At 60.2% G+C, this 230,686-nt stretch carries 194 protein-coding genes and 4 pseudogenes (2 of these 198 only partly in view); 91 read left to right on the top strand and 107 right to left on the bottom strand.

The window, feature by feature from the left end; all coding sequences use genetic code 11:
• From EGT36_RS25540 to EGT36_RS25530, 3 genes are all read right to left on the bottom strand, one after another.
• Positions 1-730, bottom strand: partial view of an ABC transporter substrate-binding protein gene (locus EGT36_RS25540; protein ID WP_004445293.1) — the 5' portion only. The gene continues 911 nt to the left of window position 1, outside the view; only the first 730 of its 1,641 coding nucleotides appear in the window; it begins with the start codon at positions 728-730; its stop codon lies off the left edge, out of view.
• A 50-nt stretch (positions 731-780) separates the two neighbouring features.
• Complete coding sequence (locus tag EGT36_RS25535) at positions 781-1,836, bottom strand: dipeptidase (protein WP_125271311.1); 1,056 nt, start codon at positions 1,834-1,836, stop codon at positions 781-783.
• A 204-nt stretch (positions 1,837-2,040) separates the two neighbouring features.
• Entirely contained in the window at positions 2,041-2,751 is a 711-nt protein-coding gene (locus EGT36_RS25530; protein WP_037091438.1) for a phosphoribosyltransferase, read from the bottom strand.
• Positions 2,752-2,960: 209 nt separating this feature from the next.
• Between EGT36_RS25530 and EGT36_RS25525 the strand changes: the two genes are divergently transcribed.
• Together EGT36_RS25525 and EGT36_RS25520 are read left to right on the top strand one after the other, a co-directional pair.
• Positions 2,961-4,133: a M20 aminoacylase family protein gene (locus EGT36_RS25525; protein WP_006698343.1), complete on the top strand. Its 1,173-nt coding sequence runs from the start codon at positions 2,961-2,963 to the stop codon at positions 4,131-4,133.
• Between the two features lie 216 nt (positions 4,134-4,349).
• Positions 4,350-5,051, top strand: a complete 702-nt coding sequence (locus tag EGT36_RS25520; RefSeq protein WP_125271451.1) for a DNA helicase — start codon at positions 4,350-4,352, stop codon at positions 5,049-5,051.
• A 44-nt stretch (positions 5,052-5,095) separates the two neighbouring features.
• On the opposite strand, the gene EGT36_RS25515 is transcribed toward EGT36_RS25520, so the two are convergent.
• The 8 genes from EGT36_RS25515 to EGT36_RS25480 all read right to left on the bottom strand — a co-directional run bounded on the left by EGT36_RS25515 (position 5,096) and on the right by EGT36_RS25480 (position 13,752).
• Positions 5,096-6,892 (bottom strand): adenine deaminase, encoded by a 1,797-nt coding sequence (locus EGT36_RS25515; RefSeq protein WP_125271309.1) that lies wholly within the window; start codon positions 6,890-6,892, stop codon positions 5,096-5,098.
• Complete coding sequence (locus EGT36_RS25510; RefSeq protein WP_125271308.1) at positions 6,889-7,821, bottom strand: nucleoside hydrolase; 933 nt, start codon at positions 7,819-7,821, stop codon at positions 6,889-6,891. Before EGT36_RS25510 ends, EGT36_RS25515 begins: the two co-directional genes overlap by 4 nt.
• A gap of 2 nt (positions 7,822-7,823) precedes the next feature.
• Positions 7,824-8,849 (bottom strand): ABC transporter ATP-binding protein, encoded by a 1,026-nt coding sequence (locus EGT36_RS25505; protein WP_125271307.1) that lies wholly within the window; start codon positions 8,847-8,849, stop codon positions 7,824-7,826.
• The gene (locus EGT36_RS25500) at positions 8,842-9,621 is read right to left on the bottom strand and encodes an ABC transporter permease (protein ID WP_125271306.1); all 780 of its coding nucleotides are present in this window, start codon (positions 9,619-9,621) and stop codon (positions 8,842-8,844) included. The genes EGT36_RS25505 and EGT36_RS25500 overlap by 8 nt, the downstream gene beginning before the upstream one ends.
• On the bottom strand, positions 9,618-10,445 hold the full coding sequence (locus EGT36_RS25495) for an ABC transporter permease (protein WP_004445303.1): 828 nt from the start codon (positions 10,443-10,445) through the stop codon (positions 9,618-9,620). The genes EGT36_RS25500 and EGT36_RS25495 overlap by 4 nt, the downstream gene beginning before the upstream one ends.
• A 172-nt stretch (positions 10,446-10,617) precedes the next feature.
• A complete protein-coding gene (locus tag EGT36_RS25490) occupies positions 10,618-11,640 on the bottom strand; it encodes an ABC transporter substrate-binding protein (protein WP_022562787.1) in 1,023 nt (340 codons plus the stop codon).
• Positions 11,637-12,698 (bottom strand): LacI family DNA-binding transcriptional regulator, encoded by a 1,062-nt coding sequence (locus tag EGT36_RS25485; RefSeq protein ID WP_125271305.1) that lies wholly within the window; start codon positions 12,696-12,698, stop codon positions 11,637-11,639. Before EGT36_RS25485 ends, EGT36_RS25490 begins: the two co-directional genes overlap by 4 nt.
• A gap of 133 nt (positions 12,699-12,831) precedes the next feature.
• Positions 12,832-13,752, bottom strand: coding sequence for a LysR family transcriptional regulator (locus EGT36_RS25480; RefSeq protein WP_004445308.1), 921 nt, complete (start codon positions 13,750-13,752; stop codon positions 12,832-12,834).
• Positions 13,753-13,848: 96 nt separating this feature from the next.
• Between EGT36_RS25480 and EGT36_RS25475 the strand changes: the two genes are divergently transcribed.
• Positions 13,849-15,036, top strand: a complete 1,188-nt coding sequence (locus EGT36_RS25475; protein ID WP_113731879.1) for an acyl-CoA dehydrogenase — start codon at positions 13,849-13,851, stop codon at positions 15,034-15,036.
• A gap of 87 nt (positions 15,037-15,123) precedes the next feature.
• Here EGT36_RS25475 and EGT36_RS25470 read toward each other — a convergent pair whose 3' ends face one another.
• On the bottom strand, positions 15,124-17,190 hold the full coding sequence (locus EGT36_RS25470) for a TonB-dependent receptor (RefSeq protein ID WP_077985632.1): 2,067 nt from the start codon (positions 17,188-17,190) through the stop codon (positions 15,124-15,126).
• Between the two features lie 294 nt (positions 17,191-17,484).
• On the opposite strand from EGT36_RS25470, the gene EGT36_RS25465 reads away from it, so the two are divergent.
• Positions 17,485-18,261 (top strand): IclR family transcriptional regulator, encoded by a 777-nt coding sequence (locus EGT36_RS25465; RefSeq protein WP_034496869.1) that lies wholly within the window; start codon positions 17,485-17,487, stop codon positions 18,259-18,261.
• On the opposite strand, the gene EGT36_RS25460 is transcribed toward EGT36_RS25465, so the two are convergent.
• Positions 18,258-19,565, bottom strand: a complete 1,308-nt coding sequence (locus EGT36_RS25460) for an NtaA/DmoA family FMN-dependent monooxygenase (protein WP_034496872.1) — start codon at positions 19,563-19,565, stop codon at positions 18,258-18,260. The two genes, EGT36_RS25465 and EGT36_RS25460, sit on opposite strands and share 4 nt — an antisense overlap.
• 214 nt (positions 19,566-19,779) lie before the next feature.
• Between EGT36_RS25460 and EGT36_RS25455 the strand changes: the two genes are divergently transcribed.
• From EGT36_RS25455 to EGT36_RS25425, 7 genes are all read left to right on the top strand, one after another.
• Positions 19,780-20,580: an ABC transporter ATP-binding protein gene (locus tag EGT36_RS25455; protein ID WP_034496875.1), complete on the top strand. Its 801-nt coding sequence runs from the start codon at positions 19,780-19,782 to the stop codon at positions 20,578-20,580.
• Positions 20,577-21,590, top strand: a complete 1,014-nt coding sequence (locus EGT36_RS25450) for a FecCD family ABC transporter permease (protein ID WP_125271304.1) — start codon at positions 20,577-20,579, stop codon at positions 21,588-21,590. The genes EGT36_RS25455 and EGT36_RS25450 overlap by 4 nt, the downstream gene beginning before the upstream one ends.
• Positions 21,587-22,651, top strand: a complete 1,065-nt coding sequence (locus EGT36_RS25445; RefSeq protein ID WP_034496879.1) for a FecCD family ABC transporter permease — start codon at positions 21,587-21,589, stop codon at positions 22,649-22,651. The genes EGT36_RS25450 and EGT36_RS25445 overlap by 4 nt, the downstream gene beginning before the upstream one ends.
• Before the next feature lie 22 nt (positions 22,652-22,673).
• Positions 22,674-23,627 (top strand): ABC transporter substrate-binding protein, encoded by a 954-nt coding sequence (locus EGT36_RS25440; protein ID WP_125271303.1) that lies wholly within the window; start codon positions 22,674-22,676, stop codon positions 23,625-23,627.
• Between the two features lie 233 nt (positions 23,628-23,860).
• Positions 23,861-24,700, top strand: a complete 840-nt coding sequence (locus EGT36_RS25435) for a siderophore-interacting protein (protein ID WP_125271302.1) — start codon at positions 23,861-23,863, stop codon at positions 24,698-24,700.
• Positions 24,693-24,971, top strand: coding sequence for a phosphopantetheine-binding protein (locus EGT36_RS25430; RefSeq protein WP_034496885.1), 279 nt, complete (start codon positions 24,693-24,695; stop codon positions 24,969-24,971). Before EGT36_RS25435 ends, EGT36_RS25430 begins: the two co-directional genes overlap by 8 nt.
• A gap of 61 nt (positions 24,972-25,032) precedes the next feature.
• The gene (locus EGT36_RS25425; protein ID WP_125271301.1) at positions 25,033-27,867 is read left to right on the top strand and encodes a condensation domain-containing protein; all 2,835 of its coding nucleotides are present in this window, start codon (positions 25,033-25,035) and stop codon (positions 27,865-27,867) included.
• A gap of 112 nt (positions 27,868-27,979) precedes the next feature.
• On the opposite strand, the gene EGT36_RS25420 is transcribed toward EGT36_RS25425, so the two are convergent.
• Entirely contained in the window at positions 27,980-29,326 is a 1,347-nt protein-coding gene (locus EGT36_RS25420; RefSeq protein ID WP_125271300.1) for a condensation domain-containing protein, read from the bottom strand.
• Positions 29,327-29,386: 60 nt separating this feature from the next.
• A complete protein-coding gene (locus EGT36_RS25415) occupies positions 29,387-33,841 on the bottom strand; it encodes a non-ribosomal peptide synthetase (protein ID WP_125271299.1) in 4,455 nt (1,484 codons plus the stop codon).
• Positions 33,842-33,922: 81 nt separating this feature from the next.
• Between EGT36_RS25415 and EGT36_RS25410 the strand changes: the two genes are divergently transcribed.
• From EGT36_RS25410 to EGT36_RS25375, 8 genes are all read left to right on the top strand, one after another.
• Positions 33,923-35,098, top strand: coding sequence for an isochorismate synthase (locus EGT36_RS25410; protein ID WP_125271298.1), 1,176 nt, complete (start codon positions 33,923-33,925; stop codon positions 35,096-35,098).
• A gap of 17 nt (positions 35,099-35,115) precedes the next feature.
• Complete coding sequence (locus tag EGT36_RS25405; RefSeq protein ID WP_125271297.1) at positions 35,116-36,741, top strand: (2,3-dihydroxybenzoyl)adenylate synthase; 1,626 nt, start codon at positions 35,116-35,118, stop codon at positions 36,739-36,741.
• Between the two features lie 91 nt (positions 36,742-36,832).
• On the top strand, positions 36,833-37,702 hold the full coding sequence (locus tag EGT36_RS25400; protein WP_125271296.1) for an isochorismatase: 870 nt from the start codon (positions 36,833-36,835) through the stop codon (positions 37,700-37,702).
• A gap of 13 nt (positions 37,703-37,715) precedes the next feature.
• A complete protein-coding gene (gene dhbA, locus EGT36_RS25395) occupies positions 37,716-38,471 on the top strand; it encodes a 2,3-dihydro-2,3-dihydroxybenzoate dehydrogenase (RefSeq protein ID WP_006698362.1) in 756 nt (251 codons plus the stop codon).
• A gap of 30 nt (positions 38,472-38,501) precedes the next feature.
• Positions 38,502-39,215 (top strand): 4'-phosphopantetheinyl transferase family protein, encoded by a 714-nt coding sequence (locus EGT36_RS25390; RefSeq protein ID WP_125271295.1) that lies wholly within the window; start codon positions 38,502-38,504, stop codon positions 39,213-39,215.
• Positions 39,216-39,343: 128 nt separating this feature from the next.
• Positions 39,344-41,257 (top strand): PhoX family protein, encoded by a 1,914-nt coding sequence (locus EGT36_RS25385; RefSeq protein WP_125271294.1) that lies wholly within the window; start codon positions 39,344-39,346, stop codon positions 41,255-41,257.
• 225 nt (positions 41,258-41,482) lie between these two features.
• Complete coding sequence (locus EGT36_RS25380) at positions 41,483-42,424, top strand: LysR family transcriptional regulator (RefSeq protein ID WP_125271293.1); 942 nt, start codon at positions 41,483-41,485, stop codon at positions 42,422-42,424.
• 169 nt (positions 42,425-42,593) lie between these two features.
• Complete coding sequence (locus tag EGT36_RS25375; RefSeq protein WP_125271292.1) at positions 42,594-43,349, top strand: SDR family NAD(P)-dependent oxidoreductase; 756 nt, start codon at positions 42,594-42,596, stop codon at positions 43,347-43,349.
• 158 nt (positions 43,350-43,507) lie between these two features.
• On the opposite strand, the gene EGT36_RS25370 is transcribed toward EGT36_RS25375, so the two are convergent.
• From EGT36_RS25370 to EGT36_RS25350, 5 genes are all read right to left on the bottom strand, one after another.
• A complete protein-coding gene (locus EGT36_RS25370; protein WP_125271291.1) occupies positions 43,508-45,103 on the bottom strand; it encodes an ABC-F family ATP-binding cassette domain-containing protein in 1,596 nt (531 codons plus the stop codon).
• 281 nt (positions 45,104-45,384) lie between these two features.
• Positions 45,385-46,347: a PLP-dependent cysteine synthase family protein gene (locus EGT36_RS25365; RefSeq protein ID WP_286084339.1), complete on the bottom strand. Its 963-nt coding sequence runs from the start codon at positions 46,345-46,347 to the stop codon at positions 45,385-45,387.
• 73 nt (positions 46,348-46,420) lie between these two features.
• Positions 46,421-47,674 carry an acyl-CoA dehydrogenase family protein gene (locus EGT36_RS25360; RefSeq protein ID WP_107339512.1) on the bottom strand — a complete coding sequence of 418 codons (1,254 nt, stop codon included), beginning with the start codon at positions 47,672-47,674 and terminating at the stop codon, positions 46,421-46,423.
• A 46-nt stretch (positions 47,675-47,720) separates the two neighbouring features.
• The gene (locus EGT36_RS25355) at positions 47,721-48,812 is read right to left on the bottom strand and encodes a rhodanese-like domain-containing protein (protein ID WP_125271289.1); all 1,092 of its coding nucleotides are present in this window, start codon (positions 48,810-48,812) and stop codon (positions 47,721-47,723) included.
• A 41-nt stretch (positions 48,813-48,853) separates the two neighbouring features.
• Entirely contained in the window at positions 48,854-50,461 is a 1,608-nt protein-coding gene (locus EGT36_RS25350) for an ABC transporter substrate-binding protein (RefSeq protein WP_125271288.1), read from the bottom strand.
• 398 nt (positions 50,462-50,859) lie between these two features.
• Between EGT36_RS25350 and EGT36_RS25345 the strand changes: the two genes are divergently transcribed.
• The 14 genes from EGT36_RS25345 (at position 50,860) to EGT36_RS25275 (ending at position 68,025) form a co-directional block, all read left to right on the top strand.
• Entirely contained in the window at positions 50,860-51,702 is an 843-nt protein-coding gene (locus tag EGT36_RS25345; protein ID WP_125271287.1) for an NADPH-dependent oxidoreductase, read from the top strand.
• A 301-nt stretch (positions 51,703-52,003) separates the two neighbouring features.
• The gene (locus EGT36_RS25340) at positions 52,004-53,029 is read left to right on the top strand and encodes a ketopantoate reductase family protein (protein WP_125271286.1); all 1,026 of its coding nucleotides are present in this window, start codon (positions 52,004-52,006) and stop codon (positions 53,027-53,029) included.
• Between the two features lie 51 nt (positions 53,030-53,080).
• Positions 53,081-53,653: a TetR/AcrR family transcriptional regulator gene (locus EGT36_RS25335; RefSeq protein ID WP_022562817.1), complete on the top strand. Its 573-nt coding sequence runs from the start codon at positions 53,081-53,083 to the stop codon at positions 53,651-53,653.
• 12 nt (positions 53,654-53,665) lie between these two features.
• A complete protein-coding gene (locus tag EGT36_RS25330; protein ID WP_004445352.1) occupies positions 53,666-54,268 on the top strand; it encodes a 2-hydroxychromene-2-carboxylate isomerase in 603 nt (200 codons plus the stop codon).
• A gap of 110 nt (positions 54,269-54,378) precedes the next feature.
• Complete coding sequence (locus EGT36_RS25325; protein ID WP_125271285.1) at positions 54,379-55,755, top strand: FAD-binding oxidoreductase; 1,377 nt, start codon at positions 54,379-54,381, stop codon at positions 55,753-55,755.
• A gap of 38 nt (positions 55,756-55,793) precedes the next feature.
• Positions 55,794-58,160 (top strand): molybdopterin guanine dinucleotide-containing S/N-oxide reductase, encoded by a 2,367-nt coding sequence (locus EGT36_RS25320; RefSeq protein WP_286084338.1) that lies wholly within the window; start codon positions 55,794-55,796, stop codon positions 58,158-58,160.
• Positions 58,161-58,533: 373 nt separating this feature from the next.
• Positions 58,534-60,189, top strand: coding sequence for an ABC transporter substrate-binding protein (locus tag EGT36_RS25310; protein WP_035206982.1), 1,656 nt, complete (start codon positions 58,534-58,536; stop codon positions 60,187-60,189).
• 37 nt (positions 60,190-60,226) lie between these two features.
• Positions 60,227-61,237, top strand: a complete 1,011-nt coding sequence (locus tag EGT36_RS25305) for an ABC transporter permease (RefSeq protein ID WP_125271284.1) — start codon at positions 60,227-60,229, stop codon at positions 61,235-61,237.
• On the top strand, positions 61,234-62,079 hold the full coding sequence (locus EGT36_RS25300) for an ABC transporter permease (RefSeq protein WP_004445358.1): 846 nt from the start codon (positions 61,234-61,236) through the stop codon (positions 62,077-62,079). The genes EGT36_RS25305 and EGT36_RS25300 overlap by 4 nt, the downstream gene beginning before the upstream one ends.
• Positions 62,058-63,776 (top strand): dipeptide ABC transporter ATP-binding protein, encoded by a 1,719-nt coding sequence (locus EGT36_RS25295; RefSeq protein WP_125271283.1) that lies wholly within the window; start codon positions 62,058-62,060, stop codon positions 63,774-63,776. The genes EGT36_RS25300 and EGT36_RS25295 overlap by 22 nt, the downstream gene beginning before the upstream one ends.
• Positions 63,773-64,906 (top strand): LLM class flavin-dependent oxidoreductase, encoded by a 1,134-nt coding sequence (locus EGT36_RS25290; RefSeq protein WP_022562825.1) that lies wholly within the window; start codon positions 63,773-63,775, stop codon positions 64,904-64,906. The genes EGT36_RS25295 and EGT36_RS25290 overlap by 4 nt, the downstream gene beginning before the upstream one ends.
• 108 nt (positions 64,907-65,014) lie before the next feature.
• Positions 65,015-66,118, top strand: a complete 1,104-nt coding sequence (locus EGT36_RS25285) for an LLM class flavin-dependent oxidoreductase (RefSeq protein WP_004445361.1) — start codon at positions 65,015-65,017, stop codon at positions 66,116-66,118.
• A gap of 113 nt (positions 66,119-66,231) precedes the next feature.
• The gene (locus tag EGT36_RS25280; protein ID WP_048902886.1) at positions 66,232-67,413 is read left to right on the top strand and encodes an acyl-CoA dehydrogenase family protein; all 1,182 of its coding nucleotides are present in this window, start codon (positions 66,232-66,234) and stop codon (positions 67,411-67,413) included.
• 51 nt (positions 67,414-67,464) lie between these two features.
• Positions 67,465-68,025: an NAD(P)H-dependent oxidoreductase gene (locus EGT36_RS25275; protein WP_112766227.1), complete on the top strand. Its 561-nt coding sequence runs from the start codon at positions 67,465-67,467 to the stop codon at positions 68,023-68,025.
• Between the two features lie 362 nt (positions 68,026-68,387).
• Here EGT36_RS25275 and EGT36_RS25270 read toward each other — a convergent pair whose 3' ends face one another.
• Positions 68,388-69,161, bottom strand: a complete 774-nt coding sequence (locus EGT36_RS25270) for an SDR family oxidoreductase (protein WP_125271282.1) — start codon at positions 69,159-69,161, stop codon at positions 68,388-68,390.
• An 87-nt stretch (positions 69,162-69,248) separates the two neighbouring features.
• Between EGT36_RS25270 and EGT36_RS25265 the strand changes: the two genes are divergently transcribed.
• Positions 69,249-69,866: a TetR/AcrR family transcriptional regulator gene (locus EGT36_RS25265; RefSeq protein WP_004445367.1), complete on the top strand. Its 618-nt coding sequence runs from the start codon at positions 69,249-69,251 to the stop codon at positions 69,864-69,866.
• 115 nt (positions 69,867-69,981) lie between these two features.
• On the opposite strand, the gene EGT36_RS25260 is transcribed toward EGT36_RS25265, so the two are convergent.
• Complete coding sequence (locus EGT36_RS25260; protein WP_125271281.1) at positions 69,982-70,434, bottom strand: hypothetical protein; 453 nt, start codon at positions 70,432-70,434, stop codon at positions 69,982-69,984.
• Positions 70,435-70,859: 425 nt separating this feature from the next.
• On the opposite strand from EGT36_RS25260, the gene EGT36_RS25255 reads away from it, so the two are divergent.
• On the top strand, positions 70,860-71,582 hold the full coding sequence (locus EGT36_RS25255; protein ID WP_125271280.1) for a DUF72 domain-containing protein: 723 nt from the start codon (positions 70,860-70,862) through the stop codon (positions 71,580-71,582).
• Between the two features lie 104 nt (positions 71,583-71,686).
• On the opposite strand, the gene EGT36_RS25250 is transcribed toward EGT36_RS25255, so the two are convergent.
• The 5 genes from EGT36_RS25250 to EGT36_RS25230 all read right to left on the bottom strand — a co-directional run bounded on the left by EGT36_RS25250 (position 71,687) and on the right by EGT36_RS25230 (position 83,812).
• Complete coding sequence (locus tag EGT36_RS25250) at positions 71,687-71,986, bottom strand: hypothetical protein (protein ID WP_004445373.1); 300 nt, start codon at positions 71,984-71,986, stop codon at positions 71,687-71,689.
• A 463-nt stretch (positions 71,987-72,449) separates the two neighbouring features.
• Entirely contained in the window at positions 72,450-73,754 is a 1,305-nt protein-coding gene (locus tag EGT36_RS25245) for an HlyD family type I secretion periplasmic adaptor subunit (protein ID WP_125271279.1), read from the bottom strand.
• Positions 73,755-73,756: 2 nt separating this feature from the next.
• Positions 73,757-75,508 (bottom strand): type I secretion system permease/ATPase, encoded by a 1,752-nt coding sequence (locus EGT36_RS25240; RefSeq protein WP_125271278.1) that lies wholly within the window; start codon positions 75,506-75,508, stop codon positions 73,757-73,759.
• Positions 75,509-75,904: 396 nt separating this feature from the next.
• On the bottom strand, positions 75,905-77,335 hold the full coding sequence (locus EGT36_RS25235; protein ID WP_286084346.1) for an NAD-dependent succinate-semialdehyde dehydrogenase: 1,431 nt from the start codon (positions 77,333-77,335) through the stop codon (positions 75,905-75,907).
• Positions 77,336-77,878: 543 nt separating this feature from the next.
• Complete coding sequence (locus EGT36_RS25230; RefSeq protein WP_172965711.1) at positions 77,879-83,812, bottom strand: Ig-like domain-containing protein; 5,934 nt, start codon at positions 83,810-83,812, stop codon at positions 77,879-77,881.
• A gap of 254 nt (positions 83,813-84,066) precedes the next feature.
• Between EGT36_RS25230 and EGT36_RS25225 the strand changes: the two genes are divergently transcribed.
• The gene (locus EGT36_RS25225) at positions 84,067-84,930 is read left to right on the top strand and encodes a LysR substrate-binding domain-containing protein (protein ID WP_035206959.1); all 864 of its coding nucleotides are present in this window, start codon (positions 84,067-84,069) and stop codon (positions 84,928-84,930) included.
• A 68-nt stretch (positions 84,931-84,998) separates the two neighbouring features.
• Here EGT36_RS25225 and EGT36_RS25220 read toward each other — a convergent pair whose 3' ends face one another.
• From EGT36_RS25220 to EGT36_RS25170, 11 genes are all read right to left on the bottom strand, one after another.
• Positions 84,999-85,394, bottom strand: coding sequence for a c-type cytochrome (locus EGT36_RS25220; protein ID WP_004445382.1), 396 nt, complete (start codon positions 85,392-85,394; stop codon positions 84,999-85,001).
• A 67-nt stretch (positions 85,395-85,461) separates the two neighbouring features.
• A complete protein-coding gene (locus EGT36_RS25215) occupies positions 85,462-86,022 on the bottom strand; it encodes a gluconate 2-dehydrogenase subunit 3 family protein (RefSeq protein ID WP_006698388.1) in 561 nt (186 codons plus the stop codon).
• Entirely contained in the window at positions 86,022-87,707 is a 1,686-nt protein-coding gene (locus EGT36_RS25210) for a GMC oxidoreductase (protein WP_022562839.1), read from the bottom strand. Before EGT36_RS25210 ends, EGT36_RS25215 begins: the two co-directional genes overlap by 1 nt.
• A gap of 149 nt (positions 87,708-87,856) precedes the next feature.
• A complete protein-coding gene (locus EGT36_RS25205; protein ID WP_037091376.1) occupies positions 87,857-88,711 on the bottom strand; it encodes a sugar phosphate isomerase/epimerase family protein in 855 nt (284 codons plus the stop codon).
• A 100-nt stretch (positions 88,712-88,811) separates the two neighbouring features.
• Positions 88,812-89,981, bottom strand: a complete 1,170-nt coding sequence (locus EGT36_RS25200) for a Gfo/Idh/MocA family protein (protein WP_125271276.1) — start codon at positions 89,979-89,981, stop codon at positions 88,812-88,814.
• 11 nt (positions 89,982-89,992) lie between these two features.
• On the bottom strand, positions 89,993-91,042 hold the full coding sequence (locus tag EGT36_RS25195) for a sugar phosphate isomerase/epimerase family protein (protein ID WP_125271275.1): 1,050 nt from the start codon (positions 91,040-91,042) through the stop codon (positions 89,993-89,995).
• A gap of 33 nt (positions 91,043-91,075) precedes the next feature.
• A complete protein-coding gene (locus EGT36_RS25190) occupies positions 91,076-92,098 on the bottom strand; it encodes a LacI family DNA-binding transcriptional regulator (RefSeq protein ID WP_022562843.1) in 1,023 nt (340 codons plus the stop codon).
• Between the two features lie 3 nt (positions 92,099-92,101).
• Positions 92,102-93,070, bottom strand: coding sequence for an ABC transporter permease (locus EGT36_RS25185; RefSeq protein ID WP_004445396.1), 969 nt, complete (start codon positions 93,068-93,070; stop codon positions 92,102-92,104).
• Position 93,071: 1 nt separating this feature from the next.
• Complete coding sequence (locus tag EGT36_RS25180) at positions 93,072-94,016, bottom strand: ABC transporter permease (RefSeq protein ID WP_125271274.1); 945 nt, start codon at positions 94,014-94,016, stop codon at positions 93,072-93,074.
• Positions 94,013-95,506 (bottom strand): sugar ABC transporter ATP-binding protein, encoded by a 1,494-nt coding sequence (locus tag EGT36_RS25175; RefSeq protein WP_125271273.1) that lies wholly within the window; start codon positions 95,504-95,506, stop codon positions 94,013-94,015. The genes EGT36_RS25180 and EGT36_RS25175 overlap by 4 nt, the downstream gene beginning before the upstream one ends.
• A 102-nt stretch (positions 95,507-95,608) precedes the next feature.
• Entirely contained in the window at positions 95,609-96,631 is a 1,023-nt protein-coding gene (locus EGT36_RS25170) for a substrate-binding domain-containing protein (RefSeq protein ID WP_006698395.1), read from the bottom strand.
• A 289-nt stretch (positions 96,632-96,920) separates the two neighbouring features.
• Here EGT36_RS25170 and EGT36_RS25165 point away from each other — a divergent pair, with 289 nt between their 5' ends.
• The gene (locus EGT36_RS25165) at positions 96,921-97,316 is read left to right on the top strand and encodes a (R)-mandelonitrile lyase (RefSeq protein WP_004445400.1); all 396 of its coding nucleotides are present in this window, start codon (positions 96,921-96,923) and stop codon (positions 97,314-97,316) included.
• An 86-nt stretch (positions 97,317-97,402) separates the two neighbouring features.
• On the opposite strand, the gene purU is transcribed toward EGT36_RS25165, so the two are convergent.
• Genes purU through EGT36_RS25140 form a run of 5 tightly spaced genes read right to left on the bottom strand, consistent with a single transcriptional unit; the run spans position 97,403 to position 103,482 of the window.
• Entirely contained in the window at positions 97,403-98,287 is an 885-nt protein-coding gene (purU, locus tag EGT36_RS25160; protein ID WP_034496963.1) for a formyltetrahydrofolate deformylase, read from the bottom strand.
• A gap of 54 nt (positions 98,288-98,341) precedes the next feature.
• Entirely contained in the window at positions 98,342-98,896 is a 555-nt protein-coding gene (soxG, locus tag EGT36_RS25155; protein WP_125271272.1) for a sarcosine oxidase subunit gamma family protein, read from the bottom strand.
• Between the two features lie 13 nt (positions 98,897-98,909).
• Positions 98,910-101,900 carry a sarcosine oxidase subunit alpha gene (locus EGT36_RS25150; RefSeq protein WP_125271271.1) on the bottom strand — a complete coding sequence of 997 codons (2,991 nt, stop codon included), beginning with the start codon at positions 101,898-101,900 and terminating at the stop codon, positions 98,910-98,912.
• Positions 101,897-102,217 (bottom strand): sarcosine oxidase subunit delta, encoded by a 321-nt coding sequence (locus tag EGT36_RS25145; protein WP_004445406.1) that lies wholly within the window; start codon positions 102,215-102,217, stop codon positions 101,897-101,899. Before EGT36_RS25145 ends, EGT36_RS25150 begins: the two co-directional genes overlap by 4 nt.
• 11 nt (positions 102,218-102,228) lie before the next feature.
• Entirely contained in the window at positions 102,229-103,482 is a 1,254-nt protein-coding gene (locus EGT36_RS25140) for a sarcosine oxidase subunit beta family protein (protein ID WP_113381731.1), read from the bottom strand.
• 85 nt (positions 103,483-103,567) lie between these two features.
• On the opposite strand from EGT36_RS25140, the gene EGT36_RS25135 reads away from it, so the two are divergent.
• Positions 103,568-104,614 carry a GlxA family transcriptional regulator gene (locus EGT36_RS25135; RefSeq protein ID WP_037091363.1) on the top strand — a complete coding sequence of 349 codons (1,047 nt, stop codon included), beginning with the start codon at positions 103,568-103,570 and terminating at the stop codon, positions 104,612-104,614.
• A gap of 87 nt (positions 104,615-104,701) precedes the next feature.
• Here the strand turns inward: EGT36_RS25135 and EGT36_RS25130 are convergent, their stop codons facing one another.
• The 11 genes and pseudogenes from EGT36_RS25130 to EGT36_RS25080 all read right to left on the bottom strand — a co-directional run bounded on the left by EGT36_RS25130 (position 104,702) and on the right by EGT36_RS25080 (position 116,491).
• Positions 104,702-105,517 carry a DUF2189 domain-containing protein gene (locus tag EGT36_RS25130; RefSeq protein ID WP_125271270.1) on the bottom strand — a complete coding sequence of 272 codons (816 nt, stop codon included), beginning with the start codon at positions 105,515-105,517 and terminating at the stop codon, positions 104,702-104,704.
• Between the two features lie 186 nt (positions 105,518-105,703).
• Positions 105,704-107,098 (bottom strand): FGGY family carbohydrate kinase, encoded by a 1,395-nt coding sequence (locus EGT36_RS25125; RefSeq protein ID WP_108081522.1) that lies wholly within the window; start codon positions 107,096-107,098, stop codon positions 105,704-105,706.
• Positions 107,098-108,360, bottom strand: a pseudogene (locus EGT36_RS25120) (NAD(P)/FAD-dependent oxidoreductase). The gene EGT36_RS25125 and the pseudogene EGT36_RS25120 overlap by 1 nt, the downstream one beginning before the upstream one ends.
• A complete protein-coding gene (locus EGT36_RS25115) occupies positions 108,357-109,754 on the bottom strand; it encodes an NAD(P)/FAD-dependent oxidoreductase (protein ID WP_125271269.1) in 1,398 nt (465 codons plus the stop codon). The pseudogene EGT36_RS25120 and the gene EGT36_RS25115 overlap by 4 nt, the downstream one beginning before the upstream one ends.
• Before the next feature lie 144 nt (positions 109,755-109,898).
• Positions 109,899-110,693, bottom strand: a complete 795-nt coding sequence (locus EGT36_RS25110) for an ABC transporter permease (RefSeq protein ID WP_004445418.1) — start codon at positions 110,691-110,693, stop codon at positions 109,899-109,901.
• A gap of 12 nt (positions 110,694-110,705) precedes the next feature.
• Positions 110,706-111,584, bottom strand: a complete 879-nt coding sequence (locus EGT36_RS25105; protein WP_125271268.1) for an ABC transporter permease — start codon at positions 111,582-111,584, stop codon at positions 110,706-110,708.
• The gene (locus EGT36_RS25100) at positions 111,581-112,654 is read right to left on the bottom strand and encodes an ABC transporter ATP-binding protein (RefSeq protein WP_004445420.1); all 1,074 of its coding nucleotides are present in this window, start codon (positions 112,652-112,654) and stop codon (positions 111,581-111,583) included. The genes EGT36_RS25105 and EGT36_RS25100 overlap by 4 nt, the downstream gene beginning before the upstream one ends.
• 214 nt (positions 112,655-112,868) lie before the next feature.
• Positions 112,869-113,909: an ABC transporter substrate-binding protein gene (locus EGT36_RS25095; protein WP_113381737.1), complete on the bottom strand. Its 1,041-nt coding sequence runs from the start codon at positions 113,907-113,909 to the stop codon at positions 112,869-112,871.
• 62 nt (positions 113,910-113,971) lie between these two features.
• Positions 113,972-114,637, bottom strand: a complete 666-nt coding sequence (locus tag EGT36_RS25090; protein ID WP_006698407.1) for an RraA family protein — start codon at positions 114,635-114,637, stop codon at positions 113,972-113,974.
• Between the two features lie 15 nt (positions 114,638-114,652).
• Positions 114,653-115,435 (bottom strand): carbon-nitrogen hydrolase family protein, encoded by a 783-nt coding sequence (locus tag EGT36_RS25085; RefSeq protein WP_222856825.1) that lies wholly within the window; start codon positions 115,433-115,435, stop codon positions 114,653-114,655.
• A 147-nt stretch (positions 115,436-115,582) separates the two neighbouring features.
• Positions 115,583-116,491, bottom strand: coding sequence for a LysR family transcriptional regulator (locus EGT36_RS25080; protein WP_125271266.1), 909 nt, complete (start codon positions 116,489-116,491; stop codon positions 115,583-115,585).
• Positions 116,492-116,803: 312 nt separating this feature from the next.
• Here EGT36_RS25080 and EGT36_RS25075 point away from each other — a divergent pair, with 312 nt between their 5' ends.
• From EGT36_RS25075 to EGT36_RS25060, 4 genes are all read left to right on the top strand, one after another.
• On the top strand, positions 116,804-118,303 hold the full coding sequence (locus tag EGT36_RS25075) for a helix-turn-helix transcriptional regulator (protein ID WP_045531491.1): 1,500 nt from the start codon (positions 116,804-116,806) through the stop codon (positions 118,301-118,303).
• A 118-nt stretch (positions 118,304-118,421) separates the two neighbouring features.
• Entirely contained in the window at positions 118,422-118,601 is a 180-nt protein-coding gene (locus tag EGT36_RS25070; RefSeq protein WP_004445431.1) for a CsbD family protein, read from the top strand.
• 7 nt (positions 118,602-118,608) lie between these two features.
• Positions 118,609-118,956, top strand: coding sequence for a BON domain-containing protein (locus EGT36_RS25065; RefSeq protein ID WP_113381738.1), 348 nt, complete (start codon positions 118,609-118,611; stop codon positions 118,954-118,956).
• Positions 118,953-119,459, top strand: coding sequence for a DUF992 domain-containing protein (locus EGT36_RS25060; RefSeq protein WP_072493123.1), 507 nt, complete (start codon positions 118,953-118,955; stop codon positions 119,457-119,459). Before EGT36_RS25065 ends, EGT36_RS25060 begins: the two co-directional genes overlap by 4 nt.
• Positions 119,460-119,523: 64 nt before the next feature.
• Here the strand turns inward: EGT36_RS25060 and EGT36_RS25055 are convergent, their stop codons facing one another.
• Positions 119,524-120,798 carry an NAD(P)/FAD-dependent oxidoreductase gene (locus EGT36_RS25055; RefSeq protein WP_125271265.1) on the bottom strand — a complete coding sequence of 425 codons (1,275 nt, stop codon included), beginning with the start codon at positions 120,796-120,798 and terminating at the stop codon, positions 119,524-119,526.
• A 15-nt stretch (positions 120,799-120,813) separates the two neighbouring features.
• Positions 120,814-121,482 (bottom strand): haloacid dehalogenase type II, encoded by a 669-nt coding sequence (locus EGT36_RS25050; protein WP_004445435.1) that lies wholly within the window; start codon positions 121,480-121,482, stop codon positions 120,814-120,816.
• A 324-nt stretch (positions 121,483-121,806) separates the two neighbouring features.
• Here EGT36_RS25050 and EGT36_RS25045 point away from each other — a divergent pair, with 324 nt between their 5' ends.
• The 7 genes from EGT36_RS25045 to EGT36_RS25015 all read left to right on the top strand — a co-directional run bounded on the left by EGT36_RS25045 (position 121,807) and on the right by EGT36_RS25015 (position 130,258).
• Positions 121,807-122,643 (top strand): GNAT family N-acetyltransferase, encoded by an 837-nt coding sequence (locus EGT36_RS25045; RefSeq protein WP_004445436.1) that lies wholly within the window; start codon positions 121,807-121,809, stop codon positions 122,641-122,643.
• 16 nt (positions 122,644-122,659) lie between these two features.
• The gene (locus tag EGT36_RS25040; protein ID WP_125271264.1) at positions 122,660-124,033 is read left to right on the top strand and encodes an aspartate aminotransferase family protein; all 1,374 of its coding nucleotides are present in this window, start codon (positions 122,660-122,662) and stop codon (positions 124,031-124,033) included.
• Positions 124,034-124,291: 258 nt separating this feature from the next.
• Positions 124,292-125,005 (top strand): HAD-IA family hydrolase, encoded by a 714-nt coding sequence (locus EGT36_RS25035; RefSeq protein WP_077985670.1) that lies wholly within the window; start codon positions 124,292-124,294, stop codon positions 125,003-125,005.
• A 92-nt stretch (positions 125,006-125,097) separates the two neighbouring features.
• Entirely contained in the window at positions 125,098-126,708 is a 1,611-nt protein-coding gene (locus EGT36_RS25030) for an ABC transporter substrate-binding protein (RefSeq protein ID WP_125271263.1), read from the top strand.
• A 93-nt stretch (positions 126,709-126,801) separates the two neighbouring features.
• Positions 126,802-127,752 carry an ABC transporter permease gene (locus tag EGT36_RS25025; protein ID WP_125271262.1) on the top strand — a complete coding sequence of 317 codons (951 nt, stop codon included), beginning with the start codon at positions 126,802-126,804 and terminating at the stop codon, positions 127,750-127,752.
• Positions 127,752-128,606: an ABC transporter permease gene (locus tag EGT36_RS25020; protein ID WP_004445444.1), complete on the top strand. Its 855-nt coding sequence runs from the start codon at positions 127,752-127,754 to the stop codon at positions 128,604-128,606. The genes EGT36_RS25025 and EGT36_RS25020 overlap by 1 nt, the downstream gene beginning before the upstream one ends.
• A complete protein-coding gene (locus tag EGT36_RS25015; RefSeq protein ID WP_006698419.1) occupies positions 128,603-130,258 on the top strand; it encodes an ABC transporter ATP-binding protein in 1,656 nt (551 codons plus the stop codon). The genes EGT36_RS25020 and EGT36_RS25015 overlap by 4 nt, the downstream gene beginning before the upstream one ends.
• Before the next feature lie 246 nt (positions 130,259-130,504).
• Here the strand turns inward: EGT36_RS25015 and EGT36_RS25010 are convergent, their stop codons facing one another.
• On the bottom strand, positions 130,505-130,981 hold the full coding sequence (locus EGT36_RS25010) for an Lrp/AsnC family transcriptional regulator (RefSeq protein WP_125271449.1): 477 nt from the start codon (positions 130,979-130,981) through the stop codon (positions 130,505-130,507).
• Between the two features lie 229 nt (positions 130,982-131,210).
• Between EGT36_RS25010 and EGT36_RS25005 the strand changes: the two genes are divergently transcribed.
• The gene (locus EGT36_RS25005; RefSeq protein ID WP_004445448.1) at positions 131,211-132,536 is read left to right on the top strand and encodes an NAD(P)/FAD-dependent oxidoreductase; all 1,326 of its coding nucleotides are present in this window, start codon (positions 131,211-131,213) and stop codon (positions 132,534-132,536) included.
• A 62-nt stretch (positions 132,537-132,598) separates the two neighbouring features.
• On the opposite strand, the gene EGT36_RS25000 is transcribed toward EGT36_RS25005, so the two are convergent.
• From EGT36_RS25000 to EGT36_RS24970, 7 genes are all read right to left on the bottom strand, one after another.
• Positions 132,599-133,534 (bottom strand): ABC transporter substrate-binding protein, encoded by a 936-nt coding sequence (locus EGT36_RS25000; RefSeq protein ID WP_004445449.1) that lies wholly within the window; start codon positions 133,532-133,534, stop codon positions 132,599-132,601.
• Between the two features lie 128 nt (positions 133,535-133,662).
• Positions 133,663-134,601: an ABC transporter substrate-binding protein gene (locus tag EGT36_RS24995; protein WP_004445450.1), complete on the bottom strand. Its 939-nt coding sequence runs from the start codon at positions 134,599-134,601 to the stop codon at positions 133,663-133,665.
• Between the two features lie 22 nt (positions 134,602-134,623).
• Positions 134,624-136,429, bottom strand: a complete 1,806-nt coding sequence (locus EGT36_RS24990) for an amino acid ABC transporter permease/ATP-binding protein (protein ID WP_107339657.1) — start codon at positions 136,427-136,429, stop codon at positions 134,624-134,626.
• Positions 136,430-136,442: 13 nt separating this feature from the next.
• Positions 136,443-136,997 carry a GNAT family N-acetyltransferase gene (locus EGT36_RS24985; protein WP_112553706.1) on the bottom strand — a complete coding sequence of 185 codons (555 nt, stop codon included), beginning with the start codon at positions 136,995-136,997 and terminating at the stop codon, positions 136,443-136,445.
• Between the two features lie 21 nt (positions 136,998-137,018).
• The gene (locus EGT36_RS24980) at positions 137,019-138,206 is read right to left on the bottom strand and encodes a M20 aminoacylase family protein (RefSeq protein ID WP_125271261.1); all 1,188 of its coding nucleotides are present in this window, start codon (positions 138,204-138,206) and stop codon (positions 137,019-137,021) included.
• 78 nt (positions 138,207-138,284) lie between these two features.
• The gene (locus EGT36_RS24975; protein ID WP_125271260.1) at positions 138,285-139,625 is read right to left on the bottom strand and encodes an LLM class flavin-dependent oxidoreductase; all 1,341 of its coding nucleotides are present in this window, start codon (positions 139,623-139,625) and stop codon (positions 138,285-138,287) included.
• 23 nt (positions 139,626-139,648) lie between these two features.
• Positions 139,649-140,653: an LLM class flavin-dependent oxidoreductase gene (locus EGT36_RS24970; RefSeq protein WP_035206909.1), complete on the bottom strand. Its 1,005-nt coding sequence runs from the start codon at positions 140,651-140,653 to the stop codon at positions 139,649-139,651.
• A 302-nt stretch (positions 140,654-140,955) separates the two neighbouring features.
• Here EGT36_RS24970 and EGT36_RS24965 point away from each other — a divergent pair, with 302 nt between their 5' ends.
• Positions 140,956-141,405, top strand: coding sequence for an RrF2 family transcriptional regulator (locus EGT36_RS24965; protein ID WP_004445456.1), 450 nt, complete (start codon positions 140,956-140,958; stop codon positions 141,403-141,405).
• A 30-nt stretch (positions 141,406-141,435) separates the two neighbouring features.
• Here EGT36_RS24965 and EGT36_RS24960 read toward each other — a convergent pair whose 3' ends face one another.
• The 5 genes from EGT36_RS24960 to EGT36_RS24940 all read right to left on the bottom strand — a co-directional run bounded on the left by EGT36_RS24960 (position 141,436) and on the right by EGT36_RS24940 (position 145,480).
• Positions 141,436-142,380: an acyl-CoA dehydrogenase family protein gene (locus EGT36_RS24960; protein WP_125271259.1), complete on the bottom strand. Its 945-nt coding sequence runs from the start codon at positions 142,378-142,380 to the stop codon at positions 141,436-141,438.
• A gap of 48 nt (positions 142,381-142,428) precedes the next feature.
• Positions 142,429-142,974, bottom strand: coding sequence for a flavin reductase family protein (locus EGT36_RS24955; RefSeq protein WP_125271258.1), 546 nt, complete (start codon positions 142,972-142,974; stop codon positions 142,429-142,431).
• Positions 142,975-143,154: 180 nt separating this feature from the next.
• The gene (ssuD, locus tag EGT36_RS24950) at positions 143,155-144,324 is read right to left on the bottom strand and encodes an FMNH2-dependent alkanesulfonate monooxygenase (protein WP_006698427.1); all 1,170 of its coding nucleotides are present in this window, start codon (positions 144,322-144,324) and stop codon (positions 143,155-143,157) included.
• A gap of 168 nt (positions 144,325-144,492) precedes the next feature.
• On the bottom strand, positions 144,493-144,672 hold the full coding sequence (locus EGT36_RS24945; protein WP_286084337.1) for a hypothetical protein: 180 nt from the start codon (positions 144,670-144,672) through the stop codon (positions 144,493-144,495).
• Positions 144,673-144,877: 205 nt separating this feature from the next.
• Positions 144,878-145,480 (bottom strand): alpha/beta hydrolase, encoded by a 603-nt coding sequence (locus tag EGT36_RS24940; protein ID WP_125271257.1) that lies wholly within the window; start codon positions 145,478-145,480, stop codon positions 144,878-144,880.
• 396 nt (positions 145,481-145,876) lie between these two features.
• Here EGT36_RS24940 and EGT36_RS24935 point away from each other — a divergent pair, with 396 nt between their 5' ends.
• Positions 145,877-146,947 carry an LLM class flavin-dependent oxidoreductase gene (locus tag EGT36_RS24935; protein ID WP_006698430.1) on the top strand — a complete coding sequence of 357 codons (1,071 nt, stop codon included), beginning with the start codon at positions 145,877-145,879 and terminating at the stop codon, positions 146,945-146,947.
• Positions 146,948-147,004: 57 nt separating this feature from the next.
• Here the strand turns inward: EGT36_RS24935 and EGT36_RS24930 are convergent, their stop codons facing one another.
• The 3 genes from EGT36_RS24930 to EGT36_RS24920 all read right to left on the bottom strand — a co-directional run bounded on the left by EGT36_RS24930 (position 147,005) and on the right by EGT36_RS24920 (position 150,928).
• Complete coding sequence (locus EGT36_RS24930) at positions 147,005-148,183, bottom strand: acyl-CoA dehydrogenase family protein (RefSeq protein ID WP_125271256.1); 1,179 nt, start codon at positions 148,181-148,183, stop codon at positions 147,005-147,007.
• The gene (locus EGT36_RS24925; protein ID WP_125271255.1) at positions 148,180-149,211 is read right to left on the bottom strand and encodes an ABC transporter substrate-binding protein; all 1,032 of its coding nucleotides are present in this window, start codon (positions 149,209-149,211) and stop codon (positions 148,180-148,182) included. Before EGT36_RS24925 ends, EGT36_RS24930 begins: the two co-directional genes overlap by 4 nt.
• 109 nt (positions 149,212-149,320) lie before the next feature.
• The gene (locus tag EGT36_RS24920; protein ID WP_044459197.1) at positions 149,321-150,928 is read right to left on the bottom strand and encodes an ABC transporter substrate-binding protein; all 1,608 of its coding nucleotides are present in this window, start codon (positions 150,926-150,928) and stop codon (positions 149,321-149,323) included.
• A 269-nt stretch (positions 150,929-151,197) separates the two neighbouring features.
• Here EGT36_RS24920 and EGT36_RS24915 point away from each other — a divergent pair, with 269 nt between their 5' ends.
• The 7 genes from EGT36_RS24915 to EGT36_RS24885 all read left to right on the top strand — a co-directional run bounded on the left by EGT36_RS24915 (position 151,198) and on the right by EGT36_RS24885 (position 158,477).
• Entirely contained in the window at positions 151,198-152,187 is a 990-nt protein-coding gene (locus tag EGT36_RS24915) for an ABC transporter permease (RefSeq protein ID WP_004445474.1), read from the top strand.
• Positions 152,184-153,179 carry an ABC transporter permease gene (locus EGT36_RS24910; protein ID WP_125271254.1) on the top strand — a complete coding sequence of 332 codons (996 nt, stop codon included), beginning with the start codon at positions 152,184-152,186 and terminating at the stop codon, positions 153,177-153,179. Before EGT36_RS24915 ends, EGT36_RS24910 begins: the two co-directional genes overlap by 4 nt.
• Positions 153,176-154,174: an ABC transporter ATP-binding protein gene (locus EGT36_RS24905; protein ID WP_004445479.1), complete on the top strand. Its 999-nt coding sequence runs from the start codon at positions 153,176-153,178 to the stop codon at positions 154,172-154,174. Before EGT36_RS24910 ends, EGT36_RS24905 begins: the two co-directional genes overlap by 4 nt.
• Positions 154,152-155,087, top strand: coding sequence for an ABC transporter ATP-binding protein (locus tag EGT36_RS24900; RefSeq protein ID WP_006698435.1), 936 nt, complete (start codon positions 154,152-154,154; stop codon positions 155,085-155,087). The genes EGT36_RS24905 and EGT36_RS24900 overlap by 23 nt, the downstream gene beginning before the upstream one ends.
• Positions 155,088-155,105: 18 nt before the next feature.
• Positions 155,106-156,161, top strand: a complete 1,056-nt coding sequence (locus EGT36_RS24895; protein ID WP_107339469.1) for an aldo/keto reductase — start codon at positions 155,106-155,108, stop codon at positions 156,159-156,161.
• A gap of 68 nt (positions 156,162-156,229) precedes the next feature.
• Positions 156,230-157,468 (top strand): acyl-CoA dehydrogenase family protein, encoded by a 1,239-nt coding sequence (locus tag EGT36_RS24890; protein ID WP_125271253.1) that lies wholly within the window; start codon positions 156,230-156,232, stop codon positions 157,466-157,468.
• 37 nt (positions 157,469-157,505) lie between these two features.
• Positions 157,506-158,477, top strand: a complete 972-nt coding sequence (locus EGT36_RS24885; RefSeq protein ID WP_125271252.1) for a LysR substrate-binding domain-containing protein — start codon at positions 157,506-157,508, stop codon at positions 158,475-158,477.
• Between the two features lie 16 nt (positions 158,478-158,493).
• Here EGT36_RS24885 and EGT36_RS24880 read toward each other — a convergent pair whose 3' ends face one another.
• The 3 genes and pseudogenes from EGT36_RS24880 to EGT36_RS24870 all read right to left on the bottom strand — a co-directional run bounded on the left by EGT36_RS24880 (position 158,494) and on the right by EGT36_RS24870 (position 161,873).
• Positions 158,494-159,846 (bottom strand): LLM class flavin-dependent oxidoreductase, encoded by a 1,353-nt coding sequence (locus EGT36_RS24880; protein ID WP_064263473.1) that lies wholly within the window; start codon positions 159,844-159,846, stop codon positions 158,494-158,496.
• 39 nt (positions 159,847-159,885) lie between these two features.
• Positions 159,886-161,483 (bottom strand): annotated as a pseudogene (locus tag EGT36_RS24875) (ABC transporter substrate-binding protein).
• Between the two features lie 39 nt (positions 161,484-161,522).
• On the bottom strand, positions 161,523-161,873 hold the full coding sequence (locus tag EGT36_RS24870; RefSeq protein WP_125271251.1) for a DUF3088 domain-containing protein: 351 nt from the start codon (positions 161,871-161,873) through the stop codon (positions 161,523-161,525).
• A gap of 127 nt (positions 161,874-162,000) precedes the next feature.
• On the opposite strand from EGT36_RS24870, the gene EGT36_RS30840 reads away from it, so the two are divergent.
• Positions 162,001-162,141: a hypothetical protein gene (locus EGT36_RS30840; protein WP_160200342.1), complete on the top strand. Its 141-nt coding sequence runs from the start codon at positions 162,001-162,003 to the stop codon at positions 162,139-162,141.
• Between the two features lie 173 nt (positions 162,142-162,314).
• On the opposite strand, the gene EGT36_RS24865 is transcribed toward EGT36_RS30840, so the two are convergent.
• The 5 genes and pseudogenes from EGT36_RS24865 to EGT36_RS24845 all read right to left on the bottom strand — a co-directional run bounded on the left by EGT36_RS24865 (position 162,315) and on the right by EGT36_RS24845 (position 168,372).
• On the bottom strand, positions 162,315-163,904 hold the full coding sequence (locus tag EGT36_RS24865) for an ABC transporter substrate-binding protein (RefSeq protein ID WP_035206882.1): 1,590 nt from the start codon (positions 163,902-163,904) through the stop codon (positions 162,315-162,317).
• 34 nt (positions 163,905-163,938) lie between these two features.
• Entirely contained in the window at positions 163,939-165,138 is a 1,200-nt protein-coding gene (locus EGT36_RS24860) for a M20 aminoacylase family protein (protein ID WP_125271250.1), read from the bottom strand.
• Positions 165,139-165,227: 89 nt separating this feature from the next.
• Positions 165,228-166,412, bottom strand: a complete 1,185-nt coding sequence (locus EGT36_RS24855; protein ID WP_125271249.1) for an LLM class flavin-dependent oxidoreductase — start codon at positions 166,410-166,412, stop codon at positions 165,228-165,230.
• The gene (locus tag EGT36_RS24850; RefSeq protein ID WP_125271248.1) at positions 166,403-167,296 is read right to left on the bottom strand and encodes an NmrA family NAD(P)-binding protein; all 894 of its coding nucleotides are present in this window, start codon (positions 167,294-167,296) and stop codon (positions 166,403-166,405) included. The genes EGT36_RS24855 and EGT36_RS24850 overlap by 10 nt, the downstream gene beginning before the upstream one ends.
• Before the next feature lie 7 nt (positions 167,297-167,303).
• A pseudogene (locus EGT36_RS24845) lies at positions 167,304-168,372 on the bottom strand (ABC transporter substrate-binding protein).
• Between the two features lie 347 nt (positions 168,373-168,719).
• Between EGT36_RS24845 and EGT36_RS24840 the strand changes: the two are divergent.
• Positions 168,720-170,027, top strand: coding sequence for an NtaA/DmoA family FMN-dependent monooxygenase (locus EGT36_RS24840; protein WP_125271247.1), 1,308 nt, complete (start codon positions 168,720-168,722; stop codon positions 170,025-170,027).
• Positions 170,028-170,104: 77 nt separating this feature from the next.
• Here the strand turns inward: EGT36_RS24840 and EGT36_RS24835 are convergent, their stop codons facing one another.
• A complete protein-coding gene (locus tag EGT36_RS24835) occupies positions 170,105-171,133 on the bottom strand; it encodes an LLM class flavin-dependent oxidoreductase (RefSeq protein WP_125271246.1) in 1,029 nt (342 codons plus the stop codon).
• Between the two features lie 423 nt (positions 171,134-171,556).
• On the opposite strand from EGT36_RS24835, the gene EGT36_RS24830 reads away from it, so the two are divergent.
• From EGT36_RS24830 to EGT36_RS24820, 3 genes are all read left to right on the top strand, one after another.
• A complete protein-coding gene (locus EGT36_RS24830; protein WP_034497021.1) occupies positions 171,557-172,705 on the top strand; it encodes a mandelate racemase family protein in 1,149 nt (382 codons plus the stop codon).
• A gap of 6 nt (positions 172,706-172,711) precedes the next feature.
• Positions 172,712-173,341: an SGNH/GDSL hydrolase family protein gene (locus EGT36_RS24825; protein ID WP_034497024.1), complete on the top strand. Its 630-nt coding sequence runs from the start codon at positions 172,712-172,714 to the stop codon at positions 173,339-173,341.
• 80 nt (positions 173,342-173,421) lie between these two features.
• The gene (locus EGT36_RS24820) at positions 173,422-175,020 is read left to right on the top strand and encodes an ABC transporter substrate-binding protein (RefSeq protein ID WP_004445506.1); all 1,599 of its coding nucleotides are present in this window, start codon (positions 173,422-173,424) and stop codon (positions 175,018-175,020) included.
• A gap of 371 nt (positions 175,021-175,391) precedes the next feature.
• On the opposite strand, the gene EGT36_RS24815 is transcribed toward EGT36_RS24820, so the two are convergent.
• Genes EGT36_RS24815 through EGT36_RS24800 form a run of 4 tightly spaced genes read right to left on the bottom strand, consistent with a single transcriptional unit; the run spans position 175,392 to position 178,900 of the window.
• Positions 175,392-176,150: an ABC transporter ATP-binding protein gene (locus EGT36_RS24815; protein ID WP_125271245.1), complete on the bottom strand. Its 759-nt coding sequence runs from the start codon at positions 176,148-176,150 to the stop codon at positions 175,392-175,394.
• The gene (locus EGT36_RS24810; protein WP_004445510.1) at positions 176,150-176,986 is read right to left on the bottom strand and encodes an ABC transporter ATP-binding protein; all 837 of its coding nucleotides are present in this window, start codon (positions 176,984-176,986) and stop codon (positions 176,150-176,152) included. The genes EGT36_RS24815 and EGT36_RS24810 overlap by 1 nt, the downstream gene beginning before the upstream one ends.
• A 4-nt stretch (positions 176,987-176,990) precedes the next feature.
• On the bottom strand, positions 176,991-177,878 hold the full coding sequence (locus EGT36_RS24805; RefSeq protein WP_125271244.1) for an ABC transporter permease: 888 nt from the start codon (positions 177,876-177,878) through the stop codon (positions 176,991-176,993).
• Positions 177,878-178,900, bottom strand: coding sequence for an ABC transporter permease (locus tag EGT36_RS24800; protein WP_125271243.1), 1,023 nt, complete (start codon positions 178,898-178,900; stop codon positions 177,878-177,880). The genes EGT36_RS24805 and EGT36_RS24800 overlap by 1 nt, the downstream gene beginning before the upstream one ends.
• A gap of 295 nt (positions 178,901-179,195) precedes the next feature.
• Here EGT36_RS24800 and EGT36_RS24795 point away from each other — a divergent pair, with 295 nt between their 5' ends.
• Positions 179,196-179,831: a LysE family translocator gene (locus EGT36_RS24795; RefSeq protein ID WP_125271242.1), complete on the top strand. Its 636-nt coding sequence runs from the start codon at positions 179,196-179,198 to the stop codon at positions 179,829-179,831.
• Positions 179,832-179,858: 27 nt separating this feature from the next.
• Here EGT36_RS24795 and EGT36_RS24790 read toward each other — a convergent pair whose 3' ends face one another.
• Positions 179,859-180,587, bottom strand: coding sequence for a FadR/GntR family transcriptional regulator (locus EGT36_RS24790; RefSeq protein WP_004445516.1), 729 nt, complete (start codon positions 180,585-180,587; stop codon positions 179,859-179,861).
• A 91-nt stretch (positions 180,588-180,678) separates the two neighbouring features.
• A complete protein-coding gene (locus tag EGT36_RS24785) occupies positions 180,679-181,665 on the bottom strand; it encodes a GlxA family transcriptional regulator (RefSeq protein WP_004445517.1) in 987 nt (328 codons plus the stop codon).
• Positions 181,666-181,792: 127 nt separating this feature from the next.
• Between EGT36_RS24785 and EGT36_RS24780 the strand changes: the two genes are divergently transcribed.
• From EGT36_RS24780 to EGT36_RS24750, 7 genes are all read left to right on the top strand, one after another.
• On the top strand, positions 181,793-182,620 hold the full coding sequence (locus EGT36_RS24780; RefSeq protein ID WP_034497036.1) for an alpha/beta fold hydrolase: 828 nt from the start codon (positions 181,793-181,795) through the stop codon (positions 182,618-182,620).
• A 26-nt stretch (positions 182,621-182,646) separates the two neighbouring features.
• Positions 182,647-183,438 (top strand): SDR family NAD(P)-dependent oxidoreductase, encoded by a 792-nt coding sequence (locus EGT36_RS24775; RefSeq protein WP_125271241.1) that lies wholly within the window; start codon positions 182,647-182,649, stop codon positions 183,436-183,438.
• Between the two features lie 13 nt (positions 183,439-183,451).
• Positions 183,452-183,937, top strand: coding sequence for a hypothetical protein (locus EGT36_RS24770; protein WP_004445520.1), 486 nt, complete (start codon positions 183,452-183,454; stop codon positions 183,935-183,937).
• Positions 183,938-184,118: 181 nt separating this feature from the next.
• Positions 184,119-185,414, top strand: a complete 1,296-nt coding sequence (blh, locus tag EGT36_RS24765; RefSeq protein ID WP_125271240.1) for a bifunctional sulfur transferase/dioxygenase Blh — start codon at positions 184,119-184,121, stop codon at positions 185,412-185,414.
• A 53-nt stretch (positions 185,415-185,467) separates the two neighbouring features.
• Complete coding sequence (gene bigR / locus EGT36_RS24760; protein ID WP_045531466.1) at positions 185,468-185,764, top strand: sulfite-sensing transcriptional repressor BigR; 297 nt, start codon at positions 185,468-185,470, stop codon at positions 185,762-185,764.
• Positions 185,761-186,168: a YeeE/YedE family protein gene (locus tag EGT36_RS24755; RefSeq protein ID WP_172965710.1), complete on the top strand. Its 408-nt coding sequence runs from the start codon at positions 185,761-185,763 to the stop codon at positions 186,166-186,168. Before bigR ends, EGT36_RS24755 begins: the two co-directional genes overlap by 4 nt.
• A complete protein-coding gene (locus EGT36_RS24750) occupies positions 186,165-186,602 on the top strand; it encodes a YeeE/YedE family protein (protein ID WP_037091282.1) in 438 nt (145 codons plus the stop codon). Before EGT36_RS24755 ends, EGT36_RS24750 begins: the two co-directional genes overlap by 4 nt.
• 73 nt (positions 186,603-186,675) lie before the next feature.
• On the opposite strand, the gene gpmI is transcribed toward EGT36_RS24750, so the two are convergent.
• The 5 genes from gpmI to EGT36_RS24715 form a co-directional block, all read right to left on the bottom strand.
• A complete protein-coding gene (gene gpmI / locus EGT36_RS24745) occupies positions 186,676-188,193 on the bottom strand; it encodes a 2,3-bisphosphoglycerate-independent phosphoglycerate mutase (protein WP_125271239.1) in 1,518 nt (505 codons plus the stop codon).
• Positions 188,194-188,537: 344 nt separating this feature from the next.
• Complete coding sequence (locus EGT36_RS24730) at positions 188,538-189,815, bottom strand: dihydrolipoamide acetyltransferase family protein (protein ID WP_125271237.1); 1,278 nt, start codon at positions 189,813-189,815, stop codon at positions 188,538-188,540.
• A gap of 2 nt (positions 189,816-189,817) precedes the next feature.
• Positions 189,818-190,831, bottom strand: coding sequence for an alpha-ketoacid dehydrogenase subunit beta (locus EGT36_RS24725; RefSeq protein ID WP_125271236.1), 1,014 nt, complete (start codon positions 190,829-190,831; stop codon positions 189,818-189,820).
• A gap of 3 nt (positions 190,832-190,834) precedes the next feature.
• The gene (locus EGT36_RS24720) at positions 190,835-192,073 is read right to left on the bottom strand and encodes a 3-methyl-2-oxobutanoate dehydrogenase (2-methylpropanoyl-transferring) subunit alpha (protein ID WP_022562920.1); all 1,239 of its coding nucleotides are present in this window, start codon (positions 192,071-192,073) and stop codon (positions 190,835-190,837) included.
• Between the two features lie 44 nt (positions 192,074-192,117).
• Positions 192,118-193,245 carry an acyl-CoA dehydrogenase family protein gene (locus EGT36_RS24715; RefSeq protein WP_125271235.1) on the bottom strand — a complete coding sequence of 376 codons (1,128 nt, stop codon included), beginning with the start codon at positions 193,243-193,245 and terminating at the stop codon, positions 192,118-192,120.
• A gap of 302 nt (positions 193,246-193,547) precedes the next feature.
• Here EGT36_RS24715 and EGT36_RS24710 point away from each other — a divergent pair, with 302 nt between their 5' ends.
• The 8 genes from EGT36_RS24710 to panB all read left to right on the top strand — a co-directional run bounded on the left by EGT36_RS24710 (position 193,548) and on the right by panB (position 202,426).
• Positions 193,548-194,021, top strand: a complete 474-nt coding sequence (locus EGT36_RS24710) for an Lrp/AsnC family transcriptional regulator (RefSeq protein WP_004445535.1) — start codon at positions 193,548-193,550, stop codon at positions 194,019-194,021.
• A 74-nt stretch (positions 194,022-194,095) separates the two neighbouring features.
• A complete protein-coding gene (locus EGT36_RS24705; protein WP_125271234.1) occupies positions 194,096-195,268 on the top strand; it encodes an isovaleryl-CoA dehydrogenase in 1,173 nt (390 codons plus the stop codon).
• Between the two features lie 7 nt (positions 195,269-195,275).
• Positions 195,276-196,877: a carboxyl transferase domain-containing protein gene (locus tag EGT36_RS24700; RefSeq protein ID WP_125271233.1), complete on the top strand. Its 1,602-nt coding sequence runs from the start codon at positions 195,276-195,278 to the stop codon at positions 196,875-196,877.
• A 7-nt stretch (positions 196,878-196,884) separates the two neighbouring features.
• Entirely contained in the window at positions 196,885-198,876 is a 1,992-nt protein-coding gene (locus EGT36_RS24695; protein ID WP_125271232.1) for an acetyl/propionyl/methylcrotonyl-CoA carboxylase subunit alpha, read from the top strand.
• Position 198,877: 1 nt separating this feature from the next.
• Positions 198,878-199,804 carry a hydroxymethylglutaryl-CoA lyase gene (locus tag EGT36_RS24690; RefSeq protein ID WP_125271231.1) on the top strand — a complete coding sequence of 309 codons (927 nt, stop codon included), beginning with the start codon at positions 198,878-198,880 and terminating at the stop codon, positions 199,802-199,804.
• A complete protein-coding gene (locus EGT36_RS24685) occupies positions 199,794-200,570 on the top strand; it encodes an enoyl-CoA hydratase-related protein (protein ID WP_125271230.1) in 777 nt (258 codons plus the stop codon). Before EGT36_RS24690 ends, EGT36_RS24685 begins: the two co-directional genes overlap by 11 nt.
• Positions 200,571-200,708: 138 nt before the next feature.
• The gene (panC, locus tag EGT36_RS24680; RefSeq protein WP_125271229.1) at positions 200,709-201,587 is read left to right on the top strand and encodes a pantoate--beta-alanine ligase; all 879 of its coding nucleotides are present in this window, start codon (positions 200,709-200,711) and stop codon (positions 201,585-201,587) included.
• Complete coding sequence (gene panB, locus EGT36_RS24675) at positions 201,584-202,426, top strand: 3-methyl-2-oxobutanoate hydroxymethyltransferase (RefSeq protein WP_035206846.1); 843 nt, start codon at positions 201,584-201,586, stop codon at positions 202,424-202,426. Before panC ends, panB begins: the two co-directional genes overlap by 4 nt.
• A 192-nt stretch (positions 202,427-202,618) precedes the next feature.
• Here panB and rhaI read toward each other — a convergent pair whose 3' ends face one another.
• Complete coding sequence (rhaI, locus tag EGT36_RS24670) at positions 202,619-203,911, bottom strand: L-rhamnose catabolism isomerase (RefSeq protein WP_125271228.1); 1,293 nt, start codon at positions 203,909-203,911, stop codon at positions 202,619-202,621.
• A gap of 102 nt (positions 203,912-204,013) precedes the next feature.
• The gene (locus tag EGT36_RS24665) at positions 204,014-206,110 is read right to left on the bottom strand and encodes a bifunctional rhamnulose-1-phosphate aldolase/short-chain dehydrogenase (protein ID WP_125271227.1); all 2,097 of its coding nucleotides are present in this window, start codon (positions 206,108-206,110) and stop codon (positions 204,014-204,016) included.
• Positions 206,111-206,307: 197 nt separating this feature from the next.
• Here EGT36_RS24665 and EGT36_RS24660 point away from each other — a divergent pair, with 197 nt between their 5' ends.
• The 7 genes from EGT36_RS24660 (at position 206,308) to EGT36_RS24625 (ending at position 213,672) form a co-directional block, all read left to right on the top strand.
• Positions 206,308-207,138, top strand: coding sequence for a DeoR/GlpR family DNA-binding transcription regulator (locus EGT36_RS24660; protein WP_004445548.1), 831 nt, complete (start codon positions 206,308-206,310; stop codon positions 207,136-207,138).
• Between the two features lie 50 nt (positions 207,139-207,188).
• Complete coding sequence (rhaS, locus tag EGT36_RS24655; protein WP_004445550.1) at positions 207,189-208,199, top strand: rhamnose ABC transporter substrate-binding protein; 1,011 nt, start codon at positions 207,189-207,191, stop codon at positions 208,197-208,199.
• Positions 208,200-208,413: 214 nt separating this feature from the next.
• A complete protein-coding gene (locus tag EGT36_RS24645; RefSeq protein ID WP_125271226.1) occupies positions 208,414-209,946 on the top strand; it encodes a sugar ABC transporter ATP-binding protein in 1,533 nt (510 codons plus the stop codon).
• A gap of 11 nt (positions 209,947-209,957) precedes the next feature.
• A complete protein-coding gene (locus EGT36_RS24640; RefSeq protein ID WP_125271225.1) occupies positions 209,958-210,959 on the top strand; it encodes an ABC transporter permease in 1,002 nt (333 codons plus the stop codon).
• Positions 210,956-211,966, top strand: a complete 1,011-nt coding sequence (locus tag EGT36_RS24635; protein ID WP_125271224.1) for an ABC transporter permease — start codon at positions 210,956-210,958, stop codon at positions 211,964-211,966. The genes EGT36_RS24640 and EGT36_RS24635 overlap by 4 nt, the downstream gene beginning before the upstream one ends.
• A 3-nt stretch (positions 211,967-211,969) precedes the next feature.
• Entirely contained in the window at positions 211,970-212,293 is a 324-nt protein-coding gene (gene rhaM, locus EGT36_RS24630) for an L-rhamnose mutarotase (RefSeq protein WP_125271223.1), read from the top strand.
• On the top strand, positions 212,290-213,672 hold the full coding sequence (locus EGT36_RS24625) for an FGGY-family carbohydrate kinase (protein WP_125271222.1): 1,383 nt from the start codon (positions 212,290-212,292) through the stop codon (positions 213,670-213,672). Before rhaM ends, EGT36_RS24625 begins: the two co-directional genes overlap by 4 nt.
• A 54-nt stretch (positions 213,673-213,726) precedes the next feature.
• Here the strand turns inward: EGT36_RS24625 and EGT36_RS24620 are convergent, their stop codons facing one another.
• From EGT36_RS24620 to EGT36_RS24605, 4 genes are all read right to left on the bottom strand, one after another.
• The gene (locus EGT36_RS24620; RefSeq protein WP_125271221.1) at positions 213,727-214,563 is read right to left on the bottom strand and encodes an alpha/beta fold hydrolase; all 837 of its coding nucleotides are present in this window, start codon (positions 214,561-214,563) and stop codon (positions 213,727-213,729) included.
• Between the two features lie 315 nt (positions 214,564-214,878).
• The gene (locus EGT36_RS24615) at positions 214,879-215,574 is read right to left on the bottom strand and encodes an FkbM family methyltransferase (protein WP_125271220.1); all 696 of its coding nucleotides are present in this window, start codon (positions 215,572-215,574) and stop codon (positions 214,879-214,881) included.
• 153 nt (positions 215,575-215,727) lie between these two features.
• Positions 215,728-217,650, bottom strand: a complete 1,923-nt coding sequence (locus EGT36_RS24610) for a putative bifunctional diguanylate cyclase/phosphodiesterase (protein WP_006698481.1) — start codon at positions 217,648-217,650, stop codon at positions 215,728-215,730.
• 21 nt (positions 217,651-217,671) lie between these two features.
• The gene (locus EGT36_RS24605) at positions 217,672-218,178 is read right to left on the bottom strand and encodes a putative pterin-binding protein (protein WP_077985719.1); all 507 of its coding nucleotides are present in this window, start codon (positions 218,176-218,178) and stop codon (positions 217,672-217,674) included.
• A 614-nt stretch (positions 218,179-218,792) separates the two neighbouring features.
• Between EGT36_RS24605 and EGT36_RS24600 the strand changes: the two genes are divergently transcribed.
• Entirely contained in the window at positions 218,793-220,229 is a 1,437-nt protein-coding gene (locus EGT36_RS24600; RefSeq protein WP_003585659.1) for an NAD-dependent succinate-semialdehyde dehydrogenase, read from the top strand.
• 246 nt (positions 220,230-220,475) lie between these two features.
• On the top strand, positions 220,476-221,573 hold the full coding sequence (locus EGT36_RS24595) for a DNA alkylation repair protein (RefSeq protein ID WP_125271219.1): 1,098 nt from the start codon (positions 220,476-220,478) through the stop codon (positions 221,571-221,573).
• A 22-nt stretch (positions 221,574-221,595) separates the two neighbouring features.
• On the opposite strand, the gene EGT36_RS24590 is transcribed toward EGT36_RS24595, so the two are convergent.
• From EGT36_RS24590 to EGT36_RS24570, 5 genes are all read right to left on the bottom strand, one after another.
• Positions 221,596-222,621 carry a sulfate/molybdate ABC transporter ATP-binding protein gene (locus EGT36_RS24590; RefSeq protein ID WP_125271218.1) on the bottom strand — a complete coding sequence of 342 codons (1,026 nt, stop codon included), beginning with the start codon at positions 222,619-222,621 and terminating at the stop codon, positions 221,596-221,598.
• A 5-nt stretch (positions 222,622-222,626) separates the two neighbouring features.
• Positions 222,627-223,514 carry a sulfate ABC transporter permease subunit CysW gene (gene cysW, locus EGT36_RS24585; RefSeq protein ID WP_006698486.1) on the bottom strand — a complete coding sequence of 296 codons (888 nt, stop codon included), beginning with the start codon at positions 223,512-223,514 and terminating at the stop codon, positions 222,627-222,629.
• A gap of 4 nt (positions 223,515-223,518) precedes the next feature.
• Positions 223,519-224,340, bottom strand: a complete 822-nt coding sequence (gene cysT, locus EGT36_RS24580) for a sulfate ABC transporter permease subunit CysT (RefSeq protein ID WP_125271217.1) — start codon at positions 224,338-224,340, stop codon at positions 223,519-223,521.
• Positions 224,341-224,413: 73 nt separating this feature from the next.
• On the bottom strand, positions 224,414-225,400 hold the full coding sequence (cysP, locus tag EGT36_RS24575) for a thiosulfate ABC transporter substrate-binding protein CysP (protein ID WP_006698488.1): 987 nt from the start codon (positions 225,398-225,400) through the stop codon (positions 224,414-224,416).
• Between the two features lie 169 nt (positions 225,401-225,569).
• Complete coding sequence (locus tag EGT36_RS24570) at positions 225,570-226,628, bottom strand: enoyl-CoA hydratase/isomerase family protein (protein ID WP_107339431.1); 1,059 nt, start codon at positions 226,626-226,628, stop codon at positions 225,570-225,572.
• A gap of 296 nt (positions 226,629-226,924) precedes the next feature.
• On the opposite strand from EGT36_RS24570, the gene EGT36_RS24565 reads away from it, so the two are divergent.
• Positions 226,925-227,182 (top strand): DUF2934 domain-containing protein, encoded by a 258-nt coding sequence (locus tag EGT36_RS24565; protein WP_034497107.1) that lies wholly within the window; start codon positions 226,925-226,927, stop codon positions 227,180-227,182.
• Positions 227,183-227,369: 187 nt separating this feature from the next.
• On the opposite strand, the pseudogene EGT36_RS24560 reads toward EGT36_RS24565, so the two are convergent.
• Positions 227,370-228,216: pseudogene (locus EGT36_RS24560) on the bottom strand (SH3 domain-containing protein).
• Between the two features lie 256 nt (positions 228,217-228,472).
• Here EGT36_RS24560 and ubiG point away from each other — a divergent pair.
• Complete coding sequence (ubiG, locus tag EGT36_RS24555; protein ID WP_034497110.1) at positions 228,473-229,225, top strand: bifunctional 2-polyprenyl-6-hydroxyphenol methylase/3-demethylubiquinol 3-O-methyltransferase UbiG; 753 nt, start codon at positions 228,473-228,475, stop codon at positions 229,223-229,225.
• A 33-nt stretch (positions 229,226-229,258) separates the two neighbouring features.
• On the opposite strand, the gene EGT36_RS24550 is transcribed toward ubiG, so the two are convergent.
• The 3 genes in view from EGT36_RS24550 to grxC are tightly spaced (at most 24 nt apart) and all read right to left on the bottom strand, a layout consistent with a single transcriptional unit that may run on beyond the window.
• Positions 229,259-229,687 carry a DUF1178 family protein gene (locus tag EGT36_RS24550; RefSeq protein ID WP_003585644.1) on the bottom strand — a complete coding sequence of 143 codons (429 nt, stop codon included), beginning with the start codon at positions 229,685-229,687 and terminating at the stop codon, positions 229,259-229,261.
• Complete coding sequence (locus EGT36_RS24545) at positions 229,684-230,544, bottom strand: carbon-nitrogen hydrolase family protein (protein WP_125271216.1); 861 nt, start codon at positions 230,542-230,544, stop codon at positions 229,684-229,686. The genes EGT36_RS24550 and EGT36_RS24545 overlap by 4 nt, the downstream gene beginning before the upstream one ends.
• 24 nt (positions 230,545-230,568) lie before the next feature.
• A protein-coding gene (gene grxC, locus EGT36_RS24540) for a glutaredoxin 3 (protein WP_003585640.1) crosses the window boundary here: on the bottom strand, positions 230,569-230,686 show its final stretch. It continues 137 nt past the right edge of the window; 118 of the gene's 255 nt are visible here — the last part of the coding sequence; its start codon lies off the right edge, out of view — the gene reads right to left on this strand; it ends in the stop codon at positions 230,569-230,571.

The following is a 230,686-nucleotide window of genomic DNA, read 5'->3' as shown; positions in this document are numbered from 1 at the left end:
CGTAATAGTTCGGGTTGGCCTCCAGAATGACGGCTTCGTTGGCCTTCCAGCCAAGGATCTTGTAAGGGCCGGAACCGGCATAACCGGTCTTCAGGAACTCGTTGCCGAAATCCGTGTCGTATTTGTAATCGGCGCTCGGCGTGACCGACTTCGCCTTTTCGGTGATGAGCTTCTTGTCCACCACCGAAGCGACGGTTGCGGTGAGCACGTTCAGCACGAAGCTCGGCGCATAGGGCTTGTCGACGGTCAGAACGAAGGTGTTCGCGTCCGTTGCCTTCGCCTTTTCGGTAACGTTGTCGCCCTTCAGGCCGAACTGCGTCAACAGGAATGCCGGCGACTTGTCAAGCTTGACGGCGCGTTCGAAGGAGAAGGCAACGTCATCAGCGGTGACCGGATTGCCGGAGGCGAATTTCAGGCCGGATTTCAGCTTGAACGTATAGGTCAGGCCATCCTCGGAGGTCGTCCAGCTTTCGGCGAGATCACCGACAACCTTGGACGTGTCGTTGAGATCGATGGAAACGAGCTTGCTATAGGTGTTGCCGGTGACTTCGGCGGCAGACAGTTCGAAAGCCTCACCCGGATCGAGCGTGATGATGTCGTCTATGGCGAAACCTTCCACCAGCGTATCGGCCGGCGTGGCAGCAAAAGCATGCGGGGCAGACAGCATCATCAGCGACAGGGCAGCGCTGGTGCTGAGGATACGCATGGATTTGTTGAGCGATTTGATCATAGGATCTCCCCTTTTGTTATGAGATTGATTTGGTTCGCTTAAACTGTTTATTAGGCCGCTTCGTGCCAAGCCTGGGACAAGACGCGCAGCCAGTTTTCCCGGCATATTTTAGCAAGTTCTCCATCACCGTAGCCCGCCGATTTCAGCGCCGCAACCAGATTGTGGTTGCCGCTGGCATCAGCAATTCCGACAGGGACCGTCGCGCCGTCGAAATCCGATCCGAGCGCCACACAGTCGATGCCGATACGCTCGACCATATAGTCGATATGGCGCACCATATCGGAGAGCGGCGTATCCGCGATATCACGCGCATCGGCACGCAGCATGGTCACGGCGTAGTTGAGGCCAACCAGCCCGCCGCTTTCCTTGATGGCATCCATCTGCCTGTCAGTGAGATTGCGGGCGACCGGAGTGAGCGCATGCGCATTGGAATGGCTGGCGATCAGCGGCTGGTTGGTGGTCTTGGCCACATCCCAGAAGCCTTTTTCGGTGATATGCGCGAGATCGATGAGAATGCCGAGGCGGTTGCATTCCTTCACCAGCGCAAACCCGGCATCGGTAAGACCGGGCGCGGTATCGGGCGACATGGGATAGGAGAAAGGAACGCCATGGCCGAAAATATTGTGCCGGCTCCACACCGGGCCGAGCGAACGCAGACCGGCGGCGTAAAACACCTCCAGCGCATCGAGATCGGCGCCGATCGCCTCGCAGCCTTCCATATGCAGCACGGCGGCGAAGATATCCTCGGCAAAGGCCTTGCGGATATCCGCCGTGGAGCGGCAGAGCCGCCACGCTCCAGCGCGATCGAGCCTCAGCGCAATCGCCGCCTTTTCCATCGCGATATCGAGCGAAGGCAGTCGCTCGAGCGGCGTGGCGAGCGGCGTATCGTAATGGCCGTTCTCGTCCGGTTCCTGCAGAATCAGATCGCCGGACGGGATATAGATGGCGCAGATACCGCCGCCGAGTCCGCCTGCCCGTGCGCGTGGACCATCGATATGACCTTCCCGTGTGCCGTTCTTGAATTCGGCCACGGGATCGGCACCGGCCTTGCTGTTGCGCCACAAACGAAGCAGCACATCATTATGACCGTCAAACACTGCATGCATGGGAAGAAATTCCAGTCATCGAAACAATAAACGGGGCAGGCAGACGCCGGGATGACACCGCGCGAAAGCAAGCCGGCGCATTATCAGCCGACCGCTATTGTCTGTCAGTCGCGATCTTAGGACGATCTATTCGAGCTTCGCAAGATACAAATTAGGCAGCGGTGAATTTATCACCACTTGCCTTTCGACGGAATTTGCGCTTCGTCAGGCGCGCCAGCCATCTTCCGCTTTGGTCAGCAGCGGCGTCGCGAAAACACCCCTCACCCGCTCCGGCCATTCCGGCCCGAAAGCGGCGATTTTTTCCCGCCAGCGATCCGATTGCAGCATGGCTGCGCCGATGACGGCGGGGTTGATGCCGGAGGCGGTGAGTAGCGCAAGGCCCGATAGGATGGAACTGCCGCTGGAGATCACGTCATCCACCAGCGCCACCCGTCTACCCTCGATGAGCGGCAGCATGCGCGGATCGACATAAAGCCTTTTTTCCTGCTTCGTGGTGATGGAGGACATCGGCACCGACAGCTCCTCCAGATACCAGAATTTGCGCGAGGTGCCGAGCGGCACGTAACGGGAATGGCCCAGATGGCGGGCAACGGCGGCCGCAAGCGTCAGGCCGAGCGTCGGCAGGCCGATAACGACATCCGGCTTGAAGGGAAGAAGCTTTGCGGCAAGATCGGCGGCCAGCGCCTCCAGAACCTCAAAGGAAGCCTGGTTGACGATGAGCGATGCGAGTGCGTGCTCTCCGTCCGCAAGCGGCCGTATGGGCAGACAGATCTGCCTTCCATCATCCAGTTCCGCCGGAAAGAATGTGGAATATGCGCCTGCTGTTTCGAAGCTCCGGGGCGGATGGATCTGCTGCCAGAACTCATGCGGCGTTGCGGGAGACGGGGCGATGGCGGGCGATGCTGGTGATGGCATCTGTTTTCCTTTCAGAACGGAGATGGCGCATGGCGGAGACGGTTTTCAGCCACGCCAATCCCGTTCGGCAGATTTATCATTTTAGCAACCACAGAGACGCTGCGGGTTCATTTCATTGGCTTTTTCCGTTAGAAGAGAAAAAAGCAACAGGCATTTGGACAAACCCACCTATGACGCGGGTTTTTCCCACATTCAAGGACAAGCTTCCCATGAGACTGCTGGACCGGATCGGCGAGGACCTGCCATTCCTGACGGAACTCCGTCATGATCTGCACGCGCATCCGGAACTGGGTTTCGAAGAGGAAAGAACGAGCGCCATCGTCGCCGATCTGCTTGAGCGCGCCGGGCTGAAGGTGCACCGCGGTCTCGGCGGCACCGGCGTCGTCGGCACGCTGCAGGTGGGCAACGGCACGCGCAGCATTGGTCTTCGCGCGGACATGGATGCCCTTGCCATGCCTGAGGTTCCAGACCGCCCCTACAAATCGAAATTCCCCGGCAAGATGCATGCCTGCGGCCATGACGGCCACACTGCCATGCTGCTGGGTGCGGCGCGTTACCTCGCAAAGACCCGCGATTTTTCCGGCACCGTGCATTTCATCTTCCAGCCGGCCGAAGAAGGCCGTGGCGGCGCAAAAAAAATGGTCGAGGACGGGCTTTTCGAGCTGTTCCCCTGCGATGCGGTCTATGGCCTGCACAATATGCCGGGGCTGGGCATCGACGAAATGGCGGTGGTGGAAGGACCGCAGCTTGCCTCGTCGGACAGCTGGCGCGTCACCTTCAAGGGCGTCGGCACCCACGGCGCGAAGCCGCATCTTGGTCGCGATCCGGTAACGGCGGCCGGCACCTTCCTCGCCTCGCTGCAAACTATCGTCGGCCGCGTGGTCGACCCATTGCAGCCGGCCGTGGTCAGTGCCTGTTCGGTGCAGGCAGGCGACCCCAAGGCACTCAATGTGATCCCAGATCTCGTCGAAATCGGCGGGACCGCGCGCGCCTATGCACCTCAAGTGCGAGACCAGCTGGAGGCGGAAATCGGCAGGCTGGCCAAGGGCACGGCGGCAATGTTCGGCATCGAGGCAAATTACGAATTCATCCGCCGCATCCCGCCCGTCATCAACGAAACGGACGCGACGAAACGGGCGCTCCGGGCAGCCAAAACCGTCTTCGGCAACAAAGCGCGCACCGCCTTTCCGCCCTCGACCGCCGGCGACGATTTCGCCTTTTTCGCGGGCGAAGCCCCAGGCTGCTATGTCTGGCTCGGCAACGGCCCGGCGGTGGACGGCGCACTGCACCACAACACCTCTTACGACTTCAACGATGCGGCCATCGTGCCGGGCGTAGCTTTCTGGGCGACGCTGGTGGAGCAGGAACTGGCGGCGGAGTAAATCCATTTTGTTCCCTGCTGTTTTTCGACCGGCAACATCTCAGACACTTGTGGCGAATCATCGGGCGCGGTAGCTTTCAGACTTAGGCTGGACCCACGCCTCCCCCCTCCTTTCGGGGAAGCATTCGACATGCTGGGTAATCTCATCATCGAACCATCTGTTCGGGCATTCGCATAAGGAGGGATTGCGTTTTGAACCCGCAACAGAGGTTTTGTGATGAAGCTTTCCACTCCGATTTTCCAATTGAAGCGACGGGCCAAACTTATGGTCCGGAATAATGCCATTCCCCTTCACGAAGCGCTGGACCAGATCGCGTGCGAGGAAGGATTTGCAGCCTGGAGCCTGCTTTCCGCTCACGTTGCGGCTGGCTCTTTGTCCAAAGACCTGTTCTCGCGCATCGTGAATGGCGACATGCTCCTGCTCGCCGGCCGCCCGGGCCAGGGCAAGACAGCGCTTGCTTTTGAGCTTCTGCGGGCGGCAGCCGAAGACGGACGGCAGTCCATTTTATTCACGCTCGAAATGACCGAGCAACAGGTACGAAAACGCACCGGGCAACACGCAGGCGCTCAAAGAGAAATCGAGATCGTGACATCGGACGAGATATGCGCGAACTACATGATCCGTTACCTCTCGCCAGCCAAATCCGGCACCGTCGCCGTAATCGATTATCTGCAGTTACTCGACCAGCAGCGCCATAAGCCGGACCTGTCGCAACAAGTCACCGTTCTTGCAGAATTCGCAAAAAAGACTGGCGTTATTTTCGCTTTCATCTCGCAGATTGACCGCTCATTTGATCCGCAAATCAAACGAGTTCCCGATATGCGCGATATCCGCCTTCCCAACCTGCTTGATCTGGGCCTGTTCACCAAAGCCTGCTTTCTGCATAACGGCGAAGCGCAACTTCACAATGTGAACTGAGACGCACGGCTGCTGCGACGTTGCCGTCGCGGCAGCCCGTGGTGTTAGTACCCTAAAACCGCCATCACCGGGCTCTCCATCACCTGTCCCGTCAGCACGTCGGCAATGCCCATATCCGTCTGGTGCGGGCCGATATTGCAGGCGAGCGTAGCCCCGAAGCAGGCCTTGAAGACGAGATAGGGCGGCTGCCATTCTACCACCCTGCCAACGGCTTCGCGCAGTTCCTCGAAAGCCTTTGCAACTTCTTCAAGTGCCGCATCGGAAACGAGGCCGGATAGCGGCAGCGGCAGAAGTGCAGTTACCTTACCTTCGGAGGCGACGGCCATACCACCGCCTGCCGCTATCACCGCATTGGCGGCGAGCGCCATGTCTTCTTCATTGCCGCCGAAAACGGTGAGGTTATGGCTGTCATGCGAGACCGTTGTGGCGAAGGCGCCGTTCCAGTCTCCCCAGCCGGTGAGGAAGCCAGTGCGGGTGACCGGTTCGGACTTGCCGTGGCGGTGGGTGACGGAGATCATCGTCGCACCTTCGGGCGGAACGACGAAACCATCTCTCACCTCGGCCTCCACCTCGCCCCATTGCGTGAAGCGCGGGCGGTCGATGGTGGCGAGGCGCACCCTCGCGCCTTCGGCAGCAACCCGAAAATCTTCGGCCACGCGCAGCGGCAGCTTCATCGAGCCTTCGAGCGCCGAAGTATCACAGGCGGGCACATCCACGAGCATATGTCCGCCTTCCGCAACCGTCCTGCCCCCGGCAAGGACGTAACGAGCGGCAAAACCGCTCAGGTCCTCGAAGATAACGATATCGGCGCGACGGCCGGAGGCGATGAGCCCGAGGTCAGGACGCCCAAGCCTTAGGGCGGCATTGAGCGTTGCGGCGCGCAGTGCCCATTCGGCTTTCAGGCCATAACGGACAAGGCGGCGCACCACATCATCCAGCCCGCCGCCATTTAACAGGTCGTCCGGGAAGACATCGTCCGTGCACAGCGTCACGGTCTGCGGCAGGTGGCCCAGCGCGTTCAGCGCTTCCACGAATTCCGGCAGCAGGTGGTCATGCGAGCCGCGCAGCTCGATGGTCATGCCGGCCCGCAGTTTCGCCATGAGGTCTTCGCCCGAGACCAGCTCGTGATCGGACGAGACGCCCGCCGCCATGAAGGCATTGAGATCGGCGTCCTTGAGGCCGCGCGCATGGCCGCAGACCAATTTCTCCGAGGCAAGCCCGGCCTGTACGATGCCGCTCATGCGCGGATCGCGCTCGATGACGCCGCGCATGTTCATGATTTCCGCGACACCGCCGACCTGGTGCCATGACAGGATATCGGCGAGAATGGCGGCGTCGAAATCAGCTCCGCCGCGTTCCAGCCCAGGCGCGGAAGGCACGCATGAGGGCGCCAGGAGAACGGCACGCAGCGGCAGGTTTTCGATGGCCTTCGCCGCCCAGCGCACCCCTTCGACGCCATGCACATTGCCGAACTCATGCGGATCCCAGACGATGGTGGTAACGCCGCGGGCGACAACCGCTGCCGCATAGGCGGCCGGTGTGACCATCGAGCTCTCGATATGCATATGCGTGTCGATCAGACCCGGCGAGACATACCCGCCGGCCGCATCGATGACCTGCGCGGCGTCGCTCCGGCTCGCCCGTTCGTGCACGCTGGCGATCAGCGCACCGACAATTCCGATATCGGCAGGGCGCAGCTCACCGGTTACCACATCCACCAATGTTCCACCGGTGATGAGGATGTCGAAAGGCGCATCGCCGCGTGCGGCGGCAACGGCGCGGGCGCGGAGCGTATCATCGCCGAGATCGGCAGGTTCGCATGTGGTGAGGTTCGCGTTCATCGGGCGGCCTCCCGGCGCAGCGCCTCAAGAATAACCGTCCTCGCACCGTCGGCATCCAGCGTCTCAGCAAAATGCGCGTTGAATGTTTGCGCTTTCTCCGCACGCGGTTCGACCACCGTTCTGCCCCGCGTCAGCGTCGCCTGAAGCTCGACATCTATCCGCGCGTGACGCCAGCCGATTAGGCAAGAGGCGGAGCCCGAGGCGAAGGCAACGGCAGCGACGGGATCGTAAAGCGCCATGCCTGGTCTGCCGCGACGGGTGGCGATGCCGATGAAACCATCAAGCAGATCGGCGATCAGCCCGGCATTCCTGCCGCCCGCATTGCGGATCGGCAGCACATCGGCGGGCGAAGCGCTAACCTTGCGGCAGGCGTCCAGATCGACCATACGCAACGGCAGGCCATGGGAGAGCACGATAGCCAGCGCTTCCGGATCGGCGAAGGCGTTGAATTCGGCCGAGGCCGTGTGATTGCCGCTCGTCACGCCGCCACCCATCCAGGTGAGGTCGGAAATTCTCGTGGCAAGATCAGGCCGGGCAAGGCACAGGGCGGCAATATTGCTGAGCGGACCAAGCGCGAGAATGCGCCTCTCGCCCTCCCCCTCCAGCCAGGCGCAGAGAGCGGCGAAGGCATCGCTTTTCGGCAAGGCCGCGGCATCCGGCAGGCTTTGGCCGACGGTCGGGATGCCGTTTTCGCCCAGAATGCACTGCGCCGTTTCAAGTGCACCTAACACCGGCATGGCGCGGCCCTGATGGATCGGCATCGACCAACCGAAGGCGGCAACCGCACCCGCGGCATTGCCGCAGACGGCCTGAAGCGTCGCATTGCCGAAGACCAGCGAGATGCCGTCTATGGCGAGACCCGACGATTGCACCACCAAGATGGCGGCGATATCGTCAAAGCCCATATCGGTATCGATCCAAACACCCATGATCAGTTGAATACCTTGAGGCTCGCCGCCTTTTCGACCGGCAGGTCGAAGGCAAGCGTATCGCCGATTGCGTGGGAGGTGAGGGCCGCGTCGGTTTCAGCCTTGATGGGCCCGAGTGGTGTGTCGAGCAGATATTCGCGGCTGTTGCCGGCGAAGGATGTGCCGCGCACGGTTCCCTGGAAAGGACCTGAACCGAGGGTGACCATGCGCGGCCGCCAGGCCAGTCCGGATGCTGAAAGGACTGGTCCGGGAAGCGGTGTTGTGCCGTTGGCGGTTTTCAAAGCCCCGCCTTGAAGGGCGAAGATGTTTTCGAAGCCGACGAAGTCGGCCACGAAGGCGGAAACCGGCGCGTTGTAAATCTCTTCCGGCGTGCCGATCTGCTCAATCTTGCCGCCCTTCATGACGACAATGCGGTCGGCAAGCGCGAGCGCCTCGATCTGGTCATGGGTGACGAAGATCATCGTGACACCCGTCTCCTTCTGCACGCGCTGCAGTTCGGTCCGCATTTCAAGACGCAGGCGGGCGTCGAGATTGGAGAGCGGCTCGTCGAGAAGCAGCACTTTCGGCTCCATGACCATGGAGCGTGCCAATGCCACGCGTTGCTGCTGGCCGCCCGATAGTTCCGCCGGCTTGCGTGAGGCGAAATTGCACAGGCCGACCGACTTCAGGCCGGAGGCGACCTTGTCCTCCAGCGCCTTGCCGCTCATTCCCTTGAGTTTCAGGCCGAAGGCGACGTTTTCATAGACCGTCAGATGGGGGAAGAGCGCGTAGGACTGGAACACCAGCCCGACGGCGCGTTTGTTGGCCGCCACGCGGGTAATATCGGCGCCATCGAGATTGATCCGCCCGGCAGCCACCGGCATCAGCCCGGCGATGGCGCGCATCGTCGTGGTCTTGCCACAGCCTGATGGTCCGAGAAGCGCGAGCAATTCGCCCTTGCGGATATCGAGATCGAGATCCTTGACGGCGACATTGCCGCCATAGGCGAGCGAGATTTTTTGCAGCGAAAGATAATTTGCGTCAGACATAACGGGAGAACCCCAGGAAACGTTCGGCCATGAAAACGATGCCGATGGAAAGGAAGGCGAGCAGCGAGGAAAGGGCGGCCACGGAAGGATCAAAGACGATTTCCATGTAGCCCAGCATGTCGATAGGCAGCGTGCGCACGCCGGGACCGGACAGGAACAGCGACACAGGCACCTGGTTGAAACTCGTCACGAAACCGAGAATGAAGGCCGACAGGATGCCGCCGCGGATATTCGGCAGCACAACGCGGAAAAATGCGCCAAGCCGCGACGAGCCGAGTAGCACCGCCGCCTCCTCAATATCGGAGCGCAGATTGTTGAGGCTGGCTGAAACCACGCGCACCGCATAGGGCAGGATGAGCGCGGTGTGGGCGAGAAACAACGCAAGCGTGATGCCGATGCCGAAGGGCACGACGAAATAACGCAGCAGCGCAAGACCCACGATAATGCCCGGCACGATGATCGGCGCGGACACGATGGTGCGCACCGTCTCGCTAAAGGGCAGTCTGTAGCGCGACATGGCGTAGGAAGCGGGAATGCCGAGGATCAGCGCCGTGAACGTGCCGCCGATGGCAAGGAACATCGACATCGCAAAGCTCTCGCGGAAGCTTTCGACCGTGAAGACCTTGGCGATCCACTTCAGCGAAAAGCCCTGCGGCGGAAAGGCGAGCGTATCGCCGGCCGAAAACGAGGCCGCAACGATGATGAGGAACGGCCCGATGAGGAAGCCGACGACAAGCAGAAGCGTGAGCGGAATGAAGAGCTGCCGGGTCATTTCTTGTTCCTTGCGGTGGCAATGCGCTTCAAGAGGATATTGGCGGCAAAGCTCATGACAATCAGGATGAAGGCGATGACGCTGGCGGCGACGAAATTATTGGAAACCGTGACCTGCTGGTAAAGCAGGGTTTCCAGCATCAGCACCTTGGACCCGCCGAGAATGGCGGGCGTGATATAGGCAGTCAGCGAACCGGTGAAGACCAGCGTGCCACCGACGACGAGCCCTTCCCGGGTGAGCGGCAGGATGACCTTCCAGAACACCTGAAACCAGTTGGCGCCGAGAACGCGGGCAGCAGCGATCGTATCCTTCGGCATGTTCTCCAGCGCACTGATGAGCGAGATGATCATCAATGGCAGGAACAGTTGCAGAAGGCCGATGAAGACGGCCGTTTCGGAAAACAGGATGCGGATTGGCCCGTCGCTGAGGCCCACCGCCTGCAGCGCCTGGTTGACGATGCCGGTTCTGCCGAGAATGACGATCCAGGCATAGGTGCGGGCGACCGGCGAAATCATCAGCGGCAGCACGACGAGGTTGACCACATGGCCCTTCCTGGCCGGCGACAGGTTGACGATGGCGAAAGCCGCCGCGTAGCCCACCACCGCCGAAACGACGGTGACGAGCGCGCCGAGCTTCAGCGTGCGCAGGAAAACCGTCTGGTTCAGTGGATCGGAAAAGAAAGCGCCATAGGCCGACAATGTCCAGCCGTCAGCGGTGCGAAAGCCTTCCGACAAAAGCATGAAGACCGGCACGAGAAAGACCGCCGCCGCGAAAATTGCGGCGGGCAAGGCAAGCGCCAGCGCTTCGGCCCGGTTCTGAAACATATGGCATTCTCCGGTCTTGAAATTCCGCCGGCTACGTTTGGCGGAGGACTTGTTCATTTGGCGTCAGTGGGTACCGGCATATCGACCTCCCCCCTTGTGGGGGAGATGTCCGGCAGGACAGAGGGGGGTGACGTGCGCCAGCACGTAACCCATTCCCGCCCCTTCGAGCTTGTTACTGCCCCACCTTGGCGTTCCACTCCGACAGCCACTTGTCGCGGTTATCGAGCGTTACGTCGGAAGGAATGAGCTGCAGGCTGCGGGCGGTTTCATCGCCATAGGTGATGTTGTTCGCCACCTCGTCGGAAACCTTGACTTCCCTGTTGGTCGGGCTGTCCACCAGCTTTTCCGCCAGCGCCTTCTGGACGTCGGTCGAGAGCCAGAAATCCATGAATTGCAGCGCAAGATCCTCGTTCTTCGTGCCCTTCGGTACGACGAGCACGTTCATGCCGCCGGTCTGGCCTTCCTTGGGCGTTGCCCAGGCGAGCGGCAGGTCGAGCTTGGTGAAAGGCGCCCAGGAGAAGCGGCCGATCGGCGCTGCCCAGATTTCCTCCTGCTGCATGAGCTGCACCAGCTGCGAGGACTTGACGTAAAAGGTGACGATATCGTCCTTCTTTTCGCCCACGGCCTCGATGGCGCCGGCAAGATCGGGCGTGTCCTTGCCGATGGCCTTGCCCAGCATGTAAAGCGCCGGCGGGCCCTGGTTGGTGGTGACATTCGGGAAGGCGACGTGGTCGACGATACCGTCCTTCAAAAGATCGGCCCAGCTGTCGATCTTCATCTTGTCGGTGCGGTAGACAATCGACGTGGCGTAGAAATTGACGCCGACGCTCATGCCATCGCCATTCGGGTCCTTGGCGATGTCATAGAGCTTTTCAATATTTGGCACCCTGGAAGCATCGATCTTCTGGATCAGGTCCTTGCGGGTGGCCGACAGCGCATCGGCCATGGAGACGATGGCGAGATCGACGACCGGACTGGCCTTGTTGGCCTCCATCTTGGCCAGACGCTCGACGCTGTTGCCGGTCTCGACGACGAGCTTGCAGCCGCATTTCTGCTCGAAGGGCGTATAGACCAGTTCCTTGAATTCATCCTGCGCGAAGGCGTAGACCGAGATCGTCAACGTCTTGTCCTGGGCCTCAGCGGCTCCCATCGTCAGCATCAGGGCGGCGCCCGATGCGAGAATGATCTTTTTCATGGTGTGAGTTCTCCTGCTGTCGTGTTCTTGGCTTCAATCGCATCATGCTTTGTCTTGCCGGTGGAGCCGCGCATGATCAGCGCCATCGGTACTTTCGAAACATCCGCCGTGACGTCGACGGCGGCCCCGTTTTCTCCGGCGCCATCGATCGCGCGCAAAAGCGCGCCAACGGCGAGATCGGCGATGCGGCCCATATCCATGCGCATGGTCGTCAAGGGCGGGGTGACCACGGCAGAAAAGATAAGATCGTCGAAGCCGGTGACACTCGCCTCTTCCGGCACCTCGATTCCCGCGCGCTGCAATTCGGTCAGCACGCGCAGCGCGTGCAGATCGGATACGGCGGCAAAGGCCGTGAAACCTTCGGCAACTTTCTCCGCAAGGCCCAGCCGGCAGCCCGCGCCACCGGCCTTTTCAAGGCCATCGATCCAGAGCGTCTGGGCCAGGCATGTTTTGCCGAGACCATCGCGAATGCCGCCGAGACGGTCATTCTGAACATTGGAATCCCTGTTCTTGCCGACTAGCACCACTTTGCGATGGCCGAGGCCCGCAAGATATTCACCCACCTGCCGGCCGCCATCCCAATGGTCGGCAGCAACGGTATTTCCCGGTGTCGACGGGCTGTCGATGACGGCCACCGGGCAATCAACGCCGGAAATGCGTGTGCCACGTCGGGGAACGACCACCATGCCGTCCACCCCGCGCTCGATCAGCCGGTCGATCGCATCCGTCTGCATGGCGATCTCACCGCGCGCATCGGCGATCAGCACGCCATAACCCGCGTTGACAGCCGCCTTCTCGATGGCCTGCGCAATCTGTGGGAAGAGAGGATTGGCAATATCGGGCAGGACGAGCCCGAGAACGCCCGATCTGCCGGTGCGAAGCGCCCTGCCCGCCGAACTCGGCACATAGCCCAGCTCGCTCGCCGTCTTGCGGATACGTTCCACCAGTTCGGGCGAAACGCGGCCCTTGCCGGACAGCGCATTGGACACGGTCGCCACCGACACGCCGAGTGCCGCTGCTATCGCGCTCAGATTGGTGGCAGGCCGTGACGACGCCATAATGGTCCGGAAGGGCTGATTAAACGTTTAATCACGATAATCGAGGCGCGAACCGCTGTCGAGTCCTGCGCTGGCAAAATAGGGCGAAAAGCTGGGCACAAAGGTTAAATGCCCGAAAAAAGAGCGATTATTTTTACGCGCTCTGGGTACTGGCTGCGCGATAAGCCTCCACCTGACGCACCAGCCAATCTCGAAACAGGACGACCGGGACGTGGTTGGCGCGTGAAAGCGGGGCCACCGCGTAATACGAGCTCGGGCTTCTGGCCTGATGATCGAAGGCTTTGACCAGCTGCTTCGATTTCAACTCGTTATCGATGAGGAAGAGCGGCATCAGCGCGACGCCGAGGCCGGCGATGCAGGCCTGCGCAACGCTGGAAAACTGTTCGAAGCGCATGCCCTGCGGCAAGACGAGTGACAGGCCGAGGCTTTCGAACCAGTGGCCCCACGCGCCCGGCCGCGAGGCCATGTGCAGCAATGGCAGGGCAGCGATGTCTTCTCCCTTTTCCACCGGATGGGCGCTGAGGAACTGCGGGCTGCACACCGGCGCCACCATTTCATGCATCAGAAAGGTGCTTTCCGCGCCTGGCCAATCGGCCTGGCCGATATGGATTGCCATATCCAGCTGCTCACGCTCGAAATCGAACTGGCCGATGCGGGTCGCAAAATTGATGGTGATCTCCGGGTGGTTCGCCACGAAATCCGGTATACGCGGCAGAAGCCAGCGGGTGCCGAAGGTGGGCAGCATGGCGAGGTTGAGCGTATTGCCATGCGTTTTGGTCATGATCTGCAGCGAGGCTGAGCGTATCTCGCCGAGCGCTGCCGCGATCGATTTTGCGTAGATCTGCCCCTCCGCCGTCAGCGCCACGCCGCGTGCGCCGCGGTCGAAGAGCCGCACGCCAAGCTGTTCTTCCAGTGACATAACCTGCCGGCTGATTGCCCCCTGCGTCAGCGCCAGCTCATCTGCGGCGGCGGAAAAGCTGCCGAGACGGGCAACGGAATCGAAAGCGGCAAGCGCACTTGTGGATGGCAGGAGTTTGCGGCTGAGAGATGTCATGAGCCATTACTATATGTAATGCAAAAATGAGTAAACATGGCTTGTGCCATCCGGGGTGAATACGAATAATCCTGCCAGCAAATCCGGAGGCATAAAGTGAGCGAACGCGTAGCATTCAATTGGCAGGATCCTTTCCTGCTCGAAGACCAACTGACTGACGACGAGCGGATGATACGCGACGCCGCGGCCGCCTTCGGCAAATCGGAGCTTTTGCCGCGTGTCTCCGAAGCCTATCTTTCTGAAACCACCGAGCCGGAACTGTTCCGCCTGATGGGCCGGCAAGGCCTTCTCGGCGTTACCCTGCCGGAAGAATATGGCGCGGCGAATGCGAGCTATGTGGCCTATGGTCTCGTCGCCCGCGAGGTGGAGCGGATCGACAGCGGTTACCGCTCGATGATGAGCGTGCAGTCCTCGCTCGTCATTCACCCGATCTTCGCTTACGGTTCGGATGAGCAGAAGAAGAAATACCTGCCCGGCCTCGTCTCGGGCGAACTGATCGGCTGTTTCGGCCTCACCGAGCCGGATGCCGGCTCCGATCCGGGCGGCATGAAGACCCGTGCTGAAAAGATCGAGGGCGGTTATCGTCTGCGCGGTTCGAAAATGTGGATTTCCAACGCACCGATCGCCGATGTCTTCGTGGTCTGGGCCAAATCCGAAGCCCATGACAACCAGATCCGCGGTTTCGTGCTCGAAAAGGGCATGAAAGGCCTCTCAGCACCGAAAATCGGCGGCAAGCTTTCGCTGCGCGCTTCCATAACAGGAGAAATCGTCATGGATGGCGTCGAAGTCGGCGAAGACGCGCTGCTGCCCAACGTGTCCGGCCTGAAGGGCCCCTTCGGCTGCCTCAACCGCGCCCGCTACGGCATTTCCTGGGGCGTCATGGGCGCTGCCGAAGATTGCTGGTTCCGTGCCCTGCAATATGGTCTCGACCGCAAGCAGTTCGGCAAGCCGCTTGCCGGCATGCAGCTTTACCAGAAGAAGCTCGCCGACATGCAGACCGAGATCGCGCTCGGCCTTCAGGCATCGCTACGCGTCGGCCAGCTGATGGACGAGCACAGGATGGCGCCGGAAATGATTTCCATCGTCAAGCGCAACAATTGCGGCAAGGCGCTGGATATCGCCCGCCAGGCCCGCGACATGCATGGCGGCAACGGCATCCAGATCGAATATCACGTCATGCGCCACGCGCAGAACCTCGAAACGGTCAACACGTATGAAGGTACGCATGACGTGCACGCGCTGATCCTCGGCCGTGCCCAGACGGGCATTCAGGCGTTTTTCTGAGGGTTATGGACCGTAGCGGTTCCGTCAAGAAAGAGGCCTTCGAAGATCGCTTCGAAGGCCTCTTTGTTTGTCGGGTTCGCTTTTGGCTCAGAATGTGCCGCGCACCCCGATGCCGAACATGCGCGGTTCGGTCATGCTCGCCTCGATGCCGCCGATGCCGCGGTTTTCCTTCATAAGGGTCGGCGCGCGCTCGTCGAAGACGTTCTTCACGTAAGCGTAGAACTCGAGTTCGTCCTGGAACTTGTAGCTCGCCCGCACATCCGCGATCGTGTAGGGATCGATCGCATAGACGGCCTTGTTGTCCGTATCGGAATAATAGCCGTCGAGATGGCGGACCTGCCCGGACACGGTGAACTTGTCCGTCACGTCCCAGCTTGCGCCGACGGTGAAGCTGTATCCCGGCGACTTCGCGAATTCCTTGCCGACATAGGCGGCATTGCTGGAAATCTCGTCGATCTTCGTCTTCAGCAGACCGGCGCTGGCTTTCAGCGTCAGATTGTCGAGCACCCGATAATCCGCGCCAATTTCCAGACCATAGGCATGGGCTTCTTCGGCGTTAACGGTGTAGGATTCGCTGATGCCGGTGGAGACGACGACGGGTACGTTAAACTGGGCGTTCTTCATGTCCATGTAGAACAGATTGCCGTTTACCGTCAGCGTGTCATCGAGCAGGCTGGCGCGGGTGAACACTTCGTAGTTCCAGATGGTTTCCTTGTCGAAGCTCCGCCATTTGCTGGTGGTCAGGTCGAATGCGACGCCGCCGGGATTGTACCCGCGGCTGACAAGACCGCCGACAGTCCAATCATCATTGATGGCATAGGCGAGAGACGCCTTGGGCAGGATTTCAGAGAAGGTTTCGTCATAATTGACCGAACTTCTGCTGGTGGCGCTGAGCGTCCGGTAACCGGCGCGCTGAATCTGGTCCTGCTGGTAGCGCAGGCCACCCGTCAGGGTCCACTGGTCGGTCAGCCGATAGCTCAGCTCGCTGAAGAGGCCGAGATTGTCCTTGGTGTCGCTGAAGCGAGAGGTGCCGCGCAGATAAAGCACCTCGTCGGCTTTCGTGTGCGCATAAAAAATGCCGGCGACACCGCTCAGAACATCCTCCTGATCGCCGAAGGTGACGCGCGTTTCATGCGACGTGTTCCTGAGATCGACATCGGCGTCGCCGTTATTGGCGATGCCGACCCGGCGTTTGGCGGTGGAGTCGGAAAACTGGGTCTGGTTGAACAGTTTCACGCCGTTCTCGAAATCGTAATTGATGTCGAGAATGCCCGTATTGGTATACTGGCTGAAATTCGGCATCGTCGTGGTGATGTGGTTGAGATCTTCGAAGGGACGCGACGCCGCTTCCTGGCTTGGCCGGTTGGAGGCGTTGTAGGAATAGGTCAGCTTTGTGGAAAGACCGGGAATTTCAGACGGTTCCCAAAGAAGCTTGAAGCGACCGTTGAATTCCTTGAAGTTCTGGTCCGTTCCCTCATGCGCAAAGGCAGAATTGATGTAATCGATGAAGGTATCGCGGCCGGAATAATCGATCGCCATGCGCGCCGCCAGTTCGTCTTCGATCAGCGGGCCGGAAAAGGCGAAGGAACCACGCTTCTGGTGATAGTTGCCGATTTCCGCCTGATAGCTGGCTTCCGGCGTAAAGGTCGGGTCCTTGGTGTTGACAAGGATGGCGCCGGCGATGGCGTTGGCGCCCTGCGAGGTCGTCTGGGGCCCGCGGAACACCTCGATGGTGTCGACATCCCATATGGAAGTCGCCCCGTAGATGAACTCGTTATACCCGAGATAGTGACCGTCCACATTGATCGTCGCGCGCGGCACCGTACCGGTGAAGAAGGCGATGGAGCCGGTATTCGGGCCCTGCGTGTCCTGTCCGCGAATGATGGGGGCACTGACATTGTCGGTGTAGACGACGTTCGGAATATCCTTGATCGCTTCGGATACGGTCGGATCGCCGGTCTTTTCCTTTTTGATCTCCTCGGCGGTTTTGACTGACACGGACGAGGCCGTGTTCTTCATGTCGCGCGCCACTTTTTCACCGGTCACGACAATCGGCTTCAACACGGTCGTCCCTGCTGTATCAGCCTGCTGATCCTGACCGACAACCGGCGTCACGAACAATGTCGCCAACGTCAGAACACTGACCCCGCTCATCAAACGGCCGTTAGAGCTAAACCCCATCATACACCCCAAATAAACATGAGTATTAAAGTCATATTCAAGTAACGGAAGCGTTATCCGTTTCGCAATAGAGAATGCGTTCCGTATTGCGGACAAGCGGGCTTCCGTAACGGGATGTGCCATATTTACAACAAAGTTTAAGGGGCCGCCTTTTCCGCCATGGCAGCCCGGCCGGAGAAGTCATTGAAAAGGCTGAAGACAGCCATTCCGATTTTCGTCGCAATGCGTTAGGCATTCTCGAAAGAGTGGGGCACGACCTTGAACGCCATGGATGACGAAACCGAAGAACGGCCGGAAAACGAAGGTGAAAAGCGCTCGGCGCTTATTCAATCCGTATCGATTGCGGCGCGGTTTCTTAATCTTCTCTCCAGGTCCGATACGGGGCTGGCGCTGGGCGAACTTGCTAAACGCGCCGGCACCGGTCGCTCCACCGCGCATCGTTACATGCAAAGCCTCGTGCGGGAGGGACTGGTGATACAGGACCCCGCAAGCGGCAGTTACGATCTCGGCCCCGCAGCGCTGGGCATCGGCATCAGCGCCCTCCGACGAATCAACCCGGTCGAAACCGCCGGACGTGAGATGAAGGCGCTTGCCGCGCAAATCGGCGCCAGCTGCGGCGTGGCGATCTGGACCGAGCGCGGCCCGACCGTGGTGCGGTGGGCGCGAAGCGCCAGCTTTTCCATCAGCACCGTCGCTCTTGGCGATGTTCTGCCGCTGGACAACAGCGCCTGCGGTCTGGTTTTTCAGGCTTATCTGCCACCGGACAGGGTGGCTGCCGTGCGCAGGCTGCAACCACCCGCCTTTCGCGGCTCTCCTCCTGCTGCCGGCATTCTCGAAACCATCCGCGAGACGGGCGGCGCCGAACTCAATGAACATCTGTTCTCCGCCCTGACGGGCAAGGCGGCGCCGGTTTTCGATGCCCAGGGCGAACTCTGTTGTGTCGTCACCACCGTCTCCTTCGTGGCTACCGCCGAAGCGGAACGGCATTTTTCGCGACTGATCGAGGCCGCCCGGCAGGCAACCGCCGAATCCGGTGGCGGCTAGACACCTTCGGCCAGATGCTCCGCAAAGGTGCGGCCGGAATAGGCGGTGCGGAAGAGCCCGGCATCGGCAAGTTTCGGCAACAGCCGCTCCAGCACCAGCCGCATGGATGCCACCGAGCCGCCGGGCACCGCGACAAAACCGTCGATTGCCCCTGCGGCCGCCCATTCACGGATGCCTTTAAAGGCATCTTCAACGGTGCCGACGATCTGCCAATGGCCGGATCCCATCACCTCCGGCCGCCGCAGTAATTCCGCGACACTTAGCGTCTCCCGCTCAATCAGCCTGCGCAGCAGTCCGGCATGGGTGCGGCTTCGCGGTTTTTCGGGCGGCGGCGGCAGGTCGGAAGCGGTGACCACCCGCGTGAGCGGCCAGTCGGTGAGGTCGAGGCCCGTCATGTCGAGAACCGACGCCAGGGTGCGGGCGCGGTTAGCGCGGGCATGGGTCTCAGAAAAGAGTTCAAGCGCCTCCTTGCCGCTATCCGCCAGATATAGGCTGAGGCCCGGCATCAGCTTCACCCCGTCAGGCTCACGGCCGTGTCCTTCGGCGCGCCGCCGTAAGTCCGCCCTCAGTTCGATGGCTGCCTGCATGTCCGGCGTGGAAGCAAAGACTGCATCCGCCACCGAAGAGGCGAAATCGCGCCCCTCGGGAGACGCACCGGCCTGCACCAGCGGAATGCGGCTGGCGTGGGCTGGCAGGTTGAGCGGCCCTTTCACACTGAAATGCCTGCCCTCATGCGCTACCGGGCGCACCAGCGAGGAATCGGCAAATCGCCCGCTTTCCCTGTCGAGTTTAAGGGCTTCATTTGGAAAACTCGCCCAGAGCTGCTGCACGACCTGCGTGAATTCGGCGGCGCGTCCATAACGCTCCTGCGGTGACGGCATTTCTCTCAGCCCGAAATTTTCGTGCCCCTCCAGTGCCGTGACGATGTTCCACCCGGCCCTGCCATTGCTGAGCCAGTTCAACGACTGAAGCTGGCGGGCCACCACATAGGGCGGCAGAAATGTGGTCGATACGGTGGACAACAGGCCGACATGGCTCGTTTCCCGCGCAATGGCCGAAAGAAGCATGGTCGGGTCCATGCTGGCAAATCCGCCGCCGGTTTCCAGCCCCTCGGTGCGGAGGAAAAGCGTATCCGGCCGGAACACGAAATCCACATGCGCAGCTTCCGCGCGCTGTGCCAGATCGACGAAATAATCGCTGGAAAATACCCGATTTATATCGCTGTCGGCTCGACGCCATGCTTCACCGCTGAGCCAGGTTGGGGCCAGCGACATGCCCACATGAAGTTTGGCTGCGACTGACATGATGCACCTCGACTGAAATATCCGGGAAGAAAACCGCGCGTTGAATCGGCAAATTTCGATTTGTGGAGAGTTTTACTATAGTTTAGTGTCGCTTCAAGACCAGAGTGTCGCGCCCGTCGGGAAGGAGCCCATTTCCCGCAGGTTCGATGTTAAGATTCAAAGACTTATAATCCTCATGTGGCGTCTCGACGCATGAGCGCATGACTAACAGGAGTTGTATCCGGTGCTTGACGCCACGGACCTTCACGCCAGCTATGGCCACGTTCCCGTCCTGCGTGGGCTTTCTTGCCGCTTCCACAGCGGTCGCGTCACGGCGCTGGTCGGCCCCAATGGCTGTGGCAAGTCGACGCTGTTGAAAACCATCATGGGTTTCGTGCCTTTGTCATCGGGCGCGATAAGGCTTGGCGAGCGTTCGCTGGGCGACATCGGACGCAGGGATCTCGCGCGCCGCATCGCCTATCTGCCGCAGGAATGCCATTGCCCCGACTATATGACGCTCGGCGAGTTGATCGAGCTTGCCGGTTATGCACGCTACGGCCTTGCCGGCGGCCCGAGCGAGCGTGACCGGGCGCTTTTCGCCGGGGCGCTGAAGACGGTCGGGCTGGAGGACAAGGCGAGAGCGCAGGTCAACACGCTTTCCGGCGGGCAGCGCCAGCGCGCCTTCATCGCCATGGTGCTGGCGCAGGATACGGACGTGATCCTGATGGACGAGCCGGTCAACCATCTCGACATGAAATATCAATATGCCGTTCTTGGCCTTGTGCGCGAGCTGACCGACAGGCACGGCAAGACCGTTATCGTCGTGCTGCACGATCTCAATCTCGCCGCCACTTTCGCCGACGACGTCATCATGCTGAAGGCCGGGCAGGTTCTGGCATCAGGGCCGGTAGCAGACACGGTCACACCCGAAAATGTTGCTGAAATCTTCGACCTCGAAGCCGATATATTTTCCAGACAGGGGCGTCTCATCTGCGTGCCCCGGCTGGAACGACAGGAACAGGCCATTCCGGCATGATCGCGAAAACAACGCTGATCCTTGCCGCGGCGCTGTTGCTGGCCGCCATCCTCGCCGTCAATCTGTTCGTCATGTCCGGCGACATGCCGCCTGCCGAAGTCATGGCGACGCTCTGGCGCGGGGAGGCCGATAGCTATGAACAATCGGTGCTCCTCTATCAGCAAATTCCACGGTCGCTGATTGCCATCTATGTGGGCGCCACAACCGCCGTCAGCGGCTGCGTGCTGCAGGGGCTTGCCCGCAATCCCCTCGCCTCGCCCTCGACCCTTGGGCTGAATGCCGGAGCGACGCTTTTCGTGATCGCCGGCGCGCTGCTGTTCGATCTCTCTGCTGAGGCACAGGGCCTTGCCGCGCTTGCGGGCGCCGGCTTCGGTTTTGCCGCCTGCTTCGTTGTCGCGCGTCTTGCCGGGCGGGTGAACGATCCGCGCGGTCTGTCGCTCATCCTTTCCGGAGCGCTGGTTTCCATGCTGCTGATCGGCGTGACAAACGCCCTGCTTCTTTCCAACCCAACGCGTCGGGCCGAATTCCTGAGCTGGGTTGGCGGCAATATCAACCATGTCTATATCGAACGGCTCACCGATTTCTGGTGGATCGGCGCCATTGCAATGGTGATTTTGCTATCGGTCGCGCGGCCGCTGACGCTCGTTCTGCTGGGCGCGGAAAAAGCCGCTTCCGCCGGCGTGAATGTCACGCGTATTTCCCGGCTCGCACTGTTTGCCACCATGCTGGCGTCAGGCTCGGCGGTAGCGATCTGCGGCCCGATCGGTTTCGTCGGCCTTATCGTGCCACATATGATCCGGCCGCTGGTCGGCGTGAATTTCACGCTTGCTTTGCCGGCCTCCGCGCTTGTCGGCGCGAGCATCTGCGTGCTCGCCGATCTTGGCGCGGAAACCCTGTTTGCGCCCTACGTGGTCAATACCGGGCTGTTCATGGACCTGCTTGGCGGCCTCGTTTTCATCGTCATCGTCAAGCGTTTCTATCTGTCGCCTTCGGCAAGGGGGCTATCGTGAAACGGGATTTTGCCACGGACGGGAAAGCCGTTCTCAGGTTGCCCGGCGGGCTGCAGATCGGTATTGGCAATCTGACGGCCGGCCTGACGCTGGTTGCGCTGGCGTTGACGATCGCCGCCGTGTCCGTCAGCCTCGGCAATACCGAAACGGGCCTTATTGATCTCCTGCACGGGTTTGCCGGCGGGCATCTCGGCGATGATCAGGCCTATGCGCTGTGGACGGTACGGCTGCCGCGCATCCTGCTCGGCTTCATGGCTGGCTGGAGTGTGGCGCTGGCAGGCGCGATGCTGCAATCCGTCGCGCGCAATCCGCTCGCCGATCCCGGCCTGTTCGGCCTGAGCCAGGGGTCGATGACCACCATCATGCTGCTTCTGGTGCTGGTGCCAACGGCCCCCAAGACGCTGGTGGCTTTTGCGGCTGTCGGCGGAGGCCTGGCCGTGGCCTTCCTTTTGATCGCGCTTGTCGGGCGCGAACGCTCGAGCGGCCTTGCCATATTGCTGATGGGCATCGCAATTGAGGCGGCGCTTTCCTCTGTCTCATCGGTGCTTCTGCTCTATACGCCAGCCGAAACCTCGCTTTCGCTGGCGGACTGGATGGCCGGTTCGCTGTTTCAGGCAAGCTGGCCGACCATCATCGTTTTTGCTCCCCTCTTTGCAGCAAGCCTTGCCGGCATTTTCCTCATTGGCCGGGCGCTTGCCGTGTTCGATCTTGGCAGCGAGATGGCCATGGCACTCGGAGAAACCGTCAGGCATTCGCGACCGCTCGTCATTGTGTTTGCGGTAATTCTAAGCGCCTCCTCCGTTACCGCCGTCGGCCCGCTGACATTTCTCGGCGTCATCGCCCCGCATCTCGCCACCTTCGTTTCGCCCGCTGTCGGCCGCGCCAGGCTTTTCCTGTCGGGGCTTACCGGCGGCATTCTGGTGGTCGCCGCCGATACGCTCTCGCGCGGGCTGGTGGCGGATGTGCCGATGCCGATTGGCCTTGCGCTGACGCTGATCGGCGTGCCGCTCTTCATCCTCACGCTGCGCCTGCAGGCGTTGCGCAGAACCACCGCTCACTAATATATCGAATAAAGGGAATGCCATGCGAATTGCCATCCTCGTCGCCGCACTTCTGGCCGCCGGAACGAGTCTCGCCGCCGAGCGCAGCGTGACCGATGCCGCCGGCCGCACCGTCTCCGTTCCGGAAAAGCCGCAGCGCATTGTCGTCATGCACGAGCCGCTTCTGGGCGTGCCGCTGATGGATCTTGGCGCTGATGTGGTCGGCGCCTATGGCCGCAACAGCGACGGCAAATTCGCAACCGCCGTCGATTTCGTTGATACCGTTCTTGGCGAAGGCCACGCGAAACCGAAGGGTTTCGGCGCTGTCGGCCAAATCGACCTCGAAAAGCTGCGGGCGCTGCAACCGGACCTCATCGTCGCCACGGAAATGGACAGCGGCAAGGCCGAACAGCTCTCCACAGTCGCACCTGTCTATCTGCAAAAAGCAAGCGCCGGCAAAGCCTATGGCTTCAGCGTGGAGGAAGACCTTGCAGATCTGGTTGGGCGAAGCGATGTCTTCGCTGAGCGTCGGAAGATTTATGACACCAAGCTCGCCGCCGTCAAAAAGACGCTGGGTGAAGATATCAACGGCAAGACTTATCTCGCGATCCTGCTGACGGACCAGATCAACGCCGTGGGGAACATGTCCGGCGCGGTGCAGGCAATAGAGGATCTCGGTTATGTCAGGCTGAAGATCGACAGCGCCGGCTCTTCGGGCGGAATGGGCTCGACCCTGATGATGCCGCTGAGCGCCGAAGCATTCGGCAAGCTCAATCCCGATCTGCTTGTGGTGATGAACAGCTATACCAGCCCAGCCCGCGGCGAGGCGGGAACCCGCGCCGCGCTTGAAAAGATCATTCCCGGCTGGGAGCGTTTCGTAAAACCGGCACGCGAGAAAAGGATTGTTTTCCTCGATTCCACCAGGGTGACGACGCCTTCCATTCCGAGCGCGCTCCATACATTGGATGAAGTGGAAAGCTGGGCAGGCCGCCGCTGACCACCTTTCTGCCCGACAAATCCCGGCACGATCACGTGCCGGGCATAAACTTGAGTTTTCGAAGAAACTTATATTGCCGGGGCGGAAACCGCCTGTTATGGTCCGCGCATCTTGACGCAACGACGCCGGAATATCGCGCCGGATGAGAACCCCAACGCGCGATCATCCGGCACGCCGACCCGGGACAGCGAGACCGCCGAACCCGCCGGCGTCATCCCAGGAAAGACAGCAGCATGAGCATGCCAGAAACCATGGATTCCGCCCTTCCGGACCGCACTCCCAAACGCCACCGCCACGCCGTGAAGCTGCGCGCGCTGGACGTGGCGCGGACCGAAAAACTCAGCCGATCCATGGTACGCATCGTGCTGACCGGGCCGGAACTGGAGGGCTTTACGAGCCTCGGTTTTGACGACCACGTCAAAATGTTCTTCCCCCAGCCCGGCCAAACCGAACCGACCCTGCCGGTGATCGGCCCGAACGGCATTGAATTCCCGGAAGGCGCGCCGCGGCCGCTGGCGCGTGACTACACGCCGCGCAGCTTCGATGCCGAAAAAGGCGAACTCGCCATCGATTTCGCCACCCATCACGATGGCCCGGCCAGCAACTGGGCGAAGAACGCGAAAGTTGGTGACAAGGCATGGATCGCCGGCCCACGCGGTTCCTTCACCGTTCCCTTCACCTATGACTGGCACCTGCTGATCGCCGACGATACCGGCCTTCCCGCGCTGGCACGGCGACTGGAGGAGATGCCTGCGGGCACACCCGTCGTGGCGCTGATCGAAGTCGAAACGGAGGCGGACCGGCTGGAGCTCGTAACCAGGGCGGACGCATCGATCGTCTGGATAACGCAGAGGCCGGACAACGGAACCGACCACGATGCATTAACGAGCGCCCTGCGCCAGCTCGAACTGCCAAAGGGCGACTTCTTCAGCTGGGTCGCCTGCGAATCGAAGACCGCAAAGGCGGTTCGCGCCCTTCTGGTCGAGGAATTTGGCGCCAACTCCAAATGGACCCGTGCTTCCGGCTACTGGCGGCGCGGCGCGAGCGGCGTTCACGATCATTTCGATGAGTAACCCGGCAATCACGACGGCTGCCATGCGGGATGCGGAAGCGATTATGACGCAACTCAGGGCCCTTCTCGCAAGGGTTCTGGAAGATGAAGTGCGCGATATCGAACCGGGGGACAACCTGTTCGGCTATGGGCTTCATTCGCTTGCCCTCATGCGCCTGATGCAGCCGCTTTCACAGCTTGCGGGAGCGCGGCTCGCTTATGACGATCTGGCCCGGCGGCCAACGCTTGCCGCGTGGCAGGCACTCATCGAACGGTCGCGCGCGGGACATTGATCCCGCGAACCGGCACGTTTCGCGCCGGAGCGCGATTTCCGACTATACCAAGGAGAGGACCATGGCAGCAGACAACACACGTATGCTCGCACGTCGCATCGAAGAAGGCTTCCACAACGAAGGGGAGGCCCTGCCGAGCCAATATGAGGAACGGGTCTGGTTCGAACAGTTTCAGGATCCCGATCAGGTCTTTCGGCAGCTTATCGCCTATCGGATCGGTGAAGAATGCGATCTGCTGCGTCTAACCTCTGCACTGAAGACGGTTTGTGAGGTCTGGCCCGAGCTTCGTGCGCGCTTTGCCTTTGGCGAGGACGGTACGCTTGCCAAGAGTATTGAGGCTCCATCCGCATCCATCGTGCAGCTGCTGCATGTCCCCTCGGCAGAGGAGGCACTGACTTTGCTGCACGACCTTCAGGGGAGGCCCTTTGATGCCGAGACCGACCCGCCTTTCCAGGCCGTCGTGCTTTTGAGCGAAGGTGAAATCCTGCTGGCATTTTTGCTCCATGCCCTGCTGGGCGAGGTCCTCTCGCCGCAGATCCTGCTGGACGGTATTACGGCGGCCTATGCCGGTGGAACGCCGAAACCGCTTTCGCCGCGTGCGGTCGAAAGTGACAGCGTCGACCCGCTTCCGCTTGGCTGGCTGCAACGTCCGGCCACCGGCTCGACTGTCGTGGCGCTGCGGCGGAACACAATTGACAGGCCCGCGAGCCATAGCCATGGCGTCGACCTTGCGGCTTCCCTGCTCGGCCTCCACAGCTCCACGGCTGCAAACGCGATCCTCGCGCGTGCCGGATCGCGTTTTGCGCTTTTCCTGACAAGAAGCGGCGGCCCCGAAACAGTAACCCTTCGCCTGCGGCCCGGCCTCGGCGCAGCCACACCGATTTCAGCCGAGTCCGTGGCGCGGATAGCGATCACCCGCGACCAATCGTCCGAACAGGCTGAAAATGCCGTGCTGTCGGGGCTGGAGCAACGAACCGACAATGGAGGCGCAAAGGTCACCTTAACGCTGCAGGCGCTTGCGACACCTGTTCAGGCCATATCGGAACATGGTCTTCACTTCGAGCACCTGCCCCTGCCCTCCCTGCAATCCGGCCTCGGCCTGACACTTGCCGTCGGGCCGACGGCCGCGGGCGAAATCCGCCTCGAATTGACGGGCGGCAGGGAAACATCGCCACATGCGACGGCCTTCCTCCTGGAGCGCTTCGTCAGCCATCTTGAAGGCGGCACGGATTTTTCCGAGGTCGTCCCTCAAGACGCCGCGGCAGCACCGCAGCAGGCAGCCCTTTCGCCCAGTGCGTCCGCTCAGAAGGACGACACCGTCGAAACGATCCTCGCCGAGTTCCGTGAAGCGCTCGTCTCACCCGACATGGGGCCGGATGACGATTTCTTCGATTTCGGTGGCCATTCGCTGATCGCGACCCGCATCATCGGCCGCCTTCTCGCCAATCACGGCATCGAGCTGCGTTTCAACGATCTGTTCAGCTACCCGACCGCCGCCACGCTCGCAAAACAGGCGACGCGGCTCGCAACCGCTGCGCCTGCGCAGGCGGACGCGACGGCGAGCGGCTCGCTGTCCGCGCCGCTTTCGCTGGCGCAGATGTCGCTCTGGAAAGCCTATGCCGCTTTCGGTTTCGGCGAAATCTTCAACATTCCCTTCGCGCTCGATTTCCTCGATCCGGTCGATGAGACCGCCTTCGAATGTGCCTTCCTCGATATAATCGAGCGCCATCCTGGCCTGCGGACCCATTTCTACGTCGAAAACGATACGGTTCTGCAGAGGATCGTGCCAATGCATGATCTGCCCGGTTACAAATGGTTCTGGACCAGCGAAGAAAGCGAAGGGGTGGACCGCCACGCCGAGGCTGGCTGGCGCTTCGATCTGGCGCGCGAACTGCCGATGCGGCTGCGCTTCCTGCGCGACCCCCACACCGGCCGTCAGGTGCTTTCCTTCCTCTTCCATCACATCGTGCTGGACGAATGGTCGGTGAACCTGATGATGGACGAGCTGACCGAGGCTTACCGGGCAAGGGCGACGGGCGTTGCCCCGGTCTTTGCGACCAAACCAGCCCCGTTCCACGAATTTGCAAGACAACAGGTCGCGTCAGGCGTCAATTCCAGCCACCTTGCCTACTGGACCGATATGTTGCGGGATGCGTCGAACGGCCTTACCCTCAACGGACAGGAAAGCACACCGCACGAGGCACCGCAGGACGAAGCACCGGCGGGCGGCTGGATCGAGTTCAAGCTGGAAAAACATGTCAGCGACGGGCTTTACGCCATTGCCAGGCAGAACAGCGCCTCGCTGTTCAACGTGGTCTATGCCGCGATTGCCGCATCACTGCGCCATCTCGGCGGGCTGAGCGATCTCGTGGTTGGCACCTCGGCTTCGGGCCGCACCGACAGCAATTATTTCGATACGATCGGTTATTTCACCACGGTCGTCGCCCATCGCGTTCGTTTCACGGAACCGATGACCGTCGGCGAACTGATTTCCTCGGTGAAGAACACCATCAATGGCTCGCTGGAACACAGCGAAATCCCGATCGATCTCGTGGAGGAAGCACTGGGCATGACGCCGGGTCGCGACCATTTGTTCGAGGTCTTCATCCAGATCCACGCCAAGAACAAGCTGAACGGCGCCCTTGCGGGGCCGGATGGCAGGGCGGTCGAATTCCGCCAGATCGATCCGGACAAACACGAATCCATGCTGGGGCTGCAGTTCGAGGTAATGGAAGAGACGATCGGCGGCGATCGCTCCATTCGCGTGCTGATGAGCTACCGTTCGGACCGTTATGGACCTGAGGATGTCGAGCGGCTGCGCAGCACCACCAGCGGCATCTTCAGCCGTTTTGCGGAAACCGGCGCTTCGGACCGCGTGCTGACGACGCTCGCCTGAGCAGGACCTGCCAAGGAAAACCCGGCTTCGCCTGACGGAGCCGGGTTATTTTGTCTTTGAACGCTGATGAGAATGTCCTGGCGCGGCCCCTGCATCCGCACGCCGTCATACCTCAGACCGCCAGGCGGAACGCCGTGGACGCCTCCACCGCCGCAAGCGCCAAGGCCTCCTCGCGCAGCATGGCATCGAGGAACAATGGCAGCTCTTTACGGTAGCGGGCGAAGTCTTCAGCTTGTGTCAGCGCCGAGTCCGCATCGATGTGCAGGTTCAGTTCGCTGCCGTCATCTTCACCGCGGAAGGTAAGGTTGAACCCGTCGCCGGGACCATTCGCCAGAATGTGCCTGGCAACGGTGAGCCCGGCAAACACCGGCGCGCTGAATGGCAGGACATTGATGAGCGGCGAGAAGAAGAAGCGCCGGCCTTTCGGTATTTCCCGGTCGGAGGCGATCTGTTCAATACGGTAGCGGCCGTGCAGGCGCTGCTTCCGCAGATTGGCGGCGTTGCGCGTCAGAAATGCGCCGACGTCCTCTCCAGGCTCGATGGTGAGGTGGAACGGCAGGATGTTGACGAGCATGGCCGGCATATGGGCGCCGACACTGCCCCAGCGGCTCATGAAAGGCAGCCACAGTGTCAGGAAATCACGATCCGGACGGGGCAGCACCCGGTGGAGATAAAGACCGGAAAGCAGCACCAGAAGATCGGGCCAGCCAATCTCCAGTGCGCCGGCCAGTCGTTGCAACCGCGTGCTGAAACCGGGCGGCAAGGCCGCATCTGCATGCAGGCCGCCGCCGCCATAATCCTCGCAATCCTTGTCCAGCACCGGGAGATCGGCGGGTGCGGCGAGATAGGCTGTCCAGAAATAGCGATCCTTTTCGAAACGCCGGCTCCGCTTGTAGGCTTCCTCTTCCGCCAGGAAATCACCGAAGGGGTGAAAATCCGGACCCGCTTCACCCTTACCGCAATAGTGCCCGTAAAGCTGGCCGCAGCGCTGCTCCACCAGCGTCAGCCCATAACCATCAACGACGATATGATGGGCGCGGATATACCAAAGGTAACGATCATCGGCGATACGGTAGAGGAGCTGCGCCGAGAGCCTGTCGGCCGTGAGATCGAGCCGCGCTTCCACATCCGCATTCATGCGCCGCAAAGCCTCCTCCAGCGGAGCGGGATTGCCGCGGAGATCGACAAGTTCCACAACCGGGGCATGGCTTGGGTCGCAGCATTGCTGCGGCGTCTCGCCATCATCGCCGACGCGGAAGCGGATAGACAGGACTTCGGATTCGCGCACGGTGCGTGTGATCGCCTGAAGGAGCGCGCTTTCATTCACCGCACCGGAAAGATCGATGTAATGGGCGACGGTTGAAACCGGTTCGTCGGGATGGAAGGAAAACTCCTCCCAGAAATCGAGTTGCGGCTGCGTCAGTGGAAGCCAGCCGCCGGCGGGATCGATATGCGCCATCTGTTTTTCCTTGCACTATTTTCGTTGCCGGGCGCGACGTGCCACCCGAAATGACGGGATTCATGCCGCCCGTACGGCCATAAGCGACGTCACCTGCCTGGCGTTGCGGCACCGCAAAAGCTGCTGCGGTGTCAGGTCAACACCGAAGACAGCGCGAATTTCGGCCGAGACGGTTTTCAGGTGCGACGGCAAAAGTCCGAGCGCCAGCAGGTCGCTGTCTGCATCCACATTTGCCGGCTTTTTACCCAATACGCTGAGATAGATATCCAGCACCCGGCGGTCGCCGTGATCGACGTCTGGAACCGCAGAGGCGGAGAATTTTGCCGGTTCCGCGTCAGCCGTTCCACCGGTCAAGAGTTCACGGGCGCGACGGCGGTCGGGCTTGCCATTGGTCGAAAGCGGCAGATCGTCAACCTTGAGAAACCGGCCGGGCACATGCGATTCCGGCAGATGCCGGCGGGCAAAGTCGCGCAGTTCGGCAGTGGTGAGTTCGAGGCCGGGTGCCGTGACATAAAGCACGCCGATGGCCGCCTCGCCCTTTTGCTCGACACCGTAATCCACAACCAGAACCCTCTGGAGAGAAGGGTGGCGGATCAGCTCGTTTTCCACATCCGGCAGCGAGACCCGCACGCCCCGCACCTTGACGTAACCATTGACACGGCTCGCGAACATGATCTTGCCATCCGGCCGGTAGCGGCCGCGGTCCCCGGTTCGGAAGGCGCGCACGCTGTTTCCCTGCGGATCGGTAATCGTCACGAAATCCGTCTGGGTAATCGCGCCGTCTTCGAGATAGCCGATCGCGACATTCACGCCGGCCGTATGGATGCGGCCAACGACGCCCGCCGGGCAATGGCCGCCGTGATCGTTGAGGACGAAATAACGATTGGCGGGCAGCGGGTGGCCATAGGGCACGGCCGCCACATCTTCCGCAACAATCTCGTGCCAGATGCTCCAGATCGTCGTCTCCGTTGGCCCGCCGAGCGATATCAGCCGCAGGTCGGGCTTCAGCTGGCGAAGCTCTTCTATGATAACAGGCTTGATATAGTCCCCGCCCTGCGCGACAAGCCGGAGCGACGATAGCTGGTTACCATGGCGGCAGGCGAGAAGCATTTCGAGGATGGCAGGCACGGAGCACCACAGCGTGACACCATGTTCTGCGACCAGCTCGTTCCAGCGCACCGCATCCTTTTCCGCTCCGGGTTCCGGCAGCACCAGCGTCGCCCCTGCAACGAGCGCGCCGAAAACATCAAAGACCGACATGTCGTGATGCAGCGGGGTGACCGAGATGAATACGTCGCGTTCCGTCACCGCCCATTCCGCCAGCGTGCCGCCAATGACATTGGCCGTGGCGCGGTTGGAAAGCACGACGCATTTCGGTTTGCCTGTCGTGCCAGACGTGTAAAGAAAATATGCAGGCCCCTCGCTTCGGGAAAGCGCCGCTAACTCCGCCATGGCGACCGGTGCGCCAGCCGGAGCGGGCGTGGACAGAAGCACCTCCGGATCGACAGCTTGGAAACCCTGCGGAGCGCGGCGGGCGACGATGAGCGCCGGGCGGCAATTGGTCAGCAGATACTGCAGGCGATCGTCGGGTGAACCGGCGTCGACCGGCACCCAGACCGCACCCGTCAGGGCCGCGGCGAGCGTGATCGCCGTGTGTTCGGGGCTACGCTGCAGGCAGATGGCTACGACATCGCCCTGACCGATGCCGCGCGCCCTTAGGCTCGTGATCACGCGCGCCACCATCTCGCCAAGCTCGCTATAGGCGATGCGCCGCTTGCCGCTGACAAGCGCGGTGCGTGACGGCTCTCCTTCGAAAAGACGGCCGGCGATCCGTTCCAGAAATGGCGGGCAGACGAAGTTTCCTTCATCGCCATTCAGCCGGTAATGGGACAGGTCGACAATATCGCGTCCGTTGAGGACGAAAGCGCCGCTATCCGCGATCCCCGCAATCGCGCGCTCGACGGCTGCGAGAATATCCGCCACCATCGCCGCATCGATCGCCTGCTCCGCATAGTCGATATCGAGCACGAGATCGCCCTCCGGATTCTGCGAAAAGCGAAAATCCAGCGCGACCTGCGGCGTCTGCGTCAGACCGTCCGTCCAGCGCATGGCCGAATCCGGCGAAAGCGTCGGCCATGTGAGACCATTGGTAATCACCACAGGCAGGGCGAGCCCGCCCGCATTCGCATTGAGAAGCACGCGATTGAGATCGATGCCGGAAAAAGCCAGATGGTTCAGCCCTTCCAGCACATCCCTCTGCAGGCCTGCCGCCCGCACGTCAAAATCGTCTTTTGCCGCGTTCCATTGGACGGCGATGAAGCTGGAGCGGTTGGCGAAGGCCCCGTCCACCTGCGGCGCGACGGGAATGCCGACCACCAGCGCACCCTCGTTCAGCCAGAGCGACAGCACCTCAAGAATGACCGCCGTAAGCGCCGAATTCTTGAACAGACGCTCTTTCGCACCGGCCCGCGCAAAGGCGGAAAAGCGCTGCTTTTCGACAATCAGACTCCGGCGGCTATATCGCGACGTCGGAATGGTTTCGAGCGGTGCTTTCCAGGGCAACTGCGAGGGCACTTCAGCTTCTTTCAGCTTCTCGGTCCAATAGGCCGCGTCCCCGGCACGGGCTGCTGCGATATCCTCTCCTGGCGTTTCAGCCGCAGCGGTGATTGCGACCGGCAGGACACCGTCAAAAAGTTCCGTTGCGAGGCTGGCTATCGCCCGCCCGTCAAGGATGAGAGCGTCAAAACGCAGGAACACCACGACATGATCAGCCTTTGCCTCGGACGCCGGCAGGCGGAAGACCGTGACCCGCCAGGGAGAGGCGGCGAGATCAAAATGGGCGTGGGAAAAATCCCGTCTGACGGCATCGATCCTCGCTTCCGCCGCCGCCGGGGAAATATCCGAGAGATCGATCATATCAAGGTTGATCTCCGCTTCCCCGGACACGATCTGCACGAGGCGCCGCTCGTCGATGCGGGTGCGCAGGCTTTCATGTCTCTCGACCATGGCAGAAAGGCGGGTCCGCAGCAGGGCGGGATCGATGCTGCCGCGATATTCGCGAAACTCCTGCATCGCCACGCCGCTGAGCGGCAGATGTGTGCCGCGACCGAGGAGATACGCCTTCTGCAGCGGCGAGAGCGGACGTTCCATGGCGTTTCCTTTTTTATCGGCCAGCTGTTCGGGCATCGCAGCACCAAATCGTTCCACGCTTTCCTCAACGAGGTCCGGGTGATCAGCGAGCCGGCGAAGGAGACCCACGTAGGTTTTAAACAGGGCGCGCAGCCATGGTTCAGGCAGCGCATCGAGCCGCACATCCCAGTTTATCAGCAGGCCGCCATCAAGCCTCGCGACCTGCGCGTCCAGCGCAACCCCCGGCCCTTGCGATACGGTGTGGACCAGGGAGCCGAACAGCTGCCCAACCCTTTGTGAAAACAGATCGCCGCCCGGCAGGTCGACACCGGCGGTAAAAACCACGGGCGAGGTCTGCAAACCGCCTCGCAGGCGAGAGAGGTCGCGCATGATGCTGACGCCCGGATAGGCCTGATGGGCAAGCAGGCCGTTCATGTCATCGAAAACCCGCCCGAGCAGGGCTTCGACGCTTTCAGCGGGTCTGATATCGACGCCGAGCACCAGCACGTTGGAAAACTCACCGACGATGGAATCAACCCCTTCAACCAGGGGTGCACGCCAGAAAGCCGGGACGGAGAGCCGGAAATTTTCGGAATCGATCGCCCGCGACAGCGCCACGGCGAAAACACCGAGCAACAGGGTCGACATCGTTACCGAGCAACGCCGCGCAGCCCGTTCAAGACCGTCACGTTCAACGACCGTAAGCATCGTGGCAAAACGGTCCGTATGAACGGCGCGTGACGCATCCTCCGGTAAAAATGGAAGCGGCGGCGCGTCCGGAATATCCGCAATATGCTGCCGCCACCACGACCGGTCGTATTCCCTCACGCTCTTGAGGTCAGGATCGGCCGCAAGGCGTTTCGTCCAGTCGAAGAAGGATGGCTGCGCCGCCGGGGGACGCGCGGTCTCATCCTTGTCCGCCTCGTCGTAAAGGCGGGCGAGGTCCTCCATCAATATCCGCACGCTGGCCGGATCGATGGCCAGCATGTCCGTGTCCACATGCAGCCGGCTACGGCCATGCGGCAACAGGCTGAGCGCAATCGCCGCGGGCGGCGCAGTGCGAAGATCCGTCGCGCGATGGCTCCACGCGTGGCGCTTGATCTCGAGTCGGCGCGCAAGCGTCTCCGCATCAAGCGCCGTCATGTCCTCCACATCGAGATGCAGCGGGCGACCATCAGGATCGACGGATTGACGCCCTTCCGCATCGATCCTGAGGCTCAGCATCGGGTGGCGCCGGCAAAGCCTGCCGACCGCAACGGCCAGTTTTTCCAGCTCCAGAGCTCGCCCCTCGAACTCGAGATAAAGATGGGGCGTAACTTTTCCGAGTATCCCATCCGTCTCCCGACCGACCCAGTAGGCCACCTGCATCGGAGTTAAATTTAGCATGTGAATTTGCACCGATTGACAAAACATGATTATCATAATCAAGTATAAGCCATCGTCAACCACTCGAACAGGAGGCATCCCATGAAAACGGGAGCACTCAGGACGAATGACGTCGAATCCGACGAAATTGCTGATTTTAATAGAGATTTTCTTTTCACTTCCGGTACCGGGCAGTTGCGGGCCAAAGGAATTCGCGAAAGGATAACGCTTCCGGCCCGCGGCGGAGAAGATACGGGCAGCCCATTGCAGCAAGCGATTAAAGCCGCTTTCGAACGGGCCCGCCGGGCTGGTCAGGACAATCCGATCGCCATTGGGGCAATCCCCTTCGATGTCAGCGAACCCTCATGCCTTTATATACCGAACAACCATGAGTGGAGCCCACGAGAAACCGCGCCGGTCGTCGCCGATTCGGCCATGCCCGCGCTTGTCGGCCACAACAGCCTGCCGGACGAGACCGGCTTTAAACGCGCCGTAGAGCACGCCATCGTCAATTTCCGCCATTCCGATGTCCGTAAGGCGGTACTTTCCGTTATGCGCGAACTCACCTTCGCTTCCGAGGTCAATGTCGAGAGATTGCTGGCGAGTCTCGCCAAACAGAATCGCGAAGGTTACCAGTTCCGTATTCCGCTGCCCGATGGCGGCGACCTCATCGGCGTCAGCCCGGAACTCCTGATTCGCAAGCAGGGTGAGAACATCATCTCCAACCCGCTGGCGGGATCGGCAAAGCGGATGGTCGACCCCGCCGCGGACAAGGCCAACGCCGAGCGGCTATCGGCTTCGGAAAAGGACCACTACGAGCACAGCCTCGTTATCGAGGATATCCGCTCCCTGCTTTCGCCGGTCTGCGCGGAACTCGATGTCCCTGAAAAACCCTCCCTCATCAACACGGCGGCCCTCTGGCATCTTTCGACCCGCATCGAAGGCCGCCTCGCCGACCCCGAGACCAATGCCCTGCAGCTTGCGTGCCTGTTGCACCCGACGCCGGCCGTCTGCGGTTTCCCCACCGAGCGCGCCCATCGCCTTATCCGCTTCGTCGAGCCTTTCGAGCGCGGCCTCTTCACCGGCATGGTCGGCTGGACGGATTCTGAGGGCAATGGCGAGTGGGTGGTGACGATCCGGTGCGGCACCGTGCAGCGAAAAACGGTGCGGCTCTTTGCCGGCGCCGGCATCGTTGAGGCATCGGAGCCCGAATCCGAATGGGCCGAGGTGCAGACCAAACTCAAGACCATGCTGAACGCCTGCGGTCTTTCTGCCTGATTTCCCGGGGACAAACCATGACAATCGAATTTCAACGCTGGCCCGACGATCTGACGCGCCGGTACCGCGAGCGCGGTTACTGGATCGACAGGCCGCTGAGCGGCATCCTCACCGAACAGATCGAGCGCCGGCCGGACGCGACGGCCCTGATCTGCGGCGACCGCCGCTTCACCTACGCGGATATCGACCGGCAATCCTCCAATCTGGCCGGACACCTATCCGCCGCTGGCATCGGCAAGGGCGACACCGCGCTGGTACAGTTGCCTAACATTGCCGAGTTCTATCTCGTCTTTTTCGCGCTGATTAAGATCGGCGCGGCCCCCGTCAACGCACTTTTCAGCCATCGCCGGCTGGAAATGACCTCCTATGCGGAGCAGATCGCGCCGAAGCTGGTGATCGGCTCGCGCAGCCACGAGCTTTTCGCCAATGACACATTTTTGGAGGCGCTGAAGGCGGCTTCTCCCGGGCTTACCCTGACCCTTCTGCTTGGCGAAACGGATCCGCGGTTGAGCCTGGAACGGCGGCTGGCCGCCCCTGCCGAAAACCCACCCGTTTACGCCCCTTCCGCCGCCGATGAAGTGGCGCTGTTCCAGCTTTCCGGTGGCAGCACCGGTACGCCAAAACTGATCCCCCGGACGCATAACGACTATGATTACAGCGTTCGGGCCAGTGCGGAAATCTGCGGCCTTTCGCCTGAGACCCGCTTCCTCTGCGCCATTCCGGTGGCGCATAATTACCCGATGAGTTCGCCCGGCGCGCTCGGTGTGTTCCACGCCGGCGGTGCGGTGGTCATGGCTGCCAATCCGGAACCACTTGCCTGCTTCGATCTCATCGAAAAACACGGCGTTAACATTGTGCCGCTGGTGCCGCCAGCGGTTGCGCTGTGGCTGCAGGCGGCTCCCGCCCATCGCGAAAGGCTGAAATCCCTCAAGCTCCTGCAGGTCGGCGGTGCAAGCTTCGCCGAGGCTTTGGCCCGCCAGGTGCCGGAAGTGCTGGGCTGCGATCTGCAACAGGTCTTCGGCATGGCGGAAGGTCTGGTGAACTACACCCGCTTCGGTGACCCCGACCATATCGTCTTCACCACGCAAGGCCGGCCGATCAGCCCGGATGACGAAATCCGCATCGTCGACGAGGACGGCAACGACGTGCCCGAGGGCGAAGCCGGCATGCTGGCAACGCGTGGCCCCTATACCTTCCGGGGCTATTACCGCGCGCCCGAACACAGCGCCCGGGTCTTCGACAAGGATGGCTTCTATTACTCGGGCGACGTCGTGCAGCGCACGCCCGAAGGTTATCTGAGGGTCGTTGGCCGGGTGAAGGACCAGATCAATCGCGGCGGCGAAAAGGTCGCTTCGGAAGAGGTGGAAAACCTGATCCTGCGGCATCCGGATGTCACCCATGCGGCGCTGGTGGCCATGCAGGACGAGCTTTTGGGCGAAAAGAGCTGCGTCTTCGTCGTGTCGCGCAATCCCGCTCTCAAGGCGCCGGCTATTCGCCAGCACCTCGCCGGCCTCGGCGTCGCGGATTACAAGCTGCCGGATCGTGTGCGCTTCATCGACGCCATGCCCCTCACCGCCGTCGGAAAAATCGACAAAAAACGCCTGCGCGATCTGCTGACGACCCCCGTCGCCGTCAGCGCCTGACATTCCGCACCCATCGAATGGGACGCCAAAATGGCGTCCCCATGTTCCTAAATGCGCCAGCCCAGCCGGTGCCGCACAAACCGAGGTCATCATGACGATCCCCACCATTTCCGACTATCCCATGCCGGTCGCCGCGAGTTTTCCGGCCAACAAGACAAAATGGCAGCCCGATGCGAAACGCGCCGTACTCCTCATCCACGACATGCAGCGTTATTTCCTGCGGTTCTACGAGGCCGACGGCAAGCTGATGACGACCCTCATCGACAATCTCGTCAAGGTGAAGACATGGGCCGCTCAGAACGGCGTCCCTGTCATTTACACCGCCCAGCCGCATAATCAGCCGCCCGGCGACCGCGCTCTTCTGAACGACATGTGGGGACCGGGTCTGACCGTCGTTGATCCCGAACTGCAGAAGGTGGTGGACAAGCTCGCCCCCACGCCTGACGACGTGGTGCTGACCAAATGGCGCTACAGCGCTTTCCAGCGCTCCGACCTTGCCGAACGTATGAAGGGCTGGAACCGTGATCAGATCATCGTCGGCGGCGTTTATGCCCATATAGGCTGCATGATGACGGCAGTGGAAGCCTTTATGAAGGACATCCAGCCGTTCATGATCGGTGATGGCGTTGCCGATTTTTCCGAGGCGGAGCATCGCATGGCGCTGCAATATGTGGCCACACGCTGCGGCGTGGTGATCGATGCCGCAAGCCTTGTCGGCGCGGGAAAGGGCGACGATATCAGCGAATGGCTGAAAGCCCGCGTCCTGCAGATGGTGGAGGATGAGAGCGATATCGACCCCGACGAAAACCTAATCTTCTACGGGCTGGATTCCCTGCAGGTGATGAAGCTTGCCGGAGAGTTGAAGGAACGCGGCGTCACCGTCGGCTTCGATGAGCTTGCGCGTGTGCCCACTCTCTCCGCCTGGTGGACGCTGATCGACCAAAAGCGGCTCGCGGCCTGAGCGGACAAAAAAGATGACGCAACAGAGATTTACCGGGCGGCGCGTGCTGGTGACGGGTACGGCTCAGGGCATCGGCCGCCGCATCGCCGAACGTTTCATCGAGGAAGGGGCCGATCTCATCGGCCTCGACCTCCAGGCCAGAACGGCGGAAGCGCCCTTCCGCCAGATCGCACTCGACATCACCGATGCGGCGGCGGTGGAGAGGGCCTGCAAGGCGATCGAGACCGAATGGGGCGGGCTCGACATTCTCGTCAATGCCGCCGGCATATTGCGGCTCGGCGACAGTGAAAGCCTGACGCCCGCAGACTGGAAGGCGTGCATGGATGTCAACGCTGCCGGGCCGTTCCATATGCTGAGACAGTGGAGCGCCACCTTCAAACGGCAGCGGCGCGGCGCAATCGTCAATATCGGCTCCAATGCCGCCGTCGTGCCGCGCATCGGCATGATGGCCTATTGCGCCTCCAAGGCGGCGCTGGTCAGCCTCAGCCATTGCGCCGCCCTCGAGCTTGCGCCCTATGGCGTGCGCTGCAACGTCGTTTCACCCGGGTCCACCGATACGCCGATGCTTGCCGGCATGTTGAGCGATCCTGCCGGCAAGGACCGGCTGGTCGCCGGCCTGCCCGAGCAGTTCAAGCTCGGCATTCCGCTCGGCAAGATCGCAAGGCCGGACGATATTGCCGATACCGTGCTGTTCCTCGCCTCCGATCAGGCCGGGCACGTGACGATGCAGCAGATCGTGGTTGATGGCGGTGCCACGCTTGCGGCTTGAATTCGAGCCGTTGGATTGAGAGTAAGGGACATGGACGTTGTAACGGCGTTTGATCACGACGCCATCTCCGGCGATCCACCCGAGGCCATCTGGCCTTGGCCGGACGACATATGCGGCTGCCATTGCCTTACCCTTCGTTTCAGCGCCGATGAGGGCTGCGGCGGCGAGGTCCCTCCCTTGCCGCCGCAGCTTTCAAGCGCCACGCAAAGACGCAAGGCGGAATTCATCGCGGGGCGCAGATGCGCTGCGGAAGCCATCCGCCGCCTGACCGGCCGTTCCATCTTTCCCGGTATGGGCGAGGACCGTGCGCCTCTCTGGCCCGAAGGGGTGATTGGCGCAATTTCCCACAGCGAGGGTACGGCGATTGCGCTTGTAGGCTGCTGTCGACAGTTTAGCGCTATCGGCGTCGATATCGAAAAACTACTGACAGAGGAGGAGGCCCGCGATATCGCCCCACAACTCCTGACCGCGAATGAGCGCTACAACCTCGGCAACATTATCGATCCCTTCATCACCGGCTTGATTTTCTCGGCCAAGGAAAGCCTGTTCAAGGCGCTGTATCCCATGGTGGAAAAGCTGTTCTTTTTCGAGGCGGCCGAATTATCCCGCCTGGACGCAAATGGCTCGGGATCCTTGTGCCTGACGGCCGAACTCAGCGAGGAATGGCGGTGCGGAACGGAGGTTCCTTTCCGTTTCTGCCGCTTCGAGGGCCAGCTTCTCACCCGCGTGCTCATCCCGCATTGAGGGAAAAACAGCAGATTCATAACCGCGACAATCATATTTTAAACCTGTCTTCCCGTCATCCGAGTGAAACACTCGGAAGGTACGCAGCCTGTGGAATGATTCCAAACATTGAACGGTGGAGACACGATATGACCGACATCGATACGAGCAAATTGTCCTGGGACGAGTGGGACGAACTGCAGAACCCGCCGCCGACCGAAACCGATTTCGACCGCGTGGTCGAAACCGCGATTTCCCGCCGCGGCTTTCTGGGCGGCGTGCTCGCCTTCGGTTCGGCCGCAGCCGCCATGGGCACGCTCGGCAACCTGATGAGCAGCACCTCGGCCGAAGCGCAGGAAGCCGCCGTCGGCCGTTTCCCCTTCAAGCCGGTTGCCGCCGCCACCGACCACACCATCCATGTGCCGGAAGGCTATAACTGGAAGCCGCTGGCGAAATGGGGCCAGCCGCTGTTCTCCAACGTTCCTGATCTCGACCCCGCAAAGGGCGTCAGCGTTGAAAATTCCGACAAGGTCTTCGGCGAAAATACCGACGGCATGGAACTCTTCGTGGTGGGCAACCACCAGCTGATCGCCGTCAATCATGAATATGTGAACCCGGAAACCAACCTGCCGCACGCCGAAAAAGGCAACCCGAAGACGGCCGACGACGTGAAAATCCTGCAGAACATGCAGGGCGTCACCGTCATGGAAGTCGCGGAAGACAAGGACGGCTGGAAAATCGTTCTCGACAGCCCTTTCAACCGCCGTATCCACCACAACACGCCGATGAAGCTTTCCGGCCCGGCCGCAGGCTCCGATCTCGTCAAGACCGCCGCCGACCCCAAGGGTGTCGACTGTCTCGGCACCTTCAACAATTGCGGCGCAGGCCGCACGCCCTGGGGCACCTACCTCACCTGCGAAGAGAACTTCAACGGCTATTTCGGCACCACCGACGCCGCCTTCAAGCTGCCTGACGATTACAAGCGTTACGGCATCGTCGCCGAGACCCGCTACGCCTATGAGAAGTTCGACGCCCGTTTCGACGTTGCCAAGAACCCCAATGAACCACGCCGCGCCGGTTACGTGGTCGAGATCGATCCCTCGGACGCCAAGTCCACGCCGATCAAGCGCACCGCGCTTGGCCGCATCAAGCATGAAAACGCCGCCGTGGTGATCGCCCGTGACGGCCGTGTCGTCGTTTACATGGGTGACGACGAGCGCGGCGAGTTCCTCTACAAATTCGTCTCCAGCGGCATCTACGTGCCGGGCGGCGACACCTCCAAGCTGCTGGACGAAGGCACGCTTTACGTCGCGAAGTTCTCCGATGACGGTGCCGGCGAGTGGCTTGCCCTGACGCCGGAAACCACGGGCATGAAGATCGACGAAATCTGCGTCTTCACCCGCCAGGCCGCTTCCAAGGTGGGCGCGACGACCATGGACCGCCCGGAATGGGTCGCCATCAACCCCGTCGCCATCGAAGCCTATTGCGCGCTGACCAACAACAGCCGCCGCGGCGAAATGAAGGACGGCAAGCTGCGCGCCAATGCCGGCGGCGACGCCATGGCGATCAATGCCGCCAACCCGCGCGAGAAGAACGAATACGGCCAGATCGTGCGCTGGTATCCGGAAAATGACGACCATGCGGACGGCAAGTTCAAGTGGGACCTGTTCTGCATGGCCGGTAACCCCGCCGTCCACAAGGACGCCTATGCCGGCTCCCCGAACATCAACGAAGGCAACATGTTCAATTCGCCTGACGGCATGATGTTCGACTCGACCGGCCTGCTCTGGATCCAGACCGATGGCGAGGACACCAATGAAGGCAACTTCGCCGGCCAGGGCAACAACCAGATGCTGGCGGGCGACCCGGCCACTGGCCGCATTGAGCGCTTCCTGACTGCGCCGAAGGGTTCCGAAGTCACCGGCCAGACCTGGTCCGCCGACAAGCGCACCCACTTCGTCGGCATCCAGCACCCCGACGCCCCCTTCCCGGACGGCGAAGGCAAGCTGCCCCGCTCGACCGTCATCGCCATCAAGCGCGACGACAATGTGAAGATCGGCTGACGCACAGGCATGAACGGAACCGGATCGCGAGGGAATTGCCATCCGGTTTCACGATAAATCGCCGCGTGCCCGAAAGGACACGCGGCGTTTTGCCTGTGTTCGTGAATGAACGTTCGGATATCGTCGTATGGCGCAGATTTATCTACCTTTCGCAAGAACCTGCATGGCAGGGCTCGCCGGGCATGTGTAGATGTAGATTATCTCCACCTGCTTGTTGGGCCTCTCTTGGATCAGATACTCGCCATTCGAACATTTGTCCGCGTCGCCGAAGCCGGGTCCTTCGCCAAGGCGGCGGATATGCTGAACCTTCCTCGGTCCTCAGTCAGCAAGCTGGTGCAGGATCTCGAGGCACATCTCGGAACAAAGCTCGTGGAGCGCACCACGAGGTCGGTCACGATGACCACGGAGGGCGTCGCCTATCACGAACGCGCGCTGAAGCTCCTCGCCGATCTCGATGACATGGACGGCACTATTGCCGGCTCCCGCAGCACACCCAAAGGAAAGCTGCGCGTCGACATCGGATCTGTGCTGGCAAACCAGATCCTCATCCCGGCACTTTCGGATTTTCAGCGCCATTATCCAGAAATCGATCTCATGCTCGGTGTCAGCGATCGCCCCGCCGATCTCGTCAGTGAGGGTATCGATTGCGTCATTCGCGGCGGGGCGCTGGGTGACTCATCAATGAAGGCGCGGAAGCTGTGCGAGCTGGACTACGTCATTTGCGCATCGCCCACTTATCTGGCTGGTCTGCAGTTGCCGGAGCGACCTGACGATATCGAGAAGCATCGGATCGTCTCCTACTTCTCCGCGTCATCTGGAAAGAGATTTCCATTGCGTTTTCAGCGCGGCGAAGAGCGAAGCGAGTATCTCCCGGCCTCTGGCGGCGTTTCCGTCAACGAGAGCACCGCGCATCTGAACGCGCTGCTGTCGGGACTGGGAATTGGCCAAAGCTTCGGATTTCTCGCGCGGCCCCATTTCAAGAGCGGGGCGCTGGTTGAACTTCTGCCCGACTGGAAGCCGGACAATCATCCCCTTCATCTCGTCTATCCCGCTGATCGTTTCCCAAATCCGCGGCTACGCGCCTTCACGGAATGGACAGCGAAGGTGTTCGAAGCGGTCGACGCACGGCGCGATGTGACGAAGACGACTATCCATCCAGATGGATAATGTCTCCATCCTGAGCGGCTTCTCTCCACCGGGCTGACGAACTAACTTCTCCTCATCGGACGGTGACAAGGCCAATGGCCAGCGCCACATCCCGAGCAAATCCAGAACTTCAACAGGCCGTGCATTCGGGCTGAACCATTTCGCGCGCGCAAGCGTCAGGAAAGTTAACATGGCCGACAGGCTTCAAAACAAGATCGCCGTCATCACCGGAGCAACCAGCGGCATCGGTCTTTCGACGGCCAAGTTGTTCGCTGCCGAAGGCGCACGCGTCTATATCACCGGCCGCCGCAAGGCCGCTCTGGACGAGGCGGTGGCAGAAATAGGACAGGGCGCGGTCGGCGTCCAGGCGGACTCCTCGAGCAACCCTGACCTCGACAAGCTGTTCGCCCAGGTGAAGGCGGAACAGGGCCGCCTTGACGCCCTCATCGTCAATGCCGGTGGCGGCACCATGCTGCCGCTCGGCCAGATCACCGAGGAGCAGATTGACGACACCTTTGGCCGCAACGTGAAAGCTGTGATCCTGACCGTGCAGGCGGCACTTCCGCTGATGGGCAAGGGCTCGTCCATCGTGCTGACGGGTTCGACTGCCGGCACCGAAGGCACGGCTGCCTTTTCCGTCTATTCCGCTTCCAAGGCCGCGGTGCGCAACCTGGCTCGTTCCTGGGCTCTCGACCTCAAGGGCACGGGCATCCGCGTCAACGTCATCTCGCCCGGCGCCACGCGCACACCAGGCCTCGTCGAACTTGCAGGCGACGACAAGGAACAGCAGCAGGGCCTGCTCGACTACCTCGCCTCTCGCATCCCTCTCGGTCGCGTCGGCGAAGCCGAGGAAATCGCCAAGGCGACGCTGTTCCTCGCCTCCGATGATGCGAGCTTCGTCAACGGCGCCGAGCTCTTCGCGGACGGCGGCCAGGCACAGGTTTAACGCTGAACCGCAGTGGCGGGTAGCCGCTCCGTTTCGAAACAAGAAATCAAGATGCGTGCTGCCGTCAATCGTCTGCACAGAGAGCCTCAGGACGTTCTTCAGACCGTCGAGCTGGCTTCTGGAATGACCAAATGCCGCGCTAAAATGCGCGGCGTTGCTCATGTTTGACGGCGTCCATGAAGCTCAAACCGTCGGGACACGCCGATCCCCTCCAGAAACGCCTCGTCGTGGCTGACGACCAGAATTGCGCCGTCATACGCTTTCAGGCCGGCCTCCACGATCGCGACGGAATCAAGATCGAGGTGATTGGTGGGTTCATCGAGTATGAGAAGCTGCGGCGGCTTCTGGTTGCCAAGGACGCAGGCAAGGCCGGCGCGCAGCATCTGGCCGCCAGACAGATGCCGCACATCCTGCAAACCGGCGTCGCCGCGAAACAGGAAGCGGGCAAGAGCGGCCCTGCAGGCGTTATCACTGGACCGCGGGTTGAGACGCATGAAATTGTCCCGGATGGATAGCCCGGGTCGCAGCAAGCTGACCTTCTGGTCCAGCAACGCGCAAGCAACCTCAACTCGGACCGAACCAGAAAATGGCGCGAGAGACCCGGTGATGACGGAAAGCAGCGTCGTCTTTCCCGAACCGTTCGGCCCCGCCACCGCAATCCGTTCCGGACCTGTAATCGCAAGCGACAGATCGGACAGGACAGGCGCATTGCGTTCGTAACCCGCAGTTACGTCTTCCAGCCGCAGAACCGTCTTTGACGCCGCCAGTCCGGTGGACGGTATGGACAGCATGAATGGTTCAAGCACCTCAATGCGCCCTCGCGCCTCTGCGACGTCTGCCTTGGCCTCCCCCGTCATTCGGCGCGCCGTGGCGGCGTTGTCACCGCTTGTCTGCTCCGCCCGCATGGCGCGCCCTCCGGCCGAAATTCTCGGTATTCCTCCTTCCGCCGCCTTCCTTTTGCCTGCACCATCGCGACGAGCCTGCCGCTCGGCCGTCTCCTGCGCCCTGCGCTCGACGGCGCTGAGCCGCTTCTCGGCCTCGGCCAGTTCATGCCTGGCATTGTCAAGCTCCAGTGCCTTGCGATCGCTGTAGTGGTCCCAGTTTCCGCCATAACGGCTGATACCGAGCGATGTCAGTTCAGCAATGCTGTCGACCGTTTCGAGCAATTCACGATCATGGCTGACAATGATTGCGCCGTGACGCCAGCCGCTCACAAGTTCGATCACTGCAGTCCGACCGTCACGATCGAGGTTGTTCGTGGGTTCGTCGAGGATCAGGAACTCCGGTGCATGATAGATTTGAGCGGCAAGCGCTGCACGGGTGCGCTGCCCGCCGGAGAGTCGGGCGAGCAGTGTCGTCGCGGGCATGGACAGGCCGAAGCGCGCGAGTGCCGCCTCGATATTCGTCTCAAGCATCCAATCAATATCGGCCAGTTCCTCCAACGTCGCGCCACCCGCCTGCGCCCGTTCAAGCACAGCGAGCGCATCACGCGCGCCAAAGAGATCGGCAATCGTCTCATCTTCGGCCACCTGGACGCTTTGACGCAGGATGTGGATACCCGACGGTGCAGAGACAGAACCCGAAGATGGTGTCAATTCGCCGGCGATCAGCTTCAAGAGCGTCGTCTTGCCGGCGCCGTTACGACCGACAAGCCCGACACGCTCCGGGCCGAACACAATATTCAGATTGGTGAAAAGCGAACGACCGTCAGGCGTGAACCAGGACAGATTGGAGAGTGTGATAAAGTGGGTCATGGACAAGGTTTTCCCGCATGGCAAGGCAAAGTGGCGTTGCTATCGGGTTGAAATCCATTGTCGACCATCCTGTTGTTGCTGCGGACCGATGGAATGTAGCGTTTGAAAATGGGACATTCAAGGCCGCTTCAATAACGGCCTGCACTCTTTTCAAGCATCGGCGGCTGACGGTCTTGTGTTCGCTCCACATCCGGCGTCAGAGGGCAATGATTTCGCCGACATGGTCATTCACGGGCACAGTTCAAACTTCTCCGGGGCCGCGAACCATGCGAGCAGACTTTTCAGTCAGGGGCATCAAAAAGCGAAAGATAGCGCTCGCCACTATCCGGAAACACGACCGCAATCGTCTTTCCGTTGTTTTCCGCGCGGCGGGAAAGCTCGATCGCGGCAAAGATGGCTGCACCGGATGAGGTTCCCACAAGGAAGCCCTCCTCTCTGGCCACCGCAAGCGCTGCCCGCCGCGCCTCCTCGGTGGTAACAGCAATGACTTCATCCACGATGCGTCTGTCGTAGGTTTCCGGCAAGGTCCCTTCCTCCACCTCGGTGACCTTGTGGACGCCTTCGATCGTGGAAGCATCGGGATTTTCGGGGGATGGAACGGACTGTGGTGTCGGCTCGGCAACAACGATTCTTATTGCCGGTTTTTGCGCCTTCAGGAAACGTCCGGCACCAAACACGGTGCCGCCCGTACCAACGGTTGCGACCAGAATATCGATGTCACCTTCGGTATCGCGCCAGATTTCCGGCCCGGTTGTCTCGAAATGCACCTGCGGGTTGGCATCATTGGAACGCTGACCGGTATAAAAGGCATCGGGATTTTCAGCTTTGATCCTGTCTATGATGCGATGGATGGCATCCGGCTGGAAGAGCTCCTCATTTTCGATCAGTTCGATCTCGGAGCCGAATTGCCTGAGGATATTGAGCTTGTCTTCGCTGATGGTATTGCGAAGGTAAAATTTCGTGCGATAGCCGCGTGCGGAGGCAACCGCTGCAATTCCGATGCCTGTATTGCCGCTGGTCAAATCGAAAAGAAGATCGCCCGGTTTCAATCGGCCACTCTTCTCAGCCTCACGTATGATGCCCCAGGCGGTGCGGTCTTTGACACTGCCTGCGGGATTGAGGTACTCGATCTTGGCAAGAATGCGCGATTGGAGATCGTATTTCGTCCGAATTCTGGCGAGTTCCACCAGCGGCGTATTGCCGACGAGGTCTGTAAAATCCCGATAAATCCTGCCCAATTTCACTACCCTGTTTGCACTGCGTGGATACAGAACGACAGGCTCTGGTGCGTATCGCCCGTCGGACCGCATGTTTTGATCATGCTTCGGATTTTTGCGTTTGCGTTTGCGGTGCTATCCCCACGCCTCCATTTGGTGCTGGTGAGGCGCCGTTCACGGCGAAATCTCCAACGATACGGTCGTGATAGATACGGGGATTGTGCGAGGTTATCGTGCGGGCGTTTCGCCAGTGACGATCGAGACCATGGCTGCGTTTTGCAGCCGAGGCGCCAAGCGCATCGAAGAGGACAGTGGACGCATCCAGAATAAGGTTGCTGACCACCGTAACCGACTGGCTGACCTCCAGCTCCGCGTCACGGTTCGCAGATGCAATATGCTCCTCGTCTCCAGAGAGATTGGCATCATAGGCAGCCTGCAGGGCTTCTGCGGCCTTTAACACGATGGCGCCGGCGCTATAGGCCGCACCCCTGATCCGCCCCACGACCTGAAGCACCTGAGGGTCATCAGAAAAACGCGCGGCGTTACTGCGTTGATAGACGCGTTTGCGCTCCGCAACATGGCGGGCGATTTCCAATGCGGCCGCGCGGCCGATCCCGGCAAGCGAGGCCAGATGGACGAGCTGGAAAAAGCCGCCTGAATAGCTGAAACGAAGCGCGCTCGGCTTGATGAGGTCCTCGGAAATCGCCACGTCGGTAAATCGCGCCGTGCCGCTGGCCGTCAGCGCCTGTCCGAAACCATCCCAATCGTTGACGATCTCGACGCCTTCAGCCTTTGTGGGAACAAGCGCGCCAACCGGTATGCCGTCCCCATCCACGGCTCCAAGCGTGATCCAGTCGGCATAGAGCGAGCCGGTCGTATAATATTTCTCGCCATTCAGCCGCCAGCCGCCGCCATCCCGGGTGAGCTGGGTGGAATAGGTTCCAAGTTTGGCATCCCCGATTTCCGAAAAGCCGCTGCCAATGGTTTCGCCACGTCCGATCCGCTCCAGCCACGCATCCCGCCATGGCGAAGCTGGTGCATTCAGCAGATCTTCCGTAAAGCCAAGATGGCTGCGGTAAGCATTGGTGAGGTTGGGATCCGCCTGCGCGAGTTCAATGATCAAGCCAAAAAGCTCGGGAAGCGTCAGCCCCAGGCCGCCAAATTTCTCCGGCAGGCGCAATCTGGAAAAGCCGGCCTTTTTCAAAGCTTCATAGTCATCGAAACGAAGCTCGCGTTCCAGATCGTGTCGTATCGAATCTTCGCCAATTTCGGCAAAAATTCCCCGAAACCCCTCGGCGATCGCGTTAAAACGTTTGCTGGGCGCAGAACCCCAGGCATGGCTGGCATTGGTCATTGCAAATTCCTGTCTGTGGAGCAGTCTGGCGAACACCCGGCCGGGTCTAGGCGGCTGCCGCTTCGGCACCCTGTTCGAAGTCGTGTAAATGGAGCGCGATTTCGAACCCTCTGCGTTTCAGCCAGTGGGCCACGACCCTGGCGCGGGCGCCGAGCAGGTCATCCACCAGAATGACCCGGGCACCGCGCACCGCGATCGTTCGATAGGCGACACCGAGAAGCTGCCCGCCTTCCGACGAAATTGAGCCCTGCAGATGGGACGTCTCGAACTCTTCCGGTGTGCGCACGTCCAGGAAATAGGTCGTTCGTGATGGGTCCTTCAACCATGTCTCGGCAGTCGGACGGTCGATGAAGCGCAGATCGTCATCCCTGGAAAAGGCCTTCAACCGCGCCTCTGCAATCTCTTTCGCGTTGGCGCTCACATGCGAATATGTCCGGGAGGGGCCTGTTTCCAGCTCAAATCCATCATCCGTCCAGCCCCGCGTCCCATCATGCAGGTAACTGACATCGTTTTCGACACCGGCGTCGATCAATGTCTGCGCGCCGAGAATTGCGCGGGGCAGGCCCGCGCAGGAGACGACGACCCTAGTTTTTGGCGAGGGAACGAGATCGGAAAAGCGCAGCAGGAGTTCCGCACCCGGCACACCGATCGCACCAGGCACATGTGCCTTTTCATATTCCGGCAATGTGCGCGTATCGAGGATGACAACATCCTCACCGGCTTCCTGCCACGCCTTGAGCTCACGCGCAAAAACCACAGGCGTGTTTTTCTCGCTTCTCACCTTCTGAACGAAAGGAACGCCAGGAATATCGAATGTCGGCAACGCCTCAACGCCACCTTCGATCCATGCCGGGATTCCGCCACGCAGAAAATGAATGTCGGTCCAACCCTTGGCGGCAAGCCGTTCGGCCGCCTGCTCCGCGCTGCCTTTTCCATCATCCACCAGCACGGTGCGCACGACGGGGCGAGGAATGAAGCGATCGATTTCCGCCTCCAGCCTGTCAACCGGAAGGTTGGCGACAAATAGCGGTGAAGCATACCCCACTTCCTCGGCGGCACGGATATCCAGAACCGCAAGTTCCCTGCCATCCCGCAGCCATTCGATGAGACGATCTTTTGTTACAGCATATACGGACATTGCGTTTTCTCCTGAAAAATCCGGAATTTTCATGCGGGGTTTCAAGCGGTCGGATCGAGCCACAGATCGCCGAAACTCCAGTTCAGCCCCTGCGCGCCGGTGACATAGTTCCTGACCCGCTTGTGCGCCACGATCTGGCTTCCCGCCGCCACGAGATCGACGGAGGCAACGTCGTCATGGATAAGATGCTGGAACTTGCTCCAGGTTACCCAGCGTTTCTTCGGATCCGGTTCGATGGCGGCCGCCTCAAGAAGCGCATCCGCCTCTGGATTGGCGTAGTTTGCCGCATTGGAAAAAGGCAGCCCGATCCTGAAATTCTTGCTCCAGTAGGCGCGCTGGATACCGAGCGACGGGTCGAAGGTATTGGAGAGGGATTCCACCACAAGATCAAAGGCGCGGTCGGTGTAGACAGTTTTCAGATAGGTTGGCAGGTCGTATTTGCGGATTTCAACGGCAATGCCGATCTTTTCAAGCTGGCTGCGAAGAACATCGGCATAGCCTGGTGTCAGATAGGAATTATACGTCAATCGTACTGGAAAACGCTTGCCGTCCTCCTTGCGCGGATATCCCGCCGCGTCGAGTAACTTTTCCGCCTCTTTCGGGTCGTAGGCATATGGCTTGACCGAAGCATCATACCAGTTGGGAAGGGCCGTGCTGACGGGGCTGGGTGATATCTGCGCATAACCGAAGAGCGCCACATTGACGATCTCATCGAGGTTGATTGCCTTCGCAATGGCCAGGCGAACATCTTTCTTGCGGAAGATTTCGTTATCATAATTGAAGAACAACTGCTGCTGCGGACCCGCATAGGCATAGGTGTTCGTATCCAGAACGAGATCGGGGTTCTGCTTCAGCCGTTCGAGATCCGCCAGCGGCACGGGGTTGTCGCCAAGATCGACTTCCCCCGTCTCCAGCGCCACTGCCCGCGCAGCCGGGTCGGTGATGATGCGCAGGATGATGCGATCAAGATAGGGTTTGCCAGCATCCCAATAATCGGGATTTCGATCGAAGATTAGATGGCTCCCCGGCGTCCATTCGGTCAGTTTGAAGGGGCCGGTGCCAATAGCAGTCTGCAGCGTCTGGCCATCGGCGGGCTTCAGCTTTTCGAAAATATGCTTCGGCACGATCGGCGATTCCGAACTCGATTGCGCAGCAATCAGGAACGGTGCGGGTTTGGACAGAACGATAATGGCAGTGAGGGGATCCGGCGTCTCCACCGCCTGAACGTTCTGGTAGGTTATGCGGCCGCGCGGGTGTGCTTCTTTCAGGCGGAAAATCGAAAAGGCAACGTCTTCCGATGTAAAATCTTTGCCGTCATGCCATTTCACATTTGGCCTGAGTTTGAACGTATAACGCAGGTGGTCATCGGAAACGGACCATTCCGTTGCCAGCAAGGGCTGCGGCTTGAGGTCGAAATCGAATGTGAGGAGGCCTTCAACAATCTTCGGGCCGATCGCCTGCCCCGTGCCTGACGATGTGTTGATGGCGAAAAGCGCGTTGCCGGGATCGACACGATAAAGCAGCCTGAGCGTGCCGCCGGAGACGGGCCGGCTCGCATCGCCGCCCGCTGCGAAGACCGAACCAGGCAGGGCCGTTCCTGCTGTTGCCAAAAGAAGCATTTTATTGAACTGCCGGCGTCCGATCGTCATGAAAATCCCCGTTTGAAAACGTCGTTTCGATGACGAAAGCATCGGGGCAATGCAGCGCATTCCTAAGGATAAAATTCTTCCTCCTAGTCGAAGAAATCATTCCTTGCGGAATTTTATTTCAATACTTAGGCAAACAGGCACCAAAACTCGCGCTGAATTGCCCCATCCATCGGGATCTTCGTTGCGCATCCGGAGCAGATGGTGGAATGCGAAGAAATCTCGCCGGCGTTTGTTTCAGCATTCCCGTGGAAATGTTGTTTCATCTCAAAATCGCGATTGAGAAGGACATTGCTCGGCAGATGCCTCGGCCGGCCATATCAAATCACAGGAATTTACCACCTTTCTGATCCGCACATTCGAGCCCGACCCTTCCACCCCCAATTATGGAGTTTCATCCGATGACCCCGCCCAGTCCGATTACCAAACTGGAAATCCCACAGCAGCGCGTCGAGGCCCGTTATGGAACGCAGGCCGATTTTTCTCCGCCTTTCTGGAATGACACCATCGACGCCTTGCTGAACCATCGCACCGCCCGCGCCTATCTGCCCAAGGCTCTCCCGGAGGGCAGCCTGGAGCTTCTGGTCGCCGCCGCGCAATCAGCGCCCACATCATCCAATCTTCAGGCGTGGAGTGTGGTTGCGGTGCAGGACAAGGAGCGCAAGGCACGACTGGCGGGTTTCACCGGCGGCAACGCTCATATAAAGAATGCCCCCCTTTTCCTCATCTGGCTTATCGACCTGAAGCGGTTGCGCACGGTCGCTTCAAGCCAGGGGAATGAGGGCGAAGGACTGGATTACCTGGAAAGCTTCCTGATCGGCGCCATCGACGCTGCATTGGCAGCGCAGAACGCTGTAGCCGCAATTGATTCAGTCGGCTTGGGCTCCTGCTACGTCGGCGGCATCCGCAACAGGCCGGAGGACGTGGCCCGCGAACTCAACCTACCTGCCGAGACGGTTGCCGTCTTCGGCCTGACGGTCGGCTATCCTGACCCAGCGGTAAAAACAGATGTCAAACCGCGCTTGTCACAATCATCCGTTCTGTTTCATGAAACCTATTCGGAACCCGCCCACGATGACCTCAATTCTTATGATGAGGTATTAAAGGTGTTTCAGGAAAAACAGGGCCTGCCCCAAAATGGCTGGACAGGGCCCATTTCCCAGCGTGTGGAGAACGCCGCCGCGCTGAAGGGCCGTGCGGAACTGAGCCGGACGTTGCGTCGCCTCGGTTTCGCTATCAAATAAATTCCATTGCGGCTGACGGTATCAAACGAAGGCGCGCCCTTGCCCCGGCGATACAAGGCGCGGGCCGGGGCGGCGCAATCTCTCCCGAAATCACCGGTTTCGGGAACTTATTTTCTATAAAATTAGTAGATATAGAATGACCGGTCTTCCTTTGCCCCGCTCGAAGGCCTTACGATCCGTTCAGAATGCTCCGGAACGCATCCTGCCACCGTCCTCAACCGCCGCCGAAACCGCCGAACCAATCACCACACCAATATCTCCGTAGATCCGGAGCGTAAAAAGACAGGACGAGAAACGACAGATGCCACGTTATGTTATCATTGGCGCCGGCGCGGTGGGCGCGAGCCTTGCAGCACAGTTTGCACTTTCCGGCATTGATTATGCACTTTTCGGGCGGGGAGCCCAGATAAGCCATATCAGGCAGCATGGCCTCACCTTTCAACGACCCGCACAGACGCGGCAGATCGATCTGAAGGTCTTCGACCTGACGGATCTTCCGGAATTGAGACGGGATGATATCCTCCTGCTCACGGTGAAGGCTCAGGATGCCATAAGCGCACTCGCCTTCTGGTCCTGGCAGAACGTCTCCAACACGACGGCACCGGCGGCTGCACAGCTGCCTATAGTGACTTTTCAAAATGGACTGGCGACTGAAGCCAATGCCCTGAGAACATTTTCCAGGGTGTATGGCGCAAGCATTCTGACACCGGCGCGGTTCACAGAAACCGGGAAGGTGGTGGTTGGCGGCGAGCCGCAACTGGGCATCGTGACGGTCGGGCGTTTTCCGCTCGGACAGGATGACGTGACGACGCAGGTCACGGCAGACCTCAACAGGGCGGGATATCTTGCCGAGGCCAGCGACGATATCCGCCGCTGGAAAGCGGCAAAGCTCCTTCACAACGTTCGCAACGTCCTCGAACTGTTCGACGGCCCGGCCGATCTGAACGACAAGATCAGCGCGGCGCTGGTGGATGAAGCCCGCCATGTGCTCGACGCGGCAGGTTACACCCTCGCCTCGCCCTCCGAGCGAACCTTAGACATCTCGAACTGGCGAGTAGCGCCGAACAGCGGCATTCACCCGGGCCAGCAATCGACGTGGCAGAGTTTCAGGCGCGGAGCCTCAAGCGAGGTGGATTTCCTCAACGGAGAGATCGTATTGCTCGGCCGGCTTCACAATGTGCCAACGCCCTATAACGACGCTGTTCAGACGCTGGCCGGCAAACTGGCGCAACAGGGCGGGTTTTCAAAGCCGCTGCCGCTCGATGCAATCACGTCGCTCATCGCCGGCCCGGACCGGCCGGCGCCCAATCCCGCCAGCCCTTCGTGACCGGCGGCCTCAAGCAGTGCGATTTATCAAACGACAGTGTGAAACGATATAATGAGAGAAGCCATATCAGACCATATACTCACCGCCGCCGGCACGCTCTTCTATCGCGAAGGCATCCGGGCTGTCGGCATCGATCGGATCATCGAGGAAGCGAATGTCGCGAAGGCGACGCTCTACCGGCATTTCCCTTCGAAGGATCATCTTGTTGCAGCCTATCTGGAAGCGCGTCATGAGCGGGTGATCCACGCGCTTCAGAACGTGGTGGATGCGGACATGGCTCCGAAGGAGCAGATCCGGCTGATTTTCGAGCAACTCCACGAAAAGGCCGACAGCCCGGATTTTCGCGGCTGCGCCTTCGCTCTCGCGGTTGCCGAACATGGCGAATCCGAGCGGGTCGTGTTCGTTGCGCGTACCCATAAGGCGAAGGTCAGGGACCTGTTCGCCGCTATCCTGGCGAGGGCCGGCAGCACAGTGGAGATCGCCGCCGCCCATCTCTCACTTCTCTACGAAGGGGCGCTGGCGACCGTCGCGGTTGGACGCGACCCCAAGGCGGTGCTGATCGCGCGTGACTGCGCTCTCTCCGTTTTCGCCACGGCCGCCGCCTCCACCGATCAACCGAACTGAAAGCAGCAGACAATGACAAAGACGATCGATTATTTCTTCAGCATCGGCTCACCCTGGGCCTTCATAGGTGTTGAACCCTTTGCTGCCCTGGCGAAACAGCAGGGCGCCACTATCCGCCCTCACCTTATTCCGCTGATCGAGGAAAACGGTGGCATTTACTCAAAAAATCGCCCGGAGGCCAGACGCGCCTACTGGATCACGGATCTGAAGCGGTGGGCAGCATTGCGCGGAAAAGTGCTCAATTTCGACAATCGCGCTGCGCTCTCGGATCCGTCCCCGGCAGGCCTGATGGTTGCGGCGGCAATCGAGAAGGGTGAAGACTGGCTGAAGCTTGCAGTTGCACTGCAGGAGGCTTTCTGGGTCCGCCGTGAAGACATCGGCAAGGCCGACATCCGCCAGGCCATCGCGACGGCTGCAGGCTTCGATGCTGTAGCCCTCGATGAACATGGCAAAAGCGACGCGGTTGCTGTCTTGCAGAAGGCGAGCTTCGAAGCTGCCAGGGCCGCCGGTGTGTTCGGGGTTCCGACCTATCGCTATCAGGATGAACTCTACTGGGGGCAGGACAGCCTTCCGTTCCTCGAGCGTCATCTCAGGGGCGAAAAACTGGCCGCCTGATGTTCACCGCCAGATGGCGGAGACGGTCTGGCGTCGCCAGCCGCGCGCCTCGCCCTCAAGGTTTGTAAGTCTGTCGCATCGTTTTGCGACCCGCCTACACGGAATGTTTTATGCCTGACCTGTCTCCTTCTCTCATCCGGTCCCTGCGAGACCTCCTCGGGGAGCGTCTTTCAACGTCGCCGACACTGCGCGAGCAGCACGGGCGCGGCGAGGCGCATCACGCAGCCGCCTTTCCCGATGCGGTCGCTTTCGCGGAAACCACCTCCGAAGTGTCCGAGATCGTGCGGCTATGTGCGGCGGAAAGCGTGCCCGTCATCGCTTTTGGCGCCGGCACTTCGCTGGAAGGGCATCTGACAGCCGTCAATGGCGGGGTCTCGATCGACCTTTCACGCATGTCGAAAATCACCCGTATCAGCAGTGAAGATCTGGATTGTACGGTCGAGGCCGGGGTAACGCGGGAGCAGTTGAACACATATCTACGAGACATGGGACTGTTCTTTCCCATCGATCCCGGCGCAAACGCTTCGATTGGCGGCATGGCTGCAACCCGCGCTTCCGGCACCAACGCCGTCCGCTACGGAACAATGCGTGAAAACGTACTGGGCCTGACCGTGGTGCTACCGACCGGCCAGGTTATCAAAACCGGCGGTCGCGCCAGAAAGTCTTCTGCCGGATACGACCTGACCCGGCTGTTCGTGGGTTCGGAAGGAACGCTGGGGATCATCACCGAAATAACCCTTCGCCTCTATGGAATACCCGAAACCATCTCGGCGGCGCTCTGCTCTTTCGAGAGCGTCGAACAGGCAGTCGCGGCGGCCATTCAGGTCGTGCAACTCGGCATCCCCGTCGCCCGCATGGAGCTCATGGACCGTGGCCTGATCACGGCCGTCAATGCCTATTCCGGACTGGAGCTGAAGATCCAGGACACATTGGCTTTCGAGTTTCACGGCTCGCCCGCCGGCGTTCAGGAGCAGGTCGATATGGTGTCCGCCATTGTGGAAGACCATGGCGGCAAGGATTTCGAGTGGGCCAACGCCCCTGAAGAACGCAATCGCCTCTGGAAAGCGCGCCACAACGCGTTTTATGCTGTCGTATCGCAAAGGCCAAACGCCAAAGGCTGGTCTTCGGATGTCTGTGTTCCGGTCTCGCAGCTCAGCAACTGCATATTGAAGACCCGCGAGCTCCTGCAGGATTGCAGCGTACCGGCTGCCATTCTCGGCCATGTCGGCGATGGCAATTATCATGTCGTCTTCGCGGTCGATCCCGGCAATGCGGAAGAGCTCGGCGAGGTGGCGGCCATCAACAAGAAGATGGTGCAATACGCCCTCTCGGTCGGCGGCACCTCGACCGGCGAACATGGCGTGGGCACCGGCAAGATCGCCTACCTGCGTGAAGAGCATGGTGACGCGGTCGATCTTATGGCGCTCATCAAACATGCAGTCGATCCAGCCGGCATCATGAATCCCGGCAAAATCCTGCCGAGATAGAATGTTACTTTGCGATCCGCGACCGCTGGGGCGACACGATGAATTCCTTCAAGACTCACAGTTCTCACTGGGGGGCCTTCTCCGGGCGGCTCACAAATGGGCGACTGGAGATAAAGCCTCACTCCGGCGACCCCCATCCATCCCCGCTACTGGGCAATCTTCCGGCGATCGCCGACAGCCCCGTCCGCATCCGACGGCCCGCTGTCCGGCGGGGGTGGCTTGAGCGCGAAACCGACCATGCACAGCGACGGGGCGCTGACGACTATGTCGAGGTCAGCTGGGCCGAAGCGACGACACTGGTCGCCGACGAACTGAGGCGGGTCTACGACAGTCACGGTCCAAGCGCCGTGTTCGGCGGCTCCTATGGCTGGTCCAGTGCCGGTCGCTTTCATCACGCGCAAAGCCAGATCCACCGCTTCTTGAATGTCCTCGGCGGATATGTCCGGTCGGTCAACACCTATAGTTCCGGTGCGGCCATGGTCATAATCCCCCATGTCCTGGGCCCTTATGACAGCTTCGACCGAAAGAGCGTGACCTGGGATGCCATCGAACGCAGCAGCGAGCTGGTGCTCGCCTTTGGCGGGATGGCGATCAAGAATGCCGATGTCCACGGCGGAGGGATCAGCACGCACACGGTCCGGCAAAAACTTGCCGGCGCGAAGGCTCGCGGTGCGCATTTCACATTCATCAGCCCTCTGGCAGACGATTTCCCCGCTGAGGCGGATGCCGAGTGGCTTCCCATCATCCCGGGCACCGACGTGGCGATGATGCTCGGGCTGGCGCACGTCCTCGTTACGGAGGGGCTGCACGACCGGAGGTTTCTGGAGCGTTATACGGTCGGATATGACCGGTTTGAAAACTATCTTCTCGGCAGGGAGGACGGCCAGCACAAAAGCCCGGAATGGGCGGCCGAAATCTGCAACATCGCGCCGGACACAATACGCAAGCTGGCGCACAGGATGGCCGGTTCGAGAACCCTGATCACCGTCAGTCATTCGCTGCAGCGGGCCGATTACGGAGAGCAGCCGGTGTGGATGGGCATTGTGCTTGCCGCCATGCTCGGCCAGATCGGATCGGACGGCGGCGGATTTTCTTATTCCCTTGGCGCGTTGGGCAATATCGGCAAGAACCTGCTCGCCGTTCCCCTGCCAACGCTGCAGCAATTCAAAAACCCTGTGCCGGACTATATTCCCTGCGCACGCATCTCCGATATGCTGCTCAATCCCGGCGCCGAGTTCCATTACAACGGGCGCACGCTTCTTTATCCTGACATCCGGCTTGTCTATTGGGCGGGCGGCAATCCATTTCACCATCATCAGGATATCAACCGGTTGCGAGCTGCTTTCAGGCGGCCGGAAACGATCATCGTCCACGAGTCCGCCTGGACCTCCACCGCCAGACACGCCGATATCGTGCTGCCCGCCACGACCACGCTTGAGCGTGACGACATCGGCGCCGCCGATCGCGATCCGCTGATGATCGCCATGAAGCGCCTGATCGCCCCCGTCGGCGAAGCACGCGACGATTACGAAATATTCGCCGGCATTGCCCGCGAACTCGGCAGGTTCGAGGCCTTCACCGAAAACCGCAGCAGCGGAGAATGGCTTGCCTTTCTATACGAAACGACCCGTCAGGCACTTGCCGCGTCGGGCCATGAGGCGCCGGACTTTGAAACCTTCTGGGAACGCGGAGAACTGTCCCTTCCAGTCAAGCCGGACGACGGTGGACCGGCGCGCGCTTTCCTTGAGAATCCCGCAACGAAACCGCTGGCGACCCCCTCAGGAAAGATCGAGATTTTTTCCGGGACCGTCGAGGGTTTCGGTTATGATGACTGCAAGGGTCATCCGCGCTGGTATCCACCCAGAGTGGAAACTCCAGACGATGCGCACCTCTATCCGCTGCATCTCGTCTGCAATCAACCATATCAACGCCTGCACAGTCAGCTGGACTATGGCGATTTCAGCCGTTCCACCAAGATCATGGACAGGGAGCCCGTCCGTATCCATCCAGCCGACGCCTCGGCTCGTGGAATATCTGACGGCGATGTCGTGAGGCTTTTTAATCAGCGCGGCAGCTGCCTGGCGGGCGCCCTTCTCAGTGAAGACGTCATGCCGGGGGTAATGCAGCTCGCTACCGGCGCCTGGTTCGAACCAGAGGATCCAACTGCCGAAAACTCGATATGCATCCACGGAAATCCAAATATTCTGACCCGCGATATCGGCACATCGAAACTGTCGCAGGCATCGACCGGCCAGATCGCGAAGGTGGAGATCGAGCGCTTCACCGGGGCTCTGCCGCCCGTGACAATTTTCCAGGCCATGCGATTTGTATCGCCAGACCAGGTCGGCCCAGACGCCGAGCCGTCGTCACTCCACGCCGGAACCCCGCATTCCAAGGGGCCCTGAAACACCAATCCAAACAGCCGCCGAAATGACGATAAAATAATTCACTAAATCCATAGAAAAAGAATAACCAGTCTTTCTCCCTCACGCCTGACTGCTAGGTTAAGGGCAAGACGGACAGCGCAGAAGGGGATCGCGCCATGACTGGAATATGTAGAAGCGGGCGCGCTCCTCAGCCACGCAGGTTCTCGGGAACCGCTCGCTAGCGTCGCGTCGCCCAATCAGGCCACCAATGAACTCAAGCATCTCCTGCTCGGCCGAGAGGCCGGCGCGGCAACGGTTTGACATGCGTTTGAGCAGCCACCGCAGACGCACGCGCACACCAGGAGATGCCGAAATTGCAACGAAAAAACTTTGGAATTTTCAGGATCATACAATGACAAAGCGTCCTTTCTCATCGTCTCTTTCGCGTCGCCGCCTGCTTCTTACGGCTTCGCTCGCTGTTTCCGCCTCGCTGTTTTTATCGACGGCTGCACCTTTGAGTGCTGTGGCCGCAGACACGCCACATGATGGCGGTGACATCACGTTTCTGATCGATTCCCTGGGCGACACGTGGATCCCCAATAACAGCGCGATCTCCAGTTTCCAGGGCCATATATGGGGTCATGTCACGGATAAGCTGCTGTACGTCGATGCCGAAGGCAAGGTCAGCCCGTGGATTGCCGAGCGCTGGGAGCAGAACGACACCGCGACGGAGTTCACCCTCCACCTCAAAAGCGGCGTGACTTTCTCCGATGGCGAACCACTGGATGCCAAGGCCGTCGTTGCCAATCTCGACATCTGGTATGCCGGCCGCAAGAACGAGGGCATCAACCCGATCGGCCTCTTCCCCAAGACCTATGATCACGCCGAAGCGGTTGATGCGACGACGGTCAAGGTTTTCTTCAAGAAGCCCACGCTCGGGTTCATTCCGACGCTTGGCTACCACGGCTCCATCCTGATCTCTCCCAAGACCATTGCCCAGCCTGCCGGCCAGCAGGCGGACCTCAGCAAGACCGCCGGCAGCGGACCCTATGTGGTGGAGTCCTGGAAAGAGGGCGACCACGTCACCCTGGTCAAGCGCAAGGACTATAATTGGGGTCCCGCCGCAGTCGGCCACACCGGCCCCGCCTATCTCGATACCATCACCTACAAGCTGGTCTCTGAGCCATCCCTTCGCGTCGCCTCCGTTCAGTCCGGTCAGGCGGATGTCGCCTACAACGCCTCGCCCCAGGAACTGAAATCGCTCAAGGAGGAAGGCTTCACCATCGCGACCCCGCGTTATCTCGGCTTCGTCAACGGCTGGGCCGTCAACACCAAGCTTCAGCCCTATGATGATGTGAAGGTGCGTCAGGCACTTCAGGCAGGCATCAACCGTCAGGAAATCATCGACACAGTCTATACGCAGGACTGGAAGCTCGCGACGTCCTTCATCCAGAGCAACGTCCCGGGAGCCACGGATCACAGCGATCTCCTCGCCTATAACCCGGACAAGTCGGAAAAGCTTCTGGACGAAGCCGGATGGGTCAAGGGTGCGGACGGCGTTCGCGTGAAGGACGGCAAGCCGCTGGAATTGACGATCCATTCCAATCCTTATCTGGCAACCTCGAAATCAGTCGATGAGCTGATTGCCCAGCAGCTCGGCCGGCTTGGATGGAAGGTCAATATCAGGGCGTATGATGTCGTGACCTTTGGCGAGAAGGTCAAATTCGGTGGCGCCGCCGTTCCGACATATGAAGTCACCCGCAGCTTTATCGACGCCGGTACGGTCGCAAGCATCCTGACCAACGCCAATAATGGCGAGAACTGGTTTGCGCTGGACGAGCGTGATGCGACGCTCAACGACCTGCGCGACAAGATCGCTGGTGCAGGTTCCGTCGAGGATCGGAAGCCTCTGCTCGATGGCCTGCAAAAATACGTGCTGGAACAGGGCTACTTCATCCCGCGCACGCAAATCGTTCAGCGCATTTACGTGCAATCGCCGAAGCTGAAGGGCGAAGTCTATAACGGCGTCGCTTATGCCAGCTATTACACAGCTTTCATTGCCGAATGACGCCAGCACCACCGAGTAACGTCAAGGAGGTGACGGCATGAGCAATGCCTACCTAACCTACGCCGCAAAGCGGCTCGGCCAGGCGATCGTCGTCATCCTTCTGGCCTATGTCTTCACCTTCGTGGTCGTCAGCGTCCTGCCTGGCGACCCGATCACCAGCGTTCTGCGCAACCCGCAGAACGGCTTTACCGAGCAGGAGATTACCGAAATCATTGCGGCACAGGGGCTGGACCAGCCGATCATCGTGCAGCTCTGGCACTCCCTGTCGGCCTTCCTGACAGGCGATCTGGGCATCTCGATGCGCTCCAACCGACCGGTCTCGACGCTCATCGCCGAGGTGCTGCCATCGACGCTGGTCTTGGCCACCGCCGGGCTGACCGTGGCGCTGATCCTCGCCTTTGCGGTCGCCTACGGCACGCAGGTCGTGCCGAAGCGTTACGGACAGGGATTGCTGCGCGCCTTCCCTTCCCTGTTCCTGTCGACACCCAATTTCGTCATCGGCCTGTTTCTGATCCACCTTTTCGGTTTTCAGCTCAGGCTGTTCCGGGTCATCGAACCCGACAGTTTCTGGGCCACGCTGTTTGCGGCGATCACCATCGGCATACCGTTTTCCGCACAGATTGCGGAGGTCCTGATCGCCAATCTCGATCATGAGGCAGAGCAGGATTACGCAGCGGTTGCCCGCAGTCGCGGCATCGGGCCAAGACGGCTTTTCACAACACATCTCCTCAAGCCCGCCTCCTTGCCCGTGGTGACGGTTATCGCCCTCACCGTCGGCGAACTTCTGGGCAACTCGCTGATTACGGAGACGGTATTCGGCCGCACCGGTATCGGCAGTCTCGTCCAGCGTTCCGTCAGCACTCAGGATCTGCCGGTCCTGCAGGCGATCGTCTCGCTGGGGGCCGTGGTATTCGTCGTCGTCAACCTCATCGCCGATCTCCTCTATCCGCTGCTCGATCCAAGGGTGAAAATTATCGTTGGCCGAAAACGCCGCCTGTCGACGATCGACGACACGTCGCTTGGCCTTGAAACGGGGGCCAAACCATGAGCCTTATTTCCAGCCCGGCTTCCATCAGCAATCCGTTGGAGAGACTGAAAACTCTCAACATAACTGCAACGGTCGCCCTCTCCCTGCTTGTCATCGCAATCGTCGTCGCCTGGTCGATCGCACCGCAGCTTTTCACCACCCAAAGCCCGATCAACGGCGTCCCGGCTGACAAGCTTCTTGCGCCAAGTTTTGCCCATTGGTTCGGCACGGATCATCTCGGGCGCGATCTCTATACACGGGTCGTTTATGGCACCGCTTCATCTGTATCGAGCGCTTTGGTCGCTGTCGTCATCGGCGTCGTCATCGGCGGTGTGATCGGTCTGCTTGCCGGATTTTTCGGCGGCTGGGTGGATATCGTCTTTGCACGTTTTGTCGACGTGCTGTTATCCATCCCGAAGTTCCTGCTGGCGGTCATCATCGTCACGGCAATCGGCTTCGAGACAATCAACGCCGCCATTGCGACAGGCATATCGGCGATCGCCTTCTTCGCCCGTGTGGCGCGCTCAGAGGTCATCAAGACGCGTCAGGCGACCTTCGTGGAGGCATCGTTTCTCTCGGGTGGCTCACGCGGCTACATCGTGCTGAGACATGTGCTGCCAAACGCATCCCGCTCGATGTTGCCGCTGGCCGTCCTGCAATTCGGCGAGTCCATTCTCGTCATCGCCAGCCTCGCCTTCCTCGGCTACGGCGATCCGCCGCCCTCTTCCGACTGGGGCCTGCTGATCTCGATCGGCAAGGACTACCTCAAATGGCCCTGGCTCGTTTATGCGCCCGCGTTCGTTACGATCGTGACCGTCCTCTCTGTCAACAGGATCAGCCGATGGCTTCGCAAATCGCATTGAAAACAGCGCCGACCCCTCCCCGGATAGTGGCAGAGGCTCCGCAGCCCGCCATACCCCTGCTCGGCGTTGAAAATCTTGCCGTGTCCTACGGGCGGCAGGAGGTCGTGCACGGTGTCAGCTTCGAGCTTGGGCGTGGCGAAAGTCTTGCGCTGATCGGAGAATCCGGTTCGGGAAAGTCGACCATCGCAAAGGCTGTACTAAGACTGCTTCCCAACGGCGCAAACGCCACGGGCCGGGTCGTTTTCGACAGGCAGGACATTCTGGCATTGCCGGAACGGCGCTTCAGGCCTTTTCGTGGCCGCGAAATCGGCTTCGTGCCGCAGGATCCGGGCAACTCTCTCAATCCAGTGAGAACAATCGGCGCGCAGGCGCTGGAGGCGGCAGCGCTGACGCAAGAGGCCAACCCCGCAATCCGCAAGCTCCTCATTCTGGAAACATTCGCGAAGGTGGGTCTCGACAATCCGCAACGGGTTTACGATTCCTATCCGCATCAACTGTCGGGCGGAATGCTGCAGCGCGTGCTGATCGCGCTCGCAATATTACCGCGCCCCGCGCTGCTGGTGGCGGATGAGCCGACGTCGGCGCTCGACGTCACAATCCAGAAACGCATTCTCGATCTCCTCTCCCGTCTTCGCGATGAGCTGAACATCAGCCTGCTTCTCATCACCCATGATCTCGCAATAGCGGCGGAGAGGGCGGACAATCTCGTCGTGCTGAAGAACGGCGTCGTGCAGGAAGCGGGCAGGACATCGGCTGTTTTTTCCTCCCCCTCCTCTCCCTATGCCAAAAAACTCCATGGCGACGTGCCCGCGCTCAACCCGGAGCGTTATGCCAAATTTCGCGATCCGGGGTTCAGCCTTCTCGATAGTGACAAATCGCCAAAGATCGCTGTCAGCGGCGTTACCAAGCGCTTCACCGTCGATGGCAAAACCCTGACCGCTGTGGATGATATTTCGTTTACGGTTCCGGCAGGCACGACACACGCGCTTGTCGGCGAATCCGGCTCCGGGAAAACCACGACCATCCGCCTGCTGCTGGGGCTCGAGCAGCCGGAAAGCGGCACCATCACGGTTGCCGACGAGAGCGTTACAAGCAAGAGCCGCGCTTCCCTGCGGTCGGTATGGCGGCATCTGCAACTGGTTTACCAGAACCCGTTCACGTCACTCGACCCGACATGGAAGGTGGGCCAGCTTGTTCGTGAGCCGCTCGACAGATTCGAGATCGGTACTCCGAAGGAGCGATCCGAGCAGGTGCGGCAAGCTCTCGCAAATGTCGGCTTGAGCGAGCACCTCATGGAACGCAAGCCATCAGCCCTGTCAGGCGGGCAGCGTCAGCGTGTGGCAATTGCCCGTTCGCTGGTCCTCAAGCCTGATGTGATCGTGTTGGACGAACCCACATCCGCTCTCGATGTCAGCGTTCAGGCGGATATCGTCGAGGTTTTGCTGTCGCTGCAGGCGAAGCTCGGACTGACCTATGTCTTTGTTTCGCATGACCTCGCCCTCGTCAGGCAACTTGCGCACAGCGTTTCCGTGATGCAGCGAGGCCGCATTGTCGAACATGGGACCGTCACCGAGATTTTCGGCAATCCGCGACACGAATACACCGCGTCGCTGCTGAACTCCATCCCATCGGGCATCGCCGGAACGGCCCGCACCCATGCAGCCCCGCACGCGCTGCGGAAGGAACAACTCGCATGAATATTGCAGCAGCGTCGCGCGACCTTCCCGCATTGTTCCGGCCGAAAAGCCGGCTGGGTTTCAATACGCGGGTATCATTCAACGACGATGACGGTCCGGCAAAGGGGCTCCGACAGGGCATAGAATTGTTCAGACAGGCGGAAAGGCTGGGGTATCAGTCCGGCTGGGCCTATCAGCGCCATTTCGACCACTATCTTTCTTCCCCGTTGCCCTTCTTTGCGGCGGTCGGCCAGCATACGCGGCACATTACGCTTGGCTCCGCCGTCATCCCGATGCGTTATCAGGACCCCATTCTGCTGGCCGAAGCGGCGGGCACGACCGACCTGCTGATCGACGGCCGGCTTGAACTTGCGATTTCAACCGGGGCAAATGGGGCGTTCGATGCCGTATTCGGATCCGTGGATACCGATGCCCGGACAGAGGCAAAGCGGCGACAGTCGCGTTTTCTTGCCGCCATTGCCGGTGATGTTCTGCACGTTGTTACGCCGAACGACGTTGGTGCGCCTCCGGGAGCCGAGTTGCGGGTGACCCCACACAGCCCCACCTTGCGCAGCCGTATCCGACAGGGCTCCGCCAGTATCGATTCAGCGATTCAGGCCGCCGAACTCGGTATCGGCCTGATTTCCGGTACCGTCCTTCACGATCAGGACGAAGGCGAGACGTTTGGCCAATATCAGGCGCGTATCATCGATGCCTATCGCACTCACTGGCTGCGAATCTGGAAGACAACGCCGCCTCCGGTCGCCGTTGCAGCGTCGATCCTGGTCGGCACCACTCCGGAACTGCGGGAAAAATATGCCGCCTATGACCTTGAACGTCGCACAGTCGGCATTGCGGCCTCACGCCCGAAGGGTGCGCTGGCTCCTGCCGGCCAACCGGCTGGTGCCATGATTTCCCCCGTTTTTCAGGGCGCACCGGATACGGTCATTGAGGCGGTACTGAGCGACCCCGGGCTGGCGGCCGCGGATGAGCTCGTCCTCTTTTTGCCTCCGGCTTTCGGATTGACCGAAAACGTAAGATTGCTCACCGATCTTGCGACGACGGTTGCTCCCTCCCTGGGGTGGAAACCCGGCCCCTATGACGCAGATGCAGGCCCGGCGGCAATCGCCGGTTCTAGGCCACCAGAATAGTCAGGCAATATTTTCTACATTTTCCATAGAAATAGAAAGACCTGTCTTCCTCATATGCCACGTCGGCTTTAGCTTTCACTCGACATTTAGAAACAGCAAGGAGCTCCCATGGCTGCGGAATTCATCAGCGTCAGCTTTCCCAACGCATCCAATGATCTGAACCCCATCCCTGATGCTCCGGTCGATCCGCTGTTTCTGGAACGTTACGCGCGTGCACTGGATGACTACGGGTTCAACTACACGCTCATTCCCTATTCCTCCTCTTCGTTCGATCCCTTTACGCTGGGTGCGACGGTGCTTGCGCACACGAAGAACATCAAGATCATTGTCGCGCTCCGCCCCAACACCGTTTATCCGACGGTTGCGGCCAAGTCCCTCGCCACACTCGACCAGTTGAGCGGCGGGCGCGTTGTCGTCCACTTCATCGCGGGCGGGAGCGACGAGGAGCAGGCACGCGAAGGCGATTTCCTCAACAAGGAAGAGCGTTACGAGCGTCAGGAAGAATATATCCGCATTCTTCGCCTTGCATGGGCTTCGACGGAGCCGTTCGATTTCGAAGGCAAATACTACCAGTTCAAGCAGTTCCGCAGCGCCGTGCGTCCGACCAATGGCCTTATCCCGATTTCGCTCGGCGGCTCTTCGGATGCTGCTTATCGTATCGGCGGCTCCCTTTGCGACATTTTCGGCCTCTGGGGCGAACCGCTGGCTGAAACAAAACAGCAGATTGACCGTATCTACGCCGAAGCCGCAAAAGCCGGACGCACCGACCGCCCCCGGATCTGGGTTACATTCCGGCCGATCGTCGCCGAAACGGATGAACTGGCCTGGGAAAAGGCGCACAGGGTTCTCGACCGTCTGAACGAGAACCGCCAGAAGGGCCTGTCTCGTGCCCCGGTCAATGCAGCGCCTCCTGCCAATATCGGGTCCCAGCGTCTGCTGGATATCGCCAAGCGCGGCGACGTCCATGACCGCGCACTCTGGTATCCGACAGTTACCGCCACCAATGCCAGCGGCGCGACGACCGCCCTGGTCGGGTCGCCACGCACGATCGCCGACTCCATTCTCGACTATATCGACCTTGGCGCCGATCTGATTTCGATCCGTGGATACGACAACTATAATGATGCCGTAGACTACGGACGATACATCCTGCCCCTCGTCCGCGAGGGTATTCGCGAACGCGAAGAGGCGAAGAAGAAGGCAGCCGCCTGATGACGGCAGTCCGACCACGCCGTCGGACCGATCCACCTCTCTTCCAAGACCGGGATCATCCACCCCTGTGACGGATGATCCCGCCTGCCGACCATGAGAAAGCCGCTATCCGCATGTCCTATGACCCCACCGCACTCGACGCAGCCGCGCGCGTCCTTTCCGAAGCCGCACCGGATGCGGATCAGACCGGTCAGTTTCCCTGGACCGGTATTCGCGCCGTTCATAAGGCTGGACTTCTCGAAAGCACGGTGGCCACGCGTTATGGCGGACCGGGAGGAACCTTGAGCACCGCAGCCCATATTCTGGCGGCGCTCGGGCGAGGCGATCCTTCTGTAGCGCTTATCAGCGCAATGACGATTTTTACACATCTCGGGCAGGCCACGAAGGGCCATTGGCCGGACGGTCTCTACAGGGAACTTCTTTCACAGGCAAAGCAGCAGCCGCTTCTTCTGAACGCCGCGCGTGTGGAACCAGAGCTGGGGTCGCCGGCCCGCGGCGGATTGCCGTCCACGCGTGCGCACCGGACGGCAAATGGCTGGTCGATCACGGGCCGCAAGCGCTTCGTAACGGGTGCCTATGGCCTCACCCATTTTCTCGTCTGGGCGCATACCGATGAGGTTCAGCCACGAGTCGGCACCTTCGTTGTCCCCAACGGTCTGCCCGGCATCAAGATTATCGAGAACTGGAAAAGCCTCGGCATGCGGGCGACCGGTTCGCACGATGTCGAGTACACCGAAGTTGAAATCCCGGCAGAAAATGTGCTGGAGCTCGTTGATCCCTCGGTCGCCCAGCAGGATAATCGCGGCCACGCGGCAATGACGCTTGCACTCACTGCCATCTATCTGGGCGCGGCCGAAGCCGCCCAAGAAGCGTTCATCCGCTTCGCGCATGAGCGCGTGCCGGCTAATCTTGGCCGCCCGATTGCGCAAACGGAACGTTTCGTTGAACTCTCGGGTGAAATCGACCTTCTGGTTGCCGGCGCCCGCCAGATCATCTTTGGCGCGCTCGCAAACCATATTGGCGATGCCGAACACCTGATAAGGGCCCGCCTTCTCGCCGGGAGGCAAATCCGCGACGCTGTCCAGCTGGCGGTCCGCGGCATCGGCAACCCCGGTCTCAATGCCGATCTCGGGCTCGAGCGTCATTTCCGGGATATCCAGTCAGTCCTCGTCCATGCACCTCAGGAAGACACGTCCGTCGCCATTCTCGGACGCGCCGCCTTTGAGAAGTGGAAGACCGGCGAGAATGATCGATCGGCACATCCGGCCGGGCTGTCGATTCTCAAGACGGCCTAGGGCGCGCAGACACAAACCGCATTTATGCAGGATCACCCGAAAGAAAGTTCAATGAGCAACAATCTGATCGTCGGTTTCTCCGGCAACACATCGCGGCCATCAAGCACAAAGCGCTTCGTCGAAAGCGTCAGCGAGGCGCTGGCCGGCCAACTGGGCCTGCAACATCAGGTTTTCGACGTTGAGGATCTCGGCTCCTCCCTAAGCTCGGCACGATCCGTAGCAGACCTGGAAGGCAGCGCGCGGCAGGTCATTCAGACCATCATCGACGCTGAAGCTCTGGTGATCGGTTCACCGACTTACAAGGGAAGCTATACCGGCCTCTTCAAACACGTCATCGATCTTCTCGATCCCGCCGACCTCAGGGGCAAACCTGTCATCTTGACGGCGACAGGCGGCGGGGACCGGCACTCGCTTGTGGTGGAACACCAACTCAGGCCGCTATTTGCCTTTTTCGAAGCCTTCGTGACGCCGACCGCAATCTACACCTCCGGCCGGGATTACGTGGAAGGGCAGGTTTCTCCCGTGGTGAACGCCCGGGTAAATCAGGCAATCGCAGAAGCCGCGCTTCTCGTCAAAGCTCGTTTCGGAAACGTAACAATCGCGGCAGAATAATTTAGAAATGGACGGCCTTTGCCAAGGCAGTCTGCAGGCGCGACCGAAAGCTATCGGAATTCGGCGGAACCCGCCGCGACAGCGCCGGTGGCTTTGCCTTGGGCTGCATCCCGCTCGATGGTCGTGCAAAGCGTTTAGACGGCGTGCCGGCAGGATCAATCTGCAGGGATCGGCGCGTCACATGTCCGCGACCACGCGTTTGCGCGTAGCTCGGCGGCACCGCACAAAGGGATAACGACGCCACGGACACGCGTAGCGCCCGTGGATGTGATGATAAACGACAAGCAAGCTGAACTTAATCAGACTCTCCTCGTGGGCTGCTTTTGCTTGAACAGCTTTAGCTAAAGCAAGAGCAACGTACCCTAGATGCGGGCGCCGCCCGTTGCATCGATCATCTGGCCCGTGGTCCAGCGGGCATCGCTGGATGCGAGGAAGGTAATCACGTCGGCGATATCCTCCGCCTTTCCGACGCGCGAAAATACAGAGAGGGCTTCAGCGCCAGCGCGCGCTTCCGGAGACGACAGCCACTCTGCATTCATGTCGGTTTCCGTGACACCCGGCAGCACGGCATTGACTGTGATACCGCGCGTAGCAAACTCCGGTGCCAGCGCCAATGTCAACGTTTCCAGCGCGCCCTTGGACGCGGCGTAAGCGGGATGAGTCGGCGCTGCGATGCGCGTAAACCCGGTCGACACGTTGATAATACGGCCCTTTTCACGGATGTGGTCGGCCACGGCCTGGATCAGGAAAAACGGCGCCTTGTAGTTGATCGTCATCACCTCATCGAACGCGGCTTCGCTCGTCTGCTTCAATGGCAGTGCGGGCGCGATACCGGCATTGTTCACGAGAATATCGAGAGCGGTCGAGCCCGTCTCGACATGCGCTGCTTCGCTGAACTGCGCCCACAGGCTGTCAGCCGCGTCCTTGCCCTGTCTGAGATCGGCCTTCACGGCGACGGCCTTGACGCCGAGCCCTTCGATCTCGCGCACCGTGGCATTGGCCGCATCCGCGTTGGCGGCATAATGCACGCCAATCAGCGCGGCACCCTCCCTGGCAAAGGCGAGGGCAACCGCCCGGCCGATCCCGCGTGAACCTCCAGTGATAAGGGCTGTCTTGTCTGCAAGTCGTCTGGACATTGATCACTCCGTTGCCAAAATAAATAGTGACCCCTACAATAAGGAGCGAAACACATCTGTCAACAATATAATAGGGATCACTATTTTATGGAGACACCAGTCCGCAGACGAGGCAGACCCCGCCTGCTCGATCGCGACGTTGGGCTCGACATCGCGGCGCGGCTGTTTTGGGAGCGCGGCTACGAAGGAACCTCGACCGCCGATCTGACGAAAGCGATGGGCATCAACCCCCCGACGCTCTATTCGATGTTCGGATCGAAGGAGGAGTTGTACCGCCAGGCGCTGGATTTCAGCATTGCTCGTGAAAACAGCCGTCGATCCGACATATTGCAATCCGATCTGCCGCTTTACGAAGCTCTGAGGCTTTACCTCTACGATATTGCCGATGGAGACACCCAGCCGGACAAGCCGCGCGGATGCATGGTCTCCACGGCCGTCCTGCAGCATGCGGAAGAAAATGCATCCGTAGCGCGTCTGACGGCGACATTGCGCGAGGCATCAATGCAGGCCCTCAAGACCCGCTTCGACCGTGCAGTCGACGAAGGGGAACTGCCGGCGCGAACCGATACCGACACGCTTGCCCGCTTTTATGGTGCAATCATCCAGGGCATGTCCGCCCAAGCCTGCGACGGCGCCTGCAACGCCTTGCTGAAGCGGCTGATCGACCTTGCTCTCGCAGCTTGGCCCGGAACGCGTATCCCCTGACGGGGAGCAGGCCCGCCGGGTGAGCTGACGATCATATCGTTACCCAGATCGGAACTGATAACTGAAAGCCTGCGGCAGAACGGAGAATTCCGCAGCCCTTCGGGTCGGCACGTTCTCAGATCTGCACTGGCTTGATGGTGTCTATACGGACATCGCCGTCCATCACCCCTCGCGTCAGACCCTGTCGACCGTGTTCCACATCGATCACCGTATAGAGTTTTTCATCTCTAAAGGCGCTTGCATTCAACGTCGACACGTCTTCAGCGGGAAGGGCGTCGATCTCCATGAAATCGAGTTCCGCACCTGCAGCGACAACCCGTGCATCACCCGCCGTCCGCGCTGCGACGACCACGGTTCCGTGGGCAGGCGCATTCTGCCAGCCTGGGTCGTCCGGCGCCGCAACAGGTTCAAGGCGATAAACATTGAGGGTTTCGCCGGCGGCCGTTCCGCGCGCTATCTCGGTGGCATCGTCAAACTGAGCCTGGCTTTCAAGCGAGTAGCCGAACCGATTGTCGGTCGTACCCGTGTTTTCGGCGTAACCGCCATCCGTGGATTTTGAGTTAGACATGATATCTCCTCTCTTTTCCGCCTTGACCCTTGGTACAAACCGCGAACCTTGTTGAAGTGTTCCAAGCCCGGTCGGAACTCAGCCATTAGCCAACTGGCAGCAGCGGAAATTTCAATCATCGGTCAGCCCCGGCTCCGGGTCATTGTCCGGTTTCATCGCTACTCTCACGGGAAGACGCAGACGCCAACACCCAACACTGTGTAACCGGAATACTATTCGAGCACCCAGGTCCGTCTCGATGCTGCAACCGGCTATTTACCAGCGAGCGACACTGAAAAGAGCCGGCTGGACCCCCGACCGGATCACCGTCGCGGAACCTTGTCAGCCGACGAGGTTTTAAGACGAACTTGGCTGGAGCAAATTCTTGAGCTGAAATCGAGCTTTAAAGAGTTGAACTGGATCCGGTGAGGTGAAGGAGACACGATTTGCCAATCATTGCCACTGCGGCCTGGTCCATCCCGAGAAAGGTGGCCGACCGGTTCCCGGCCGAGGGGAGCGGCCTTCAACGTTACGCCTCGGTCTTTGATGGAGTCGAAATCAACTCCACATTCTACCGTCGGCACAAGGCGTCCACCTTCGCGCGGTGGGCTGAATCCGTGCCCGACACCTTCCGTTTCTCTGCAAAGATGCCCAGAGAGATTTCGCATACGCGCAGAATGAACCATATAGCCGAACCGTTTGAAACTTTCATAGAAGACCTTGCGCCACTGGGTCGAAAGCGTGGACCGCTTCTGTGTCAGCTTCCGCCATCGCTTGCCTTTGATATCCGGACGTCAGAAAGGGCGTTCGAGGCGATGCGTGGGTCTGATAACGGGCAGATTGTCATCGAAGCCCGGCACGAGAGCTGGGCGTCGCAGGAAGCGGTTGATTTGCTGAAAACATACAAGATTGACCGCGTTTTCGCCGATCCGGCGCTCGTGTGGCCTGCGGAAACCTTCAACGAACCCCCGCGATATGTTCGCCTGCACGGAAAACCAAAGATCTATTATTCCACTTATAGCGACGATGAGATCAGGCACTTTTGCAAACTCGTTGCGCCTGACGGTTGGTGCGTCTTCGACAACACCGCCTCAGGCGCTGCAATCGAGAATGCTCTGAGCATGACATCCATACCCGCACGCGATCCTGCGCGCAGGGCATCAGGATGATGCAGGTGCACTTGCGATATCAGTTCCGCGGACGAGGCAGGGGGCGGCCTTGATACTTGATCATACCCCGCGGCGTTCCCGCAAATTCACTGCAATTCCCCCCGTCATATTCCGGATCCGAAAAGCTCGCGGTCATCATCCCCTTCCCAGGGAGATGGCGCCGAGAGCCCACCGGTATTCGCCGCCGGAACCGGCATCCAGCACTTCAGCTCCGGTTCCGCATATTCAATTATCCGACCCGGTGAGGAGTCTGAAGCTCGCCAGCCTTCTGCTCCGAGCCGGTCGCCATTGGACCAATAAACAAGATCCACCTGTGCCGGGCCTTGCTCCGACGAGCGGATCGTCACGAGAATCCGGGTACCGTCTTTCGGTGCGCTTGTCATGTGACGCCACGGCTGGTCCATTTTTGCTCTCCCTTGCCAATGCCCCAAGTTTTGCCTCGCCGTGAGAGGCGGTCAATTCAAACTTTTTGAAACTCACACAATGCAAACGCTTCGCTTCCAGTCCCGGCTTCAACACGGCCGTTCAATTTCTCCGGAAAGCAAAACACAACACAGCATGAGCTGCCTGTCCCAGGTTGGACCTGCCTCGACGAACGCGATGCAGTTGCGAAGGGAAGCTACCCCCTGGAAGGGTTTGTCGCACAACGATTAGCGGAAGGGGGCGTTACGGACATACAATCCGCTTCATGGAACGACACCGCGCCACATCACACGGATAGTTACGCCCAAATCACGCCGCTTGGCGGCCTAACCGCTCAAAATTCCGAGCGCCCCATGAAAACTGCAACGCCACGCGCCAATGAAAGCGCATGACATCGCAGAATTGAGCACACCATTCGCTAGCTGCGCCTCTCGCCCATTGCCTTCAGGCCTCTCTGAAGGTGCGGTTCGCCTGATCAATTAATGGCTTGAGGAAATAGGACAAGACGCTTCGCTCACCTGTCGTGATGAAAGCTTCCACCGGCATGCCGGGCATGAGGCTGAATTCGCCAAGACGCTTTATCTGCTCTTGCGACGTGGCGACACGTACCAGATAAAAGCTGGTGCCCGTTCGCTGATCCACCGTCACATCAGCGGAGATACGTTCCACCGTTCCGGTTATTTCCGGCGTCGTTTTCTGGTTGAAGGCGGAGAAGCGCAGGTTGGTCAGCTGACCGTAATAGATCTGATCGATATCCTGCGGCGCGACCTTGACCTCGACCACCAGTTTGTCGACTTCCGGCACGATCATCATGATCTGCTCGCCGGGCGCCACAACACCACCGATGGTGTGCACTGAAAGCTGGTGCACCACCCCATCGTGCGGCGCCAGGATATCGACGCGCTTCAGCTGGTCTTCGGCCGCCACCCGGCGCTCGACATATTCACCGATGCGCGCATCCATTTCGCGCAGATCGGAACCCACCTCTTCCGACCATTGTTCGTCGATTTGCAGGATTTGCAGCGCGGTTTCGCTGATCTTCGCTTCGACCCCGGCAATGCCGGCCATCAGCCGGCCAATATCACCGTCGATATCCGTGGCCTGACGCTCCAGTGTGCTGAGGCGGCTTTTTTCCATCAGCCCCCTTTCATGCAGGGAGCGAAAGCGTATGAGCTCTTCATCGACCATGCCCTGCTCGCGGAAATTCGCCGCGCGCTCGGCTTCCATGCCGCTTATCTCATCGCGAAGCTGTCGCACGCGTTGTTCGAGCTGGCGTTTTTTACTTTCGCGAACCGCCTTGCGGTTTTCATACAGGCGCTGTTCGGCATTCATCATGGCCAGAACCTCGCCATCGCCGGCGCGATCGAGCAGCGTTTGCGGAAAAATCACCCGGCCGGCCCGATCACGCTCGCTCTCCAGCCGCGCCTTGCGGGCGGTGAATTGATCGAGGCTCTTGACGATGATGGCGAGATTGGCCTTGGTCATCGTCGCATCGATACGCATGACCACATCGCCTGCCTTGACCCGGTCTCCGTCCCGCACGGCCAGTTCGCTGACAACGCCGCCCACGGGATGCTGGACTTTCTTCAGGCTGGTTTCCACCACCAGAGAACCCTGCGCGATGACCGCACCCACAATCTCGGTACCGACGGCCCAGCCGCCGAAGACGCCGACGAGGGTTAGAAAACCCAGTCCACCAACGAAAATATGGTTGCGGATCGAGCGTCTGAGTGTCTGCCATTCATCCATATTCAGATCTTTCCTGCTTCCGTGGCCTGCACGACCTTGAGGGCGCCTGCCGCACCACCGACCGGACGCAGCACCTTGGCGAGTACTTCCTCCTTGGCGCCGAAGGCCTGCTGCCGTCCGTCAGCGAGCATGAGCACCTTGTCCACGGCCAGAAGCGCGCTTGGACGATGGGCGATGATGACGGCCACGCCGCCACGCTCGCGAATGCCGAGAATGGCAGCCGTCAGCGCCTCTTCGCCTTCGGAATCGAGGTTGGAATTGGGTTCGTCGAGCACAACGAAAAACGGCTCGCCATAAAGGGCACGCGCCAGCGCTATCCTCTGTTTTTGCCCCGCCGACAACTGCCGGCCGGTTTCGCCTACCATAGTGGAATAGCCATCGGGCAGGCTCACAACGAGGTCGTGGATGCGCGCAGCACGGGCGGCCGCGATGATTTTTTCCGAACTCGCCTGCCGGTCGAAGGAGGCGATGTTTTCCGCAATGGTGCCGTCCAGCAAGTCGATTGCCTGCGGCATGTAGCCGATGTGGCGCGCCAGCGCCTCTGCCGGCCATTGGTCCAGCGTTGCGCCATCCAGCCGGATCGAGCCTTTGAGCGGGCGCCAGAGGCCGACCAGCAACCGTGCGAGCGAACTTTTCCCCGAACCGCTCGCGCCGATCACGCCAAGGGCGCTGCCTGCCGCCAGCGTGAAGGCGACATCCTGCAGAACCGGCTCGGTCGCTTCCGGTGGAATGGCACCGACACGTTCGACGGAGAGAAGGGAGCGGGGCGCCGGAAGGTCCATGCGCATGGCGGCATCCGGCAGCAGCGCAAGCGTCTTTTCGAGACGTCGGCGGCTCTGCCGGGCAGCGATGAAGCCCTTCCAGTTGGCGATGGCGAGATCCACCGGCGCGAGCGCCCGCGCCGACAGGATGGAGCCGGCGATGATGATGCCGGGTGTCGCCTGCTCATTGATGACCAGCCACGCCCCAACCGCCAGAATGCCGGATTGCAGCAGCATGCGCAGCACCTTGCTTGCCACGCCGAAACCGGAGGCTATATCGCTTGCAGCGCGCTGTTCGCGCACATAAGCGCGATTGCCCGTCTGCCAGCGATCGCGCAGGGGCGGAACCATACCCATGACGGCGACGATGTCGGCGTTCCGGCGCACGCTTTCAATCGACCGATTGCGCTGGGAGGCGTGTCGTGCGGCCTCCTCGACGGGGCGTCTGGAGACAAGCTCGGTCATCAGCGTGAACACGGTGAGAATTGCGGCGCCGGCAAGCGCGGTGACGCCGAGCCAGAAATGAAAGGCAAAACAGATGGCAATATAAAAAGGCAGCCAGGGCAGGTCGAACAAGGCCGTCGGCCCGCTTCCCGACAGGAAAGAGCGGATTGTATCGAGATCACGAAGCGGCTGTGCCTGGGCGCCGCTGACCGGCAGGCGCAATTGCAATCCGATCACCGCCTCGTAGACCCTCGAGGAAAGGACCTGATCGAGACGATCGGATATGCGCACCAGAAGGCGCCCGCGCAGGGCATCGAACAGACCCTGAAATACGTAAAGCGCCACCACGATGGCGAACAGCGCCACCAGCGTCGGCAGGCTGCGGCTGGGCAGGACGCGGTCATAGACCTCCATCATGAACAGCGAGCCGGTGAGATAAAGAATATTGACCAGGGCGCTCATGAGGCCGACGCCGATGAAAGCGACGGCGCAGCCCGCAAATACACCCTTGATCTGACGAACATTACTATTGGCGGATTGGAAACGCATTTTACTGTCCATTGAAATCGCGGCGGCGGGATCAGCCGGCGGCAATACGCCTGTGACAATCTTCCGCGAACGGGAAAAAGCGCATCGCGAGCGGGCCGGCGATCATGTTTGAAGAGGTCGTCATCTTCTGCCCTTCCTTCGCGACACGGGAGTGGCCCGAGAGCCATGTCGGCACGCCTAGCGGCAAAGGCTAACGTGCGGATGACGGAGACCTGAAAAATCGTAAACGCGCCATAGGGATTTCCCATGGCGGCCATCGGTTTCGTAAAGGGCTGCTGCTTCACCAGCCCACCCTGCGTTTCTCGTTGATGAACGACAGGCTGATCGCAGCCAGCGTCGCTGGCGCACAAATGTTACTGAGGGCGATGATCCACGGGAACCCGTGACGGCCGGCCGCTATATGCCGCCCATGCAGAGATATTTCATTTCAAGATAATCCTCCATGCCGTGGCGCGAGCCTTCGCGGCCGATGCCGGATTGTTTGACACCACCGAAAGGAGCTGCTTCCGACGACATGCGGCCGGTATTGATACCGACCATGCCATATTCCAGGGCTTCGGCAACACGCCACACGCGCTTGAGATTGGAGGCGTAGAAATAGGCAGCCAGACCGTAGATCGTGTCATTGGCTTCACGAACAACCTGCTCCGCATCGTCGAAACGGATGATCGGCGCTAAAGGTCCGAAAGTCTCTTCCTGCGCCACCCGCATCGCGCTGGTGACGCCGGTGAGGACCGTTGGTTCGAAAAAGGTTCCGCCATTGCCGACACGCTTGCCGCCGCACCTTATTGAGCCGCCTCTTGCGCTGGCGTCGGCCAGATGTGCCTCGATCTTGTCGATGGCGTGGCTGTCGATCATCGGACCGATGGTCACCTCGGGATCGAAGCCGTCGCCAACCTTCAATTCTGCCACCCGCGCAACGAATTTTTCCGAAAACTCATCGTGAACCGCCGACTGGACATAGATGCGGTTGGCCGAAACACAGGTTTGGCCGCCATTGCGGAATTTCGCCTGAATGGCGCCTTCCACGGCTTCATCAATATCGGCATCGTCAAAAACGATGAAGGGTGCATTGCCGCCCAATTCGAGGTTGAGCTTCTTTATCTGCGGCGCGCATTGGCTCATCAGCAGCCGCCCGACTTCGGTTGAGCCGGTGAAGCTGATCTTGCGTATCCTGGCATTGGTACACAATTCCGCACCGACATCGGCACCGTGACTGGCATAGATAAGGTTGAGCGCCCCCTCCGGAAAACCGGCAAGCCGCGCGAGCACGAACATTGCCCCTGCCACCAGCGGCGTCTGTTCCGCTGGTTTCAATACGATGGCACAGCCGGCGGCAAGTGCGGGCGAAATCTTCCGGGCGACCATGGATGCTGGAAAATTCCACGGCGTGATGGTGCCGACCACGCCCACCGGCTGCTTGATAACGAGCATCCGCCGATCGTTGGAAGGGGCGGAAATCGTTTCGCCATAGATGCGGTTCGCCTCCTCGGCATACCATTGCACGTAAGCAGCGGCATGGGCGACTTCGGATTTTGCTTCCGTCAGCGGTTTACCCATTTCTGCCGTCAGGATCGTTGCGAGGTCGTCCGAATGGAGAACAATCAGTTGGTGCCAGCGGCGCATCACCGCGCTCTTGTCCTTGGCCGGCAGGCTCTGCCACACGCCCTGTGTTTCAGCCGCACGATCGATCGCGTCCCGGGTTTCCAAGGGCCCCATATCCGGCAGCCGCGCAAGCAGCGCACCGGTCGAAGGATTTAAAACATCGAATTCCGCGCCCGACCAAGCCTTGCCGCCGAGAGCGATGCCTGCAAGATCGGAAAACAGATCGGGCCGGGCAAGCCTGCCGAGGAGAACAGGATAAAGCGACAAGGACGGTTCCCCCTTTGACACGACAACCCGAGCACGCCGACCAGCCGCTATTTCAGCGAATGACCGTCGGCTGACGGGCACCGGCACAGGTGGTAGCGCCGCACCGGAAAAACGTCAATCTTGCGCGTGCATTTGCGACAATCGATCAAGAAAATTCATGAGTCATCACACGCATCGGCAATGAAAACAGCCCTCCCCTACATCGATTATGATTTGAGATATCCCCCGGCAGCTGGTTCGACGCTGGCCATCCAACAGGTCGCCGTCCGAATATGGGCGGTCCCGTCCAGCGCCAGCGCCGGTCAGCACGTCCGCTGCAGCAATATTAGCGACAGCGTGCTCTCCGGCCCCCGGGGGGCCAATGACGAAGACGTTTTCTTACTTCGTCTTTGCCGACAGGGTGGGCCACTCATGCCAGGCTCCCTCAAGCACAAACCCGCCGAAATCGGCGGGTTTGGCGCGATTTGAAGGGCACCCGGATGGATGCGCCCTTGTGGTTTACGCGAAGCGGAAGTCGTCGATGACGAATTGCTCGGTCTTCACACCATCGAAGGTAATCGTCGACCCGTCCTTGAAGGCGATCTCGGCACCGTGGTCGCCATCCGTGAAGACCCCGGAGGCGATAAACGCCTGGTAATCCGCAAAGACGTCCTTCGAGAGTTCGACGACATCCTTGCCGTCGGCGCCGGCCTGGAAGTCCGTCACCACATCCCGGCCGCTGCCGGCCGCGAAAACGAAGGTATCCGCACCACTGCCACCGGTCAGCACATCGTTGCCCGCCCCGCCGATCAGCGTGTCGTCGCCCGATCCGCCGTTCAGCTGGTCGTTGCCAGCACCGCCGTGAAGAACATCATTGCCGGCGCCGCCCATCAGCACGTCGTTACCGGCGCCGCCCTCGACGATGTCGTTGCCGTCACCAGCAACAACACGGTCGTTGCCAGCGCCCGCATCCACCATGTCGTTGCCGGCACCGGCCAGCAGCGTGTCGTTGCCGTCACCACCTTCCAGCATGTCCTTGCCATCGCCAGCCACCAGGACGTCGTTACCGTCAGTACCGCTGACGATTGTGTATTCGGTGTAGCCGTTCACAGTCACGGTTGTGGTGCCGTGCGCTTCGCCGCCATTGGCGTCGCGGACCGTATAGGTGAGCGTCACGACCGCCTGCTGGTCATCTTCCAGGGCCGCAAAGGCAGAGGAAGGATCAACAACCAGCTTGCCATCGACCACGGAGAAGGCGGCAGCGGCCTGCTCGCTGGTCAGCGCGAGACCGGTAACGGCCGCCACAGCGACGCTGATGAGCGTCAGGCGGTCACCTTCCACATCCGTACCATTGGCGACCAGATCGAAGCTGGCGCTATCCTTTTCCGATACGGCGATCCTGTCGTCTACGGCCACGGGCGCATCGTTGACGGGATTGATCGTGACGGAGACAACGCTCTCGGCACTGCCGCCCTTGCCATCGGAAACGACAACCGTGAAGCTGTCGGTTCCATTCACATTGGCGTTCGGCGCATAGACCCACTCACCGGTCGCCGCGTCGATCTTGACTTCGCCCTTCGTCGCGCCGGCATCGGCCTTGATGGCGAAGGTCAGCGTATCGCCATCGATATCGGATGCAATGACCTTGCCCTTCAGGACAACATCCTCATCCGTTTTGACGGCGATGGAGGCGGCAACAGGTGCGTCATTGACAGGCTTGACGGTGAAGCTTGCCGTCGCCTCGCTCGAACCGCCGCGACCGTCAGTGATCCTGTAGCTGAAGGACGCCGTGCCGTTGAAATCGGCAGCCGTGGTGAAGCGGATGCCGTTTTCCTCCAGAACTGCTGTTCCACCCACGACAAGGGAAACACCCGTCACCGCCAGCTGGTCGAGATCGGCGTCCTGGTCATTCGCCAGCAATGTGGCGACGGAAATAAGGAAGGATGCCACATCTTCATCGACTGCAGCCAGTGTATCGGCAGCAGCAACCGGGCCACGGTTGACAAGACCCTTGACGATCGCATCGCGGTTGAGAAGCGTTCCGTCGGCGAAGGTCACCAGTTCTAGACCGCCGCCAGCGAGCTGGCTGCGCAGCGAGATTTTTTCACCGTTGCCGAATTCGATTTCGACGTTGTCGCCGAACTTGTGCAGGACGGCTTCGTTTCTGGCAATATCGTGCAGAACGAGAACGTCCTTGTCGCCCGTTGCGCCAGCGGTCTCGACGATGTCGTCGGAGCCGTCACCGCGGCCATAGACATAGGTGTCGGAGCCATCACCGCCCAGCAGCAGATCGTTGCCGGTACCGCCTTCGATGACGTCGTCACCCAGACCGCCGGAGACGATATCGTTGCCCTCATTGCCAAACAGCACGTCGTCACCATTGCCGCCGGACAGCGCGTCACGCCCTGCCCCGCCCATCAGCACGTCGTTGCCATCGCCGCCGGCCAGGCGGTCGTTGCCGGCGTTTCCGATCAACCGGTCATTGCCTCCGTGGCCGAAGATCGTTTCATCGGCATCTGTACCCACGAGGGTGTCGCGCGCTTCCGTGCCGTTGATGGTTGTGCCCGCCTCGAGGCCGGATTTCAGATTGACCACCGTCAGATTGTCGAAGGCCAGACCCTTATTACCCCAGGAATAGAGGCCGAAAGTACCCGCGTCGAGTTCGCGATCGCCGATCGGATAGGCAAACAGCGCCTCTTCGTTGAGGAAAGCGGTGATCTTGTCGCCGATGACCTCGACGCGCAGCTTCGTATCCTGGCCAGGCTCATATTTGCCCGGCACCTGAGCGAGGATTTCCTCGATGCCGTTTCGCATCCGGACGAGATTGAAGATGCTGCCGGCACCATTGCTCGGGGTACGATCAAGAATGCCGTCGGCATCCAGTTCGAGCTTGTAATAGTTTTTGCTGTCCTTGTAGCGGAACAGGAAGCCGAGGCCGTCCTTGTCAGGTGTCTGGAACGTTGTTTCGATGGCATAGTCGGTCCATGCCAGCGCTGCCGGGTCGTTGAAGAGCGCATAAGTGCCAAGGCGCAGCACGTTGACGCCGTCCCCCATCGGGCTCCAGCCACGCTTCCAGTAGTCGGAGTTGGTTGCGCCGCTCCAGGTCAGCTCACAGCTTGCAAGCTCGGTTGTCTGAACCAACCTGCCGTTGGAAATCAGCCACTCAGAGGACTTCCCATCCGGCCCGATACCGCCGAACTCACCCTCGTCAACAATCTTGAAGCGCGCCATGGCCTCAGCGGAGGAGAAATCCTCGGCAACGAGAATTTTCGCCTTCTCCACGACCGTAACATCAACGCGATCGGTCGAAACGGCACCGTTGGCGGAGGTGACCTTCAGGATCAGCCTGTTGATGCCGGTATCGAGCGCGACGTCGACCTTTTTGCCTGTGGCGACGACATTGCCGTCGAGGTCCGTCCAGACGAAGCCAGTCAGATGCTCAGGGCTAAAGGAGCCGGATGCATCGAGCGTGACGGAAGCCTTGCCATCGCCATCCAGGTCGTAGACCCGCTGGTCGATCCCGGCCTTGGCGGTCGTGACCGCGCGTGTGACGACGATGTCATCGAAAACCGAGGCGCGCTGACCGCTGGAATAGACGCCAACCGTGCCGCCGGAGAGCGGCGACGTCGCATCCACGACGGGGCCGCCGAAGACGTTGTTGTCACCCAGAAAGACGTTGATGACGCCACCGACGACCGAGACGGTCAGCGGAAGCTCCATATTATACTGAACGCCCTCATTGACCGAGGCGAGCAGAACTTCATTGCCGCCCGAAACCTTGATCAGCTGGCGGCGGTTGGTTTCCCCATCCATCGAGAAGCGGTAGTAGTTGTTCGCGTCCTTATAATAGAAGTAGACGCCGATTGCGTCATTATCGAGCTGGATGAGCGTCGCTTCCAGGACGTAGTCGCTCCAGCCGGCCGATTGTCCGCCAATATAAACAAGCTTGTTGCCGGTCGCATCGCTCTGGTCGAAGAGCGCTGCCTCCGGAGCGGCAAGGCCATCCGTTGTGCTCGAGCGCGAAAATACCGTGCCCTTGAGCAGGAAGTTGCCGGTGTTGCCATCGGTCGCGCCGAAATTGGTGGCCCAGCCGTCCGCCTTGCCATCGTTGAAGTTTTCAACCAGCAGGGTGCGGTCGCCGCGAACGAGAACGTCAATCTTATCGGTGGTCTTGACGCCGTTGGCGTCGGTTGCAGTCAGCGTCAGCTTGTGCTTGCCGAGCGAAAGATCGGCAACCGCTTCCTTGCCTTCGGCAACCACATCGCCGTTCTTGTCCGTCCAGACGAATTTCTTGATGTCTGCCGACAGCAGTGATTTGGCGGCGGAGAGGTTAACGCTTGCCTTCGATGCACCGGTTGCCGCACTGGCGACGATGTCGTCACCGGCATCGGCCATGGCGCGCGCCTTGCCTGCACCGACATAGACGTTTTCGAACACTTCCTGATGGCCGCGATAATAACCGGTCAGGCCGTTGCGATCGATTTCCGGCTTGCTGCGGTAACCGTCGAGGTAATCGTCGAAGGCGGTGAAGTAGGTTTCGGTGGAGATGCGGTTATTGTCCGGATCGATGGTGATCAGGCGTATTGCGCCGTTGCCGCCGTTATTGCCGCGCGACTCGATGCCGTTGCCGGTGATTTCGCGGGATACGCCGTTCTGGTAGTTGACCAGGAACTGGAAGACCGGCTCGCCATACTGGTTGTAGGTGATGTCGGTTTCTGCGCCATCGCCGAAGATATGACCGGAGAAGGTCATGACGATGTTCGGATAACGGGACAACAAGACGCGGGCGACATATTCGCCGTCGTTTGCGCCGCGCTGGTCGGTGCGCATACCGTAATCGTAGCCGGCGCCTTCGTCATAGAGCGGCAAGGCCAGATTGTCCTGACGGCCGGCATAGCTCGTCAGCGAATGCGTTGCGAGCATCACGCGATGGTCGGGAAACTTCTCGATCACATCGCCCGCCCAGCGGATCACGTCGTCGCGCGGGCCGAATTCGAGCGAAATGGACAACCACTTGGTCCCATCAGGCGCGGTGAAGGTGCTGTAGGTGTTGCGGGCGGCGGCCTGTTCCTGATCGTAAGCGCCCCCGAAGGTGCCGGCATTGGTCGCCGCCTGCTTTGCAGCCGAGAAACGGCTGTCCAGCTGGTCGGAAGAATGGTTTGCGGCGTTGCCGGACGAGCCCTGATCGTGATTGCCGGGAAGCAGCGCATAGGGCAGCTTGCCATCGAGCTTGCGCAGCGCAGATTCGGCAATATCCCATTCGGACGACTGGTTGTTCTGGGTGATATCGCCCACATGGCTCATGAAGACGATGTTGTGGCTCTGGCGGTTATCGACCAGCCACTGCGTCATGTCGCCGAAGAGATGCTTGATGCCATCGTTCGAGGTATAGTCCTGCGTGTCCGGAAAAACGGCGATCGTATAGGCGTTCGGGCCGGCCACACGCACACGAAAGTCGTCGGCCATGCTTTTGCCGGCAGCGTCCGTCGCGGTCACACGAATGTCGGAGTGGCCGAGTTCGGCAAAGTCAAGCGTCAGCTTGTTGCCTTCCGCAAGGACCGCATTCACGACCTTGTTTTCGCTGTTCTGCACGGTGAAGGTAAGCTTTTCGCCGGAGAAGTACTTCGACAGATCGATCGTCACGTTTGCCGCGTCGGGCGTCACCATCATGTCCTTGATCATGGCGGTTTTTGCCACGGCCGACGGATCGACAGGGGCCGTCTCGCCAATTCCCAGGACGTTAGCCTTTGCAGGCGTCGTGAATTCGAGCGTGGTGCCCTTTGCGGTAATCGTTCCCGTGCCGATTGCGGGTGCGGCCGAGCCTTCCGAGAAACGGACTTCGAGAGCGCCTGTCTGCTCTGCCGCCTGCTTCATTGCATCCGGCAGAATACCCGATGCTTTTGCTGCGCCCAGATAGGACATTTCGGCCTTCGTCAGCACTTTCTGGAGAAAGAGGAAATTACTGAGATAGCCGGGAGATGTTTCGCCATCCTCATCCGAGAAGATCAGGAAGCCTTTGGACAGGTCGATGGCGAAGCGTCCCGGGTTGGACGATATCTGCTGGGTCGCGATATAGTCGCCATTGACGTATTTATTCATCGAAACGGTGCCGTTCGAATTCTTTTCGATCGTGACACCAATACGGTTCCAGGCATCCAGTTTGGCCGTGCCGCGATAATTACCGCCGATGCCGATACCGTAGCTGGCACTGCTTGCAGAGCCAAAAATGTCACCGTCGTTGCTGTTGGTAAGATCCGTCTGAAGGAAAGGTATCCATTCGGTGGAGCCGCCCGAAGGGAAATAGACGTCATATACCAGGCTGTAGGACGTTACCGTGCCGGTGCCACTAGGCGAAACGAGAATGCTCTGCTGCTGCGAGAGGTCCGGGATCTTCAGCAGCCAATCGGAAGAGGTTTCGATGGGGTTGGCGATCGAGTTTTGCGAAGTCGTCATCTCTTGGGCCTTTTTGCGTGAAACGGATTGGCCGAGGCCATGGCGGCACGATTAGAGGCAGGGGCTAACGCCCGGATGACGAATTCCTAACAAAGTGTAAACGCGCCATAGCGATTTCCCATGGCCGCCATCGGTTACGCCACAGGGTAAACGAAGCCTTCCCGCGGGCGTCATGGTGTTGTCAGCGTTTTCGCCGATAATCGCACGGCAGAAGGAAGGCGCACACGGCGCTAGCGCCGGCAGAACAGGATCTCATGTCGACCACCCAGCTGAAGGCCTTTCACATCGTCGCGCAATCGGGCGGTTTTTCTCAGGCCGCGCGGGACATGGCGATCAGCCAATCCACCCTTTCAGCCCATGTGCGCGAGCTGGAGGCGATCAGCGGTGTGAACCTTCTGGAAAGAAAACCGCGGGGGGTGAGCCTCAGCCCGCAGGGCGAACGCCTGTTCGAAATCACCGCGCGCCTGTTTCAGGCCGAAAACGAGGCCAAGGCCTTCCTGCGCGGCGATACGGGTTCTGCGGGCGGGCATCTGCGCGTCGCTGCCGATGGTCCCGTGCTGCCGCTGCCTATTCTTTCGCGCCTGAAGGCCGAGCGGCCGCAGCTTACCTTTTCGCTTTCGGTGGACAATTCCGCGCGGGTGATGGAACAGATCATCGATTATCGCGCCGATGTCGCCATTACCGCCCGTGCACCTGATGATCCGCGCCTCTATGGCGTCAAATTCCTCAGCATGCGGCTTGGCCTGTGCGTGCCCGTCTTTCACCCGCTGGCGGCGCGGGAGAGCGTCTTCGTGGCAGAGCTTGAAGGCCTGTCCTTCGTCATGCGAGAACGGGGATCGCGCACCCGCGAAATCTTCGAAAAGAACCTTGCCGATCACGGCATCTCCATCCAGCCCGTCATAGAAATCTCCTCCCGCGAGGGCGTGCGAGAAGCCATCGCCAACGGTGTGGGATGCGGCGTGGTGGCCGATCTGGAATTCGGTCACGACGCGCGCCTTTCCTTCGTGCCGCTCTGCGATGCCACCGAACTCATCGATGAATATGCGATCTGCCTTGCCGAAAGACGACATCTGCCGCTGGTGCGAAGATTCATCGAGGAAGCGGGGCGGGTTCTATGACATTGGCCGTCCTCTCCCGGCAGCAGCCGGAAGGAGGATCAGCCTATCCTCCCCCGCCTCGGCCGCCATCACTCTGCAGGTTTCGAAGCCGCGCTTTCAATATAGGCAATGAGATTGTCCAGATCTTCCGGCTTGCTGATGCCGGCCAGCGCCATCTTGTTGCCAGGGATTTTCTTTTTGGGCGCGCTCAGGAATGCCCGCAATTCTTCCGGCGTCCAGACGAGGCCTTCCTCGCCCGCTTTTTTCATCGCGGCCGAGTAAGTATAGTCCGGCACGCCGCCCGCCGCGCGGCCGATAATCCCGTTAAGCTGCGGGCCGACCCTGTTTTTAGCGCCCTCACCGATGGCGTGACAGGCGGAACACCGCTTGAAGACGGCCTCGCCCTTGGCAACATCGCCCTCCGAAAAAGCAGGAATGGCGCTTGCGGCAAACATTGCCGCCGCGATGATTGTTATTTTGCGCATCGTGTCATCCTTGTCTTGCCGCTTGAGTACGACCCGTCCACGGAAGCAGACGAGTCGGCGATTTTCTTCAGGTCGTGCCCCAGGCAGGCGTGCCCTTCTTGTAGGGAACGCGATCCTCGAAGCCACCGGGAATCTCGTCATAGACGAGAACTTCCGTGGCGCCGATCTTCGAGGTGAAGAAACCAAGCAGTGTCAGCTGCTTGACCAGCGTGAAAGCATGCGGTTTTGCCGGCGACTGTTCCGCTTTGGCCTGTTTGTCCAGCACAGAAAGCAGCGCCTGGCGCTGTTCGGCGGTCAAAGCCACAAAGGCCTTCCCGTGTTCGGCCTGACTGCGTTTCTCGATGTCGGAAATGGCCGAAAGGAAGAGTGTCCGCTGTTCGTCAGTGTAGCAATCGGCCGCATAGACGGCCATGAATGCACCGACTTCCGCGTCCTTCGCGCCCGGCGTGGAGGTGCGCGGAATGATGGTTTCCGCCACCTCGTCCAGAAAGCGGATTTCCTCGGGGGTAAAGACATGGGCACCCCCGGCGGGCCTGGCAGCGTTTTCGGCGGCTGTCAGTATATCCGCACCGATCAGCGGCAGGCCGGTCGCAACGGCTATGAGTTTCAGCAGTTCGCGTCTGTTCATCACAGGTTCCCCTTCTTCAGTTCGGAAACGGCGAAATCGGCCGCACGCGCCGTCAGCGCCATATAGGTCAAGGACGGGTTGACGCAGGAGGCCGAAGTCATGCAGGCGCCATCGGTGACGAAGACGTTCTGCGCATCCCAGACCTGGTTGTTGCCGTTAAGGACTGAGGTTTTTGGGTCGCGTCCCATGCGGGCCGTTCCCATTTCGTGAATGCCCATGCCCGGTGCATAGCTGCCACGACTGGGCTTGACGTTCTTGATGCCAACCGCCTCAAACATCTCGACGGCGTCATTGACCATGTCTTCGCGCATGTCGAGTTCGTTCTGCTTCATCTCGACATTCATGGAAAGGACCGGCAGGCCCCACTTGTCCTTCTTCTCATGATCCAGCTTCACGCGGTTCTCATGATAGGGCAGCATTTCACCGAAGGCGGTCATGCCGATGGTCCAGCCACCCGGCTCGGTCAGCGCTTCCTTGTAATCGGCGCCGATATTCAATTCCGCGATCTCCCGCTCCCAGCGCGACCGGCTGGCAGAGCCCTGATAACCGAAACCGCGCAGATATTTGCGCTTATCGTCACCGGTATTGCGGAACCGCGGAATGTAGAAGCCCGCCGGACGGCGGCCCTTGAAATAGAAGTCCTCGAAACCTTCCACCTGGCCGGTGGCGCCCATGCGGAAATGGTGATCCATAACATTATGGCCGAGTTCGCCGGAGCTGCTGCCAAGCCCGCCTTCCCAGACATCGGTGGCCGAGTTCATCAGCACCCAGGTCGAGTTCAACGTCGATGCGTTCAGGAAGATGATGTCGGCGGTATATTCATAGGTCAGGTTTGTCTCGGCATCGATGATCTCGACGCCGCGCGCCTTCTTCTTGTCCCTATCATACAGGATTTCCTTGACGATGGAGAAGGGACGAAGCGTGAGATTTCCCGTAGCGACCGCTGCCGGCAGGGTGGATGCCTGCGTACTGAAATAGCCGCCGAAAGGACAGCCCAGCCTGCATTTGTTGCGGAACTGACAGCGCGTGCGTTCCTGATCGGGAAGTTCCTGGGTGATGTTGGCGCAGCGCGAATTGATGAGGTGGCGCGTGCCCTTGAACGCCTTCTTCAGCCGGCTTGCGACATCCTGCTCCACGAAATTGAGAGGAATGGGCGGCAGGAATTCCCCGTCAGGAAGGATGTCCAATCCCTCGCGGCTGCCTGAAATGCCGGCGAAGCGCTCGACGTAGTCATACCAGGGGGACACGTCCTCATAACGGATCGGCCAGTCAACGGCGATGCCTTCTTTTGCATTGGCCTCGAAATCGGTCTGCGACCAGCGATAGGTCTGGCGTCCCCACAGCAGCGAGCGGCCGCCGACATGATAACCGCGGAACCAGTCGAACCGCTTTTCCTCGACATAGGGCGTTTCCTGCTCATCGGCCCACATGCCAAGCGTCGCCTCTTCCAGCAGATAATCGCGGCTGAGAACGGGATATTTCGCCTTCATTTCCTGCGTGGCGCGGTTGCGATGGGGGTAGTCCCAGGCTTCCTTGTCGGCATTCTGATAGTCGGTGACGTGTTCGATATTGCGGCCACGCTCCAGCATCAGAACCTTCAGGCCCTTCTGCGTGAGTTCCTTTGCGGCCCAGCCTCCACTGATGCCCGAGCCGACAACAATCGCATCATAATGATTGTTTGCCATGATAACTCCTCCGATGTGAGCTTGGAAAAAACGACAGGGCAAAGCGCTTCCCGTCGCGGCGCGGCGGAAAATGGACATGCGTCTGTCGAACCTCATGCTCCCCGCCGAAACCGGCCGCCGGGGAGCGGTTCTGGTTTTACTGGCAGCGTTTACTGAATGGTCGGCAGGTGTTCGTTGAGGAACGCGTTGCCCTTGGTTACGACCGCTTCGGCATCGAGCGGAAGGTCGTGCTCGAGGATGAACCATTTTGCGCCGGCATGTTTGGCCGCCGGCAGGATCGTCTTCCAGTCAAGCGTGCCGGTGCCGAGTATGGCGAAGCCGCGTTCGTTTTCCGCCGTGCCCGCCGGTGCATTGTCCTTGGCGTGGATGGCAAAAACCTTGCCCTTCAAGGTACCGAGGAATTCTGCGGGATCATTGCCGCTGCGCGCCACCCAGGCGACGTCGACTTCGGCCTGCAGTTTCGGGCCGGCGGCGTCGAGCAACAGTTCCAGCGCCGTCTTGCCGTCGAACTTGGCCATTTCAAAGTCGTGGTTGTGATAGGCCATGGAAAGGCCCGCAGCGGACAGCTTGTCCGCATAGCCGCCCAGTTCCTTGCCGAAGGCGGTCCAGCCAGCGGCGTCCTTTGGTCGGTCTTCCGGCTTCAGGAAAGGTACGGTCACGACAGGGTTGCCGACAGCCTTCTGTTCGGTGATGACCTCGTCGAGGTTGCCGCGCAGCTTGTCGATCGGCACATGCGAGGAAATGACCTTGATCTTGTGCTTTTCGAGAAGCGTGTTCAATTCGCTGGCGCTGACCTTCTGCATGTCCACCGTTTCCACCGCGGAAACGCCCGCGCGGTTGAGGATCGTCAGCTGCTCCTCCAGCGTACCGGAATTGCGCAGCGTATACATCTGCGCGGCAATCGGCAGGGTCTTGCTGTCATCGGCAAAAACCGGATTTGCGAAACCGGCTGCCAATGCTGCGACGACTGCCATGCCTGCGAATTTTGACTTGAACGTTTTCAAACGCGTAACTCCCTTTCCGTTTGATCAATGTGACGACACGTGTACCTTTGGTGGGCACCACCTTCGGCGCCCTGTGTCGTCTCCTCCGATAGGCTGCGACCTAGATATCGATACTGATCCAGGTCGAGGTCTGGCTGGAGCGAACGGCGGCATCGATGAATGCGAGACCCGCAAGGCCGTCCTCCATGCCGGGGTAAATCACCTCCCCGGCGGCTGCTTTTCCCTCCCTTTTGGCAATGATTGCATCTGCGGCTTCGCGGTAGATCGTCGCAAAACCCTCGAGATATCCTTCCGGGTGCCCCGATGGCACGCGGCTGACACGGTTGGCCGCGGCTCCTGCGCCTGCGCCGTTGCGGGTTATGAGCCGCTTCGGCTCCCCATAAGGGGTGAACCACAGCTCATCCGGCACGCGGTGGTGCCATTCAAGCCCGCCCTTTTCGCCGTAGACCCGCAGCGACAGCGCGTTTTCATTGCCGACTGCGATCTGGCTTGCCCAAAGCATGCCCTTGGCGCCGCTTTCGTAACGCAAAAGAATATTGGCGCTGTCATCCAGCTGCCGGCCCGGCACGAAAGAGGTCAGGTCGGCATAAAGACTCTTCGGGATTTCACCGGTAACGAAGGCGGCGGCGTTGAAGGCGTGGGTGCCGATATCGCCGATGGCCCCGCCCGCGCCGGAGCGGCTGGGATCGGTGCGCCATTCCGCCCCCTTCGCGCCGGTCTTCTCAACCGCCTCGGTCAGCCAGTCCTGGGCATATTCGGCCTGAACGTGGCGCAGCTTGCCAATGGCTCCATCAGCCACCATCTGCCGCATCTGCCGCAGCATGGCGTAGCCGGTGTAATTATGCGTCAGGACAAACAGGCTGTCCGACGCCCTGACGATCTCGGCCAGCGCCTTTGCTTCCTCAAGTGTCGCGGTCACAGGCTTGTCGCAGATGACGTGAATACCGGCCTCGAGAAAGGCCTTTGAGGGCGCAAAATGGAGGTGATTGGGCGTCACGATGGCGACTGCCTCGATACCGTCGTCTCGACCGGCCTCTGCCGCAGCCATCTCCTCGAACGAGGCATAGGAACGCTCCGGCGCGATGCCGAGCAGGGTTGCCGAAGCGGCCGCACGCGCGGGATCGGAGGAAAGCGCTCCGGCCGCGAGCTCGTAACGGTCATCCAGCCGGGCCGCGATGCGGTGCACCGCACCGATAAAGGCGCCCTGACCGCCGCCGACCATTCCGAGACGGATACGGCGGCTGTCGAATTTTTTGGGTGCGGAAGACATGGCTATCCCTTTCAGAGGCCGAGAAGGCGACGATTGGCGGCATCATCGACGCCGCTCTTGGCGAAATCGTCGAAGGCCCGCTCGGTCACACGGATAATGTGGTTTTCAATGAAGGCGACGCCTTCGCGCGCGCCGTCTTCCGGGTGCTTCAGCGCACATTCCCATTCCAGCACCGCCCAGCCATCGAAATCATATTGGGTGAGCTTCGAGAAAACCGCGCCGAAATCGACATGCCCGTCGCCCAGCGAACGGAAACGGCCCGGCCGATCGACCCAGCTTTGATACCCGCCATAAACGCCGGAACGGCCGGTTGGATTGAACTCGGCATCCTTGACGTGGAAGGCGCGGATACGCTCGTGGTAGATATCGATGAAGCCGAGATAATCCATCGCCTGCAGCACGAAATGCGAGGGATCGTAGAGGATGTTGGCGCGCGCGTGGTCGCCGGTGGCTTCGAGAAATCGCTCGAAGGTGACGCCGTCATGCAGGTCCTCACCTGGATGCAGCTCGTAGCAGAGATCCACGCCATTTTCCTCGAAGGCATCGAGAATGGGTGTCCAGCGCTTGCCGAGCTCGGCAAAGGCCATTTCGACAAGGCCCGCCGGGCGCTGCGGCCACGGATAAACGAACGGCCAGGCGAGCGCGCCGGAGAAGGTCGCATGGCTCTTGAGGCCGAGATGCCGCGACGCCTTCGCTGCGCATATCAGCTGATTGACCGCCCATTCCTGCCGCGCCTGCGGCTTTCCGCGCAGTTCGGCCGGAGCGAAACCGTCGAACATCTCGTCATAGGCGGGATGAACGGCAACGAGCTGGCCCTGAATATGCGTCGAAAGCTCGGTGATCTCGACACCGATCTCGGCCAGACGGCCCTTGATCTCGTCGCAATAGTCCTTGGATTCCGCAGCCTTTTCCAGATCGAGGAGCTTGGGGTCGGTCGGCACCTGGATGCCCTTGTAGCCGAGCGAAGCCGCCCATTGGCCGAGATTGTCGAGCGTATCGAAAGGGGCCTCGTTTCCGGCGAATTGCGCGAGGAAAATCGCCGGGCCTTTGATCGTCTTCATGTCCTTACACTCCTTGCATTCACAGTCTGGCCGCTACCGGTGCGGCGGTCGGCACGGCGCGACCGAGCCGCGCACCACCAGTTCCGTATCCAGCACGATGGTCTCGGCGGTGCGTTTGCCATTCAGCCTGTCCACCATCAGTGCCATGGCCCTTCGACCCATTTCCTGCCGGGGCTGACGCACCGTCGTCAGAGGCGGCTCAAAGGCATTGGCGAAGATGATATCGTCGAAGCCGATGACGGAGACATCACCCGGGACCGACAGACCCCTGCCCCGCAACTCGCTGATCGCGCCAATCGCCATCTGGTCGCTCGATGCGAAGATCGCGGTAAAGACAATGCCGCCTTCGAGAAGACCCGCAATTGCCTGCCGGCCGGCCTCAATGCTGTAATCACCCGTCACCACCAGTTCGTCGGCATAAGCTATGCCGGCCTCTGCGAGTGCCGCGCGGTAACCGTCGAAACGTTCCTGCGCCAGACTTTCCGGTACGGGACCGGCCAGATGCACGATCCTTTCATGTCCCGCTTCCATGAGGTGACGCACGGCGTTCATCGATGCGGCGCGGTTGTCCACCTTGACGGTCGGCAGCTCGAGGCCGGGCACCGTCTCCGACGCGATGACGATCGGCGGCAGCGCATCGCCCTGATCGAGAAGCTCGGACGGGAACTGCCCGGTCATCAGGATGAGGCCGTCGGCATGTTTCTGCCGTACCATATCGATGTGGGTCGCCACACGGTGCTCGTCATTGCGGGCATCGCCCATAAGCACCTTGAAGCCCGCTTCGCCCGCCGCTTCCTCAACACCCTTGTAGATTTCGAGATAGAAGGGGTTGCCGATATCGCGCACGAGAAGGATGACGGTGTTGTTGGATTGGCGGCGGAAACTGGCCGCCTGCGCATTGGGAACGAAGTTCGCCTGCCGAACGGCATCGAAAACCTTCTTGCGGGTTTCCGGGCGAACCTTGTCGGGTTGCTGCAGCGCGCGCGATACTGTCGCGATGGAGACACCCGCGAGAGCTGCAACTTCCCTGATATTCGAACCGTGTTCTTTGCTCATCTGTCACACACGCAACTGCTTTTGGCGGCCATAAAGCAGCATCAGCGCTAGCAACGTGACACCGAATATGATCTGCCGTGCCCATACATCGAGGTTGAGCGTTATCAGTACGCTTTGCAGAATGGTGAGCGCAACTGCGCCGGCCATGGTTCCGACATATCCGCCAGCCCCGCCGGCCAGCGAGGTGCCGCCAATGACCACTGCGATGATCGACGGAAGCACATACTGGTCGCCGACAGAGATGAAGGACGTGCCGGTGTAGCCGATGACGCAAACCCCGGTCAGGCCAGCGAACAGGCCGGAAAGGCCATAAAGCAGCGTGCGGATCAGCGGAACAGGAAGACCTACCAGCGTCGCCGCCCGCTCGTTGGAGCCGATGGCGTAAATGGCGAAGCCGAAAGCCGTGCGGCGCAGGACGAAGAGCATGATCGCGGCGATGCCCAGCCAGACGAAGAGTACACCGGGAATGCCGAAGATGAGCGGGCGGTTGATGAAACCTGCGAGCAGCGGAGCCGCCGCACCTGACGGAACGCCCTGCGAATAAACCACCAGCCCGCCCTGGATGACCGCCGTCATGCCGAGCGTCATTACCAGCGGCGGAATGCGCACGAAGGTGATGCCGAGACCGTTGATGAGGCCGATCAGGAACGGAATGCCGCCCGCAACCAGAATGGCAAGGGGAATACCGGCATTCTGCCCGTTCATCATATTGCCGGCAAGCACCGCGCCGAGCGAGATCATCGCGCCGACGGAAAGGTCGATGCCTTCGCGTCCGCCGAGGATAACGAGATTCTGGCCCGCCGCGACGATACCGAGAATGGCGGCAATCGTCAGCAGCCGCACGATCTGCGATCCCTGTGCGAAGCCGGGCGACAACAATTCGCCAACAAGCAGCAGGAAAGCCGATGCGCCAATGGCGATGGTCAGGGGATCGGTGAGAAGGGTTTTGAGTTGCAAGCCGGGATTGGTCATATCAACGCCTCGTCACCAGAACGCCACCGGCCAGAGCCGTCAGCACGATCAGACCCTGCACCAGTGTCTGGTACTCGAAGGGCAGGCCCGCAAAGAAGATCACGTTGCCGATCATGCCCAGCACCAGCGCGCCCGCGATCGACCCGGTCGAACTGCCGAAGCCGCCGGAAAGCGCCGTACCGCCCAAGACCACCGCAGAGATGGAAGATAGCGCCAGACTTGCACCGAGAAGCGGATCGCCGGAGGCCGTCTCACCCGTCAGGCAGAGCGCCGCCAGCGCGGAGAAAAGACCAGAGATCATGTAAGCGCCGATACGGATGCCGGAGAGGCGTAGCCCCGTCTGGAAGGCGCCGGTGCGATTGCCACCCACCGCAAGCAGATGCGTGTGAAAAGGGATACGCGACACGATAAGCGTGAAGGCGATGCCGGCAATCAGCACCCAAAGCACGAAGGGCAGGCCGAAGAAGCTGCCGGAATAGGTCTGCCAATAGGCCTCCGGCACCGGCAGGCCCGCCTGCGGCAGAACCCAGATCGCCATCCCGGCAAAGATGATGCCTGTCGCGAAGGTGGTCACGATCGGCTGGAAACGCAGGCTCGAAATGAAGAGGCCGTTGACCAGGCCGCAGAGTAGCCCAACGGTTACACCCGCTGCCATGCCGGCGAAGACAGCGCCAGTCGTGCCGCCAAGAGCAGCAATGACGCTGACGGTGACGACATTGGCGAGCGCCACGATGCTGCCAACCGACAAATCTATATCGCCCGCCAGAATGACATAGGTCTGGCCGATGGCGACCAGGATCAGCGGCAGGAACGTCGTCAGGTTCGATTGCAGCACCGAGGGCTGAACGAAGGACGGTTGCAGGAACGTATTAACGGCGACGAGAACGGCCAGAACGACGAGGGTGATGACCCATGGCTGCCTGCGCAGGAAACCGGAGACGCTCATGCGGCATCTCCATAAGCGGCGCGGGTCATGTTTACAGATGTCATGTCGGCTCCGGTCAGTTCCGCAGAAATGCGTCCACCGTTGAACACAAGAATGCGGTCGGCATATTCGAGGATTTCCGCATCTTCCGAAGAGTAGAGAAGAATGGTCGCGCCGGCATCGGCCTGCTGACGCATCAGCGCAAAAAGATCGGCCTTGGCGCCGAGATCGATACCCTTGGTCGGATCATCCAGCAGAAGCAGTTTCGGTGCCGTTGCAAGCCAGCGGGAAATGAAGATCTTCTGCTGATTGCCGCCGGAAAGCGTGCCGATCGCCATATCAAGGCCGGCAAACTTCGTCTTCATATCATCCGCGACCTTTTGCACCCGCGGCTTCAGCGTGGCGGGCCGGACGAGCCGCATCTTTTCGCGCACCATCAGGGCCGCGACGAGATTTTCGAAGATCGACCGGCCCTGAAGGGAAGCGTCACGCCCGCGGTCGCCCGAGACATAGGCAAAACCGTTGTGAACCGCGTGCGATGGCTTGCCGATGGTAATTTCACGGCCATCGAACCATGTCTGGCCCGTCGCAAAGGGCGTCGCGCCGAACAGCCCCTTCAAAAGCGCCGACTGTCCCTGCCCCTGCAGGCCGGCCAGACCGACGATTTCACCCGGATAGGCTTCAATACTGACACCGCGCACGCCTTCGCCTGTAACATCCGTCACCTTGAGGCTGGGAGTTGCGGCAGCGCGTCCCTGCTGGCGGGCAGGTGCTGCGCGGACATCGCCGACCATATCGTGCACCACAGCTTCACGCGTGGTTGCCGCCGTATCGAGCTCGGAAATCGTTGCGCCGTTTCGCATCACGGTAATGCGGTCGCAGACGGCAACAACCTCGTCGAGACGGTGGGAAATCATGATGGTCGAGACACCATCAGCCTTCTTGGCCCGGAGTATCTCAAAAAAGCGCTGGGACTGGCGGCCATCGAGCGCTGCCGTAGCCTCATCCATAATCATGAGGCTGGCATTCTGGGCAAAGACCTTGAGGATTTCGACGAGCTGGCGCTGATCGGGCGGCAGAGTGCCAACGATCGCATCCGGCTCCAGTCCTTCGCCGGCCACGCCGTCAAACAGGGCGATCAGCCCTGCCGCCTCGGCTTTCAGCACCTTACGGTCAACAAAAATGCCACGTTTCGGCTCCCGGCCGAGAAAGATGTTATCGGCAACCGAAAGATGCGGAACAAGGCTGAGTTCCTGGTAAAACAGCGCAATACCGGCGTCTTCGGCGTCACGCGGGCTCTTGAAGCGCACATCTTCGCCCTTGAATTTGATCGTGCCACTCGTCGGCGCCACCGCGCCCGCAACGATTTTGCAGAGCGTGCTCTTGCCGCAGCCATTGGCGCCCAGCAGCGCGTGAATTTCACCGCGACCAACAGTCAGCCTGCCGTCCGAAAGCGCACGTACGGCGCCAAAATTCTTCGTTATGCCGGCCGCTTCCAAAGCGTTCGCCATCGCATGTCCCCGAATAATGCTTATCACAGGCGGCCAGCCAACGCGCGGTCCGCACTCGAAATTCCGGTTCGGGCCGGCGCTTCCGCCGGCCCGGGACGGTTCTTATTTAAAGAACTCGCCGGCCTGTTCCGGCGTCACGGTCGCCGTGACGGACCAGTAACCGGGCTTGCCTTCTGCAGCCTTGATATTGTCAGCAAGGTTTTCGTTGCTGACGAAAGGGATCGGAATATAGATGGCGTTGCCATAGGTGCCGCCAAAGATACCGTCCTTGAATTCCTTGCCCTGAAGCTTCAGGACAGCGACATTGAGCGCACTGGCCATCACGCCGGGCGGATTGACCGAGGCGCCGGAGTTGAATTTTTCCTTTTCCCAGCGGGTCATGAAGTCCTTGCGGATTTCACCGGTCGCAGCAATGTCCTTCGTCTTGCCGGCGGCTTCGATGGCGCGCCACGCGCCGTCGGCCATGCCGTCCTGCACCCAGACACCGCTGATGTCGGGATAAGTGGCAAGCAGGTTCTGCATGGCCTGCTGCCCCTGCGCCTGATCCCAGCTCGCATTGGCTTCGTTCAGCACCTTGATGTCAGGATATTTCTTGAACACTTCGCGATAACCGGCGACGCGGGCTTCGTTTGCCGGATTGCCCGCGATACCGTTGATGGCGACGACGCTTCCCTTGCCCTTCAGCGCATCCGCCAGCCATTGCGCCGACTGCGCGGCCCATGCCTTCTGGTCGATACCGACATAAATCGCATCCTTGGAGGACACTTCGGCGTCGGTTGCGATGACGAGGATGTTGCGCGCCTTGGCCTGCGCGAAGATTGGATCGAAGGCGGTCGGGCTGCCGGGATTGATGAGGATCGCATCAACGCCCTGGTTCATGAAATTGCGGATATGACCGATCTGCCCCTGCACGTCGACATTGCCGCTCTGGACGACAACCTCGACCTTGACGCCCTTTTCGCCCCACGCCTTCGCGGCAGCCTGAGCTTCCTCGATCATCTGCGTGCGCCATTCGCTGCCGACGAAAGAATTGGAAAGACCGATCTTGAAACTCTGTTCCTGCGCGTGCAAGGACGTGCCCGCCGCCAACACCATCGCGGCAGCAGCCAACAAATGTCTAAACATGAAAACTTGCTCCTCCAAGCAACGGATATCGACTATGAAACCGTTTACATCAGCGAATGTAACCGTTTTCATAAGTGAGTCAATCCCGAGATTGATTTTTGTCGAGCGGTCTGAAAAGGTCCCGGAAGCGGCCGGCGCAACTCTCGGAAACACGCGAGAATGAAGCGCGTGGCGGAGACCGGCGGCAGGGCTTCACAGAATGCGGAAAGCGATGACCCCGCCCCGCCCTGTGGGCGACGGCAGGCCACGCGCTTCACGCCGGCCTGGAACATCAGTCAGGAGAATGACCATGGAAATATTGCGCGCAGGAACACGGGCATCGGCAAAAGGCCCCGCGGCCTGGTTCACGGGCACGGTCCGCATCGATCCGCTCTTCAACCCCTTCGATGCAGAGCGGGTGCAGGGCGCTCAGGTTACATTTGAACCCGGGGCGCGAACGGCATGGCACACCCATCCCCTCGGTCAGACGCTGATCGTGGTTTCCGGTCTCGGCCGGGCGCAGCGTGACGGTGGCCCGGTGGAGGAAATCCGCCCCGGTGATATCGTCTGGTTCGCACCGGGCGAGAGGCACTGGCACGGGGCCGCACCTGATGTGGCCATGACCCATATCGCGCTTCAGGAGGTCAAGGACGGCAAGGTGGTGGACTGGCTGGAACAGGTCACCGACGATGAGTATGACGGTTGACCCGGCACCGGACGAGGGCGGCTGCCGTTCAGCAGCCCGCGCCTGTTCAAGGGGATGGCGGAGCCGGGGCTACGGCAGCACCGCGCTCAGCCCATCCGCTCCGAGACATATTCTCCCGGCGAGGCGGGGAAAACCACGGTCCTGTTGCCATTCAGGAAAACCCGGTGGTGGATATGGCCATGTATCGCGCGCGCCAACACCTGGCTCTCCACGTCGCGGCCGAGTGACACATAATCCATCGCGCTCTGTGCATGGGTTACCCGGATCGTGTCCTGCTCGATGATCGGCCCTTCATCGAGATCGGCGGTGACGTAGTGGGCGGTTGCTCCAATCAGCCGTACCCCGCGCTCATAGGCCTGCTTGTAGGGATTTGCGCCCTTGAATGATGGCAGGAAGGAATGGTGGATGTTGATGATGCGGCCCGACATTTCCTGGCACAGCCGGTCCGACAGAACCTGCATGTAACGGGCGAGAACGACGAGTTCCGCGCCAGTATCCTGCACCACCTGCAGGATTTCCGCTTCGGCTTCCGGTTTTGTCTCAGGCGTGACGCGGATATGATGAAACGGAATGTCGTCGTTCACGACCTGCTTCTGATAATCGAGATGATTGGATATCACCGCGACGATCTTCACCGGCAATGCGCCGATGCGGGAGCGATAAAGCAGATCGTTGAGGCAATGACCGAAGCGCGACACCATGATCACCACTCTGGTTTTGCGGGAAAGGTCGTGGATGTCGTATTGCATGTCGAAGTCGACGGCGACCGGACCAAAACCCTCGGCGAGAGCGTCCCGCTCCAGCCCCTGCTCCGAAACGAAGCTCAACCGCATGAAAAAACGGCCGGTTTCCTGATCGGTGAATTGCGAGCTGTCATTGATATTGCAGCCGGACCGCGCGAGATATCCGGATACGGCCGCAACGATGCCGCTGCGCGCCGGGCACGAGACTTTCATGACATAGGTGGTCAAATCCTGCTCCCCTTGGTGGATCAGCTCCTGGAGGGTTCTGAAACTGCAACGCGTTCAGGCGGTTTCGGCGGCGAGCTCCCTGCAGCCGGTTTCAAGCAGATGGCCGAGATGCGACGCGAAACTGTTCCAGACATCCATGCGGAACCGGTGTTCAGCATCTCGCCAAAGCACCACGGTCACGCCGTCGAAAATCGTCCGGCGTCCCTCGCCAACGGCAATCGTGTCGATGTCGCGGGCGCAGCCCAATGTCAGCAACTCAGCAGCCCGCGGACCTTCGATCAACATCGTCACTTCACGGCCGGAAATGTCGACAAGACTGTGCGGAAGGTCGGCATAAACGTCTGCGCAGGCCGCGATCAGCCTGTTGATTTCGGCCGTCGGTGCAACGACGGTCCACTCGTCGGGACCAAGGCGCAGAACTTCAATCTCACCGGAAGCGGCGCGGGCGCCGATCCGGTCGGGCAAGTCGAGGCCGAGGCCAGCGTTGAGCGGCGCCAGATCGCCGCGCGCACGCAGCGAAAACCGGGCTTGTGTGGCCGAGATGCTGACCCGTGCCGCTTTGCTTTCGGCAAGCACGCCGGAAACGGAGGAGGAAACGCGCATGTTCATTGTCGGCTCCGGGTCAGATTTTAAGGCGGGTGTTTTCGGGATCGACAAAGACCATCCCGGTGATTTTTGCGGCAATGGTGCGGCCCAGCATGGGAATATAGACGGTCTCGCCCATCCGCTCATGGCCGCCTTCCACCAGAGCCAGCGCGATCGGCTGGCCAACGGCATCCGAATGGTAGGATGACGTTACGTGGCCAACCATCTTCATCGGGATCGGCTGTTTCGGGTCGAAGACGATCTGTGCGCCCTCTTCCAGCTTCGAACGGTCTTCCGTCAGTAGACCGACGAGATGGCGGCGGCCCTTGGCGACGAGATCGGGTCGGGCAAGGCCGCGCTTGCCGACAAAATCGGGCTTGTTCTTGCCCACGGCCCAGCCCATCGCCGCGTCGTATGGCGTCACCGTGCCGTCGGTATCCTGCCCGACGATGATGTAGCCCTTTTCCGCGCGCAGCACATGCATGGTCTCGGTACCATAAGGCGTGATCTCATATTGCTGACCGGCCTCCCACAGGATTTCCCAGAGCTTGCGACCGAGCGGTGCAGGCACATTGACCTCGAAGCCGATCTCGCCGGTGAAGCTGACGCGGAATAGCCGCGCCGGCATGCCGGCAACGGTGCATTCCACGCAGGACATATGCGGGAAGGCCTCTTCGGTCAGCTCGACACCTTCCACCAGCGGTGCAAGCAGCTTTGCCGCGTTCGGGCCGTTCAGCGCAATGGTCGACCATTGCTCCGTGGTCGATGTCAGCCAGACATTGAGATCGGGCCATTCCGTCTGGAGGTAATCCTCCATCATGTTCAGCACCCGGGCGGCACCGCCCGTGGTGGTGGTGACATGGAAACGGTCTTCGGTCATGCGGCCGATAACGCCATCATCACGGATGAAGCCGTCATCGCCAAGCAGCAGGCCATAACGGCAGCGACCGGCGGCAAGCTTTGTCCAGGGATTGGTATACATGCGGTTCATGAACTCGACCGCATCAGGGCCGACGACCTCGATCTTGCCGAGCGTCGAGGCATCGAAAATGCCCACACTCTGGCGCACCGCCCGGCATTCGCGGCGAACGGCGGCATCCATATCCTCGCCAGGCTTTGGAAAATACCAGGCGCGACGCCATTGCCCGACCGGCTCGTAAACCGCGCCATGGGCCTCAGCCCAACTGTCGATCTGCGTCTTGCGCGTCACTTCGAAGTGCGCGCCGCGGTGATAACCGGCGAAGGCGCCAAAGGTTGTCGGCGTATAGGGTGGACGGAAGGTGGTGAGCCCAACTTCCGGCTGGCGTTTGCCCAGCGCTTCCGCAGCGATGTTGAGGCCGTTGATGTTGGACATCTTGCCCTGATCGGTGGCCATGCCATTGGTGGTGTAGCGTTTGACATGCTCGATGGAGCGCATGCCCTCTCGCACGGCAAGCCGCAGATCCTTGGCGGTCACATCATTCTGGTAATCGACAAAGGCCTTGGCCTTGCCGGCATCGCGGTCGCTTGGTAGTTCCGTGTGCGATACACCGCTGCCGATGCGATCATGATCGACCGCATGGCTGGAAACATTGGCGTTCTTGCCAAGGGCTGCAACGACTTCACGGCCCCGCTCCGCACCGTCCTTCAGTGCGGCCTCGATGCCCCAGAGCCCGCGACCGGCGCCCGCTATCACACAATCCTCATTGGTGAGCGCTGGCAGGAAGGTCGTGCGCTCGTCATCCCAGGCAATCTTGCCCTGCGTGTGGGAAAAGAGATGCAGCGATGGCGTCCAGCCGCCCGACATCAGCACGGCATCACAGGCAATTTCCTGACCTGCGCCGACCGTGGAACCATTCACCGGATTGACGCGAACCGACTTGACGCGCAACCGCCCCGACGTCGCCGTGACCGTATGTGAGAGCTTGACCGGAATGCCGAGCGCACGCGCCTCGTTTACCAGCTCCTCGCGCACCTTGGCGCGGGTATCGACGATGGCCTGAACAGGTGCGCCAGCACCGTGAAGATCGAAAGCGGCATACCAGGCGCTGTCATGGCTCGTCACCGCCACCGGGCGGTTACCGACCTTGACGCCATAGCGGTTGAGATAGGTCTGGGCGGAACCTGCGAGCATCACGCCCGGCCGGTCATTGCCGTGGAAAACCAGCGGTTTTTCCAGTGCGCCCTGCGCCAGCACCACCTGACGCGCCCGAACGCGCCACAGGCGTTCGCGCGGCACATCCTTCGGCACGGTTTCGAGATGGTCGGTCAGCTTTTCGCAAAGGCCGATCATGTTCTGGTGGTAATAGGCAATCGCCGTGGTGCGGGTCATCACCTTGACGCCCTGATCCTTCAGGGCCTTCAATTCATCAGCAAGCCAGGTCCATGCGGGCTTGCCATCGATCTTCGCCTGCGGTTCCGAGAGCAGCGTTCCGCCGGCTTCGGCATTTTCATCGACCAGCACGACCTTGAGGCCATCCACCGCCGCCGCGCGCGCAGCTGCGAGACCGGCGGGACCGGCACCGACAATCAGCACATCGCAATGCAGGTTGCGCGAGGCATAGGTGTCAGGATCTTCTTCCGTCGGCGAAACGCCGAGACCCGCGGCCGCGCGGATGAAGGGCTCATAGACCTTGTTCCAGAAGCTCTTCGGCCACATGAACGTCTTGTAGTAGAACCCGGCCGAAAACAGCATATAGGCCATGTCATTGACAGCGCCGATATCGAATTTCAGGCTCGGATATTTGTTCTGCGAGGTGGTTTCCAGCCCGTTCCAGATTTCCTGCACCGTGGCGCGGGTATTGGGCTCGAACCGGCCGGCGCTGCGGCGGGTGCCGATCAGCGCATTCGGCTCCTCGGAACCCGCCGCCACCGGGCCGCGCGGGCGGTGGTATTTGAACGAGCGGCCCATGAGATGCACGCCATTGGCGAGAAGCGCGGAGGCGACGGTATCGCCCTTGACGCCGCGATAGGTCTTGCCGTCGAAGGTAAAGCTGACCGAACGGGAAGCATCCACCCGGCCCCGGCCGGAAACGCGATAGGAGTTCATTTCGACACCTCGGAGCTTGCGGTCAAGCGTGTCAGGGAGGACAGTTCAGGGCGCGGCTCACCCGCACGATAGGTCGTGAGGAAACGGTCACTTACCGTGTCGCGCACGGCGTTGAAGAAGCGGCCGCAACCATGCAGGTGCCGCCAGCGTTCGAAATGCGGACCTTTGACGTTTTCGCGGATGAACAGGAATTCTTCCCATTGCTCATCACTCTGCGACGAGGGATCGGCAGCGCGGACGACATGGGCCTGCCCGGCATAGGTGAATTCGGCTTCGGGCAGCGTTTCGTTGCAATAGGGGCAGCGGATCAAAAGCATTGTCGTTATCCTCAGTGCGCCACGGCGGCGGCGGCGGCCTCATCGATCAGGCGGCCGGAGCGGAAGCGTTCCAGCGTGAACGGCGCATTGATCGGGTGCGGTTCGTTTTTGGCGATGGTCCAGGCGAAGGTGTGGGCAGCACCCGGCGTGGCCTTGAACCCGCCAGTGCCCCAGCCGCAATTCACATAAAGACCAGTGACAGGGGTCTTGCCGAGGATGGCCGAGCGATCCGGCGTGACGTCGACAATGCCGCCCCATTTGCGCAGCATCCGCATGCGGTTGAAGATCGGGAAGATTTCGACGATGGCGGCGATCGTATGCTCGATCAGCGGCAGGCCACCGCGCTGCGAATAGGACGTATACTGGTCCGTGCCCGAACCGATCACCAGTTCGCCCTTGTCCGACTGGCTGATATAGGCGTGCACGGCGTTCGACATGACAACACAGGGGAAAATCGGCTTGATCGGCTCCGATACCAGCGCCTGCAGCGGATAGCTTTCGAGCGGCAGGCGGACACCGGCCGTATCCATGACGACAGACGTGTGGCCGGCGGCGGAGACTGCGACCTTCTTTGCCTTGATGAAGCCCCTCGCCGTCTCGACACCGGCAACGGAACCGTCGGCGTTGCGGCGAATAGCGGTGACCGGGCAGTTCTGGATGATATCCACACCGCGGGCGGCGGCACCGCGCGCATAACCCCAGGCGACCGCATCATGGCGCGCCGTGCCGGCGCGCTCCTGCAATGCGCCCCCCATGACAGGGTGACGCGCATTGGGCGAAAGGCTCAACGGCGGGCAATATTCCTTGCATTCTTCAGGCGTGAGCCAGCGATTGTCGACACCGTTCAGGCGATTGGAATGGATGTGACGCTTGAAGCTCTGCACGTCGTGCACATTATGGGCCAGCATCAGCACGCCGCGCCGCGAATACATGACGTTGTAGTTCAGTTCCTGGCTGAGATTTTCCCATAGATCGACGGCGTGATCGTAAAGGCGGGCGCTTTCGTCATAGAGATAGTTGGAGCGGATGATCGTCGTGTTGCGGCCAGTATTGCCGCCGCCGAGCCAGCCCTTGTCGATGACAGCAACATTGGTGATGCCGTGCTGGCTGGCCAGATAATAGGCCGCCCCAAGACCATGGCCGCCGGCACCGACGATGATCACGTCATATTCGGCCTTCGGCTGGCTGTCGGGCCATTGTTCTTCCCAGTTTTTATTGCCCGTCAGGGCATTCTTCAAAAGACTGAAAGCATTAAAACGCGTCATGATCGGACCCGACGGTTGGAAAATCTGTTGTCGCAAAAGCTAGGATCATTTGCCATCGCCCGGCTGGACAATCGCGTCTGTTTGCATGAATATTTGCGTCATGAAATCGCACGCCGCCAAAAAACGCCTCAGCGTCGCCTTCCTGCTTGCCGACCGCTTCACGCTGTCGGCCTTCGCAAATTTCGTCGACGTGCTGCGCCTTGCCGCCGATGAGGCGGACCGCTCCCGACCCATCCTCTGCGAATGGTCGGTGCTCTCCGCAACGCTCGGCAGCGTGCAGTCGAGCTGCGGTGTGAAAGTGCAGCCGGATACGCGGCTGAGCGATGCCGGTCACTACGACTACATCGTCGTTGTCGGCGGATTGATCAGCGATCACAGCGCCCTGCCGCCGGAAGCACTGCGCTTCCTGAAGGATCGCGCAACGGCAGGCGTTCCGATTGTCGGCCTCTGCACCGGCGTCTTCATCCTCCACGAAGCAGGGCTGCTCGATGGCTATCGCTGTTGCGTAAGCTGGTTCCACCACCAGGATTTTCTCGACCGTTTCGATACGGTTCAGATGATCTCCGACCAGATCTTCGTCATCGACCGCGACCGGCTGACCTGTTCGGGCGGCCATGGTGCCGCGCATCTGGCGGCTTTCCTCGTCGAGCGCCATGTCGGCCAATCCGCCGCCATCAAGAGCCTAAACATCATGATGATCGACAGCGCGCTGAGCGGTGAGAAACCCCAGCCGGGCCAGCAGAGCACACGTAAGGCCAGCGATCCCCTTGTCAAAAAAGCGATCCTGCGGATGCAGCAGAATATCGAGGTTCCCAAGACCGTGCTGGAACTGGCAAGCGACCTCGGCCTTGGCCGCCGCAGCCTCGAGCGGCGTTTCCTCAATGATCTGAAGGCGGCACCATCCAAGGTCTATCTCGAGCTCCGCCTCGACCGGGCGCTCTCGCTCCTGCGCACCACGCACGACCCCATCACCCAGATCGCGCTTGCCACCGGCTTTTGCGACGCACCCCACCTTTCCCGTACGCTTCGAACCGAGCGCGGTTTTACGCCCAGCGAATATCGCAAGACACAGGCCGGCCACACGGCAACCGAGGAAGAATTTGCCGTTGGCGTGCTGCTTCCAAAATCCTGAATGTGGTGCGCCGGTCTTGCGAACCGCCGCTTTCGAAGGTTACCCGTCATCACCGCAAGAACGGCACGACAGGTTTGCTCGATAAATTCAAGGCACACGGCTGGAATAATCGGGGACGATCATTTTCCGATAAAGGTGCCATGTAGAATGGCCGAGAACGGGCACGACAACCGCTAAACCGATGAATGCCGGGATCGTCCCGAGAACGAGCAGCGCAGCGACAATCAAGCCCCACAGCGCCACCGGAACCGGGTTGGCAAGCGTGGCACGGATGCTTGCATCCACCGCCGCGACCGCGCCGACATCCCGATCAAGCAGCAGAGGAAACGTCACCACCGTTGTCGCCAGCACGATGACGGCAAAAACGCAGCCAGCCAGATTGCCCCAGATGACGAGAGAGAGTCCTTGCGGGGTCATCAATACATCGGAGAGGAAGGTGGAGAGCGAAACCGGTGCCGTCGCCTCGAAATTCACGGAGTATATGCGCTGCGCAACAGTCAGCCAGACGGCGAAAAGCGCAAGCAGCATGACGGCGACCGCGATGATCGACGGCAGTGCCGGAGAGTGACGAACCTCCAGCGCGTGCCGCCATGAACTATCCAACCCCTGTTCGCGCCGTCGACTGATTTCATAGAGGCCGATCGCCGCGACTGGGCCAATCAGTGCAAAACCGGACATCAGGGGATAGATCAGCGGCAGCATATTAGCGCCGGCACTCCACATCACCATGAAAACACCGGCGATCGGATACATGAGACAGAGAAAAAAATAATGGGACGGCTTTTCTTTAAAGTCCTCCAGTCCCAGCCTTAACGCGTCGGCTATATCTGCAATACCAATCTTGCGGACTTCCGGGCGGGCAAATTCGCCACTCGCACCGGCCATGACATGGAATGCCGTCATAGCACTTCTCCTCCTGCGCCATGATCCGGCTGGCAGTATGGGAACGCCAGGCGGCTTTCACCCGTGCGTCAAACAGCAACCGGCCGACTTGTAATTTATCAAATTTCGTCGCCTTTGTCGCCTGTTCAATTCCACCCACTGGTCCCTCTACGACAAGGGAGGCGTGACAGCTGTTGCCGAGGCGCCTTACCGCCCCCAGCAGCGGGCATTGTCTATGGCGCGTGCGAACCGGGCATGATCTTCGGCGCCGACCGATCCATCGGGCGCGAATATCTCGGTCTCGCGCCGCATGGCGGCGACATCAATGCCGCACAGTTCGGCCAGCCCTAGCGCCGTCAACTCGCGCATGGCCGGCACGCAAATGGTCCGGCCGCTGGCTGCTGCCAGAAAACGGACAAAATAGCGGCTGTTCGACAGGCCGCCATCGATGGAGATCGTGTCGCCTATGGGAGCAACCGCCGATGCAGCTTCGATCAGCCGCGCCGTCAACAGGGCAATGCCTTCCAGCACCGCGCGCACCATGTCACTCCGCTCGGTGGCGTGGTTCATACCGATGAACAGCGGCGCGGCGTGTCTGTCCCAATAAGGCGCGGCAAGGCCAGAAAACGCGGGTACGAACGCGAGACCACGGCGAATGGCTGATGGCCCCTCAAAACAATCGATTTCGGCATTTTCAGCGTAGAGGCCAATCTTTCTCGCCCATTCGACCGCCGCGCCGGCATCATAGACGCCGCCTTCAATGGCGAAAACGGCAGGCGCGCCCTGCATCTGCCAGGCAATTGTTGGCAGAAGCTCTCCCGTCGATGGGCGCCCGTTACCGGCAACGGACAACAGAAACGCCCCCGTTCCGAAAGTTATCTTGCAATCGCCTGCCGTGCGGCAGCCGTGGCCATAAAGTGCGGCCTGCTGATCAACGATGGAAACGCGGATGGGCGTTCCTTCGATCGAGCCGAAGCCGCCGTCGACAGGGCCGACCATGGGCAGGCAATCCATCGTCACGCCATGCAGCGCGCAGAGCTCCGGACTCCAGTCTCCGGTTGAAAGATCCAGCAGCCCCGTGCGCGACGCCGTCGCAAGGTCGGTGCGGAAACAGCCCGTCAGCCGGTCCAGAAAGAACGCGTCGGTGGTGCCCAGCCGCAAACGCCCGGCCGTCTTCGCCTCTGCCACTGCCGGATTGTGCCTGACCAGCCAGGCCAGTTTGCTGGCCGAAAAATACGGATCGAGAGGCAGCCCGCAAATCTCTTTCGAAAGATGTGTTGCCGAGGGCGGCAGGGCGGCCAGCGTTTGGGCGGTGCGGGCATCCTGCCAGACGATGACTGGCGAGAGCGCCTCACCGCTGACGGCATCCCACGCCAGACAACTTTCGCCCTGATTGGCGATGGCGATGGCGTCCACCGGCCCGGCGGCGGCGAGCACCGCGCGGATATTAACAAGCAGTTCTTCCGGATCATGCTCAACATGATTGGCGGCGGGGTAAAATTGTGCGTGACGCCGACTGGCCACAACCTCCGCCGTGCCGCCATCGGTCACCACAAGGCACCGGGTTGACGTCGTCCCCTGGTCGATCGCCGCAACGCGCATCAACTGGTCTCCTGAAAATGAAAGGAAATCTGAGCCGCTTCAAACGCCGCAGCGGGAATGGGCACAAGCACACGGCGTTCAGGGAACCACTGGCCGGTCTTGCTCCACACTTCCTTTCCATCGAGATGAAGCGAAAGCAGGCCTCGAACACGTCTGGTGAAACGAAGCTGGAAGTCGCGAAAAGCCGGTCGTTTAAACCCGCCAGGCCGCAGCATGGCGGGAACCGCCAGCTTGAGCGGATCGGCGAAGGTGACGGGCACCCCCGGCGCGCTGCAGGGTGCCCGGGCGAGATCGTTTGCCACCGCCGCGCCAACCCGACGGCCTTCGCGAAACGCCCAGCCGCCCGTTTCCACGGCCCGCAAGACATTTCCGCCGGCGAAGAAGATCGGATTGGCCATTCGCCCGTCCTGGTCGATCAACGGCCCGGCACTGCCTGCCGCCACCTACCCCGCGGATGCATCGAGAAGCGCCGCCTCCGGCGTGAACCGCCCGGTGAGCAGAACACCATCGCACTGAACTGTCAGGATACGACCATCCACCAGACGGATATCCGCCTCCTCGACCCGGCCGCGTCCGCGGATATCCGTGAGTGCGGCGCCACAATGAAAGGGCACCCCAACAACCGGCGGAAAGCATCGAAAAGGCCACCGCGCTAATGGATAAGGTTCCGGCTCGATCATCGCCACCGGCCGGGCATGATGCGTAAGGCAGGTAAAAAGCGCAGAAAAGGAAACCAGTTCCGAACCGACGATCAGCGGCCTGCGAAATGGCATGATGCCGTGAAAGGCGACATAGGCTTGCAGCGTGCCGGTGGTGAGGACGCCCACCGGCCTGTCACCGGGCAGAAGCCGCGCGGAGCGTGGTTTTTCCCGCGCGCCCGTGGCCAGCACGATACGCCGGGCCTTCAGTGTCTCGACGCCGTGTGCCGATGTCACCAGCAGCGTGCCATCCTGCCGCAGTTCGACCACGGAATGACCGGTGCGGATATCGATACCCGCTTCCTGCGCCTGCCGCTGCAGGCGTTGCGCATAAGCCGGGCCGAAATAGACGCGTCCGAATTCGCGCATGCCCAAGGGCGAATGCACGCAATGCCGGGTGGCGCCACCGAGAGCGGGTTCACGATCGAGGATCATCACGCGGGGGATACCGCGCGCTTTCAGCTCAAGCGCCGCAGCCACGCCCGCCGGACCGCCGCCGACCACGATGACATCTGCATTCTCAAGGTTTTGATGCACGCGCTGAAACTGCTCCCCGGCGCTCATAGGTCCGCTCCCTCCCGGACGGAAAGCGGCGTTGCCAGACGGTCGCCGGTCATCGCGGCCAACCGCGCGTTACAATAAAAGCCCTGACAGCGCCCCATGCCGGCGCGGGTACGCCGCCGCAGGCCTCCGAAATCGCCGGGTGGCACCGGGCTCGAAAATGTCGCCTCGATTTCCCGGCGGGTGACGAGTTCGCAATGACAGACGATTTCGCCGTGATCGGCACGCTGCCAGTCCCGCCCGCAGGTTTCGGTCAGATTGGGCATCGTCACTTCGGGGATTGAGGATGGCGGGTTAAAACGCGTACCGAAACTTTCGTGAAGCCTCAGCGCATGCTGCGCCAGTCCGAGTGCGGCACTGAGGCCCGTGGAGCGAATGCCGCCGAGCGTGATCGCCCGCCGGTCTGGCCGGGTGGAAATCCGGTAGTGCTTATTTTCAGACGCCGGGCGCAGACCAGCATAAACAGCGGTCACGGAACCGGAGGCCAGCGCGGGAACGATTTCCGCACCGCGTTTCAGCAGTCCTTCCAGCGTCGCCGTCTCGACCGTCGCGCGTTCGCGATCTTCCTGCTCTTCCGCCGTCGGACCGACAAGAACGTTGCCGAAGGCGGTCGGGCACACCACGATGCCCTTGGTGATTTCGGTCGGAACGGGCAAAACAATGCGCGGCACATGCCGACGGGCAGCTTTATCAAGCACCACGAACTGCCCCTTGCGGGGCTTGATGGTGAAGTCGGGCGGAAATCCCAGACGTGCGTCGACGATATCTCCGAACAGCCCGGCGGCATTGACGACGCTGGCGGCAAATATAGTGCCCGCCGTCGTCTCTATCTGCCACACGCCGTCGAATGCACCGGACAGGACCTCCGCGTTGCGCAGCAGCTGGGCACCCAACGCCACCGCCTGCGTGAGATAGCCGAGCGGCGCGGACCAGGGATCGATGATATGTTCGCCCGGAACGTCAAGTGCGGCGACAAGGCGGCCGGACAGGCCCGGCATGGCTTCACGGGCCTGCTCGGCCGTGCGTAACTCAAGCCCGGCAATGCCGTTGCGCCGCCCCTGTTCGGCGATCGCCTGCAGTTTTTCCGCTTCGCCCGGGTTCCAGGCGCAGACCAGTGCGCCCGTTTCGACGATGCTGAGACCCATCCGGCCATGAATGGAGAGATATTCCGCCCGGCCTGCCTTCACCAGTTCCAGCTCCAGGCTGCCTTCCGGCGCATCGAAACCGGTATGGAGGATGGCGCTATTGGCCTTGGAAGCGCCGGAGAGGATGTCGGGGCCTTGTTCGATCACCACCACCTTCGCACCGGCCAGTGCGAAACGGCGGGCGACCGCGCAACCGACGACACCGGCGCCAATGACGGCGACATCAAATTCCGTGGAGGGGGTCTCGGCCATGGGCTTACCTTTGCCTTCGTCGTTCCAAGCGAGATCAACAGGCGCGACGAGTCGCACCGATGCAGCAGCGGTGTTGATAAACGGGAATGAAATCTTCGCCTTTGCCAGTAAGGGAAGCCGGCACCGGCCGGCGACCCCGCGACTTTACTTCACAAAAGTCTTTGTCAGGCCCGCCGTGCGGTCAACGATGAAGACGACGGCAAGTGTGAGCACGATCAAGAGAACGGAAATGGCCGCAACAAGCGGATCCGCCTGCGTCTCCACATGCTGATACATGGCGACCGGAAGCGTGGTGATGCGCGGACCCGTGAGGAACAGCGAAATCACGGCTTCGTCGAACGACACCAAAAAGGAAAGCGCCGCCGTCGCCACGACACCCGGCGCAATCATCGGCATGGTCACGCGGCGGAAAACCGTGAGCGGCGATGCGCCCAGGGTGGAGGCGGCCTCTTCGAAGATCAGCGGCAGGCCGGCAAGCGAGGTGGTAAGCACACGCAGCGCATAAGGCAGCACGATGATGAGATGCGCGATCACCAGACCGGTGAAGGTGCCGAGCAGACCGGCACCGGCAAAGACGATGAGGATCGCAAGGCCGAGAACGATTGTCGGCAGCAGCAGCGGCGCGGTGAAGAAGGCGAGAAGCGCGTCCGCGCCGATGACCCGCATGCGAACGATGGCATAGGAGGCCGGCAGCGCGATCAGCATGGACAGCACGGTGACGATGATGGCGAGAAGGGTGCTGGTGCCCAGCGCTCCCATCATCTTCGAATTATGCATGAGATCCACATACCAGCGCAGGCTCCAGCCCGAAGGCGGGAAAGCCATGTAGCTATCGGCCGAAAACGAGATCGGCACCACGAGCACCACGGGCGCCAGCAGAAAAACGAACATGATGAAGGCGACGATTTTCAGCGCCAGCGGAACGGGACGTTCTTCCATCTTTGATCTCCCCTAAAGAATGGCCCGCAGAAGCCGAGAATAAAGCACCAGAGCTGCACCGAAGATCACGAGAATGATCATCGACAACGTCGCAGCGAGCGGCCAGTTGAGCGTCACGATGGCCTGATCGTAAATTTCCGTCGCGAGAAGAAAGACACGCCCGCCGCCAAGCAGCTTGGGGGTGATGAACGAACTGACGGCGAGGACGAAAGAGAGCAGGCAACCGAGCGCGACACCGGGCATGGTGAGCGGCACGATGATGCGCCAGAACACCTTCCAGGGCGATGCGCCGAGTGTTTCGGCCGCCTCCTCGACACGCGGATCGAGCCTGCCGAAACCGGCAAGCAGCGCCAGGATCATATAGGGCATCAGGATTTCGGTGAGACCGATGACAACGCCGACCTTGTTGAACAGCAGCCGCACACCGCTTTCCGCACCGAATGCGAAGAGGATACTGTTGATGAGGCCGTCATCGGCAAGGATCGCGATCCAGCCATAGGTACGCACCACGGCCGAGGTCAAAAGCGGTGAGATGACCAGCACCAGCAGCAGCGTCTTCCAGCGACCCTGCGCCCGGTGAAGATAGAGCGCGATGGGATAGGAAGCGATAAGCGTGAGGACGGTGATCAAGAGGCTGGTCAGAATGCTCTGGCCGATCAGTTCGATATAAAAACCGTCGGTCAGCGTCGATGTCCAGTTGTCGAGTGTGTGGGCTTCGCCAAGACCGCCGCCGCCGAGGCTTTCGCGGAAGGAAAGCAGGAGCAGGTTGAAGACCGGCATCACAAAGGCAAGGCCGTTGACCGCAATGATCGGCCCGAGAAGAAGCGTTGCGAGAAACACCATGGAGGATGTGCGGCTGCCGGGAGCCGTGATCATGACCGCCGCTGTCATTGGTTTGCTCCGAAGACCAGCGTGTCCTCCACGCGCCAGACGAGGCTGACTGCGCTGCCCGCCGCCACCGGCGTTTCGCCGCCTGATGTGGCACGCTCTACGGACAGCGTCTGGCCGCCCGCGGCGATCTCGTAATGGAGGATGTCACCGGCATAATAGACATCGCGGACTTCACCGGCGATACGATTGACCGGCGCTCCCTCGAAATCGGGCGCGACGTCACCGGCCACCGTCATGGCCATGCGATGCGGCCGGACCATAAGGTCGATCTTGCCATTGTGCGAACCGGGCGCCCGCAATACTGCATCACCGACCGTGATGTGATCGCCGACCGCGTTTCCGACCAGGCGGTTGGTGCGGCCGACGAAAGAGGCGACGAATGCCGTCGCCGGGCGCTCGTAGAGGTCATGCGGCGTGCCGAGCTGTTCCAGACGCCCGCCATTGAGGACGGCGACCTTGTCGCACATGCTGAGCGCCTCCACCTGATCATGGGTGACGAAGATTGAAGTGATGCCGAGCTGTTTCTGGATACGGCGGATTTCAGAGCGCATCTCGTCGCGCAGCTTGGCGTCGAGATTGGAAAGAGGCTCGTCGAACAGGAGAATGGAGGGCTGGATGACGAGAGCACGTGCCAGTGCGACACGCTGCTGCTGGCCGCCGGAAAGCTGGGCCGGTCGGCGGTCCTCGCGCCCTTCCAGACGCACCATGGCGATTGCCTCACGGGCACGCCGTTCCGCTTCCGCAGCCGGCACCTTGCGCATTTCAAGACCGAACATGACGTTCTTGAGAACCGTCATATGCGGGAACAGCGCATAGCTCTGAAAGACAAGGCCAATATCGCGCTTGTAGGGCGCAAGCCGGGTTACGTCCTTGCCATCGATCAGGATCGAGCCCGACGTCACCGGGGCAAGCCCGGCAATCATGCGCAGCGACGTCGACTTGCCGCAGCCGGACGGACCGAGAAAGGCGACCAGTTCGCCTTTGGGTATCTCGAGATTGAGATTATCCACGGCTACCATGGTTTCATAGCGCTTGGTCAGCGAACGAATTGAGAGAAATCCTGGCTGCATGATGTCTGAAGTTCCCATTCTGGCTTTTTGCCTTTCTCCAGAGCATGTCAGACACTTGGCGTCTTGAACATGTCCTGTCCCTTGCGCGCCGACCCACCTCGCCACCGACCCGAGCGTCGGTGGGGAAGATGAGCCGAGGGGTTTGGTATGCTGCTTCCGCAGCCGATAAGGGGTGCGGAAGTCTTGCCATTTCTCACGCCAGGCGCGAAAAGCCTCAGCGGCTGAGCGGAATGACCTTGCGACGCCAGTCCTGCGTGATCTGGTCACGAACCTTCGAGAGGCCGATCCAGTCAACCGGAATGACCTTGTCCATCGCCTTGACTACCGTGCGATCGCTGACATCGGCAGCCACCGTGGCCTTGGCATTGGTCGGCGCATAATACATGGCGGCGGTGAAGGCGGCCTGGGCTTCCGGGCTCAATGCATAATCGACGAACTTGCGGGCCGCCTCGGACGAAGGGCCTCCTTTGACGAGGTTGAGCGTATTGATCTGGAGGATCGTACCTTCCTTCGGAAGAACGACCCTCATCTTGCCCTTGGAACCATCGGCATTAACCTGGCTGCGGGCGTTCCAGCCCACGCCCAGCGATACCTGGCCATTGACGACATTCGGATAGACTTCCGGTTTCGGTTCCCAGGTCTGGACGTTCGGTGCGACTTCCGCCATCGCATTGATGCCGGCGTCGATATTCTTGATGAAGTCTTTGCCGCCATTCATGTGATCCATGATGATCGTCGTACCGATACCGACGATGTCAGGGGCGCTCAGCATGGCGACCTTGCCCTTGAAGGCGCTGTCTTTCAGGGCATTCCAGCTGTCCGGGGCGGTCTTGACCGCATCGGTATTGTAGATGAGAACCAGGTTGTCGAAAGTCACGCCAACACCGGCCACACCTTCGAAGCGGGCGTTCGGATAAAGGTCGGCGACATTCTTCGTCACGCTTTCATCGATCTTGTCGAACAGGCCTTCATCCGTGCCGGTTTTGGCAACAGAGACATCCATCAGCGCGATATCGGATTGCGGTGCAGCTTTCTGGGCGCGCAGCGAGCCGAGCATGGCGGCAGAACCCTGCTGCGGGAAATATTCGACCTTGATGTCAGGGTTGGCGGCCATGAAAGGCTCGATGACGGCCTTCGTGTAACGCTCCTGGAAAAGGCCGCTATAGCCGAGGAACGTCACGGTCTGCTGGGCCTGCGCCGGCAGGGCAGCCGCACCGAGCATGAGAATCCCACTCAGAAGTATCGTTTTCTTCATTGTCCTGTTCTCCTCTATTGTTATTGGGAGTGGCGAACGGATCCGCCACCCGTAAGCCTGTGTCAGGCGCTGAGCTTGGCCTGGACGAATTTATTGGCGCCCGAAATATCCGGCAGCTTCTCGCCGTTGCGCAGGCGCTCCAGAAGCACGATCTCGGCTTCCTGCATGCCGATGGCGCGCTCCGCCATGGCGCGAGCCTGGCTCGGATGAAGGGCGACCACGCCGCTCTCATCGCACAGGATCGCATCACCCGGATTGATTACCTGGCCGCCAACGCTGATCGGAATATTGATCGCGCCTTCCAGACCGAGGATCTTCGTGGTGATCGGCGACGGGCCGCGGCACCACATGGGCATGTCCACCTTCGTGAACTCCGAAAAATCGGTCGCCGGACCATCGACGACACCGGCTTTGACACCGGCCATCTTCATGGTGTTGGTGATGACGCCGCCCCAGCAGGCGTGGCGGGTATCACCGCAACGGTCGATGAGAACGATATCGCCCGGACGCACGAGTTGCGTCAGGTAGTGCAGCATGGTCGAATCCGCATTCGGGATGCGAAGCGTGACGGCGGTGCCCGCCACGCGCTTGCCCGGAAGGACCGCCCGGATTTCAGGATCGACGAAACCGGAATGGAGCACATGGCCGATCGTCGCGACTTCGACCTTTTCAAGAAGTTCGATGATGTCGGGGCCGATCTGTTCCGGCATGGGGTTAACGATAAACATTGGGTCTTTCTCCGATCAGAGAACGTGGTGGTTCGCCACCGGCACGTTGGCACGCACCTTGGCCGAATAGTCGAAGTCGAGAGCGGCGCCGGCTGTCCCGACAGTGTCGGAGCATTGCGCGACGATGTGACCCCACGGATCGATGACCATGGAATGTCCCCAGCAGGCTTTCTTTCCACCCGCATGGGTGCCGATCTGTCCGACGGCAAGGAAATAGGTCTGCGTCTCGACGGCGCGGGCGCGGGCCAGCACTTCCCAATGGTCCTTCCCCGTCATCAGCGTGAATGCAGCCGGCAGAACGATGACATCCGCGCCCTTGTCCCGCAGCGCACGGAACAGTTCCGGGAAGCGGATATCGTAGCAGATGCCGCAACCGACCGTCTTGTCGCCAACCTTATAGGTTACGACCTCTTCGCCGCGGGCGACGGAATCGGATTCGCGGTAGCTGATGCCGTTCGGCGTATCGACGTCGAACAGGTGAATCTTGCGATAACGGGCGATCTGCTTGCCATCAGGGCCGAAAACGAGGGTCGAATTATAGAAGCGGTTGCCTTCCTTCTCGACGATGGAGCCGGCATGGAGCGTTATGGCATGCTTCTTCGCGAGCCCCGAAAGCAGCGTATAGATTTCACCGCCGGGAAATTCCTCGCCGCTTTCATGCATCTCCCGAGGATTATCTCCAAGAAATGCAAAGTATTCAGGAAGAACAACAAGGTCAGGATCGTCCGCCTTGACTGCCTTCTCAATCAAATCGGCAGCAACCTTCAGGTTCTCTGCCTTGTCATTCTGGGTATTCATTTGAACAAGTGAGACTTTCACGTTGCTCTCCTCTCATGTTGCGAGGAGAATTAAGAACGGGAACTGTTTTCGTGACAAACGGAAAAACTCTATCGAAACCCATAAGATAAGCTTATAGATTAATCATCTTGCAATGCAGCATAAAAATTAAGCTGCGGCGGTCATCCATTGAATCGTGGTTTCACTGACGATTTCCGTCGCCATGTCGGCGATCGCGCGGGCGAGCGCATTGTCGCCTCGCTCCTCGTAAACCGTGTGAAAGGTCAGGGGCGGCACCGATGGCGTGATGTCGAGAATACGCGCTTCGCCAGATTTGATGATGCCGTCCACCAAGACACGCGGCAGCGCACCGACGCCGACGGCCGTGGCCACGAGGCGTGTCATGATCGACAGTGAATTCGAATTATAAATGCGGCTGTCGGACAGGCCGTGCGAATCCAGAAGCGCCCGCAACGCCTGATGCGGCTGCGAGCCGGTGGAGAAGGTAAGCAACGGAAAATGCGCGATATCTTCAAGCGTCACGCCGGTTTCCGGCAGCGGCAGTTCGACCGCGCCCACCCAGCAGGATTCGAAGGTGCAAAGCGGTGAGTTATAGATGTCAGCAGCCATGATCGGCCCCATGATGAAGCCGACATCCACCTCGCCGTTCTGGATACGCTGGGAGAGTTTCAGGCTGGTATCGATTGTCAGATCCAGACTGACGCCGGGATATTGCTCGTTCATGCGGCGGATGAGAAGCGGCAGCCAGGCATACACGATCGTATCGGCAGCACCGATCCTCACCGTCCCCCTCAGCGCTTCCCGATTGCTGACGACTTGCCGGAATTCGCCGGTGAGATTGACGATCTTTTCGGCATGTTGCAGCGCCAGACGACCGGCGGGCGTCAGGTTGACGCAGCGCACATCACGCGTGAACAGGACGACGCCAAGCTCCCGCTCCAGCGCGGCGATGCGGTTTGAAACAGATGCCTGGGTCGTGTGCAAGCGTTCCGCGGCTGCCGAAAAGCTGCTCAATCGGGCAGCCCAGAGAAAGGTTTCGAGGAATCGGGTATTCATGGCTCAATCTTCTCGGATGGCTGCGCGATCCAGCTTCAAGTCTCTGGCGTCGTCTTGCCCTTGGCATCTGTGGTTCAAGAGGCAGTATGTCCGATGGGCGCGCCCATAAGCAAGTGATCACCGCCGCGTTTGCAGGGGGCGAAAATGAGCCTTGAGGTGACGGTATGACGGACAGCCAACAAATCCGCACCATCCGATTCCGGCGCTTATCGCGGTCAAGCGGCGCGTTATCGTGTCGTCTATGCCGGCTTTGCAACACTTGGCGGAACTTGGCGTTATAAAGGCATAAAGTTTCTAGATGCCAGGGGCGACATGGACGACAGCTTGACCATTCCCAAGATCAACCGGCTCGTATTGCAAAATCTCGTAACCGGGCTGAGCGACGGGCTGATCCTTCTCGAAAACGACGGAACAATCGCCTGGGCCAACAGGGCGGCGCTTGTGATGCACCGCATAGAATCGGTATCCGAACTCGGCGACGATACCGAAAGCTACCGGCGGAATTTCACGCTTCGGTATCGCAATAATCACCTTCTAGAAGCAGGGCAGTATCCGCTTGAGCGGCTTCTTGCCGGCGAGACCTTTGAAGACGTCACGGTGGAAATATCGCCGAGTGACGATGAAACCGAATGCTGGGTGCACACCGTGCGTGGCCTTATCCTGGAAGATGCCGGCGCGAAACCGGATGTGCTGGTGCTGATCATTCGTGACGAGACGCCGCGCTACGAAGCGGAGGCACGTTTCGAGAGTGCTTTTAACGCAAATCCCGCACCTGGTCTCATCTGCAGGCTTGAAGACCAGCGCTTCATTCGCGTCAACCAGGGCTTTTTGGAAATGACCGGCTTCAGCCGGGAGGATATTATCGGCATCAGCGTCGAGGAACTCGGCCTGTTTTCCGAATGCGATACCGGCGAGGATGCGCTGAAACGCCTGCATGAAGGACGTGTCATACGCCAGCGTGAGGCGCTCATCCCCATTCCCGGCGGCGACCGGCTGGTGATTGTGGCGGGAGAAACCATCGCCGTTGCCGAAGAGCCGTGCATGCTTTTTACCTTCGCCGATCTCGACGGCCGCCGGAAAGCACAAAATGCCCTTCGCCAGAGCGAGGAGCGCTTTTTCAAATCCTTCCGACTCTCGCCTGCACCGGCTGCGATTTCGAGGCTTGAAGATTTCGTGCTGACAGAAGTCAACGATGCATTTCTGACGCTGTGCGGACGCAAGGAAGCCGAGGTGGTGGGCAAGACGGCGAGCGAACTGAAATTGTGGGACGATGTGGCAGCACGGCGCGATGTCGAAAAGCGGCTGAAGGACAATATCCCGATCCGCAACGAGAACCTGCGCATGAACCTTGCCGATGGCAGCGCGGCCGAATGTATCGTTTCTGCAGAACGCGCCGAGATCAATGACCAGCTCTGTGTCATCTGGGCGATACAGGATGTGACGGAACGACGCCGCTCCGAGAACGAACTGATCGAGGCGATCGAGAGCGTCATGGCCGATACATCATGGTTCAGTCGCACCGTGGTGGAACGGCTGGCAGGGCTCAGGCAGAATTCCCGCGGGGCGTCATCCTCCGCTTCGCTCAAGGATCTCACCGAGCGTGAAGAGCAGATATTGTCTCTGATCTGCGACGGATGCAGCGACAAGGAAATGAGCGACCGGTTGAACCTGTCCAGACATACCATCCGCAATCATATTGCGTCGCTATACGGCAAGATCGGCGTTAACCGCCGCACGGCGGCGGTCATCTGGGCTAGGGAGCGCGGTTTTGCCGGCCGCCGGGAAAAACAACATTCGCCGCCCGCAAAATAGGTCAATTTGTACCAGTTGAACTAGTAGCTAATGCTCTGCAAGGAGCACTATTCCGGGGCTACCTTTCCATCATGCCGTTACCAACCGCGGCACGCTCAAACGATGGAAGGAGTTCGTCATGGACAATAACCGTATCGAAGGTATCGCCCGTCAGGCAAAGGGCACGATCAAGGAAGCAGCCGGCAAGATCACTGGCAATGACAAGCTTCAGGCTGAAGGCAAGGCCGAAAAACTGGCCGGTCAGGCGCAGGAAAAGCTGGGCCAGACGAAGGATACCGTCAAAAAAGCATTCAAGTGAACCGTCAATGTTCAAGGCAGGAGGTTTCACCATGATGCTTGCGTGCGAAGCAAACCCGGCGGCAAGCTGCCTTCCGCAGGAGGTCAGCCTCTGCGCCGCCCTGCAGGCCGTAATCGCCTATGCTGACGGACAGGAGAAAAGCTCAATCTCCGTCACGTCGGTCGAGGGCCGTATTGTGCTCTCGGGCGAGGTTGAAACGCTCTCCGCCTTCGAACGTGCGGTGATCATCGCGGAATGTTTCGCATCGCGGCCGATCATTGCTGATCTGGCGATCCGGCAGCCGCCCTATACCTATCTGGATGCCTCTTCCCCACGCATCCGCCTCGTGAATGATAACAGGAGTGACAGACAATGAAAAAACTCGTTCTCGCAACTGCAATTGCAACGCTGGCCATTGCCCCACTCGCTTCCGCCGAGACGAAGCACAACGGCAAGCGCGCTACGGAAACCGCGCAGAAGGAGCGTGTCGGCACGCTGTCGTGTGAAATCGCCGGCGGCGTCGGCCTCGTCGTCGGATCCAGCAAGGCGGTGAACTGCGAATTCCGCCAGCGCTCAGGAAAGACTGAGCGCTACACGGGCAAGATCGGCAAGCTCGGTCTCGACATCGGCGTGACCGGCAAGACCTATATGAGCTGGATCGTGCTGAACACGGCGGCAAGCCGTGTGGGTGACGGCGCGCTGAGCGGTGATTATGTCGGCGCTTCCGCAGGAGCGTCGGTCGGGGTCGGCCTCGGCGCCAATGCGCTGATCGGCGGCAATGCCAAAAACTTTGCCCTGCAGCCGATCAGCGCCGAAGTGGGAACCGGCGTGAATGTTGCAGCGGGTGTATCCCACCTTCAACTGAAGCGCGCGGGTTGACCGTTCATCCGAGGCATCCGAGGAGAGGCCGCGCCTGGCTGGCGCGGCCACAAATTGCGGCCGGCTACTGTATCTTGTCCAGCATCTTGTAATATAAACCCACGAGCGGCAGGAACCAGGGCTTGCCGAAATGACCTGGCACCGCCGGCCACTCAAGCCCCTTTAGCGGGTTGTTGTCCGGCCGCCCCAGAATGGCGTCCGCAACCACCATACCGAGATGTGTGGAAAGCTGCGCCCCGTGACCGGAATAGCCCATGGCATACCAGACGCCATCGTGATAGCCGGCCCGCGGATAGCGGTCCTTGGTCATGTCCACCAGTCCGCCCCAGCAATAGTCTATCGGCACATGCGAAAGCTGGGGAAAAATGCGATGGAGGCTTTCCGTCAGGATCGCTCCGCTCTTGGCGTCAGAACGCTGGTCCGACGTGGCGGAGAAGCGTGCACGGCCGCCAAAGATCAGCCGGTTATCCGGAGCCAGCCGGAAGTAGTTGCCGATGTTCATGGAGTTGACATAGGTGCGGTTGCCCGGAACCGACGCCTTCACTTCTGCATCCGTCAGCGGCCGCGTGGCGATGATGAAACTGCCGACGGCGATGATGCGCCGGCGAAAATAACCGAAACCGGAGGGCGTGTAAGCGCCCGTCGCAACGAAAACATTGTCCGCGGCCACCTTGCCGCGCGCGGTTTCAAGTTCGTGAAGCCCGCCGTTCTGAATGTGTTTTGTCACCGACGCATTTTCGAAGATCACCGCGCCATGACGGCTGGCAGCTTCGGCGAGCCCTGCCACATAACGGCCCATATGCATCATGGCGCTCTTCTTCGAGAGCATGGCGCCATGAAAGGGCGAACCTATTTCCGTCGTAAGATCGGCGGCGGACAGAAGCGCCGTATCGGGATCGACCTCGGCGTGGACAGCTTCGAAATTCCTCGCCAGCCCTTCGAAATGCTGCGGCTTCGAGGCCATTTTCAGTTTGCCCGCCCGGCGGAAATTACAGTCGATACCTTCCTCGGCGATCAGGCTCTCCAGCGTGTCGATTGACGCGTCCAGTGCTTTGTAGAGCGCAATGGCTCGTTCCTTGCCAAGCTCCGCCTTGGCGGAAAGATAGGAATGGGCAAGGCCGTTATTGAGGTGCCCGCCATTGCGGCCGGAAGCACCCCAGCCGACCCGCTGCCCTTCCAGAACAACGACGCGCGCGCCCGCTTTTGCGAGCTGGCGCGCGGCACCAAGACCGGTAAAGCCGCCGCCGATGACGGCCACATCATAGTGACCCTCTACAGGACCTTCCGCCGCCCCCGCGAAAGAGGGGGCAGTATCGTGCCAGTAGGAGACGAGCTTCATGGCCTGGTCCTTTCCTTACAGTCCGACAACACCCGCGAGACCGGAAATATCGGCGATCTCGACATAACCATAATAAGGGTTTGCCGGTTCGTGGCCGCGATTGACCCAGACCTTGTTCTTGATGCCGAGATCATGGGCCGACATCAGGTCGTAACGGAATGAGGACGAGACGTGGAGAATGTCTTCCGGACCACAGCCGAGCATGTCGAACAAATATTCGAAAGCCTTGAAATGCGGTTTGTAGGCCTGCGCCTGCTCGGCCGTATAGACGGCATGGAACGGCGCACCGAGCTTTGCGACATTCGACATGATCTGCGAATTCATGGCGTTGGACAGGATGACGAGCGGAATTTCGTTGGCGACCTTCGCCAGACCAGCGGGGACATCCGCGTGCGGACCCCAGGTCGGAACGCGCTCATAGGTCATGATGGCATCCTCGTCCTTGAAGGATACGCCGTTGCGCCTGCATGTCCGTGACAGCGCGTTGTGAACGACTTCAGCGTAAGGCTTCCAGTCATGCATGACCTCGTCCAGACGATAAGCGGAGAAATTCTTGATGAATTCCTGCATCTGCGCTTCATCCAGGCGGTCGCCGTAAAGATCGCGGGCGGCCTCGGCCATCTGAAAGTTAATCAACGTACCGTAGCAATCGAAAGTGATGTATTTCGGGCGGAAGATGGTCATGTCGTCGTCATCCTTGATTGGGGATCGAGTGTGGCCGGAATAATGAGATCATAGAAAGCCTTTGTCCCGTCGGCGCACCGCAATTGCCCGTCGCGAAAGCAGATTGTTGCGTATGTAGCTGCCAGTTTGGCAGAGAGTTGCGCGCGGAGAAACCCGGATGCCCTCGCCCGGCCCGGTTTGCCGCCAGGCGCGCACGACAGGCGGCATAAGATGCGGCAACGGATAAAAGCAACAGCGAAACATATCGAACCTTCCCATTTGTCGGGACAATCTTCTTCAAACCTCAGTCTATCAATGAACCAGCAGAGCAAACGGAGTTTCGGCATGCACGCCAGCCCCATCGACATCCAGTCCTTTCAACCTGACCATCTTGACGCCGCCGTCGAACTCTCGCGCCAGGCCGGTTGGCCGCATCGCAAGGAAGACTGGGCGCTTGTCCTTTCAATCAGCAATGGCTTCGTCGCGCTCGAAAACGGCCGTGTCGTCGGATCCGCAATGGCGACGTTGCTGGGAGATGGCTGCGCCACCGTCAATATGGTGATCGTGGATGAGGCAATGCGCGGCCGCGGTCTTGGCCGCCGTCTGATGGATGCGGCGATCGGCGCCGCCGAGGAGCGCGAATGCCGCCTGGTCGCCACGGCCGATGGCCTTCCCCTCTATGAAAAAATGGGCTTCGTCGCCTCGGGGGAAGTGCTCCAGCATCAGGGTGTTCCTGTTCCTGGCGAAAAGCCGGCGGGTGTCGCCTGGCTCGAGACCGTCGTTCCAGGGGAGCTTGCGGTGCTCGATGCGCAGGCGTTCGGCGCGGACCGCACCGCACTATTTGCAGCGCTTGTCGCGAGAGCGCGTTTTGCCGAAGTCCGGCAGGAGGGCGTCCTCAAGGGCTTTGCAGCCCTGCGTGCCTTCGGGCGCGGTGAGGTCATAGGCCCGGTCGTGGCAGAAAATGCTGAAACTGCAAAGGCCCTCATCGCTTTCGTCATTGCCGAGCGCCCCGGCATGTTCCTGCGGGTGGACACCACCGCCGATACGGGTCTCGCCCCATGGCTCGTCGAAAATGGTCTTGCCCATGTCGGCGGCGGCATCGCCATGCGCCGACCGAAGACCGACATCGCCCCCGGCAGAAAATTCAAAACATTTGCATTGACCAGCCAGGCACTCGGCTGAATCCGGAGAGAGACCCATGTTAAGCAATTCCCTGATCGAACTGGACCGCGCCCATCTGGTGCACCCCGTCTCCTCCTTCCGCGGCCATGAGAAGCTGGGCGTGCGGGTGCTGAAATCGGCAAGCGGCGCCACCGTCACCGACATCACCGGCCACCAGCTCATCGATGGCTTTGCCGGTCTGTGGTGCGTGAATGCCGGTTATGGTCATGACAGCATCGTTGAGGCCGCGGCCAGACAGATGCGGGAATTGCCCTATGCCACAGCCTATTTCGACATTGGCAGCGAGCCGGCCATCCGGCTTGCGTCGGAACTCGCCGACCGAGCGCCCGGCGACCTGAACCATGTCTATTTCACGCTTGGCGGCTCCGATGCCGTGGACAGCACCATCCGTTTCATCCGCTATTACTGGCACGCCAGGGGTGAGCCGCAGCGTGACCAGTTCATCTCCATCGAACAGGGTTATCACGGCTCCACCACCGCCGGTTCGGGCCTCACCGCCCTGCCCGCGTTTCATGCTGGTTTCGGCGTGCCTTACGACTGGCAGCACAAAATCCCGTCGCATTACGCCTATCGCAACCCGGCCGGAAGCGATCCCGCCGCCATCATCACCTCTTCCCTGCAAATTCTGAAGGACAAGATCGAGACGATCGGTCCGGAGCGCGTCGCCGCCTTTTATGCGGAGCCCATTCAGGGTTCCGGCGGGGTGCTCGTGCCGCCGCCCGGCTGGATCAAGGCCATGCGGGACCTCTGCAAGTCATACGGCATCCTTTTCGTCGCCGACGAAGTCATCACCGGCTTCGGGCGTACCGGCCCGCTTTTTGCCTGCGCCGACGAAGATATCGTGCCCGACTTCATCACCGCGGCGAAGGGCCTCACGTCCGGCTACGTGCCGATGGGCGCGGTATTCATGGCTGATCATGTCTACGACACGATTGCCGATTTCGCAGGCGAAGCGGCGGTCGGCCATGGCTATACCTATTCCGCTCATCCGGTCAGCGCAGCCGTGGGTCTGGAAGTGCTGAAGCTTTACGAAGGCGGGCTGCTGGAGAATGGCCGCCGCGCCGGCGCGCGCCTCATGGCGGGGCTGGAAGGGCTGAGAAGCCATCCGCTGGTCGGCGATGTGCGCGGCCGCGGTATGCTTGCCGCCGTCGAGCTTGTGACCGACAAGGAGAAGAAAACCCCGCTTCCGGCAGCGGCCATACCGGCCCGCAGGGTTTTTGATCGCGCCTGGGAGAACGGCCTCATCGTACGCGCCTTCGCGAACGGCATCCTCGGCTACGCGCCGCCGCTCTGCTGTACGGATGGCGAGATCGATGCGATAATCGAACGAACGCTTAAAACCCTCGATCAGACGTTAGAGGACCCGGCCGTGCGGGCGGCCATGGCCTGAAGCGGCGACCGGCTCTTTCCGGCACCTTCGCGAAATGTCGCCACACAGCGCATATTCGCAATATTCTGCCGAAGAGCCGATCCATTTCGGAGAATCCGGCGCGCCGGAACTGCCAAACTATCCCTAAGAAAAAGCACAAAACGCCACTAAAACAGGCGTTTTCAAAAATGGGAACGGGACAAGGATCCCGTCCGGGAACGAAATAAAATGCCGCAACCCTCCCCTAAAAAGGACGTGGCGGCAGAGCGGAGACCGACATTGCCCAAAAAACTGAGCGACTTCAAATATATGAGCTTCGACGTGGTGGGAACCCTCATCGATTTCGAACGGGGTCTGACATCGACGCTGGCCGCAATCGGTGCGGAAAACGGTGTTGAGGTCGATGGTGAAAAGGCGCTCGCGCTCTACCGTGCGGCCCGCTACTCCGACGCGACCGACCTTTTTCCCGATGATCTCGTGCGCGTCTACCTCATCATTGCCCCTGAGCTCGGCCTGCCGGTGGAGCGCGCCTATGGTGAGCGTCTGCGCGACGCGGCAAAGGACTGGAAAGGCTTTGCCGACAGCCGCGCCGCCATGGCCGAACTTTCAAAGACCCACCGCCTGATCGCCATGACCAATGCCCGACGCTGGGCCTTCGACTATTTCTCGAAGGAACTCGGCAACCCCTTCCACGCCGCTTTCACCGCCGATGACACCGGCACTGAAAAGCCCGACCCTGCCTTCTTCGAGAAGGTCTTTTCCTTCGTGGAAAGCGAAGGAGCGTCGAAGGAGGACATTCTGCACGTGGCGCAGAGCCAGTACCACGATATCGGCATTTCCCGAAAACTCGGCATGACCAATTGCTGGATAGAGCGTCGCCATGCCCAGAAGGGATATGGCGGCACGATCGAGCCGGAAAACTTTACCGAACCGGATTATCACTTCACGTCCATGGCCGGCCTTGCCGAAGCCGCCAGACAAACGGGCGGCTGAGCGCCCCTGCTGTCGGCGTGGCGCACACCGGTGCCCAGCCGCAGATAATTTCTACAGACGCATTTCAAGAAATCATACAAAAGGGGAAGACCATGAGTGACAGGATTTCAAACTGGACCCGCTCCGACGATGCTGCCGTTGAACAGGCGATACGCCGCGGCGCCACACGGCGCGAACTGCTTCACATGATGCTGGCGGGCGGCGTGGCCCTTTCCGCCGGCTCGGCAATCCTCGGCCGCGCCTCGCAGGCCGTGGCGGCTACCCCGGTTTCCGGCGGCACGCTGAAGGCGGCGGGCTGGTCGGCCTCCACTGCCGATACGCTGGATCCGGCCAAAGCCTCGCTCTCGACGGATTATGTCCGCTGCTGCGCGCTCTACAACCGCCTGAGCTTTCTCGACATTTCCGGCACGCCGCAGATGGAGCTGGCCGAATCGATCGAATCCAAGGACGCCAAGACCTGGACCGTGAAACTCCGCTCAGGAGTGACCTTCCACGACGGCAAGGCGCTGACCGCCGACGACGTGGTCTATTCGCTGAAGCGCCATCTCGATCCAGCCGTCGGCTCCAAGGTTGCCAAGATCGCGGCACAGATGACCGGCTTCAAGGCCGTCGACAAGAGCACCGTCGAGATTACGCTGGCCAGTGCCAATGCCGACCTGCCGACGATCCTTGCCATGCACCACTTCATGATCGTGGCGGACGGCACCACCGATTTCTCCAAGGGCAATGGCACCGGTGCCTTCAAGCTCGAAAAATTCGAGCCGGGGGTACGCTCGATCATGGCGAAGAATACCAATTACTGGAAATCCGGTGGACCGCACGTCGACAGCTTCGAGTTCTTCGCGATCTCGGACGATAATGCCCGTGTCAACGCGCTTCTCTCCGGTGATATCCAGCTCGCCGCCGCCATCAACCCGCGCGCCCTCCGTCTGCTCGACAAGCAGGAGGGCGTTGTCCTGTCGAAGGGAACGTCCGGCAACTACACCAATCTCAACATCCGTCTTGATCAGGCCCCCGGTAACAAGGCCGATTTCATTGCCGGCATGAAGTCGATCGTCAATCGCGAGCAGATCGTCAAGGCGGCCCTGCGCGGACTTGGGGAAGTGGGGAACGACCAGCCGGTGCCGCCCATGAGCCCCTATCACAATCCGGGTCTGAAGCCGAAAGCCTTCGATCCCGAGAAGGCGAAGTTCCACTTCGAAAAAGCCGGCGTCATTGGCCAGTCCATCCCGGTCATTACCTCCGACGCGGCGAACTCGGCCATCGACATGGCGATGATCATCCAGGCTTCGGCTGCGGAAATCGGCGTCAAGCTGGACGTGCAACGCGTTCCCGCCGACGGCTACTGGAGCAATTACTGGCTGAAGGCCCCGATCCATTTCGGTAACATCAACCCGCGTCCGACGCCCGACATCCTGTTCTCGCTGCTTTATGCATCGGACGCGCCGTGGAACGAAAGCCAGTACAAGTCGGAAAAATTCGACAAGTTGATGCTGGAGGCGCGCGGCCTGCTCGACATGGAGAAGCGCAAGCAGATCTACTTCGAGATGCAGACGATGATCGCCGACGAAGCAGGCACCATCATTCCCGCCTATCTCACCAATGTGGACGCAATCTCCTCCAAGCTGAAGGGGCTGGAAGCCAATCCACTCGGCGGCATGATGGGTTACGCCTTCGCGGAATACGTCTGGCTCGAAGCCTGATAAACCATGGTGCCGGGCGTGAAACAGCGCCCGGCAAGCTTTCCCCAAGATGCGGGAAGCCTCCACCATCAGGCAGGTTGCAGGAGCATGTGAATGAACAGCCGGATATTATCCCTTGTCGCCAGGCGGCTGGTCGTCATGCTGACGACGCTGCTTATCGTCTCATTTATCGTCTTTTCAGCCACCAGCCTGTTACCCGGCGACACCGCGACGATCCTCCTCGGCCAGGCGGCGACGCCTGAAGCCGTTGCCGGCCTGCGTACAGCCATGCATCTCGACGATCCCGCCCTGCTGCGTTTCATCCGTTGGCTTTTCGGCCTGGTGCAGGGAGATCTCGGCACGTCCTATGCCAATAACATGGCGATTGCCGATCTCATCGGCCCGCGTTTCATCAACTCCATGAAGCTGGCCGGCATCACGACCATCATCGCCGTGCCGCTGGCGCTGACGCTCGGCATCAGTTCCGCAATGCTGCGGGGAACGCTTTATGACCGGGCCGTCACCGTGCTGACCATCGGCGTCATTTCGGTGCCGGAATTCATGATCGCGACGCTCGCGGTGCTGCTTTTTGCCGTTTACCTGAAATGGCTGCCGGCGCTATCGCTCGTCAGCGAAGTGCACACGCTTTTCGATGTGCTGCGTGTTTACGCCATGCCCGTCATCACCCTGACCTTCGTTGTCTCCGCCCAAATGATCCGCATGAGCCGCGCCGCCGTTATCGAGACACTCGACACGCCCTATGTCGAAATGGCGCTGCTGAAAGGTGCGCCGCGCATGCGCATCGTGCTGCGCCACGCGCTGCCAAACGCGCTTGGCCCCATTGTCAACGCGGTGGCGCTCTCGCTCTCCTATCTTGTCGGCGGTGTTATCATCGTCGAGACGATCTTCAATTATCCCGGCGTCGCCAAGCTGATGGTCGATGGCGTCGCCACCCGCGACCTGCCGCTGATCCAGACCTGCGCAATGATCTTCTGCGTCGGTTATCTCCTCCTCATCACGACGGCAGACATCATCGCCATCATGTCCAATCCGAGGCTGCGCTGATGGCCGATCATGTCAAAACAACTTCGGGGACCTCGCGTTTGGGTTACAAGATCAACGCAGTCGGCGTTTTCGGCTTTCTCGTCATCTTTCTCTGGGCCATGGTTGCGATCTTCGCGCCATATCTCATTCCGCATCCGGTCGGTGAAATCGTCGATTTCGATTATTTCGGGCCGATGACATCGGAGCTCTGGCTCGGTTCGGATTATCTCGGTCGTGACGTGCTTTCCCGTATTCTCATGGGCGCACGTTTCACGGTCGGCATTTCGCTGGCAGCGGTCGCCATCGCCTGCACCTGCGGTGTTGTGCTCGGCATGTGCGCCGCCGTCATCGGCGGCTGGTTCGACGCCGCGCTCAGCCGGTTTCTCGATGCGGTGAATTCCATTCCAAGCAAGCTTTTCGGCCTTGTGGTCGTCGCCGCTGTCGGTTCGTCCATTCCGGTATTGATCGTTACGCTCTCGGTCATCTACACGCCCGGCGCCTATCGTTTTGCCCGCGCGCTTGCAGTCAATGTCAACACAATGGATTTCGTCACAGTGGCGCGTGTTCGCGGTGAGAGCCTCTTTTATCTCATCGGCTCCGAAATTCTGCCGAACATCATCCGGCCCGTGCTTGCCGATCTCGGCGTGCGGTTCGTGTTTATCGTCCTGCTTCTTTCTGGCCTTTCCTTCCTTGGCCTCGGCCTGCAGCCACCCAATGCCGACTGGGGTGCGCTGGTGCGCGAAAACATTGGCGGCCTGCCTTTCGCGGCCCCCGCGGTCATTTTTCCGTCACTGGCCATTGCAAGCCTGACGATCAGCGTGAACCTGCTGATCGACAATCTGCCGCAGAAAATTCGCGACAGGAGCGAAGCATGAACAATCTCGTTGAAATCCGCGGATTGAAGGTCGAGGCAACCACCGATTCAGGCCGTCGCATCGATATCATCAAGGGCGTCGACATCGATATCGCCGATGGCGAAATCGTCGCACTGATCGGCGAAAGCGGCTCCGGCAAGACCACCATCGCCCTGACGCTGATGGGTTACGCCCGCCCCGGTTGCCGCATTTCCGGCGGCAGCGTCAAGGTGGCGGGTCAGGATATGGTGCAGCTTTCCGAAACAGAGCGCGAAAGGGTCCGCGGCACACAAGTCACCTATGTCCCGCAAAGCGCTGCTGCCGCCTTCAACCCGGCACAGAAGATCATAGATCAGGTCATCGAAGTCACCCGCATCCATCACCTGATGCCGCCGCAGGAAGCCCGTGCACGCGCGGTTGAGCTCTTCAAGGCGCTCTCATTGCCCAACCCGGAAACCATCGGTGACCGTTATCCGCATCAGGTCTCCGGCGGTCAGCTTCAGCGCCTCTCCGCGGCCATGGCGCTGATCGGCAATCCGAAGCTGGTGATCTTCGACGAACCGACCACCGCACTCGACGTGACGACCCAGATCGAGGTCCTGCGCGCCTTCAAATCGGCAATGCGCAGGGGCGGCATCGGAGGTGTCTATGTGTCACACGATCTCGCCGTCGTTGCCCAGATCGCCGACCGGATCGTGGTGCTGAAAGGCGGTGAGGTACAGGAAACCGGCACCACCAGGGATATTCTCGAAAACGCGCAGCATCCTTACACAAAGGAATTGCTGACGGCATTTCATGACAAGGTCCGCACGGTCGCTCCGCCAACGCAGGAGCGGGCAGCACCGTTGCTGGATATTGAAAATCTGATCGCTGGATATGGCACCAAGGGCGACGACAGGATGCCGCTCGTGCGCGCCGTGGATTCCGTCAGCCTTTCGGTCTATCCCGGTCGCAATCTCGGTATCATCGGCGAATCCGGCTGCGGAAAATCGACACTGGCACGCGCCATTGCCGGCATTCTTCCGGCGGCAGGCGGCCATGTCATTTTCGAAGGCAAGGAGCTGGATGCCGATGCCCGCCATCGGACAAGCGACCAGCTGCGCCGCATGCAGATCGTTTTCCAATATGCCGATACCGCGCTCAACCCTTCGAAACCGATCGAGGATATTCTCGGCCGGCCGTTGACCTTTTATCACGGCATGAAGGGCAAGGCCCGGGATGCGCGGGTCGATCAGCTTCTCGACATGGTGAAGCTGCCGCGCTCGGTGCGCCACCGTCATCCCTCAGGCCTGTCAGGCGGGCAGAAGCAGCGCGTCAATTTCGCCCGGGCACTGGCCGCCGAACCATCACTCATCATCTGCGACGAAATCACCTCGGCGCTGGACACCGTGGTTGCCGCCGCCATCATCGATCTTCTCGGCGAATTGCAGCGGGAGCTGAACCTCTCTTACATCTTCATCAGCCACGATCTCTCGGTGGTGGAGACCATCTGCGACGAAATCGTGGTGATGTACGCCGGCAAGAAGGTGGAGCATCTGGAGACGGAAGCCATCAAATCGCCGACGCATCCCTATTCAAAGCTGCTCTTCTCTTCGGTACCCAAACTCGACCCGACATGGCTCGACAATCTTCAGCAGGATACGGAGCTGGTGCGGGCGTTTTCCAAGCGGTGAGCCGCTGAAAAACAGTAAGGCGTTGCAAAAAACTGGGTGATTACCAAAGAGGATTGAGACGCTGTCCTCCGTCATGCCGAACTTGATCCGGCATTCAGCCACGATGCGTCTGCGCCGTGAGAAGAGTCTTTTGCGATCAGGGACTTGATCGCGCTGGACCCGGATCAAGTCCGGGGTGACGGAGTGTAAGTGCAACCCCTGTCAAACCCACCGGTTCTGCGGACGTCTGATGCACTCCCTCTCACTTCAAAGCGGAAACAGGCTGGTCAGCGGCATATGCGATTTGATAATCGGCGATTTCAGCACCACGAAGCTGAAATATTTGTCGATGCCCACGTCCATATCGGCCAGCCTTTCCATGATCGACTGATATTCGACAATGCCCGACGTGACGAATTTCAGGAGGTAGTCGTAACCGCCGGAAACGAGATGGCATTCCACCACCTGATCGATTTTTTCGACGACCCCGAGGAAGCGGGCGAAATCGATCTGGCGATGATTCTTGAGTGTGATCTCGGTGAAGACCGTCAGCGTCTGGCCGAGTTTGTTGATGTTGATCTGCGCCGAATACCCCTCGATATAACCTTCCGACTGGAGCTTCTTCACCCGCATCAGGCAGGGGCTTGGCGAAAGATTGACAAGTTCCGCCAGCTCGACATTGGTGATGCGACCGTTTTTCTGAAGTTCATAGAGAATCTTGATATCGATCCGGTCAAGTTTCATCACGTGCGGAACCCCTTTTGTTTTTTCAGACACGCGGCATAAAATTCTGGCGCGGCAATTGAAATCTTACCACATGAACGCGCGCTGTCGACGCAACGATGTTTTTTTCATTCAGCAGAAAGAGTTGCAGAGAGGTCTGCGAACAGCAGGAAATTCCGGCAGAGAGCCCAGTCTGGCAACGTTTGCGCGTCGGCCAAGGTAAATTAGGACGACTATAAGGAGCCAGACCATGCCCGCCCCGCTGCAACAGATAACGACATCGCCGGACCTGCCGAAAGCGGCTGACGCCGTCATCATCGGCGGCGGCATCGTCGGCGTATTCGCTGCTTATTACCTCGCGCAGCGCGGCCTGAAAGTCGCCCTTGTCGAAAAAGGTCTTATCGGCGCCGAGCAATCCAGCCGGAACTGGGGCTGGTGCCGGCAACAGAACCGCGACGCAAGAGAATTGCCGATTTCGACGCAGAGCCTTACGCTCTGGGAACGATTTGCGGGCGAAAGCGGCGAGAACACCGGCTTTCGCCGCTGCGGGCTGCTTTACCTGAGCGACAACGAGGCCGAGCTTGCTGGATGGGCGCGCTGGCGCGACTTTGCCCTTACTGCCGGCGTGACGACCCATATGTTGAGCGCAGATGAGGCGAGTGAGCGTGGGCATGCGACCGGAAAACGCTGGAGGGGGGGCGTTTTTTCACCGACCGACGGAACAGCCGATCCTTCCATGGCGGCCCCCGCCGTAGCGCGTGCCATCATGCAGCTGGGCGGCACGGTGCATCAGAACTGCGCCGCGCGGGGCCTCGAGACGGAAAATGGTCACGTCAGCGCCGTCGTTACCGAAAAAGGAACCATCCGCACGAAAACGGCGATCATGTCCGGCGGCGCCTGGGCCTCTTCATTCTGCCGCCAGCTGGGCATCCGTTTTCCGCAGGCTTCGGTTCGGTCCTCCATTCTCGCCGTTACGCCCGGCGCGGAAGGTCTGCCGGATGCGCTGCACACTGCCGCCGTCTCGGTAACGAAGCGGAATAATGGGGGCTATACGCTCGCCATCAGCGGGCTTGGACGCATTGACCCGACGGCGCAGCAGGCGCGGTTTGCGCGTGAGTTCGTGCCAATGTTCCTCAAACGCTGGCGCAGTCTCAGGCCGGGCGGCCTGGAAGGCGTTCGCGGTGGCCACGAGTCGCTGAAAAACTGGCGCCTCGATGCGCCGACCCCCATGGAACGGGTTCGCATTCTGGATCCGAAACCGAATGCGGCAGCGATACGCGAAACCCATGAAAGAGCTTTGCAGCTCCTGCCTGCTCTACGCAAAACGCAGGTTTCGACCACATGGGCCGGCTTTATCGACAGCACGCCGGATGGCGTACCTGCCATTGGTGAAACCAGCGAATTGCCCGGCTTCATCCTCGCCGCGGGCTTCAGCGGCCATGGTTTCGGCATAGGTCCGGGAGCGGGCCACCTCATTGCCGATATCGTCACTGGCGCCAGCCCGATCGTCGATCCCGCGCCTTATCATCCCAGCCGTTTTAACAGCTCGGCCTGGGGCAAGGTCGCGGATTTCTGACGGACAAATACCCGCGGGGATGACCCAGCGGGTATTGCAGTCCGCCGCATCTCATCTGCAGGTCAGCTTTTCGGCAGTCCGGGAGGATTGGTCCGCGATTCCGGCAGGGCCTCTTCGGAAAGTTGCCAGCGGTCGAGAATTTTTGCATAGGCACCACTCTTGATCAGATCGTTGGTGGCGAGTGTCAATGCATCGGCCAGTCCCGAACCCTTGCGGGTGGTGATTGCAACGTCGGAACGTTCCGGCCATCCGGCGGAAAGGGTCCCGACACGCTTGATTGTCTTGTCTCGCGCTGCGATGAAAACCAGCTGGGCATGCGGCTGAACGATTACATCCGCCCGCCCTGCCGAAAGGGCTACAAGCCGCGTTGCTTCATCGTCGTAATATTGCAGCTCGATCGGCTTCAAACCGGCGGCAACGTTCTCGTCGCTCCATTTCAGCAGGATACGCTCCTGATTGGTGCCGGCGCCGACGATGATACGCAGCCCCGCCGCATCCTTCGGCTCCCTGATAGCGCTTATGCCACTGTCGGACTTGACGAAGAAGCCGTGGAGACCCTGCCGGTAGGTGGAGAAGTCGAACTTTTCCTTGCGCTGCTCCGTGACACCTACATTCGAGATCACCGCATCGTATTTGCCCGACGCGAGCCCCAGCGGCCAGTCCGCCCAGGCGACCGCCACCAGTTCCAGCTCAAGCCCGAGACTGTCGGCAACGGCGAGCGCATAATCGGGATCGGCCCCTACGACAGTCTTCGCGTCGGTTGCGTAAGTGGCCAGCGGCGGGCCGCCCGGTGAAACGGCCACGGTGAATTTGCCTGGTGAGACGAACCGGAAATCCTTCGGGATGGCGGCAATGGCGCCGGCATCCTTCTCGACCCTGACACGCCCAGGCTGATCCGGCGACAGATCGAAGACATCATCTGCGAAAGCAGACGCGAAGCCGGCAAAGGAAAGAAAGGCGCCGAGCGTGACGGAGGTCAGGCGAAAGGTGAAAGTCATTGGTGTTTCCCGATATTGATCGCGGGACGGAGGTAGCGCGGGCGGGAGGAGGCCCGCGCTACCGGCTGAGTGATGTCCCACCTTCAACTCAGCTTTTTCGGCAACTTGGCTGTCAGCGATATGCCTTCTCAGCTCTTGGGCAGACCGGGCGGGTTTGTGCGGGATTCGGTGATGGCCTCCGAGCCCAGATTCCAGCGGGCGAGAACCTTGCCGTAGTTGCCGTTCTTGATCTGGGCATTCAGTGCGGCAGTGATGGCTTCGGCAATACCGGCGTCCTTTTTCGAAGCGACGGCGATTTCCGCCGCTTCGGGCCAGCCGCCGGAGAAGGTGCCGACGAGCTTCGTCTTCTTCTGGCTTGCCGCCTGGAAGGCAGAGGTGGCATTGGGGCCAAGATAGGCATCCGCGCGGCCGGATTGCAGGGCGACATCAAGCACCGCCTGGTCGTCGTAATATTGTACCTCGGTGTCGGCCAGGCCCTTGGCTTTGTTGTCCTTGATCCACTTCAAGAGTATCTGCTCCTGATTGGTGGCCGCGCCGACAATCACCTTCAGCCCGGCGACATCCTCGGGCTTGCCGATTGACGTGACCTTGCTGTTGTTGCCCACGTAAAAGCCCAGCAGGTCATTGCGATAGCTGGAGAAATCGAACTTTTCCTTGCGGGCCTCCGTCACCGTTATATTAGACGTCACGGCGTCATATTTGCCTGATGTGAGACCGAGCGGCCAGTCAGCCCAGGCGATGGGGACAAGCTGAAGTTCAAGTCCAAGGCTGTCGGCGACGAGCTGGGCAATATCCGGCTCCACGCCGATCGGCGTCTTCGTGTCGCTCGCATAATCCACCAGCGGCAACCGGAAAGGTACGGTCGCAACCGTCAGCTTTCCATCGGCGACGAACTTGTGGCCGGCAGGCAGGAGCTTGATCGCCTCCTCCACCTTTTCTGCGCGAACGCGACCCTTCTGCTCCGGCGACAGGTCAACCTCCTGCGCATGCGCTGCCGGGATGAGCGCGGCAGTGGCCGTGAAAAGACCACCGGCGAGCAGGGATAATAATTTCGATGAAAAAGCCATGTGAGTGTTTCCTTTTTGTTGATTAGAGAACTTTGGCGAGGAATTCGGCTGTGCGCGGATGCTCGGGATTATTGAACACCTTGTCAGGCGTGCCCGTTTCGAGAATCCGCCCCTGCTCCATGAAGATGACCCTGTCGGAAACTTCGCGGGCAAAACCGATCTCGTGCGTGACGATGATGAGGGTGACGCCGGACCGGGACAGTTCCTTGATGACGTCAAGCACCTCGTTGACGAGTTCGGGATCAAGCGCCGAGGTCGGCTCATCGAACAACAGCACCTTTGGCCGCAGGGCAAGCGCCCGCGCAATCGCCACGCGCTGCTGCTGGCCGCCCGAAAGCTGACGCGGATAGGCCCCGGACTTTTCGGCAAGACCGACGCGAGCCAGAAGATCCCTCGCCTCCGCCTCGGCCTGCTCCTTCTTGATGCCGCGAACCACGACCGGCGCTTCGGCTATATTTTCCAGTGCGGTAAGATGGGGGAAGAGGTTGAAGCTCTGAAAAACCATACCCACTTCAACGCGTCGCTTGAGGATCTCCCGCTCCTTCAGCTCGTAGAGCGTGTCGCCTTGCTGGCGATATCCGACCAGTTCGCCGTCGATGGCAATGAAGCCATCATCCACGCGTTCCAGGTGATTGATGGAGCGCAGCAGGGTGGACTTGCCGGATCCGGACTGGCCGAGAATGGTGGTGACACTGCCCGCCGGAATGGAAACGGTGACATCATCAAGGACTTTCAGCGAGCCGAAAGACTTCGAAACACCGTGAATATTGACCGACCCACCGCGATTTCCGAGCTGGAAACTACCGGTCCTGACGGCGGCCGGCCGTTCGGCTCTAGCGTCCGCAGGCGCTGGTGCCTCCACCGCTTCAGGCAAGGGCCGGCGCGGCCGGATTGTGCGGTAGAGCGTTGCAAATAGTGAGGGCGGAGGGTTGCGCAGCGCGCCACGCGAAAAGTGCCGCTCAATGTGATGCTGGACGATGGAAAGCGCGGTCAGGATCACCAGATACCAGACGGTGGCAACCATCAGCAGCGGGATCACTTCCAGATTGCGGCGATAGATGATCTGGATCGTATAGAATAGCTCGGGCAGCGCGAGGATATAGACCTGCGACGTTCCCTTTGCGAGGAGAATGATCTCGTTGAAACCATTGGGCAGAATGGTTCTCATCGCCTGCGGTAGCACGATGCGCGAAAACTGCCGGCGGCGCGGCAGGCCAAGCGAGGCCGCCGCTTCGAGCTGACCTTGTTCGACTGATAGGATGCCGCCGCGCACGATCTCCGATGAGAAAGCCGCAGCATGTAGCGTCAGTCCGAGCACCGCAGCCGCAAAGGGCGTCATGAGCTGCGTCGTGTTCCAGCTGAAGAAGTTGATACCGGTATAGGGAACGCCGATCGTGACGGTCTCGTAGAGATAACCGAGATTATTGAGGATCAGCAGCAGCACAATCAGCGGAATGGAACGGAATATCCAGATATAGGTCCAGGAGATCGCGACAAGCAGGGGAGACCCCGAAACGCGGGCAAGGGCGAGAACGGTGCCGAGCACGAAACCCAGAAAAGCCCCAAGCGCCGTCAGCAGCAGCGTCCGGCCTAGCCCGACAAGCACCGGTTCGGCGAAAAACCATTCCGCAAATACATTCCAGCCCCAGCGTGGGTTACCGAAGACGGAATGCAGGACGGCCGCGATGATGATAACCGCAAGAACGGTGCCCGCCGTACGCAGCGGATAGCGGGCAGGAACGACGCGGAAATGCGCGTAACCGTCCCTGACCGGCTCGCCCTTGTGTTCACTCACCGAGACATTCGGAAAATCGGAAGCTATCGTCATCGGAAAAGGCCTTTCACGGATGAACTGGAGAGAGTTGCGGCCGCGCGGCCGAAAGCGATGCGCCATCCCTGATGGGCGCAGAAGCTTCAGACAGCCATTTTTCAAAAGGCAGGGACTTGATCGTCTCGGGATCGGCCGCGGTGTCGAACAGGGCGCGGTAGCCGTTGGTCAGATAAAGACCGACCGCTTCTGGCTGACGGAAGCCGGTGGTCAAATAAACGCGGGCGTAGCCCTGACGGATCGCCTGCAGCTCCAGTTCACGCAGCACAAGTTTCGCGAGCCCCTGCCTGCGATGGGCGGAGTGTGTCCAGACGCGCTTGAATTCTGCCGTCTCGTCGTCGTAGCGCATGAAAGCCCCACCGGCGATCGCCTTGCCGTCACGCAGGAGCAGCAGGAAGTTGCCAGATGGCGGGCTGAAGGCCTCAGGCGGATATTTGCTGAGCTCCGCCTTGGCCCCTTCCGCATTGAAAAATGTGCCGTAGCGGCTGTCATATTCGAACAGCAACTCCTCAAGAAGCGGCGTCGCGAGCGGATCCTTGACCGATGTGTAGAAAAAACTGTCGCTCATGTCCTTGTCCCAAATTTTGCGTCAGGAGAGGTAGTCTTCCGCCAGACGCACCCAGAAGCGCGCCGCAGGCGCGATGATCGTATCGTTGAAATCATAGTGAGGGCTGTGCAGCGGCGCGCTGTCGCCATTGCCGACGAAGAGATAGGAACCAGGCCGCTCCTGCAGCATGAAGGCGAAATCCTCGCTCGCCGTTCTCGGCTGAAAGCTCTCGGCGATCTGTCCTGGCGGGAAGTGCCGTCTGGCGACATCTTGGGCGAAAGCCGTCTGCACGGCATGATTGATGACGGGCGGAAAACCCCGTGAATAAGCAACCTCGGCCTTTGCGCCAAAGCTTTCCGCCTGCGCCTTTGCCAGCGCCGGAAGCCGCTCCTCCAGCCTGTCGCGCACGACCGGCGAGAAGGCGCGTGCAGTGATCTGCAGTTCGACGCTCTCGGGAATGACATTCGAGGCCGTCCCGCCATGAATGGAGCCAACCGTCAGCACCGCCATCTCGCGCGGATCGACATTGCGTGAAACGATGCTTTGCAGCGCGGTGACGAAGCTTGCCGAGGCGAGAACCGGGTCGACCGTTTCGTGCGGCGCTGCCCCGTGTCCGCCCCTGCCGACAATCCGCACCTTCGCCTTGTCGACGGAGGCCATTGCAGGACCTTCAACGAAACCGAACTGGCCCGCCTCGACACCCGGCCAGTTATGCAGGCCAAAGACGGCGTCGACCGGAAAGCGTTCGAACAGCCGGTCCTTTATCATCGCCCTTGCGCCGGCGCCGATTTCCTCAGCGGGCTGGAAGATCAGTGTCAACGTGCCGGAAAAACTCGAGGTTTCGGCAAGATAACGGGCTGCTGCGAGCAGGATGGTCGTATGGCCGTCGTGACCGCAGGCATGCATGACACCCGGCGTGTCGCTGGCATAGGCAAGGCCGGTTTCCTCGGCAATGGGCAGCGCGTCGATATCGGCGCGAATACCGAGGCGTTTTTCGCCATGGCCGCGCTTGAGGGTCGCCACAACGCCATGGCCGCCGACGCCCTCCGTCACCTCATATCCGAAGGACAGAAGATAACGGGCGATGAGAGCGGCCGTGCGTTTCTCCTTCAGCGAGAGCTCCGGATGCCGGTGGAGATCGCGCCGGATGGCGATGCTTTCTTCTATGAAGGCAAGGATTCCCCGTTCGGCGTCGTCCTGCGGACGCACGCCGTCAATGTGGATATTCATGGTTCTATCTCCTGCACGACCCTTTACGCGCCGCGTCCTGAAAGTCTGCGCCGGCCGGGTCGCCCTCCGGCCGCGATCTTATGCGATGGCCTTGTCCGAACCGCTTTCGCCGCGGGTGTAGACGCTTTCCCGGAAAGGCAGCCCGAGATGGTCGCGCAGCGTCGCCCCGTCCAGATGCGGATCGAAATAACCCCGCCGCTGCAGCACAGGAATGACAAGGCGGATAAAATCATCCAGCCCTTCGGCGATCACGGGAAAACCGAGAATGAAGCCGTCCGCAGCGTCGTGCTCCACCCAGCGGATGATTTCGTCAGCCACCTTGTCCGGTGTGCCGATGAAGCCTTCACGCGGGGTCGCCGCCTCCAGTGCAGCCTCGCGCAGCGTCTGGTTCTTTTCCTTGGCGCGACGCTTGATGCGGTCGGTCGTTGAACGGAAACTGTTCTTGCCGATATCGCCCAGGTCAGGGAAAGGCTCATCCAGCGGATAGACGCTGAAATCATGATGATCGAAGAAGCGGCCGAGATAGGCGAGCGCCTCCTCGATTGTGATGAGGTTGCGGATAACGTCGTATTTCGCCTCCGCTTCATCCTGGGTCTCGCCGACAATCGGACCGATGCCTGGGAAGATCTTCACATCGGCAGCGGACCTGCCCTGCGCGACGGCACTCTGCTTCACTCGCTTTAGGAAGGTCTGGTTTTCCTCAAGTGAAGCGGAATTGGTGAAGACCGCATCAGCGTGCTTGCCCGCAAGACCGATGCCGGCATCGGATGAGCCGGCCTGAAACACTACCGGCTGCCCCTGCGGCGAACGCTGGATGTTCAAGGGGCCTTCCACCTGGAAAAAGCGGCCCTTATGGCCGAGGGTGTGAAGTTTGGTGCGGTCGAAAAATTGTCCCGTCTCACGGTTGCGCACAAAGGCATCATCGTCCCAGCTGTCCCACAGACCCTTGATGACTTCGAGATATTCGTCGGCAATCTCATAACGCAGCGCATGTTCAGGATGATTGCGGCTGTAGTTCTTCGCCGTGCCTTCGAGAGGTGTCGTCACCGCATTCCATCCGGCGCGGCCACCGCTCAGGAGATCGAGCGAAGCAAACTGGCGGGCGATGGTGAAGGGGTCGCTATAGGAGGTCGAAACGGTTCCGGCGAGACCGATCTTCGAGGTCACCGCGGCCAGCGCTGAAAGGATCGTCAGCGGCTCGAACCGGTTGAGGAAATGAGGGATCGACTTTTCGTTGATGTAAAGCCCGTCCGCCACGAAAGCGAAGGCGATACCGGCCGCCTCCGCCTTCAACGCATTCTTCCTGAAAAACTCGAAATTGACGCTGGCGTCAACTGGGCTTTTGGGATGCCGCCAGGCGTTCATATGCCCGCCGGGGCCCTGAAGCATGATGCCGAAACGGATTTTCTTTCTCGTCATGTCATTTCCTCCTGAGGACTAAATCACGCCGCCCGGGAAAGGCGGTGCGTGGCCAAGAGTTCGATCGAGGCAAGCCGCTGATCGGCCCCGACATGCGGCGGCTCGATGATGAATTCCTCGATGCCGTGCTCTTCGGAAAGCGCGCGAAGCGCCTTGTGAATATCCTCCGGCCCGCCATGCAGGACATTGGGCTTGCGCTCCTCGATGCGGTAATCGGCATCGCCGGACTGGCGGGCAAATTCCTCCGCCTGTTCACGCCGGCCCAGATTGAAGGCCCTGCCATCACTGAGGAACACCCGGTAAATGCGCTGACCTTCGACCTGCCGCGCGGCATGGGCGGGGTCGCTGGCAGCAAACGCTGACAGTGCAAGGACCGGGGCAACTCCGCCGCTTTCTTCACGGAAAGCCGAAAGGCTGCGGCGGAGAACCTCCACGTCGCCATTGAGATGGCCGGCAAAAACGAAATTCCATCCGCGTGAAGCGGCAAGCCTCGCGCTTTCCGGGCTGGCGCCGAGCAGGAATCGTTCCGCAGCGACCGGCGGTACGGGAGTTGCCCGCAATCCGGCCTGCGCGTGTTCGTGCGGCGCGGCGCCGGACAGGAATGTGGTAAGCTCGCCGAAGGCCGCTTCAAAATCCGGTTTGCGGGCAGGATCATAGGCCTGCTGCAAGGCTGACGTCGCGAGCGGCAGCCCGCCCGGTGTCTTACCGATGCCGAGATCGACCCGGCCAGGAGCGAGCGACGACAGAACGTTGAAAACCTCGGCAACCTTGTAAGGGCTGTAGTGCTGCAGCATGACGCCGCCTGAGCCGACGCGGATGTGGGAGGTCTTCGCCAATATCCACGCAACCAGCGCTTCCGGCGCGGACCCGGCTAGTTCCGGCGAATTGTGATGCTCGGCCACCCAGAAACGGCGGTAGCCCAGCTCTTCGGCACGTCTGGCGAGATTGATCGTGTCGCGGAATGCACTCGCCGCGTCCTCACCCGTTGGAACAGGGCTCTTGTCCAGCAAACTGAGCGTATACATCATCACCTCGCGTGTCTTTGATGCATACTTTGTCTACGGATTTTATATACTAATAAAGGATGATCGTTCCACGTTGCGGCGCGATGAGAGAAAATATTGTTTTCAGTGGTGTCTCGGAAAGCCGGCGCAGGCGGGAGGCATCCGCAACGCGGAGGTCACCTCAAAATAACGTGGCAATTGGCCGCTTTCAGCACCAAACGAAGGCGAAACGGGCTTGCGCCGAAATTCGGTAAAAACTACTTAGTAACTCAGGAATAATATGGCGAGGCGCTGTAAAATGTGCCGTCTCTCTTTCGGATCATGTGATGTTGACCAAAAAAGGCAAATACGGACTAAAGGCACTTGTCGATCTGGCGCGGTTGCCCCAGGGCGAAACCGCCTTCGTGACAGAGATTGCGAGCCGTAACAACATCCCGAAAAAATTTCTCGACACCATTCTTCTGGAACTGCGCAATAGCGGAATCCTGCGCTCCAAGAAGGGGCCCAATGGCGGTTATTCACTGTCGAAAATGCCGTCGGAAATCATGATCGGCCAGGTTATCCGCACGCTGGACGGTCCTCTGGCGCCCATCCGCTGCGCAAGTCGCACAGCCTTTGAAGCCTGTGACGACTGCGATGATCCGGAGACCTGTCAGGTCAGACTTTCGATGACGGACGTGCGTGACGCCATCGCAACGATTCTGGACAATATGACGCTTGCGCAATTCGTGGAGAAGGACGGGCAGGACGCCCACGCCATTCCGGCCGGTCAATAGATTTCGAACGGTCGGTCATTCGCGATCTACTCATTGCCTGCGCAGATCGTCCTCCAGCGAAGCGATCAATCCGTCTTCGCTGACGCCTTCGACAAGACCGAGGCGCGCCATCAGGATTTCAAGCGTGATGGCATTGTTGCGAACCGAGCGAAAGGTGACGTTTTCTGCACCAACCTGTGCCGCATCGATATTGGCCGCAAGGCTTGCTATCTGCGCCCTCAGGAGTTCGATGGCGAGAAATACTTCCCCTATGACGGGTCGTGCCGCACCCTTATCCGCCAGCCTGTCGATCAGCAGGGACGAAAGCTCACCCTGCTTTTGTCCCAACGCCACTGCGGCCCTCAAAAGAGTTGACACGGAAGTGGCCAGATTTCCGGCGCCCTGAGCCAGGAACACAACCTGATCGGCACGCAACAGACCCTCCCACGACGTATTGGGGCGATTGCGCAAGACGATAAGCAAGGGCTGCCCGGACGTATTGACCGCTGGCACGACGATCCAGTCCGCGTCGCCCCTCACCGACCCAACAACGTCGTCGGGAAGCCGCAGGGCGTCGTCGTCTTCCGTCACCGTAACCGCTTGGTCCAGATTCGCGGCAGACGTTGCCAGTCCGAATGTCTCGCCAAGATCGAGACGGGCGAAGAGCGCCCTGCGCTGCTCTTCGCTGCCCGCATTCCTGATGAACTCAAGGGCAGTGAAATGTTCAACGAGGCGCTGCGCCGCCTCGGCATCGGCTGCTGAAATAATGGCAAGCGCCTGTGACAGAATGTCATTGGTGATATCCGCTCCACCGAGCTCCGTTGGAACGGAAAGAGCGAGAAGGCCGGAACGGGCAATCCGAGCGTGGATGTGTCCTGGACTTTCAACGCCGCAGTTCGCGGCGATTGCCCGTGCGACGGTCAGCACATCAATATCCGCGCCAAGGCGTGGAGGAACGAAACGAAGTCTTTCGCCGAGAGGCGTGACGGATCCCATGCTCAACTCCCTCAAACAATGACAAAGTAACGCGCCGGCGGCCGACGCTTAACCCAGCGAATGATAACGCCCGTTCTGATAGACCAGCGAGTAGCCGGAGCCGACGCGGATCGCCTCCACCTTGCCGATCACGATGACATGGCTATGCCGTTCGATCGCTTCCTCAATGGTGCAGTCGATCGCCGCGACAGCATCCTCGAGAATGGGCGCGCCGCTCGCCAGCCGGGTCCATTCAGCACCGCGATAACGATCCGCACCCTTCAGGCCGCCGATGCCGGCGAACTGGTTGGCGATGAACTGATGGTTGGGGCCGATAATGTTCACGGCGAGATGGCCGAAACGCTGCACGACCGGCCATGTGGACGAGGAGCGATTGAGCGCGACAAGAATTCTGGGGGGATCGACCGACAGCGCCGTGGCCGAGGTTACGGTCGCACCCGTTCGGGCCTCCCCTTCCCCCGCCGTGATCACGCTGACGCCGCCGCCCAGTGTTCTCAGCACCGCCTTGAGGCTGTCGGCATCCGGAGCCTTGCCGGCAACGGGGTCACGGAGATTGATGAATTGTTGATCCTTGGCCGCATATTGCAATGTCATCGGTGGCTCCTGAAAAAGCTGATTTGTTCAATAGCTAACAGCGGCGATGGGGTGGGAAACAGGCACCTTTTTCCATAATTACAAAATTCTATAGAAATAATGTTTTATATGCTTCTGCACCGTTGCAGCCTGCCGCAGGATACGAGGCGGAGGGAGGATGGCCTGCCTTTCGCAGGCCATTCAGGACCCGGATACAAGCTTGACGTTGCCGCCATGGCCACCGCCGCCAAAGACTTGCTTCGTTCCGAATGACGAGCGGATCTGATCGCGCGGTCCGCCGAGCCCGATTTCCGGGAACAACAGTTCGGAAACGCGATAGGCTTCCTCGAGATGAGGATAGCCGGACGCAATGACGGTATCGATGCCGAGCGCCTGATATTCCCGCAGTCTCGCCGCAACCGTCTTCGGCGAACCGACCAGCGCCGTGCCGGCGCCCGAACGGACGAGCCCGATGCCCGCCCACAGGTTCGGGGAAACCTCGAGCCGGTCGCGTCGGCCGTTGTGCAACGCCTGCATTCGCGCTTGCCCGACGGAATCCGACGCTTTGGAGAATACTTCCTGAGCAGACGCAATGGTCTCGTCGGAGAGCTTCGAAATCAGCCTGTCGGCATCGGCCCAGGCCTCCTCGTCGGTTTCACGCACGATGAAATGCAGGCGAATGCCGAAGGTTACCTCGCGGCCCTTTTTGGCGGCGGCCGCACGTACCTTGGCGATTTTTTCAGCGACCTGTGCCGGCGGCTCGCCCCAGGTGAGATATTTGTCGGTGATACCAGCCGAAAACTCGATGCCGGCATCGGAAGAGCCGCCGAAATAAAGCGGCGGGCGCGGCTCCTGTACCGGCGGCAGGCCGAGCCTTGCGTCCACCGCCTTGATATATTTGCCGTCCAGGCTCCCCTTGCCGGTTTCGATCAGTGAATTGAAAACCTGGAAGAACTCGTCGGCATGGTCGTAACGTTCGTCATGCGGCAGGAAAATGCCGTCGCCGCCCAGTTCCTGCGCGCTGCCGCCAACCACGATGTTGAGAAGTAGCCGTCCATGGGAAACACGATCAAGCGTGGAGGCCAGCCGGGCATAATAGGCGGGTGACGCAACGCCCGGACGGATGGCAACGAGGAATTTCAGCTTCTCGGTATAAGCCGCAAGATTGGCCGCGAGAATAAAGGATTCCTCGCAGGCGACGCCGGTTGGAATGAGCACGCCGGAATAACCCAGCCGATCGGCAGCCTGCGCGATTTCGCGAAAATAGCCGGGATCGGCAGGACGCGCGAGATCGTCGGAGCCCAGATAACTACCGTCGCCCGACGAGGGAATGAACCAAAGAAAATCGAGGGGTTTGTCGGCTGTGCTCATCGGCTGGTCCTTTGCAATCCGCCCTTCGGGCAATGCGTTCTGATGATAAAGGGTAGCCAATTCCCCGGCGCGTTTAAGAAATTTTGTTCCAATTTCCATTCGGCATGGAGAGTTTCTCTCCCGGATAACCCGCCCTGCGAAGCGAAACGAAGCCTCCGCCAATAGCCGTCAGAAGACCGGGTAAAGGCCGAGCATTGCAAAATTCATTTCGCAGATTTCTTCCCGCTCGAGTTCGAGATCGCTTTTTTCTCGCCTTATGCGTCCGGAATGGTCCAAGGGATGAAGGCTGACCTGTTCCTCGTCACGCGGCTGACGCCGGGTCAAACCGAACAGATCGAGTAAACGCATGAAGTCCCTGCGGCATGTGCGCCTCCTTTGCTCTACTCACTCCATCCTCAGGCGATCATCCAAAATCGTCAATATTTTCGATAAAATTACTATTCTATAATTAGAGGATCATCGGCAAATGTGGACCAAGCTTGCGGCGTGAGGGAAAAAATCCGTTTCCGACGGCCAATGGCAGGACATGGACCGCAAACGACCACTCTTCTCTTCAAAAATCCGCATCACTGAGCGCAGTCAGTGTGTTCGACCTCGATCGGGTCCCCGCCTTTGCGGGTGCGTTACCCATCTTCAGCCGTTCGAGCAGAGCATAACCCTCGGGCCATCGTCCGTAGCCGCTGGCAATATTGATATGCCCGACGGCGCCGAGATTGATGAGATCGCTCCCCCACAGGCTGGCACTGCGCGAGAGCTCTTCGGCATCCATGTAGGGATCGTTCATACTGCCCACGACGAGGCTCGGAAAAGCAAGCGGCTGCTGCGGAAATGCGCCGAACCGCACAATACAGGGATGCATCGCCTCCACGCGGTCGAGATGAGCGGGTGCAACCAGAAGCGCGCCCCTGATCTTGGCGGCGGAGGGTCGAGACGCCATATTCGCCACCAGCAGGCAACCGAGGCTGTGGGCGACGACATAAGCACTTTCGACGGTCGCCAGCGCTGCCTCCAGACGGTCAAGCCAGTCGTCGAGAACCGGGCATTGCCAATTGTCCTGATCAACCAGTTGGGCATCGGGATCATCCAGCAACCAATGTCGCTGCCAGTGCCCTTCATCCGAACCATTCAGGCCAGGAACAATCAAGGTGGTACACATGCCTGCTCCGTAGGTTGTGTGCGAGTGCACCAAGCATGGTGAATTTTATGATTCCAGTCGACTATGGCCTTGCTCACCTTTTGGATGCACGAGGAAAAACGATCCAGACAAATCCGATAGCTCAGAAAATACGTTCTCGGTCCCCAAGATAATGTCCGTCAGAGGAAATCATTTCCTCAAATTTTTTATATAGAAAATATGTGCAATTTAGGCTTTCCAGACGGAAAGCTTTTCCTCTGCCGGACAACAAAAGAAACGTCGCTGCTTCGCCGGGCCGTCGCCGCTTTGCCATTCTCGCACGTGGGTAGGCTTGCGCTTCCCGTAGCCCAAGTGGCAGAGGCCGGGCTTTGGCAGAGCCGCTCCGCCGCACCACAAACGAAAATTCAGGCGGATAATGTGAGCAGCACGAGCGAATTTCTCTGGTACATCCCCAATGACGTCAAACCCGGTCACCGTGGCGATGCCGTCAGCGATAATCACAACAGTCTCGACACGTTGACGGGCCATGCCAGGGCGCTTGAAACCCATGGCTGGAAAGGCGCGCTGGTCGGCACGGGTTGGGGAAGACCCGACACGTTCACGGTGGCGGCGGCGCTTACTGCGCGCACCACCACATTCGAACCGCTGATCGCCATCCGCCCCGGCTACTGGAAACCGGCCAACCTCGCATCGGCAGCCGCCACCCTCGACCAGCTTTCGGGTGGCAGGGTCAGGATCAACATCGTCTCCGGCAGGGATGAGCTTGCGGCCTATGGCGACGAAGAAGGCGATCAGGCGCAGCGTTATGCCCGCACGAAAGAATTCATGCGGCTGGTGCGGCGGCTCTGGACGGAGGAAAACGTCTCGTTCGAAGGTGAGCATTTCCGGGTGAAGAACTCCACTGTCCTGCCGCGCATCGCGCCGCGCGAAGGCAGGCCGCATCCCAAACTCTATTTCGGCGGCGCTTCCGAAGCAGCCGAGCAGGTTGCCGCAACCGAGGCCGACGTGCAGCTTTTCTGGGGAGAGCCGCTCGCCGGTGTGCGTGAGCGGATAGAACGGCTCAGGTACCTCAGTGAAACGCTCGGCCGCGATCTGCCGCCGCTGCAATTCGGCCTGCGGATCACCACGCTGGTGCGCGAAACGACCGCCGAGGCGTGGCGCGATGCGGAAGCAAAGGTTGCCGAGATGGCCGCAAACAATGGCGTGCGCTGGAACGACCATCTTCAGGCAGTCGCAGTCGGCCAGCGCCGCCTTCTGGACTTGCACCGGCAGAGCGACGTGCTGGACGACAATCTTTACACCGCTCCGGGCAAATTTGGTGGCGGCGGCGCCGGTACGACGTGGCTTGTAGGATCAGCGGAAGATGTCGCAACGTCGCTCAAGAAGTATCGTGCGTTGGGGATCACCCATTTCGTGCTGTCCGATACGCCCTATCTGAAAGAAATTGAGCGGCAGGGCGACAGGCTGCTGCCGCTGCTGCGGGATTGATGCGGTGACGCTGCCGGGCGACCCTGCTGAAACAGGACCGCCCAATGCCTCCTCCGGTCAGCCACCGGCTGCCTTGATGCTCTGGCGGCCAAGGATCGTGCGGATCATATGGCTCTGCGGCGCATGCGCCCGTGCCGTGATGGCATCGCGGTGATGGCGCTCAAGATTGTAGTCCCGGCGCAGGCCGCGATTGCCGCCCAGTTCCAGAGCCAGATCCGTCACCGCCACCGCATTGTCAATCACGACATGGCGAACGGCCAGTGCATCGGTTCCCACTCTCTCCCCCGCATCGATATCCCGGGCGACGGAGGCAAGCAGGCGTCTGTTCGCCGCCAGCAATACTTCGATCTGACCGAGACCTTCCTGAATGCGGGGGATGGAGGACAGCGGTGCCCCGAGACTCGCCGGAACATGGCCATTAAGATGGCGCAGCAGATCGTCCCGCGCCGAGAGCGCGACGCCGTGATAGACGGAAGCCAGCAGCACGAAGAAATTGTAACCGTCCACTTCATCGCGCCGCAGCGGCTCATCCGCCGGTTGCTCGGCCACGATATCGGCAAGTGGCACCCTGACGTCCTCCAACACCAGATCATGACTGGCGGTGGCGTACATGCCGGTCGCTTCCCATGCCTTTTCCTGGGTGATTCCAGTCGCGTCGAGAGGAACCAGGAGCTGGATGAGGCGCGGCGTCTCTTCCGTCGTCACGGCGAGCACGATCGCCCATTTCAGGCCCGGCAGGCCAGTCACGAAGCTCTTGCGGCCGTTGACGACCCAGACATCGCCCTCAATTCGCGCCGTTGTTTCCGGCAGGCCGCCATGGGCCGGCGAACCGACACCCGGCTCTGCCTGCGCGTTGTTGAGGAGTGCCAATTCCCGGCCATTGGCGGCCAGCACCCTTGCGGCCAGTGCCGCCGGCCACTTGCCGCGCCGGATCGCGGCATGGACGCTATAATGCATGGCGAGGATGAGAGCGGTCGATGGATCGCCCTTGGCGATGGTTGTGATGACGGCATGGGTCGTTTCCATGCCCTCGCCCCAGCCGCCATCCTTTTCAGCCGTGACAAGACCGAGCAGGCCTGATCTGAAAAGCGCCTCGAAATTACCCGCAGCGAATTCACCGCTTTTGTCATGGTCCGCAGCCGTCAGGCTGAAATCTTCGGCCAGCGCGGTTGCCACGGCGACCGGATCGGCTCGCTGCGCCGACGCGTTCGGAACGGCGGAAAGTGCGACGCTCATGCCACCGCCCTTTCATTCGCCGTAACGAAACGATCATCGATCCAGTTCTCAAGATTGAAGTCGTTTTCGAGAAAGCCCCGCTGGTGCAGGAAGTCCTTGTAATGGCCCACGGCACCGACAAGGTCGGCATCGAGGCCAAGGCCAAGATGGCGGTGAACCTCCGCGCCGTTGGCGGCCAGAACCTGCTCTTCGGTCGCGCCAGCCTCACGCGCGATGAAACGGCGCGTCTCCTCGGGGTGCTGCTCCGCCCAGAGCGAGGCTTTGCCGATGGCAGCAACCAGCCGCTCGACCAGATCGGGACGCTCATCGGCAAGCCGCCCATCCACCGTCAACACCCGGGGTGAACCGGAATTGATGCGTATCTTCGGATCGGGGTGAAAACCGAACTCCGCCACCTGCACGGCACCGATCAGATTGGCGGCGGCAATGCCAGCCGTTCCCTTGACAAAAATCGCATCGACCTCGCCGCGCAGGAGCGCGATGATCTCCTCGCCGAAGGATTGCCGGCGCTTCAGGCCGAACAGCGACGGCCCTTCCTGCGAGGCGAGCACCGAATCCTTGATGACAATATCTGTGAGTTCGATATCCCCGACCTTCAGCCCTTCCAGCGAGAGCGCCGAAACGATGCCCTTCAGCGCCGTCGCCCGCATGAAATCGACGATGCCCTCCGGCCGGCGCGGCACGCCGAAACGGCGACCGACGAGATCGGCAAGCGAACGGATACCGGTTTCCGGCAGGGTAATGATCGCCTGAAACTCATCCGTCCACGTCACCCCGACGAGACGGGTATTGCGCCCTTCCGAGCGGGCACGGATGGGCGGCACATTGCCGCCATGGCGGAACGACCATTCCAGCGTGTGGTTGAAATGGCTCTGGCGAACGGAGCGGTCAGGTGAGTCGATGATGGATTTCAGCGCTATGCCGGCCTCTTTGAAGGTCTGCTCGAGATAACCCAGCTGCGCCGCGAGCCCCACTGGCGTGGGCACCGGGCAGCGTGTGTACCAGATTTCAGAAAGTGACGTGCTCATGGAATGGCCTCAATGAAACGATGGCACCGGAAAGCGAAGCTGCGGCGCCCGTCGGCTGAAGGGAGACATCCCGGCCCGCCGCAAGGGCGAGCCGGGTCTGGTGAGACGATCAGGATGCGGCGATATGCGCGAAGGCAAGGCTTCCCGCCACACCTTCAGCACCGATGGTGTGATCGGCGATACGTTTGTTGAAGATGGTGATTTCAGGTGCTGCGACGATGTCGATGGCCGGTACGTCCTCAACGAGGATCTGCTGGATCTCCTTCCATTGCGCAACGCGCTTGTCGGGATCGATCTCGATGGCGGCCGCTTCAAGAAGTGCATCCACCTTCGGATTGCTGTAAGCCGCGCCATTGGAGAAAGGCACGCCCTTCTTGAAGTTCTTCGACCAATAAAGCCGCTGCACACCCACGGTCGGATCAAAGAGATTGCTCATGCCCTCATAGGCAAAATCGAAGTCGCGATCCGTATAGATGCGCTTGGTGTAGGTGGCGAAGTCCTGCGTGCGCACCGTCACGTCGACGCCGACTTTCGCCAGCGCCTGGCGAATATAATCCGCACCGCGCGGATAGGCCTCGGTGCTCGGCACGTAATCCAGATTGAGCTTGAAACGGATGCCATCGGCGCCGCGCTTGTATCCGGCCTCATCGAGCAGCGCTTCGGCGGCCTTCAGATCGATCGGATAAGTCTTCAGATCATCCACGAACCATTTCGTGAGCTTCGGATTGATTGGCCCGGTGATCGTCGCGCCGTAACCATAGTTGACGGTGTTGAAGATGACGTTGCGGTCGATGACATGCGCGAAGGCGCGGCGCACGCGAACGTCCTTGAAGACATCCTTTTCAAGGTTGAACTCCACGCGGCTGATCGAGTTGGTATATTGATAGCCATTGGTCTCGAAGCCGAGGCTCGGAAGCTCCTTCAAACGGTCGAGATCGCTATAGGCAACCGGGGTGCTGGGCGCGAGATCTATTTCGCCGGTTTCAATGGCAATCGCGCGGGCGGAAGCATCAGGAATGAAGCGAACGATGAGCTTGTCGAGATAGGGGCGCGGCGCATCCCAATAATCGGCATTGCGCTCGAAAACGATATGGCTGCCGCGTACCCATTCCTTGAACTTGAACGGGCCGGTACCAACGGGTGCGAGATTGACCGGGTTTTCGGTCACTTTCGTCCCTTCATAGAGGTGTTTCGGCACGATCGGCGTTTCAGCGGCGGCGAGCGCCGTAATGAGGTAGGGCGCGGGCTTGGAAAGCACCAGCACCGCCGTCAGCTCGTCCGGCGTCTCGACGGCAGTCAGATTGAGGAATGTGTTGCGGCCGCGCGGATGCACTTCCTTGATGGTGTTGATGGAGAACGCCACATCGGCGGATGTGAAGGGCTTGCCGTCATGCCATTTAACGCCGGGTCTCAGCTTGAAGGTGTAACGCAGGCCATCCGCGCTCACGTCCCATGATTTTGCCAGCAGCGGCTTGGGATTGAGATCGAAATCATAGGTCAGCAGACCCTCGGTGACCTTCGGTGATATATAGACGGAATTATAGGCCGTGTGCGCAATCGTCGTCAGCACCGGCGGTTCCGACGAGATAAGCAACGTGGCTGTTCCGCCACTGGCAGGTTCTGCCGCGCGAAGCTTCAGCCCAGGCAAAGACACCACGCCAAGGGCGACCGACGCCAGCAGAAATCCCCGCCGCGTCGTCTGGTTGAAAACAGTCATGCGATACCCTCTCCTTGATTGAACCGGCAAAAAACCGGCGAAACTGGACTCTTGCGCTTGGGAAGAAGTTTGTTCCTCGGACGAGAAAGAGATTGGGATAGTGAACCAACCATTCCCACAAATAGGAATTATCTTTTCTTTAAGGCGCGATTTTCCGTAAATTTCAGAAAATAATTCTATTACTCTTTGACAAATTCCATAAAATTAGTCAACTAATGTCCGTGCCTTCACCGGCGGATTTATGTTTTAACGATTGCGGACTGGAGCGGATGTCAAATTCGAAAAGGATTTTATCGCAGGCGAAACGGGTGGCCATTCAGGCCGTCCCGACGGTTCTCGGTATCGTCATTCTGAACTTCTTCCTGCTGCAGTTGGCTCCGGGCGATGCCGCAGATGTGCTGGCTGCGGAAGCGGGTTCGGCGACCGTCGAAACCATGGCGGAAATCCGCAATCGTTTCGGGCTGGACCTGCCGGTCCTGCACCAGCTGATGAATTATCTCGGCAATCTCGCCCAGTTCAGCCTCGGATTTTCGCCGCGCTACGGCATGCCGGTGGCTGATCTCATCGGCCAGCGCCTGCCGGGCACGCTTGCCTTGATGGGCGCGGCGCTCGGCATTGCGATTTTCGTCGGCGTGTTTCTCGGCTCGATCATGGCGCTTTTCTCCGGCAAGCTGCCGGATCGGATCATTTCCATCGGCTCGCTGATCTTTTATTCCGTACCCGGTTTCTGGATCGGGTTGATGCTGATCCTTACCTTTTCGGTGAAGCTCGGCTGGCTTCCCTCGGGCGGCGACAGCACCATTGGCAGCAGCCTCACCGGGTTTTCCGCCCTGCTGGACCGGCTGCGCTATATTGTCCTCCCCGCCCTGTCGCTGGCACTTTATTTTCTGGCGATCTACGCCCGCCTCACCCGCGCGGCGATGCTGGAGGTGAAGTCGCAGGACTATGTGCGCACCGCTCGTGCCAAGGGCGTTTCACCGATCAGGCTGACCACACGCCACATTCTGCGCAATGCGCTGATCCCCATCACAACCATGGCCGGCATGCATATTGGCGGCCTGCTTGGTGGTGCTGTCGTGGTCGAAACCGTATTCAGCTGGCCCGGCCTTGGCCGCCTTGCTTTCGAAGCCGTCATGGCGCGGGATTTCAGCGTTCTGCTCGGCATTCTGCTTCTCTCCTCCCTCGTCGTTATCATCGTCAATGCAGCCGTGGACCTGTTGCAGGCATGGCTTGACCCCCGCATTGGAGAAAGCCGATGAATTCCTCCCATACATCAGCGGTTCTCGACACGGCCGAACTCGGCGCTGAAGAAACCAGCCCCAAACCGAAGAAGCCCGAAGAAAGGACCTGGCCCTATATCCATGCGCCGGATGCGCTCTCGGCCCGCTCCGTTTCCGTGCCCCGGCGCGGCCTGCGGCGGGAACTGAAAATCTTCCTCACCAATCCCAACGCCATCGTTGGCCTGCTGTTTCTCGCGACCGTCATCGTTACCGCGCTGATCGCCCCCTTGATCTATCCCGGCGATCCCCTGGAAATGGTGGCCCGCCCGTTCCTGTGGCCCGGCCAGAACGCGGCCTATCCGCTTGGCACAGATTCCATGGGCCGGGATGTTCTGGCAGGCATCGTGCATGGTGCGCGCATCTCGCTCACCGTCGGTGTCGTGGCGACACTGATCGGGCTCACCATCGGCATCGCCGTTGGCGCTTTCGCCGGTTATTTCGGCGGCATCATTGACGATATCCTCGTCAAGCTCATCGAAATCTTCCAGACCTTGCCGAATTTCGTGCTGCTGGTCGTGCTCGTCGCCATCGCCCAGCCTTCAGTCACCACGGTCACCTCGGCGATCGGCATCATCACCTGGCCACTGGTGGCACGCCTCACCCGCGCGGAATTCCGCGCCATCCGCGAGAAGGACTACGTGCTTGCCGCGCGCAGCCTCGGTTACGGCCATGCGCGCATCGTGTTTCAGGAAATCCTGCCCAACGCGCTGCCGCCGATCATCGTCACCTCCTCCGTCATGGTGGCGGGCGCAATCCTCATGGAAGCAGCACTTTCCTTCATGGGCCTTGGTGACCCCAACCGCGTTTCCTGGGGTTCGATGATCGGGTCCGGGCGCGATGTAATACGCACCGCCTGGTATCTGACCGCCCTTCCCGGCCTTGCCATCGTCTTCACCGTCATTTCGCTGAACCTCATCAGCGATGGCCTCAACGATGCGCTCAACCCCCGTTTTTCGGAAGAACGCCGATGAGCAAACTGATTGAAGTCCATGATCTCTCCGTCAGCTTCGGCTCTGCCCAGCCCGTCAAAGGCGTCAGTTTCGATGTCAGCCCCGGTGAAATGCTCGCGATCGTCGGAGAGAGCGGCTCGGGCAAATCCCTGACGGCGCTTGGCCTGATCGGCCTCCTGCCCTCCCACGCCAAGACGGGCGGGCGGGTTCTGCTCGAAGGGCGCGATCTGCTGCCGCTTTCGGAAAAACAATGGCGCGGCATTCGCGGTCGCGATATCGGCATGATCTTTCAGGAGCCTATGACCTCGCTGAACCCGGTTCTGACCGTTGGCGAACAGATCATCGAGGTGCTGCGCATCCATGAGAAGATCGATCGACATCAGGCCCGCAAACGGGCCATTGAGCTCCTCGACCTCGTCAACATTCCCGATGCCAGCCGTAGAGTGGATGATTATCCGCACCAGCTGTCCGGCGGCATGCGACAGCGCGTGATGATCGCCATCGGCGTTGCCTGCAATCCGAAACTGCTGATCGCCGACGAAGCAACGACGGCGCTCGACGTGACGATACAGGCGCAGATACTCCAGCTGCTCGACAATCTGCGCCGTGATCTCAACATGGCCGTCATCCTCATCACCCACGATCTCGGCATCGTGGCGCAATGGGCGGACCGGGTGATGGTCATGTATGCCGGACGCAAGGTGGAGGAAGGGCTGCCGGAACCGGTTTTCTCCACTCCCTACCACCCCTATACGCGTGGCCTGCTTGCCGCCTCGCCGCGCGCCGAAGACGGCCAGCATTATCGCGACGGGCCGCTCATCGAAATTCCCGGCTCCATCGTTTCCGCCACGGGGGAACGCGGCTGCGCCTTCCGGCCGCGCTGTCCGAGCGCCCGCGGTTTCTGCGGGCAATATGTACCACCGCTGAGGCAGATTTCAGACGGCCGTTACGCCGCCTGCCCCTTCGTTGCTCCAACATCTCAGGAGATACCCAATGGCGCTCTTGTCGGTGCATAGTCTTTCCACCCATTATACGGGCGGACGCGGCACGGTGCGCGCCGTCGATGACGTGTCGCTTGATATCGAGGCGGGTGAAACCGTTGCCCTGGTGGGCGAATCCGGTTGCGGCAAGTCTTCGCTCGGCAAGTCCCTGATGCGACTGGTCGAACCGTCTTCCGGCAGGATCACCTTCAAGGGTGCGGATGTGACCGCAATGACATCGTCCGAACTGCGCGGCATTCGCCGCCGCATCCAGATGATCTTTCAGGATCCTTTTGCCTCGCTCAATCCCCGCCAGACGGTGCGCACCATCCTTACCGGGCCGTTGAAGGTCCACGGCATAGGAGACCGGGCGCGCCAGCGGGAGATCGTTGAAGCCATCGTCGCGCAGGTGGGCCTGCCGGCGGATTCACTCGACCGTTATCCGCATGAATTCTCGGGCGGCCAGCGCCAGCGTATCGGCATTGCCCGCGCACTTGTTCTGGAACCGGAACTGGTCGTCTGTGACGAGCCGGTCTCGGCGCTGGATCTGTCGATACAGGCGCAGATTCTCAATCTTCTGGTGGAGATGAAGAAGCGACTTTCGCTGTCCTATCTCTTCGTCTCGCACGACCTTTCCGTGGTGCGTTACTTCTCCGATCGTGTGCTGGTCATGTATCTTGGCAAGATCGTCGAAAGCGCGCCCACATCGGAACTCTGGGCATCCCCGAAACACCCCTATACCCGCGCGCTTCTCGCCGCCGTTCCCGATCCCGCCCGCCGCAAGCAGGCGGCCCCCATTTCCGGCGATCTGCCGAGCCCGCACAATCCGCCATCCGGCTGCCGGTTTCATACACGCTGCCCGCTCGCCACCGATCTCTGTCGCGAAAAAGCACCTGACTATACCCTTTTCGGCAAGAACCACGCCGTGGCCTGCCACCATGCCCAATAAACTGAAGGAGCAACCATAATGGTCGACTATCGCTATCTCGGACGCAGCGCGCTGAAAGTTTCACCGCTGAGCCTCGGCACGATGATGTTCGGAGGCCCGACGCCGGATGATGTGGCCTTCCGCATCATCGACAAGGCTCGCGAACAGGGCATCAATTTCATCGACACGGCCGATGTCTATCATGACGGAAAGTCGGAAGAGGTCGTCGGTCGCGGTATCAAGTCCAGTCGCGACCATTGGGTGCTGGCGACGAAATTCGTCAACTCCCATACCAAGGGCCCGAACCTTGGCGGCCATTCGCGCAAATGGGTGATCGAAACGGTCGAAAATTCGCTGCGCCGCCTCAACACCGATTATATTGACATCCTCTATTTCCACCGCGCCGTTTTCGATGCGCCGCTGGAAGAGCCGGTGCGCGCCATTGCCGACCTCATCCGCGCCGGCAAGCTGCGTTATTTCGGCGTGTCGAATTTCCGCGGCTGGCGCATCGCCGAAATTTCGCATCTGGCCGACCAGCTCGGCATCGACCGGCCGGTTGCCAGCCAGCCGCTCTACAACATCGTCAACCGTACGGCCGAAGCCGAGCAGTTGCCGGCGGCCAATCATTACGGCCTTGGCGTAGTCTCCTATTCGCCGCTCGCCCGCGGCGTGCTGACCGGCAAATACCAGCCTGGCGAACAGCCCGGCGCCGATACCCGCGTTGGCCGTGGCGACAAGCGCGTTTTGGAAACCGAATGGCGTCCGGAATCGGTCGAGATCGCCCAAAAGGTCGCGGCCCATGCCGCTTCGAAAGGTGTTTCAGCGGCGGATTTTGCGCTCGCCTGGGTGCTGAACAACAAGTTCGTCACCGCCGCCATCACTGGCCCGCGCACCGAAGAGCATTGGGACGGATATATTCGCGCACTCGATGTGAAGATCGATGCGGAAGATGAAGCGCTGGTCGACAGCCTCGTCACGACAGGCCATCCCTCCACACCCGGTTTCAACGATCCGAGCCACCCCGTTGAAGGCCGTGTGCCGCGCAATCTTGAGCCCGCACACCGCCCGGCGCTCAAGCCGCGCGCGGTCGCCTGATCGTCCAGAAGACCATGCCTGCGGCGCGCTGTGCCGCAGGCCCTCACATCCGCTCAGGGAAAACCGCAATGTCCAATCCGAAACTGCAGACAACCACCACCGACAATTCCGGCGTACCGAGCCGTGACGAGATTCTGGCCCGGGCAAAGGACATTGCGGCTATCGCAGCAAAGGATGCCGCCCGCCGCGAACGCCAACGGGAACTTCCTTACGATATCTTCGCCCTCATCAAGGAGGCGAAGATCGGTACATTGCGTATTCCCGAAGCCAAGGGCGGACCGGGCGGCTCGATTGCGGACTATATCGATGTGCTGATGATCCTCGGCGAAGCCGACAGTAATATTCCGCACGCGCTTCGCAGCCATTTCAATTTTACCGAAAACCTCGCTCTCGCACCCATCGAGCTGGAAGACCGGCGCCATCTCGAACATGTGCTCGCCGGCAAGCTTTTCGCCGGTGCCAGCACCGAACAGGGCACCAAGCGCCCCGGCGAAATCACCACACGGCTCAGCGCCGAGGGCGACCGTTACCGGCTGAACGGTCGCAAATGGTATGCAACCGGCACCGCCTTTGCCGATTTTGGCACTTTCAGCGCTATCGGCGATGACGAGCAACCAATCGGCGTGCTCATTCCGCTTGATCGCCAGGGTATCACCATCCTCGATGACTGGGACAGCATGGGCCAGCGCATGACAGCGAGCGGCGGCGTGCTACTGGATAATGTCGAGGTTCTGCCGCATGAATTGACGACCCGTAAGCTCGGCAGCCAGATTGGCCGGCACAGTTCGGCCATGCGGCAGCTGCACCTTGCCGCCTCGGCCGCCGGCGCCGTTCAGGGCGCGCTGAATGACGGTGTCGAGTATGTTTTGCGCCAGGCGCGCACCACGCTTCACAGCAGTGCCGAAACCGCCAATCAGGACCCCTTCGTGCAGAAGATGCTCGGCGAAATCAGCGCCGGCGCCTTCGCGGTGAAAACCCTTATCCGCGAAGCAGCCCGAACGCTCGACCGCACCGCGGCCGCCTTCGCCACCGGCGATGAAGAGGCGATCGAGGCGGCCTTGCTGGAAGGCTCGCTCGCCACTGCCCGCACCCAGATCATTGCCTCGCAGCTGTCGCTGACCGTTGCCACCAACCTTTATGAACTGGGGGGCGGTTCGGCGACATCCAGCGACCGGAATTTCGACCGTCACTGGCGCAATATCCGCACCGTCTACAATCACAATCCGCTTGCCCACAAAGCGCGGGTGATCGGTGATTATTATCTCAACGGCACGACGACACATCTCAGGGAAGGCCGGGTGTTCTGACTGTGCGGAAGATGCAGCCGACAAAGGAGAAGCAGCAATGAGAACGGAGTTTATCGCTCCCGCCGGGGGCCGGACAGCTTTTCGCCTGCCCACGCTTTCCCGGCTGCCGCCGCTGACGGCCCTGCGCGCCTTTGTCGTGGCTGCGCGCCACGCCAGCTTCTCACGCGCGGCGGAGGAGCTGCATGTTTCGACCGCTGCCATCGGACAGCAGGTCCGCATTCTCGAAACCCACCTCGGCCAGCCGCTTTTCAGCCGCCAGCGCGGTGAATTGGTGCTGACCGATGCCGGCAGCGCGCTTTATCCCGGTCTGGCGGATGCTTTCGAGACCATGATCGGCAGCCTTTCCGACCTGATGGTTTCGAATGCACGGCCGCAGCTGAAAGTTCTGGCGGAAGGTTGCTTTGCCGCCCGCTGGCTGGCGCCGCGGCTTGGAAGCATCGTTCCGGCTCTCGGAGACGTCGAACTTTCGATCGAATCCATCGAGGGCGATACCGTCGATCTCACCCATTTTGATGCCGATTGCGCCATCGTCGCCACCGCCGCCCAAATTCCCGGCTTCATTCATGAACCGCTATTTCCCGACACCGTCAGCGCCGTCTGCACCCCGGATTTTGCAACCCGCCATGGCCTTGCAGGCGAACCGGAGCGGTTGCGTGATATCGGCTTTGCGCTGCTGCGTGGTAATGGCCTTGACCCGGCATTCGAGTGGACGAACTGGCTTCGCGCCTGCCGCATTCCGCTCAGGCTTTCCGCAACTGGTCCGCGTTTTTCACGCCAGACCGCGCTGATAGAAGCGATCTCATCCGGGCACGGCATAGGCCTGGTGCGTCATTCGCTGATTTCGGAAGAACTGAAAAGCGGCCGCCTGATCGCTCCTTTTGGCTCGCCGCAGCCGACCGCCAGCCGCTATCACCTCCTGACCAGTCCTGACAGGCGGCGGCTGCCGGAGGTCGCATCTCTACTCGCTCTGTTGCGCGAGGATATGCGCGCTCTTGAGGCCGCCGCCTGAACACGCCCGTCCCACCTCAGGCGCGTTCCTTTTGCGGCTCTTTCGCCACGTAAATATTGTCAGGTCGTGGCAGACCGTAGTGATCACGCAACGTGTCGCCCTCATAATCCTCACGGAAGAGGCCTCGTTGTTTGAGGATCGGCACCACCTCGTCCACGAAGAGATCAAACCCGCCATTCAGCCATGGCGGCATGATATTGAATCCGTCGGCAGCACCCTCGCGAAACCAGGTCTCTATCCAGTCCGCTACCTGTTCCGGTGTGCCTGATATGACCTTGTGACCACGCCCGCCGGCAAGCCGGTGAAGCAATTGCCGGATCGTCGGGTTTTCCCGGTCGATGACGTCGAGAACCAGCTGATGGCGGCTGCTGTTCGCCTGCGCGCGCGTCGCTTCCACGGCCTCCTGCGGCAGCGGCCGGTCGAGATCGGCCGATGACAGGTCTATGCCCGTGATGCGCTGCAATTGCCCAAGCGAAAATGCCGGCTGGATGAGATCGTTGAAGGAGGCCTCAAGGTTTCGTGCCTCCTCTTCGGTTGATGCGATGAAGGGGCTGATGCCGGGTAAGATTTTCACATGGGCGGGATTGCGCCCCGTGGCTGCCACACGCCGCTTGATGTCGGAATAAAAAGACCGCGCACTCTCCAGAGTCTGATGCGCGGTAAAGATTGCCTCAGCATAATGGGCGGCAAAACCGCGGCCTTCCTCCGAGGAGCCTGCCTGGACATAGACTGGCCGTCCCTGCGGTGAACGAGGCACATTCAATGCGCCCCGCACCCGATAAAATTCGCCATCGTGATTGGCGGGATGGATGCGATCTGTTTCGGCAAACAGTCCGCTTTCCTTGTCGGCGACGATGGCATCGTCTTCCCAGCTGTCCCAGAGCTTTGTCACCACATCGACGAACTCGATGGCCTGACGGTAACGATCGGCATGCGGCGGGTGCTTCTGGAGGTTGAAATTGCCGGCCGCTGCATCCGCCGAGGTCGTAACGATGTTCCAGCCCACACGGCCGCCGCTGATATGATCAACAGAGGCAAACAGCCGGGCGAGATTATAAGGCTCATAATAGGTGGTCGACGCCGTGGCGATGAAGCCGATCTTTTCGGTGACGGCGGCGAGCGCCGCCAGCATGGTGATCGGCTCCAGCCGGTGGCGGGCGGCATAGCGGATATTGGCATCCAGCACCGGCGCATCGGCAAAGAAGATCGCATCCAGCTTCGCCGCCTCGGCCTTGCGGGCGATATCCTGATAAAGCCTGATATCGGTGACGCGGTGCGGCTCCGAATCCGGATGCCGCCAGGCCGCTTCGTGATGTCCGCCCGGATAGATGAAGGCGTTGAGAACAAGCTTTTCGGATTTTCTGCTCATGGAAATGACCTCACTGCTCTAAGAACCAACTGCGGCGGCTCACGCCTCCTTCGTCAGCCATGCCCTGGCCAGATTGCCGCCGAGACCTTCGGCCCCCGTCGCATAATCCTTGATGCGCACGCTGCCGACGACCGGCTGGATGGGTGCGACGAGATTGATGACGGGAAGATCTTTCGCGACAACGGCCTGAAATTCCTTGAAGAAGGCAGCGCGTTTCTCGATGTCAGGCTCCACGGCCGCCGCTTCCAGCAGCCGGTCCACCTCCGGATTGGCGTAGTGGCTGGCATTTGAGAATGGCAGGCCGATCTTGAAGTTCTTGCTCCAGTAGACGCGCTGGACGCCGGCCGTCGGATCGAAAGTGTTGGACAGGGATTCCACCGAAAGGTCCCAGGCGCGGTCAGTGTAGACCACCTTCACATAGGTGCCGAAATCGAATTTCTGGATATCGGCCTCAATCCCGATCTTCGACAGCGCCTGCGCGATGAAATCCGAATAGGTCTGCGGATTGAACGGGTTGGTGGTGACGCGGAGCTTGAAGCGCTTGCCGCCCTCCTTGCGCGGGAAACCCGCCTCATCCAGCAATTTTTCCGCCTGCGCGACGTCGAACTTGGCAAAACCGATATCGGGATTGTGAAACTTCGCAAGACCGGGGCTGATCGGCGTCGGCGATGGCACGGCGTAACCGTAAAGCACGGTATCGATCAACGCCGGAACATCGATGGCGTGGGCAATAGCCTGCCGGACCTTCAGTTCCTTCAGATATTCGTTCTCCAGATTGATGACCAGCTGGTTCTGCTGGCCGGCATAGGCATAGATGCGGTCATCCACCTTCAACGTCGGGATTGCTTTCAGCCGCTCCAGATCGGCGAGCGCCACAGGGTTGGGGCCAATATCCCCTTCCCCGGTTTCCAGCGCCGCCGCGCGGGCGCCCGCATCGTTGATGAGGCGAATGATGACGCGCTCCAGATAGGGGCGCGGCGCATCCCAGTAGTCGGCATTTTTCTCCAGCAGGATATGGCTGCCGGGCACCCATTCCTTCAGCACGAAGGGGCCGCTGCCGATGATCTGGGCAGGCTTGGGATTGTCGGTCGGTTTGAAGGTTTCGAAGATGTGCTTCGGCACGATGGGCGATTCCGAAGACGCGAGCGCGGTGATCAGGCCCGGCGCGCCGGCTTGGAGAGCTTCACCTTCGCGACCAGCGGATCGGAAGTATCGACGCGTTCGACATTCGCGAACGTCGCCCGACCGCGCGGATGGGCCTCTTTCAGCCGCAGGATGGAAAATTCCACATCCGCCGATGTTACCGGTTTGCCGTCATGGAATTTGGCCTTCGGCTGGAGGTGGAAAACATATTCCAGTCCGTCCGCCGATACGCTCCATTCCCTGGCGAGGCTCGGCTTCGGCGAAAGCTCATAGTCATAGGTCAGAAGCCCATCATAAATCTTCGAGCCGATGAACTGCGGTCCGCCCGCACTGGTATTGATGGCCACGAGCTGGGTCGGCTCAGGAAAATAAACGATCTTGAGCGTGCCGCCCGAAACCGGCTCTTCGGCCGCGGCGAAAGAACCGCCCGGGAGCGCCACGAATGCGCCGGCAGCAAGTGCGATCTTATGAAACTGGCGTCTGGAAATGGTCATATCTATCTCCGAAAAATCCGATATGCGGGGTGCGGCAACTCAGTGCAGCTGCGGGAACCCGTGGCGCTCGGCGAGGATTTGCAAAATGCGTTTGGTGTCCTGAATGAAATGCGTCTCGCCCTTGACCGTGACGTCGGCAGGCGCGTCGCCGGCGAAGATGAACAGCGGCAGCGACTGATTTTCCTCCCCCACGGCGGCGATAACCGCCTCACGTGGGCGCTGGAACCCGACGCGGTGGACGTCGATCCCAGCGGCAAGGTCAGGAAACGCGGCGAGCAGACCCTCGATCTGGTTACAATGCGGGCAGACGAACCGGACACCGGGGTGCTTGGGGTCTTCAAAACCGGGAGCGATCAAAAAAAGCGTATCCTTGGCCATGGCATCCATCATGTGAGGGTGAGATTTCCAGCTCACAGTGCAGGCGGCCATAGCGCGGGTCCAGAAAGCAATTCTTGCTTGGAAACGAAGAAAAGCTTTGCGCTAAATTATTGATGAAATTGATTTTTTCGAAATTTTCATGGATGGCATCGCTGTTTCACCTGATCTGTCTCATGCGCAAAGTTTTTCCCTGAAACAGGCTTGCCGCGCGAAGGTGCAAACAGGATGGAGGGTGGGTTTCGGCAATAAAAAACCCGGCAGAATTGCCGGGTTCTGGTGAGATGCTGTTGGCGTAAAACCTCTCCTTCGTCATGCTCCGGCCTGTCCCGAGCATCTGCGATCTACAAGGCGTAGGATGCCTTGGCAGATCCTCGGTACAAGACCGAGGATGACGTTGAATGCGGAGAAAAGTTCGTCATAATTCTCACGCGCAGGGTTATTGGATTTCTATCCTCACTCGCTTTTCCAGGCTGTCGCCAGATCGCCATAGGCAATGTCGATGGTCGTCACGAGCGATTTCAGGCTGGTGTTGCGTAGAATGACGGTCGGCAAAGCAACGATCGAGAAATTCGGCAGGTCATCGCCGACGACTTTCTGGATCTCATGGAACTGCCCGGCCCGCTTCGTTTCATCAACCTCGATGGCGGCCGCCCGGAAAAGATTGTCCACCGTAGGATTGTTATAGTGGGCGGCGTTGACATAAGGCGCGGGGTTCTTGATGCCATCGGACCAGTAAAGACGCTGCACGCCCGCCGTCGGATCGAACAACCGGCTGATGCCGTTCACCGTCAGGTCGAAACCGCGCTCGGTATAAACGCGCTTGATGAAGGTGGCGAGATCGCCTTCGACGATATCCACCTTCACGCCGAGTTTGCCGAAGGATGAGCGGAGATATTCGGACGTTTTACGGAAGACGTCGGACGGCAGAAAAGCGAGCCGCAGCGAAAAGCGGGTGCCATCCGCGCCCTTCGGGTAGCCGGCCTTGTCCAGCAACTCATTCGCCTTGGCGAGATCGAAGGGATAGGTGAAAGGCTTTTCGTCGTTATAGGCGGTGAAGACTGCCGGGATGTTGGAACCGGCAGGTTTCGCCGTCCCGAAGAAGATGGCGTCATTGATGAAATCGCGGTCGATGGCGTGGGCCAGCGCGTGACGCACCTCCTTCTTCGCCAGAATTGGGTTCTCCAGATTGAACTCGAACACGGCCGCATTGTTGAGATAAGCGTCGGTATAGACCTCCACAGCCAGTTTCGGATTTTGCCGCAGGCGCTCAAGGTCGCTGTAGGAGACATCGGCGGTGTAATCCGCCTCACCCGTCTCCACGGAAATGGTGGTGGAAGCCGCATCGGCGACGAACCGTGCCACGAAACCATCAAGGTAGGGCAGATCGGCCTGCCAGTAATCCGGGTTCTTCTTCAGCTTCACATAGCTGCCGCGTTTCCATTCCTCGAACACGAAGGGGCCTGTGCCGATTGGCGCATTGCCGTTCGGGCTTTCATTGTAGTTTTCCGAAGCATAGGCATGGGCCGGCAATATGGGCGTTTCTCCGCCCGTCAGCGCGCGCAGTAGATAAGGCGCGGGTTTGGAAAGCACCACCACGGCCGTCAGCGGATCAGGCGTTTCGATATCGGCAACATTGGCGAAGGTGATGCGCCCCCGTGGCCCGACCTTCTTGAAGGCAAGCAACGAAAATTTGACGTCCTGCGACGTGAAATCCTTGCCATCATGCCATTTGACACCCTTGCGCAATTTGAAAGTATAGCGCAGCCCGTCGGCCGATGTTTCCCAGCTTTCGGCCAGAACCGGATGCGGTTTGAACTCGCTGTCGAACCGCACCAGACCCTCGAGGATTTTCGTGGAAATGGCGCGGGTGCGCGTATTGGAATCGGAAAGCGGCACCAGCGTGGTTGGCTCACCAAGACCTGCAAAAGTGACGATCCCGCCCTTTTTCGGCGTTTCCGCCGCCAGCGTCGGCAGGGATGGCAGCAATGTGGCTCCGGCCAGGGCGGCACTCAGAAGCAATGTCTTACGTCTTGTAATATCCATGGATGTTTCCTCTTACAGACTTGTTTTTTAAACTTCAGGCAGGTTTCAGCCGGGTTTCCACCAGCCGCGCGAACAGGGTCGCACCGACGGGGAGGATGTCGTCGTCAACGATGAAACCGGGATTGTGGGCAGGTACCGTGCCGGAATGGCCAAGGGTGAAAAACGCACCCGGTGCGTGTTTCAAAAGATCGGCGAAATCCTCGCTGCCCATGAAGCGGCCGGGCTCGGTGGAAACGTGCTCGTCTCCCAGAACCTCGCGCGCCACGCCGGCAACGATTTCCACTGACACGTCATCATTGGTGAGGACCGAGAATATGTCGCGAATATCCACCTCAGCAGTCAGGCCATAGGCAGCAGCGATGTGATCCGAGATGGTGCGGATGCGGCCCCTTATGGTTTCGCGCACGCTGTCGGAGAAGGCTCGAACTGTTCCGGCAATCGCGGCCGTTTCGGGAATGACGTTATAGGCTGATCCAGCTTCAATGCGCGTGATCGACAGCACGGCGGGATCGGTGGGCGATACGTTGCGGCTGACGATGGTCTGCAGCGCCTGGATCAGCTCACCCGTTGCCGGCACCGGGTCGCGGGAGACATCGGGATGCGCGGCATGAGCACCCCGGCCCTTGAGCCGGATGTCAAAGAAATCCGCACCAGCCAGAATGGTGCCCGGCGAAACCTTGAGGTGATTGGGCGCGGCATGGGTGGAATTGTGGAGCCCGTAAATTTCGTCGACCGGAAAATCCTTGAACAGCCCATCGGCAATCATGGCGCGCGCGCCGCCCAGCCCCTCTTCGGCAGGCTGGAAAATGAACACCACCGTGCCGGCGAAATCGCGGGTTTCCGCCAGATAACGGGCGGTGCCGAGCAGGATGGTGGTGTGCACATCATGCCCGCAGCCATGGAACTTTCCGGGGTAGACGGATGCATAGGGCAGACCGGTTTCCTCGGGCATCGGCAGGGCATCCATATCGGCCCGGAGCCCGATGGAGCGATTGCCCGCATGACGGCCGCGCAGCACGCCAACCACGCCGGTCTTGCCATAACCGCGATGAACCTCGATGCCCCAGGAAGCAAGCTTTTCAGCGACGATGCCTGACGTGCGCACCTCCTCGAAGCCGATTTCTGGATGCTGGTGCAGGTCGTGGCGGATGGAGATGAGCTCGGGAACAAACGTCCCGATCCGGTCGATGATTTTAGGGGCGGGTGTTTTAACGGGATCGACGGCGATATTCACGGTATCTCCTCAGGACAAAAATATCGTTTTCGCAATCGGACGATTGCGAAGGATTGGCTTCGGATAGGAAAATCAGGGCTGGAAAGGCGTCAGAGCCTCAGGCCCGCCTCCTTCATCAAGGGCAGAATACGCTCGGCGAAATAATCGAGGTCTTCGCGGAAATCGTAGAAATTCAGCTGAACGCCATCGATCCCCGCCTTCTTCAGGCCGACAAGCTGCTCGACCACCTGTTCCGGCGAGCCGATGATTTCGATATTGCCACCTAGATTGCGGCCCTGCTTGTGGCGTGCATCACCGCGTCCGCGCCAGGCATGGGCGTCGCTGTCGTAATTGTTGGTGGCGAAAGCACGCGTGCCGGGCTGCGGCTTTCCGGCCTCGATGGCATCGGCATAGGCGATCGCCTCCTTCTCCGTATCGCGACTGACAATGATCGGATTGATGATCGTCTTCACCTGCCGGCCATAGGCTTTGGCGCGGTTCTTGATGGTGGCGACATGATCGGGAAGCGTTTCGAGCGCACTGTCTATATGCGCACCGCCGGGTGAAGTGACGAAAACCAGATCGGAATGACGGGCGGCGAAATCGATACCGGCGGGAGAACCGGTCGCTGTCACCAGCGGCGGACGGCCGAAAGCGGGCTTCGGCGTGATCCAGCCATTGTTGATTGCCCACGGGTTGAGCTTGCCTTCATAAGTGAAGTTTTCGGTTTCTCCCCAAAGGCGGTGGAGCACATCGAACAATTCCCCCGCCATGTCATAACGCTTGTCATGATCGATCCGCTGCCAGCCGAACATTTCATGTTCGATGGCACGGTGGCCGGTGACGATGTTGATGCCCCAGCGCCCTTGGGCGATATGATCCAGCGTCGCGCCATATTTGGCGAGATGCAGCGGATGCAGGGGCCCGTAAAGAACGTGGATGGTGGAGATCAGCAAAATGCTCATCGTCACCGCCGCCATCGCGCCAAGCGCAATGAAACTGTCAAGCGAGGATTCACCGTCATAACCACCCTTCGGCAGCCATTGCGTGCGACTGAAGGCGATTTCGAAACCGAGCTCTTCGGCACGCTTCACCAGTTCGACATTGTAATCGAAGGTCCAGCTGTTGCTGGTCGGCAAGCTGGAGAAATTGATATCCTGCAGATTGAGGAACAGACCGAGCATCAGGGGCTGCTTGATGGCGCGACTGAGCGGGCTGTCGTCGAAATCAGCCGGGCCTTTCAGCTCAAGACCTTTGAGCTCAGAATCTTCGGGTAATGGAACAGTCAGCGCCATGTCTTTTCTCCCTCGGAATGATCGCCCTGTGGGGCAGTCGCCAGCCGCGCGCGCAGATAATCTTCGACACTGCGGGGCTGGCGGCCGGTGATATGGTAGATGGCGTCGGTGATGGATGCGGCGAAACCTTCGCGGATGAGTTCTCCGAATTCACCGATCGCCGTCTGTTCGAAAGCGCCGATATGCGGCGGAAAGACGGGGGCAGCATGGTGCGAAACGCCAACGGGCCGATGCAGGATACGGGCCGCAATGCGGGCAATTTCCAGCGCCGTCAGCGCTTCGCGTCCGGTCAGCACCAATGGGCCGACGAGCGGTGCGCTTGAAGCCAGAGCCTGTACAGCGACATCGGCAATATCGTCGGCATCGATGAAGGAGACCGCCGCATCGCCGAAACGGGCCGGCACGTCCTCGCCTTTGCGAAGCGCGGCGACAACAGGCTCCAGCGCAACCTGCATCCAGGCGTTCGGCCGCAACACCGTATGCGCGATGCCGCTTGCCGCCAGATATTGTTCCACCCCGCCATGCGCCGCTCCCGAAATCGAGCGTGCAGCATTTCCAATAGTCCAGTCGGAACCGGATATTTTCACGATCCGCGATATACCGGCGGAGAGAGCGGCATCGATGACCGTCTTCTGGTCTGCCGCCAGCGTCTCCCCGATGGGGGAAAGCAGAAACACCCTGTCGGTCCCCCGCGCCGCCGCCTTCAGGCTGGCCCGATCGGAAAAATTACCCTCCGCAATCTCGACCCTGTCGCCCCACAGCTTCAGCGCGTCTTCGCGCCGGCGGGTCAATACCCGAACCTCCGCCTGACGTTGCAAAAGACGGCTGACGACCCTTTGCCCGAGCTTGCCCGTTGCACCCGTTACAAGAATGATGGCTGCCATGATGTTATCATCTCCCAACAATATGGTGCGCGGTATCCTGCGGTGCAGAAAGGGCGCGTGGATCGGCCCAGTCCTGCACATCGAAATCTTCGGGAATGAATTTCCATTGCAGCAGGAAATCCTTGAAGTGACTGAGCGCATCCAGCTCAGCCGGATCGAGATAGAGTCTCAGATTGCGATATACGTCCGGGCCATTCGCAGCGAGAACCGCCTCCTCGCTGACGCCGATCTCGCGAGCGATGAAACGCACGGCCTCCCCCCGGATTGTCATTTGCCCAATCCGCAACGCGCTGAACCGTGGCCACCAGTTCCGCTACCAGATCCGGACGCTCATCGGCAAAAGTGGCGTCCACGGTCAGGGGACGCGGCGTACCGTTATTGATGCGGATCTTCGGATCAGGGTGAAAACCCGTCGATACCACGACCTGCGCGGCGATGAGATTGGCGACAGTGACGCCTTCCGCGCCCTTGACGAAAAATGCATCGATTTGGCCCCGGTGTAATGCTGCGATTTCCTCGCCATAGGGAAGCCGCCGGCGCAGACCGTGGAACCGTTCCTCCGTCGGGCCGAGCAGCACGGGTTCTTTGGCGGCAAGCTCGACAAGCTCGACATCTGCGATGGAAAGCCCCGAGACCGTCAATGCCGACACGATGCCCTTGAGCGAGGTGGCGCGCTGGAAATCGATGATCTCGTCCGGGCGCTTCGGCAGACCGATGCGCCGCCCCTTCAGGTCGCTTCCCTTGCTTATGCCACTTGCGGGCAAGGCAATGACGGCCTGGAACTCGTCGGTCCTTGTCAGCCCCACCAGCCGTGTTTTCCGGCCACCGGATTTCGCCCAGATCGGTGGGATGTTGCCGCCCTGACGGAACGACCAGTCCAGCCGATGATCAAAATGACTCTGGCGAATGGCTGGATCGGCCGCATCGCGAATGGACGAAACGGAGATGCCGTGGTTGGCAAAACTCTGCTCAATCCAGCCCAGTTGCGTTGCGATGGAAAGCGGCGTGGGCGCCGGGCAGCGTGTATACCACACCGTTACGGGTTGGGTTCCCTGGCGAAGAGCGGCGTTGGCCATGGCGTTCGTCCTCGAAATTGCGATCTGGACGGCACGCTACACGCCATAAAACATTTTCTATAGATAAAGTGTACTATTTCAAACGCGATTGAGGAAATTCGTTTCCATCTTACCAGCTCATGCGCCGCATGGCGGAATATCCTTTCGATAAAAGCAGGATTTCGCTGGGATTTTTGTCGGGCATCGATCAGATCGACCACGCGCGGGTGAAACTGGAGACGAAAGTTTTTCTTCTCCACACAGCAAGGATTTTTAACTCGCGACCGGCCCCCCGGCTGTTACGCTTCCCGCAATTGCGCGGCCATACAGGCCGATAATCCAACAGACCCGAAAGAAAAAGTGGCAGCATGAGCAAGACCAAACGCCGGCTCAATCTCAACGTCGGCATCAACACGACAGGATATCTCGCCAATGCCTGGAAATATCGGAGCGGAGACCGGCACGATATAAACGATATCGGATATTACCGACGACTGACGGAACTGGCGCATAAGGGCCGGTTCGACGCCGTTTTCCTTTCCGACCACCCGGCACTGCTGACCGACCCGGCAAGCCGGCCGTTCCACACCATTGATCCGCTCATCCTCTCGACATCGCTTGCCGCACAGGTGCCGGATATCGGCTTTGTGGCAACCGTGTCCTCCACCTACAATTCGCCCTATAATTTCGCCAGACGAACTCAATCCATCGATCTCGTCACCGGCGGCCGGCTGATCGTCAATATCGTTTCTTCCTTTAATCCCAATGTTGCCGCCAATTTTGGCAACGACCCGCTGCCGCCGCGCAGCGAACGTTATGCCAAGGCTACCGAATTCCTGGATGTCGCAAAAAAGCTCTGGTCTAGCTGGGACCCCCGCCGCGAGAGCGACGTGCCGGAGAACCGCTTCTGGGATGCGGCGACAGCCGAAACCATCGATCATGAGGGGCAATATTTCCATGTCAAAGGCCCCCTCAACGTTCCGCGCGGGCCGCAGGGGCATCCCGTTATCGCGCAGGCCGGCGCCTCCGAAGGCGGCATTGATCTCGCGGCACGCCATGGCGAGATCATCTATTGCAATATTCTGTCACGTCCCGCAGGGCAGGCCTTTGGCAAGAAGGTCCGCGACCGCGCCGTCTCCCTCGGGCGCGATCCCTCTGGCATCCGCATCGTACCCGGCCTCGTCGTCATTCTCGGCGAAACCCGGCAGGAAGCCTTGCGTAAACACGAACTCTACAGCGGCGCCGGTTCGGAAGACGGTCTCCTGGCACGTTTCGCCAGAGAAAACGGCATAGAGCCTCGCGATTTCGACCCCGACGCAAAACTCGATGCCGAGCGTTTCATCCCCGATCAGAACCGGCAATGGGCGGTAGGCATGGGCCTTGGCCTTTCCGATCTTCTGACCCATGAAAAACTGACTGCCCGCGAGGCCGTACGCCGCTCGGAAGGACACCACCGGCTGCTGCTCGGCACGGCGGAAGAGGTAGCGGACGGCATTATCGAGCTCTGGCAGGATGGCACAGTGGACGGCTACACATTACAGCCGCCACGGGCGCCCGATGATATCGCTGAATTCGTCGAACAAGTTGTTCCGGTACTGCAGGATCGTGGGGTTTACCCGCGCGAATATGAAGCCGCGACGATCCGCGACCGCTATGGCCTGCCATACCCCGATTGAAGGACGGATGCGGCAATGTCGCTCAGTCGACCTCCCGCCGGCTTCCATTGAAAGTCGAATGGCGGGAGGTGGCGATGTTATTGCCCCGTCGCCACTTTCAAAACCGGCCTTTCGCCGGAAAGCTGCGGCAGGACAGAGGCGAAATCCGTCACGATCTGGCGATAATCGTCCGGCTGGAATTCATAGGGAAGTTCGAGGCGGAATTCCGAGACAAACGGCAGAACGGGGTCGCTCGACAATCTTTCCAGAATCTCATGCGTCGTCCCGACGATATCCGGCAGGAAAAGCGTGCGGCGCGCCCCATGCGGCGAGGTCGTGCGCTTGTCCCGCTCGGCAACGAATTCCTGGTAACGGCGGCGCGTGGCGGGGCTTGCGCTATCGGTTGGCAGGATCACGCGGCCAAGAGCGACACGCGGTTCGCGCTCATGCGCCCATTCCTGCCGGAAGCGAGCAACGAGAGCCGCCTGAGCGGTCAGAAAATCATCGGTATTCTCGCCGCTGACAATATTGCCCGTCAGAAGATTGAACCCTGCCCGGCCAGCCCAGCGCGCAGAGTTCTGCGATCCACCGCCATACCATAACCGGTCCGTCAGCCCCTTGGCGACTGGCCGAAGCCGCGGCACCTGCGCACCGGCCGCATTGCCCGCCTCCGTCTCGTTCGACAGCGGCTCCGATCGCAGCGCCCTCGCCAGCTTCTCAGCGCGCGCGTGGCTGTAGTCCGCTTCGACAACCGTATCAACATAGTCGGAAATAAGATGGGCGAAGGGCGGTGCGCCCACCGAAACCCCCACATTCAGCCGTCCGCGCGACAGGACATCCACGGTGGCCAGATCCTCCGCCAGCCTGAATGGGTTCTCGTAACCGAGTTGAATAACGGCGGTGCCTAACCCGATCCGTCTGGTTCGTTGCGAAGCCGCAGCGAGGAAAGTCGCCGCAGAGGAAACACCCCGCTCCAGATGGCGCTGGCGGACCCAGGCGCTATGATAACCCAGCGCCTCTCCTGCTTCGAAAAGCTGCAGGGTTTCTTCCAGCCCCTGTCCCGGATCATCGTCATGATAGTTGCCCGGGACAAGAAAGGCGAAATGGGAGATATGGGAAAGGGGCATGGGCGTGCATCCGGAAACGAGTTGAAACTCAGCGACGCAAACGCAGCCATCCTGGTTTGGAACGACCGCCCGATGCGACGCATGCTCACACAGCATGCATGATGACGGCGGCAACTGGCGCGGCATGTTCGTTTATAGTCCCGGCCATTGTTGAAAGATCATTGCGCGATTCAATAATACACTAAAATTGTGGACTATCCCTCCACACAGGCCGCCCTCCCGCTTCCTCGGTTTTTTTCCGGAATGAGGCAAATCCGCCAGAGGCTGTTCCTCACCGCCGACCTGTGCAGCGTCGAGCACAAATGACCTTGATTTCCCCCTCCAACATGTAATACAGATTATCATACATGTTGACAAATATTGCATACATGTATGACATTGCGACGACCAACAACGCCGAGACACCTGCATGAGGGAGGAATTATGATCATTACCGACGTCGAGGTCCGTGTTTTCCGCACGACGACCCGTCGGCACTCGGACAGTGCCGGCCACGCGCATCCGGGTCCGGCGCATCAGGTGGAACAGGCCATGCTGACGATCCGGACAGAGGACGGCCACGAGGGCCATTCTTTCACCGCGCCAGAGATCGTTCGCCCGCATGTCATCGAAAAATTCGTCAAGAAAGTCCTGATCGGTGAGGACCATCGAGACCGCGAACGGCTGTGGCAGGACCTTGCCCACTGGCAGCGCGGTTCGGCCGCCCAACTGACTGACCGCACGCTGGCGGTGGTTGACTGCGCGCTATGGGACCTTGCCGGCCGCTCCCTCAATCAACCTGTATACAAGTTGGTCGGCGGTTATCGCGACAAGGTGCTCGCCTATGGCTCCATCATGTGCGGTGACGAACTGGAAGGCGGGCTGGCGACACCGGACGACTACGGCCGCTTTGCCGAGACACTGGTGAAGCGCGGCTACAAGGGCATCAAGCTGCACACGTGGATGCCGCCCGTCAGCTGGGCGCCGGATGTGAAGATGGACCTCAAGGCCTGCGCGGCCGTGCGCGAGGCGGTCGGCCCCGATATCCGCCTGATGATTGACGCCTTCCACTGGTACTCCCGCACCGATGCGCTGGCGCTGGGCCGTGGCCTCGAAAAACTCGGTTTCGACTGGATCGAGGAGCCGATGGATGAACAGTCGCTGTCCTCCTACAAGTGGCTTTCCGACAATCTCGATATTCCGGTCGTCGGCCCGGAAAGTGCGGCCGGCAAACACTGGCACCGTGCCGAATGGATCAAGGCCGGCGCCTGCGACATTCTGCGCACCGGCGTCAACGATGTCGGGGGCATCACACCGGCGCTGAAGACGATGCATCTGGCCGAAGCCTTCGGTATGGAGTGCGAAGTGCATGGAAATACCGCCATGAACCTGCATGTGGTTGCCGCCACCAAGAATTGCCGCTGGTATGAGCGTGGCCTGCTACATCCCTTCCTCGAATATGATGACGGCCACGACTATCTGAAGTCTCTGTCCGATCCGATGGACCGGGATGGCTTTGTCCACGTTCCCGACCGGCCGGGCCTTGGCGAGGACATCGATTTTACCTTCATCGACAACAACCGGGTGAGGTAACGGGCGATGAAAACGGTGCTCGCCTTTGGAGACAGCCTCACCTGGGGTGCGGACCCGGCAACGGGCCTCAGGCACCCCGCCGCATATCGCTGGCCGGAGGTTCTGGAAACCGAGCTTGCCGGCATGGCGAAAGTTTACCCCGAAGGTCTTGGCGGACGAACCACCTGCTACGACGACCACGCCGGTCCGGCCTGCCGCAACGGCGTGCGGGCGCTGGAAATAGCGCTCTCGTGCCATATGCCGATTGACCTCGTCATAATCATGCTCGGCACCAATGACATCAAACCGGTGCATGGCGGACGCGCGGAAGCCGCCGTTTCCGGCATGCGCCGGTTAGCGCAGATCGTCGAGACCTTCATCTACAAGCCGCGAGAAGCGGTACCGAAACTGCTGATCGTTGCCCCACCGCCCTGCGTTGCAGGCCCGGGTGGAGAACCGGCGGGAGGGCGGGATGTCGGGCAATCGCTCAGGCTTGCGCCGCTTTACCAAAAACTCGCTACCGAACTCGGACATCACTTCTTCGACGCCGGTTCGGTCGCCAGTGCTTCGCCGGTGGACGGCGTGCATCTGGACGCGCCGGCGACAGCGGCGATCGGCCGGGCCCTGGCCACGCCAGTCAAAGATATTCTTGGTTGATCACACGCCGCCCGAGGAGGAACCGGGCACGTGGATCGAAACGTGGAAGGCCGTATGAAGCGGCCGTATTGGGAGGAAAGATGAAACATTTTCTTGCAACAGCAGCACTTGGCGCCCTGCTGATCGGCGCCATGCCGCTCAGCACTTTTGCCGAGACGCCAAAGGACCAGCTCATTGTCGCCACGACCATGAGCAATATCCTCACACTCGACCCCGCCGCCATCACCGGCCGCGAGACCGTGCAGGTTCTGAACAATATCTATGACACCCTGATCGTGCTTTCGCCTGAGGACCGCAGCGTCCAGCCGCGCCTTGCCGAACGCTGGGAAATAGCCGAAGACCGGAAGTCGATCCGTTTCCATCTGCGTGCCGATGCCAAGTTCGCTTCCGGCAATGCCGTGACGGCAAAGGATGTGGCATGGAGCCTCAAACGGCTGCTCGCCCGCAACCTGGCGCAATCATCCTTTCTGAAAACCCGCGGTTTCAAGCTCGAAGAGGCCGACAAGCTTTTCGTTGCCGAAAGCGATCAGATCTTCGTGCTGAATATCCCCAAGCCCGACGATCCCAACCTTCTCCTGATGATCCTTGCCCAGAACGGTCCCGGCTCGATCATCGACAGCCAGACCGCGCTTGAGAATGAGAAGGATGGCGATCTCGGCGGCGCATGGCTGACGCTGAATTCCGCCGGCTCCGGCCCCTTCAAGCTGACCCAGTGGAAATCCAACGAATATATCATCCTCACCCGCAACGACGATTATTGGGGTGAAAAGGCCAAGATGAAGCGTATCCTGATGCGCCATCTGCCGGAATCGCAGTCGCAGCGGCTCATGCTGGAAAAGGGCGATATCGACGTTGCCTATTCCCTGCAGGCTCCGGATCTGAAATCACTTGAGGCCGACAAGGCCGTCACCATCGAATCCACACCGGGCTCCGGTTTCTATTACCTCAGCGTTTCGATGAAGGATGAGAAATTCGCGAACAAGAAGGTGCGCGAGGCCTTGCGTTACCTGATTGATTACGATGGTCTCGACAAGGCGGTCATGCCCTATTACGGCAAGCTGCATCAGCGCTCCCTCAGCACCGGCGTCATGGGTGCGCTGCCGGATCAGGGCTACAAGCTCGATATTGAAAAAGCCAAGGCGCTTCTGGCCGAGGCCGGTTATCCTGATGGGTTCAAGACAACGCTGCGCGTGCTTTCGGAAGACCCGTTCATGAAAGCCGCAACGGCGATCCAGAACACGCTCGCCCAGGCAGGCATTCAGGCCGAGCTGATCAGCGGCTCCGGCGACCAGATCTATGGTGCGATGCGCGAGCGCAACTTCGAATTGCTGCTCGGCCGCGGTGGCGGCGGCCAGCAGCCGCACCCGGACAACAACCTGCGCTCGATTGCCTACAACCCCAATAATGCCGATGACGCCAAGCTCACGAATTACCAGAGCTGGCGCACCAGCTTCTTCGACGAAAAGCTGAACAAGATGATCGAGGAAGCGCTTGTTGAGCGCGATGCGGCAAAACAGACGAAGCTTTATGAAGACCTGCAGGGTTATATGGATGAAATCGTCATGTCCATTCAGCCATTCTCCGAAGTGGTCGACACCGCAGCCTTCCGCAGCGACGTCAAGGGCATGATCGTCAGTCCCTGGCTCTCTAGGTTTGAAGTGGTGAGCAAGGAGCGATAATCGGCGCCATATCTGCGAGTAAGAAAAGGCGCGGCTAACCCCGCGCTTTTTTTGCTGCCGACGAGGCCTTACAAAGCCGAAATATTCCGCACTCCGTCACCCCGGACTAGATCCGGGTCCAGCGCGATCAAGTCCTTGATCGCGTAAGACTCCTCTTACGGCGCAGACATGCCGTGGCTGGATGCCGGATCTAGTCCGGCATGACGGCGGAGAGGCTCCGTTTGTCAGCAGCCCATGGCCCGATTACCACCGGTCTTTTCTATCTTCGGCCTGCCTCCCCCAAAAAAATGCCCGGCGGGGAGGCCGGGCAAGGAAGGAGGCTGTTATTATCCGTGGCGCCCCGGAGGAGGACGGTCACGTTCTTGGAGCCGTCACGCGCCTTCATATTCCAGTGAAGCGCCGATCAGTTCGCGCGCATAAGGATGCGTTGCATCGTTGCCAGCAATGGCCTCGCGCGGCAGGATTTCGGTTATTTCGCCACGCAGCATCACGGCGAAGCGATCGCACATGTGATCGACCACGCCGAGATCATGGGTCACCATGATATAGGTGAAACCGCGCTCTTCCCGCAGCCGCTGCAAGAGGTTGAGGATTTCCGCCTGGACCGAGACATCGAGCGCCGAGGTCGGCTCATCGAGCAGCAGCAGCGACGGTTCCAGGATCAGCGCCCTCGCAATCGCCACGCGCTGCCGTTGGCCGCCGGAGAGTTGGTGCGGGAAACGGTCGAGGAAAGACACCGGCAGGCCGACATCAGTGATGACCTTGCGCATGCGCTCCTCGCGGTCGCCGAGCTTGTGGATCGCAAGCGATTCACCAAGCACGGTGCGCACCGACTGGCGGGGATGCAGAGAGCCATAGGGGTCCTGAAACACCATCTGCAGCATACGGCAGCGCTCGATCAGCGGCACGTCTCGCACCGATCTGCCGTCGATGAGGATATCGCCTGTCCAGAAATCGTTGAGCATTGAGACGCAGCGCAACACGGTGGACTTGCCCGAACCGCTTTCACCGACCAGCCCGAAACATTCGCCGGGCTCGACACGGAACGACACCGAAGGCAGCACTTTCATTGCGGTGCTGCCGCTGCCGAAAGTGATGGAAAGATCGCGGGTTTCGACAGAAACGGCCATTATGCATTCTCCTCCAGCCATTCAGGGCGGCGGTCCAGCACCGCAAGCGGTGCGCGCGCACCGCCGATACGCGGCTGTGCCGCCAGAAGGCCGCGCGTATAGGGATGCTGCGCCTGATCGAGATCGCGGGCGGCCAGCGTTTCCACCACGCGGCCTGAATACATGATCAGCACCCGGTCGCAGAAATTGCGCACAAGGTTGAGATCGTGGCTGATCATGATGAGGCCGATGCCGCGATCGCGCACCAGACCGTCGAGAATGTTCAGCACCTGCAACCGCACCGTCACATCAAGCGCCGAAGTTGGTTCGTCAGCGATGACGAGATCGGGATCGGCAAGCAGCATCATGGCGATCATCACGCGCTGACCCATGCCACCGGAGATTTCGTGCGGGTATTGCTCGTAGACACGTGAGGCATCGCGGATCTTCACCGCATCCAGCATCGCCAGCGCCTTTTCCCGTGCCTCGGCTTTTGATGCCCTGAAGTGGCGCAGATAGGTCTCCGTCACCTGATCGCCGACGCGACGGATGGGGTTGAGGGAGAATTTCGGATCCTGAAGGATCATCGACATGCGCCGGCCGCGAACCTTCAGCATCTCCTTCTCATCGAGGGAGAGAAGATCGAGCCCGTCGAAAGCCAGCTTGTCAGCGGTGATCGTTGCCGAAGGCAGGAGGCGCAACAGAGCGCGTCCGACTGTGGATTTTCCCGAACCGCTTTCACCGACAATGCCGAGCCGCTCCCGACCGAGCGTGAAGGAGATGCCGCGCACCGCCTCGGTGGGTGAGCCACCATAACGGATACGGAGATTTTCAACATCAAGGATTGGTTTTTCCATGTTCCTATCTCCGGTTCATCTGCTTCGGATCGAGCGCATCCCGCAGCCCGTCACCGAGGAGGTTGAAAGCGAGACTGACAGACAGGATCGCAATGCCGGGAAAGGTCACCAGCCACCAGCTATCCAGCATGTAACGCCGGCCGGTGGCGATCATCGCTCCCCATTCCGGCAGCGGCGGCTGCGCGCCGAGGCCAAGAAAGCCCAGACCTGCGGCGGTCAGAATGACGGTTGCCATGTTCAGCGTCAGTCTGATGAGAACCGAGGGGAGACACATGGGCATGATCGACTTGACGATGATGCGCAGCGGCGACGCGCCCTGAAGCCTTGCAGCGGCAATGTAATCCGCCTTGCGAAAGGTCATGGCTTCAGCGCGGGCAAGACGCGCAATCGGCGGCCATGAGGTGAGCGCAATTGCAATGATCGCATTATTAAGGCTCGGACCCAGCGCTGCGACGAAGGCGAGCGACAGGATGAGGCTAGGGAAAGACAGGAAAATATCCGTGATGCGCATCATCACCGTCTCGAACTTGCCGCCGAGATAACCGGATGCCGTACCGACCAGAAGGCCGACGGGACCGACGATGATCGATACCAGCATGATGATGGTGAGCGTGATGCGAGCGCCCCAGAGAAGACGGCTATAGATATCGCGCCCCAGCTCATCCGTCCCGAAGACATGGCCGCTGCCCGGGGGCTGCAGCGTGTTGGCGAGATTCTGTGCGTAAGGGTCATGCGTCGCGAGCCAGGGCGCAAAAATCGCCGAGATGACGAGCAGCAGCAAGATAAGCAGGCCGAAAGCCGATGTCGGGCTTTTGAGCAGGAAGACGATAATGTTCTTCAGCGCGTTCAGCGGCACCGGAAGACGGAAGGAAGTTTCAGCACGGGCCGTCATCAGCGGGTCCTCGGATCGAAAAAGCGGTAGAGAATGTCGGACAGGAGATTGAGCCCGATAAACATGACGCCGACGATCAGTACACAGGTCATCACGGCATTCATGTCGCCGATGATAAGATTGCTGGTGAGATATTGCCCGAAACCCGGCCAGGCGAAGACGGTCTCAATGAGGACCGCTCCTTCCAGCAGCGAACCGTAAGCCAGCGCGATGATGGTGACCAGCTGCACGCGAATATTGCCAAAAGCATGCAGCCACACCGTCTGCCGCTGCGACAGGCCTTTGACACGCGCGGTCGTCACATATTCCTGCCCCAGCTGATCCAGCATGAAGCTGCGCGTCATGCGGGTGATATAGGCAGAGGAGGAATAGCCCAGCAGGGCAGCTGGCAGGATGAGGTGGTTGATGGCCGACCGGAAGACCTCCATGTCACCCGCAAGCAGGCTGTCGATCAGCAGAAAGCCCGTCCGCTCCTCCACCAGACCGATATAGAACTGGTCCATGCGGCCACCGCCGCCAACGAGGCCGAGATGGGCGTAAAAAACGATCAGCGCGATCATGCCCGTCCAGAAGATCGGCATGGAATGGCCGAACAGGCTGAGAACGCGCACAAGATGATCCTGCCAGCGGTCTTTCTTCACGGCGGCGTAAACGCCCATGGGGATGCCGAGGCCGGCACCGATCAGGATGGCGAAGGTCGCAAGCTCGATCGTCGCCGGCATCACGCTTATGATGTCCTCGATGACGGGGCGGCCCGTGCGGATCGACGTTCCGAAATTGCCGGTGAAGACATCTCCGAGATAATAGACGAACTGCTGCCACAGCGGGCGGTCAAAGCCGAGCGCGTGATAGACCTGTTCATAGGTTTCACGGGTCGCATCCTCACCGACAATGGCCCGCACTGGGTCGGCGGGCATCAGGCGGCCAATGAAAAAGGTCAGCAGCAGCAATCCAAGCAGCGTGACCGCAATACTTCCGATCTGGCCGGACAGGCCATAAAGCGAAAGGCGTCTTTTTGACATGATTCCTCCCTTGCCAGTCACCGAGCGTGCAAGGAGCACATCCTGTCTGACAACTACGGTAAAGTTGTCACAGGTGTTGCAGGCTGTCAAGCATCCGACGCCAAAATCGATATCGGCAAGCGCGGGGGTATACAGGCACAGCGTTGCCCAGGCGGCGTTGCGGCGTTCTTCTTTCCCTAAAGAAGCCCACATTGCCACAACCGCAAAACGCTGTATTCTCCCTGCCCACAGAAGGCTGACATGGAAATTCATGGCGATTTGATCGCTCGTGTCTGCTGCCTCGGGGGAGGAAAATATGATCGACGTGACGCTTCTGGCCTTTGCCATGGTCGCCTTTATCGGCATTGCAACACCCGGCCCCACCGTCTTGCTGGCGCTTGCCAATGGTTCGAAATTCGGCGTGCGTCGCGCGATGATCGGCATGGCTGGTGCCGTCCTTTCGGATTTCGTCCTGATCGGCGCGGTTGCACTGGGACTGGGGGCTCTTATGGCCGCCTCGGAGTTCTGGTTCGGTGTCGTCAAATGGGCGGGGGTCTGCTACCTTGTTTACCTTGGCATCATGCTTCTGCGTTCAAGAGGGACGCTTGACGGCGCTCTCGGCTCTGCAGAGGCAAACAGGGCCGCATCGGCGCGTTCAATCTCCCTGAAGAGCTTTCTCGTCGCCGTGACCAATCCCAAGGGATACCTCTTTTTTTCGGCCTTCCTGCCGCAATTCATCGATGTCGCCGCGCAGCAGATTCAGCAATATACCGTACTTGCGCTAATCTTCGCCGGCATCGATTTCATCGTGATGTTCGCATACGCCCTGTTCGGCGCGCAGGCGGTCAGGATATTGCGCAAGTCCGGAGCATTATGGCTCGACCGCATCTGCGGCGGCGCGCTGTTGACGCTTGCTGCTTCCCTGGCCTTTTACCGACGGGCCAACGCATAATTCGGCGCCATATCAGCTATTTCCGCCTTACTCAGCCACGGTGCGGGACCGCAGGAGCACCTTGTAACGCTCGAGACTGCCGCGCAGATGCGAGGCCATATATTGGCGCGCGGCATCGGCGTCTCCCTCGATAATGGCATCGACGATCTTGCCGTGCTCCTCTTGAAGGTGGAGGTTGTAATCCTTGGGGCGCGACCCCGGCGCGGCACCCTGTAATTCGCCGCGGGGAATGATACCGGACCGAATGAGTTGAAGAAACTCCGGAAACCGCCTGTTCTGCGTGGCCTGCGCGATGGCGAGATGGAATTCGAAATCGGCGTCCCGCGTTGGTAGCCCGGCGGCGAGACAGTCACCGACACGCCGATGCGCATCCACGATCGATTCCACCTGCACGGCGGAACGGCGCGAGGCCGCCAGCCCGGCGGATTCCACTTCGAACACGGTCCGCAGTTCCAGGAGTTCGATGACCGAGGAAATGCGACCCACGGCGAGATCGTTAAAAGGCAGTTCCTTTGCCGGCTTGGCTTCGACAGCAAAGACCCCTGCGCCCTTGCGTGCTTCAACGAGGCCATCGGCACGAAGAATGGCGATGGCCTCGCGCACAACCGTTCGGCTGACGGAATATTCCCGCGTCAATTCGCTTTCGCTCGGAAGCCGGTCACCCGGGCGGAACACCCCCTCCGCCAGATCCCGTCGCAAGGCCGAACTGATTTTCGCCGCAAGCGATACTTGCTTGGTGCTGCTCTCGACGTCCATTCCGGCCCACCTGTTTTAAACTTGTCTGGCATGTTAGCAAACACCGGCCACATTGCAAGTGCCGGGTACCACCACCCCCATCGGATCAACCTCAGGCAGCAACCATGGCCGAACCGCTGGAAAAGCGGCTTCTATACTCTCCCGGTGAGAGGCCGAGAATGCGGTGAAACACCCGGCGAAAGGCGGCAGCGTCCTCATAACCCACCGACCAAGCGATCTGATCGACCGAACGGCGGGTGAATTCCAGCAATTCACGCGCCTTGCCGACCCGCAGGTGCTGGACATATTCGATGGGCTTCATGCCGGTCGCCACCTTGAAGCGGCGCAAGAAGGTTCGCTCCTCCAGCCCGGCATGGCCGGCCATGTCGGTAACGCTTGTCGCCCGCCCGGCACGGGCCTGCAACCAATGCTGCACCTTCAGGATCGGCTCATCGCCATGCGTCAGCCTTGGGGCGAAACTACTATAATGACGCTGTTCCCGTCCTGACGGGTCGATCAGCAGAAACTTGCCGGTCTCGATCATCACGGAAGGGCCGAGCAGCCGGTCGACGATGCGCAGGCCAAGATCGGTCCACGCCATCAACCCGCCGGCCGTGATGATATCGCCGTCCTCGATGACGATCTTGTCTATCTCCAGCCGGACATCGGGAAATCGGTCCCGAAAACGCTCCGCAAACAACCAGTGGGTCGTCGCCGGGCGGCCAGCCAGAAGCCCGGTGGCCGCGAGCATGAACGACCCGCCGCAACTGGCAGCCAGCGTCGCGCCCTGGGCGTGCCGGTTCAGCAGCCAGCGGGCGTAAGGCTCGGCTTCCTCGATTTCAGCCGGCCCGGTCAACCGGCCGGGCACAACGAAGATATCGGGATGCCCCGGCCCGCCGGGTTCCGTGTCATAGGAGCGGGAAAATTCACCGCCTTCGCCCATGCTCCAATGGCTGACCCGCAATTTAGGCCCGCCGCGATCCTGTGAAAATACCGACGCGATGGCGAAAAGATCGGTGATGCCATGCACCATGGCGATCTGGCAGTCCCGATAGAGGACCAGCCCCACTTCCAGCGCGCTTCCCGTTACACCCGCCATGCCCAACCCCCGTTTTGTCAGTTTCGGCTCGCTTTCTGTCAGAAGCGCCAATCCATCCCCGGCTGCGTCAAGAGTATCTCTATTCCCACGGGACGCAAGCAAGCTCCCTGCAACAGGAGAGAGAGCCATGACAACGATCACCACCAGAGACGGAACGCACATCTTCTACAAGGACTGGGGCCCGAAAGACGGACAGCCCATCATCTTCTCCCACGGCTGGCCGCTCAGCGCCGACGCCTGGGACGCGCAGATGGTGTTCTTCGCCAATAACGGTTTCCGCACCATCGCCCATGACCGCCGCAGCCACGGCCGCTCCGATCAGGTTTGGCATGACAACACCATGGATCAATATGCCGACGATCTGGCCGAGTTGATCGAACAACTCGATCTTCACGACATCATTCTGGTTGGCCATTCCACCGGTGGCGGCGAGGTGACACGTTATATCGGCCGCCACGGCACCGCCCGCGTTGCCAAGATCGCTCTCATCGGCGCGGTGCCGCCGCTGATGCTGAAGACGGAAAGCAACGCCATCGGTCTGCCAATCGATGTTTTCGACGGCATCCGTAAGGGCACCTATGACAATCGCAGCCAGTTCTTCAAGGATCTGACCATTCCCTTCTACGGCTACAACCGCGAAGGCGCCGTCATATCCGAAGGTATCCGTGATGAGTTCTGGCGGCAGGGCATGATGGGCGGCCTGAAAGGTCAGCTCGACAGTATCCGCGCCTTTTCGGAAAGCGATTTCCATCAGGACCTGAAAGCTTTCGACAAGCCGACGCTGGTTCTCCACGGCGATGACGACCAGATCGTGCCGGTCGGCGCTTCCGCGCTTTCCACGGTCAAGATCGTCAAACATGCGGTGCTCAAAATCTATCAGGGAGCCGATCACGGCCTGACACAGACCCATCAGGACCGGTTCAACGCCGACCTGCTCGCCTTCATCAACGGCTGAAACCACCGGATACAGGAGACACGGACATGACACAGAATACATTTCTTATCACCGGCGCATCCGACGGCATCGGCGCGGTTTATGCCGAACGTCTGGCAAAACGCGGCCACGGTCTCATTCTGGTGGCGCGACGCGCCGAGAAGCTGAAGGCATTGGCCGCGCAGCTGGAAAAGGATCATCACATCGCCGTCGAGGTTCTCTCCGCCGATCTTTCCAGGGCGGAAGATCTCGAAAAGGTCGAGGCGCGGCTGCGTGAGGACCGGCGGATTACCGGCCTCGTCAACAATGCCGGTATCGCTGGTGAAGGCGCGATCACGGCGCTGGACCCAGCCTATGTGACGACGATGATCAACCTCAACATTCTCGCCGTCACGCGGCTCGCGGCGGCCATCGCGCCGCGCCTTGCCGCCGACGGAAAGGGCACGATCATCAACATTACATCAGTTACAGCACTGATGCCGGCAGCATTCACCGCCGTCTACCCGGCCACCAAGGCTTTCGTGCTCGCTTTTACCGAGGCGCTGCAGGCACAGCTTTCACCCTCTGGCGTGCGGGTTCAGGCCGTTCTTCCAGGTATCACCCGCACGGCCATCTGGGAGGAAGAACGGCTCGATGCCATTCCGGCCGCGATGGTCATGGATGTGCATGACATGGTGGATGCTGCCCTTGCCGGTCTCGACCTTGGCGAAGCGCTGACCATTCCCTCCCTGCCGGACACTGCCGATCTTGAAAATTTCCTTGCCGCGCGTGCAGCCCTGCGGCCCAATCTCTCCCATGCACTTGCCGCCAGCCGGTATCGTGCAGCCAAACCCGAATAGAGGGATACGTATCATGATCCTCGGACTGACCATTCCCCAATTCACTGCACTGCATGTGGGCTTGAGCTTCATCGGCATTGCTACCGGACTGATCGCCCTGCCCGCTTATGCGGCAGGGCGATGGATGCCACGCATGATGGCGCTATTCCTCGTCACCACGCTTGCCACCACGCTCACCGGCTTCCTGTTCCCAATCGGAAATTTCACGCCGGCACTCGGTGTCGGCGTCATATCGACCCTCGTTCTGGCAATCGCACTTGTCGCGCTTTACGGATACGGTCTGAATGGCAGGGCGCGCATCATTTATACGATCACCGCCACGATGAGCCTCTATCTCAACATGTTCGTCCTGATCGTACAGGCCTTTCTCAAGGTCGAAACGCTCAACAAGCTGGCGCCGAACGGCAATGAACCACCCTTCCTTATCGCCCAGACGGTCCTGCTTGTAGGAGCCATCTGTCTCGGCTGGAAGGCGACGCGCCGCAGGCTTGCCGTCTGAGGCCAGTGTGAATTCTAATCGATGCCGCAAACATGCCTTGCGCCCTGCCACTCGGGCGCAAGGGATGTTCCGCTAACACGCCACAAGCCGCAGAAAGCTGAGAAGGTACCTCGCACTCTTGCCAGCGATCAATATACATTATATAATAATATATATTGAGTTGTTGCCACAGGAGATGTCGATGAAAGTCGTTAAGATCAACGAGCGCTTGACCGTTGCGGGGCAGCCGATGACCGCCGATTTCCAATCGCTCTCCGCGCAGGGTTATAAAAGCGTCATCAATGCCCGGCCGGATGGCGAAGAGCCGGGCCAACCGGGCAATGAGCAGGAAAGAAGCGCCGCCGGGGCGGCAGGCATGGACTATGGCTTCATCCCGGTCACCGGCCCTGCTATCACTGAGGCCGATATCCGCGCCTTTCAACAGAAAATGGCGGAAGCGGCAGGCCCCGTTTTTGCCCATTGCAAGGGTGGCACCCGTGCGCTCACGCTTCATGTGCTTGGGGAAGCGCTCGACGGACGCATGGAACGCGGCGACATCGAGGCGTTTGGCAAGGCGCATGGCTTTGATCTTTCCGGCGCCACCCGCTGGCTGGAGCGACGCGCGGCAGCGGTTCCGCACGTCAAGGCATTCTTTGATCCGCGCACCTGGAGCGTGCAATATGTCGTTTCCGATCCAGTGACCAAACGCTGCGCCATTATCGATCCGGTCTATGATTTCGATGAGAAATCCGGCGCAACCGGAACGATGAATGCCGACGCCATTCTGAACCATGTGGAAAGCGAAGGCCTGTCGGTGGAATGGATTCTCGATACCCATCCGCATGCCGACCATTTCTCCGCCGCCCATTACCTGAAGCAGAAGACCGGTGCGCAGACAGCCATCGGCGCGAAAATCACCGGCGTACAGCGGCTCTGGCAGGAAAAATACAATTGGCCTGACCTTGAAACCGATGGTTCGCAGTGGGACAGGCTGTTCGAGGCGGGCGACAGGTTCAATATCGGTTCGCTTGAAGCGCGCGTGCTGTTTTCGCCCGGCCATACGCTCGCCTCCGTAACCTATGTGGTGGGAGATGCCGCCTTCGTGCACGATACGCTTTTCATGCCGGATTCAGGCACAGCGCGGGCTGATTTTCCCGGTGGCAGCGCCAGAGAACTCTGGGCGTCCATTCAGGACATTCTCGCCCTTCCGGACGAAACACGGCTGTTCACCGGCCATGATTATCAGCCCGGCGGCCGCGCGCCGAAATGGGAAAGTACGGTGGGCGAACAGAAACGCAGCAATCCACATCTGGTCGGCATGACGGAGGAAAGCTTCATCCACCTCAGGGAAACGCGGGATCGGACCTTGCCGATGCCAAAGCTCATCCTCCATGCCCTGCAGGTCAATATTCGCGGCGGACGCCTGCCGGAGCCGGAGGCAAATGGCAGGCGTTACCTGAAATTCCCTCTTGATGTGCTGGAGGGAAGCACGTGGTAAAGGGAAAGACGCCCGGAAAGCCCCTTCATACTCCTGACATTCCCCTTCCCGCCATGGAGGAACGGGCCGTGGAAGTCGCGCTGCTTTTGAAGACCCTTGCCCACCCTGCGCGGCTGATGCTGGCCTGCACGCTGGCGCAGGGAGAATTCTCCGTGGGAGAGCTGGAAGCCAGGCTGGATATTCGCCAGCCTACACTCTCCCAGCAGCTGGGCGTCCTGCGGGAAGCCGGTGTGGTTGAAACCCGGCGTGACGCCAAGCAAATTTTCTACCAGCTGAGCGAAGCGAAAGCGGCGCAGCTGATCGAGGCGCTTTACACCATATTCTGCGCGCCGGAGGAGGAGACCGCGTGAGCCCCTACTGGTCTTCTCTTTTCGGCGGCATGTTGCTCGGCCTCGCCTGCGTTCTCCTGTTTGTCTTTAACGGCCGCATTGCCGGTATCAGCGGGATCATCGGCAGAACTCTTGGCAGGGAGCGGCGTCTTGCCGACCTCGCTTTCATCGCCGGCTTGCTGGCGGGACCTTATATCCATGCCGCAGCATTCGGCCGGCTGCCCGCAATCACCGTCGCTGCCCCTTGGCCCCTCATCCTGATTGCCGGTCTGCTGGTAGGTTTTGGCACACGCATGGGCTCCGGCTGCACCTCCGGCCATGGCATCATGGGGCTGGCGCGGTTTTCCCGGCGCTCGATCGCCGCAACCGCCACCTTCCTGATCGCCGGCATCTTTACTGCGACGATAGCGGGAGCCCTGTCATGAAAAATCCGGCCGTAGCGCGTATTGCACTTGCATTGCTTGCAGGAGCGTTGTTCGGATTCGGCCTTTCGCTGTCGAGCATGGTCGATCCGGCGCGTGTTTCCGGCTTTCTCGACATCGCAAGCGGCCATTGGGACCCGAGCCTGATGTTCGTTCTTGGCGGTGCCGTTATGGTCGCGGCGCCGGGCGTGCTGCTCAGCAGACGTCTCGCCAAGCCCGTTCTCGCCGACGATTTCCGCCTTCCAGCAAAGACCCGCATCGACGGGCCGCTGATAACCGGCTCGGCGATTTTCGGCATCGGTTGGGGGCTTGCCGGTTTCTGCCCCGGCCCGGCACTCTCCGCTGTCGGCCTTGGGCTGATGCCAGTCGTTCTTTTCGTCTGCGCCATGATTGCCGGCATGCTGGCGCACGACCGCCTCTACCCGAAGCAGTCATAGCTCAAAACGCTCGTTCGGAACCGGAAACAGACGGTCGCGCGGGGGTGAAATGCTGCCGCGCGACGACGCTTGATTAAAGGTCGATCAGGCTCTTGCCCGTCATTTCCGGCGGCAAGGGCACATTCATCAGTCGCAGCAGGGTGGGCGCGACATCGGCGAGAATGCCGTCATGCAGCTTCGCACCTTCAGGGCCACCGAAAAGGATCACCGGAACCGGATTTGTGGTGTGCGCCGTATGCGGGCCGCCGGTCACCGGGTCGACCATGGTTTCGCAATTGCCGTGGTCGGCAATCACAAGCATTGCGCCTCCCACTTTTTCGAGTGCGGCAACCACCGCACCGAGGCCACGATCCACGGCTTCACAGGCCTTGATTGCGGCCTGCAGATCACCGGTATGGCCGACCATATCAGGGTTGGCGTAATTGGTGACGATGAGATCGTAACCCTTGCCGATCGCCTCGACAAATTTTTCCGTTACCTCGGGCGCGCTCATTTCCGGCTGCAGGTCGTAGGTCGCGACCTTCGGGGATTTCGGCATGAAGCGGTCTTCACCGACTTCCGGCTCTTCCTTGCCGCCGTTCAGGAAGAACGTCACATGCGGATATTTTTCCGTTTCGGCGAGGCGGAACTGCGTAAGTCCCTGCTTCGCCACCCAGGCGCCAAGCGTGTTGACGATATCGCGCTTCGGGTAAGCCGTGGCCATGAAATCATTGTGCCGGGTAGAATATTCCACCATGCCAAGCAGCGCCGAGAGCACTGGCTTTTCGCGCGCAAAACCGTCGAAATCATCGGCACCGATGGCAAGCAGGATTTCACGCGCGCGGTCAGCACGGAAGTTCAGGCAGAACAGGCCATCGCCGGCCTTGAAGCCTTCGTAACCGTCGATCACGGTCGGCAGGATGAACTCGTCCGTGACTTTATTCGCGTAGCTCTGTGCAACGGCGCTCACCGCATCCCGGGCGTGCTCGCCTTTGGCCAGGACCATCGCGTCATAGGCCTTTTCGACACGCTCCCAGCGGTTGTCGCGGTCCATCGCATAATAACGGCCGATCACGGTGCCGATGCTGGCGCCTTCCGGCAGGCTTGCCACAAGCGCAGCCACAAAATCTTCAGCGGATTGCGGCGCGACGTCACGACCATCGGTGATGGCATGCACCACGACCTTCAGGCCGTGGCTGACCATCAGCTTCACCGCCGCCTGGCCGTGGAGGATATGGCCATGAACGCCGCCATCGGAAACGACGCACATCAGATGCGCCACACCGCCTGCGGCCTTCACCTTGGCGGCGAAATCAAGCATCGCCGCATTGCGGAAAAAGCTGCCATCCTCGATTGCAAGATCGATCTGGCCGAGATCCATGGCGACGATGCGGCCCGCACCGATATTGGTATGACCGACTTCGGAATTGCCCATTTGTCCGGTAGGCAGCCCCACCTTAGGACCAAACGTGGTGAGCCTCGCATTCGGGCAGGTGGCGAAAAGCCGGTCCATGGTGGGCGTGTTCGCCAGAACAGGCGCGTTGCTGGATGTATCCTCACTCAGCCCCCAGCCATCGAGAATAGTCAGGACAACGGGCTTGGGAGTTTGCATGGGAGGACCTTTTTCGTTCTGTTGCCGGCGGAGAGCGGACCGCCGGGCACCGGAGCGCCCTCGTCCGCGACTGTGATCGTGATGAGAAAACATGCTTCTCGTTCTTCTCTTCTATACCCGAAGATGACGAACGCAAGCCTATACCGATAGCGAAACAGTTCCGTGAAGGATGAAAACGCGGGCTAAGAAATGCGGTCATGACACGCATACGCCCTCATCCCTGTGCTCGTCACAGGAATCCAGCCGACGCGCGTCTGCGCGACGGGACGAGTCCTTTCAGCCCAAAGACTTGGGCTGGCTGGGTCCCTGTGACGAGCACAGGGAGGAGGGAGCACGGATCGCCTTCAATCGATGAAGATCAGCGCGGGCTTTTCCAGAAGCGCCTTGACGGCCTGTATGAAGACTGCCGCATCCCAGCCGTCCACGACACGATGATCGAAGCTCGAAGACAGGTTCATCATCCTGCGCGGCACAAAGCGAATTCCGTCCCAGACCGGCCGAGTCACGATCTTGTTGACGCCGATGATCGCCACTTCGGGGTAATTGATGATGGGCGTCGAAACGACACCACCCAACGCCCCAAGCGAGCTGATGGTGATGGTGGAGCCCATCAGTTCTTCCCGATGCGCCGTCCCGGTGCGAGCGGCTTCGGCAACGCGTGCGACCTCGTCTGCGCACTCCCAAAGGCCGAGCGCTTCCGCGTGGCGCACAACCGGGACGGTGAGACCTGACGGTGTCTGCGTGGCAATGCCGATATGAACCGCCTCGTAGTGGCTGACGACACCTTTTTCATCGTCGAAAATCGCATTCATACCAGGATGATCGGCAACGGCTTTGACAAGCGCGCGCATCAAAAATGGCAGGACCGTCAGTTTCGGCTGCCCGGAACGGCGGTTGCCGTTCATCGTAGCGCGCAGATCTTCCAGATCGGTCACGTCGACTTCTTCGACATAGGTGATGTGGGGAATGCGGGAGGCGGAAAGCACCATCTTCTCGGCAATCTTGCGCCTGAGCCCCGTCACCTTCACCTCTTCGACAGCGCTATCGTGGGCTGCCATCGGTTCAGTGCGTTCCGGCCGCCCCCGCACGGTTAAGAACGCGTCGAGATCGGCATGGGTAATATGCCCGTCGGGACCCGTTCCCTTGACCTGTGCAAGATCGATATCGAGATCGTCAGCACGCTGGCGAACGGCCGGAGATGCCAGCGGCTTATGGTGCAGTTCGGCGGCAGGCGCCGTGTTGGCCTCCCCGGCTTCGCGCGGCACCGGCTGGGTTTCAACGGGTGGCGGCGTGTCCGTCATGTCGGCGGGCGCTTCCTCTTCCGTCATGCGGGTCGGCGCCTCCCCTTCCGGCGCGCTACCATTGGCAGCGACGGCAGCGACATCGGTTTCGATGCGCAGGAGCGGTGCTTTCACCGGCACCGTATTTCCCACCGTTACCGCGAGCCAGGTGACGACGCCCGCCACCGGCGAAGGGATTTCCACCGTCGCCTTGTCGGTCATCACCGCGGCCAGCACCATGTCCTCGTGGACAAGATCGCCCGGTTTGACGTTCCATTCCACGAGTTCGGCTTCCGCCACACCTTCACCGACATCGGGCATGGTTAGAATAAATTCTGCCATGATCAGGCCTCCATGACTTCGACAAGGGCGCGCCCGACGCGGGCTGGCCCCGGAAAATAGTCCCACTCCTGCGCATGGGGATAAGGCGTATCCCAACCTGCGACGCGCACGACGGGAGCCTCAAGGTGATAAAAACAATGTTCCTGCACCAGCGACACGACTTCTGCCCCGAAGCCGGAGGTCAACGTCGCCTCATGCACCATGACGCAGCGGCCGGTCTTGGAAACCGACTTCACGACGGTATCGAGGTCGAGCGGCAGCAGGCTGCGCAGATCGATGATCTCGGCGTCCACCCCCGTCTCTTCCGCCGCTGCCAGCGCCACATGCACCATGGCGCCATAAGCGATGACCGTGACATCGGTTCCAGGGCGGCGGATTTCGGCCTTGCCGATGGGAATGGTGTAGTGCCCTTCCGGCACCTCCCCCTTCTCGTGTTTGGACCATGGCGTTACGGGCCGGTCATGGTGACCGTCAAACGGGCCGTTATAAAGCCGCTTCGGCTCCAGAAACATTACGGGGTCGGGATCTTCGATGGACGCTATCAGTAGCCCCTTGGCGTCGTAAGGATTGGAAGGAACCACCACTTTCAGCCCGCAGACATGAGTGAAAAGCGCCTCCGGGCTCTGGCTATGCGTCTGGCCTCCGAAAATGCCGCCGCCGGTCGGCATGCGAAGAACGATCGGGCAGGTAAAATCCCCGTTTGAGCGGTAACGGATACGCGCTGCCTCCTGGGTGATCTGGTCATAGGCGGGATACATGTAATCGGCGAACTGGATTTCGACACAGGGCCGCAATCCATAAGCGGCCATGCCGATGGCGGTGCCGACAATGCCGGATTCGCTGATCGGCGCATCGAAACAGCGGGTTTTACCGTATTTCTGCTGCAGCCCCTGCGTGGCGCGGAAAACGCCGCCGAAATAACCCACATCCTCACCAAAGACCACGACATCGTCGCTGCGCTCCATGGATACATCCATGGCGCTGCGGACGGCTTCAATCATCGTCATTCTTGCCATGTCTTACCATCCTGCCTTCTGGCGCTGGCGGACGAGATGCGCCGGCATCTCGGCGTAAACACCTTCGAAAATATCCTTCTTCGGCGGTTTTTTGCCCTCGTGCAGCGTGCCGTGGCTTTCCGCCTCGCGCTGGGCTTCCAGCACCTCATCGGCGATCTCCGCTTCCGCCTGCCGGTGCCGCTCTTCCGACCAGACGCCACGCAGGATGAGGTGTTTCTTCAACCTCAGGACAGGGTCGCCCAGAGGCCATGCTTCGGACTCGGTCTTCGGGCGGTAGGCGCTCGGATCGTCAGAGGTGGAATGCGCGCCGACACGATAGGTGACGTATTCGATGAGCGTCGGGCCGAGATTGCGGCGCGCCCGCTCCACGGCCCAACGGGCCACGGCATAAACGGCCAGATAATCATTACCGTCGACCCGCAGTGCGGGAATACCGAAACCCAGCCCGCGTGCCGCGAAGGTCCCGGAGCCCCCGCGTGCAATGCCCTGAAAGGTGGAAATGGCCCATTGGTTGTTGACGATGTTGAGAACGACCGGCGCCTTGTAGGTCGATGCAAAAACCATCGCCGAATGAAAGTCCGACTCCGCCGTCGAGCCATCGCCAATCCAGGCGGCCGCAATCTTTGTATCACCCTTGATGGCCGACGCCATCGCCCAGCCCACCGCCTGGACATATTGCGTGGCGAGATTGCCGGATACGGTGAAGAAACCGTGTTCTTTGGAAGAGTAGAGGACAGGCAGTTGCCGCCCGTGCAGCGGGTCGAGTTCGTTGGAATAGATCTGGTTCATCATGGTGACGAGCGGATAGTCGTCGGCGATCAGCAGGCCTGCCTGCCGATAGGTCGGGAAGTTCATGTCGCCCTTGGAAAGCGCCTTGCGGAAGGCGCAACTCACTGCCTCCTCCCCGAGATGCTGCATATAAAAAGAGGTCTTGCCCTGCCGCTGCGCCATCAGCATGCGCGCATCGAAAGCCCGAAGCCTCATCATGTTCTTCAGACCCGTCAGCAGGTCGTCATCCGAAAGCAGCCCGGCCCAAGGTCCGACGGCCTCACCCTGATGATTAAGGACGCGAATGATCGAATAGGCGAGATCACGCATGCTCTCCGGCGCGGCATCCACTTCCGGGCGAGGCACGGAACCGGCCTTGGGTATCTTTACATTGGAGAAATCCGGCTGATCGCCGGGCCGCACGGCGGGTTCCGGAACATGCAGGCTTAGATGTGGCGTTTCTGATATGTCCATTCTACTCCTCCCGTCGCGGTCTCCTCCAGACCGTGAAACAATTCTCAAAGGTTTCTTGCGATCACCATCCGCTGGACATCGCTTGTCCCCTCGTAAATCTGGCAGATGCGCACATCGCGATAGATCCGCTCCACCGGATAATCCGCCATGTAGCCATAACCGCCGTGGATCTGGATGGCGTCCGAACAAACGCGTTCGGCCATTTCCGACGCGAAGAGCTTGGCCATCGAGGCTTCCGAAAGACAGGGTTCACCCGCTTCCTTCAGCGCCGCCGCGTGCAGCACCAGTTGCCGCGCCGCCTGAATGCGTGTCGCCATATCCGCGAGACGAAACGCCACCGCCTGATGTTCGATGATCGCCCGCCCGAAGGCCTTGCGCTCGCGGGCATAATCCCGCGCCGCCTCAAACGCCGCCTGCGCCATGCCCACCGCCTGCGCCGCGATGCCGATGCGGCCGCCTTCCAGATTGGCGAGCGCAATACGGTAACCCTGACCTTCCTCACCGAGCCGTAAATCGGCGGGAATGGCCATGCCGTTGAAAGCGATCTGGCAGGTATCGGACGAGTGAAGGCCAAGCTTTTCTTCGACCCGGATAACCTCATAGCCCGGCGTGTCGGTGGGCACGATGAAGGCGCTGATACCCTTCTTGCCTGCCGCTGCATCCGTAACGGCAAAAACAATGACGACATCGCCATTCTTACCCGAGGTGATGAACTGCTTCGCGCCATCAAGAATATAACGATCGCCATCGCGACGCGCCCTGGTCTTGAGATTTGAGGCATCGGAGCCGGCCTGTGGTTCGGTCAGCGCAAAGCCACCGATCCATTCGCCGGAGGCAAGCTTCGGCAGAAAACGCTGCTTCTGGTCCTCGGTCCCGAATTTTAGGATCGGCACGCAGCCGACCGAATTATGGACGCTCATGATGGTGGAACAGGCACCGTCCCCTGCAGCGAATTCCTCCAGCGCCAGCGCATAAGCGACAGCACCGGTTTCCGCCCCGCCATACTCTTCGGACACCAGCATGCCGAGGAAGCCGAGCTCGCCCATCGCTTTCAATTCTTCCTCGGGGAAACGGCTTTCCCGGTCACGCGAAGCGGCGCCAGGGGCAAGCCTTTCCCGCGCAAAGTCGCGGGCCATATCTCTGATCTGCTGCTGGGATTCAGTGAGCATCATCGCCGCCTCCCGCCAAAAAGCAGAAGCGTATCAGGCGCGTCGCCAGCTGGAATTGGTCGCGAGGGCTGCCCTTGAAAGCACGGGCGGCCCCATCGATCACGACAGGGTTATGCACAGCCAAATTCACCTCCCTTGGCCAGCCCTGACGTGAGGAACCGGCCCGCCGCAAATCTCCTCCAGACCGCGACTGACGTGAACGCTATCACTATCTCGAATTCATTTCAAAGCTATTTTGATTGACAGTTTTTTGATTGGCGATATCTTTGATCCAACAAATATTCATATCATAGAGCAAATGATCCATGATTGAGCTCGACAGTTTCGACCAGAAGATTCTGCATGTTCTCGGCGATGACGGGCGGGTCAGCTGGCGGGATCTTGCGGCTCGGATAGGCCTTTCCTTCACGCCAACGTTGCGCCGCGTGCGCAAGCTCGAAGAGGAAGGGATCATTCGCGGCTATACCGCCGTGTTTGACGAGAACCGGCTGCTCGGCAATATGGGTGTCTTCATCTCCGTCACGCTGGAGCGGCAGATTAAGGAAGCGCTGACGACATTCGAACATCATGTGGCCTCCATTCCCGAGGTGGTGGGTGGTTACCAGACGAGCGGCAGTTCCGATTATCTGATCCACGCCATGGTGCGGGATCTGCCGCATTACCAGCAGCTGCTGGATTTCCTGACCACCGTTCCCGGCGTGTCGCGCATCCAGTCCAACTTTGCCATCAAGACATTCGTGCGCCGTTCCGCCGCCTTCACCGGGGGTGACACGCCGTAAATAAGGGCTGCCGGCGCGGAGGAGGTGTCGGCAGCTGACAAAGGGACGGCCTGCCGTCCGGAGGAGGAGACGCGATGAGTTTGAACCTCGCCGCCATTTTCGATGCCGATCTCGGCCCGGAAATCGCAGCATTGCGCGACAGCGCAAGTGCATTCGCAGATGATAAAATCGCCCCGCTGGCGGCGGAGATCGACAGGGACGACCGCTTCCCGCGTCAGCTCTGGCCTGAAATGGGCGAGCTTGGCCTGCACGGCATCACCGTTTCGGAAGAATTCGGCGGCGCCGACATGGGCTATCTCGCCCATTGCGTGGCGATGGAGGAAATAAGCCGGGCTTCCGCCTCCATTGGCCTTTCCTACGGCGCCCATTCCAACCTCTGTATCAACCAGATCCATCGCTGGGGCACGCAAGAGCAGAAGCAGAGATATCTGCCGAAACTCGTCTCCGGCGAACATGTCGGTTCGCTCGCCATGAGCGAGACGGAGGCCGGTTCGGATGTCGTCTCGATGCGGCTGAAGGCGGAACGCAGGGGCGACCGCTATGTGCTGAACGGTGCGAAAATGTGGATCACCAACGGCCACGAGGCCGATACGCTGGTCGTTTACGCCAAGACCGACATGTCCGCCGGCCCGCGCGGCATCACCGCCTTCCTCATTGAAAAAGGCTTCAAAGGGTTTCGTCCGGCCCAGAAACTCGACAAGCTCGGCATGCGCGGTTCCCCCACCTCGGAACTCGTGTTCGAGGATTGCGAGGTGCCGGAGGAAAACATCCTCGGGCGGTTGAATGACGGCGTGGCGGTGCTGATGAGCGGGCTGGATTACGAGCGCGCCGTGCTGGCCGCCGGCCCTGTTGGTATCATGCAGGCGGCCATCGATCTGGTGCTGCCTTATGCCCGCGAGCGCAAGCAATTCGGCAAACCGATCGGTGAATTCCAGCTCGTGCAGGGTAAGCTCGCGGATATCTATTCGGCGATGAACGCATCGCGCGCTTATGTCTATTCCGTGGCCCGGGCCTGCGACAATGGCCGCATCACGAGGCAGGATGCGGCGGGAGCTATCCTCTTCGCCGCCGAGCGGGCGACGCAGGTGGCGCTGGATGCAATCCAGCTTCTCGGCGGCTCCGGTTACGTGAATGAAAGTCCGGCCGGGCGGCTGCTACGCGATGCCAAGCTTTACGAAATCGGCGCAGGCACCAGCGAAATTCGCCGGATGCTGATCGGCCGCGAACTGGTCAAGGGCAACGGGTGAGGACGCGATGAAGCTTACGTCCAGTATGAACCGCGATCCCGTCTTCGCTGCCAATGTCGAGTTCATGTCGAATCTGGTGGCTGACCTGCGCCAACACGTCGAAAAAATCTCCAGAGGCGGCGGCGACAAGGCCCGCGAACGGCATCTTTCCCGTGGCAAATTGCTGGTACGTGACCGCATCGAGACACTTCTCGATCCCGGCAGTCCATTCCTCGAATTCTCGCAATTTGCAGCTTACGAGGTTTATGACGAACCTGTTCCGGCCGCCGGCATTGTCACCGGCATCGGCAGGGTCTCGGGCCGAGAATGTGTAATCGTCGCCAATGATGCGACCGTGAAGGGCGGCACCTATTATCCGCTGACGGTGAAGAAACATTTGCGCGCGCAGGAGATTGCCGCCGAGAACCGCCTGCCCTGTATTTACCTCGTGGATTCCGGCGGCGCGAACCTGCCCAATCAGGACGAAGTGTTTCCCGACCGCGATCATTTCGGCCGTATCTTCTACAATCAGGCCAATATGTCGGCGAAAGGCATCGCCCAGATCGCCGTGGTGATGGGCAGCTGCACGGCGGGCGGGGCCTATGTGCCTGCGATGAGCGACCAGTCCGTGATCGTCAAAAACCAGGGCACGATCTTCCTTGGCGGCCCGCCGCTGGTGAAGGCGGCAACAGGTGAGGTGGTGAGTGCGGAAGAGCTGGGCGGTGCGGATGTGCACTCCCGGCAATCCGGCGTTACCGATCATTTTGCCCATGACGACCGCCACGCGCTGGCGCTGACCCGGCGGATCGTTTCCAGCCTCAACCGCCGCAAACAGTTGGGGCTGGATATCCGTGAACCGGCAGAACCGCTTTACCCGCCCGAAGAGCTTTACGGCATCGTTCCCGCCGATACGCGCAAACCCTTCGAGGTACGTGAGATCATCGCCCGTCTGGTGGATGGTTCTGAATTTGATGAGTTCAAGGCGCTTTATGGCACGACGCTGGTCTGTGGTTTCGCCCATATCCATGGCTATCCCGTCGGCATCATCGCCAATAACGGCATCCTGTTTTCGGAATCGGCGCTCAAGGGCGCGCATTTCATCGAGCTCTGCTGCCAGCGCGGTATTCCCCTGGTTTTCCTGCAGAACATCACCGGCTTCATGGTCGGCAAGGCCTATGAGGCTGGCGGCATTGCCAAGGATGGCGCCAAGCTCGTCACCGCCGTCGCCTCCGCCAAGGTGCCGAAATTCACCGTCATCATCGGCGGCTCCTTCGGGGCCGGCAATTATGGCATGTGCGGCCGCGCCTATTCTCCCCGCTTCCTGTGGATGTGGCCGAATGCCCGCATTTCCGTGATGGGCGGCGAGCAGGCGGCCTCCGTTCTGGCACAGATTCGCCGCGACGGTATCGAAGCTGATGGCCGGCACTGGTCGAAGGAAGGCGAAGAAGCGTTCAAGCAGCCGATCCGCGAAAAATACGAGCGGGAGGGCCATCCCTATTATGCCAGCGCGCGGCTTTGGGACGACGGTATCATCGACCCAAAGGATACCCGCCTCGTCCTCGGCCTCGGTCTGTCCGCCGCGCTCAACGCACCCATTGAACCCACCCGTTTCGGCATATTCAGGATGTGAGGCGACGATGTTTTCGAAAATACTCATCGCCAACAGGGGCGAGATCGCCTGCCGTATCATCCATACCGCCCGCAAAATGGGCATTCGTACCGTCGCCGTTTATTCCGATGCCGATCGTGACGCCATGCATGTGGCGCTTGCCGACGAAGCGATCGCCATCGGCGCTGCACCCGCGCGTGCCTCCTATCTCGATGGCGAAAAGATCATCGCCGCAGCGAAGACAAGCGGCGCAGAAGCCATTCATCCGGGTTATGGTTTTCTTTCGGAAAATGCCGGTTTCGCCGAAGCCTGTGCCGCCGCCGGGCTGGTGTTCATCGGCCCACCGGCCGCGGCGATCCGCGCCATGGGCGGCAAAAGCGAAGCAAAGGCACTGATGGCCAAGGCTGGCGTGCCCGTGGTTCCCGGTTATCACGGTAAGGACCAGGCGGAGGAACGGCTGGGGAATGAGGCGGAAGCCATAGGCTATCCCGTCCTGCTCAAGGCTTCGGCCGGCGGCGGCGGCAAGGGCATGCGCATCGTCAGGCAAAAACGTGAATTTGCGGCGGAACTTGCCGGGGCAAAACGCGAGGCGTCGGCCGCCTTCGGTGATGACCGCATGCTGATCGAAAAATATCTCGAACGGCCGCGCCATGTGGAGGTGCAGATCTTTGCCGATAGCCACGGCAATTGTTTTTCCCTTTTCGAACGTGACTGCTCCATCCAGCGCAGGCATCAGAAGGTTTTGGAAGAAGCCCCTGCCCCCGGCCTGCCGGATGCGCTCAGGCAACGTATGTATGAAGCGGCAACAGCCGCCGCCCGCGCGATCGACTATCGCGGTGCGGGAACCGTGGAATTCCTGCTCGATCCTTCCGGCGCATTCTATTTCATGGAAATGAATACGAGGCTTCAGGTCGAACATCCCGTGACGGAGTATATTACCGGTCTCGATCTGGTCGAATGGCAGATCCGTGTTGCGGATGGTGAAACGTTACCGCAGGACTGGGCCGATCTCAGCATACATGGTCATGCCATCGAGGCCCGTATCTATGCCGAAGACCCGGCGCATGATTTCCTGCCGTCGGTCGGCACCATCAGCCATCTCGTTTTCCCCGATCAGGGCCCTCACGTCAGGATCGACAGCGGCATCCGCGCCGGCGACGCCATCACCGTGCATTACGATCCGATGATCGCCAAGCTTATCGTCTGGGATCGGGACCGAGCCTCAGCCGTGCGGCGTCTGACGCTGGCGCTGGAAAATCTGGCGATCTGCGGCGTCACCAGCAACGCCGCCTTTCTGACACGGCTTGCCCGATTGGAAGCTTTCGCCTCAGCCGACCTCGATACGGGTTTCATCACCCGCAACGAGGCGTCGCTCTTTGCTCCAGCCTCGAATGATGGAGGTGTCATCGCCCTCGCCGCGCTTGGCCTGCTGCTCTCCCGCCGCACAAACGGAATGTCGCAATCAGAGGCGGATCCCCATAGCCCGTGGAACACGAAGGCCGCATTCCGCCTCAACGCACCGGCGCGGGAAACGCTGAATTTCATGTTTGAGAACCAGCCGTTAAGCGTCGGCGTCACGCATGAGGGTGATGAATTCACGCTCGCAATCGAGGGGCGGACGATCCGGGCCTACGGCAGCCTTTCCGGTGACGGCCAGCTCCTTGCAACCTTGGACGGCCGGAAAAGTCAGGGCTATTTCTTCGCAGAGACCGGCACCTATGCGCTTTTCCTGCATGGCGAGCCTTACCGCATCAGCCAGCCAGATCCCGTCGAAATCGCGGATTCTTCCGTTCATGCCAGTGGCCTGGAAGCTCCCATGCCGGGCGTGATCCGCGCGGTGCTCAGCCGGAACGGTGCTGTCGTGGAGGCCGGCGACGCGCTTGTGGTTATGGAAGCGATGAAGATGGAGCATACTATCCGTGCACCGGCGAAGGGCATCGTCAAGGCCATCAATTGCAATGAAGGCGATATGGTCGCGGCCGGCGCGGTGCTGGTGAATTTCGAGCCGGAAGGAGCATGAGATGAGCTTGCCCCGAACCGTCAGGATCGTTGAGGTTGGCGCACGTGACGGCTTGCAGAACGAGACCACCGAGGTTCCGACCGCGACAAAAATCGAGCTGATCGAGCGGCTGGCTGCAGCAGGACTGAGAACGGTGGAAGCGGGCGCTTTCGTCTCACCCAAAAAAGTGCCGCAGATGGCGGGGTCGAAAGAGGTGTTTAGAGGCCTCAAAAGGCGAGCGGGAACGGCCTATCCGGCGCTTGTTCCCAACATGAGAGGTTTCGAAGCTGCCATTGAAGCCGGTGTCACGGAAATCGCGGTTTTCGTGTCCGCCTCCGAAGGTTTCAGCCAGCACAACATCGGCTGTTCGCGCGCCGAAAGCCTAGACCGTCTGCGCGATGTCGCGGATGCCGCTGCCGTGCGAAATATCCGCATGCGCGGTTACCTTTCCTGCATTGCCGGCTGCCCCTATGACGGAGCAGTTGCGCCCGATGACGTGGCGGCGATGGCCGATGCCCTTGTTGCGCTCGGCTGCCATGAAATCTCGCTGGGTGATACGATCGGCATCGGCACGGCGGGCCAGATCCGCAACATCATCGAGCGGGTCTCGGCACATATCGCGCTTGAAAAACTCGCCATGCATTTCCACGATACCTACGGACAGGGCGTCGCCAACGTGCTGGCTTCGCTTCAACAGGGCATAACGACGTTCGACAGTTCCGTCGCCGGGCTGGGCGGTTGCCCCTTCGCGCCGGGCGCGAGCGGCAACGTCGCCACCGAAGACGTCATTTATCTGCTGGCGGGACTTGGCATAGAAACCGGCGTCGACCTGATGGCCGTGGCGACAACCGGTGACTGGATAAGCAGGCATCTGGGCAGGTCCAATGCAGCGCGTGCCGGCAAGGCACTTCTCGCCGCGAAACGGAAGGGTGAAGCCCATGGCAAATGAGGTGTTGAGCGAGAAACGCAAGGATGTTCTGTGGCTGACGCTCAACCGACCGGAGGTGCATAATGCCCTGAATGCCGCGATGACCGATGCGCTCACCCATGCGATCCGCGCAGCCTCCGGCGACCATGGCCTGCGCGCCGTTGTGATAACGGCAGCGGGAGAACGCAGTTTCTGTTCGGGTGCAGATCTGAAGGAAAGTGCGGGCGGCATGTTCCTGTCCCGGGAAGGCACGAACCCTATAGCCGACGTCATGCGCGCCATAGAAGGCTGTGACAGGCCCGTCATCGCCCGCATCAATGGCCGGGTTCTGGCGGGCGGGCTTGGCCTCGTTGCCGCCTGCGATCTCGTCTATGCAGCCGATCATGCCAAATTCGGCCTGCCGGAGGTGAAGGTCGGTGTTTTCCCCGCCATGGTCGCAGCGAAACTTCTGGCAAAAATTCCATTGGGCGGGCTTCAGGAAATGGCTTATCTCGGCCACACGGTCAGCGCCAGTGAGGCGACACGTCTCGGGCTCATAAACCGCGCCGTTCCCCTCGCCAGCCTCGACGGCCTGATCGAAGAGGTTCTTGCAACGCTGCGGCACAATGCACCGGGTGCCATCGCGGCCGGAAAGGCGGCGCTGCTCGCCATGCGCGACATGCCATCGGCGGAGCGGCTCGTCTTCGCCGAACGCACCATCGCCGTCGTCAGCGGCAGTGATGAGGCGCGGGAGGGACGTCTGGCCTTTGCGGAAAAACGTCCCCCGCGCTGGACCGGCAAGCCCTGAGGCCAGACAGGCAGGGTGTGTCGATCGCCAACTCCGTTAATCGATATAATGGGTTTGACCGCGTTGACCCCGTTTCACAAATCGCGTTCTATCCAGCACCTTTCGCCGGAGGGTGATCGGGAAGCCGGAGGAGACCTTATGCGCCTTGTAAAAACTGTCGCCGAATTGCGCGATGCGATCGCCGTCTTTCGCCGCGCCGGCAAAACCGTCGGCTTCGTACCGACGATGGGTTTCCTCCATATCGGTCATCTCACGCTGGTTTCCAGGGCGAAGGCAGAAAACGACGTGACGGTGGTTTCCATCTTTGTCAATCCGCTGCAATTCGGCGCCAATGAGGATCTGGCCCGCTATCCGCGCGACCTCGCCCGCGACAGCGCGCTTCTGGAGGAAGCTGGCGTCGACATTCTTTTCGCGCCCGAAGTCTCGGAGATGTATCCGCGTCCAATGGCAACCGTCGTTGACCTGCCGGAACTCGGCAGCCAGCTGGAAGGCGCGGTTCGGCCGGGGCATTTCGCCGGTGTCGCAACGGTGGTGACGAAGCTTTTTAATCTTGTTCAGCCAGATTCGGCCTATTTCGGTGAGAAGGACTATCAGCAGGTAACGTTGATCCGCCGCATGGTCGAGGACCTCGCCCAGCCGGTCAGGGTCGTTCCTGTCACAACCGTGCGGGAGCCGGATGGGCTCGCCTGCTCCTCACGCAACGTCTATCTGAGCGCCGAGGAACGCGCCGCCGCCGTAATCGTTCCGCGGGCGCTGAACGAGGCGGAACGGCTTTATGACCTGGGATTGGATGACCCCGCCGCGTTCGAAGCGGCTCTCGAAACATTTATCGCCGCCGAGCCTTTGGCATGTCCCGACGTCGTTGCGGTACGCGATCCCGATACGCTGGCACCCGTTGCTTCCGTGCAGGCAGGGCCAATATTGGTGGCGCTGTTCGTGCGCCTCGGCAGCACAAGGCTTCTCGACAACCGCGTCATCGGCCGCGAGAGAACAGAGAAAAGGAAGGCCGCCCAATGAGCGCCCATGGAAAACAAAAACGGCTGACGACGGCCTCCATCCGGCAGATGAAGGGCGAGGCGCGCATCGTTTGCCTGACCGCCTATACCACACCGATCGCCCGCCTGCTTGACCCGCATTGCGACCTGCTGCTGGTCGGCGATTCCCTCGGCATGGTGCTCTACGGCATGGATACCACAGTCGGCGTGACGCTGGACATGATGATCGCCCATGGCCGCGCCGTCATGCGCGGCGTCGAACATGCCTGCGTCATCGTTGATCTGCCCTTCGGAACCTATCAGGAATCCAAGGAACAGGCCTTCCGCAACGCGGCGCGGCTGATGCAGGAAACCGGCTGCGACGGCGTGAAGCTGGAGGGAGGCGAGGAAATGGCAGAAACCATCGCCTTCCTGGTAGCCCGCGGCATTCCCGTCTTCGGCCATGTCGGTCTGATGCCGCAGCTTGTTCACACGGCCGGCGGCTTCCGCTCGCTGGGGCATTCTGATGCTGAAACGCAAAAGATCTGGCGTGACGCGATTGCGGTGGATCAGGCGGGCGCCTTCGCCATCGTCGTAGAAGGCACAGTCGAGCCGCTGGCCCGCGAGCTGACGGAAAAACTTGCCGCGCCCACCGTTGGCATCGGCGCATCGCCAGCCTGTGACGGGCAGGTGCTGGTTTCCGACGACATGCTCGGCCTCTTCACCGACTTCAAACCGAAATTCGTCAAGCGTTTCGCCGATCTGGGCCCGACGATCTCCGAAGCGGCGGCGGCCTATGCCGATGAGGTTCGCGCAGGGGCGTTTCCCGGGCCCGAACATACGTTTCAGGTGCGCCGACAATCGCCTTCTGGGACGTCGTGAAGGCGCAGCGGGCGGGGGCGCTTCGTGACCAACACCTTCACCGTCGTCATGCTCGGGCCTCTCCCGAGCATCTATTACCGATCGATTTTATGCGAAGCAGGCAGATCCTCGGCGCAATGCCGGGGATGACGTCGAGATAGAGGCAAGGTGTGTAGTCAGCCTCGGCTCCCCCCTGTTCCAACGACACCGAATTTACACAATCCCGCCGCTGCCGCCAACCGAAGCCGGGCGCTTCGCCGCAACCTGCTTGCGATAGCCGCTTGCCCGATAGGCCGCAATCGGATCAATCGCACCGCCTGCCAGTTGCCGCGCCTGAGCGAGAATGGGTTCGACATCGGTGCGGTAGGCCCGCTTCAGCACATCTGAAGCCATCAACGCATCATTGTCCTGCTGGTAGCCGTCAAGAGCCACACGATCCACCAGCAGCGCCTGCGCATAGGCGCGACGGATTTCGTTGGCGCTGGAGATCAGGCTTTCGATCGGGTCCGTCACATTATGCGACTGATCGATCATGTGGGCGGGATGGAAACCCTTCACCCCGCGGTGTTCGGCGTCGACAAGTTCGTTGAAAACCAGGAACAGGCGGTAAGGGTCGATTGAGCCGGCATCCAGATCGTCATCGCCATATTTGCTGTCGTTGAAGTGGAAACCACCGAGCTTGCCGAACTGTATCAGCCGGGCGACGATCATTTCGATATTGGTGTTGGGCGCATGGTGACCAAGATCAACGAGGCAGAAGGCCTTGTCGCCGAGCGCGTTGGCGATAAGATAATTGGTGCCCCAATCCTGCACGACGGTGGAATAAAAGGCCGGCTCATACATCTTGTGTTCGGAAAAGATGCGCCAGTCATCGGGCAGCGCCTTGTAGATGTCGGCCATTGCGGCGAGATAACGCTCGAAACTTCTGGTGAAATTGCTCTGTCCGGGGAAGTTGGAGCCATCACCCACCCAGACCGTCAGGGCCTTGGAGCCGATGGCCCTACCGATTTCGATACATTCGAGATTGTGTTCCACCGCCTGCCGGCGTGGGGCGGCGTCGGTGTGGCTGAGCGAGCCGTATTTGTAGGAATGGCTCTGGCCCGGAGCATCCGAAAACGTGTTGGAGTTCATGGCGTCGAAGCCGAGACCCAGCGCATCCGCATGGGCTTTCAGGCGTTTCGGGTCTTCCTTGTCCCACGGAATATGAAGTGAAACATTGGGCGTCGCCCGCGTCAGCTGGTTGATGACGGCGCAGTCATCGAGCTTGTCGAAAATGCCGCGCGGTTCGCCCGCGCCGGGAAAACGGGCAAAACGGGTTCCGCCGGTGCCGACGCCCCAGGAGGGCACGGCAACGAAAAATTCGGCGACCCTGGTTGTGACGGCCTCGATATCGATATTGCGGCGCGCGAGCTGGTTGCCAAGCGCCTGATAATCGTCCTTCAAAGCAGCAGCGCGCTTTTCGTTTTCAGCCGCGATCACATCGGCGGCGATTGTCGTCTCGGTCATCTCTTCCTCCCCGGAATCGGTCCAGTGCATGCTAGTTCATCGCCCCAGCTCCGTTATTCCGGCTCAAGGCCGGAGTGACGGAGGTAAGACGTGGAGAAATTTCTACCGCGTAAAACTCTGCGCATTACCCGCATCGACATTGATGATGTTGCCGGTGGACTTTGCGGAGGCGTCGGACGCCAGGAAGTAGATCGCCTCGGCGATATCTTCCGGAAAGACATTGAGTTTTAGCATGGAGCGCTTGCGGTAATGTTCCTCCAGATCGGTCACTTCGATCTTGGAAGAGGCCGCGCGCTGCTCGCGCCATTCGCCGCTCCAGATCTTCGAACCGCGCAGCACGGCATCGGGATTGACGGTGTTGACGCGAATGCCGGCCTCCGCCCCCTCAAGCGCAAGGCAACGAGCGAGATGAATTTCTGCCGCCTTCGCGGTGCAATAGGCCGAGGCATTGGGCGAAGAGGCGAGGCCATTTTTGGAAGCGACAAAAACGACGTTGCCGCCGAGATTCTGGCGCCGCAGCAGCCGGAATGCTTCTCGCGAAACGAGGAAATAGCCTGTCGCGAGAATGTCGATATTTTTGTTCCACATGGCAAGCGTCGTATCTTCCACCGGAGCGGAAGAAGCGATGCCGGCATTGGAAACGAGGATATCCACGCCTCCGAATTCCACACTCGCTTCCGCGAAGGCGGAAATCACTGCATTCTCCTGCGTCACGTCAAGCTTGACGGTACGCACCGCATCCGCGCTGTACCGGTTGACGAAATCGCCCTTCGCAGCCTCCAGTGCCGCTTCGTCGATATCGGCTAGCACCACACAGGCACCCTCGCCCGCCAGCCGCTCCGCCGTCGCCCGGCCGATACCGCCGGCGCCGCCCGTAACGAAGGCCACGCGGCCCGCAAGGCTCTTCGGCTTCGGCATGCGCTGCAGCTTCGCTTCTTCCAGCAGCCAATATTCGATATCGAAGGCTTCCTGCTCGGGAAGACCCTGATATTCCGACACGGTGGACGCGCCACGCATGACATTAATGGCGTTGACATAAAATTCGCCGGCGATGCGGGCCGTGGCCTTGTCTTTAGCGAAAGACAACATGCCGACGCCGGGGATGAGGAATATCACCGGGTTCGGATCACGCATTTTTGGCGAATTATCGTGGCGGCAAGCTTCATAATAGCGCGTGTAATCCGCGCGATAGTCCTCCAGCGCCTTGTCTAGGCTGGCCGTCAGCGCATCCACATCTGGATTTGCGGTATCGAGATCAAGGATCAGCGGACGAATTTTCGTGCGCAGGAAATGGTCCGGGCAGGATGTGCCCAGCGCACCGAGCGGTTTCAAATCCTTCGAATTGACGAATTCCAGAACGGCATCCTGATCGTCAAAATGGCCGAGCTTGCGTTCTTCACGGCCGATGCGGCCACGGATTTCCGGCATCAACCGGGCGGCGATGGCCCGACGTTCTGCAACCGGCAGGCTTTTGGCCACTGCCCCGCCGAAGATCACCTTGCCTTCGGTCTTTCCCGCAAACCATTCGATGGCCTTGTTGATGATGGCGAGCGTCAGTTCGTAACACGCCTTGGCGTCGTTATCCCAGGTGAAGAGGCCGTGGCTTTCCAGCACGACGCCCTTGGCTTTCGGATTGGCCTTGACGAAAGCTTCCAGATCGAGGCCCAGCTGGAAACCGGGGCGACGCCAGGGCAGCCAACCGATGTCGTCGCCGAAAATCTGCTGCGTCAATTCCTTCGAGTTTTTCGAGGCGGCGATAGCGATGATCGCATCGGGATGCATATGGTCGACATGATCATAAGGCACGAAACCGTGCAGCGGCGTATCTATGGAGGCCGCGCGCGGATTGAGGTTGAAGGTGCAATGCGGCAGGAAGCCGACCATGCGGTCCTCATCCTGAACACCCTTGTAAATGCCTTTCAGCGCTTCCAGCTTGTCGAGATAAAGCGTTGCAAAACCATCGAGCTTGATGGTGCCGACATCGCCGCCGGAGCCTTTCACCCACATGACGCGGACCTTCTCGCCCGTCAGGGGATCGGCTTCAAGCACCTTTGCTGATGTGTTCCCGCCGCCGTAATTGGTGATGCGCTTGTCGGCACCGAGCAGGTTGGAGCGGTAAAGAAGCTTTCCCGGCTCATCGAGCGTCCTGGCATAAGCGTCGTCCCAACGGCTTTCGAGAAGGCGGGATGTTCCCGTCATGTCTTCCTCCCACATGGTCTTCATTCGCGAACCGACACCGGTCCGCCTCCTTTAACGGCAGGTATCGCGCATCAAAAAGCCCAATGTCAATCAAAAACGATCATAAATTTCCATGTTGCAGCGCGATATTGATTAATTTGATCGTTGTTGATTGACAACGTAAAGAGATTGCGAATAATCACGATCAGGAGGACCAAATGCACGAACGCGAACGCCATCGCATCATCTTGAGCGCCATACAGGAAAAACCTGTGGTGACGGTGCAGGATATTGCGGAATTGACGGATGCGTCGGAAGCGACCATTCGGCGGGATATTGCGTCCCTGCACGTGCAGGGCAAGTTGCGGCGCGTGCGCGGCGGTGCGGAAGCGGTGCATCCGCCGCAGCTCGGCAATCTGGCCGCGCGGCCATTCCGCGTGTCCGAATCGGTCAACATCGACAAGAAACGCGCAATTGCGCGCAAGGCGGTCGATCTCTGCAATGATGGCGATGCGATCATCCTGAATGGCGGCACCACGACATTCCAGATGGTGCATTACATGGCGGCGCGCCGCCTGCAGGTGATGACCAATTCCTTCGCCATCGCCGAGCATCTGGTCAAGCATTCCAAATGCAATGTCAGCGTGCCGGGTGGCGCGATCTATCGTGACCAGAGCCTGATCCTGTCACCCTTCGAGAATGACGCAATCCGCAACTTCTATGCACGGCGGATTTTTCTCGGGGCGCAGGGCGTGGGTGCGCTCGGCATCATGGAATCCGACGCGCTGGTCATACAGAGCGAGCAGAAGCTGATGCGGCAGGCGGAAGAGCTGATCGTGATGGTCGATTCCTCGAAATTCAGGAAACGGTCCAGCCTCATTCTCTGCCCGCTCGAGAACGTCTCGACCATCATCACCGATGACGGGATTTCTGACGAGGCGGCAAGGATGGTGGAAGATGCCGGGGTAGAGCTGCTGATCGCCGGCGCCGTGGCGGACGCGAAAACGGCCGGTCCGCCGGATGAGGAGAATTCTTCGTCGGTCGCTTGAGGAGCGCCGGCAGGGAAGTTGCAAGGTTCAAAAACGGGAGGAAAAGGGACATGAAACTTACACGCAGAACATTAACGAGCGTACTCGCGCTCGGCGCGGCACTCTCCGTAGCCGGCCTCGGCGGCGTTGCACAGGCCGCCGACGTGAAGATCGCGCTGGTGGTGAAATCGCTTGGCAACGGCTTTTTCGAAGCCGCCAACAAGGGCGCACAGGAAGCCGCAAAGGACCTCGGCGGAGTCGAGATCATCTATACCGGCCCGACCAGCACAACGGCGGAAGGCCAGATCGAAGTCATCAATTCGCTGATCGCGCAGGGCGTCGACGCCATCGCCATTTCCGCCAACGATCCCGACGCCGTGGTTCCGGCGCTGAAGAAGGCGGCGCAGCGCGGCATCAAGGTGATTTCCTGGGATTCCGGCGTTGCGCCCGAAGGACGCATTCTTCAGCTCAACCCCTCGTCCAACGCGCTGATCGGCAAAATGTGCCTGCAGCTCGCAGCATCGCATCTGGAAGGCGGCAAGGGCGATTTCGCCATTCTTTCGGCCACCACCACGTCCACGAACCAGAACATCTGGATCGATGAGATGAAGAAGCAGCTGAAGGACTTCCCTGGCCTCAACCTCGTCACGACGGTCTATGGCGACGACCTCGCCGACAAGAGCTACCGCGAAGCTCAGGGCCTTCTCTCCTCGCAGCCGAATGTGAAGGTCATCGTCGCGCCAACGACGGTCGGCGTTCTCGCCGCTTCGCAGGCCGTGAAGGATGCCGGCAAGATCGGTCAGGTCTATGTCACCGGTCTTGGCCTGCCTTCCGAAATGGCCGGCGCCATCAAGTCGGGCGCGACCAAGGAATTCGCCATCTGGAACCCCATCGACCTCGGCTATTCCGCCACCCAGATCGCCTATCGCCTCGTGAAGGGCGAAACCGACGGCAAGCCGGGTTCGGAAATTGAAGCCGGCCGTATGGGCAAGATCAAGGTTGGTGAAAACAGCGAAGCGGCGATGGCTGATCCGTTTGTTTATGACGCGAAGAATATCGATCAGTTTTCGAAGATTTTTTGATCTGAGAAGTTGCTGACCGAGGGCGGAGGGTTACCCCCCTCTGCCCTGCCGGGCATCTCCCCCTCAAGGGGGAGATCGATATGCCGCACCCGCTCGATTCATAACGCGGGGTGCTATCCGCTTGCCGATCTCCCCCCTTGAGGGGGAGATGCCCGGCAGGGCAGAGGGGGTGGCCCCAATCACTTCACTCAAAACCGACCGGTAAGACCTGACGATGCGCGCTGAAACCCAAATCCTAAACGCTGCAGAAGCCCCCAGCCCCACGCCCATTCTGGAAATGCGCGGCATCAGCCAGATATTCCCTGGCGTGAAAGCGCTTGATAGCGTCGATATTGCGCTTTACCCCGGCAAGGTCACCGCCTTGATCGGCGAAAACGGCGCGGGCAAATCCACGCTCGTCAAGATCCTCACCGGCATTTACCGCCCGAACGAGGGCGACATCCTTCTCGACGGCCAGCCCGTCAATTTTCACAGCGCACAGGATGCCATCGATGCCGGCGTAACGGCCATTCATCAGGAAACCGTGCTGTTCGATGAGCTTTCCGTCGGTGAAAACATCTTTCTCGGCCATGCCCCGAAGGGCCGTCTCGGCCTGATCGACTGGAAGACCATCAATACGCGTGCCAGAATTCTGCTTGAACAGCTCGAAAGCGCCATCGATCCGACGATCCGGCTGAAAGACCTGTCGATCGCACAGCGCCACCTCGTCGCCATTGCCCGCGCCCTGTCGGTCGAGGCGCGCATCGTCATCATGGACGAACCGACCGCCGCCCTTTCGCGCAAGGAAATCGATGATCTCTTCCGCATCGTCGAAAACCTGAAGCGGCAGGGCAAGGCTATTCTCTTCATCAGCCACAAATTCGATGAGGTCTATGAGATTGCGGAAAACTATGCCGTCTTCCGGGACGGCAGGATGGTGGGCGCCGGCACGCTCACGACCACCCCGCAGGATGAAATCGTTCGGCTGATGGTTGGCCGTGATGTAACGAATGCCTTTCCAAAGCAGGCTGTTACGCTGGGTCCCACGGTTCTTTCAGTCCGCGATTACTCTCATCAGACCGAGTTTCGCGATATCTCTCTCGAGTTACGCAAGGGCGAAATTCTTGGCCTTTACGGGCTGATCGGCGCCGGGCGTTCGGAGCTTTGCCAGTCGCTGTTCGGCATCACCCGCCCGGCATCGGGTGAAGTGATGTTGAACGGCCAACCCATCACAATCCGCTCGCCGGAAGATGCCATCCGCGCCGGTATCGTCTACGTGCCGGAGGAACGCGGCCGCCACGGTCTGGCGCTCGACATGCCGATCTACCAGAACATGTCGCTGCCTTCAGTCACACGCACCTCGCGCAAGGGCTTTCTGGCCGCCGCCAACGAATTCGCGCTTGCGCGCAAATATGCCTCGCGGCTCGATCTGCGCGCCGCCGCCCTTTCGGTGCCGGTCGGTACACTTTCAGGCGGCAACCAGCAGAAGGTGGTGATCGGCAAATGGCTCGCCACCCAGCCAAAGGTCATCATCCTCGATGAGCCGACAAAGGGCATCGATATCGGCTCCAAGGCAGCGGTGCACGGCTTCATCAGCGAGCTCGCGGCCGAAGGCCTGTCGATCATCATGATCTCGTCCGAACTTCCCGAAATCCTCGGCATGTCCGACCGCGCCATCGTCATGCGCGAAGGCCTGATGGCGGGCCAGTTCGAACGCGCCGATTTTTCCCCGGAAAAGCTGGTGCGCGCCGCCACCGGCAATGCCTGAGAGGGGCTAACATGCAACGTCTACTCAAAAACCGCGAATGGCTGCTGGCGGGTATCATCATCGTCATGATCGCCGGTTTTGCGATGCGCGCCCCCGGCTTCGGCCGGCCCGGCAATCTCGTCAACATCTTCAACGATACCTCCATTCTCATCATTTTGGCGCTGGGCCAGATGGCGGTCATCCTTACAAAATCCATAGACCTTTCGGTCGCAGCCAATCTTGCCTTTACCGGTATGGCGGTGGCGATGACCAACGCTGCCTTTCCGGGCATTCCGCTGCCGCTTCTTATCGTCATGGCTGTCGGCATCGGCGCGTTTCTCGGCTCGCTCAACGGCGTTCTGGTCTGGTGGCTCGGCATTCCGCCCATCGTCGTCACGCTTGGTACACTCACCATCTATCGCGGCATGGCCTTCGTGCTTTCGGGCGGCGGCTGGGTGAATGCGCACCAGCTATCCCCCACTTTCCTCAACGTGCCGCGCACGATGATCCTCGGCATGCCGGTTCTGTCCTGGGTCGCCATTCTCATCATCGCCGGGGCCTGGCTGGTGCTCACCCGAAGCTCCTTCGGTCGCTCCGCTTACGCCTCCGGCGGCAATCCGGGTGCTGCTGTCTATGCCGGCATCGATGTCGGCCGCACCCGGTTCTTCGCCTTCGTGCTGTCGGGCGCGCTCGCCGGTCTCGCAAGCTATCTCTGGGTGTCGCGTTACGCCGTCGCCTATGTGGATATCGCCGCCGGTTTCGAACTGGACAGCGTCGCGGCCAACGTGATTGGCGGCATCTCGATTGCCGGCGGTATCGGCTCGGTGGCCGGAGCGGTGCTTCGCGCGCTGTTCCTCGGTGTCATCAAGAACGCGCTGCCCGTCATCGGCATCTCACCCTTCGCGCAGATGGCGATTTCGGGCGTGGTCATTGTGCTCGCCGTTGTCTTTAACGCCCGCGCTGAAGCCAGAAAGGGTCGCATCATCCTGCGCGACCGGGCCGCCGCAGACCATGGCAAGGAAGCATCCGCATGAGCACTAATTCCCAATCGTCACAGGCACCGCGCGTCATTCCCGATAAACTCGGCACACCGCTCAGCCGTATCATGGCCAGTTGGGAAGTGTTGCTGCTTGGCGTTGCGATCCTGATCTTCATCGCTAATTCGCTTGCCTCGCCCTATTTCCTCAATGCCTGGAATCTTTCCGATGCGACCTTCAACTTCACCGAAAAGGCGATCATCGCCTTTGCCATGGCGCTTCTGATCATCGCCGGTGAAATCGACCTGTCAGTCGCCGCCATCATCGCGCTCGCCTCCACTGCCATGGGAGCGGCGGTGCAGATGGGTGTCGGCACGCCCGGCCTCGTCGCCATCGGCATTGGTACCGGGCTTTTCTGCGGCGCCTTCAACGGCTTTCTGGTCGCGGGGCTGAAACTGCCCTCCATCGTCGTCACCATCGGCACCATGAGCCTGTTTCGCGGCATTTCCTATATGGTGCTGGGTGATCAGGCCTATGGCAAATATCCGGCGGATTTCGCCTATTTCGGTCAAGGCTACGTGTTCTGGGTGATCTCATTCGAATTTGTGCTATTCGTCATCATGGCTGTCCTCTTCGCCATTTTGCTGCACGCAACCAATTTCGGCCGGCAGGTTTATGTCATCGGCACCAACCCCTTCGCCGCCCGCTTCTCCGGCATTCCCGTCGAGCGCGTGAAGTTCATCCTCTTTCTGCTCGCCGGCCTGATGAGCGGCATTGCCGCCGTCTGCCTCACCTCGCGGCTCGGCTCCACGCGCCCGTCAATCGCTCAGGGCTGGGAGCTTGAAGTGGTGACCATGGTGGTGCTGGGCGGTGTTTCCATTCTCGGCGGCTCCGGCACGATTGCGGGCGTCGTCATCGCCGCCTTCGTCATGGGCCTTGTCACTTTCGGGCTGGGGCTTCTGAACGTGCCCGGGATCGTCATGTCGATCTTCGTTGGCCTGCTGCTCATCGTTACCATCGCCATCCCCATCGTCGTCCGTCGCCTTCGAGCCATGAAAGGCTGAGCCATGCCGGAACTCGAAAAACACGCCTTCAAGATGAAACTCTTCGCCGGCAAGGAGGCCGAATACAAAAAGCGCCACGACGAGATATGGCCTGAGCTGGTGGCGCTGCTGCACGACGCGGGTGTCAGCGACTACTCCATCCATCTAGACCCGGAAACCAACATTCTCTTCGGCGTGCTGACGCGGCCGAAGACCCACAGCATGGCGGCTTTGCCCGAACACCCCGTGATGAAGAAATGGTGGGCGCATATGGCTGATATCATGGAGAGCAATCCCGATAATTCACCCGTTGTAAAAGACCTGGTGACGGTGTTCCATCTGCCATGAGCGACAGCATCAGACCAAGCCGGGTCGCGGTCATCGATATCGGCAAGACCAACGTCAAGGTGGTCGTCATCGACACCGGCAGCGGCGAGGAAATTGCCGGCGAGAAGCGGACGAACCCCGTTCTCCGCGATGGCCCCTACCCGCATTACGATGTGGAGATGCTCTGGCACTTCATTCTTGCCGCTCTTCAGCGGTTTGGCCAAGAGCCGGGTTTCGACGCGATTTCCATCACCACCCATGGCGCTTCAGCAGCGCTTCTCGATGGAAACGGCGACCTTGCCATGCCGGTGCTTGATTACGAGCACGCTTACCCAGAACCCGTTCCGCAGGCCTATCGCGGGATCAGGCCCGATTTCGCAGAGACCGGCTCGCCGCAGCTTCCTGCAGGACTGAACCTCGGTGCACAAATCCATTTCCAGAAAACTGCCTTTGCGGACGAGTTCGCCAGGGTGCGCGACATCGTCACTTACCCGCAATATTGGGCAGGGCGGCTGACCGGCGTTCAGGCAACCGAAACGACCTCGCTTGGGTGCCACACGGACCTATGGAACCCGCGCCTAAAGAGCTTTTCCTCGCTGGTCGAGCGTCTCGGTATCGAGCATCTGATGGCGCCTGTCCGCTCCGCTTTCGATGTGCTGGGAACGATCCGCCCATCGCTGGCACATGAAACCGGGCTGTCTGCGAATCTGCCGGTCTATTGCGGCATCCATGATTCCAATGCCTCACTCCTGCCGCACCTTCTTCGCCGCAACGGAGATTTTTCCGTCGTTTCCACAGGCACCTGGGTGGTGAATTTCGCGATTGGCGGCAAGGCGGATGCACTGGATCCCGGCCGCGATACGCTTTTGAATGTCGATGCCCTCGGGCGACCCGTTCCTTCCTCCCGCTTCATGGGCGGCAGGGAATATGAGATGCTGGCGCAGCAATTCGGACCAGCGACAATCCACGAGATTGAAGCCGCGCTCGGCGCGGTTATCGAAAAAGGAATGATGCTGCTGCCGAGCGTGGTCAGCGGCTCCGGCCCCTTTCCGGAAAAGGCGGCACGCTGGATCGCCGATGGCGATGCAACAGCGGCGGAGCGACATGCCACTGCCTCGCTCTATCTCGGCCTGATGACAGAATTCTGCCTTTCGCTCGTTGAACGAAGAGGACCGGTTGTCGTTGAAGGCCCCTTTGCCGGAAACACGCTCTATTTGAAGGCACTCGCCACTTTTGCAGCAACCGACGTCATTGCCATGGAAGGCTCGACGGGGACCAGTGCGGGTGCTGCACTCCTAACCGGGATCAAGCCGGTTGCCGGGCGAGAGCGTCATTTCATGGCGGGGGATATCCCCGAGCTGACTTCCTATCGCACCGCCTGGCGGGGCCATTTGACCTAGCCCAAATAAAAATGCGGCCGAGTAACCGGCCGCATTCCCGTTCTGCAAGAAGGCTCAACCCTTGATGAAGGACAAGAGATCGGCGTTCAGTACATCGGCATTGACTGTCAGCATGCCGTGCGAGAAACCGGGATAGGTCTTTAGCGTGCCGTTTTTCAGCAGCTTGACCGACTTGTGAGCGGAGTCGGCGATCGGAACGATCTGGTCGTCTTCGCCGTGCAGAACCAGCGTCGGAACGCTGATATTCTTCAGGTCTTCGGTCTGGTCGGTTTCAGAGAAGGCCTTGATACCGTCGTAATGGGCCTTTGCACTGCCCATCATGCCCTGACGCCACCAGTTCTGGATAACGCCTTCATGCACGGTCGCGCCATCGCGGTTGAAACCGTAGAACGGGCCGGCCGGTACGTCACGGAAGAACTGGGCGCGGTTTGCGGCAAGCGCTGAGCGGAAGCCGTCGAAAACCTCCATCGGCAGACCTTCGGGATTGGCCTCGGTCTTCAGCATCAGCGGCGGCACGGCGGAAACGAGAACGGCCTTTGCAACACGGCCGGATGGTTCGCCATGCTTGGCCACGTAACGGGCAACTTCGCCGCCACCGGTGGAATGGCCGATATGGACGGCATTCTTCAGGTCTAGCGCTTCGACGACCGCAAAGGCGTCGGCGGCGTAGTGATCCATGTCGTGCCCTTCCGAGACCTGAGCCGAGCGGCCGTGTCCGCGGCGGTCATGGGCGACGACGCGATATCCTTTGGAAACGAAGAACAGCATCTGCGCATCCCAGTCATCGGAAGAGAGCGGCCAGCCATGGTGGAAAACGATCGGCTGAGCATCCTTCGGGCCCCAGTCCTTGTAGAAGATTTCGGTTCCGTCTGTCGTCTTAACAAAGCCCATGATCGTTTCTCCTTCGGTTGCGTTGGCATCTCCGGTGCATCCTGTTGTGCGCCGGTTTGATGGAGGGATAATGACGCAGGAAAATGGCCTCAACAATTACAATAATAATTCGGAATGAATTGCGTTTTTGGCAATAATAATAGAGCTGCCCGCTGCCAGATGAATTGCGGCACGGGCACTAAACGGCATGAAGCTCCAAAGGTTGCACCAGATGGCGCAAGCGGTTGGTAAATGATTGCGGGCAGAACGCTTAGCGCCTGCCCGCAGCTCGAAACAAACTCTCCAACGTCGCCCTCGGCTTGAGATGCCCGGCTTTCAATCCACCTCGGGATCGTACTCCCTCGGGCTGTCATCCCGGGAAAACAGCACGCAAGGACCGCGAGAGCCGCGCGGATCATAGGCATAACCCTTGGCGGTGAGTGCCTGCATGATGTCGCGGACGCCGGCGAGACCGTAGAGGTGGTCGTGCAGCTCGACGAATATCCGCTCCACGCCGCTCAGGTCGGCCCTGCCTAGCAGATCGCGTTCCGCACCCTCGATATCCATGACGAGCGCTGTGATGCCGCGGCTCGTGATGAATTCATCGATGTTGGCGGAGGAGATTTCGATGCGTTTTTCATAGGGACCCTGATTTTCGTCCATGGACGACATCCAGAGATCCCTGCGAACGTAAAATGGATAGGAGCTGGGCTCGTCGGCGGTGAGAAGCCCCTGCGAAAACACGACGTTGCCCCGGCAATTGGCCTTGATCACCCGCTCGGCCAGCGCCGCAGTCGCGGGGTTGGCCTCGAAAGCCCATACGGAAACATCCTTGATGCCTGCAATGATCGACGTGATGATCCCGATACCGGAACCCAGTTCCAGCACCCGATCACCGGGCTTGATGGCTTTCAGGACGCTGCGAGCCTCCTTCGCCTCGTAGCTGCAGTCGGTCAGCGCCTGCCAGATGACGGGCGACACCTCATCGGAAGAAAGAGGCAGGGCAACTCCATGCACGTCCAGTATTTCCATGTCTCGAGCCTTTTCGCAAAATCCGGTCGTCTCGCCGCAACGGTCCCGTATCAACCGAAAATGCTCTACAGCATCGTTGCGGTAACCGGTATGGGTTTTCGCGAGCGACAGTATCACTTGGTAAAAATTCCAATGGCCACCAGGACAGGCGTCTCAGGCAGAGCTCCAGGCGACGAGCTCCTTGGCCGGCAGCGGCCTGCTGATCAGATATCCCTGAACCTGGTCGCATCCCAGACGCCTGACGCATTCATATTGCTCTTCCGTCTCGATACCTTCCGCAATCGTCGTCATTCGCAAACTGCGGCCAACACCGACCACGAATTCCACGATCGCCAGCGCATCCCGGTCGCTGGTGATATCGCGCAGAAAGGATCGGTCGATCTTGATCTTGTCGAAGGGGACGCCGCGCAGATTGGCGAGCGATGAATAGCCAGTGCCGAAATCATCCATGGCGATCTTGATGCCGACTGCCTTCAACCGCGACAGCGTGTTGATCGTCTGGTCGCTCTTGTTGAGCAGGATCGATTCGGTGATCTCAAGTTCGAGCCGGCTTGGTTCCAGTCCGCTTTTTTCAAGCGCGCCCATGACGTTTTGAATAAGGTTGGTACTGTGGAACTGAACGGGCGACAGATTGACGGCCACCTTCATGTCCTCGTCCCAGCCCATCGCCTCGCGGCAGGCGGTTTCCATCACCCACTTTCCGAGCGAATGGATGAGACCGGTTCTTTCCGCGACGGGAATGAACACACTGGGGGGCACATCGCCGCGCACCGGATGTTTCCAGCGAAGCAACGCCTCGAAGCCGCAGAGCTTGCGCGTCTGCGTCGCCACCTGCGGCTGGTAATAAACTTCCATCTCGTCGTTCTGCAGTGCCGTCTGCAGATCGGCTTCGAAGGATTTCTTCTCGGTCAGCTGCTTCTGCATCCGAACCTTGAAAACGCTCGCACGGCCCGGACCGATGGCTTTCGCCTCGTAAAGCGCCAGATCCGCCCGCTTGAACAATTCATCCGCATCCACTGCACCGTGCGATATGGCGATGCCGATGCAGGTGCCGATTTTGACCTCCTGCTCACCCAGCTGATAGGTGCGGCTGATCTGATCGATGAGCTTGGTGGCAAGACGGCGCGCGGCGTCCTCATTCAGATCGTCGGAGACAACCGCGAACTCATCGCCTCCAAGGCGGCAAACCATGTCATAATCGCCGCCAATGGCCGAGAGGCGCTGCGCCACGGCCTGAAGCAGCGCATCGCCTGCATCGTGGCCGAGCGTGTCGTTGACATCCTTGAACCCGTCGAGATCGAGCAACAATATGGCTGTCGTACCGGTGCCACCGAAGGACCGGCGCAGCCGCTCGATCAGTTCCTGCCGAAACAGCGCCCGGTTCGGCAGGCCCGTCAGCGCATCATGATAGGCATCATGCTCCAGCCTGACATTTTTTGCCTGCAACTCCAACGTCGCGGCGCGCAGATCGTCCGTCAGCCCGCGCATGCTTTTCTGCGCGCGGTTCAGGAGATCGTTCTGGCGAAGCAGCAATATGACAAGCGCGATGCCGCAGAGGATGAGACCGCCAGCCAGCGCCGTATAGACGATGTGGAGCTTGCGGACATCCTCATGGGCGGTATCGATCAGATTCACATCATACGCGACGGAAGACGACGCGAGCGTCGTCATCGGCGCATCCAGCGCGCTCATAGCGGCAAGAAGATCCGGCACATCGCTCGAATTCAAGCTGTTTATCTGCTGTTCGAGACGCGCCAGAACGGCGTCAAGGCGGGTTACCAGATCCCGCCATTGCTGCTTTTCATTGATGAAAGCGCCGAGGTTGCCCTGCTTTAACAGCTCCAGGCGACTGAGCATGATATCCAGACGCAGCTGCAATTCATCCCGGTCAACCCTGCCGGGATTAAGCGCGAACACAGCGAGTTTATTCTGGAGGCGCAGATATTCGGCGACGGTCTGGCTGACGGCCCATGAGTCATTATAGCGGGCGAACTTCTGCAGAGCGGTCTGCCGCTCGGCAATGACGAAAGCGATATAGCCCGTTGCCAGGACGAAGCAACAGATGATCACCGCCACAAGTTTTCGCAAACGGCACCTTTATTCCACTATCAGTTTGGCGACTTGCCATGCGGACCGCGAATAATAAGTCTGCTTCTGCAGTTCCGGGTCGCTGTCATAGGGATAGATGACAAACAACGGGCCCTTTTCGCGTACTGTCATATAATTGCCATCCAGTTTGATGGCGAGGATAACATTGAATTTTTTAAAGTCTTCAACCGGTATCGTGCTCACATAATCGTTGAGAGCCACCGCCGTGACACTGGTGCCCTTTGCGCCGACGACATCCATCAGCTTGGCAAGCGACACACCGTCAAAGCGGACACGGCCGTCGTGCCACGGTGTCGTCGTCTCCACGGTGTCCATGCCGAGCGCTTCCAGCATGTCGCGGTCAAATTCCGCAGCTCCATCGGTATTGGTGTTGGTGATGTTGCCGGATATGGTTAATATCGGCTTGCCCTGCGGCTTGGCTATGTCTCCCGCCTCGGCACAGGAAAGCCACAAGAGCGACATGAACGCACTGAGAAGTACCCGGGCGAAATTCATAATTTTTCTCCATCGATAACGTTCAGGTCGAGGGTTTTCGCCAACCCTGGAAGGTCAAGGGAACCGCCAACAGCATATATATCAGGAACCGATGTTATATCCTCACTGAGATTTTATCCGTATTTTCTCTAGGTATTGAGTAAACCCTTTGGATAATTTTTCCGTCTTATTGTACTTTTTGACGTTGCGCGCCCTGTTATGACGCAACCGGTAACGCCGCGCACCGCCCGCCCCCGATCCGTCCAGCGTGACCACGGCCGAATTGTGGCCGAATTTCCACCGTTTCCTTACGAGGCAACGTGATTCGCGCCCGCCGTTGCGGCCGGAAAACGGCATCGACTTCCATGGCGGCACAAACGGCGAATGATGGTTCCGCGTCACATAAAAATCATGGCATTACCTCGGGCAAGCGGTTGAAACATACCGCCCGGAACTTAATATAAGCACTGTCGTTTCCGTTTCCGGCAGTCCACGACCTCCGCCGGAAAAGCCCAGACACCTGTTCCACGCTGCGAAAGCTGCGACGCCGGATTTCGTCCGGCCAGGAAAATTCTGTTCACCTCTCCGGGCCGGGCGGCATGCGCCGTATCGGCCGCATCATGAAGGTAGCCCCTATGCACACCTATCCCGACATCAAACTTCTCATTGGTGGCGAATGGCGCGATGCCGTTTCCGGCAAGACAATCGCCGTTTCCGATCCGGCGACGGACGAAATCATCGGCGCGATTGCGCATGCCGAGAAGGAAGACCTCGATCTGGCGCTCGCCGCCGCCGAGCGGGGTTTCAAGGTGTGGCGCGACACCTCGCCCTTTGAGCGCTCCAAGATCATGCGCAGGGCGGCCGACATATTGCGCGAGCGCAAGGACAAGATCGCCTACATCATGACCCGCGAACAGGGCAAGCCGCTGGCGCAGTCCGCCACTGAAATCATGGGCGCGGCCGACACCATCGACTGGTTCGCAGAAGAGGCGCGCCGCACCTATGGGCAGGTCATCCCGGCGCGGGCAACCGGTGTCTCACAGCTGGCCATCAAGCTGCCGGTCGGACCCGTTGCAGCGTTTACGCCATGGAACTTCCCGATCAACCAGATCGTCCGCAAGCTTTCCGCCGCGCTTGCAACCGGCTGCTCCATCATCGTCAAGGCGCCGGAAGAGACGCCGGCGTCGCCTGCCGAACTCATCCGCGCCTTTGTTGATGCGGGCGTTCCGGCGGGCGTCGTCGGCCTCGTCTATGGCGTACCGTCAGAGATTTCGGAATATCTCATTCCGCATCCGGTCATTCGCAAGATATCCTTCACAGGCTCCACGCCCGTTGGCAAACATTTGGCTGCACTGGCCGGCAGGCACATGAAGCGCGCAACGATGGAACTGGGCGGCCATGCGCCTGTCATGATCTTCGACGACGCCGATATCGACAAGGCCATCGAAGTCACCTCGCTTGCCAAGTTCCGCAATGCCGGCCAGGTCTGTGTCGCCCCTACCCGCTTCCTTGTGCAGGACGGTGTGGCCGATCGGTTCCTTGAAGGTTTTGTGGAAGCAACCAAGGCGATCAAGGTGGGCAATGGCCTGGAAGATGGTGTCGTGATGGGCCCGCTCGCCAATGAGCGTCGCATCCCGGCGCTGGAAGGCCTCATCAACGACGCCGTTTCGCATGGCGGCGAATTGAAGACCGGCGGCCGCCGCATCGGTAACAAGGGCAATTTCTTCGAGCCGACGGTTCTCGCCAATGTCCCGACATCAGCCAAGATCATGAATGACGAGCCCTTCGGCCCGGTCGCCATTATCAACCGGTTCTCAAGCTTCGATGACGCCATCACCGAGGCGAACCGCCTGCCCTTCGGCCTTGCATCCTATGCCTTCACCGGTTCGGTCAAGACCGCGCACGCGCTTGGCCAACAGGTCGAGGCCGGGATGCTGACCATCAACCACAACGGCCTTGCTCTTCCCGAAGTCCCCTTTGGCGGCATCAAGGACTCCGGTTATGGCACGGAAGGTGGCTCCGAAGCGGTCCAGGCCTATCTGGAGACGAAGTTCGTCAGCCAGATGAGCTGATTTTCCCAGAAAATTCTTCTCCCCGTCGCGGAGAAGGTGGCCCGAAGGGCCGGATGAGGGGGCAAGCTCGCGACTTTTCGCTGACCTTGCCCTCTCATCCCGCTACCGCGAACTTCTCCCCGGACGGGGAGAAGACGTTTGTGGCACGCGCTCGGTCCGTCAGCAGTATTCGAAAGCGACTCAGTCTTCCCTTGCCTCGGATCTCCTCCTGCCTTAAAAGAACAAAAAGTGAACTTTGAGGACATTATGAGCGACACGGCGGCACCGGCACTGAAGGAGATCTTCGACCACGAGAAACTGCAGCATATCGCCGATCAGACCAGGGCCGTCCATCCGCCCTTTGACGCTTCCGCCTTCATGACGCTCGCCACCGAAAACCTTGAAGCGCTGGGCATCATGCAGCGCATGCGGCAGGTGGCAACAAGCCTGCATGCGACGCTTCCCGGCGACTATGCCCGCAACATCGAAATCCTCACAGCCGCAGCGCCCGGCATCGGCAACGGTTTCGCTTCGATTTCGCTTCCGGAGTATGTCGCGCTTTACGGCCTCGATGATTTCGATCTTTCCATGGACGCGCTGCAATATTTCACCCGCTTTGGCTCCTCGGAATTCGCCATCCGGCATTTTCTGCAAATGGACCTGACCGCCACCCTTGCCGTGATGGAAACGTGGTCACGGCACGAAAATGAGCATGTGCGGCGGCTTGCCAGCGAAGGCTGCCGGCCTCGCCTGCCATGGTCATTCCAGCTCAAGCCCCTGATCGATGATCCCTCGCCGGTTACCGCGATCCTCGACACCATGAAAGCAGACCAGGCGCTTTATGTGCGCAAATCCGTCGCCAACCACCTGAACGACATCACCAAGGATAATCCCGCTTTTGTGCTGGCGCTCATCGATGGATGGCCGAAGGACAACCCGCATACACGCTGGATCATGCGGCAGGCCTTGCGCACGCTGATCAAGAAGGGCGACACCGCAGCGCTTGCCCATCTCGGGGCGCATGAGGAGGCGCAGATTACACTTGCGGCGTTCGAGGTGTTGCCGACAAAAGTCGCTCTCGGCAATCCGGTACGGATTTCCGCCTCTTTCACTTCGACGGCGAAGAGCCGGCAAAAGCTGGTGATCGATTACGCCGTGCATTATGTGAAGAAGAGCGGCGATGCCTCCGCGAAGGTCTTCAAGTGGAAGGAAGTCGAGCTTCCGCCCGGCGAGACATGTACATTGTCAATCAGCCGCGCCATACGTGATTTTACGACCCGCAAACACTATCCCGGTGTCCACCGGGTCGACCTTGTGATCAACGGCAGGCTGATAGCCGAAAGCGCATTCGAACTTCTGTTTTAAGCGGGCAAAGGCCCTTGGCGCCTTACGGCGCCGGGAAAATCTTCGCCCGGCGAATGATGACGGAACCGCGATCTCCGGCGGCGACGTCGTTTTCGGGCGGCACGTCGAATTCCAGAATATCGCCGCCGTCGGTACTGGCGATCACCCGGCGCTCACCGGCGCGGTCAAGGACGCGCTCCACGGACGCGGGTATGCCGTCATGCAGGTCTTCCCACTCCAGATCGCCGGGACGCGCGTAAATATCAACCGCGCCATCGCCCTGAGCATAGGAGAAGGGCAGTTCATTCTCACCCACATACACCTTTCCGCCGCGCGCCACACCGGCAACACGGTTGGCGTCGCCCAGAAAGCGCATGACGAAGGCACTGTTCGGCTGGCGGCAGACCTCCTTCGGCGTGCCCTGCTGCACGATTTCGCCCTGATTGAGAATGACGACCCGGTCGGCCAGATCGAGCGCCTCTTCCTGGTCATGCGTCACGAAAATCGTCGTGATGCCGAGCGAATCGTGGATCTCGCGCAGCCAGCGGCGCAGGTCGCGACGCACATTGGCGTCCAGCGCTCCGAAAGGCTCATCCAGCAATAGCACCTTGGGATCGACCGAAAGCGCCCGCGCCAGCGCCACGCGCTGCCGTTGGCCGCCGGAAATCTGCGCGGGAAAACGGTCGCCCAAGCCATCGAGCTTCACCAGTCGCAGCAATTCTTCGACGCGCGCGGCGATAGCCGCCCTGTCCCGGTTCACCTTAGAGACCTTCATGCCGAAGGCGATATTTTCGTTGAGCGTCATATGCGGAAACAGCGCATAATGCTGGAACACAAATCCGACACCGCGGTCACGCACCGGAATATCGGTGGCATCCTCCTCCCCGAAGAAAATCTGGCCGCCATCGCTATATTCGAGGCCGGCGACCATGCGCAAAATCGTGGTCTTGCCGGAGCCTGACGGACCGAGCAGCGCCAGAAGCTCGCCGCTTTCGATATCAAGCGAAACATCGCGCACGGCACGGAACGTATCAAAGGTCTTCACCACATTTTCGAGGCGGATTTTCATGGGAATCAGGTCTCCGTGGCGATGGCGGCATCGCCGTTGGTCTTTTTACGCCCGCGCCCTGCGCCGCGCCGTTCCAGCGCCACCTTGGCGATGATGGTGACGACGGCGAGGGTCGCGAGGATCGACGCCGCGGCGAAAGCGCCAGCCGTCTGGTAATCGTGATAAAGCAGCTCGATATGCAGCGGCAGCGTATTGGTCTGACCGCGAATATTGCCTGACACGACCGATACGGCGCCAAATTCCCCCATTACGCGGGCGTTGCACAGCACGACACCATAAAGCAGCGCCCATTTGATGTTCGGCAAGGTCACCGAAAAGAAGGTTCGCCAGCCGGATGCGCCAAGCGAGGTCGCCGCCTCCTCGAGATCACGACCCTGCGCCTGCATGAGCGGAATGAGTTCACGCGCCACGAAAGGTGCCGTCACGAACATTGAGGCGATAACGATGCCGGGAAGCGCAAACAATATCTTGATATCATGCGCGTCGAGGAACGGCCCGAACAGGCCCTGCAAACCATATACGAAGAGATATGCGACACCGGCAACGATCGGTGAAATCGAGAAAGGTATCTCGATCAGCACCAGCAGGAAGCGCCGGCCCGGGAAATCGAACTTGGTGATGGACCATGCCGCTGCAACACCAAAGGCCGTATTGACCGGCACGGCGATCAGTGCGGTCAGCACCGTCAGCATAATGGCGTGACGAGTATCCGGATGGGTGATGGTGGCCGAATAGGCCTTCCAGCCCTGTGAGAACGCTTCGACACCGATGATGACGAGCGGTGCCACAACGAGAAGCGTGCCGATGATGAGCACGAAGGCGATCAGGCTGCGGCGCACAAGAGGTGCATCGCCGACACGGGGCGGTTTGCGATGTGAGGAAACGCCGCTCATCTTCTCAGCCCCTCGCCGTATATCGAAGCGCGCGCGCCTGCAGATAATTGGTCACCGCCAGCATTATGAAGGCGGTGATAAGCAACACGGAGGCGATGGCCGCTGCCGCCTGATAATCATATTCCTCGAGCCGGATGAAGATCAGCAGGGCGGTGATTTCCGTCGAGAACGGCTGATTGCCGGCGATGAAGATGATTGCCCCGAATTCACCCAGGCTGCGGGCGAAAGAGAGCGAGAGACCGGCGAGCAGAGCCGGAGTCAGGAGCGGCAGGATGATCTTGCGGAAAATTTCAAGATCGGAACCACCGAGCGACTGCGCCGCTTCTTCCAGCGCCGGATCGAGGTCTTCCAGCACCGGCTGCACGGTGCGCACGATGAAGGGCAGGCTGGTAAAAGCCATCGCCACCATGATGCCAAGCGGCGTATAGGCCACCTTGATGCCGAATTGCGCCAGCACCGAGCCGAACCAGCCATTGCCGGCAAACAGCGTCGTCAGGGCGATGCCGGCGACGGCGGTGGGAAGCGCGAAGGGAAGATCGACGATCGCATCGACAAAACGCCAGCCGGGAAAGCGGTAGCGCGTCAACACCCAGGCGAGCGCCAGTCCGAAGATCACATTGAACAGGGTTGCGGCCAGTGCGCAGAGCACGGTGACACGGTAACTGGCAACGGCCCGCGGCGAGGAAATGATGGACCAATACTCAGCGGGCCCGAGGATTGCCGCCTTGAACACAAGCGCCGAGAGCGGCAAAAGCACAATGATGGCGACGTAAGTGAGGGTAACGCCAAGGGACAATTTCAGCCCCGGCAGAACATTCCGCTTCAAACCCCGCCCCCATCAATCAAAAAGCGACCCGGCAGTTTCCCGCCGGGTCATTCAAATGTTGCTGTCGCTGTGATTAGCGGCTGCCGTAGAGCGTATCAAGCGTCGCGCCGGATGCAAAATGCTCTTTCTGGATTTTAGTCCAGCCACCGAAAACGTCATTGACGTTGACGAGGCGGATGGCCGGAAACTTGTCCTTGAACTCACCGACAACCTTTTCATTATGGACACGGTGGCCGAATTCAGCGGCGATGCGCTGCCCCTCTTCGGTATAGAGGAAGTCGAGATAGCTTTTCGCCAGATCGCGAGAGCCACGCTTGTCGACGACCTTGTCCACCACGGCAACCGGGAATTCGGCCAGCAGACTGACGGAGGGCACGACGCCTTCCACCTTCTGGGCGCCATATTGCTTGGCGATGCCGCGGGTCTCCGCTTCAAAGGTAATCAAGACGTCACCGATTTCACGCTCCACGAAAGTGGTGGTTGCAGCGCGGCCTCCGGTGTCGAAAACAGGCGTATTGTCGAAGATTTTCTTAACGAATTCCTGGACCTTCGCGTCGTCGCCCTTGAACTTTTCCTTGGCGTAGGCTGTGGCGGCGAGATAGGTGTAACGCGCGTTACCGGAGGTCTTCGGATTGGGGAAAACGACCTTCACGTCGTCGCGGACAAGATCGTCCCAGTCTTTGATTCCCTTGGGGTTGCCGGCGCGGACAAGGAAAGAGGGGAAGGAATAGAAAGGCGATGCGTCATTCGGGAAATCCTTCTGCCAGTCAGCGGAAACGAAACCCTGCTTCACCAGAAAATCGACATCGGTCACCTGGTTGAAAGTGACGACATCGGCTTCAAGACCCTCAACGATGGCACGCGCCTGTTTGGAGGTGCCAGCATGCGACTGATCGACCGTTACGCCCGGATGCTGCTTGATGAACGCCTCGTTCTCGGCCGCGAAGACCTCGCGGGCGACATCATAGGACGCGTTGAGAATGGTAGTCGGAGACTGCGCCTGCGCCGCAACTGAAAAAAGAGCGGCGATGGCAGTTCCGATAATGAGAAGACGTTTCATGAATACCCCCGGCAATTCGAATGGTGCTCAACATAGCGGGCGGCAGCAACGCCCGCGAGAAACAACTATGCCTTGCCGGAGGATGGATTGGAAATTTCGCCCAAATAATATTCACTTGAAAGGCGAGGATTTCATATAAGCCACGTACCCGGATTTCTTTTGCGCCTCACTAAAGGCGATGATCGGGAAACAGGTTGCCGGAATGCTTGGCGAGATAGGGCGCAAGGTCCTCCTCCCGCACCTCTTCCAGCCGCGCCGGCGACCAGCGGGGATTGCGATCCTTGTCGACGAGGGCGGCGCGCACGCCCTCATAAAAATCACGTTGGCGCAATATCTCCGTGCCGGCAGCAAATTCACGCTCAAGGCATTCGATGAGGCTCGCGCTTTCCCGACCCAGGCGCAGCAGCTTCAGGGTCAGCTTCAGGCTGGTGGGAGAGCGCTTTTGCAGAACCTCGAGGGTCTCGCGTGAAAATGCATCTTGGCGCGCCGAGAGCGCGGCAAAAATCTCCTCGACCGTGTCAAAACGGAATGTCGCGTCGATGATCTCCCGATTGAGGGATAAGATGCCTTCGCCGGCCTCAATCGCGTGCGCCGTGATGGCCGTCTCAACACTGTCCGTATCCACCGATCGCGATAGATCCTGAACCAGCCTGCCAAGGCGATCCGAAGGAACAAGATAATCGGCAAAGCCCGCATAGATGGCGTCGGCGGCAGTAACGGCATTGCCCGTCAGCCCCAGCCAGGTGCCGCATTCGCCCGGCGCCCGTGGCAAAAGCCAGGACCCGCCAACGTCAGGAAAATAGCCGATGCCCGTCTCCGGCATGGCGAGTTTTGTGCGCTCCGTGACGACACGATGGCTGCCATGAGCTGAAATGCCAACGCCGCCGCCCATGACAATGCCATCCATCAGCGCCACATAGGGCTTGCCGAAGTGGGCGATACGATAATTGAGCGGAAATTCTTCCCGCCAGAAATCAAGGACCTGTGGGTCCCCCGCCTTGCCGAGATCGTGAATGATACGGACATCGCCCCCGGCGCAAAGCCCCCTGTCCCCTTCTCCGGTCAACACCACGCAGGCAACGCCGGGTTCCTCCTCGAAACGCTGAAGCGCATGGAACAGGTCGCGCACCATCGGCAAGGTCAGGCTGTTGATGGCCTTCGGCCGGTTGAGGCGAATGATGCCCGCCCCTCCCTGTTTTTCGACGATGACCTGCGCATCCGTTTCCATTCTCCGCTCCAAGACCGCCTCCTCCGCTGCCCGTTCGTTCGGCCATCTTGGCGGCCTTGGCGCAATCACGCAACGTTGATCTTGCGTTGCAGGAACGTCTTTCGCTCAAATCGCTTTAACCGGCAGAAAATGCCAGAAATCGGTTTTCGCAATGCAGCATGTTTGCTTGACGCCCGGAAAATCATGGCATGTAATGGCCTCTGGAAATGCCGGCATTGATTCCTGTCGAGCGTGTGCCGGACCAAAGCGGAATGTCGCCTTCTCATAGGCGCTGTAAACAGCAACGGGAGACGAGCATGCAGGTTTCGGAACACGAATGGATCAGTAAACGCGCATATACACTCTGGGAAAAGGAAGGCCACCCGCACGGGCGCGATGCGCACCATTGGGAACAGGCCAAACATGAATTTTCGCTGCTGAAGACGTCGGAAGCGACGAAGCCCGCAACGCGCAAGAAGGCCGCTCCCAAGGCCGCTGCGGCAGAGGCGGCACCGGATGCGCAAGCTGCCGCAAAACCCAAGGTCCGTGCCAGCAAGGCTGCCACCACGAAGTAGCAAACACCTACGCATCGATCAAAAGTCTGGAAGCAACCAAGTAGTGCGCGGGTGTGTAGCCTCGTCAGATGCGTTTTACGGAGCATACTGGAAGCGCTTCCCACACGTGTAATGTCCCCGGCAACAAACCGGGGACATTTTTTCACAAATCATGTTTGACTGGCAAGTATTCCCGCCAGTCTAAGCTTTATTGTCTCGACAGGCATTCCGTATCCGCCGGATCACAAGCTCGATAGCTCCGGGGTGCCTGCTCGGGCGGACGAACCTGCTCCTGTGACGGAGCGCGGCCTTCGGGACGTCGTTGTTCTTCAGGTTGAACACGACGCTCGGGGCGACGCTGACCATCACCCTGATTGAACTGACGGTTGCGGTCGCGATTTTCATCTTCCCAACGGCGGCGGTCATCGTCGCGACGCGGCCTGTCCTGATTTCTGTCGCCCTGGTTCCAGTCGCCGTAGCGACGGTCCCAACGACCATCATTCGGACCACCGCCCTGGCGGGGATCACGCCACTCATCGCGGCGGCCATCGCGCCAGTCGTCCCGGCGACCATCGCGCCAGTCGTCACGCGGACGTGGGCGATCCCATCCAGCACTCGGGGGCGGGGCGTTCCAGTAGCCGCCTGATGGCGGCGGGCGACGCCACCGGTCACGTTCGCGGTAAAAGGTCGCGATCGCGATAATAACGGTCCCAATAACGGCCGGCTTCGAAAGTGATTATGGGAACGCCGAGATCGCGATAATAACGGGGCTCGACGTAGACCCGGTTTTGCCGGAATGTCGTCTGGATGTAGCGGCCGGCTACCCAGCCTCGACCGTTGACGAAAGACACATCACACCACGGCGTATCGGACAGGCAGCCGTGTACCGTCAATGGTGCGCCGACGGGGATCACGACAACAGCCGGATAGGCTGTGCTGGGACCGGAGCGCATATTCACATTCGCGGTGGCGAATCCCCGCGTCGCAGCTTCGGCAAGGGCCGGCGCGGCGAGCATGGCCACCAGCGCAATTGCGCCAAACAGTTTTTTCTTCACTTCTTTCTCCTCAAGCAAAGGCCCGCTTTGCCCTTGTCGGCATCCATCCTGTTCGATGGACGAGTATGCGTTCCGCATACTGCCACGATCGGAAAATACGCGTTCTTCCATGAACGCAGCATGAAACAAATGAGGGACCGCATCAGTTCCCCTGCGGCAATGAGCGCCCGATAAATCGCTGCCGGAGAAAGTCTCCGGTCTTGACTTCGGGGGGCAATCGTCCGACTTCAATGCAACAGCAATATGGAGCAGAGCCATGAGCGAGACCGCACAGACGACCGTCGACCAGAGCGAAGTGGATCGCTTCTCCGCGATGGCCGCAGAGTGGTGGAGCCCGACCGGCAAGTTCCGCCCGCTGCACAAATTTAATCCGGTGCGTCTCGAATATATCCGCAACCGCATCTGCGACAATTTCGGCCGGGACCCGAAGGCGCACCGCCCATTGGAAGGGCTGCGTGTTCTCGACATCGGCTGCGGCGGCGGTCTTCTCTCCGAACCCGTCGCCCGCATGGGCGCCGATGTGGTAGGCGCGGATCCCTCGGAAAAGAACATCGGCATCGCCTCCACCCACTCCCGTGAAAGCGGGGTAAGCGTCGACTATCGCGCGGTGACGGCCGAACAGCTGCAGGAAGCCGGCGAAACCTTCGACGTCATCCTCAACATGGAGGTGGTCGAACACGTGGCCAATGTCGATCTCTTCGTCACCACCTGCGCGAAAATGGTACGCCCCGGCGGCCTGATGTTCGCGGCCACCATCAACCGCACGCTGAAAGCCCGGGCATTGGCGATCTTTGCCGCCGAAAATGTTTTGCGCTGGCTGCCGCGCGGCACACATCAATATGAAAAGCTGGTTCGCCCGGAAGAGCTTGAGCGGCCGCTGGTTGCAAGCGGAATGGATATCATCCACCGGACAGGCGTCTTCTACAACGTGCTGCAGGATCGCTGGAACCTCTCGCCGGATATGGACGTCAACTACATGATGCTGGCAAAGCGCCCGGCGCAGGGGTAACGCCGGGCGCTCCGTAAGCGATGTCTCTGAAATTCAGTTGACGTCGTCGGGCAGCACCGGCAGCGGTGCGATCTCTATGCCCTCTTCCAGCAAGGCCCTGGCGTCCTGCACCGAGGCATTGCCGATGATGCCCCGCTCGTCCGCTTCGCCATAATGGATCTTGCGGGCTTCCTCGGGAAACCTGTCGCCGACATCTTCGGCAGTGGCGCGAATATTGGCGACGGCCTCGCGGATTTTTGCAAGCGCCTCTTTTCTGGCGGCATCCATGGCGAGCGTCTGGCGTTCGTCCTTCTTGCGGGCGGTGGAAACCGACGGCGCCATCAAAAGCTTGGAGACCTGCGCGGAATTGCAAACCGGGCAGGAGAGGAAACCGCGCTGCAACTGATCATCGAAATCGTCGCTACCGGCAAACCAGCCTTCGAACTCGTGGCCCTTTTCACAGGCTAGCGCATACCGGATCACGCTGCCTCACCTCCCACAGGTTTGAGGGGAATGACCGTATCCAGCCCGAACTCCCGGGAGTTGCGCAGATTGGGAATCTTTCCACGGGCGGTCGCCACCAGCGATGTATCGATCTCGGCGAAGATGATCTCCTCGCCAGCGCCGTCGGCGACTGCCAGAACCTTACCCCAGGGATCGATGATGATGGAATGGCCGAATGTTTCACGCCCGTCCTCATGTACGCCAGCCTGAGCGGCGGCGATGACGAACGCGCCGTTTTCAATGGCGCGGGCGCGCAGCAGAATTTCCCAATGGGCTTCCCCGGTCTGGCGCGTGAAGGCAGCGGGAACCGTCAGGATCTCAGCGCCGGCAAGAGCTTCCGCCCGGAAAAGCTGCGGAAAACGGACGTCGTAGCAGATTGCGAAGCCGAATTTACCCAGCGGCAGTTCAACGATGCGCGCCACCTCGCCGGGCTCGTAAGCGGCGCTTTCGCGCCAGCTCTCGCCATTGTCGAGATCGACATCGGACATGTGGATCTTGTCATAGCTGCAGATGCGCGAGCCGTCCGGCGCGAAGAGGAAGCCGCGATTGGCGATCTTGCCGTCCGGGCGGGCAATAGCCGTAGAGCCCACATGGACGTGAATACCGAGTTCGCGGGCAAGACGTGCGGCGGTCGCTACGATGATATCGCCGTCATCATCGCGCAGCTGGGCCCGCAGCGCCTGCCTGTCCTTCTGGATTGCGCCCGTCATTTCCGGGGTCTGAACATAAACAGCCCCTTCGGCCGCGGCGGCGCGCACAAGCCGATCCATATCGGCGGCGTTCCTCGCCGTATCGACACCGGAGCGCATCTGAATGGCGGCAGCCTTGAAACTCATGATTTCCTCCGTCGGTCGGGCAGATCAGGCCGCCAGCATCGCGTCCAGCTTGCCGGCGCGGTCCAGCGCATGAAGATCATCGCAGCCGCCCACGTGCTGGCCATTGATGAAGATTTGCGGGAAGGTCGTTCCGCCCGATTTC

Source organism: Agrobacterium sp. FDAARGOS_525 (assembly GCF_003938925.1).
Lineage (GTDB): Bacteria > Pseudomonadota > Alphaproteobacteria > Rhizobiales > Rhizobiaceae > Agrobacterium > Agrobacterium pusense.
This window is presented reverse-complemented; position numbering and strand designations above follow the sequence as displayed.

Bases quoted from the DNA above. Each gene is read 5' to 3' on its own strand.
- cysW (WP_006698486.1), bottom strand. From the start codon at position 223,514: ATGAGCGGCGTTTCCTCACATCGCAAACCGCCCCGTGTCGGCGATGCA.
- EGT36_RS25295 (WP_125271283.1), top strand. From the start codon at position 62,058: ATGGCTTCGCAAATCGCATTGAAAACAGCGCCGACCCCTCCCCGGATA.
- EGT36_RS25370 (WP_125271291.1), bottom strand. From the start codon at position 45,103: ATGACCCACTTTATCACACTCTCCAATCTGTCCTGGTTCACGCCTGAC.
- EGT36_RS25015 (WP_006698419.1), top strand. From the start codon at position 128,603: ATGAACAATCTCGTTGAAATCCGCGGATTGAAGGTCGAGGCAACCACC.
- EGT36_RS25280 (WP_048902886.1), top strand. From the start codon at position 66,232: ATGTCCTATGACCCCACCGCACTCGACGCAGCCGCGCGCGTCCTTTCC.
- EGT36_RS25385 (WP_125271294.1), top strand. From the start codon at position 39,344: ATGACCGACATCGATACGAGCAAATTGTCCTGGGACGAGTGGGACGAA.
- ubiG (WP_034497110.1), top strand. From the start codon at position 228,473: ATGAGCGAGACCGCACAGACGACCGTCGACCAGAGCGAAGTGGATCGC.
- EGT36_RS24595 (WP_125271219.1), top strand. From the start codon at position 220,476: ATGAGCGACACGGCGGCACCGGCACTGAAGGAGATCTTCGACCACGAG.
- EGT36_RS25355 (WP_125271289.1), bottom strand. From the start codon at position 48,812: ATGTCCGTATATGCTGTAACAAAAGATCGTCTCATCGAATGGCTGCGG.
- EGT36_RS25045 (WP_004445436.1), top strand. From the start codon at position 121,807: ATGCACGCCAGCCCCATCGACATCCAGTCCTTTCAACCTGACCATCTT.
- EGT36_RS24810 (WP_004445510.1), bottom strand. From the start codon at position 176,986: ATGGAAAAACCAATCCTTGATGTTGAAAATCTCCGTATCCGTTATGGT.
- EGT36_RS24900 (WP_006698435.1), top strand. From the start codon at position 154,152: ATGGCGCTCTTGTCGGTGCATAGTCTTTCCACCCATTATACGGGCGGA.
- EGT36_RS25390 (WP_125271295.1), top strand. From the start codon at position 38,502: ATGGACGTTGTAACGGCGTTTGATCACGACGCCATCTCCGGCGATCCA.
- EGT36_RS25465 (WP_034496869.1), top strand. From the start codon at position 17,485: ATGGATGACGAAACCGAAGAACGGCCGGAAAACGAAGGTGAAAAGCGC.
- cysP (WP_006698488.1), bottom strand. From the start codon at position 225,400: ATGAAACGTCTTCTCATTATCGGAACTGCCATCGCCGCTCTTTTTTCA.
- EGT36_RS24705 (WP_125271234.1), top strand. From the start codon at position 194,096: ATGAGTTTGAACCTCGCCGCCATTTTCGATGCCGATCTCGGCCCGGAA.
- EGT36_RS24915 (WP_004445474.1), top strand. From the start codon at position 151,198: ATGTCAAATTCGAAAAGGATTTTATCGCAGGCGAAACGGGTGGCCATT.
- EGT36_RS24640 (WP_125271225.1), top strand. From the start codon at position 209,958: ATGCAACGTCTACTCAAAAACCGCGAATGGCTGCTGGCGGGTATCATC.
- EGT36_RS25010 (WP_125271449.1), bottom strand. From the start codon at position 130,981: ATGAAACTTGACCGGATCGATATCAAGATTCTCTATGAACTTCAGAAA.
- EGT36_RS25050 (WP_004445435.1), bottom strand. From the start codon at position 121,482: ATGACCATCTTCCGCCCGAAATACATCACTTTCGATTGCTACGGTACG.
- EGT36_RS24720 (WP_022562920.1), bottom strand. From the start codon at position 192,073: ATGGACATATCAGAAACGCCACATCTAAGCCTGCATGTTCCGGAACCC.
- EGT36_RS25000 (WP_004445449.1), bottom strand. From the start codon at position 133,534: ATGACTTTCACCTTTCGCCTGACCTCCGTCACGCTCGGCGCCTTTCTT.
- EGT36_RS25360 (WP_107339512.1), bottom strand. From the start codon at position 47,674: ATGACCAATGCCAGCCATGCCTGGGGTTCTGCGCCCAGCAAACGTTTT.
- EGT36_RS25030 (WP_125271263.1), top strand. From the start codon at position 125,098: ATGAGTGACAGGATTTCAAACTGGACCCGCTCCGACGATGCTGCCGTT.
- EGT36_RS25130 (WP_125271270.1), bottom strand. From the start codon at position 105,517: ATGACGGCATTCCATGTCATGGCCGGTGCGAGTGGCGAATTTGCCCGC.
- EGT36_RS25190 (WP_022562843.1), bottom strand. From the start codon at position 92,098: ATGAGCAAAGAACACGGTTCGAATATCAGGGAAGTTGCAGCTCTCGCG.
- EGT36_RS24855 (WP_125271249.1), bottom strand. From the start codon at position 166,412: ATGGCGCTGACTGTTCCATTACCCGAAGATTCTGAGCTCAAAGGTCTT.
- EGT36_RS24830 (WP_034497021.1), top strand. From the start codon at position 171,557: ATGATCATTACCGACGTCGAGGTCCGTGTTTTCCGCACGACGACCCGT.
- ssuD (WP_006698427.1), bottom strand. From the start codon at position 144,324: ATGAGCACAGCCGACAAACCCCTCGATTTTCTTTGGTTCATTCCCTCG.
- EGT36_RS25415 (WP_125271299.1), bottom strand. From the start codon at position 33,841: ATGCTAAATTTAACTCCGATGCAGGTGGCCTACTGGGTCGGTCGGGAG.
- EGT36_RS25185 (WP_004445396.1), bottom strand. From the start codon at position 93,070: ATGACCAATCCCGGCTTGCAACTCAAAACCCTTCTCACCGATCCCCTG.
- EGT36_RS25175 (WP_125271273.1), bottom strand. From the start codon at position 95,506: ATGGCGAACGCTTTGGAAGCGGCCGGCATAACGAAGAATTTTGGCGCC.
- EGT36_RS25140 (WP_113381731.1), bottom strand. From the start codon at position 103,482: ATGACGCGTTTTAATGCTTTCAGTCTTTTGAAGAATGCCCTGACGGGC.
- EGT36_RS25020 (WP_004445444.1), top strand. From the start codon at position 127,752: ATGGCCGATCATGTCAAAACAACTTCGGGGACCTCGCGTTTGGGTTAC.
- panB (WP_035206846.1), top strand. From the start codon at position 201,584: ATGAGCGCCCATGGAAAACAAAAACGGCTGACGACGGCCTCCATCCGG.
- EGT36_RS25275 (WP_112766227.1), top strand. From the start codon at position 67,465: ATGAGCAACAATCTGATCGTCGGTTTCTCCGGCAACACATCGCGGCCA.
- EGT36_RS25535 (WP_125271311.1), bottom strand. From the start codon at position 1,836: ATGCATGCAGTGTTTGACGGTCATAATGATGTGCTGCTTCGTTTGTGG.
- EGT36_RS24970 (WP_035206909.1), bottom strand. From the start codon at position 140,653: ATGATGTATACGCTCAGTTTGCTGGACAAGAGCCCTGTTCCAACGGGT.
- EGT36_RS24995 (WP_004445450.1), bottom strand. From the start codon at position 134,601: ATGGCTTTTTCATCGAAATTATTATCCCTGCTCGCCGGTGGTCTTTTC.
- EGT36_RS24660 (WP_004445548.1), top strand. From the start codon at position 206,308: ATGCACGAACGCGAACGCCATCGCATCATCTTGAGCGCCATACAGGAA.
- bigR (WP_045531466.1), top strand. From the start codon at position 185,468: ATGGAGGAACGGGCCGTGGAAGTCGCGCTGCTTTTGAAGACCCTTGCC.
- EGT36_RS24780 (WP_034497036.1), top strand. From the start codon at position 181,793: ATGACAACGATCACCACCAGAGACGGAACGCACATCTTCTACAAGGAC.
- EGT36_RS25520 (WP_125271451.1), top strand. From the start codon at position 4,350: ATGAAGCTTTCCACTCCGATTTTCCAATTGAAGCGACGGGCCAAACTT.
- EGT36_RS25330 (WP_004445352.1), top strand. From the start codon at position 53,666: ATGACAAAGACGATCGATTATTTCTTCAGCATCGGCTCACCCTGGGCC.
- EGT36_RS25505 (WP_125271307.1), bottom strand. From the start codon at position 8,849: ATGTCTGACGCAAATTATCTTTCGCTGCAAAAAATCTCGCTCGCCTAT.
- EGT36_RS25270 (WP_125271282.1), bottom strand. From the start codon at position 69,161: ATGTCCAGACGACTTGCAGACAAGACAGCCCTTATCACTGGAGGTTCA.
- EGT36_RS25195 (WP_125271275.1), bottom strand. From the start codon at position 91,042: ATGAAGACGATCAAAGGCCCGGCGATTTTCCTCGCGCAATTCGCCGGA.
- EGT36_RS24975 (WP_125271260.1), bottom strand. From the start codon at position 139,625: ATGACGAGAAAGAAAATCCGTTTCGGCATCATGCTTCAGGGCCCCGGC.
- EGT36_RS24905 (WP_004445479.1), top strand. From the start codon at position 153,176: ATGAGCAAACTGATTGAAGTCCATGATCTCTCCGTCAGCTTCGGCTCT.
- EGT36_RS25265 (WP_004445367.1), top strand. From the start codon at position 69,249: ATGGAGACACCAGTCCGCAGACGAGGCAGACCCCGCCTGCTCGATCGC.
- EGT36_RS24790 (WP_004445516.1), bottom strand. From the start codon at position 180,587: ATGGACGTCGAGAGCAGCACCAAGCAAGTATCGCTTGCGGCGAAAATC.
- EGT36_RS25435 (WP_125271302.1), top strand. From the start codon at position 23,861: ATGAGCATGCCAGAAACCATGGATTCCGCCCTTCCGGACCGCACTCCC.
- EGT36_RS25070 (WP_004445431.1), top strand. From the start codon at position 118,422: ATGGACAATAACCGTATCGAAGGTATCGCCCGTCAGGCAAAGGGCACG.
- EGT36_RS25490 (WP_022562787.1), bottom strand. From the start codon at position 11,640: ATGAAAAAGATCATTCTCGCATCGGGCGCCGCCCTGATGCTGACGATG.
- EGT36_RS25150 (WP_125271271.1), bottom strand. From the start codon at position 101,900: ATGAACTCCTATCGCGTTTCCGGCCGGGGCCGGGTGGATGCTTCCCGT.
- soxG (WP_125271272.1), bottom strand. From the start codon at position 98,896: ATGAACATGCGCGTTTCCTCCTCCGTTTCCGGCGTGCTTGCCGAAAGC.
- EGT36_RS25425 (WP_125271301.1), top strand. From the start codon at position 25,033: ATGGCAGCAGACAACACACGTATGCTCGCACGTCGCATCGAAGAAGGC.
- EGT36_RS24880 (WP_064263473.1), bottom strand. From the start codon at position 159,846: ATGAGCAGAAAATCCGAAAAGCTTGTTCTCAACGCCTTCATCTATCCG.
- EGT36_RS25460 (WP_034496872.1), bottom strand. From the start codon at position 19,565: ATGTCAGTCGCAGCCAAACTTCATGTGGGCATGTCGCTGGCCCCAACC.
- EGT36_RS25420 (WP_125271300.1), bottom strand. From the start codon at position 29,326: ATGGCGCATATCGATCCCGCCGGCGGCTGGCTTCCACTGACGCAGCCG.
- EGT36_RS25145 (WP_004445406.1), bottom strand. From the start codon at position 102,217: ATGCTTTTGATCCGCTGCCCCTATTGCAACGAAACGCTGCCCGAAGCC.
- EGT36_RS25105 (WP_125271268.1), bottom strand. From the start codon at position 111,584: ATGACAGCGGCGGTCATGATCACGGCTCCCGGCAGCCGCACATCCTCC.
- EGT36_RS25325 (WP_125271285.1), top strand. From the start codon at position 54,379: ATGCCTGACCTGTCTCCTTCTCTCATCCGGTCCCTGCGAGACCTCCTC.
- EGT36_RS24820 (WP_004445506.1), top strand. From the start codon at position 173,422: ATGAAACATTTTCTTGCAACAGCAGCACTTGGCGCCCTGCTGATCGGC.
- EGT36_RS25230 (WP_172965711.1), bottom strand. From the start codon at position 83,812: ATGACGACTTCGCAAAACTCGATCGCCAACCCCATCGAAACCTCTTCC.
- EGT36_RS24715 (WP_125271235.1), bottom strand. From the start codon at position 193,245: ATGATGCTCACTGAATCCCAGCAGCAGATCAGAGATATGGCCCGCGAC.
- EGT36_RS25510 (WP_125271308.1), bottom strand. From the start codon at position 7,821: ATGGGTGTTTGGATCGATACCGATATGGGCTTTGACGATATCGCCGCC.
- EGT36_RS24710 (WP_004445535.1), top strand. From the start codon at position 193,548: ATGATTGAGCTCGACAGTTTCGACCAGAAGATTCTGCATGTTCTCGGC.
- EGT36_RS24775 (WP_125271241.1), top strand. From the start codon at position 182,647: ATGACACAGAATACATTTCTTATCACCGGCGCATCCGACGGCATCGGC.
- EGT36_RS25060 (WP_072493123.1), top strand. From the start codon at position 118,953: ATGAAAAAACTCGTTCTCGCAACTGCAATTGCAACGCTGGCCATTGCC.
- EGT36_RS24920 (WP_044459197.1), bottom strand. From the start codon at position 150,928: ATGACTGTTTTCAACCAGACGACGCGGCGGGGATTTCTGCTGGCGTCG.
- rhaM (WP_125271223.1), top strand. From the start codon at position 211,970: ATGCCGGAACTCGAAAAACACGCCTTCAAGATGAAACTCTTCGCCGGC.
- EGT36_RS25500 (WP_125271306.1), bottom strand. From the start codon at position 9,621: ATGACCCGGCAGCTCTTCATTCCGCTCACGCTTCTGCTTGTCGTCGGC.
- EGT36_RS25225 (WP_035206959.1), top strand. From the start codon at position 84,067: ATGTCGACCACCCAGCTGAAGGCCTTTCACATCGTCGCGCAATCGGGC.
- EGT36_RS24985 (WP_112553706.1), bottom strand. From the start codon at position 136,997: ATGAGCGACAGTTTTTTCTACACATCGGTCAAGGATCCGCTCGCGACG.
- EGT36_RS24685 (WP_125271230.1), top strand. From the start codon at position 199,794: ATGGCAAATGAGGTGTTGAGCGAGAAACGCAAGGATGTTCTGTGGCTG.
- EGT36_RS24990 (WP_107339657.1), bottom strand. From the start codon at position 136,429: ATGACGATAGCTTCCGATTTTCCGAATGTCTCGGTGAGTGAACACAAG.
- EGT36_RS24635 (WP_125271224.1), top strand. From the start codon at position 210,956: ATGAGCACTAATTCCCAATCGTCACAGGCACCGCGCGTCATTCCCGAT.
- EGT36_RS24565 (WP_034497107.1), top strand. From the start codon at position 226,925: ATGCAGGTTTCGGAACACGAATGGATCAGTAAACGCGCATATACACTC.
- EGT36_RS24955 (WP_125271258.1), bottom strand. From the start codon at position 142,974: ATGACATTGCAATATGCGGCCAAGGATCAACAATTCATCAATCTCCGT.
- EGT36_RS24865 (WP_035206882.1), bottom strand. From the start codon at position 163,904: ATGGATATTACAAGACGTAAGACATTGCTTCTGAGTGCCGCCCTGGCC.
- EGT36_RS25245 (WP_125271279.1), bottom strand. From the start codon at position 73,754: ATGGATGAATGGCAGACACTCAGACGCTCGATCCGCAACCATATTTTC.
- EGT36_RS24570 (WP_107339431.1), bottom strand. From the start codon at position 226,628: ATGGAAACGGATGCGCAGGTCATCGTCGAAAAACAGGGAGGGGCGGGC.
- EGT36_RS25495 (WP_004445303.1), bottom strand. From the start codon at position 10,445: ATGTTTCAGAACCGGGCCGAAGCGCTGGCGCTTGCCTTGCCCGCCGCA.
- EGT36_RS25240 (WP_125271278.1), bottom strand. From the start codon at position 75,508: ATGCGTTTCCAATCCGCCAATAGTAATGTTCGTCAGATCAAGGGTGTA.
- EGT36_RS25100 (WP_004445420.1), bottom strand. From the start codon at position 112,654: ATGCAGCCAGGATTTCTCTCAATTCGTTCGCTGACCAAGCGCTATGAA.
- EGT36_RS24980 (WP_125271261.1), bottom strand. From the start codon at position 138,206: ATGAATATCCACATTGACGGCGTGCGTCCGCAGGACGACGCCGAACGG.
- EGT36_RS24785 (WP_004445517.1), bottom strand. From the start codon at position 181,665: ATGGCGGGTGTAACGGGAAGCGCGCTGGAAGTGGGGCTGGTCCTCTAT.
- EGT36_RS25005 (WP_004445448.1), top strand. From the start codon at position 131,211: ATGCCCGCCCCGCTGCAACAGATAACGACATCGCCGGACCTGCCGAAA.
- EGT36_RS25480 (WP_004445308.1), bottom strand. From the start codon at position 13,752: ATGACATCTCTCAGCCGCAAACTCCTGCCATCCACAAGTGCGCTTGCC.
- EGT36_RS24965 (WP_004445456.1), top strand. From the start codon at position 140,956: ATGTTGACCAAAAAAGGCAAATACGGACTAAAGGCACTTGTCGATCTG.
- EGT36_RS25485 (WP_125271305.1), bottom strand. From the start codon at position 12,698: ATGGCGTCGTCACGGCCTGCCACCAATCTGAGCGCGATAGCAGCGGCA.
- EGT36_RS24800 (WP_125271243.1), bottom strand. From the start codon at position 178,900: ATGTCAAAAAGACGCCTTTCGCTTTATGGCCTGTCCGGCCAGATCGGA.
- rhaS (WP_004445550.1), top strand. From the start codon at position 207,189: ATGAAACTTACACGCAGAACATTAACGAGCGTACTCGCGCTCGGCGCG.
- EGT36_RS25090 (WP_006698407.1), bottom strand. From the start codon at position 114,637: ATGTTTATCGTTAACCCCATGCCGGAACAGATCGGCCCCGACATCATC.
- panC (WP_125271229.1), top strand. From the start codon at position 200,709: ATGCGCCTTGTAAAAACTGTCGCCGAATTGCGCGATGCGATCGCCGTC.
- EGT36_RS24625 (WP_125271222.1), top strand. From the start codon at position 212,290: ATGAGCGACAGCATCAGACCAAGCCGGGTCGCGGTCATCGATATCGGC.
- EGT36_RS25055 (WP_125271265.1), bottom strand. From the start codon at position 120,798: ATGAAGCTCGTCTCCTACTGGCACGATACTGCCCCCTCTTTCGCGGGG.
- EGT36_RS25085 (WP_222856825.1), bottom strand. From the start codon at position 115,435: ATGAATACCCAGAATGACAAGGCAGAGAACCTGAAGGTTGCTGCCGAT.
- EGT36_RS25320 (WP_286084338.1), top strand. From the start codon at position 55,794: ATGAATTCCTTCAAGACTCACAGTTCTCACTGGGGGGCCTTCTCCGGG.
- EGT36_RS30840 (WP_160200342.1), top strand. From the start codon at position 162,001: ATGGATGGCATCGCTGTTTCACCTGATCTGTCTCATGCGCAAAGTTTT.
- EGT36_RS25210 (WP_022562839.1), bottom strand. From the start codon at position 87,707: ATGGCAAACAATCATTATGATGCGATTGTTGTCGGCTCGGGCATCAGT.
- EGT36_RS25250 (WP_004445373.1), bottom strand. From the start codon at position 71,986: ATGGACCAGCCGTGGCGTCACATGACAAGCGCACCGAAAGACGGTACC.
- EGT36_RS24890 (WP_125271253.1), top strand. From the start codon at position 156,230: ATGTCCAATCCGAAACTGCAGACAACCACCACCGACAATTCCGGCGTA.
- EGT36_RS24805 (WP_125271244.1), bottom strand. From the start codon at position 177,878: ATGACGGCCCGTGCTGAAACTTCCTTCCGTCTTCCGGTGCCGCTGAAC.
- EGT36_RS24725 (WP_125271236.1), bottom strand. From the start codon at position 190,831: ATGGCAAGAATGACGATGATTGAAGCCGTCCGCAGCGCCATGGATGTA.
- EGT36_RS25530 (WP_037091438.1), bottom strand. From the start codon at position 2,751: ATGCCATCACCAGCATCGCCCGCCATCGCCCCGTCTCCCGCAACGCCG.
- EGT36_RS25115 (WP_125271269.1), bottom strand. From the start codon at position 109,754: ATGGCCGAGACCCCCTCCACGGAATTTGATGTCGCCGTCATTGGCGCC.
- EGT36_RS25135 (WP_037091363.1), top strand. From the start codon at position 103,568: ATGAATATTTGCGTCATGAAATCGCACGCCGCCAAAAAACGCCTCAGC.
- EGT36_RS25290 (WP_022562825.1), top strand. From the start codon at position 63,773: ATGAATATTGCAGCAGCGTCGCGCGACCTTCCCGCATTGTTCCGGCCG.
- EGT36_RS24870 (WP_125271251.1), bottom strand. From the start codon at position 161,873: ATGATGGATGCCATGGCCAAGGATACGCTTTTTTTGATCGCTCCCGGT.
- EGT36_RS25260 (WP_125271281.1), bottom strand. From the start codon at position 70,434: ATGTCTAACTCAAAATCCACGGATGGCGGTTACGCCGAAAACACGGGT.
- EGT36_RS24895 (WP_107339469.1), top strand. From the start codon at position 155,106: ATGGTCGACTATCGCTATCTCGGACGCAGCGCGCTGAAAGTTTCACCG.
- EGT36_RS25340 (WP_125271286.1), top strand. From the start codon at position 52,004: ATGCCACGTTATGTTATCATTGGCGCCGGCGCGGTGGGCGCGAGCCTT.
- EGT36_RS24605 (WP_077985719.1), bottom strand. From the start codon at position 218,178: ATGAATTTCGCCCGGGTACTTCTCAGTGCGTTCATGTCGCTCTTGTGG.
- EGT36_RS25405 (WP_125271297.1), top strand. From the start codon at position 35,116: ATGACAATCGAATTTCAACGCTGGCCCGACGATCTGACGCGCCGGTAC.
- EGT36_RS25440 (WP_125271303.1), top strand. From the start codon at position 22,674: ATGCGAATTGCCATCCTCGTCGCCGCACTTCTGGCCGCCGGAACGAGT.
- EGT36_RS24620 (WP_125271221.1), bottom strand. From the start codon at position 214,563: ATGGGCTTTGTTAAGACGACAGACGGAACCGAAATCTTCTACAAGGAC.
- EGT36_RS24825 (WP_034497024.1), top strand. From the start codon at position 172,712: ATGAAAACGGTGCTCGCCTTTGGAGACAGCCTCACCTGGGGTGCGGAC.
- EGT36_RS25450 (WP_125271304.1), top strand. From the start codon at position 20,577: ATGATCGCGAAAACAACGCTGATCCTTGCCGCGGCGCTGTTGCTGGCC.
- EGT36_RS24925 (WP_125271255.1), bottom strand. From the start codon at position 149,211: ATGAGCACGTCACTTTCTGAAATCTGGTACACACGCTGCCCGGTGCCC.
- EGT36_RS24615 (WP_125271220.1), bottom strand. From the start codon at position 215,574: ATGGAAATACTGGACGTGCATGGAGTTGCCCTGCCTCTTTCTTCCGAT.
- EGT36_RS25430 (WP_034496885.1), top strand. From the start codon at position 24,693: ATGAGTAACCCGGCAATCACGACGGCTGCCATGCGGGATGCGGAAGCG.
- EGT36_RS25075 (WP_045531491.1), top strand. From the start codon at position 116,804: ATGGACGACAGCTTGACCATTCCCAAGATCAACCGGCTCGTATTGCAA.
- EGT36_RS25165 (WP_004445400.1), top strand. From the start codon at position 96,921: ATGGAAATATTGCGCGCAGGAACACGGGCATCGGCAAAAGGCCCCGCG.
- EGT36_RS25400 (WP_125271296.1), top strand. From the start codon at position 36,833: ATGACGATCCCCACCATTTCCGACTATCCCATGCCGGTCGCCGCGAGT.
- EGT36_RS24590 (WP_125271218.1), bottom strand. From the start codon at position 222,621: ATGAAAATCCGCCTCGAAAATGTGGTGAAGACCTTTGATACGTTCCGT.
- EGT36_RS24815 (WP_125271245.1), bottom strand. From the start codon at position 176,150: ATGGCCGTTTCTGTCGAAACCCGCGATCTTTCCATCACTTTCGGCAGC.
- EGT36_RS25215 (WP_006698388.1), bottom strand. From the start codon at position 86,022: ATGAACAGACGCGAACTGCTGAAACTCATAGCCGTTGCGACCGGCCTG.
- EGT36_RS24835 (WP_125271246.1), bottom strand. From the start codon at position 171,133: ATGCCCCTTTCCCATATCTCCCATTTCGCCTTTCTTGTCCCGGGCAAC.
- EGT36_RS25305 (WP_125271284.1), top strand. From the start codon at position 60,227: ATGAGCAATGCCTACCTAACCTACGCCGCAAAGCGGCTCGGCCAGGCG.
- EGT36_RS25335 (WP_022562817.1), top strand. From the start codon at position 53,081: ATGAGAGAAGCCATATCAGACCATATACTCACCGCCGCCGGCACGCTC.
- EGT36_RS24850 (WP_125271248.1), bottom strand. From the start codon at position 167,296: ATGGCAGCCATCATTCTTGTAACGGGTGCAACGGGCAAGCTCGGGCAA.
- EGT36_RS24940 (WP_125271257.1), bottom strand. From the start codon at position 145,480: ATGTGTACCACCTTGATTGTTCCTGGCCTGAATGGTTCGGATGAAGGG.
- EGT36_RS25220 (WP_004445382.1), bottom strand. From the start codon at position 85,394: ATGCGCAAAATAACAATCATCGCGGCGGCAATGTTTGCCGCAAGCGCC.
- EGT36_RS25285 (WP_004445361.1), top strand. From the start codon at position 65,015: ATGGCTGCGGAATTCATCAGCGTCAGCTTTCCCAACGCATCCAATGAT.
- EGT36_RS24750 (WP_037091282.1), top strand. From the start codon at position 186,165: ATGAAAAATCCGGCCGTAGCGCGTATTGCACTTGCATTGCTTGCAGGA.
- dhbA (WP_006698362.1), top strand. From the start codon at position 37,716: ATGACGCAACAGAGATTTACCGGGCGGCGCGTGCTGGTGACGGGTACG.
- rhaI (WP_125271228.1), bottom strand. From the start codon at position 203,911: ATGACCGAGACGACAATCGCCGCCGATGTGATCGCGGCTGAAAACGAA.
- EGT36_RS25065 (WP_113381738.1), top strand. From the start codon at position 118,609: ATGTTCAAGGCAGGAGGTTTCACCATGATGCTTGCGTGCGAAGCAAAC.
- EGT36_RS25300 (WP_004445358.1), top strand. From the start codon at position 61,234: ATGAGCCTTATTTCCAGCCCGGCTTCCATCAGCAATCCGTTGGAGAGA.
- EGT36_RS25080 (WP_125271266.1), bottom strand. From the start codon at position 116,491: ATGAATACCCGATTCCTCGAAACCTTTCTCTGGGCTGCCCGATTGAGC.
- EGT36_RS25515 (WP_125271309.1), bottom strand. From the start codon at position 6,892: ATGAACGCGAACCTCACCACATGCGAACCTGCCGATCTCGGCGATGAT.
- EGT36_RS25025 (WP_125271262.1), top strand. From the start codon at position 126,802: ATGAACAGCCGGATATTATCCCTTGTCGCCAGGCGGCTGGTCGTCATG.
- EGT36_RS24700 (WP_125271233.1), top strand. From the start codon at position 195,276: ATGAAGCTTACGTCCAGTATGAACCGCGATCCCGTCTTCGCTGCCAAT.
- EGT36_RS24730 (WP_125271237.1), bottom strand. From the start codon at position 189,815: ATGGCAGAATTTATTCTAACCATGCCCGATGTCGGTGAAGGTGTGGCG.
- EGT36_RS24600 (WP_003585659.1), top strand. From the start codon at position 218,793: ATGCACACCTATCCCGACATCAAACTTCTCATTGGTGGCGAATGGCGC.
- EGT36_RS24665 (WP_125271227.1), bottom strand. From the start codon at position 206,110: ATGACGGGAACATCCCGCCTTCTCGAAAGCCGTTGGGACGACGCTTAT.
- EGT36_RS24885 (WP_125271252.1), top strand. From the start codon at position 157,506: ATGAGAACGGAGTTTATCGCTCCCGCCGGGGGCCGGACAGCTTTTCGC.
- EGT36_RS24695 (WP_125271232.1), top strand. From the start codon at position 196,885: ATGTTTTCGAAAATACTCATCGCCAACAGGGGCGAGATCGCCTGCCGT.
- EGT36_RS25350 (WP_125271288.1), bottom strand. From the start codon at position 50,461: ATGACGATCGGACGCCGGCAGTTCAATAAAATGCTTCTTTTGGCAACA.
- EGT36_RS24910 (WP_125271254.1), top strand. From the start codon at position 152,184: ATGAATTCCTCCCATACATCAGCGGTTCTCGACACGGCCGAACTCGGC.
- EGT36_RS24645 (WP_125271226.1), top strand. From the start codon at position 208,414: ATGCGCGCTGAAACCCAAATCCTAAACGCTGCAGAAGCCCCCAGCCCC.
- gpmI (WP_125271239.1), bottom strand. From the start codon at position 188,193: ATGCAAACTCCCAAGCCCGTTGTCCTGACTATTCTCGATGGCTGGGGG.
- EGT36_RS25110 (WP_004445418.1), bottom strand. From the start codon at position 110,693: ATGGAAGAACGTCCCGTTCCGCTGGCGCTGAAAATCGTCGCCTTCATC.
- EGT36_RS24960 (WP_125271259.1), bottom strand. From the start codon at position 142,380: ATGGGATCCGTCACGCCTCTCGGCGAAAGACTTCGTTTCGTTCCTCCA.
- EGT36_RS24795 (WP_125271242.1), top strand. From the start codon at position 179,196: ATGATCGACGTGACGCTTCTGGCCTTTGCCATGGTCGCCTTTATCGGC.
- EGT36_RS24545 (WP_125271216.1), bottom strand. From the start codon at position 230,544: ATGAGTTTCAAGGCTGCCGCCATTCAGATGCGCTCCGGTGTCGATACG.
- EGT36_RS24690 (WP_125271231.1), top strand. From the start codon at position 198,878: ATGAGCTTGCCCCGAACCGTCAGGATCGTTGAGGTTGGCGCACGTGAC.
- EGT36_RS25345 (WP_125271287.1), top strand. From the start codon at position 50,860: ATGACCCCGCCCAGTCCGATTACCAAACTGGAAATCCCACAGCAGCGC.
- blh (WP_125271240.1), top strand. From the start codon at position 184,119: ATGAAAGTCGTTAAGATCAACGAGCGCTTGACCGTTGCGGGGCAGCCG.
- EGT36_RS24770 (WP_004445520.1), top strand. From the start codon at position 183,452: ATGATCCTCGGACTGACCATTCCCCAATTCACTGCACTGCATGTGGGC.
- EGT36_RS24945 (WP_286084337.1), bottom strand. From the start codon at position 144,672: ATGCGTTTACTCGATCTGTTCGGTTTGACCCGGCGTCAGCCGCGTGAC.
- EGT36_RS25525 (WP_006698343.1), top strand. From the start codon at position 2,961: ATGAGACTGCTGGACCGGATCGGCGAGGACCTGCCATTCCTGACGGAA.
- EGT36_RS25040 (WP_125271264.1), top strand. From the start codon at position 122,660: ATGTTAAGCAATTCCCTGATCGAACTGGACCGCGCCCATCTGGTGCAC.
- EGT36_RS25170 (WP_006698395.1), bottom strand. From the start codon at position 96,631: ATGTTTAGACATTTGTTGGCTGCTGCCGCGATGGTGTTGGCGGCGGGC.
- EGT36_RS24840 (WP_125271247.1), top strand. From the start codon at position 168,720: ATGAGCAAGACCAAACGCCGGCTCAATCTCAACGTCGGCATCAACACG.
- EGT36_RS25310 (WP_035206982.1), top strand. From the start codon at position 58,534: ATGACAAAGCGTCCTTTCTCATCGTCTCTTTCGCGTCGCCGCCTGCTT.
- EGT36_RS25095 (WP_113381737.1), bottom strand. From the start codon at position 113,909: ATGAAGAAAACGATACTTCTGAGTGGGATTCTCATGCTCGGTGCGGCT.
- EGT36_RS25125 (WP_108081522.1), bottom strand. From the start codon at position 107,098: ATGCGCGTTGCGGCGATCGACCAGGGGACGACGTCAACCCGGTGCCTT.
- EGT36_RS25200 (WP_125271276.1), bottom strand. From the start codon at position 89,981: ATGTCTTCCGCACCCAAAAAATTCGACAGCCGCCGTATCCGTCTCGGA.
- EGT36_RS24930 (WP_125271256.1), bottom strand. From the start codon at position 148,183: ATGAGCGTCGCACTTTCCGCCGTTCCGAACGCGTCGGCGCAGCGAGCC.
- EGT36_RS25410 (WP_125271298.1), top strand. From the start codon at position 33,923: ATGAAAACGGGAGCACTCAGGACGAATGACGTCGAATCCGACGAAATT.
- EGT36_RS25375 (WP_125271292.1), top strand. From the start codon at position 42,594: ATGGCCGACAGGCTTCAAAACAAGATCGCCGTCATCACCGGAGCAACC.
- EGT36_RS25180 (WP_125271274.1), bottom strand. From the start codon at position 94,016: ATGAGCGTCTCCGGTTTCCTGCGCAGGCAGCCATGGGTCATCACCCTC.
- EGT36_RS25470 (WP_077985632.1), bottom strand. From the start codon at position 17,190: ATGAGCGGGGTCAGTGTTCTGACGTTGGCGACATTGTTCGTGACGCCG.